Origin of the sequence: Orientia tsutsugamushi str. Boryong (assembly GCF_000063545.1) — a bacterium.
GTDB lineage: Bacteria > Pseudomonadota > Alphaproteobacteria > Rickettsiales > Rickettsiaceae > Orientia > Orientia tsutsugamushi_C.
Map to the genome: position 1 here is coordinate 1 of NC_009488.1, position 230,686 is coordinate 230,686.

174 protein-coding genes, 6 tRNA genes and 75 pseudogenes (1 of these 255 cut by a window edge) are annotated in these 230,686 nt (G+C 30.8%); 133 read left to right on the forward strand and 122 right to left on the reverse strand.

The genetic code is table 11. From position 1 onward, the window contains the following. Positions 1 to 21 precede the first annotated feature (21 nt). The 7 genes from dnaA to OTBS_RS00035 all read left to right on the forward strand — a co-directional run bounded on the left by dnaA (position 22) and on the right by OTBS_RS00035 (position 8,389). Positions 22 to 1,431: a chromosomal replication initiator protein DnaA gene (gene dnaA / locus OTBS_RS00005; RefSeq protein WP_011944228.1), complete on the forward strand. Its 1,410-nt coding sequence runs from the start codon at positions 22 to 24 to the stop codon at positions 1,429 to 1,431. A gap of 18 nt (positions 1,432 to 1,449) precedes the next feature. Then, complete coding sequence (gene dnaN / locus OTBS_RS00010; protein ID WP_011944229.1) at positions 1,450 to 2,748, forward strand: DNA polymerase III subunit beta; 1,299 nt, start codon at positions 1,450 to 1,452, stop codon at positions 2,746 to 2,748. Positions 2,749 to 2,997: 249 nt separating this feature from the next. Continuing rightward, entirely contained in the window at positions 2,998 to 3,678 is a 681-nt protein-coding gene (locus OTBS_RS00015) for a virB8 family protein (RefSeq protein ID WP_011944230.1), read from the forward strand. Continuing rightward, the gene (locus OTBS_RS00020; RefSeq protein WP_041621391.1) at positions 3,665 to 4,099 is read left to right on the forward strand and encodes a TrbG/VirB9 family P-type conjugative transfer protein; all 435 of its coding nucleotides are present in this window, start codon (positions 3,665 to 3,667) and stop codon (positions 4,097 to 4,099) included. Before OTBS_RS00015 ends, OTBS_RS00020 begins: the two co-directional genes overlap by 14 nt. Continuing rightward, a complete protein-coding gene (locus tag OTBS_RS00025) occupies positions 4,099 to 5,628 on the forward strand; it encodes a TrbI/VirB10 family protein (RefSeq protein ID WP_011944232.1) in 1,530 nt (509 codons plus the stop codon). Before OTBS_RS00020 ends, OTBS_RS00025 begins: the two co-directional genes overlap by 1 nt. Then, positions 5,628 to 6,617 (forward strand): P-type DNA transfer ATPase VirB11, encoded by a 990-nt coding sequence (gene virB11, locus OTBS_RS00030; RefSeq protein WP_011944233.1) that lies wholly within the window; start codon positions 5,628 to 5,630, stop codon positions 6,615 to 6,617. Before OTBS_RS00025 ends, virB11 begins: the two co-directional genes overlap by 1 nt. Then, the gene (locus OTBS_RS00035; RefSeq protein WP_011944234.1) at positions 6,617 to 8,389 is read left to right on the forward strand and encodes a type IV secretory system conjugative DNA transfer family protein; all 1,773 of its coding nucleotides are present in this window, start codon (positions 6,617 to 6,619) and stop codon (positions 8,387 to 8,389) included. The genes virB11 and OTBS_RS00035 overlap by 1 nt, the downstream gene beginning before the upstream one ends. A gap of 658 nt (positions 8,390 to 9,047) precedes the next feature. Here OTBS_RS00035 and OTBS_RS15595 read toward each other — a convergent pair. Next, a complete protein-coding gene (locus OTBS_RS15595; protein ID WP_332370171.1) occupies positions 9,048 to 9,233 on the reverse strand; it encodes a DNA polymerase III subunit chi in 186 nt (61 codons plus the stop codon). A gap of 163 nt (positions 9,234 to 9,396) precedes the next feature. On the opposite strand from OTBS_RS15595, the pseudogene OTBS_RS10770 reads away from it, so the two are divergent. The 7 genes and pseudogenes from OTBS_RS10770 to OTBS_RS10045 form a co-directional block, all read left to right on the forward strand. Beyond that, positions 9,397 to 9,851 (forward strand): annotated as a pseudogene (locus OTBS_RS10770) (transposase); the annotation flags it as partial. Positions 9,852 to 10,368: 517 nt separating this feature from the next. Next, positions 10,369 to 12,168, forward strand: a complete 1,800-nt coding sequence (locus OTBS_RS00050) for a hypothetical protein (RefSeq protein ID WP_011944235.1) — start codon at positions 10,369 to 10,371, stop codon at positions 12,166 to 12,168. Positions 12,169 to 12,584: 416 nt separating this feature from the next. Continuing rightward, a pseudogene (locus OTBS_RS10775) lies at positions 12,585 to 12,809 on the forward strand (DnaB-like helicase C-terminal domain-containing protein); the annotation flags it as partial. Between the two features lie 1,040 nt (positions 12,810 to 13,849). Then, positions 13,850 to 14,008 carry a hypothetical protein gene (locus tag OTBS_RS13555; RefSeq protein WP_157866273.1) on the forward strand — a complete coding sequence of 53 codons (159 nt, stop codon included), beginning with the start codon at positions 13,850 to 13,852 and terminating at the stop codon, positions 14,006 to 14,008. A gap of 364 nt (positions 14,009 to 14,372) precedes the next feature. Then, entirely contained in the window at positions 14,373 to 15,593 is a 1,221-nt protein-coding gene (locus OTBS_RS00055; RefSeq protein ID WP_080571770.1) for a reverse transcriptase domain-containing protein, read from the forward strand. A 653-nt stretch (positions 15,594 to 16,246) separates the two neighbouring features. Beyond that, complete coding sequence (locus OTBS_RS10790; RefSeq protein ID WP_232489022.1) at positions 16,247 to 16,501, forward strand: deoxyribodipyrimidine photo-lyase; 255 nt, start codon at positions 16,247 to 16,249, stop codon at positions 16,499 to 16,501. Between the two features lie 178 nt (positions 16,502 to 16,679). Then, complete coding sequence (locus OTBS_RS10045) at positions 16,680 to 17,318, forward strand: FAD-binding domain-containing protein (protein WP_050897476.1); 639 nt, start codon at positions 16,680 to 16,682, stop codon at positions 17,316 to 17,318. On the opposite strand, the gene OTBS_RS10795 is transcribed toward OTBS_RS10045, so the two are convergent. After that, a protein-coding gene (locus OTBS_RS10795) for an IS5-like element ISOt6 family transposase (RefSeq protein WP_157866275.1) occupies positions 17,310 to 18,133 on the reverse strand; the annotation gives its coding sequence in 2 pieces (ribosomal slippage) (positions 17,310 to 17,746 and positions 17,746 to 18,133; 825 coding nt in all). The genes OTBS_RS10045 and OTBS_RS10795 overlap by 9 nt on opposite strands. A 65-nt stretch (positions 18,134 to 18,198) precedes the next feature. Between OTBS_RS10795 and OTBS_RS13560 the strand changes: the two are divergent. Next, positions 18,199 to 18,657, forward strand: a pseudogene (locus OTBS_RS13560) (FAD-binding domain-containing protein). A 25-nt stretch (positions 18,658 to 18,682) separates the two neighbouring features. Here OTBS_RS13560 and trxB read toward each other — a convergent pair. From trxB to OTBS_RS00105, 5 genes are all read right to left on the reverse strand, one after another. Then, positions 18,683 to 19,633 (reverse strand): thioredoxin-disulfide reductase, encoded by a 951-nt coding sequence (gene trxB / locus OTBS_RS00085; RefSeq protein ID WP_011944237.1) that lies wholly within the window; start codon positions 19,631 to 19,633, stop codon positions 18,683 to 18,685. A 135-nt stretch (positions 19,634 to 19,768) separates the two neighbouring features. Continuing rightward, on the reverse strand, positions 19,769 to 20,692 hold the full coding sequence (locus OTBS_RS00090; protein WP_011944238.1) for an AEC family transporter: 924 nt from the start codon (positions 20,690 to 20,692) through the stop codon (positions 19,769 to 19,771). A 175-nt stretch (positions 20,693 to 20,867) separates the two neighbouring features. Further along, positions 20,868 to 22,229: a Tol-Pal system beta propeller repeat protein TolB gene (gene tolB / locus OTBS_RS00095; protein WP_011944239.1), complete on the reverse strand. Its 1,362-nt coding sequence runs from the start codon at positions 22,227 to 22,229 to the stop codon at positions 20,868 to 20,870. 330 nt (positions 22,230 to 22,559) lie between these two features. Further along, positions 22,560 to 23,987 carry a dihydrolipoyl dehydrogenase gene (lpdA, locus tag OTBS_RS00100; RefSeq protein ID WP_011944240.1) on the reverse strand — a complete coding sequence of 476 codons (1,428 nt, stop codon included), beginning with the start codon at positions 23,985 to 23,987 and terminating at the stop codon, positions 22,560 to 22,562. Between the two features lie 91 nt (positions 23,988 to 24,078). After that, positions 24,079 to 24,882: a methyltransferase domain-containing protein gene (locus tag OTBS_RS00105; protein ID WP_011944241.1), complete on the reverse strand. Its 804-nt coding sequence runs from the start codon at positions 24,880 to 24,882 to the stop codon at positions 24,079 to 24,081. A 174-nt stretch (positions 24,883 to 25,056) separates the two neighbouring features. Here OTBS_RS00105 and tsa22 point away from each other — a divergent pair, with 174 nt between their 5' ends. Continuing rightward, positions 25,057 to 25,662, forward strand: coding sequence for a major outer membrane protein TSA22 (gene tsa22 / locus OTBS_RS00110; protein WP_011944242.1), 606 nt, complete (start codon positions 25,057 to 25,059; stop codon positions 25,660 to 25,662). Between the two features lie 193 nt (positions 25,663 to 25,855). On the opposite strand, the pseudogene OTBS_RS00115 reads toward tsa22, so the two are convergent. Further along, positions 25,856 to 26,808, reverse strand: a pseudogene (locus OTBS_RS00115) (MobA/MobL family protein); the annotation flags it as partial. 293 nt (positions 26,809 to 27,101) lie between these two features. On the opposite strand from OTBS_RS00115, the pseudogene OTBS_RS00120 reads away from it, so the two are divergent. The 6 genes and pseudogenes from OTBS_RS00120 to OTBS_RS00140 all read left to right on the forward strand — a co-directional run bounded on the left by OTBS_RS00120 (position 27,102) and on the right by OTBS_RS00140 (position 33,008). Beyond that, positions 27,102 to 27,558, forward strand: a pseudogene (locus OTBS_RS00120) (conjugal transfer protein TraD). 323 nt (positions 27,559 to 27,881) lie between these two features. Then, positions 27,882 to 28,091, forward strand: coding sequence for a tetratricopeptide repeat protein (locus OTBS_RS00125; protein ID WP_050897477.1), 210 nt, complete (start codon positions 27,882 to 27,884; stop codon positions 28,089 to 28,091). Next, complete coding sequence (locus OTBS_RS10050) at positions 28,060 to 28,476, forward strand: tetratricopeptide repeat protein (protein ID WP_050897478.1); 417 nt, start codon at positions 28,060 to 28,062, stop codon at positions 28,474 to 28,476. Before OTBS_RS00125 ends, OTBS_RS10050 begins: the two co-directional genes overlap by 32 nt. Before the next feature lie 302 nt (positions 28,477 to 28,778). Next, positions 28,779 to 29,750, forward strand: coding sequence for an IS110 family transposase (locus tag OTBS_RS00130; protein ID WP_080571772.1), 972 nt, complete (start codon positions 28,779 to 28,781; stop codon positions 29,748 to 29,750). A 428-nt stretch (positions 29,751 to 30,178) separates the two neighbouring features. Beyond that, complete coding sequence (locus tag OTBS_RS00135) at positions 30,179 to 31,996, forward strand: ribonucleoside-diphosphate reductase subunit alpha (protein ID WP_011944244.1); 1,818 nt, start codon at positions 30,179 to 30,181, stop codon at positions 31,994 to 31,996. A 22-nt stretch (positions 31,997 to 32,018) separates the two neighbouring features. Further along, positions 32,019 to 33,008: a ribonucleotide-diphosphate reductase subunit beta gene (locus OTBS_RS00140; RefSeq protein WP_011944245.1), complete on the forward strand. Its 990-nt coding sequence runs from the start codon at positions 32,019 to 32,021 to the stop codon at positions 33,006 to 33,008. A 1,186-nt stretch (positions 33,009 to 34,194) separates the two neighbouring features. Here the strand turns inward: OTBS_RS00140 and OTBS_RS00150 are convergent. Both OTBS_RS00150 and OTBS_RS00155 read right to left on the reverse strand, forming a co-directional pair. After that, positions 34,195 to 35,036 (reverse strand): annotated as a pseudogene (locus OTBS_RS00150) (DnaB-like helicase N-terminal domain-containing protein); the annotation flags it as partial. A 294-nt stretch (positions 35,037 to 35,330) separates the two neighbouring features. Then, the gene (locus OTBS_RS00155) at positions 35,331 to 35,531 is read right to left on the reverse strand and encodes a hypothetical protein (protein ID WP_041621045.1); all 201 of its coding nucleotides are present in this window, start codon (positions 35,529 to 35,531) and stop codon (positions 35,331 to 35,333) included. 1,160 nt (positions 35,532 to 36,691) lie between these two features. On the opposite strand from OTBS_RS00155, the gene OTBS_RS15600 reads away from it, so the two are divergent. From OTBS_RS15600 to OTBS_RS00195, 9 genes and pseudogenes are all read left to right on the forward strand, one after another. Then, positions 36,692 to 36,844: a hypothetical protein gene (locus tag OTBS_RS15600; RefSeq protein ID WP_232488819.1), complete on the forward strand. Its 153-nt coding sequence runs from the start codon at positions 36,692 to 36,694 to the stop codon at positions 36,842 to 36,844. 122 nt (positions 36,845 to 36,966) lie between these two features. Next, positions 36,967 to 37,977: a tyrosine-type recombinase/integrase gene (locus OTBS_RS15610; RefSeq protein ID WP_050897479.1), complete on the forward strand. Its 1,011-nt coding sequence runs from the start codon at positions 36,967 to 36,969 to the stop codon at positions 37,975 to 37,977. A gap of 91 nt (positions 37,978 to 38,068) precedes the next feature. Continuing rightward, positions 38,069 to 38,404 carry a hypothetical protein gene (locus OTBS_RS00165; protein ID WP_011944246.1) on the forward strand — a complete coding sequence of 112 codons (336 nt, stop codon included), beginning with the start codon at positions 38,069 to 38,071 and terminating at the stop codon, positions 38,402 to 38,404. 26 nt (positions 38,405 to 38,430) lie between these two features. Then, complete coding sequence (locus OTBS_RS00170) at positions 38,431 to 38,955, forward strand: type IV conjugative transfer system protein TraE (RefSeq protein ID WP_232489023.1); 525 nt, start codon at positions 38,431 to 38,433, stop codon at positions 38,953 to 38,955. Further along, positions 38,952 to 39,353, forward strand: a complete 402-nt coding sequence (locus OTBS_RS00175) for a hypothetical protein (RefSeq protein WP_011944247.1) — start codon at positions 38,952 to 38,954, stop codon at positions 39,351 to 39,353. Before OTBS_RS00170 ends, OTBS_RS00175 begins: the two co-directional genes overlap by 4 nt. A gap of 111 nt (positions 39,354 to 39,464) precedes the next feature. Beyond that, entirely contained in the window at positions 39,465 to 39,929 is a 465-nt protein-coding gene (locus OTBS_RS00180) for a TrbI/VirB10 family protein (protein ID WP_011944248.1), read from the forward strand. Continuing rightward, positions 39,929 to 40,219, forward strand: a complete 291-nt coding sequence (locus tag OTBS_RS00185) for a hypothetical protein (protein WP_011944249.1) — start codon at positions 39,929 to 39,931, stop codon at positions 40,217 to 40,219. The genes OTBS_RS00180 and OTBS_RS00185 overlap by 1 nt, the downstream gene beginning before the upstream one ends. A 52-nt stretch (positions 40,220 to 40,271) precedes the next feature. Continuing rightward, positions 40,272 to 41,095: pseudogene (locus tag OTBS_RS00190) on the forward strand (TraU family protein); the annotation flags it as partial. 90 nt (positions 41,096 to 41,185) lie between these two features. Then, positions 41,186 to 41,414, forward strand: a pseudogene (locus OTBS_RS00195) (conjugal transfer protein TraD); the annotation flags it as partial. Positions 41,415 to 41,505: 91 nt separating this feature from the next. On the opposite strand, the gene OTBS_RS00200 reads toward OTBS_RS00195, so the two are convergent. From OTBS_RS00200 to OTBS_RS10825, 6 genes and pseudogenes are all read right to left on the reverse strand, one after another. Then, positions 41,506 to 42,480, reverse strand: a complete 975-nt coding sequence (locus OTBS_RS00200) for an Rpn family recombination-promoting nuclease/putative transposase (RefSeq protein ID WP_011944250.1) — start codon at positions 42,478 to 42,480, stop codon at positions 41,506 to 41,508. Positions 42,481 to 42,601: 121 nt separating this feature from the next. After that, positions 42,602 to 43,189, reverse strand: coding sequence for an HD domain-containing protein (locus tag OTBS_RS00205; RefSeq protein ID WP_041621046.1), 588 nt, complete (start codon positions 43,187 to 43,189; stop codon positions 42,602 to 42,604). A 41-nt stretch (positions 43,190 to 43,230) separates the two neighbouring features. Continuing rightward, positions 43,231 to 43,737, reverse strand: a complete 507-nt coding sequence (locus tag OTBS_RS00210) for an ATP-binding protein (protein WP_041621047.1) — start codon at positions 43,735 to 43,737, stop codon at positions 43,231 to 43,233. Between the two features lie 5 nt (positions 43,738 to 43,742). Beyond that, positions 43,743 to 43,964, reverse strand: coding sequence for an ATP-binding protein (locus OTBS_RS17755; RefSeq protein WP_332370172.1), 222 nt, complete (start codon positions 43,962 to 43,964; stop codon positions 43,743 to 43,745). A gap of 156 nt (positions 43,965 to 44,120) precedes the next feature. Next, positions 44,121 to 44,345, reverse strand: coding sequence for a hypothetical protein (locus OTBS_RS15315; RefSeq protein WP_041621048.1), 225 nt, complete (start codon positions 44,343 to 44,345; stop codon positions 44,121 to 44,123). A 767-nt stretch (positions 44,346 to 45,112) separates the two neighbouring features. Next, a pseudogene (locus OTBS_RS10825) lies at positions 45,113 to 45,911 on the reverse strand (IS5 family transposase). A gap of 78 nt (positions 45,912 to 45,989) precedes the next feature. Between OTBS_RS10825 and OTBS_RS15615 the strand changes: the two are divergent. Both OTBS_RS15615 and OTBS_RS13575 read left to right on the forward strand, forming a co-directional pair. Then, on the forward strand, positions 45,990 to 46,319 hold the full coding sequence (locus tag OTBS_RS15615) for a hypothetical protein (RefSeq protein ID WP_332370159.1): 330 nt from the start codon (positions 45,990 to 45,992) through the stop codon (positions 46,317 to 46,319). A 27-nt stretch (positions 46,320 to 46,346) separates the two neighbouring features. Beyond that, positions 46,347 to 46,442: pseudogene (locus OTBS_RS13575) on the forward strand (IS5/IS1182 family transposase); the annotation flags it as partial. A gap of 320 nt (positions 46,443 to 46,762) precedes the next feature. On the opposite strand, the gene OTBS_RS00245 reads toward OTBS_RS13575, so the two are convergent. After that, positions 46,763 to 48,487, reverse strand: a complete 1,725-nt coding sequence (locus OTBS_RS00245) for a hypothetical protein (protein WP_011944252.1) — start codon at positions 48,485 to 48,487, stop codon at positions 46,763 to 46,765. A gap of 694 nt (positions 48,488 to 49,181) precedes the next feature. Between OTBS_RS00245 and OTBS_RS00250 the strand changes: the two genes are divergently transcribed. The 6 genes and pseudogenes from OTBS_RS00250 to OTBS_RS17375 all read left to right on the forward strand — a co-directional run bounded on the left by OTBS_RS00250 (position 49,182) and on the right by OTBS_RS17375 (position 55,113). Continuing rightward, positions 49,182 to 50,264, forward strand: a complete 1,083-nt coding sequence (locus tag OTBS_RS00250; protein ID WP_232488821.1) for an N-acetylmuramoyl-L-alanine amidase — start codon at positions 49,182 to 49,184, stop codon at positions 50,262 to 50,264. 371 nt (positions 50,265 to 50,635) lie between these two features. Next, a pseudogene (locus OTBS_RS10835) lies at positions 50,636 to 50,833 on the forward strand (transposase); the annotation flags it as partial. A 1,064-nt stretch (positions 50,834 to 51,897) separates the two neighbouring features. Further along, the gene (locus tag OTBS_RS00255) at positions 51,898 to 52,512 is read left to right on the forward strand and encodes a hypothetical protein (protein WP_011944254.1); all 615 of its coding nucleotides are present in this window, start codon (positions 51,898 to 51,900) and stop codon (positions 52,510 to 52,512) included. 62 nt (positions 52,513 to 52,574) lie between these two features. Then, positions 52,575 to 53,398 (forward strand): IS5-like element ISOt6 family transposase gene (locus OTBS_RS10840; protein WP_157866277.1). Its coding sequence is split into 2 segments (ribosomal slippage): positions 52,575 to 52,962 and positions 52,962 to 53,398, totalling 825 coding nucleotides; the frame shifts between segments, so codons are not numbered across the junction. 1,111 nt (positions 53,399 to 54,509) lie between these two features. Next, positions 54,510 to 54,737 (forward strand): integrase arm-type DNA-binding domain-containing protein, encoded by a 228-nt coding sequence (locus tag OTBS_RS15620; RefSeq protein ID WP_332370173.1) that lies wholly within the window; start codon positions 54,510 to 54,512, stop codon positions 54,735 to 54,737. A 247-nt stretch (positions 54,738 to 54,984) separates the two neighbouring features. Then, entirely contained in the window at positions 54,985 to 55,113 is a 129-nt protein-coding gene (locus OTBS_RS17375; protein ID WP_269763896.1) for a hypothetical protein, read from the forward strand. Here OTBS_RS17375 and OTBS_RS13585 read toward each other — a convergent pair. After that, positions 55,105 to 55,200 (reverse strand): annotated as a pseudogene (locus OTBS_RS13585) (IS5/IS1182 family transposase); the annotation flags it as partial. The gene OTBS_RS17375 and the pseudogene OTBS_RS13585 overlap by 9 nt on opposite strands. A gap of 585 nt (positions 55,201 to 55,785) precedes the next feature. On the opposite strand from OTBS_RS13585, the gene OTBS_RS00275 reads away from it, so the two are divergent. After that, positions 55,786 to 56,679, forward strand: coding sequence for a lipase family alpha/beta hydrolase (locus tag OTBS_RS00275; protein ID WP_011944255.1), 894 nt, complete (start codon positions 55,786 to 55,788; stop codon positions 56,677 to 56,679). A 1,884-nt stretch (positions 56,680 to 58,563) separates the two neighbouring features. Here the strand turns inward: OTBS_RS00275 and OTBS_RS00280 are convergent. The 3 genes from OTBS_RS00280 to OTBS_RS10870 all read right to left on the reverse strand — a co-directional run bounded on the left by OTBS_RS00280 (position 58,564) and on the right by OTBS_RS10870 (position 60,769). Further along, positions 58,564 to 59,292 (reverse strand): reverse transcriptase domain-containing protein, encoded by a 729-nt coding sequence (locus OTBS_RS00280; RefSeq protein ID WP_232488822.1) that lies wholly within the window; start codon positions 59,290 to 59,292, stop codon positions 58,564 to 58,566. A gap of 42 nt (positions 59,293 to 59,334) precedes the next feature. After that, positions 59,335 to 59,463, reverse strand: a complete 129-nt coding sequence (locus OTBS_RS17380) for a hypothetical protein (RefSeq protein WP_269763897.1) — start codon at positions 59,461 to 59,463, stop codon at positions 59,335 to 59,337. 482 nt (positions 59,464 to 59,945) lie between these two features. Continuing rightward, positions 59,946 to 60,769 (reverse strand): IS5 family transposase gene (locus tag OTBS_RS10870; RefSeq protein ID WP_157866279.1). Its coding sequence is split into 2 segments (ribosomal slippage): positions 59,946 to 60,382 and positions 60,382 to 60,769, totalling 825 coding nucleotides; the frame shifts between segments, so codons are not numbered across the junction. A 169-nt stretch (positions 60,770 to 60,938) separates the two neighbouring features. Between OTBS_RS10870 and OTBS_RS00295 the strand changes: the two genes are divergently transcribed. From OTBS_RS00295 to OTBS_RS00380, 16 genes and pseudogenes are all read left to right on the forward strand, one after another. After that, positions 60,939 to 61,682 carry a tyrosine-type recombinase/integrase gene (locus tag OTBS_RS00295; RefSeq protein ID WP_011944997.1) on the forward strand — a complete coding sequence of 248 codons (744 nt, stop codon included), beginning with the start codon at positions 60,939 to 60,941 and terminating at the stop codon, positions 61,680 to 61,682. 125 nt (positions 61,683 to 61,807) lie between these two features. Then, positions 61,808 to 62,143 (forward strand): hypothetical protein, encoded by a 336-nt coding sequence (locus OTBS_RS00300; RefSeq protein WP_011944246.1) that lies wholly within the window; start codon positions 61,808 to 61,810, stop codon positions 62,141 to 62,143. Between the two features lie 26 nt (positions 62,144 to 62,169). Then, entirely contained in the window at positions 62,170 to 62,694 is a 525-nt protein-coding gene (locus tag OTBS_RS00305; protein ID WP_232489023.1) for a type IV conjugative transfer system protein TraE, read from the forward strand. Continuing rightward, positions 62,691 to 63,092 (forward strand): hypothetical protein, encoded by a 402-nt coding sequence (locus tag OTBS_RS00310; protein ID WP_011944247.1) that lies wholly within the window; start codon positions 62,691 to 62,693, stop codon positions 63,090 to 63,092. Before OTBS_RS00305 ends, OTBS_RS00310 begins: the two co-directional genes overlap by 4 nt. Before the next feature lie 111 nt (positions 63,093 to 63,203). Further along, entirely contained in the window at positions 63,204 to 63,668 is a 465-nt protein-coding gene (locus OTBS_RS00315; RefSeq protein ID WP_011944248.1) for a TrbI/VirB10 family protein, read from the forward strand. Then, on the forward strand, positions 63,668 to 63,958 hold the full coding sequence (locus tag OTBS_RS00320) for a hypothetical protein (RefSeq protein ID WP_011944249.1): 291 nt from the start codon (positions 63,668 to 63,670) through the stop codon (positions 63,956 to 63,958). Before OTBS_RS00315 ends, OTBS_RS00320 begins: the two co-directional genes overlap by 1 nt. A 52-nt stretch (positions 63,959 to 64,010) precedes the next feature. Beyond that, positions 64,011 to 64,834, forward strand: a pseudogene (locus tag OTBS_RS00325) (TraU family protein); the annotation flags it as partial. 18 nt (positions 64,835 to 64,852) lie between these two features. Next, positions 64,853 to 65,236, forward strand: coding sequence for a type-F conjugative transfer system pilin assembly protein TrbC (gene trbC, locus OTBS_RS00330; RefSeq protein WP_011944256.1), 384 nt, complete (start codon positions 64,853 to 64,855; stop codon positions 65,234 to 65,236). Beyond that, positions 65,233 to 66,942: pseudogene (gene traN, locus OTBS_RS10875) on the forward strand (conjugal transfer protein TraN). The gene trbC (OTBS_RS00330) and the pseudogene traN (OTBS_RS10875) overlap by 4 nt, the downstream one beginning before the upstream one ends. 145 nt (positions 66,943 to 67,087) lie before the next feature. Further along, positions 67,088 to 68,359 (forward strand): ankyrin repeat domain-containing protein, encoded by a 1,272-nt coding sequence (locus tag OTBS_RS00350; RefSeq protein WP_011944257.1) that lies wholly within the window; start codon positions 67,088 to 67,090, stop codon positions 68,357 to 68,359. A gap of 232 nt (positions 68,360 to 68,591) precedes the next feature. Further along, positions 68,592 to 68,687 (forward strand): annotated as a pseudogene (locus tag OTBS_RS13590) (IS5/IS1182 family transposase); the annotation flags it as partial. Between the two features lie 47 nt (positions 68,688 to 68,734). After that, a pseudogene (locus OTBS_RS00355) lies at positions 68,735 to 69,432 on the forward strand (conjugal transfer protein TraF). Then, a pseudogene (locus OTBS_RS00360) lies at positions 69,429 to 70,729 on the forward strand (conjugal transfer protein TraH). The pseudogenes OTBS_RS00355 and OTBS_RS00360 overlap by 4 nt, the downstream one beginning before the upstream one ends. Next, a pseudogene (locus OTBS_RS15625) lies at positions 70,729 to 71,246 on the forward strand (conjugal transfer protein TraG N-terminal domain-containing protein); the annotation flags it as partial. The pseudogenes OTBS_RS00360 and OTBS_RS15625, both read left to right, overlap by 1 nt. A gap of 64 nt (positions 71,247 to 71,310) precedes the next feature. Further along, positions 71,311 to 72,134, forward strand: a protein-coding gene (locus OTBS_RS10880; protein ID WP_157866281.1) for an IS5-like element ISOt6 family transposase whose coding sequence is annotated in 2 segments (ribosomal slippage) — positions 71,311 to 71,698 and positions 71,698 to 72,134 — 825 coding nt in all. Because the reading frame shifts where the segments join, the coding sequence is not laid out codon by codon here. After that, positions 72,121 to 72,910: pseudogene (locus OTBS_RS00380) on the forward strand (type IV secretion system DNA-binding domain-containing protein). Before OTBS_RS10880 ends, OTBS_RS00380 begins: the two are co-directional and overlap by 14 nt. A 1-nt stretch (position 72,911) precedes the next feature. Here the strand turns inward: OTBS_RS00380 and OTBS_RS00385 are convergent. Both OTBS_RS00385 and OTBS_RS18105 read right to left on the reverse strand, forming a co-directional pair. Beyond that, entirely contained in the window at positions 72,912 to 73,979 is a 1,068-nt protein-coding gene (locus OTBS_RS00385; protein ID WP_011944258.1) for an Rpn family recombination-promoting nuclease/putative transposase, read from the reverse strand. Then, positions 73,964 to 74,074 (reverse strand): annotated as a pseudogene (locus OTBS_RS18105) (conjugal transfer protein TraI); the annotation flags it as partial. The gene OTBS_RS00385 and the pseudogene OTBS_RS18105, both read right to left, overlap by 16 nt. Positions 74,075 to 74,285: 211 nt before the next feature. On the opposite strand from OTBS_RS18105, the gene OTBS_RS00395 reads away from it, so the two are divergent. From OTBS_RS00395 to OTBS_RS00410, 5 genes and pseudogenes are all read left to right on the forward strand, one after another. After that, positions 74,286 to 75,254, forward strand: coding sequence for an IS110 family transposase (locus OTBS_RS00395; protein ID WP_080571778.1), 969 nt, complete (start codon positions 74,286 to 74,288; stop codon positions 75,252 to 75,254). Between the two features lie 79 nt (positions 75,255 to 75,333). Next, positions 75,334 to 75,711 carry a reverse transcriptase/maturase family protein gene (locus OTBS_RS10060; protein WP_157866283.1) on the forward strand — a complete coding sequence of 126 codons (378 nt, stop codon included), beginning with the start codon at positions 75,334 to 75,336 and terminating at the stop codon, positions 75,709 to 75,711. Between the two features lie 20 nt (positions 75,712 to 75,731). Further along, positions 75,732 to 75,941 (forward strand): group II intron maturase-specific domain-containing protein, encoded by a 210-nt coding sequence (locus tag OTBS_RS10065; RefSeq protein WP_050897484.1) that lies wholly within the window; start codon positions 75,732 to 75,734, stop codon positions 75,939 to 75,941. 170 nt (positions 75,942 to 76,111) lie between these two features. Next, entirely contained in the window at positions 76,112 to 78,367 is a 2,256-nt protein-coding gene (locus OTBS_RS00405) for an ankyrin repeat domain-containing protein (RefSeq protein WP_011944260.1), read from the forward strand. Between the two features lie 98 nt (positions 78,368 to 78,465). Then, positions 78,466 to 78,678: pseudogene (locus tag OTBS_RS00410) on the forward strand (IS110 family transposase); the annotation flags it as partial. A 15-nt stretch (positions 78,679 to 78,693) separates the two neighbouring features. On the opposite strand, the gene OTBS_RS00415 reads toward OTBS_RS00410, so the two are convergent. From OTBS_RS00415 to OTBS_RS15635, 4 genes are all read right to left on the reverse strand, one after another. Then, positions 78,694 to 80,445, reverse strand: a complete 1,752-nt coding sequence (locus OTBS_RS00415; RefSeq protein ID WP_041621062.1) for a toprim domain-containing protein — start codon at positions 80,443 to 80,445, stop codon at positions 78,694 to 78,696. 181 nt (positions 80,446 to 80,626) lie between these two features. Next, positions 80,627 to 81,823, reverse strand: a complete 1,197-nt coding sequence (locus OTBS_RS17385) for an ATP-dependent RecD-like DNA helicase (RefSeq protein ID WP_041621063.1) — start codon at positions 81,821 to 81,823, stop codon at positions 80,627 to 80,629. Next, on the reverse strand, positions 81,808 to 82,914 hold the full coding sequence (locus OTBS_RS17390) for a MobA/MobL family protein (protein WP_269763898.1): 1,107 nt from the start codon (positions 82,912 to 82,914) through the stop codon (positions 81,808 to 81,810). The genes OTBS_RS17385 and OTBS_RS17390 overlap by 16 nt, the downstream gene beginning before the upstream one ends. Next, positions 82,892 to 83,125, reverse strand: coding sequence for a hypothetical protein (locus tag OTBS_RS15635; RefSeq protein ID WP_162097307.1), 234 nt, complete (start codon positions 83,123 to 83,125; stop codon positions 82,892 to 82,894). Before OTBS_RS15635 ends, OTBS_RS17390 begins: the two co-directional genes overlap by 23 nt. Before the next feature lie 274 nt (positions 83,126 to 83,399). Between OTBS_RS15635 and OTBS_RS00430 the strand changes: the two are divergent. Together OTBS_RS00430 and OTBS_RS00435 are read left to right on the forward strand one after the other, a co-directional pair. Further along, positions 83,400 to 83,854 (forward strand): annotated as a pseudogene (locus OTBS_RS00430) (conjugal transfer protein TraD). Positions 83,855 to 83,941: 87 nt separating this feature from the next. Further along, positions 83,942 to 84,520 (forward strand): hypothetical protein, encoded by a 579-nt coding sequence (locus OTBS_RS00435; protein WP_011944262.1) that lies wholly within the window; start codon positions 83,942 to 83,944, stop codon positions 84,518 to 84,520. Between the two features lie 77 nt (positions 84,521 to 84,597). On the opposite strand, the gene OTBS_RS00440 is transcribed toward OTBS_RS00435, so the two are convergent. The 4 genes from OTBS_RS00440 to OTBS_RS00455 all read right to left on the reverse strand — a co-directional run bounded on the left by OTBS_RS00440 (position 84,598) and on the right by OTBS_RS00455 (position 87,972). Further along, positions 84,598 to 85,173, reverse strand: a complete 576-nt coding sequence (locus OTBS_RS00440) for an HD domain-containing protein (RefSeq protein ID WP_011944263.1) — start codon at positions 85,171 to 85,173, stop codon at positions 84,598 to 84,600. Positions 85,174 to 85,306: 133 nt separating this feature from the next. Continuing rightward, entirely contained in the window at positions 85,307 to 86,908 is a 1,602-nt protein-coding gene (locus OTBS_RS15640; RefSeq protein ID WP_011944264.1) for an ATP-binding protein, read from the reverse strand. A gap of 354 nt (positions 86,909 to 87,262) precedes the next feature. Next, a complete protein-coding gene (locus tag OTBS_RS15645; protein WP_231965344.1) occupies positions 87,263 to 87,403 on the reverse strand; it encodes a hypothetical protein in 141 nt (46 codons plus the stop codon). Positions 87,404 to 87,420: 17 nt separating this feature from the next. Continuing rightward, positions 87,421 to 87,972, reverse strand: coding sequence for a hypothetical protein (locus tag OTBS_RS00455; RefSeq protein WP_011944265.1), 552 nt, complete (start codon positions 87,970 to 87,972; stop codon positions 87,421 to 87,423). 476 nt (positions 87,973 to 88,448) lie between these two features. On the opposite strand from OTBS_RS00455, the pseudogene OTBS_RS00460 reads away from it, so the two are divergent. Then, a pseudogene (locus OTBS_RS00460) lies at positions 88,449 to 89,261 on the forward strand (DNA adenine methylase). Between the two features lie 3 nt (positions 89,262 to 89,264). On the opposite strand, the gene OTBS_RS00465 reads toward OTBS_RS00460, so the two are convergent. From OTBS_RS00465 to OTBS_RS00480, 4 genes and pseudogenes are all read right to left on the reverse strand, one after another. Next, positions 89,265 to 89,768, reverse strand: coding sequence for a hypothetical protein (locus OTBS_RS00465; RefSeq protein ID WP_011944266.1), 504 nt, complete (start codon positions 89,766 to 89,768; stop codon positions 89,265 to 89,267). Between the two features lie 81 nt (positions 89,769 to 89,849). Further along, positions 89,850 to 90,065 (reverse strand): annotated as a pseudogene (locus OTBS_RS10070) (bifunctional (p)ppGpp synthetase/guanosine-3',5'-bis(diphosphate) 3'-pyrophosphohydrolase); the annotation flags it as partial. Between the two features lie 227 nt (positions 90,066 to 90,292). Continuing rightward, positions 90,293 to 91,675 (reverse strand): annotated as a pseudogene (locus OTBS_RS00475) (replicative DNA helicase). A 75-nt stretch (positions 91,676 to 91,750) separates the two neighbouring features. Next, positions 91,751 to 93,301, reverse strand: coding sequence for a DnaA N-terminal domain-containing protein (locus OTBS_RS00480; RefSeq protein WP_011944267.1), 1,551 nt, complete (start codon positions 93,299 to 93,301; stop codon positions 91,751 to 91,753). A 414-nt stretch (positions 93,302 to 93,715) separates the two neighbouring features. On the opposite strand from OTBS_RS00480, the gene OTBS_RS00485 reads away from it, so the two are divergent. Both OTBS_RS00485 and OTBS_RS10895 read left to right on the forward strand, forming a co-directional pair. Then, a complete protein-coding gene (locus OTBS_RS00485) occupies positions 93,716 to 94,810 on the forward strand; it encodes a hypothetical protein (RefSeq protein ID WP_232488824.1) in 1,095 nt (364 codons plus the stop codon). 228 nt (positions 94,811 to 95,038) lie between these two features. Then, positions 95,039 to 95,590 (forward strand): ankyrin repeat domain-containing protein, encoded by a 552-nt coding sequence (locus tag OTBS_RS10895; protein ID WP_011944268.1) that lies wholly within the window; start codon positions 95,039 to 95,041, stop codon positions 95,588 to 95,590. 296 nt (positions 95,591 to 95,886) lie between these two features. On the opposite strand, the gene OTBS_RS00495 is transcribed toward OTBS_RS10895, so the two are convergent. Beyond that, entirely contained in the window at positions 95,887 to 97,053 is a 1,167-nt protein-coding gene (locus tag OTBS_RS00495) for a reverse transcriptase domain-containing protein (protein WP_080571781.1), read from the reverse strand. 411 nt (positions 97,054 to 97,464) lie between these two features. Here OTBS_RS00495 and OTBS_RS00500 point away from each other — a divergent pair. Both OTBS_RS00500 and OTBS_RS10905 read left to right on the forward strand, forming a co-directional pair. Next, a pseudogene (locus tag OTBS_RS00500) lies at positions 97,465 to 97,983 on the forward strand (transposase); the annotation flags it as partial. A gap of 63 nt (positions 97,984 to 98,046) precedes the next feature. Next, positions 98,047 to 98,870 (forward strand): IS5 family transposase gene (locus OTBS_RS10905; protein WP_157866285.1). Its coding sequence is split into 2 segments (ribosomal slippage): positions 98,047 to 98,434 and positions 98,434 to 98,870, totalling 825 coding nucleotides; the frame shifts between segments, so codons are not numbered across the junction. 634 nt (positions 98,871 to 99,504) lie between these two features. Here OTBS_RS10905 and OTBS_RS00520 read toward each other — a convergent pair. Beyond that, positions 99,505 to 103,890, reverse strand: coding sequence for an autotransporter outer membrane beta-barrel domain-containing protein (locus OTBS_RS00520; RefSeq protein WP_011944269.1), 4,386 nt, complete (start codon positions 103,888 to 103,890; stop codon positions 99,505 to 99,507). A 1,081-nt stretch (positions 103,891 to 104,971) separates the two neighbouring features. Here OTBS_RS00520 and OTBS_RS10910 point away from each other — a divergent pair. Next, positions 104,972 to 105,735 (forward strand): annotated as a pseudogene (locus tag OTBS_RS10910) (IS5 family transposase). A gap of 118 nt (positions 105,736 to 105,853) precedes the next feature. On the opposite strand, the gene OTBS_RS18110 reads toward OTBS_RS10910, so the two are convergent. The 4 genes and pseudogenes from OTBS_RS18110 to OTBS_RS00530 all read right to left on the reverse strand — a co-directional run bounded on the left by OTBS_RS18110 (position 105,854) and on the right by OTBS_RS00530 (position 106,935). Next, positions 105,854 to 105,991, reverse strand: coding sequence for a group II intron maturase-specific domain-containing protein (locus OTBS_RS18110; RefSeq protein ID WP_157866287.1), 138 nt, complete (start codon positions 105,989 to 105,991; stop codon positions 105,854 to 105,856). A gap of 35 nt (positions 105,992 to 106,026) precedes the next feature. Then, positions 106,027 to 106,122, reverse strand: a pseudogene (locus tag OTBS_RS13600) (IS5/IS1182 family transposase); the annotation flags it as partial. 470 nt (positions 106,123 to 106,592) lie between these two features. Further along, a pseudogene (locus OTBS_RS13605) lies at positions 106,593 to 106,691 on the reverse strand (IS110 family transposase); the annotation flags it as partial. Beyond that, positions 106,687 to 106,935, reverse strand: coding sequence for a tetratricopeptide repeat protein (locus OTBS_RS00530; RefSeq protein WP_410517948.1), 249 nt, complete (start codon positions 106,933 to 106,935; stop codon positions 106,687 to 106,689). The gene OTBS_RS00530 and the pseudogene OTBS_RS13605, both read right to left, overlap by 5 nt. A gap of 248 nt (positions 106,936 to 107,183) precedes the next feature. Between OTBS_RS00530 and OTBS_RS13610 the strand changes: the two are divergent. The 8 genes and pseudogenes from OTBS_RS13610 to OTBS_RS00560 form a co-directional block, all read left to right on the forward strand. Next, positions 107,184 to 107,279 (forward strand): annotated as a pseudogene (locus tag OTBS_RS13610) (IS5/IS1182 family transposase); the annotation flags it as partial. 86 nt (positions 107,280 to 107,365) lie between these two features. Then, a pseudogene (gene traN / locus OTBS_RS00535) lies at positions 107,366 to 107,875 on the forward strand (conjugal transfer protein TraN); the annotation flags it as partial. Between the two features lie 5 nt (positions 107,876 to 107,880). Further along, positions 107,881 to 108,585: pseudogene (locus OTBS_RS00540) on the forward strand (conjugal transfer protein TraF). Next, positions 108,582 to 109,882 (forward strand): annotated as a pseudogene (locus tag OTBS_RS00545) (conjugal transfer protein TraH). The pseudogenes OTBS_RS00540 and OTBS_RS00545 overlap by 4 nt, the downstream one beginning before the upstream one ends. A 127-nt stretch (positions 109,883 to 110,009) precedes the next feature. Further along, positions 110,010 to 110,186, forward strand: a complete 177-nt coding sequence (locus tag OTBS_RS15650) for a hypothetical protein (RefSeq protein ID WP_162097308.1) — start codon at positions 110,010 to 110,012, stop codon at positions 110,184 to 110,186. A gap of 8 nt (positions 110,187 to 110,194) precedes the next feature. Further along, positions 110,195 to 111,625 carry a conjugal transfer protein TraG N-terminal domain-containing protein gene (locus OTBS_RS15655; protein ID WP_232488825.1) on the forward strand — a complete coding sequence of 477 codons (1,431 nt, stop codon included), beginning with the start codon at positions 110,195 to 110,197 and terminating at the stop codon, positions 111,623 to 111,625. 176 nt (positions 111,626 to 111,801) lie between these two features. Beyond that, positions 111,802 to 112,524, forward strand: a complete 723-nt coding sequence (locus tag OTBS_RS15660; RefSeq protein WP_162097311.1) for a tetratricopeptide repeat protein — start codon at positions 111,802 to 111,804, stop codon at positions 112,522 to 112,524. Continuing rightward, positions 112,524 to 114,278, forward strand: a complete 1,755-nt coding sequence (locus tag OTBS_RS00560; protein ID WP_041621067.1) for a type IV secretion system DNA-binding domain-containing protein — start codon at positions 112,524 to 112,526, stop codon at positions 114,276 to 114,278. The genes OTBS_RS15660 and OTBS_RS00560 overlap by 1 nt, the downstream gene beginning before the upstream one ends. Before the next feature lies 1 nt (position 114,279). On the opposite strand, the pseudogene OTBS_RS13615 reads toward OTBS_RS00560, so the two are convergent. Both OTBS_RS13615 and OTBS_RS00570 read right to left on the reverse strand, forming a co-directional pair. Further along, positions 114,280 to 114,507 (reverse strand): annotated as a pseudogene (locus tag OTBS_RS13615) (transposase); the annotation flags it as partial. A gap of 9 nt (positions 114,508 to 114,516) precedes the next feature. Beyond that, positions 114,517 to 115,368 carry a 2,3,4,5-tetrahydropyridine-2,6-dicarboxylate N-succinyltransferase gene (locus OTBS_RS00570; RefSeq protein ID WP_011944274.1) on the reverse strand — a complete coding sequence of 284 codons (852 nt, stop codon included), beginning with the start codon at positions 115,366 to 115,368 and terminating at the stop codon, positions 114,517 to 114,519. A gap of 98 nt (positions 115,369 to 115,466) precedes the next feature. Between OTBS_RS00570 and OTBS_RS00575 the strand changes: the two genes are divergently transcribed. Further along, positions 115,467 to 116,111: a zinc-ribbon domain-containing protein gene (locus OTBS_RS00575; protein WP_011944275.1), complete on the forward strand. Its 645-nt coding sequence runs from the start codon at positions 115,467 to 115,469 to the stop codon at positions 116,109 to 116,111. Positions 116,112 to 116,906: 795 nt separating this feature from the next. Beyond that, a tRNA-Thr gene (locus OTBS_RS00580) sits at positions 116,907 to 116,981 on the forward strand. A 1,030-nt stretch (positions 116,982 to 118,011) separates the two neighbouring features. On the opposite strand, the pseudogene OTBS_RS00590 reads toward OTBS_RS00580, so the two are convergent. Next, a pseudogene (locus OTBS_RS00590) lies at positions 118,012 to 118,714 on the reverse strand (IS110 family transposase); the annotation flags it as partial. Positions 118,715 to 118,719: 5 nt separating this feature from the next. Between OTBS_RS00590 and OTBS_RS18115 the strand changes: the two are divergent. Next, positions 118,720 to 118,899: pseudogene (locus OTBS_RS18115) on the forward strand (hypothetical protein); the annotation flags it as partial. Between the two features lie 271 nt (positions 118,900 to 119,170). On the opposite strand, the pseudogene OTBS_RS10925 reads toward OTBS_RS18115, so the two are convergent. The 3 genes and pseudogenes from OTBS_RS10925 to OTBS_RS00610 all read right to left on the reverse strand — a co-directional run. Next, positions 119,171 to 119,999, reverse strand: a pseudogene (locus tag OTBS_RS10925) (transposase). A 181-nt stretch (positions 120,000 to 120,180) separates the two neighbouring features. Beyond that, complete coding sequence (locus OTBS_RS00605; RefSeq protein ID WP_011944280.1) at positions 120,181 to 121,431, reverse strand: hypothetical protein; 1,251 nt, start codon at positions 121,429 to 121,431, stop codon at positions 120,181 to 120,183. A gap of 448 nt (positions 121,432 to 121,879) precedes the next feature. After that, positions 121,880 to 122,134 (reverse strand): annotated as a pseudogene (locus tag OTBS_RS00610) (transposase); the annotation flags it as partial. Between OTBS_RS00610 and OTBS_RS15665 the strand changes: the two are divergent. Then, a pseudogene (locus OTBS_RS15665) lies at positions 122,114 to 122,332 on the forward strand (hypothetical protein); the annotation flags it as partial. The pseudogenes OTBS_RS00610 and OTBS_RS15665 overlap by 21 nt on opposite strands. On the opposite strand, the pseudogene OTBS_RS10935 reads toward OTBS_RS15665, so the two are convergent. Continuing rightward, positions 122,333 to 122,872 (reverse strand): annotated as a pseudogene (locus OTBS_RS10935) (DNA adenine methylase); the annotation flags it as partial. It abuts the pseudogene before it with no gap. On the opposite strand from OTBS_RS10935, the gene OTBS_RS00615 reads away from it, so the two are divergent. Next, positions 122,872 to 123,216: an ATP-binding protein gene (locus OTBS_RS00615; RefSeq protein ID WP_232488826.1), complete on the forward strand. Its 345-nt coding sequence runs from the start codon at positions 122,872 to 122,874 to the stop codon at positions 123,214 to 123,216. The pseudogene OTBS_RS10935 and the gene OTBS_RS00615 sit on opposite strands and share 1 nt — an antisense overlap. Positions 123,217 to 123,238: 22 nt before the next feature. Next, positions 123,239 to 124,120 (forward strand): sensor histidine kinase, encoded by an 882-nt coding sequence (locus tag OTBS_RS15670; protein WP_011944282.1) that lies wholly within the window; start codon positions 123,239 to 123,241, stop codon positions 124,118 to 124,120. 100 nt (positions 124,121 to 124,220) lie between these two features. Here OTBS_RS15670 and OTBS_RS10945 read toward each other — a convergent pair. The 4 genes and pseudogenes from OTBS_RS10945 to OTBS_RS00640 form a co-directional block, all read right to left on the reverse strand. Next, positions 124,221 to 125,045: pseudogene (locus tag OTBS_RS10945) on the reverse strand (IS5 family transposase). Between the two features lie 227 nt (positions 125,046 to 125,272). Then, a pseudogene (locus OTBS_RS17395) lies at positions 125,273 to 125,956 on the reverse strand (tetratricopeptide repeat protein); the annotation flags it as partial. Positions 125,957 to 125,974: 18 nt separating this feature from the next. Next, entirely contained in the window at positions 125,975 to 126,169 is a 195-nt protein-coding gene (locus tag OTBS_RS13625; protein WP_050897486.1) for a tetratricopeptide repeat protein, read from the reverse strand. Positions 126,170 to 126,493: 324 nt separating this feature from the next. Beyond that, positions 126,494 to 126,949: pseudogene (locus OTBS_RS00640) on the reverse strand (conjugal transfer protein TraD). Between the two features lie 275 nt (positions 126,950 to 127,224). Between OTBS_RS00640 and OTBS_RS14990 the strand changes: the two are divergent. The 4 genes and pseudogenes from OTBS_RS14990 to OTBS_RS00655 all read left to right on the forward strand — a co-directional run. After that, positions 127,225 to 127,707: a MobA/MobL family protein gene (locus tag OTBS_RS14990; protein WP_080571828.1), complete on the forward strand. Its 483-nt coding sequence runs from the start codon at positions 127,225 to 127,227 to the stop codon at positions 127,705 to 127,707. 17 nt (positions 127,708 to 127,724) lie between these two features. Continuing rightward, positions 127,725 to 128,537, forward strand: a complete 813-nt coding sequence (locus tag OTBS_RS17400) for an AAA family ATPase (RefSeq protein WP_269763899.1) — start codon at positions 127,725 to 127,727, stop codon at positions 128,535 to 128,537. Between the two features lie 20 nt (positions 128,538 to 128,557). Further along, positions 128,558 to 129,220 carry an AAA family ATPase gene (locus tag OTBS_RS18120; RefSeq protein WP_410517956.1) on the forward strand — a complete coding sequence of 221 codons (663 nt, stop codon included), beginning with the start codon at positions 128,558 to 128,560 and terminating at the stop codon, positions 129,218 to 129,220. Beyond that, positions 129,211 to 129,639 (forward strand): annotated as a pseudogene (locus tag OTBS_RS00655) (transposase); the annotation flags it as partial. The gene OTBS_RS18120 and the pseudogene OTBS_RS00655, both read left to right, overlap by 10 nt. Before the next feature lies 1 nt (position 129,640). On the opposite strand, the pseudogene OTBS_RS13630 reads toward OTBS_RS00655, so the two are convergent. Then, a pseudogene (locus tag OTBS_RS13630) lies at positions 129,641 to 130,044 on the reverse strand (type IV secretion system DNA-binding domain-containing protein); the annotation flags it as partial. A gap of 434 nt (positions 130,045 to 130,478) precedes the next feature. Between OTBS_RS13630 and OTBS_RS00660 the strand changes: the two are divergent. Together OTBS_RS00660 and OTBS_RS00665 are read left to right on the forward strand one after the other, a co-directional pair. After that, positions 130,479 to 131,486 carry a hypothetical protein gene (locus OTBS_RS00660; protein WP_011944283.1) on the forward strand — a complete coding sequence of 336 codons (1,008 nt, stop codon included), beginning with the start codon at positions 130,479 to 130,481 and terminating at the stop codon, positions 131,484 to 131,486. A 610-nt stretch (positions 131,487 to 132,096) separates the two neighbouring features. After that, positions 132,097 to 132,699 (forward strand): hypothetical protein, encoded by a 603-nt coding sequence (locus OTBS_RS00665; RefSeq protein WP_011944284.1) that lies wholly within the window; start codon positions 132,097 to 132,099, stop codon positions 132,697 to 132,699. A 28-nt stretch (positions 132,700 to 132,727) separates the two neighbouring features. Here the strand turns inward: OTBS_RS00665 and OTBS_RS00670 are convergent, their stop codons facing one another. After that, complete coding sequence (locus OTBS_RS00670) at positions 132,728 to 134,281, reverse strand: SurA N-terminal domain-containing protein (RefSeq protein WP_041621404.1); 1,554 nt, start codon at positions 134,279 to 134,281, stop codon at positions 132,728 to 132,730. A gap of 79 nt (positions 134,282 to 134,360) precedes the next feature. On the opposite strand from OTBS_RS00670, the gene tpiA reads away from it, so the two are divergent. From tpiA to OTBS_RS00685, 3 genes are all read left to right on the forward strand, one after another. Continuing rightward, the gene (tpiA, locus tag OTBS_RS00675; protein ID WP_011944287.1) at positions 134,361 to 135,110 is read left to right on the forward strand and encodes a triose-phosphate isomerase; all 750 of its coding nucleotides are present in this window, start codon (positions 134,361 to 134,363) and stop codon (positions 135,108 to 135,110) included. A gap of 5 nt (positions 135,111 to 135,115) precedes the next feature. Beyond that, a complete protein-coding gene (gene secG, locus OTBS_RS00680; RefSeq protein WP_011944288.1) occupies positions 135,116 to 135,409 on the forward strand; it encodes a preprotein translocase subunit SecG in 294 nt (97 codons plus the stop codon). Positions 135,410 to 135,693: 284 nt separating this feature from the next. Then, positions 135,694 to 135,770, forward strand: a tRNA-Arg gene (locus OTBS_RS00685). A 136-nt stretch (positions 135,771 to 135,906) separates the two neighbouring features. Here OTBS_RS00685 and OTBS_RS00690 read toward each other — a convergent pair. Then, a complete protein-coding gene (locus OTBS_RS00690) occupies positions 135,907 to 137,487 on the reverse strand; it encodes a lysine--tRNA ligase (RefSeq protein WP_011944289.1) in 1,581 nt (526 codons plus the stop codon). Positions 137,488 to 137,638: 151 nt separating this feature from the next. On the opposite strand from OTBS_RS00690, the gene OTBS_RS00695 reads away from it, so the two are divergent. From OTBS_RS00695 to OTBS_RS00725, 7 genes are all read left to right on the forward strand, one after another. Further along, positions 137,639 to 138,187 (forward strand): disulfide bond formation protein B, encoded by a 549-nt coding sequence (locus OTBS_RS00695; RefSeq protein WP_011944290.1) that lies wholly within the window; start codon positions 137,639 to 137,641, stop codon positions 138,185 to 138,187. After that, positions 138,150 to 138,695 (forward strand): demethoxyubiquinone hydroxylase family protein, encoded by a 546-nt coding sequence (locus tag OTBS_RS00700; RefSeq protein ID WP_011944291.1) that lies wholly within the window; start codon positions 138,150 to 138,152, stop codon positions 138,693 to 138,695. The genes OTBS_RS00695 and OTBS_RS00700 overlap by 38 nt, the downstream gene beginning before the upstream one ends. Before the next feature lie 72 nt (positions 138,696 to 138,767). Further along, positions 138,768 to 139,463, forward strand: a complete 696-nt coding sequence (locus tag OTBS_RS00705) for a phosphatidylserine decarboxylase (RefSeq protein WP_410517957.1) — start codon at positions 138,768 to 138,770, stop codon at positions 139,461 to 139,463. A 51-nt stretch (positions 139,464 to 139,514) separates the two neighbouring features. Beyond that, on the forward strand, positions 139,515 to 140,288 hold the full coding sequence (locus OTBS_RS00710) for a CDP-alcohol phosphatidyltransferase family protein (protein ID WP_041621405.1): 774 nt from the start codon (positions 139,515 to 139,517) through the stop codon (positions 140,286 to 140,288). Between the two features lie 46 nt (positions 140,289 to 140,334). After that, a complete protein-coding gene (locus tag OTBS_RS00715) occupies positions 140,335 to 140,820 on the forward strand; it encodes a Na+/H+ antiporter subunit E (protein ID WP_011944294.1) in 486 nt (161 codons plus the stop codon). Further along, complete coding sequence (locus tag OTBS_RS18125) at positions 140,817 to 141,065, forward strand: monovalent cation/H+ antiporter complex subunit F (RefSeq protein WP_041621073.1); 249 nt, start codon at positions 140,817 to 140,819, stop codon at positions 141,063 to 141,065. The genes OTBS_RS00715 and OTBS_RS18125 overlap by 4 nt, the downstream gene beginning before the upstream one ends. A gap of 179 nt (positions 141,066 to 141,244) precedes the next feature. Next, positions 141,245 to 143,929 (forward strand): PD-(D/E)XK nuclease family protein, encoded by a 2,685-nt coding sequence (locus OTBS_RS00725; RefSeq protein WP_232488828.1) that lies wholly within the window; start codon positions 141,245 to 141,247, stop codon positions 143,927 to 143,929. A 176-nt stretch (positions 143,930 to 144,105) separates the two neighbouring features. On the opposite strand, the gene OTBS_RS00730 is transcribed toward OTBS_RS00725, so the two are convergent. From OTBS_RS00730 to OTBS_RS00765, 8 genes are all read right to left on the reverse strand, one after another. Next, entirely contained in the window at positions 144,106 to 145,773 is a 1,668-nt protein-coding gene (locus tag OTBS_RS00730; RefSeq protein WP_232488829.1) for a proton-conducting transporter membrane subunit, read from the reverse strand. A 77-nt stretch (positions 145,774 to 145,850) separates the two neighbouring features. Next, entirely contained in the window at positions 145,851 to 146,729 is an 879-nt protein-coding gene (sucD, locus tag OTBS_RS00735; RefSeq protein ID WP_011944297.1) for a succinate--CoA ligase subunit alpha, read from the reverse strand. 14 nt (positions 146,730 to 146,743) lie between these two features. After that, positions 146,744 to 147,904: an ADP-forming succinate--CoA ligase subunit beta gene (sucC, locus tag OTBS_RS00740; protein ID WP_011944298.1), complete on the reverse strand. Its 1,161-nt coding sequence runs from the start codon at positions 147,902 to 147,904 to the stop codon at positions 146,744 to 146,746. Between the two features lie 56 nt (positions 147,905 to 147,960). Then, on the reverse strand, positions 147,961 to 149,169 hold the full coding sequence (locus OTBS_RS00745) for an FAD-dependent monooxygenase (RefSeq protein WP_041621074.1): 1,209 nt from the start codon (positions 149,167 to 149,169) through the stop codon (positions 147,961 to 147,963). A gap of 210 nt (positions 149,170 to 149,379) precedes the next feature. Beyond that, positions 149,380 to 149,454, reverse strand: a tRNA-Gln gene (locus OTBS_RS00750). Between the two features lie 79 nt (positions 149,455 to 149,533). Next, positions 149,534 to 150,118 carry a cell cycle transcriptional regulator TrcR gene (locus OTBS_RS00755; protein ID WP_011944300.1) on the reverse strand — a complete coding sequence of 195 codons (585 nt, stop codon included), beginning with the start codon at positions 150,116 to 150,118 and terminating at the stop codon, positions 149,534 to 149,536. Between the two features lie 141 nt (positions 150,119 to 150,259). Beyond that, positions 150,260 to 153,463: an isoleucine--tRNA ligase gene (gene ileS, locus OTBS_RS00760; protein ID WP_011944301.1), complete on the reverse strand. Its 3,204-nt coding sequence runs from the start codon at positions 153,461 to 153,463 to the stop codon at positions 150,260 to 150,262. 36 nt (positions 153,464 to 153,499) lie between these two features. After that, the gene (locus tag OTBS_RS00765; protein WP_011944302.1) at positions 153,500 to 154,117 is read right to left on the reverse strand and encodes a COQ9 family protein; all 618 of its coding nucleotides are present in this window, start codon (positions 154,115 to 154,117) and stop codon (positions 153,500 to 153,502) included. A gap of 158 nt (positions 154,118 to 154,275) precedes the next feature. Between OTBS_RS00765 and rpsU the strand changes: the two genes are divergently transcribed. Next, positions 154,276 to 154,482, forward strand: coding sequence for a 30S ribosomal protein S21 (gene rpsU, locus OTBS_RS00770; RefSeq protein ID WP_011944303.1), 207 nt, complete (start codon positions 154,276 to 154,278; stop codon positions 154,480 to 154,482). Between the two features lie 28 nt (positions 154,483 to 154,510). Here the strand turns inward: rpsU and OTBS_RS00775 are convergent, their stop codons facing one another. Further along, positions 154,511 to 155,017, reverse strand: a complete 507-nt coding sequence (locus tag OTBS_RS00775; RefSeq protein ID WP_041621076.1) for a DNA polymerase III subunit chi — start codon at positions 155,015 to 155,017, stop codon at positions 154,511 to 154,513. Between the two features lie 94 nt (positions 155,018 to 155,111). On the opposite strand from OTBS_RS00775, the gene OTBS_RS00780 reads away from it, so the two are divergent. Further along, complete coding sequence (locus OTBS_RS00780; protein ID WP_041621406.1) at positions 155,112 to 156,374, forward strand: MFS transporter; 1,263 nt, start codon at positions 155,112 to 155,114, stop codon at positions 156,372 to 156,374. Positions 156,375 to 156,393: 19 nt separating this feature from the next. Here OTBS_RS00780 and OTBS_RS18130 read toward each other — a convergent pair. Continuing rightward, positions 156,394 to 156,486, reverse strand: a pseudogene (locus tag OTBS_RS18130) (DNA helicase); the annotation flags it as partial. Between the two features lie 154 nt (positions 156,487 to 156,640). Between OTBS_RS18130 and OTBS_RS00785 the strand changes: the two are divergent. The 3 genes from OTBS_RS00785 to OTBS_RS00795 all read left to right on the forward strand — a co-directional run bounded on the left by OTBS_RS00785 (position 156,641) and on the right by OTBS_RS00795 (position 159,256). Next, positions 156,641 to 157,192 (forward strand): DUF5394 family protein, encoded by a 552-nt coding sequence (locus OTBS_RS00785; RefSeq protein ID WP_232488830.1) that lies wholly within the window; start codon positions 156,641 to 156,643, stop codon positions 157,190 to 157,192. Between the two features lie 42 nt (positions 157,193 to 157,234). Further along, positions 157,235 to 157,942, forward strand: a complete 708-nt coding sequence (locus OTBS_RS00790) for a DUF5394 family protein (RefSeq protein ID WP_011944306.1) — start codon at positions 157,235 to 157,237, stop codon at positions 157,940 to 157,942. Positions 157,943 to 158,020: 78 nt separating this feature from the next. After that, the gene (locus OTBS_RS00795) at positions 158,021 to 159,256 is read left to right on the forward strand and encodes a hypothetical protein (RefSeq protein WP_011944307.1); all 1,236 of its coding nucleotides are present in this window, start codon (positions 158,021 to 158,023) and stop codon (positions 159,254 to 159,256) included. 100 nt (positions 159,257 to 159,356) lie between these two features. Here OTBS_RS00795 and OTBS_RS00800 read toward each other — a convergent pair whose 3' ends face one another. From OTBS_RS00800 to OTBS_RS00820, 5 genes and pseudogenes are all read right to left on the reverse strand, one after another. Continuing rightward, on the reverse strand, positions 159,357 to 161,579 hold the full coding sequence (locus OTBS_RS00800; RefSeq protein ID WP_011944308.1) for a polyribonucleotide nucleotidyltransferase: 2,223 nt from the start codon (positions 161,577 to 161,579) through the stop codon (positions 159,357 to 159,359). A 318-nt stretch (positions 161,580 to 161,897) separates the two neighbouring features. After that, positions 161,898 to 162,167, reverse strand: a complete 270-nt coding sequence (rpsO, locus tag OTBS_RS00805; RefSeq protein ID WP_011944309.1) for a 30S ribosomal protein S15 — start codon at positions 162,165 to 162,167, stop codon at positions 161,898 to 161,900. Between the two features lie 23 nt (positions 162,168 to 162,190). Beyond that, positions 162,191 to 163,099, reverse strand: coding sequence for a tRNA pseudouridine(55) synthase TruB (gene truB, locus OTBS_RS00810; RefSeq protein WP_041621077.1), 909 nt, complete (start codon positions 163,097 to 163,099; stop codon positions 162,191 to 162,193). An 834-nt stretch (positions 163,100 to 163,933) separates the two neighbouring features. Continuing rightward, positions 163,934 to 164,029, reverse strand: a pseudogene (locus OTBS_RS13640) (IS5/IS1182 family transposase); the annotation flags it as partial. A 394-nt stretch (positions 164,030 to 164,423) separates the two neighbouring features. Next, positions 164,424 to 164,864 (reverse strand): helix-turn-helix domain-containing protein, encoded by a 441-nt coding sequence (locus OTBS_RS00820; RefSeq protein WP_011944311.1) that lies wholly within the window; start codon positions 164,862 to 164,864, stop codon positions 164,424 to 164,426. 217 nt (positions 164,865 to 165,081) lie between these two features. Here OTBS_RS00820 and OTBS_RS13645 point away from each other — a divergent pair. Beyond that, positions 165,082 to 165,177: pseudogene (locus tag OTBS_RS13645) on the forward strand (IS5/IS1182 family transposase); the annotation flags it as partial. Positions 165,178 to 165,476: 299 nt separating this feature from the next. Here the strand turns inward: OTBS_RS13645 and OTBS_RS00825 are convergent. Continuing rightward, entirely contained in the window at positions 165,477 to 165,764 is a 288-nt protein-coding gene (locus tag OTBS_RS00825) for a hypothetical protein (protein ID WP_011944312.1), read from the reverse strand. Positions 165,765 to 166,233: 469 nt separating this feature from the next. Here OTBS_RS00825 and OTBS_RS13650 point away from each other — a divergent pair. From OTBS_RS13650 to OTBS_RS15690, 5 genes and pseudogenes are all read left to right on the forward strand, one after another. Then, positions 166,234 to 166,329 (forward strand): annotated as a pseudogene (locus tag OTBS_RS13650) (IS5/IS1182 family transposase); the annotation flags it as partial. Between the two features lie 54 nt (positions 166,330 to 166,383). Further along, positions 166,384 to 166,680: an ankyrin repeat domain-containing protein gene (locus OTBS_RS10975; RefSeq protein WP_269763927.1), complete on the forward strand. Its 297-nt coding sequence runs from the start codon at positions 166,384 to 166,386 to the stop codon at positions 166,678 to 166,680. Continuing rightward, positions 166,667 to 167,182: an ankyrin repeat domain-containing protein gene (locus OTBS_RS10100; RefSeq protein WP_050897489.1), complete on the forward strand. Its 516-nt coding sequence runs from the start codon at positions 166,667 to 166,669 to the stop codon at positions 167,180 to 167,182. Before OTBS_RS10975 ends, OTBS_RS10100 begins: the two co-directional genes overlap by 14 nt. Further along, a pseudogene (locus tag OTBS_RS13655) lies at positions 167,166 to 167,261 on the forward strand (IS5/IS1182 family transposase); the annotation flags it as partial. The gene OTBS_RS10100 and the pseudogene OTBS_RS13655, both read left to right, overlap by 17 nt. Next, positions 167,248 to 167,403, forward strand: a complete 156-nt coding sequence (locus OTBS_RS15690) for a hypothetical protein (protein ID WP_232488831.1) — start codon at positions 167,248 to 167,250, stop codon at positions 167,401 to 167,403. The pseudogene OTBS_RS13655 and the gene OTBS_RS15690, both read left to right, overlap by 14 nt. 42 nt (positions 167,404 to 167,445) lie before the next feature. Here the strand turns inward: OTBS_RS15690 and OTBS_RS18135 are convergent. The 3 genes and pseudogenes from OTBS_RS18135 to OTBS_RS00845 form a co-directional block, all read right to left on the reverse strand. After that, positions 167,446 to 167,727: pseudogene (locus OTBS_RS18135) on the reverse strand (conjugal transfer protein TraC); the annotation flags it as partial. Further along, a pseudogene (locus OTBS_RS00840) lies at positions 167,724 to 169,100 on the reverse strand (replicative DNA helicase). The pseudogenes OTBS_RS18135 and OTBS_RS00840, both read right to left, overlap by 4 nt. A 359-nt stretch (positions 169,101 to 169,459) precedes the next feature. Further along, a complete protein-coding gene (locus tag OTBS_RS00845; protein ID WP_041621079.1) occupies positions 169,460 to 169,927 on the reverse strand; it encodes a hypothetical protein in 468 nt (155 codons plus the stop codon). A gap of 177 nt (positions 169,928 to 170,104) precedes the next feature. On the opposite strand from OTBS_RS00845, the pseudogene OTBS_RS10105 reads away from it, so the two are divergent. Both OTBS_RS10105 and OTBS_RS13665 read left to right on the forward strand, forming a co-directional pair. Further along, positions 170,105 to 170,547 (forward strand): annotated as a pseudogene (locus OTBS_RS10105) (transposase); the annotation flags it as partial. A 496-nt stretch (positions 170,548 to 171,043) separates the two neighbouring features. After that, a pseudogene (locus tag OTBS_RS13665) lies at positions 171,044 to 171,136 on the forward strand (IS5/IS1182 family transposase); the annotation flags it as partial. A 656-nt stretch (positions 171,137 to 171,792) separates the two neighbouring features. Here the strand turns inward: OTBS_RS13665 and tyrS are convergent. Then, a complete protein-coding gene (gene tyrS / locus OTBS_RS00855) occupies positions 171,793 to 173,034 on the reverse strand; it encodes a tyrosine--tRNA ligase (RefSeq protein ID WP_011944314.1) in 1,242 nt (413 codons plus the stop codon). Positions 173,035 to 173,696: 662 nt separating this feature from the next. Next, positions 173,697 to 173,792, reverse strand: a pseudogene (locus OTBS_RS15695) (IS5/IS1182 family transposase); the annotation flags it as partial. 174 nt (positions 173,793 to 173,966) lie between these two features. Between OTBS_RS15695 and OTBS_RS15700 the strand changes: the two are divergent. The 6 genes and pseudogenes from OTBS_RS15700 to OTBS_RS10990 form a co-directional block, all read left to right on the forward strand. Continuing rightward, positions 173,967 to 174,092, forward strand: coding sequence for a syntaphilin domain-containing protein (locus OTBS_RS15700; protein WP_231108566.1), 126 nt, complete (start codon positions 173,967 to 173,969; stop codon positions 174,090 to 174,092). A 267-nt stretch (positions 174,093 to 174,359) separates the two neighbouring features. Beyond that, positions 174,360 to 174,497, forward strand: a pseudogene (locus OTBS_RS10985) (conjugal transfer protein); the annotation flags it as partial. A gap of 4 nt (positions 174,498 to 174,501) precedes the next feature. Beyond that, positions 174,502 to 174,895: pseudogene (locus tag OTBS_RS00860) on the forward strand (hypothetical protein). Further along, positions 174,834 to 175,049 (forward strand): hypothetical protein, encoded by a 216-nt coding sequence (locus tag OTBS_RS00865; RefSeq protein WP_041621080.1) that lies wholly within the window; start codon positions 174,834 to 174,836, stop codon positions 175,047 to 175,049. The pseudogene OTBS_RS00860 and the gene OTBS_RS00865 overlap by 62 nt, the downstream one beginning before the upstream one ends. Positions 175,050 to 175,110: 61 nt before the next feature. Then, positions 175,111 to 175,566, forward strand: a pseudogene (locus OTBS_RS15705) (conjugal transfer protein TraC); the annotation flags it as partial. A gap of 94 nt (positions 175,567 to 175,660) precedes the next feature. Next, positions 175,661 to 176,083: pseudogene (locus tag OTBS_RS10990) on the forward strand (hypothetical protein); the annotation flags it as partial. Between the two features lie 223 nt (positions 176,084 to 176,306). Here the strand turns inward: OTBS_RS10990 and OTBS_RS00870 are convergent. Further along, the gene (locus tag OTBS_RS00870) at positions 176,307 to 177,224 is read right to left on the reverse strand and encodes a S49 family peptidase (RefSeq protein ID WP_011944317.1); all 918 of its coding nucleotides are present in this window, start codon (positions 177,222 to 177,224) and stop codon (positions 176,307 to 176,309) included. Positions 177,225 to 177,514: 290 nt separating this feature from the next. On the opposite strand from OTBS_RS00870, the gene miaB reads away from it, so the two are divergent. The 3 genes from miaB to OTBS_RS00885 all read left to right on the forward strand — a co-directional run bounded on the left by miaB (position 177,515) and on the right by OTBS_RS00885 (position 180,346). Beyond that, complete coding sequence (gene miaB / locus OTBS_RS00875) at positions 177,515 to 178,864, forward strand: tRNA (N6-isopentenyl adenosine(37)-C2)-methylthiotransferase MiaB (protein ID WP_011944318.1); 1,350 nt, start codon at positions 177,515 to 177,517, stop codon at positions 178,862 to 178,864. A gap of 163 nt (positions 178,865 to 179,027) precedes the next feature. Further along, on the forward strand, positions 179,028 to 179,864 hold the full coding sequence (gene hemF, locus OTBS_RS00880) for an oxygen-dependent coproporphyrinogen oxidase (protein WP_041621081.1): 837 nt from the start codon (positions 179,028 to 179,030) through the stop codon (positions 179,862 to 179,864). 140 nt (positions 179,865 to 180,004) lie between these two features. Continuing rightward, positions 180,005 to 180,346 (forward strand): DUF2610 domain-containing protein, encoded by a 342-nt coding sequence (locus OTBS_RS00885; RefSeq protein WP_011944320.1) that lies wholly within the window; start codon positions 180,005 to 180,007, stop codon positions 180,344 to 180,346. A 795-nt stretch (positions 180,347 to 181,141) separates the two neighbouring features. On the opposite strand, the pseudogene OTBS_RS13675 reads toward OTBS_RS00885, so the two are convergent. Next, a pseudogene (locus OTBS_RS13675) lies at positions 181,142 to 181,409 on the reverse strand (transposase); the annotation flags it as partial. Between the two features lie 3 nt (positions 181,410 to 181,412). On the opposite strand from OTBS_RS13675, the pseudogene OTBS_RS13680 reads away from it, so the two are divergent. Both OTBS_RS13680 and OTBS_RS15710 read left to right on the forward strand, forming a co-directional pair. Then, positions 181,413 to 181,594: pseudogene (locus OTBS_RS13680) on the forward strand (IS5/IS1182 family transposase); the annotation flags it as partial. Between the two features lies 1 nt (position 181,595). Continuing rightward, a pseudogene (locus OTBS_RS15710) lies at positions 181,596 to 181,814 on the forward strand (conjugal transfer protein); the annotation flags it as partial. Between the two features lie 76 nt (positions 181,815 to 181,890). On the opposite strand, the gene OTBS_RS00895 reads toward OTBS_RS15710, so the two are convergent. The 11 genes and pseudogenes from OTBS_RS00895 to rpmB form a co-directional block, all read right to left on the reverse strand. Then, on the reverse strand, positions 181,891 to 182,073 hold the full coding sequence (locus tag OTBS_RS00895) for a hypothetical protein (protein ID WP_011944322.1): 183 nt from the start codon (positions 182,071 to 182,073) through the stop codon (positions 181,891 to 181,893). A 57-nt stretch (positions 182,074 to 182,130) separates the two neighbouring features. Next, positions 182,131 to 182,437, reverse strand: a pseudogene (locus tag OTBS_RS00900) (hypothetical protein). 297 nt (positions 182,438 to 182,734) lie between these two features. Then, positions 182,735 to 183,097 (reverse strand): hypothetical protein, encoded by a 363-nt coding sequence (locus tag OTBS_RS00905; RefSeq protein WP_041621409.1) that lies wholly within the window; start codon positions 183,095 to 183,097, stop codon positions 182,735 to 182,737. Then, a pseudogene (locus OTBS_RS17765) lies at positions 183,094 to 183,390 on the reverse strand (conjugal transfer protein); the annotation flags it as partial. The pseudogene OTBS_RS17765 and the gene OTBS_RS00905, both read right to left, overlap by 4 nt. A 16-nt stretch (positions 183,391 to 183,406) precedes the next feature. Beyond that, complete coding sequence (locus OTBS_RS17770) at positions 183,407 to 183,496, reverse strand: hypothetical protein (protein ID WP_332370160.1); 90 nt, start codon at positions 183,494 to 183,496, stop codon at positions 183,407 to 183,409. After that, complete coding sequence (locus tag OTBS_RS15720; RefSeq protein ID WP_041621082.1) at positions 183,493 to 183,678, reverse strand: hypothetical protein; 186 nt, start codon at positions 183,676 to 183,678, stop codon at positions 183,493 to 183,495. The genes OTBS_RS17770 and OTBS_RS15720 overlap by 4 nt, the downstream gene beginning before the upstream one ends. A 929-nt stretch (positions 183,679 to 184,607) precedes the next feature. After that, positions 184,608 to 184,775: a Trm112 family protein gene (locus tag OTBS_RS00915; RefSeq protein ID WP_011944323.1), complete on the reverse strand. Its 168-nt coding sequence runs from the start codon at positions 184,773 to 184,775 to the stop codon at positions 184,608 to 184,610. Positions 184,776 to 184,911: 136 nt separating this feature from the next. Beyond that, complete coding sequence (locus OTBS_RS00920) at positions 184,912 to 185,133, reverse strand: hypothetical protein (RefSeq protein WP_011944324.1); 222 nt, start codon at positions 185,131 to 185,133, stop codon at positions 184,912 to 184,914. Positions 185,134 to 185,252: 119 nt separating this feature from the next. After that, positions 185,253 to 185,327, reverse strand: a tRNA-Met gene (locus tag OTBS_RS00925). A gap of 83 nt (positions 185,328 to 185,410) precedes the next feature. Beyond that, on the reverse strand, positions 185,411 to 185,635 hold the full coding sequence (gene rpmE / locus OTBS_RS00930; protein WP_011944325.1) for a 50S ribosomal protein L31: 225 nt from the start codon (positions 185,633 to 185,635) through the stop codon (positions 185,411 to 185,413). A 9-nt stretch (positions 185,636 to 185,644) separates the two neighbouring features. Further along, complete coding sequence (rpmB, locus tag OTBS_RS00935; protein WP_011944326.1) at positions 185,645 to 185,935, reverse strand: 50S ribosomal protein L28; 291 nt, start codon at positions 185,933 to 185,935, stop codon at positions 185,645 to 185,647. A gap of 242 nt (positions 185,936 to 186,177) precedes the next feature. Between rpmB and OTBS_RS00940 the strand changes: the two genes are divergently transcribed. From OTBS_RS00940 to OTBS_RS00950, 3 genes are all read left to right on the forward strand, one after another. Continuing rightward, a complete protein-coding gene (locus tag OTBS_RS00940; RefSeq protein ID WP_011944327.1) occupies positions 186,178 to 187,050 on the forward strand; it encodes a DMT family transporter in 873 nt (290 codons plus the stop codon). Positions 187,051 to 187,067: 17 nt separating this feature from the next. Next, positions 187,068 to 188,324, forward strand: a complete 1,257-nt coding sequence (locus tag OTBS_RS00945; RefSeq protein WP_041621083.1) for an MFS transporter — start codon at positions 187,068 to 187,070, stop codon at positions 188,322 to 188,324. Between the two features lie 716 nt (positions 188,325 to 189,040). Further along, positions 189,041 to 189,793 (forward strand): hypothetical protein, encoded by a 753-nt coding sequence (locus OTBS_RS00950; RefSeq protein WP_041621084.1) that lies wholly within the window; start codon positions 189,041 to 189,043, stop codon positions 189,791 to 189,793. A 364-nt stretch (positions 189,794 to 190,157) separates the two neighbouring features. Here OTBS_RS00950 and OTBS_RS00955 read toward each other — a convergent pair whose 3' ends face one another. The 17 genes from OTBS_RS00955 to OTBS_RS01035 form a co-directional block, all read right to left on the reverse strand. Beyond that, the gene (locus OTBS_RS00955; RefSeq protein WP_232488833.1) at positions 190,158 to 191,360 is read right to left on the reverse strand and encodes a serine hydrolase domain-containing protein; all 1,203 of its coding nucleotides are present in this window, start codon (positions 191,358 to 191,360) and stop codon (positions 190,158 to 190,160) included. A 34-nt stretch (positions 191,361 to 191,394) separates the two neighbouring features. Continuing rightward, on the reverse strand, positions 191,395 to 193,188 hold the full coding sequence (aspS, locus tag OTBS_RS00960) for an aspartate--tRNA ligase (protein ID WP_011944330.1): 1,794 nt from the start codon (positions 193,186 to 193,188) through the stop codon (positions 191,395 to 191,397). 277 nt (positions 193,189 to 193,465) lie between these two features. Next, complete coding sequence (gene rpoC, locus OTBS_RS00965) at positions 193,466 to 197,656, reverse strand: DNA-directed RNA polymerase subunit beta' (RefSeq protein WP_011944331.1); 4,191 nt, start codon at positions 197,654 to 197,656, stop codon at positions 193,466 to 193,468. Between the two features lie 115 nt (positions 197,657 to 197,771). Next, a complete protein-coding gene (rpoB, locus tag OTBS_RS00970; RefSeq protein ID WP_011944332.1) occupies positions 197,772 to 201,905 on the reverse strand; it encodes a DNA-directed RNA polymerase subunit beta in 4,134 nt (1,377 codons plus the stop codon). Positions 201,906 to 202,220: 315 nt separating this feature from the next. Further along, on the reverse strand, positions 202,221 to 202,610 hold the full coding sequence (gene rplL, locus OTBS_RS00975; protein ID WP_011944333.1) for a 50S ribosomal protein L7/L12: 390 nt from the start codon (positions 202,608 to 202,610) through the stop codon (positions 202,221 to 202,223). Between the two features lie 21 nt (positions 202,611 to 202,631). Further along, the gene (rplJ, locus tag OTBS_RS00980; protein WP_011944334.1) at positions 202,632 to 203,141 is read right to left on the reverse strand and encodes a 50S ribosomal protein L10; all 510 of its coding nucleotides are present in this window, start codon (positions 203,139 to 203,141) and stop codon (positions 202,632 to 202,634) included. 3 nt (positions 203,142 to 203,144) lie between these two features. Beyond that, positions 203,145 to 203,891 carry a 50S ribosomal protein L1 gene (gene rplA, locus OTBS_RS00985; RefSeq protein ID WP_011944335.1) on the reverse strand — a complete coding sequence of 249 codons (747 nt, stop codon included), beginning with the start codon at positions 203,889 to 203,891 and terminating at the stop codon, positions 203,145 to 203,147. A gap of 3 nt (positions 203,892 to 203,894) precedes the next feature. After that, positions 203,895 to 204,341, reverse strand: a complete 447-nt coding sequence (gene rplK / locus OTBS_RS00990) for a 50S ribosomal protein L11 (protein ID WP_011944336.1) — start codon at positions 204,339 to 204,341, stop codon at positions 203,895 to 203,897. A 39-nt stretch (positions 204,342 to 204,380) separates the two neighbouring features. After that, the gene (nusG, locus tag OTBS_RS00995; RefSeq protein WP_011944337.1) at positions 204,381 to 204,935 is read right to left on the reverse strand and encodes a transcription termination/antitermination protein NusG; all 555 of its coding nucleotides are present in this window, start codon (positions 204,933 to 204,935) and stop codon (positions 204,381 to 204,383) included. Between the two features lie 24 nt (positions 204,936 to 204,959). Continuing rightward, positions 204,960 to 205,142, reverse strand: coding sequence for a preprotein translocase subunit SecE (secE, locus tag OTBS_RS01000; RefSeq protein WP_232488834.1), 183 nt, complete (start codon positions 205,140 to 205,142; stop codon positions 204,960 to 204,962). Between the two features lie 90 nt (positions 205,143 to 205,232). Beyond that, positions 205,233 to 205,307, reverse strand: a tRNA-Trp gene (locus OTBS_RS01005). 111 nt (positions 205,308 to 205,418) lie between these two features. Next, positions 205,419 to 206,603, reverse strand: coding sequence for an elongation factor Tu (tuf, locus tag OTBS_RS01010; RefSeq protein WP_011944339.1), 1,185 nt, complete (start codon positions 206,601 to 206,603; stop codon positions 205,419 to 205,421). 171 nt (positions 206,604 to 206,774) lie between these two features. Next, positions 206,775 to 207,383 carry a lysophospholipid acyltransferase family protein gene (locus OTBS_RS01015; protein WP_232488835.1) on the reverse strand — a complete coding sequence of 203 codons (609 nt, stop codon included), beginning with the start codon at positions 207,381 to 207,383 and terminating at the stop codon, positions 206,775 to 206,777. 272 nt (positions 207,384 to 207,655) lie between these two features. Next, positions 207,656 to 208,267, reverse strand: a complete 612-nt coding sequence (recR, locus tag OTBS_RS01020) for a recombination mediator RecR (RefSeq protein WP_011944341.1) — start codon at positions 208,265 to 208,267, stop codon at positions 207,656 to 207,658. 88 nt (positions 208,268 to 208,355) lie between these two features. Next, positions 208,356 to 208,892, reverse strand: coding sequence for a septation protein A (locus tag OTBS_RS01025; RefSeq protein WP_011944342.1), 537 nt, complete (start codon positions 208,890 to 208,892; stop codon positions 208,356 to 208,358). Beyond that, on the reverse strand, positions 208,886 to 209,734 hold the full coding sequence (locus OTBS_RS01030) for an FTR1 family protein (protein WP_011944343.1): 849 nt from the start codon (positions 209,732 to 209,734) through the stop codon (positions 208,886 to 208,888). The genes OTBS_RS01025 and OTBS_RS01030 overlap by 7 nt, the downstream gene beginning before the upstream one ends. Before the next feature lie 28 nt (positions 209,735 to 209,762). Beyond that, positions 209,763 to 210,104, reverse strand: coding sequence for a cupredoxin domain-containing protein (locus tag OTBS_RS01035; protein ID WP_232488836.1), 342 nt, complete (start codon positions 210,102 to 210,104; stop codon positions 209,763 to 209,765). 390 nt (positions 210,105 to 210,494) lie between these two features. Here OTBS_RS01035 and OTBS_RS01040 point away from each other — a divergent pair. Then, positions 210,495 to 210,570, forward strand: a tRNA-Lys gene (locus OTBS_RS01040). A 23-nt stretch (positions 210,571 to 210,593) separates the two neighbouring features. Here OTBS_RS01040 and OTBS_RS01045 read toward each other — a convergent pair. The 3 genes from OTBS_RS01045 to OTBS_RS01055 all read right to left on the reverse strand — a co-directional run bounded on the left by OTBS_RS01045 (position 210,594) and on the right by OTBS_RS01055 (position 213,363). Continuing rightward, positions 210,594 to 211,826 carry an EAL domain-containing protein gene (locus OTBS_RS01045; RefSeq protein WP_011944345.1) on the reverse strand — a complete coding sequence of 411 codons (1,233 nt, stop codon included), beginning with the start codon at positions 211,824 to 211,826 and terminating at the stop codon, positions 210,594 to 210,596. 186 nt (positions 211,827 to 212,012) lie between these two features. After that, complete coding sequence (locus OTBS_RS01050) at positions 212,013 to 212,744, reverse strand: amino acid ABC transporter ATP-binding protein (RefSeq protein WP_011944346.1); 732 nt, start codon at positions 212,742 to 212,744, stop codon at positions 212,013 to 212,015. After that, positions 212,737 to 213,363: an amino acid ABC transporter permease gene (locus tag OTBS_RS01055; RefSeq protein ID WP_011944347.1), complete on the reverse strand. Its 627-nt coding sequence runs from the start codon at positions 213,361 to 213,363 to the stop codon at positions 212,737 to 212,739. Before OTBS_RS01055 ends, OTBS_RS01050 begins: the two co-directional genes overlap by 8 nt. 639 nt (positions 213,364 to 214,002) lie before the next feature. Here OTBS_RS01055 and OTBS_RS11025 point away from each other — a divergent pair. From OTBS_RS11025 to OTBS_RS11030, 3 pseudogenes are all read left to right on the forward strand, one after another. Further along, a pseudogene (locus OTBS_RS11025) lies at positions 214,003 to 214,158 on the forward strand (transposase family protein); the annotation flags it as partial. 369 nt (positions 214,159 to 214,527) lie between these two features. Beyond that, positions 214,528 to 214,623: pseudogene (locus tag OTBS_RS13690) on the forward strand (IS5/IS1182 family transposase); the annotation flags it as partial. Positions 214,624 to 214,641: 18 nt separating this feature from the next. After that, a pseudogene (locus OTBS_RS11030) lies at positions 214,642 to 215,322 on the forward strand (IS982 family transposase); the annotation flags it as partial. A gap of 143 nt (positions 215,323 to 215,465) precedes the next feature. Here OTBS_RS11030 and OTBS_RS01065 read toward each other — a convergent pair. The 9 genes and pseudogenes from OTBS_RS01065 to OTBS_RS01100 form a co-directional block, all read right to left on the reverse strand. Further along, the gene (locus OTBS_RS01065) at positions 215,466 to 217,892 is read right to left on the reverse strand and encodes a hypothetical protein (protein WP_011944348.1); all 2,427 of its coding nucleotides are present in this window, start codon (positions 217,890 to 217,892) and stop codon (positions 215,466 to 215,468) included. 486 nt (positions 217,893 to 218,378) lie between these two features. Next, a complete protein-coding gene (locus OTBS_RS15725; protein WP_332370161.1) occupies positions 218,379 to 218,741 on the reverse strand; it encodes a tetratricopeptide repeat protein in 363 nt (120 codons plus the stop codon). Positions 218,742 to 218,917: 176 nt separating this feature from the next. Continuing rightward, on the reverse strand, positions 218,918 to 220,348 hold the full coding sequence (locus tag OTBS_RS01075; RefSeq protein WP_232488825.1) for a conjugal transfer protein TraG N-terminal domain-containing protein: 1,431 nt from the start codon (positions 220,346 to 220,348) through the stop codon (positions 218,918 to 218,920). A gap of 8 nt (positions 220,349 to 220,356) precedes the next feature. Continuing rightward, the gene (locus OTBS_RS15730) at positions 220,357 to 220,533 is read right to left on the reverse strand and encodes a hypothetical protein (protein ID WP_162097308.1); all 177 of its coding nucleotides are present in this window, start codon (positions 220,531 to 220,533) and stop codon (positions 220,357 to 220,359) included. A gap of 127 nt (positions 220,534 to 220,660) precedes the next feature. Further along, positions 220,661 to 221,961, reverse strand: a pseudogene (locus tag OTBS_RS01080) (conjugal transfer protein TraH). Further along, positions 221,958 to 222,662: pseudogene (locus OTBS_RS01085) on the reverse strand (conjugal transfer protein TraF). The pseudogenes OTBS_RS01080 and OTBS_RS01085 overlap by 4 nt, the downstream one beginning before the upstream one ends. Before the next feature lie 5 nt (positions 222,663 to 222,667). Further along, positions 222,668 to 224,293 carry a conjugal transfer protein TraN gene (gene traN / locus OTBS_RS01090; RefSeq protein WP_232488837.1) on the reverse strand — a complete coding sequence of 542 codons (1,626 nt, stop codon included), beginning with the start codon at positions 224,291 to 224,293 and terminating at the stop codon, positions 222,668 to 222,670. Between the two features lie 58 nt (positions 224,294 to 224,351). Continuing rightward, positions 224,352 to 224,672, reverse strand: a complete 321-nt coding sequence (trbC, locus tag OTBS_RS01095) for a type-F conjugative transfer system pilin assembly protein TrbC (protein ID WP_011944350.1) — start codon at positions 224,670 to 224,672, stop codon at positions 224,352 to 224,354. 80 nt (positions 224,673 to 224,752) lie between these two features. Continuing rightward, positions 224,753 to 225,576: pseudogene (locus OTBS_RS01100) on the reverse strand (TraU family protein); the annotation flags it as partial. Positions 225,577 to 225,772: 196 nt separating this feature from the next. Between OTBS_RS01100 and OTBS_RS01105 the strand changes: the two are divergent. Next, a complete protein-coding gene (locus OTBS_RS01105; RefSeq protein ID WP_080571789.1) occupies positions 225,773 to 226,870 on the forward strand; it encodes an ankyrin repeat domain-containing protein in 1,098 nt (365 codons plus the stop codon). Here the strand turns inward: OTBS_RS01105 and OTBS_RS18140 are convergent. Next, a pseudogene (locus OTBS_RS18140) lies at positions 226,784 to 226,993 on the reverse strand (conjugal transfer protein); the annotation flags it as partial. The gene OTBS_RS01105 and the pseudogene OTBS_RS18140 overlap by 87 nt on opposite strands. Positions 226,994 to 227,287: 294 nt before the next feature. Between OTBS_RS18140 and OTBS_RS13695 the strand changes: the two are divergent. Beyond that, positions 227,288 to 227,383, forward strand: a pseudogene (locus OTBS_RS13695) (IS5/IS1182 family transposase); the annotation flags it as partial. A gap of 26 nt (positions 227,384 to 227,409) precedes the next feature. On the opposite strand, the pseudogene OTBS_RS11045 reads toward OTBS_RS13695, so the two are convergent. After that, positions 227,410 to 229,334, reverse strand: a pseudogene (locus OTBS_RS11045) (AAA family ATPase); the annotation flags it as partial. Positions 229,335 to 229,627: 293 nt separating this feature from the next. Between OTBS_RS11045 and OTBS_RS01115 the strand changes: the two are divergent. Beyond that, a pseudogene (locus OTBS_RS01115) lies at positions 229,628 to 229,893 on the forward strand (conjugal transfer protein TraD); the annotation flags it as partial. Here the strand turns inward: OTBS_RS01115 and OTBS_RS17775 are convergent. Both OTBS_RS17775 and OTBS_RS01120 read right to left on the reverse strand, forming a co-directional pair. Next, positions 229,880 to 230,002 (reverse strand): annotated as a pseudogene (locus OTBS_RS17775) (bifunctional (p)ppGpp synthetase/guanosine-3',5'-bis(diphosphate) 3'-pyrophosphohydrolase); the annotation flags it as partial. The pseudogenes OTBS_RS01115 and OTBS_RS17775 sit on opposite strands and share 14 nt — an antisense overlap. A gap of 269 nt (positions 230,003 to 230,271) precedes the next feature. Beyond that, a protein-coding gene (locus OTBS_RS01120; RefSeq protein WP_011944352.1) for a hypothetical protein crosses the window boundary here: on the reverse strand, positions 230,272 to 230,686 show its 3' portion. The gene runs 1,628 nt beyond the window's last position; only the last 415 of its 2,043 coding nucleotides appear in the window; its start codon lies off the right edge, out of view; its stop codon occupies positions 230,272 to 230,274.

A 230,686-nucleotide genomic window follows, 5' to 3' on the forward strand; every position in this document is an offset into this window, starting at 1 on the left:
TAACTGATCTTAATAAATGTAATGAATACACTTCTGCAACAGCCAAATACTACTAAAGATGAGTTATACTTTCATGAGTTATGGAGTAGCGTCAAGCGAGATTTAAGGCATCATTATGGTGAAGCTGTATTTAAAAGTTGGTTTAGTAAAATGAATATGGTTGATTTTACGGATAGCTATATAAAGCTGTCTGCTCCCACTAATTTTACACGCGATTGGATAAAGGCTAACTATTTTGATTCTATTAGACAGCTATTAGCATATTATGATAGTTCTATTACAAGAGTTGATATTGTTACTTCTGCTATTGACCATCAAAATTCTGATTTGGCATTTTCTACTCAACAAAATACAGATAATAATAATCAGCAATATAGTACTAAAAGCAGCAATAATGTTATTTTTTCCTCAACGCTAGATCCAAGATTTACTTTTGATAATTTTGTAGTTGGTAGGCCAAATGAGTTAGCATATGCAGCAGCAACTACAGTAGCTGAATCGCCAACTGCTGTTGCAAAATCTAACCCTCTTTTTTTATATGGCGGAGTTGGTCTTGGAAAAACGCATCTAATGCATGCAATAGCATGGCATATTCAGAACAGTAGTTCTAAACGTAAAGTAATTTATATGTCAGCTGAAAAATTTATGTATCAGTTTGTTCAGTCTTTAAGAAATAAAGATGTTATGTCATTTAAAGAACAATTCAGGTCAGTAGATGTGCTTATGATTGATGATATTCAATTTATTTGTGGTAAAGATAGTACTCAAGAGGAGTTTTTTCACACATTTAACGCACTAATCGATAATAAGCGACAAATGGTGATTTCATGTGATCGATCTCCATCTGACCTGGACAATATTGAAGAAAGAATTAAATCTAGATTAGGATGGGGATTAGTGGCAGACGTCCATAGTACAACTTATGAGCTAAGATTAGGCATACTGCAGTCCAAAGTAGAACAGCTGGCTACAGCAGTTCCGCTAAAAGTATTAGAGTTTTTAGCTGCTAAAATTACTTCAAATGTACGCGAACTAGAAGGAGCTTTAAACAAAGTGATAGCCCATTCCACTCTAGTTGGATATGAAATTACTATTGAAAATACTCAAGAAATTTTAAGAGATTTGCTACGATCTAACCAGAAAACAATTACCATTGATAGCATTCAAAAAAAAGTAGCTGAGCGTTATAATATTAAGATATCTGATATGTCATCTAGTAGAAGATCAAGATCAGTAACTAGGCCACGTCAGCTTGCAATGTATCTTGCAAAACGGCTGACATCTAAGAGTTTAGTAGATATTGGAAAAGCATTTGGCAAAAAAGATCATACCACAGTCATGCATGCTATTAAAACAGTAGAAGATCTAAGTAAACAGGAGCAAGAATTTGAAGATGAAGTACGTCTATTAATGAGAATACTGCAAAATTAATATGAGTAATGAATAATTATGAATACTAAGTATCCAAAGGTTGATCATAATGATCTAGTAATATCTGACTTTAACATCAAGCTTGATACTAAAAATTTTTCCCGCGTTCTCAATTTTTGCATGCCTATACTGGAAAAAAAAAATGTAGATCAAATTTTAAGTAATGTTAAGCTTACTCATATCAATGATACTGTAGAAAAGCGTTTGGAAATAAGCGCTACTGATGGAGATATTTTTATTTACCAAAAGCTACCAATTAAAATTAGTAAAAATGATATTAGCATAACTCTTCCATTACAGGCATTAAATGAAATAGTGAAAAAAATTCCACATGATGAATTTACTATCTATTGTAACCAAGATAATAAAATGGTGCAAATTAAAGGAGGTGAATATCTTGAGTTTAATCTAGCAACATTGCCTATCAATCTTTTTCCAGTAATTGAAGAACTTACTGATGTAGATTTTATTATTCACGTCACTGCTATGCAGTTAGCGCAGATGATTGAATATACTAAATTTGCTATATCTACAGAAGAAACACGATATAATCTCAATGGTATTTATCTACATTCAAAAGACTATAAATCATTAATAGCAGTAGCAACTGACGGGCACCGGCTTGCAAGCGCTAAATGCAACATTGATACTTTTAAAACCAATATATCTAATAATGATGGCTTTGGTGTTATTTTGCCACGTAAAACTATAACAGAATTATATAAAATTTTTAAAGAACCATCAATAAATCAATATAACGTCATTATAAAAGTAAAAAGTAATAAAATACAATTTGATTGTCAAAATATTACTATTATTTCAAAATTAATAGATGGTAACTTTCCAGAATATGAGCTATTTATTCCTGCTAATAACACAAAAAAAATAATTCTTAACTCTAATGATCTTTCTGAATCAATTGATAGAGTTTCTACTATCGCAGTTGAAAAATCTAAAATAGTTATTTTAGATTTAGATCATCATGCTATTACAATTAGGGCTCACGGTAATGCTCAATGCAAGGCTAAAGAATTATTACTTCGACACCAGCATAATAACAAGAATGATCAACATCAATCTTCTAAACAGGAAGTAGAAAAATATGAATATATAGGTGATGATCAACTTACAATAGCATTTAATGCAAAATATTTACTAGATGTTTTAAGTGTATGTAATAATATTAAAATTCCGATTGAATTTAAAGACTCTATATCTCCAGCTTTGATTCAATTCGAAGAAAAAAACACTAGTGCCACTTTTATAATAATGCCAGTTAGTGTCCCTACTCAAGAGTTTGTTAGTACTCCTACTTAAGAGTAAGATATTTATAATATAGTGTTTTTGCTATGCTATATATTTGCGTTGTTTATTTGTTGGTTATTTATGGTTTATTTTTTAATAATGCTAATATTAGCATTAACTTGTTTTATGATTGCTATTACAATTCTGCTACATTTTTTATAGATAACAATTTATTAGTAATTAAAAAGTAATGTTACACTTAACATAATTATAAAAAAGCTTACTATAAAAATAAATAGTAATATACTTATTAATATTGAAATGTTTTTTTGGAAAAATAAAAAGAAAGTTGAACAGCAAAAGCAAAATAAGCCTGCTATAAAAAGTTGGTTTAATGATCATTATGAAACTGTTTTGGTACAGCGTAACATTGCTGTATTGTTATCATTTATATGTATAATATTAATTTTTATAGCAGTAGTTGCTGTGATGAAAATATCTTTAGCAAGAAATTTTGAACCATTTGTAATACAGATTGAAGAAAAAACTGGGGCAACCAGGGTTGTTAATCCAGTTGGAATTGAAGTATTAAATACTGAAAAAGCGTTAGCGCAATATTTTATTAAGTTATATATTTCTGCTAGGGAAACATATAATCCAGTAGATTTTGAGATTAAAGCTAGACAAACTATTAAATTATTGTCTAATAACAATGTTTATTGGTCATATTTGAATTTTATTAATCGAAAGGAAAATGATCCAAGGTTAATATATGGGCAACGTGAAACTACAACATTAAAGGTTAGATCATGGTCAGAGTTGCCTGACAGAAGGTTTATTGTTCGAATTGCAATACATGAATCTATAAGCGGAAAGGTATTTAATAAGATTGTTGTAGTACAGTATCAATATGTTCCTATGGAACTTTCTCCTGAAGAATTTGATATTAATCCAGTAGGTTTTCAAATTATAGGATATAGAATAGATGATGATTATAGTTAGAATATTTCTTATTTTAAATTTGTTATTTTCCTCAGTAGTATATAGTAGTTATTTTGAGGAAGAATTTCCTACTACAGCTGATGATAGAATTAAAACTTACATATATAATCCTAGCGAAGTTTATCTATTAGTATTGCATGCTGGATTTCAATCAAGTATTGAGTTTGCTAAAAATGAGGAGATTAGAAGTATTTTCTTTGGCGATAATTATGCTTGGGAAGTTACATATCCACTACCAAATAGAATATTTATTAAATCCCTTGAAAAGAATGTGCGAACCAATATGACTATTATTACAAATAAGAGAACATATGAGTTTGATATTGTATCTAAGGAGCTAGAAGTAGGGCGTGAACATGACTTAGTTTATTTAATTAGATTTTATTATCCACAAAAGAAAGCGTGCAATAAAGAAAAGTAATGCAAAATATTAATAACGATTCTAATCAAGATCCACAGGGCCAATATGATCATTCTGAGGATTCTAAAGTAGTTGGACCAGAAGTACATAATGAATTTTCAAAAGTTGCATCTAGTGCTAAAAGGAGTGTTTTATTAACGATAGTAATAGTAGTTATATCCATTGTAATACTATATTTCGTAATCTCTAGTATCTTTATTGACGAAAGTCATAAAGAGGAAAGTATAGCTGTTCCAGTACCAGTTGATGTTATCAAGCCAAATATTGAATTATCAGGAGATATTGTTATACCAGAATTACCTACGATACCTACTCTGATAACTCCAGAATTGCCAGAAATAAAAGTACCAGATCAAGCAAAATTAAATAACTTGAATAACGATAACTCTAGTAAAGATGAAGTGGTTCAGTCCAATAAACTGCCAAAAGAATCGAAGTTAATTAAGCCACCAGTTTTACCATTAACAGAACAAGGTGAGTATAATAACGCTAAACAAGATGCTAAAATACCTTCATTAGACTTATCTGCTCAAACTAAAGATAGAGCTGCTCGTTTACAGGAAAAAAGAACATCTACTAATATTGTGCTAATTAATAAATCTCCTCCTTCTCCAACAAGAGAAGAAATGGAGCAGATAAGAAATTTTACTGATGCAGGAGAACTAAGATATTTATTGGGAAGGGGAACAGTAATTGATGCAGTAATTATAAGTGCAGTAAACTCTGATTTTATTGGAGAGATAGTAGCTATGGTAAGTAAAGATGTTTACTCTCAAGAAGGAAAAACTGTCTTAATTCCAAGAGGCTCAAAAATTTTTGGTTATCCTAGTGTATTAGATAATGCCGCTTATGGCAGAATGATGATTACTTGGTCAGAAGTACAGATTGCAGGTAGTCAATATAAACTAAATTTATCTGCTCCAACTATTGATAGATTAGGCAAAATAGGAGTTACAGGGAAAGTTAATAATAAAAACTTAGCAAGAATTATGCATGCTGTTTTAGTATCAGCTGTTAATATAGGTGCAGCATTTACACTCGATAAAGTAGTAGCGTTACAGCAACAGATGGCTAATACAACTAGTGGCCTCACTGGTACGTTAATTAAAAATGCGATGAATATTAACAATGATTCTGTAAAGAGTGATAGTCAAAAGATAACAGAGATTTGCGGTATGAGTCGTAGTCTTATAACTGATAAATCATCATCTGTATATACTACTATCAATAAAAAATGCATGGAAATTGAGACATCAATAATAGCAAATGTAGACGATAAACAAAAGCTATCATCTTTAATAAATACAATTATTAATATCTCAAATTCTACTGCTAATAATAGCAATAGTAATACTCAGAAAGCAACTGATACTGCTTTAAACGATGTAGTTAATGCAATAAAAAAAATAATTCCAAGTCAAGAATTTAATAGAACTATTACTCTTAATCAAGGACAGAATATTAAAATATATGTTAACAAAGATTATTTGTTTCCAACAAAAGCAGTTAGTGGAGTAAAAGTACTCTAATGAAGAATAATATTGCACTTGAAACCTATTTAACTCCTTTTAAATTAATTTTTGATGAAGCAGGAGTAAATGAGGTGATGATTAACCGCCCTGGTGAGGTTTGGGTTGAAAAAAAGGGAAGCTATCGTCAAGAATTAATGAAAGATCTAGATTTTAGTCATTTAGCTGCTTTAGCTAGGTTAATAGCTCAGTCAACTGAACAAGTTATTTCTGAAGAAAAACCATTACTTTCAGCTACTCTACCTAATGGCTATAGAGTGCAGGTAGTTTTTCCGCCAGCTTGTGAAGTCGGATCAATAGGTATAGCTATTAGAAAAGTATCTTCTTTAAATATGACTTTAGAAGATTATAATAAAACAGGAGCATTTGATTACACGGCGATTGATGAAGTAATTGATGAAAATGATAAAATACTTAGTGAATACCTTATTAATAAACAATTCAAAAATTTTTTGCAGCATGCAATAAAGTCCAAAAAAAATATTATTATTAGTGGTGGTACCTCTAGTGGTAAAACAACTTTTACTAATTCAGCTTTATTAGAAGTTCCGCACACAGAAAGACTAATTACTGTTGAAGATGCTAGAGAAATTAGCATACCTAATCATCCAAATCGCTTACATTTATTAGCTTCAAAAGGAAATCAAGGACGAGCAAAAGTTACTACTCAAGATTTAATTGAAGCTTGTTTAAGGCTAAGGCCTGATAGAATAATAATTGGTGAGTTGCGAGGAGCGGAAGCATTTAGTTTTTTACGTGCTATTAATACAGGGCATCCAGGATCAATATCAACTTTACATGCAGATACTACTGCAATGGCTTTGGAGCAGTTAAAATTAATGGTAATGCAAGCTGGGCTAGGAATGCCGCCAGATGAAATCAAAAACTATATTAATGCAGTAATTGATATAGTAGTGCAATTGAAGCGTGGTGATCGTGGAATTAGATATATTTCTGAAATATATTTTAAAAAAATGAGAAAAAAATAATGAATGAGAATGCATTTTTAACTAAGATTAGAAATCTAGTTATAAAGATAATGGTTCATTGTATTGGAGTAATATTAGTAGTTTTCATTATTAAATTTTTTATACTCTTATTTACTGTTAAACATCAAAATTTAATAGATGTATTACTAACTTTTAATGTATCCATTGTATATCAATATCTAATCTGGATTATAAATTCTTGGAGTTTAATTGATTTTAGTAGTTATGATTACTTAAAACTTAAATTAGTATTTTCATTTATAGTTCCACCTGTTATAACTATAGTGTTATATATCAAAAATTTCGAGAAAATTAAGAGTTGGCAACCATATAAATTGAAAGAAAAAGTATACGGTGATGCACGTTGGGGAGATCAAGATGATATAAAAAGAGCTGGTCTTAGATCAAAGCATGGTACATTGTTAGGTGTGGATAAGGGAGGATACTATGTTGCAGATGGATTTCAACATGCTTTATTATTTGCTCCTACTGGTTCAGGTAAAGGGGTAGGTTTTGTAATTCCAAATTTATTGTTTTGGGAACATTCGGTAATAGTTCACGATATTAAGCTTGAAAATTATGAATTAACTAGTGGCTGGCGAGCTCAGCAAGGACAAAATGTTTATGTATGGGAGCCAGCTAATCCAGATGGTATTACTCATTGTTATAATCCAATAGATTGGGTTAGTAGTAAACCTGGGCAGATGGTTGATGATGTGCAGAAAATTGCTAACCTAATTATGCCAGAAAAAGACTTTTGGAATAATGAGGCTAGAAGTCTGTTTTTAGGAGTTGTATTATATTTAATTGCTGACAATACAAAAGCTAAAACATTTGGTGAAGTGGTCCGTACTATGCGCAGTAATGATGTAGTATATAATTTAGCAGTAGTATTGGATACTATGGGAGCAGTTATTCATCCAGTTGCTTATATGAATATTGCTGCTTTTCTTCAAAAAGCTGATAAAGAACGCTCTGGAGTAATATCAACTATGAATTCTGGGCTTGAATTATGGGCAAATCCATTAATTGATGCTGCAACTGCTTCATCAGATTTCAATATCTTAGAAATAAAAAGAAAAAAAACAACAATATATGTTGGCTTAACACCTGATAATATCAATAGATTGCAAAAATTAATGCAAGTATTTTATCAACAGTCTACTGAATTTTTAAGCAGAAAAATTCCTGATGTTAAGGAAGAACCTTATGGGGTAATGTTTCTATTGGATGAGTTTCCAACTTTAGGTAAAATGGAACAATTTAAAACCGGAATTGCTTATTTTCGAGGTTATAGAGTAAGGTTATTTTTGATTATTCAAGATACGCAACAGTTAAAAGGAACATATGAAGAAGCAGGAATGAATTCATTTTTATCTAATTCTACTTATAGAATTACCTTTGCTGCTAACAATTATGAGACTGCTAACTTGATATCACAGCTATGTGGTAATAAAACAGTAAAACAAGCATCTCATAGTCAACCTCGCTTTTTTGATCTTAATCCAGCTACTAGAACTATGAATATTTCTGAAGTACAAAGAGCATTATTATTACCACAAGAAGTTATTTTACTGCCACGAGATGAGCAAATTATTTTAATTGAATCGTTTCCACCAATACGATCTAAAAAGGTTAAATATTATGAGGACAAGTTTTTTACTACTAGATTACTACCACCTTCATTTGTTCCAACTCAAACACCTTATGTTCCTCCAGATTATAATGCTACAGCTGATGATAGTAATAACGTAGATAATAATCAAAAATAAGTAAAGTAATAAGAGAGTTTATCTAAGAACTATTTTATTTACTATAGTCATCTACAATGAGGTTTTGAGCATAGAAAAAAGTGATAATAGATTCTAAAATTTACTAAATTGAGTAATTTGATTTCTAATCTACATCTTCATATTAGCCCAAAAATTTTCTATCTGATTTAAGGATAAGGTAGAAGAAAAATAACTTTACAGCCAACAGATTCTATTAACTATTATACAAAAAGCATTAAAGAAATTAAATATTACATATAAAAAAACTATAAAACATTTGAAAGCAAAAAAAGTAGGATAATGGAAAGTATGAAAAGCCTAATGTAAAAGGCTTACAAGAGATAATATATAATTATAATTATGCAATATATTTAAATATGATTTCAATTAATAACTGTTTATTTATTGCTCATATTTCTATAAGTATGAGTTCATAATACTATACTTAATAACTTGAACATTGACCATTGTAACAATGTATATTAGACTTCTTTTGAAACTAGAGAATGGTGTTATAAATATGTGATTTGAAGTAATAATGAAATTCGATCAGATTAAAGAGTTAAAAGATGAAAAATTTCGTAGATTAACAGGAGTAAGGAAGGAAACATTTTCAAAGATGGTGGATATTTTGAGGAAAGCTGATGGTCTTAAGAAATCAAAAAGTTGGCGTAAAAATAAGCTTAATTTGAAGGAACAGTTGCTGATAGGCCTTTATCTTAGCTTGATTGGGATTTTCATAATTAGTCGTGATATATATTGGTTGACTACTAGGTTCAGGATCGGTACTACAACCATGAGGAATAAACGATGTAGAACTAAAAGACCATAAAGTATTATTTATAGCTTCTTCAGTTTTTTTTCATCTACTAATGTAATTGTGTTCAAAGAAGTCGAATAACATTTTTCCAATAACTTACAAAGAGTTTGATTAAATAGTTCAGTTAATGTACAGTAAAAATTTATGCTCTTAATCATTTAATTATTTTTTTAGGTTAGTAAAAAAATCAATAGAATACCTTAGAGAATACCGTACTTACTTCCATAAATGGGTAGAAAAAGACACCCTAGTTAATAAACATCCAAACTTTGCTCTTCTAGGTCGCGTAAAGCTCTAATGAAGAGCGATATGAATTTATGAAGTAGTCTTGATTGATGCTACTGAGACTCCTATAGAAAGACCTAAAAAAAACAAAAATTCTATTATTCAGGAAAGAAGAAATGGCATACACTAAAAACTCAAATAGTGGTAGACAAGAAAACGCATCAAGTAATATGTACAGATTTTTCTAACGGTAAAAAACATGACTTTAGATTATTTAAGAAATCCAAAATTCTTATTCATCCTAAGGTTAAAGCGATTACTGATACAGGATATCAAGGTATACAAAAAATTCACAATAATTCTGAATTACCAAAGAAAAAAAGCAAGAAAAATCCTTTAACTAAAAAGGATAAGAAGTAAAATAATGATATTTAGAAAAAAAATTTAGAAAACAGAATCTAAAAGCTATATCCAGATTTATCTGTTAGATAAGCTAGAAAAAAAGCAAGAAAATTTAAAGACACTAATGACGAAAAGAATATATCCAATGGAAGTAAGACGTCAACAATATAGCTAAGCTAATATAAAACAGTTATTTTATATTGAAAAAATAGTTTCAATATAAATCAAAAAGAATCAAAGATCACTGTGCTTAGATATGCTGTTCAAAAAGTATATAACATATAACTGTTTTATACTAGTTTAGCTATATTAGAGTATTTACTGCTTTATTCTCCTGATTTAAATCCTATTACACTTGAAATTTTCTTTAAAATATATACTATTAGTTGAATTACTTGAATTGTGTGGTACGATAAGATACAAGTTATAATGATAGCTTATTCGAAGGTTTATATATTCTCTTTTTTTCAGTAACTAAATTTAGAAAATTTAAATATATATGCAAAGATATATTGATTAATGAGGGCTTTAAATGCTTAAAGATAGAATTACAAAAAGTATATTAGCAACGAAGTTATTTAAAACATTAATAGCTTCTAATCAATCTAAATTTACAGAAGAAGATATTTTATTGTTAAGTGAAAATCTTATAAAAACCTTAAGCAGCATTTCTGAAAAAAATAGTATGGCAAGTATAGAAGAATACCAAAAATGTCTTTCTGATTTAGATGATCGAGACTTAAGCAAAGTATTGAAAGTATTACAGGATATTTTTGCAGGGGAGGAGCATAAAGAATTCAGAAAAATTATTGAGTTACCACTTTTAGATAGACTAACTACACAATTTAAAATAGAACGTATACAAGAATTAAATAATCAACAAACAGGAAATTTTAATAAAAACTTAAGCAATAACAATATTGAGGAGCTGCTGCGTGATAAAAACATTGCTAAACAAGGAGATTTTTCTCCTAAAAGCCCTAAACAAGCTGGGGTTTCTGCAGGATATATTGCTACTGAAAAGTCTAGTGGTAATACTTTTCTTCTAAAGCAGTTTTATAAAAGCAATGCTAGTGCCAAAAAAATCTCAAGAAGTATTTTATGTTGTATAAATTCACAGAAATTAAACCAAGCTCAAAGTGATATGATAGATGCTATGCAAGAATTACTAGCATCACAGATGTATCAATTATTATTATATGATCGAGCTCCTAAAGAAGCGTTAACAATACCAGATAAATTGAATTCAGATTCTCTTTATATACGATCTAAGTTTCTTAAGAACGCAGTAACACTTTCTGAGTTATCTGGTTTAAAAGATGTTACTTGGGTTGATCCAAGCGCTAGATGTCTAAAACAATTAGAAGGATTTGAAAAAGTAATTGCTGCTTGCCATGTATTAGGAGATATAGATTATCATGCTGCTAATTTAATAGTACTTGATGGTAAAACTGTGGCTAAAATAGATCATGGCAGATCATTTATGGAATTTTATAAAGATTTTGCAAATATGGTTAACTCAACATATAAAAGATTTAAAAGCAGAGGTAAAAATTATGCTTTAGCAATTCAATATGGTAATTTGTGCTTTGATATTGGCAAATATAATACTGCATTAAGACAAATGATAGATCAATTGAATGAAGAGCAGATAGAGATTATAATAGGGCAAAAAGCTGCTGAGCTAAGAAAGTTAGGATTTAATCCAAATGACTTAATTGTACAAGCGGGCTTTGGAAGTGATATAGTTAATAGTACTGTCATAAGTGACTACAAAGATCTTGAAAATTTTTATAAAGAAAATCTGAAAAAAAGCCTTCAAAATATGAAAGAAATAGCTAAAGCAACAAATATAGTAGCCAAGTTTAGCAGTGTATCTCAAAAGTTTAAAGAAGGAGGATGGTTAGAAGCTTTTGCTACTTCTAGAATACAAGATCCAGTGTTATATGCACATAATACTAATATTGCAATTGATCAAAAAAGTGCCTTAGAATGGGCTATTACTAATAATTATGAGATTAAACATTATGACAGTAATATATACTCTAATTGGCAACAAGAATGGCTAAAAAGTAATTATGATAAATTGCAAAAAATAAACCAGTGTATTTTGACGCAAGAAAAAAAAATAGTTGAATTTAATGCTGCAGATCGTATTATAGAAAGCGAAAATCATCAAAAAAGTTTAAATAATAAAATTGATTTTTTATCAAGTAGTAAGGAAGTATTACTAAAGTCTAAAGTCAAGCATCAGTTTGATATTAACCAAAAAAAAGAACCTGCAGTATTTAAGCTCAAACCTAAAACTTCACAAGGAAGGAGCATGGTTTGACTATATAGTCTAACTCATCAAATGTATCAATTTATAGATTATCTTGTCTATTAACGTCAGTTTAGGATAAGAAAAAGTATGAAAGGCATAATACAAAAAGTCTACAAGGGATAATGTACAATTATGATTATGTGAGATATTAAATATAGTTTCAATTAATAACCGTTTATTTATTGCTCATATTTCTACAAGTATTAGTTCATAATACTATACTTAATAACCTGAACATTGACTATATTGTAACACTTGTATATTATCTCTTTCTAACTGTTTCTTATTCTAAAATTGTGTTTGCAGATATGTGAGCAATAAATAAACTGTTATTAATTGAAACTATATTTAAAGATATTACATAATATCTCTTGTAGACCTTTTGTATTATGCCTTTCATACTTTTTCTTATCCTAAACTGACGTATTCAGAATAAAAACTCTATTAATGGCATTAGTAGTGGACTATTTGCCCTTGATTCAAAGCTTGGAGGATTTAAAAATTCTGACCTAATAATATTAGCTGGCAGGCCTTCAATGGGTAAAACTTCTTTAGGAGTTAACTTAGCTGTAAATGCTTGTAAATATTTTCTTACTCAAAAAAATACTAAAGATAATGTAGTACCATCAGTTGGATTCTTTTCTTTAGAAACGCCAATTTAGGATAAGAGAAAGCAGGGAATGCATAATACAAAAGGTATACAAGAGATAATGTGCAATTATAATTATGTGATATATTAAATATAGTTTTAATTAATAGCCATTTATTTATTGCTCGCATGTTTGCAAATGCAAATTTAGAATAAGAAACAGTTAGAAAGAGATAATATACAAGTGTTACAATAGTCAATGCTCAGGTTATTAAGTATAGTATTATGAAAGAATATTTGTAGAAATATGAGCAATGAATAAACGGTTATTAATTGAAACTACAGATAATATATAATTATACATTATCTCTTGTATGCCTCTTATTCTCTACCTTTCATATTTTTTCCTTCTATAAAAATCCCTAGTCCAATATAAGGAGATAGGTTAGAGTATATTTAGAATAAGGATTACAAGAATGGATTGACAGGAATATATGATAGATGTAATAGAAAAAAGAGAACTGTAAAAAAGATATTGTAGAGATAAATACCTCAAGAAACAATGAGAACTGAATATGATCACATAGTAGAGCTTTTCTAGATAATAGGTGATTTTTGCAAATATTTTAAAGAATTATGAGCCTATCGTAAATTATTACAATAATGATAATATTTTAATAAAGATTTTTATTTTATATTACCTGAGCCAACATTATAGAAAAGATTTTACAAAGCTAATAACGCTAGATTAGGATAAGAGAAAGTATGAAGAGCATAATGTAAAAGGTATGCAAGAGATAATGTGCAATTATGATTATGTGAGATATTAAATATAGTTTCAATTAATAACTGTTTATTTATTGCTCATATTTCTACGAGTATTAGTTCATAATACTATACTTAATAACCTGAACATTGACCATTGTAACACTTGTACATTATCTCTTGTAGAACCTTTTATATTATGCTTTTCATGCTTTTCCTTATCCTAATCTGGCATTAATAAGCTATAACGGATTTATAATGCCAGAATAGGATGATGAAAGAGAAGAAAAAGAATATGGAATAAGATTGGAGATGTATAAGTCTCTACAATGAGGTTTGAGCATAGAAAGAAGCGATAAAATAGTTAATATAGTCTGTGCGTCAAGAAAAGGTGAATTAATCTTACTGGTGAAAGTCCAGTTATGGAAGGAGAAGCTAGATCCACCATATAGCGAGTCTTGTGCTGCTGAAGGTAACGACAGTAGTAAAGCGTAGACAGTGAAACATTCGAGCCGAAACCAAATGGTGAACGTGATAGCCCTGAAAGTGAGATGTAGTGGAAGCCGATATGTTCTAGCACATAGTAGGCAAAAGAAGATTGGAGGTCAAACTAGTAAAAATCCAAAAATTTTCAACCACCGGGGTCGCAGGCGTCAGCGAGTTTGTAAAGATTAATGACACAACTTGAGAAGTCCTTATAACTCTTACGTAATTAAGTAAGTATTCAAAGTACAAGTGATGAAACATAAGGCTTTGGAGATGGTGTAAGGATGGCTGAGTTAGCCATAGTAGTGATGAAACCTAGTAATGTGGGTGGAGCAAAGGGTTAGCAGAAAAGTAAGAATGCAAGAGGGAAACAATGGCTGTACACAGCATAGACAGAAATACATGGTTAACGAAACTTGAGCGTATAAAGTTGCTATCATCGAAAAATCAAGACATAAAGTTTAATAATCTAAATCAAGACATAAAGTTTAATAATCTAAATCAAGACATAAAGTTTAATAATCTAAATCAAGACATAAAGTTTAATAATCTTGGACATATCATTGATTTAAAGATATTAGAAGAACAATATAAGGAACTCGATAGCAAGAAAGCGATAGGAATAGATGGTATAACCAAAGAGGATTATGGTAAGAAGTTGAAAGCAAATCTGCTCTCGCTTCTTACTAGAATTTGCAATGGGAAATATCAGGCTAAACCTGCACGAATAACAGAAATTCCAAAAGAAGATGGAGGCAAAAGACCTTTGATAATATCATGTTTTGAAGATAAGATAATCGAGTCTACAGTAAGCAAGATATTAAACTCTGTGTTTGAGCAAATATTCTTAAAGTATTCATATGGATTTCGACCTAAATTAAATGCACACGACGCTTTAAGGGAGTTAAATAGACTTACGTATAACTTCAATAAAGGGGCTATAGTAGAGATTGATATAACAAAGTGTTTCAATACAATCAAGCATTGTGAGTTGATGGAATTTCTAAGAAAGAGAATATCTGACAAGAAATTTCTAAGACTAGTTATGAAACTGATTGAAACACCAATCATAGAAAATGGTACTATAGTTACTAACAAAGAAGGTTGTCGTCAAGGATCAATAGTTTCACCAATCCTGGCAAATGTCTTTCTGCATTATGTTATAGATAGCTGGTTTGCAAAAATCAGCAAAGAAAACTTAATGGGACAAACAGGAATGGTGAGGTACTGCGACGATATGGTATTTGTCTTTGAAAGGGAAGCAGATGCGAAAAGGTTTTATGATGTTTTGCCTAAAAGGTTAAATAAGTATGGGCTAAATATCAATGAAGCTAAATCACAAATGATAAAATCTGGTAGAGACCATGCTGCAAATTTAGCCCAACAATGCAGGAAGATCGCAAGTTATAATTTTCTTGGATTTACTTGCTATTGGAGAAAATCAAGATTTGGCATAACATGGAGACTAAAATATACCTCAAGGAGAGATCGTTTTACTGAGAAACTGAAAGGACTGAGAAAATATTTGCGTAGTCAGCTAAACAAGCAAGATAAAACACAAACATTATCACAAGTCATTAGAGTTATTAGGTGAATGGATCAACTATCATGGTATATCTGATAATAAAAGACGAGTAAGTTCATTTATCAACCAAAGTAAACGGGCAATATATAACTGGTTTAATAGAATGGGAGGAAAACGTAAGATGAATTGGAAAAGACTAACCGAGATACTTAAAAGAGTAAATTTTCCTAAAATTGGAAAGATTGTCTCAATGTTCTAGACAACAAATAAGGCATAATGCTTATCTTATTTTTGAGAGCCGGATGCGGTAATTCTGCAACTCCGGTTCTGAGGAGGGGCCTAATTGAGCAATTGGTTAGGTCTACTCACATGGTTAAAGTTATTTTTCTGATCCTTATTCTCTAGATTAAAATTCGATAGAAAAGTTTTGGGCTAATATGAAAAAATTGATTAAAAATAAAATAACAGAAACTAGCAAATTATTCGAAACTATTTTCATGTTCTTCTTTCACCTAACTCGGTGTGTTTAACTATATCTATTATGCTAAATTTATATTAAAATAGATTAAATTATATTTGATATATTAAATCTTCAGTAATATATTAGCAATATATATTTTGTTACTTACAATGGGTTTGTAAGCAGAGAGATGGTAATAAGCAATAAATAATGCAATAATGCTATATCATTAAAAGGTGATGAATATGAAAAAGATATATCTATAGTATGGCTACGTCGTAACTTAAGGCTAGAAGATAATAAGTCTTTTGCAGAAGCATTAAAATCTTCAAAGAAAATCATACCTATTTTTATTTTTGATACTACTATTCTCCAAAGTTTTTCTAACCCTTTAGATCGTCGACTATCTTTTTTAGCAAATACTATTTACAACCTAAATAGCGAATTACAAGAATTAGAAGGTAACCTGTTGGTATTATATATGGTAATTCAGTGGAAATCATTCCTAAGCTTATAGAGAAATTGAATATTCAAACAATTTATGCTGATGATGAGTATGATCCAGAGAATATTATCCGTGATCAAAAAATAATAAGTCATTTAGAGTTTAACGGAAAATCTAAATTGGAACTATAGTTTGTGATCATTTATTGCTAAGGCCTGGTTCTATTGTAACACACAAAAAGCAGTATTATATGAAATATAGTCCATATAATACTGCTTTTAAACAATATTTAAGGAAAAATTATTCATGTATAGAAGGATCTAATTATAGATTAGATCCTAGATTAGTATCATTGGAGAGCATAGATTTATCTAGTTTAGATTTAAAAATTATTAACCTTAACCATGGTGCAAGTGAAATATTAAATCAAATTGGTTATACTTACCAAAATAACATTTGGCAGCCAATAAAGGCAAAAAATATCTTGAATAATTTTATTCAGAACAACATAACTAGTTATAGAACTAATAGTACTAACCAAAACCTTTTATATCTTAACAGCAGTAGTACTACTATTTCACCTTATTTAAGATTTGGATTAGTCTCAATAAGAGAATGTTTTTCTAAGGCTATAGCAGCTGATAGCAAGGCTTTAATCACAGATGAAGCTATAGGTAAAACTGAGAAAGAAAAAGGCTGGATCGATGGATTAATTCACAGAGAATTCTATGCAAGTTTTCTTTTTAGATTTCCAAATACTGTAAGTGAGGAATTTCAAGATAAATACCGTAATAATATACCTTGGGAGAAGGATTTAGAAATTTATTGTAAATTTACTGAAGGCAAAACTGGTTATCCAATAGACCTCTTTCGAAACTGGTTAAGGTAGTTCAAAATTATAAATGCCAGAGATCAAATTAAATCTAAGACCGAATCTTTTACGTCTATTTCGATATTTGTCAGCAATAATTTTGAACCGTTTTAGCATACCAATAACGTTTTCATTGACAACTCTTTCTCCTGCTAACCTACGATTATTCTTTTTATCATTTTTAGTTAAAGGATTTTTCTTGCTTTTTTTCTTTGGTAATGCAGAATTATTGTGAATTTTTTGTATACCTTGATATCCTATATCAGTAATCGCTTTAATCTTAGGATGGATAAGAATTTTGGATTCCTTAAATAATCTAAAGTCATGTTTTTTACCGTTAGAAAAATCTGTACATATTACTTGGTGTGTTTTCTTGTCTACCACTATTTGAGTCTTTAGTGTATGCCTTTTCTTCTTTCCTGAATAATAGAATTTTTGTTTTTTTTGGGTCTTTCTATTGGACTCTCAGTAGCATCAATCAAGACTACTTCATAATTCATATCGCTATTCATTAGAGCTTTACGACCTGGAAGAGCAAAGTTTGGGTGTTTAACTAAGGTGTCTTCTACCCATTTTACAGCTTTATATGCTGAACTTTCACTAATCCCATAGTTCTGACCTATATGAAAATAAGTACGGTATTCTCTAAGGTATTCTAAGGCCATCAATAACTGTTCCTCCAAATTGAGCTTATTTTTACGCCCTCCTTTTGATTTCTTAACACCATCAGCTTTCCTCAAAATATCCACCATCTTTGAGAATGTTCCCTTCCTTACTACTGTTAATCGACGAAATTTTTCATCCTTTAACTCTTTAATCTGATCTAATTTCATTATTACTTCAAATCAGATCTTTATAACACCATTTTACATCATTGTATAGTTTCGAAAGAAGTCTAATGATAGATGCATCAATTAAGCAATTATTAAGAGATGGTTGGATGCATAATCTTACACGTACTATTGTTGCAAATTTCTTCACTAAGTATTTACTTCTTGATTGGCGTTTGGGAGAGCATTTTTTTTCACAATATTTAATGGATTATGAACTTGCTTCAAATGTGGGTAGTTGGCAATAGGCTGCATCATGTGGTACCGATATGGAACATTTTGTCCGTATGTTTTGTCCTTTTGCTCAAGGAAGAAAATTTGATCACGAAGCAAAGTATATAAAAAAATACTTGCCTAACCTTGAACATGTTTCTGCTAAGGTTATTCATGACGTGCATTTTTCAAAAAAATATCCTAATTACCTAACTCCAATAATAGATTATCAATTATCAAAAGATAAATCTAGTAACTTTTTTAAACAGATAAAAAAGTTAAAGAACCAGCATCAAACTTTACTTAGCAAGTAAATCACAATTATATAAAGTTATTATTCTATTTTTTTAGAAAATCTTGAACATCTAAAGCTGCCATACAGCCGCTAGATGCTGCAGTTACTGCTTGTCTATATTTATTATCTTGAACATCACCAGCAGCAAATATTCCTTCTATACTAGTTTGAGTAGAGTTAGGTTTTGTAATAATGTACCCATAAGAATCCATATCAAGTTGATTGGTAAATAGTGACGTATTAGGTGCATGTCCGATAGCTATAAATACACCATCAACTTCTAAAGTACTAATAGTATTATTCTTAGAGTTTTTAATTCTTACTCCAGTTACAGTTTTAGCACCATTATCATTGCCTAATATTTCTTCAATTGTGCTATTCCAAATGATAGTAATTTTGCCTTCTTGTTTTTTCTTAAATAGTCTTTTTTGTAATATTGCTTCAGCTTTTAGACCATTTTTTTCATCACCTCTATATATTAGAGTAACTTGACTAGTAAGATTAGTCAAATGTAATGCTTCTTCAACTGCAGTATTGCCACCTCCTACAACAACTACTCTTTTGTTACGAAAAAAAAAGCCATCACAGGTTGCGCAGCTAGATACGCCATATCCTCTAAATGTAGTTTCTGATGGTATATTTAGCCATTTTGCTTGAGCGCCAGTGCATATCACTACACTGTTAGCATAATATAATGCTTTGTTGCCTGTAGCCTCAAATGGATAAGTTTTAAAGTTAACTGCTTTAATATGATCATCTATAACTTCTGCTTCAAATTTTTTAACTTGATTATGCATTTGATCCATTATCCATGGTCCAGAAACAGTATTTTTAAATCCAGGGTAGTTCTCTACCTCAAGAGTTGTCATTAACTGTCCTCCAGGTTGATTGCCATGTAGTAATACTGGATTAGAATGAGATCTAGCTAAATAGAGGGCTGCAGTGCTTCCTGCTACTCCTGAACCCATAATTAAAACATTAACTTTGCGTGACATTACCATGTTATTAATTCTTTTATAAATTTTATATGCACTATTTTTTATTAGCAAATATTAAAATACCATAATTCTTATGATATTAAGCTATACTATTCAAAAAATAAAAAGGAAAAGTTATATGTAAAATTTATATCATAGTTGTAGAGTTAGAGCAATCATTAATGGTATATAAAATAATGCAAAAATACATGATAATAACACTGTTGCTGCTGATCTTTCAGGATGAAATTTGATAATTGATGAAATTACTATAATATTAGCAGCCATTGGAGCTAAAGATAGAAGTTTTAATGCATTATAGTGTGAAGTAGTGTATATAGCGAATGTAATTTTGTCTAAGATAATGAAGATGTTAATAGCTAGAGGGTAAAAAATAAACTTTGATATAAAAGCTGCTAATGTAAATCTTGAGTCTACTGTAAATTTTACTAAGTTTGATACACTTAACCCTATTATTATCATACCTAATACTGAGTAGACTTTTATCATATCTGCAATAAAGCTATCTAAAAACTTAGGCAAGGTTAAACCAGCTAAACTGAATATACATCCAAGAATAAATGCATTCAGATTTGGAAATTTTAATACTTGAATTATGCTTTCTCGAGTATTTTTTAAGCTTTTTACACAAATATAGAAACCTATTGATGACTCGTAGATGCTTACCCCAATAGTAGCCATCATATATAAACTTAATGTGTATTCATCAAATAGATTAGCAGCTATTGGTAACATAAAGTAACCAGTATTAGCTGTTCCTGCAGCCATTGCTAAAATATTCTGAGTAGCATCCTGCCAGTACCTTTTAAAAACTAAGCGTGAGAGATAACATAATGCACTTGCAATAACAAAAGTTACTATAGCAATACTTATCTCATGTAAATCTAACTTTGTATGTGCTGGTATTGAAAAAAATACAATAGGCGCAATGAAGTAGAATAATAATCCAGCTATGCTATCACGATCTACTTTTGACCATTTGCCAGCTAGAAATCCAATAATTACATTAAGTAGAATAGCAATAATTTTAAAGAATACAAAATTAAAAATAGCCATTTAACTACTAGGTTTAAATTAAGTTCTAAATATATAAAATTTTAGTTTATATATTTAATCATTTACATGGACTATACTGCAATAAAACTAAATAATTATGTGATATCAATCAGTAAAATAATTTACATATACTTGCTTCTGTGCACTACTAATTTTAGTTTTTCCATACGATATATTACTCATATTCATTTGACCAGTTAGGATCTGAAGCATTTTCAGGAGTCTGAATTTCACGCTCATTGTATCCTGTATAGTCTACAGAATATAATTTTACTTTAGTAGAAGTTGATTTAGTAGCTTTGTAAGCCCGTGAAAAAATGATAGTTTTACCATCTGGAGCCCATGATGGCCCTTCTACTAAGTATTTTGTAGCAATTATTCTTTTATTACTACCATCTAATTTTATTACCCCTATGCTAAATTCTCCTGCTTCAATTTTAGTAAATGCTATGTAATTATTTGTTGGTGACCAGGCTGGCGTTGTATATGCTCCAGGTTGAGAAGTTAAGCGTTTGATATTACCACCTTGATCATTCATAATATATATTTGTGTTGATCCACTACGATCTGATACGAAAGCAATTTTGCTGCCATCAGGAGAATAGCTAGGTGAAGTATTTATTGATTGCCCCTTAGTTAATTGCTTTATTTTTCCAGTAAGTAAATTAATTTCATATATATGGGTAACATTTTTGGTTGATGAATTAGATACTAAGATTTTATTACCATCAGGAGAAAATCTAGGCGAAAACGTGATACCATTAAAACTAGCTAATATTTTATTATTTCCAGAATTAAGATCATGTATACGTACTGTTGGTATTTTATTGTGATAAGATACATAAAGTATTTGATTATTCTTAGGTGAAAAAACAGGAGTAATAACGTGATTTTTACCATTAGTTATATAGTTATGATTAGCTCCATCTTGATCCATTATAGCTATTCTCCTAATTTTTCTGTTAGAAGAATTGCTTTCAGAGACATATACTATTTTTGTATTAAAATTTCCCTTGCTTCCAGTAACATGTTTATATATTTGATCCGCTATTTTATGAGCTGTACTTCTCCATAGTTGCGAAGGGAATGTGAAAGATTTTCTAGTAATTTCTTTAGCTGAGAAAACATCCCATATAACAAAAGTAACTTTGAAATCTGTAGAATCTATTTTTGTTATTTCTCCATTAATTAGAATGTTAGCATTAATTTGACTCCAAGCAGTAAATAATGGTATATGAGCAACGCCTTGTTCAGTTTCTATAAATAAATCACTGGATATAGGAGCAAAAATTTTAGATATATTAAGATCATTACTAATAATCGATACAATATTTTGAGATAAGTCATGCTCTTCATTTGACTTGGCAGAAAAAAAATTAATTGCTATTGGAATTTGTGTACAGTTACCTTTAGTAATTTTAATTGAAGATAATGTAGTAGTATTAGCCAAAATAGATAAAGTGTTAAATAAGATAATAATAATTGTTAATATAATTTTTAGGACTTTAGTCATAGAGACGGATAAATTATTGATCATTCTACTATACTAAATTTATACAATTTTACAATAAGCTTAATAATTTTACATAGCCATAATATACTCAAAAGTAACCTTGTAAATACAAGATTTTAGCCTAAGAATACTACGGTATGTTTTTTGAATTATTCAAGAAAAGCTAGTTACTTATCTCTTTGAATGGTATTATGCTGATGATTTTTTGTATACTAGCTTCCTTTTAGGTGCTTGCTATAACTTTTGTCTTATTATCACTTCACATGTTTGCAACATACAAGGTTTAATGATGTACTTTATGTCTTTAACTTCTTAAATCATAACTCTAATTATTTTTAATATTTTGCAGAAAGTCTAATAATTAACGCTTCTCTTAGCTACTGCTAACGCAGCTTCTTTGAATACTTCGCTAAGAGTAGGATGAGCATGGCAAGTACGAGCTATATCTTCTGCAGCAGCATGAAATTCCATCGCTACAGCAGCTTCAGCAATTAAAGTACCAGCTTCAGGGCCAATAATATGAACTCCTAGTATTAAATCAGTCTTAGCATGAGCTAAAATTTTAACCATTCCAGTAACATCATTATATATAACCTTAGCTCTACTATTAGCTAAAAATGGAAATTTTCCAACAACATATTGAATACCAAGCTCTTTAAGCTGCTCCTCAGTATATCCTACAGATGCAACTTCTGGGAAAGTATAAATAACACTTGGCATAACATTATAATTAACATGCCCAGCCTGACCAGTCATATTTTCTACTGCTGCTATAGCTTCTTCTTCAGCTTTATGCGCTAACATTGGCCCTTTAATGACATCACCAATTGCATAAATATTCTTTATATTAGTTGTAAATTTCTCATCTACTTCAATAGTACTATGCTGTTTGTCAAGCTTTATACCAATATTTTCTAAACCTAAATTTCTAACGTAAGGCTTTCTACCGACTGAGATTAATACTACATCAACATTAATTTTTTCTTCTTGCATATTATCACCATTAACTGATTGTAGTATAACATCAACTGTTTGATTTCTCACTACAGCTGATATAATTTTAGTGTTAAATTTAAATTTCATGCCCTGTTTTAATAGTGCTTGTTGTGTTAGTTTTCCAAGTTCATTGTCCATTGCTGAAGCTATTCTATCACTACGCTCAACTACTGTTACATCTGCTCCTAGCCTGCGCCATACTGAACCTAGCTCTAAGCCAATATATCCTCCACCAATTACTAACATTTTTTTAGGAACAGATTTAATACTAAGAGCTCCAGTAGAAGAAACTATATATTCTTCATCAATTTCAATACCTGGCAAAGTAGTAATTTCTGATCCGGTTGCAATCAATATGTTTTTAGCATGAATATTAGTAATGCTAGTATTAGATCCAGAGCTAGTTTGAACAGAAATTTCATGACTGTTAATAATTTTTCCAGTACCAATAAAATGACTAACTTTATTCTTTTTAAACAATCCACTAATACCATTTCCTAACTCTTGTACTCTTTTGTTTTTACTATTCAACATAGTAGCTAGATTTAATTTTGTTGCCCCTACATTGATGCCTAAATCATCAAAACCTGCTTTAATATCTTCATATTTTTTAGACGCATGAAGCAGAAATTTAGAAGGAATACATCCTACATTCAAACAAGTTCCTCCTAAAGTATTCCTATTATCAACACATGCAACCTTCATGCCTAATTGAGCTCCTCTAATTGCTCCTGTGTATCCTCCTGGTCCTCCGCCAATCACTACTAAATCAAAACTTTCTGGCATTTTGTCCTCTTTTATTTAATAAAAACAAATCAATATCAACAGTACCTTAAATTACCGATAGTAATATAAAAAGTCTAGTATAAATATAGCATTAAAGATCCTTAATGCTTAATGATTCGGGATTCTTGAATGCAATAAACGCAATAATATCAAATTTTTCACTAATTGGAGACTGATCCTCCATTAAAAAATGCAATAATTTTTTATGCACCCCTAACTGACGCTGATTAAATTTTGCTGCTTCCCCCATATTACCTAATTCCTTCATTAAATCTAAACAGCTTTTATACTCCACTTCTATTGTTTCAATATCAACAATTACAGTAAAACCAGCTAACTGAAATAACTTTACTACATCCTCAATTCGTATAAATGGAGAAATATGCGGAGTATGCGGTAGCTGTAAAATAGATTCTGCTTCTATCAACTTTTTTCTTAAAACACTAAGAGTATTTTCACCAAATAAGCATCCAATAAAAGCGCCGTTACCAGTTAAAACTTGTAGCACTTGCTTTAAAAATATCGGAAAATCATTTAACCAGTGCATATTTAATAATGAGGCAACCAAATCAAAACTCTCATTCAAAAACGGAATATTAGCATCATCAGCAACTACTTTCATTATATCATTATCATGAATTTGGTTTATAAGATTTTCTGCTATTTCTAAAGCGATAATATTACTTTTATTATATAGCTTCTTAAGCTTACTAGTTAAAATTCCATTTCTTGCTCCTAAATCCAAAATATTACTAAACTGTTGATTTATTCGACTAAGTCGGCACACTATATCGTCTACACAGAAGTTGAGTAAAAAATTACAGCTATGTATTTCATTAGCAACTTTTATATTACGTTGCATCCTATATGCTTCACGATTAAAAATATAATTCATAGTCTGTTTTAATATTTAGCTAACTAAAGAAATATCTTGCAAGATAATACAGTATATGTATAATCATGATATATGATAGAGAATCAATACAACTGAAACAATATTAGTTATTGATAACTGCATAATATTTAAGTATATTTTTAAGTATTACTAATATTATAAGGAATTATCTTTATGAGTAAAGAAGCAACAGAACTCAAAGAAAATATGGATCAAGCAATGGAGTCTGCATCGCAAAATTCAAGTATTTCAGCTGAACAAAGATCACAACTTGAAAAAGAAAAAAAGGAACTGCAAGGCCAAATTGGCGATATCACTGGAAAAGATGAACAAACCCAACAAACTACAATGAATAAATTAAAAGAATGGATGTTAAAGATAAAGAATTTTATTACAAGTGATGAATTTTCAAAGCTAGTAGATAGCGCAGTAAAATTTGTACAAACTGCAGTCAAGGTTTCCACAGAAATGATGCAGGCCTTTACAGGCATGAAAGATAAAGGAATAATGGGTGTAGCTGCAGGCATACAAACTGTTACTAGTGGATTTCAAAATATAACACAAGGGGTGAGCAATATGATTGAAGCTGGAGAAGCAGCAGTAAAACACTTTTCTTCTCCTGGAGATAAAATAAAAGAAGCTTTAGGAGCAGAAGGATTAGCTAAACTTCAAGCTGCTAGCGCTGGATTACAAAATAATGCTAGTATAGCATCATCTTCAGCTAGTGTATCAACTCCAACAGCAGCACGCCCACAACAGAAAGACTCTATAGCAAGATAACAAGTATTCTAACGCTAGAATAGAATACTTTTAAGCGTGTTAGCGAAGAAAAAAGAAAAAAACATAGATATAAGAAAAAATTAAGTTTAAAGTTAGAATAACTTGCAACTCAATTAATCTAGTAAATATGTTTAATCTTTACGAAGATTAAATAAATTAAGTATAAAGGATACTTTTGCTTACCCAAAGCTATAGTAGAATAATACATATGCCTTAGCGCTTGTTTCTGTTTTCTTCGCTAACATTTGTTAGACCTTCTATATCGCTTTTAAGATTGTAAATATCGTTGTAATAAACCTGATCAAACCTGATCATTGATTTTATTAGCTATTCTGATTATTCTTGTCTCCTCATTTCGAACCTCAATTGTCGTAAAATATTTGCTACTTTCACCATCATCATGGTATAACTAGCATCCTTAATAATTTTTAAATTAGCCTCTTTACGTAACTCACTTTCATTTGCTACTTCATTAATTAAACTCCTAATTCTAGTAGGCCCAATATGCTTTTGCGGCACTGTACTGATATCGTCAACTCTATTTGATAAGCCTAATTTAGCGAAAAATGCATTAATTATTTCTTTTACTATTTCATGAATCATTTCAACTTCTCGAATAACAACCTTTTTGCCATTACTTAATGTTATGCATTTTGGGTTTAAATTTACTGCTTTATCACCTAAACCAGTTCCATCTTCTCTAAATCTTCTTGTAGTAACCAATATGTGCGCATGCCAGTTTTTATCTCCTCTATGAGGCTTATGAATGTCTATCTGTACTCCAAGACCATTTTGCACCCATTCCATTGCATCAACTATTTCATGTGTAATCTTTATTCTATCTTCTAAATTTAGCTCCTTATCGTCTGGCAACGCTATTACGATATCATTCAACAACTGGCTGTTTCTTCTTTTTTCAGTCTGTTCCACCTCATTCATTAATGTTTGAATATTCTTGAATTTTTGATTTACATAAGCTGGTATCAGTACTGTATGATATACGTTATCTTTCTTACGAGAGAAGTTATACCTTATATTTGTCTGCTCATTTTTAACAATAGTTCTTGCATTATACGCTGTCTTACAACAACTATCTCCTCCTTTACTTCTACTTAAAAATTCAATCCTTGCAAACTGTATAGCCATCTCAACACCAATTCTCACCTGAGTTTTAAGTTAGCATGGTTTTTTTGATTTTGCTAGCACAAACTTCTTTTTTTTAACACTCAATCGGCTAATGAGTGCTCATTTTTTAGCAGTAAACTTTCAAGTTTACATATTGCGTATAAGCTTATTCTTTAATGAAGCTTCTAACCTGAATTCACGTTTTTTTGACTATAATTATTTGATGTTGGTTTGGCAGGTGCGGTTTTTTTCTTTACTGGAATTTTATTTTGATATATTCTTGCCTGATTTTTTTATCTTTCTGAATTACTGACATGGCAAATCTTATGCAGCAAAAAATTACTCTTCAGCAAAAAAAGGCTAAGCTAATCATGGATGAGGTTAACCTCAAAATTAAAGAACGTAAAATGCGCACTCGACGTTTTATCGAAATGGGTGGATTAGTTGCTAAGGCTAAGCTTGATCACTTATCAGCAAACACTTTATTTGGTGCGATTGGTTTCACTAAAAGAAACTTTAACACAACATCCAAATGTTCAGAATCATTGGACTACAATCGGTAAAGATATTTTTGATAAAGAACAGCAAAATAAAGCTGCTGTGATTTTAAAATTTTCCTCTGAACCAGACGAAAACACTAAGCACCACATTCGCCTTCATGGCTTAAAATGGAACAGTTTTCGTCAAGAATGGTGCGGCAATGTTAAGGACATTGAGGCCTTAAAGAATGGCCTTCTCAATGTTCAGTATAAACTTGAGCTTGTGTCTTAGATAATAGTTCAAACTATATGCGCAGCTAGCAATATCACTACTGATAGAAAATATAGAGTAAGAATTTTAGAATAACATAACTGATGGTAATAATAAAAAAAAAATAAAGAATTTTGATGAAATCTCTGATAGTATTAAAAATAAGGCTGTAAAAAAGAAAATTTGTAACAGCGCATTTGATTTAGCAATTATCACAGCTAATCAAAAATTTAAAGGGGAATTTTTTAAATCATATGAAATATATGACAGTATTATTAATACAGTTACATCTATTGCATCAAAATAATCTGCTCATATAACACTATTTAATTCAGGATAAAGATATGCTAGCAAACAAATATTTTAGTAAAGGGAATTCATTTTTTCAGTTAAGAAAATATCAAAAAGCAATAAAGAATTTTGATATAGCTATTAAGTATCAACCAGATGATGCAGAAGCTTATTTTAATAAAGGAATTGCTTTAAAGGAATTAGGACAGCATCAAGAAGCAATAAGGAATTTTGGTACTGCTTATTCGATACAGACCAGATGATGCAGAAGCTTATGTTAATAAAGGAAATGCTTTAAAAAAGCTGGAAAAGCTACTAGAAGCTATAGAAAATTATGATCAAGCTATTAAGAAGTATCGACAAGATTCTTCAAATGCTTCCAATAATAAAGGAACTGCTTTATATATACTAGAACAATATCAAGATGCAATAGAGAATTTTGATTTAGCTATTAAGTATAAACCAGATTTTTCAGACGCTTACAATAATAAAGGAATTGCTTTGAATGAATTGGGGCGACATCAAGAAGCAATGGAAAGTTATAACCTGGCTATCAAATATGATTCTGATAATGTGTATGCATACAAGTTAGCAAATGAACTTGCAAAAAAAATTAAAAAAAGCAATCTCCGCATCATAACTGATTAATTTTTAGAATCAAGGCACATAGAATCAGATGTTCATAAGCTAAGAATGTTTTATTACTCTAGATTAATTATAGACTATATCAAAAAGTATTCCTTGTATGATAAAAATAAGTGAAATTGCAATAAAATAAAAGATTATAGCAATAGCACAAAAGAAAGCTAGTATACAGTAGTGTTCCTAAGGCTAATAGCCTGAATTTTTAGATAAGTAACTAGCTTTTTTAACTAAAAACCGGACGGTATTCTTAGGCAAAAAAGCCTGTATTTACAAGTTTGGTTTTGAGATATTTAACATAAAATTTGGTGATTATGAATAGTATAGTTGTAGGAATTGACATTTCTAAAGAGACATTTGATGCAGCTGTGTTAATTAATAATAAAGTTCAAACAAGAAAATTTAATAATAGTTCTGAAGGGTTTAACAAATTAGTAACATGGTTAAAAAGCAGAGGAAGTGGACATGTTTGTATGGAAGCAACAGGTATCTACTGGAAAAACTTGGCTAAATATCTGTACGATTATGGTTATAAAGTGAGCGTAGTAAATCCTGCACGTATTAAAGGTTTTGCAATGAGTAAACTTAGTCGTACAAAAACAGATAAAGCAGACAGTGTATTAATAATAGCAGATTTTTGCAAAGCAATGAAACCGGAAGTATGGTATCCACAGCCCATTTATATTCAAGAACTACAGCAGCTAGTTAATCACTTGAATGTTTTAATTAAGCATAAAACACAAGAAACAAATAGATTAGAAGGAGCTTCTAAAGCAATTGCTAATAATATTCAAATGCATATTAAATTTCTTGAAACGCAAATTAAAGAAATTGAACAACTAATCAATGACCATATTAAAAATAACAAAGATCTTCATAATAAAGCTATGTTACTTGAATCAATACCAGGTATAGGAGCAAAAACACAAGCTATAGTTCTGGCTTTTTTAGCAGATATTGAGAAATTTAGTTCTGCTAAACAAGTTGTAGCTTTTGTAGGTCTTAATCCTAAGCATCGTCAATCTGGTAGTTCTGTGCGTGGCGCTAGTAGAATCTCTAGAACTGGTAATTCAGATCTACGTAAGTCTTTTTATATGCCTGCTATGTCTGCCTTAAGACATAATTGTATTATCAAGCATTTTTCTCAACGTTTATCTAACACTGGTAAACCCAAAATGCTTATCCTTACTGCTGCTATGCGTAAGTTACTACATATTATTTATGGCGTTTTGAAGCATAATTCTCCTTTTAATCTTAATGTTTCAATCCAGCAAAAATAATAATTTTATAAAAACTTACATCTTTTTTATAAAATTATTATTTCTTTTCTTGATTTTTAACACTATATCTAGTGTCTCTTATACAACAAAAAATATCGTTTATAAGAAGCGCTTTATAGTTTTAATTTACTAGGTTAGTAGCTAGTAATGCAATCTTTGATTTAAAAATTGCATTAAATCTTAAGCTTTTTAGATTGAATAGATTCAATAATAACTTATTATGTTAATAAAATGGTTTAATGATGTTAAGCAAAAATAAAATAGAGCTATCCAGCAGTAAAAACAAACCTGGCAACCAGTACTTTCATCCAAAGAACAAGGTAAAAAGCTATGGTTGCTAAACAATTAAAAGTTACATTTGATAGAAGCAATAATATATATAATATGTATATTTTTATAAATTTACAAAATTTTAAAGTTATTTTGATATGACAAGCTCACCAAAATTTAATATAAAAATCAATAATGAACGGAATAAGTTACTATCTACTTCTAGTCAGGCTACTCTAGCAGACAGATATCTACTTAAAGGTGAAACATTCCAAGATTTATGCGTAAGGATAGCAAGTTATTACGCTGATAATAAATCCCACGCTCAAAGATTGTACGACTATATGAGCCAACATTGGTTTTTACCAGCCACTCCTATATTAAGCAATGGAGGTACTAATAGAGGATTGGCAATATCTTGTTTTGTAAATGAAGTAGAAGATAGCCTTCATGGAATAGTTAATACATGGATTGAAAATGTTTGGTTAGCATCACGTGGTGGTGGTATTGGAAGCTACTGGGGTAATGTTCGATCTATTAATGAAAAAATTGGCGAAAACGGATATAGTTCTGGAATTATCCCATTTATCAAAGTTCAAGATACTATGACTCTTGCTATTTCACAAGGATCTTTAAGACGCGGCAGTGCTGCAGTTTATCTGCCAGTTTCTCATCCAGAAATAGAAGAGTTTATTGATATCAGAAGACACACAGGTGGAGATTCTAATCGTAAGTCATTAAATATTCACCACGGGATAGTAATCTCTGATCAATTTATGCATGCTGTTGAAAAAAATGAGTCATGGAATTTAATTAGCCCTTATGATAATAGAATCATTAATACAGTTAAAGCTAGAGATTTATGGGTTAAACTTTTAACAACTAGAATTGAAACTGGAGAGCCTTATATTCTATTCATTGATACAGTCAATAAATCTTTACCTGAGCATCATCAAAAATTAGGATTAAAGGTAAAAACCTCTAATTTATGTAGTGAGATAACTCTACCAACTGGCCGTGATTATACAAATAACATTAGGACAGCAGTATGCTGCCTATCATCATTAAACCTAGAATATTTTGAACTATGGCAAAGTAATGAACATTTTATACCAGACATTATAAAATTTTTAGACAATGTACTTGAGGATTTTATTAATAAGGCTCCAAATACAATGTCTAATGCTAAATATTCTGCTATGCATGAACGTAGTATAGGGCTTGGAGTAATGGGATTTCATTCACTGTTACAAGCTAATAATATACCCATCGCTTCTGTAATGGCTAAAGTCTGGAATAAAAAAATATTTGAGCATATAAAATTACAGACAGATAACATGTCTGTAGTGCTAGCTAAGGAGCGTGGAGCATGTATTGATGCTCAAAAATGCAATATACAGGAAAGATTTAGCTATAAAACAGCAATAGCCCCTACAGCTTCAATCTCAATAATAGCTAATAATGCTTCACCAGGCATTGAACCATACGCTGCTAACAGTTTTACTCAGAAAACTTTAACTGGATCATTTTCAATCAAAAATAAGAATTTGGAAAAATTACTTGAGTCTAAAGGACTAAATAATGACCAAGTTTGGTCTTCAATCGCAACTCATGAAGGCTCAGTGCAACATTTAACTTTTTTATCTGATCATGAAAAAGAAGTATATAAAACTGCTTATGAAATTGATCAGCGTTGGTTGATCGAATTAGCAGCTGATCGCACACAATATATTTCACAATCTCAATCACTTAATATATTTCTACCAGGTAATTGTAGTAAACAATTATTACATGATATACATTTTGATGCCTGGAAAAAAAACATAAAAAGTTTATATTATTGTAGATCTACTTCTATTCAGCGTGCAGAAAAGGTTTCACATGTGGTTACTACAATTGATGAATTAGCAAAATTAACAGATAAAGAACAGCTAGCAACAAGTAATAACGACGATGAATGCTTGGCATGCCAGTAATTATAATTTAGGAAAGAGAACAATGTCACTACTTAATGCACGACCAATTTACAAGCCATTTTCATACCCTTGGGCATATAAAGCATGGCACACTCAGCAAAAAATTCACTGGCTACCAGAAGAAGTTCCATTAGCTGATGATATCAAGGATTGGAAATATAACTTAACTCCAGGAGAAAAGCATCTACTAACACAAATCTTTCGATTTTTTACTCAAGCAGACATAGAGGTGAACAATTGTTATATGAAGCACTATGCTAGAGTATTTCAACCAACTGAAGTACAAATGATGCTATCTGCTTTTTCAAATATGGAAACTATTCATATAGCTGCATATTCACATCTGTTAGATACTATTGGCATGCCTGAAACAGAATATCAGGCATTTATGAAATATAAAGCAATGAAGGATAAATATGATTACATGCAACGGTTTAATGTTGATAATAAAGAAGAAATTGCTACGACTTTAGCGGTTTTTGGAGCTTTCACAGAAGGTGTTCAACTATTTGCTTCATTTGCTATTTTACTAAATTTTCCAAGATATAACAAAATGAAAGGAATGGGCCAAATTATTACATGGTCAGTTAGAGATGAAACATTACACACTAATTCTATTATTACGTTATTTAAAACCTTTATTCAAGAATATCCTGAAGTTTGGACAGAACAGTTAAAAAGTAGAATTTATGAGGCATGCTGTACTATTATTCATTTCGAAGATGCGTTTATTGATTTAGCTTTTGAAGTTGGTGGAGTTGAGGGGTTAGAGGCTAGAGATGTCAAAAAATATATTCGTTATATAGCTGACAGACGGTTATTACAACTTGGGTTAAAAGAAAATTATCTAATTGAACAAAACCCTTTAACATGGCTTGATCAAATCCTAAATGGAGTAGAACATACCAATTTCTTTGAAAATAGAGTTACTGAATATACTAGAAGTGCTACTACTGGATCATGGGATGAAGTATTTGCTAAGATAGATAATAATAATCTGCCTACAGGATAAGTACTGTTATAGCTAACATTCAATATTATTAGCACATTATTTGTTTTTATATAGCTGTACACTATATTCAGTCTTTGGGAACGTAATATGTAATAACATGATCTATAGGCAAAGTTGGTCTTCTAAGGCAGATAGTATCAGTATGAAGATTTATATAGGTTTGGCATAAAAATTTTTTTCAACCTATTTTCAACCTTTTGAACAAAAATTTGATGGTAATTTGTAAAAAAATTATTGTCTAAAACACCTACTATAGCTGTATTTTTGGAGATGAAAAATGCGACCTGTAGTATTCGATTTTTTTAACTAATAGTTGTAATATTTTTAAAAAAAATAGTAACAATAATGACACAATATTTTATAACTTTATTGGAAATATCATTCCGCCAGAATGGAGAAAGCTAAGTGGAGATAATGGAAAAGCATTAAGCAAAACATCTAAACAGCTTTTATCATTTATAGTATTTAGACTACATATCTATTACAACAAAGATATAGATGAATTACAGGAAAGTTATCATAAGCTGAATGTTGGTCAAAGAAGAGTTAGGCAATGCTTAGTAGAATTAAGAGATGCAGGTTTTATTGAAATTGAAAATAGGACAATCATTAAAGACAATGTTAAGTTACGTAATGTCCCTTGCATAAAAATTCTGAAAAATTTTCAGCACTATAGTGAAAAAGGAAAAGAAGAAAATATAGCATTACCAGAAAAAAAATTTCATCCCAACCTGAAAGAAATTTCAGGTCAACCTGAAACTTTTTTTCAGGGACATATATAGATATATAAAAAAATCTAAAATATCTAGATCTACTGAAGGTGAGTTAGTAGAGAATAAAAAAAATGAAAATGAAGAACAAAATTTTCAAAATGTTGATGATTTTGAAAATGATATACAAACTTCAACCAAAAATTGCAATCAAGACATTGAATCACTAATAACAAAGATTCTCAAGTCTTCGAATGGTAAAAAAGAATGGTTCAAAAGGTACAGGCTAGAAAAGTTTTACCCACTAACACCAGAAGATGCAGTTGCACTGCAACACAAGTCTGATAGAGCTTTTAACATATACTTTATCAACAAATTACTTAAAGCTAGCAGATCAATATTCGAATTATCATTTTGGCTGTAAGGCATCAGTTCTAAACTATATAGCAAAAGTGTTAGCAAATGAATTAAGCATTTTCACCTATTTTACCGTTAAATAATGCAGAGCTATTAATTTCAGATTCTATAGAAAGAATTCGAGTAGAGATTTGCTGAGATGACATTTCTAAAGAAAAGAAGCCAACTGATGGTACATTATCTTTAGTATTTTTTTGAGTAAGAAAATATTTACAAGCATTTATTGCTAAGTTAACTCCTAAAGCAGTTTTACCCATTGATGGCCTGCCAGCTAATATTATTAGGTCAGAATTTTTAAATCCTCAAAGCTTTGAATCGAGATCCAGTAGTCCACTACTAATACCGTTAATAGAGTTTTTATTTTTAATAGCAGATGAAATTGATGTCCATGATTCTTCAATTGAAGTTTGTAATTTTATAAATCCTTGACTTAAAGTTCCTCTTGAAGCTAGATCATATAATTGAGATTCAGCAGTTTCGATCTGACTTATAGCTGAATCTGCTAAAGTAGAAGAATATGCATTTGTTACTATTTTTTCTCTAATTTCAATTAAATAACGCCGCAGTGCGAGATCATATACTATTTTGCCGTACTCATTAACATTAACTATACTTAATGCTAAGTTGTAAGTTTAACTAGATAATCCACTCCACCTATTTCCTCAAATGCGAGTTCATTGCCTAGCATATTTTTGAGCGAAATTACAGTAGCACTAATTCCTTTACTAATAATGAGATTAATTGACTTATATATTTTACCATGTAATGGTTCATAAAAATGTTCAGGCAGTAAAAATTCGTTAATGTTATATAGCGCACGATTGTTAATCAGAATTGCTCCAAGTATCATTTGCTCTGCCTGAATATTACTTGGAGCAATCTTTGCAAGATCTTTTTCCATATCACTCTTTAAATTTTATTACAATTACTAAACTTAACTAACTCAAAAGAAAATCCCTGAGCTTTAAAAGCATATTCAAGACCTTGCATACAGTTGTTTCTAATGCAACTATCAGCAAATCCTGTTTTAGCTTTGACTTGAGAATATTTGTTATTATTGATTCAATGCCTTGATTACAATTTTTAGTTAAAATCTGTGCATCATTTTCAAAATCATCAACATTTTGAAAATTTTGTTCTTCATTTTCATTTTTTTTTATTCTCTACTAACTCACCTTCAGTAGATCTAGATATTTTAGATTTTTTTTATATATCTATATATGTCCCTGAAAAAAGTTTCAGGTTGACCTGAAATTTCTTTCATTGTTGGAGCGAAATTTTTTTCTGATAAGGCTATATTTTCTTCTTTTCCTTTTTCACTATAGTGCTGAAAATTTTTTAGAAGTTTTATGTAAGGTACATTACGTAACTTAACATTGTCTTTAATTATTGTCATATTTTCAACTTCAATAAAACCTGCATCCTGCCTTAGAAGACCGATTTTTGCCTATAGATCATGTTATTACATATTATTTATTGTGTCTTGAAGAATAATTCTCCTTTTAATCTTAATGTTTCAATCCATCAGAAATAATAATTTTATAAAAACTTACATCTTTTTTATAAAATTATTATTTCTTTTCTTGATTCTTATCACGGTATTTAATATTAAGAGATATAGTTGGTGCGTCAAGAAAAGGTGAATTAATCTTACTGGTGAAAGTCCAGTTATGGAAGGAGAAGCTAGATCCACCATATAGCGAGTCTTGTGCTGCTGAAGGTAACGACAGTAGTAAAGCGTAGACAGTGAAACATTCGAGCCGAAACCAAATGGTGAACGTGATAGCCCTGAAAGTGAGATGTAGTGGAAGCCGATATGTTCTAGCACATAGTAGGCAAAAGAAGATTGGAGGTCAAACTAGTAAAAATCCAAAAATTTTCAACCACCGGGGTCGCAGGCGTCAGCGAGTTTGTAAAGATTAATGACACAACTTGAGAAGTCCTTATAACTCTTACGTAATTAAGTAAGTATTCAAAGTACAAGTGGTGAAACATAAGGCTTTGGAGATGGTGTAAGGATGGCTGAGTTAGCCATAGTAGTGATGAAATCTAGTAATGTGGGTGGAGCGAAGGGTTAACAGAAAAGTAAGAACGTAAGAGGGAAACAATCATGTACCTTTCATGTTTAAGATGATTTAACTAACTAGAAGAAATAAGTTAGATTAAGAGCTATTATGAGCTTTATAAGCTTTATAAAATCTGCTATGTAGTTTATTCTCGTTTGAGTTGATACATGAATTTAACTGTAGCTGTATTAATATTATTTGTCAATATGACAATAATATCTTGATGTTAATTGCGGAAATATAACGTAAATTTATGTCTAATATTTGGCTAGTTGAAGTGCTAATTTTTAATCCAGCAACTTGAATTTATAGTTGATAAGCTTAGAGTAACCTTCAATTGATAACGTCGCTTAAAAATATTTTTTATTTTTACAAAAGTATTTGCTATTCAATAAAAACCATACTACAGACTATAAGTTTAAGCTAATTTTAAAAATTAATAAGTTATTATTTAATTACTTCAATTTTAAATTAATGAAGGGTGATAAATATGCCAGTAAAAGTATTTAAATTTACACAAGCAGCATTAAATAAAATAAAAGTACCAACCAAAGAAGAAAAAATAATCAAGTTTAGAGATATAACACAAAGGAACTTACTGTTTATAATATCATATACTGGATTTAGAAGACTATATTTATGAATAAACATTAATGGCATGTATTATAAAAAATAAAAATAGGAGATTTTCCAGATCTAACGGTAGCAGAAGCTAGAAAAAAGATACAGCAGTTAAAAAGTGATATTGCTAAAGGAATAAATCCAATGGATGAAAGACGGAAGATAAATAAAGAAAGAAGAGAAAAAAGAGAGAAGAGGCTTAAATTAAAGAATGAACTAACATTCGGACAGGTGCATGTAAAATATACTGAATATAGTAGTCTTTATCATAAAAGTTGGAAAATAATGGCTCAAAGAGTAAAGAGATATCTAGAATCTTTATACAATACAAAGATATCTGAGATTACCAAAGAAGATATTCAGAAGCTTTTTGACGAAAAAACAGCAAAGAAACACTATGTAACAGCAAACAGTATTCTAAAACTGTTAAGCCCTATATTTAATAAGGCTATAGAGTGGGGATTATTAGAAAAGAATCCTGTATGTGGAATAAAAAGGCACAAGCAAGAATCAAGATCTAGATATGTAACAAATGAAGAAATGAGAAGACTTATGGCCGTGCTAAAAGAAAAGGGAAATAGTCAATTAACAGAATCGCAAAAGCGAGCAGAACGATCAGGAAAAATTTTTACATTTATAAGTTTATTCACTGCAGCACGTAAAAGTAATGTATCAGGAATGAGATGGGACGAGATAAGCCTTAGCGAAAAAATATGGTGTATACCAAAAACTAAGAGTAAAAATGGTAAAACTCTATATATAGGGTTAGCTGATAAATTAATAGAAGTATTGCAAACCAGAAAACTATGCTCAAAAAGTGAATGGGTATTGCCAAGTTCAGCAGACAATAGTAAACACATATCAAGTTCAACAATGCATCGAGCATGGGCTAAGATTCGAAAAAAAGCCGGAATACAGAATGTAACAATACATGATCTTAGAAGAACGTTTGCAACTTGGATGAAAAATAATGGTGAAACACTAGATACAATATCTCAAATATTAGGACATAGTAATACTAATATAACTAAAATTTATACTATACATAGTTTAGATAAGGCAACAATTGCTACAAATAAAGTTGTCGAAAATATGCTGAGTATATTCGGTACCAATGTTTGTTTGAACGAGATACTATCTGGAATAGTGCCATAATTAAGTTGCGGAGAAGAAAAATTGACAACAACTTAGCTAAGTAGTTACTCTACATTAGATTTTGTAAATTTTTGAAAATCGCAGTAGCAGAATGAGAAATCTCATGCTACAATTGAGGCTGAAGGTAATTATACAAAATCAAAAATTATGTTGGGCATTATCGAGGCCGTTGAAGTATATGGGTTTGAGCATTGACGAATGGGGAGTAGTGCTAGCTGGAGTAGCTCCAGGAATTGTACTACTAAACAGCAGGCATGCTAAATTAGGCCTAGCCTTTATGGTTGGAGGAATTGCTCTATGTTATTGCTTTAAGAAAATTAAGAAGGTATCTGAGAATTTTTTGCTAAAAAGTTTTTTAGTAGCTAAAGGTTTATTGCCAGCTCCATTAGGATATCCAAGGCTTTTGGGCAAAAAAGTTGGCAAGTAATGAATCATCTCTTTAAGTAAAATGCTATACAAGAGCTGGTTAAATATAATAAATGCTTACTTTCAGTAACTATATTGCTAGCTGCAGCTAATATAATTGCGATAATGGCTGCAATTACCAAAGAAGAAAAGTGGTTATTAATTCCAGCAATGGAGCCTGATCGTAAAATGATGGTTTCATCAAAAAATTACCATGAAACCTATTTAAAGGAATGGGCAATTTATGTAACGAAACTCTTATTTACTACTTCTCCAAATGAGGTAGAAAGACAAATAGCAGACATGAAAGTTGCATCTAGTAATACTGAATCTTTAAATAAATTTTTTCATGATCACTTGCAATTTGTTAAAGGCTCAAATGTGTCTTCAGTCTTTTTTCCGAAGAAGGTTGAAGTGATAAAGGATGGAGTATTAATTAGTGGAACGCTTCGTTATTGGTTTAGCGATAGTAAACATATAGCTGTCGATAAGACTTACCTTTTGACTTACAAGCGAAGTCCTAATTACCTTTTGTTGTTAACTGGCGTTAAAGAGAATGGAATAAAAAAATGAGTATTAGAATTTTGAGGTTTATGATAGGGTTTATTGCTTTAGTCAAGTTTAGTGATGTATATGCGGTAGAATATGAGTTAGAAGTTGATAATTTGCTGAAGCTTGAGATTTCTGATAGTGGGCCAACAAGAATTAATCTTAAAGATGAAAAAATCAATGATATTTTTATGTATCCTCAAAATGCAGCCGAAGTTGTAGTTCATGAGTCTGGATGTTTGTTTATTGCTCCACGAGAAGAAGAAAAGAAGCTTTATTTAACAGTAATAGGAGAACACAAAACAATTCAAGATTTAATGTTAACTTTTACTCCAAAAACTCCAAGCCATGTAACGCTTATTAATGCTGCTACAGAAGAAGCTGAAAAGGATAATTCAAAAGGAAAAATAAAATTAGCTTAAAATGCTAGTTTTTACTTTAAAGCTTGTTAAGCTCAGCATCAAGCATATTAAAACTGCTTCAAAGTAAAATTTCATTATGGAGATATTATTGAAAACAAGGCGGAAGGCTGGTTGATAGGTGAAGATGGACGTTCTGGAATTAAAGGAATCGTGGTAGATAAATCGTCTAACATAGCAAGCATGGCTGCATTAAATGGAGTATTTAGCAATATTGCTAAGTTTCTACAAGCTAAGGCTATTAAACCTGATATGCTACCAACTTTAAACCTAGTAGCTGGAGGTCATCAACAACAAGAGTTTCAGATTGGAGATGCGCTTCAGTCTGGAGCTTACTCTGGAGCTAGTAATGCTTTTGATAAGCTAGCTGATTTTGCTATAAAACAAGCTGATTCTATGAGCCCAGTCGTTCTTATTGCGTCAGGTAGAGTCATCGATGTTGTATTTAAAAAAGGTTTTGACTTACGTGAGCACAAGAAGAAGCCACATAATTTAACTTATTCACAATCAACTAACAATGAAAAAGTTAATTTGCATAATAAATTCGACCAATCACAAAAGTTAGAGGAGCATTTATAATGAAGTTTTTATTATTGCTATTGGGCTGTATGAGCCTAACAAGCTTCTTTTTCGAAAGTAATTTTGATTGTAAAATTCCTAAAGGGCAAAAATGTAAGTCTTTATATGAAATAAAGAAAATGGCTGCTCAAGGAGTTTTTGACCCTGATAATGTTGAGAAAGTTGAAACATCAAAAATTAAATCAAAAAGGCGTTGTGTTCTATACTGTAAGCGATCTAAAGCAGTTCAAGGTGTAGCTGTTGTTAACACTTCACCTAAAAAACCAAAAATGAGTGATATTGCAACTTAAAAATGATTTATGTGATAATATAGGTTAAATTACTATATCTCTGTACTTTACAAACACTTCAATGCCTGATACTAATGCTTCTGGTAGACTTATATGTCTTTGTCCTAAGCCAGGGATTCCAATACCTGTACCTGGTATATTCCGGTAGGATTTTGGGAGCCAGTACGCCTTGTAGATGTTACAAAGTCGCCAATGTGTATGGTAAGTCTTGGAGGTTTGTCATTTGGAAGTGCTACTCAAAAAGGCATGAAAGATGAGGCTGAAGGAAGTGCTTTTTATCACATTCATTGGTATGTCTATCCTGTGATTTATTGGCTGGAAATTTTGCTTGATTTTATTTGTCTGGAAATGGCTGCAGTCGATATAGCATATTTAACAGAGTTTGATCCATTATGGAGTGATGACGCTAAATCTGCGATTTTAAATCCAGAAACGCTGTTGTTTCAAAATGTAGCTGCTTATCAAGCATGTATAGCTGATTGCATGAGTTGCAGCGCTGGTTTATTAGCAAGTGATTATGCTTTTTGGTGTGCTGAATGTCAAGGAATGCTTTACCCTTTTACTGGAACAGCTGCGGCGCATAATGGTGGAGTTGGAACATCTGTATTAATGGTAAGTAAGTTTATGGCTAGAATGCATAGGCAACTGATGTTATGGGGATATTATGGTTATAAAGGCTTATGTGGCAAGTATCCCATGCCTATTATGAAGAAAAGTCAGTATCGACTACAAATGACTTATCCGATTCCAGAAACCAGATCCTGCAAGAGCATAGGCCAAACAGAAGCTACATGGCAGGCTGGAAGAGAATTTCCAGTTAATGGTGAAGATTTTGGTTACTTGATTTGGCGAAAAAGAGATTACTGTTTGCTTTGATAAGGGTTAGAGAGGAATATGGTTATAAGAGTAATGATGTTGATAGTTTTATTATTTGTTAATAATGCTAATGCTTTTTTTTTGAACCAGCTATCTTTACATCCAAATGTTCAGAATCATTGGACTATAATCGGTAAAGATATTTTTGATAAAGAACAGCAAAATAAAGCTGCTGTGATTTTAAAATTTTCCTCTGAACCAGATGAAAACACTAAGCGCTACATTCGCCTTCATGGCTTAAAATGGAATAGCTTTCATCAAGAATGGTGCGGCCATGTTAAGGACATTGAGGCCAAAGAATAGGTTTCTCAATGTTTAGTATAGTATAGAACTTGTAGTGTGATATAAAGCATCTAATAGAAGTAGCATACAACACATCAAAAGTAAGATTTCGTGTTGTATATTCATTATTATTTTACACTATTTTTTAAATTTAATACTTCTTGTATTGATAAATCCGTATATTCAGCAATTGTCTCAACTGATAATTCAGATTTCAATAATTTTATTGCAAAATCTTTTTTTGCTTCAGCTTTACCTTCAGCTTTACCTTCAGCTTTACCTTCAGCTTTACCTTCAGCTTTACCTTTAGCCTCACCGAGCTTTATGCCTTTAGCCTCACCGAGCTTTATACCTTCAGCTTTAGCGCGTTCAAGTTTATAATCTTCTACTGCTTTATTATCCCATATACGCTTTAACTCTTGTTCATAGGTTATTAGTTCGTCTTCGCTCCAATTAAACTGATCTAATGCCTCATACGCTCTTTTGATTATTAAATCTTCACCTATTATTTTATGATATCCATCTAATGTTGTTTCTTTTGCATGTTTAAAAAAATAGCACCACTTCTCTGTTATATCACTTAACTCTTCCACTCTATTTTTTTTAAATTTTGGTAATTCTATAAAGGTAAATGAAAAGTCCTTTAGATCATGCTCATATGTCTTTTTATCCAATATTACATGCCTTGATATATAGTCTTCTTTGTTTGGAAACAATTTATAATCTGCTATAGCTATAAATATAACTTCCTTTAGGTCTGAGTATTTTCCTTCCTTTCCTCTATTTGGTTGCCTACCATATGCTTTTGCTGCATAATACTGCGCTCTTTTTTCAAATCCTTGTGTAGGATCTACTTGCATTTCTATTATATATTGCGCTCCGTTTTTATCTTTACACAAAACATCTACTATTGATTCTTTTTTGGACGCTATATCAGCGTCTAATATCGTACCTAAAAACTCTACTTCTGTTATTTCTCTATTCCCTTCAAACAATAATATATCGTTCAGAAAATGTATTAGTATGTCCTTGTTTTTTTCTGATCCAAATATCTTTTTAAATGCTACATCATTCTTTGGATCTAAAAATCTTGATAAATGCATATATTTTTCATATTTTCTATTCTTTTTAAATTATACAACAAAATAACTTACATGAACATTCTCTTATTGAATTTTAATTTCTGCAATTCACTACATTAACCCCCTATTAAACTTTAGTTTATTAGGTAGCATAAAGCTCACAGTATTTATTTAGCTCTATAGCAATCTCTGGTAATTTAAGGTATTCAGCAAGAGGTATAAATTCTTGCTGCGTTTCTAGTATGATTTCTTGTCTTCTTTTGGCTGGCTTTATGAATATAGTTTTAATATTATCCAATCTGTCCAATAGTTTGATTAGTAATAGCTCTACTTTATCTTGATTCACTAATGTTTTAATCATTTTCATGGAACTGGTTTTCTTACCACATATGTTTCTTATAAGAGCTAGAACTTGCTCGGCAATGTTATTATTAAATTCCATTGCTATCTTTTCTTTGGTTAGTTTTGTATCCTCAATTACATCGTGTAATATTGCAGTAATAATTATATCAGTTTTAAAGGTGTGGTCTGATACCATGTGGGCTACTTCTAATGGATGTGTGTAGTATAGTTCTCCTGTATCTCGCTTTTGATTGCTATGATATTTTTTTGCATAAAATATAGCTTTTTTTACTTTATCAAGATCAATGTGTTTATTAAAACTATGATTAATCAAGTCCAGCTTATCAAGTAGTTTATTGATATGTTCACAATTTAAAAATGCCAACATTATTTCCTCCATCTCCATTAATAATTCTAATTTTCAGTTTCTCAATGAACTTCTATAGGTATACTATACGTGAAGGCTGTATACTTGCCTTGCTTACTTTCTAGTTTAATTTTTCCAGTAATTTCATGTATAAACTGTTTAACGAGTAGTAATTCAGATCCTAGTACTGCATAGCTTTTGATATGTAAGTTTCTGAGCTCATTATTTATCTTTTTCACTTTCTCAGCTGAAATTCCAATTCCATTATTACGAACAATTAATTGTAATATTCTATAATTTGTCTTTTGATTTGTAGAAGGTAGCAAATCAACTTCAACACTAATTTCGCTGCATTTACTATTAGTAGCATTGCAAATTAATAGTGTTAGTACTGCCTGTATTTGAATACTATTTACAATGATTAAATCTTTTATATCATTTTTAAAATTGCAGCTAAGATTTATTCCTTTATTTTCTGTGAATGGCTTCAGTGCTCTAATATTACATTTACTTTTGCCTGAATACCAAAATCTCCAGATTTTATAGTATGACTCATAAAATGCTTCCATATCTTTTAATTAAGTTGTACTGGTATATCGCAAGTAATAGCTGTGAACTTATTTGCCTCGCTCTTTATTTCTAATTTGCCACTTAGTTTGTTAACAATGTAATTTGCAAATTCTAGACTCGAGTTTAATATTTCTGGATACTCTAATGCTGGATGCAAATCAGTAAATTTTGCATTTATTTCTTGTAGTTTTTCTTGTGAAATACCTTTTCCGTTATCACGTACTATGAATCTTAATTCAACTTGCTAACGGTACAAGCATTTACTTTATGCCTAATATATTGAATCAAATCTATACAACTTATTCTTGCTAATTTGCCTGCTTCAAGCCGATTATACAGATTTGTTTGTTTCGTTTTTTCTTCAATATTGTTATTTTCAACATTATTCTCCTATGGTTAAGTTTATTAACTTTATCTCAAAATCAAATGAAAGTACTACTCCATCTGTTAGTTCTGCAATTTTAGTTGCTAAGCTAGAAATATTTGCTTTAAAAGTATCTTCTGTTGTTTGATATAGCATAGATTCAAGAGCCTTATTAGCTTTGTCTTCTAGCATATTTTCATTCAAGAGTTCTTCAAAATGTGTTATGCTGTTACATTTATTCATAAAATATTCTATGAAGCTATTGCTTCTTCAGATTCTTCGCCAGTTGCAATAGATAAAATAATTTTATTACTAATAAAGTTTGATAGGGCTTCAATTTCCTGTTTATCAAATTCTTGAGCATTATCTTTTTTCCTTAGATAATCGATTCTATTTAATACTACATGTAAATCTTCGTGTAAAATATGAAAATCTTCGTAATATTTAGTATGTTTTATTGCAGAAAGAATACTACTAACTTTAGTAAGCTGTAATATTTTTTCTTAATAGATTACAATATGACAGCATATTCTATGTTCTCATAATTAATAAAAATACATCATGTAGGTCTATTGTAATATTATAGTCTACCCCATCATCTTCATCAAAATAAGCATACAAATACCAATCAGAAAGCTCTGACTTCAATAATTACTTAACTTATTAGGTAGGTTTTTAAAGTACTTTTTATAACCATTTGGATTGATTTGCTTGCACAATAATGGAATAAGGCTATCATGTACAGATGTAAAATTTTCAACGTATGATTTATATTTTTGTAAATCAATTCCAAATTTTATTAATACCTTTGCAACTAATACATGAATATCATGGTAAACCATATATCCATAATGTCAAATAGATTGACCGCTTTGCAACCTATCAAATTCAGTACAAATCATATCAAATTGCATATATTCCTTATTTTTTTGAAAGAGCATCTCTGCTAAATTATTAGCACACTTTGAGTTTTCATCTATTAGATTCAAATAGACCTCTTTCGAAACTGGTTAAGGTAGTTCAAAATTATAAATGCCAGAGATCAAATTAAATCTAAAACCGAATCTTTTACGTCTATTTCGATATTTGTCAGCAATAATTTTGAACCGTTTGCATACCAATAACGTTTTCATTAACAACTCATTATCCTGCTAACCAAGATTATTCTTTTTATCATTTTTAGTTAAAGAATTTTTTTTCTTTGGTAATGCAGAATTATTGTGAATTTTTTGTATACCTTGATATCCTGTATCAGTAATCGCTTTAACCTTAGGATGGATAAGAATTTTGGATTTCTTAAATAATCTAAAGTCATGTTTTTTACCGTTAGAAAAATCTGTACATATTACTTGGTGCGTTTTCTTGTCTACCACTATTTGAGTTTTTAGTGTATGCCTTTTCTTCTTTCCTGAATAATAGAATTTTTGTTTTTTTAGGTCTTTCTATAGGAGTCTCAGTAGCATCAATCAAGACTACTTCATAATTCATATCACTCTTCATTAGAGCTTTACGACCTGGAAGAGCAGCAAAGTTTGGGTGTTTAACTAGTGTATCTTCTACCCATTTAACAGCTTTATATGCTGAACTTTCACTAATTCCATAGTTCTGACCTATATGAAAATAAGTACGGTATTCTCTAAGGTATTCTAAGTCCATCAGCAACTGTTCATCGAAATTGAGCTTATTTTTACCCCTACCTTTTGATTTCTTAAGACCATCAGCTTGTCTCAAAATATCCACCATCTTTGAGAATGTTCCCTTCCTTACTCCTGTTAATCGATGAAATTTTTCATCCTCTAGAAGTCTAATGAGTGCTTGCTCAAAAGAAAAAAATTAGCAGAGTTATATTATCCACTAACACAAGAAGATGCAATTATACTGCATTCAATGGCTAGCAAAAGCTTCAACATATACTTCATAAATCAATTACTGCTGAAATTATCAAATAAATATCCAAACCGTCATTTTGCAAATAAGATAGCAGTGCTAAACCATATGGCAAAAGCCTTAGCAAATGAATTACTAACTACTTGTAGTTTTGGACCAGCAGTTCGAACTAGTTTTTTTGTTAAATTACTTAAGAATATTACACTAACAGAATGTGATAAATCAAAGATATTACAAATGTACAAAATGTATATGGATACGAGATTCAAGAATTACAAGTTACACCATTTGAGCAACCTAAAACTGTTTCACAGAGAAACAAATCAATAGACCCTCTTTCGAAACTGGTTAACGTAGTTCAAAATTATTGCTGATAAATATCGAAATAGACGTGAAAGATTCGGTCTTAGATTTAATTTGATCTCTGGTATTTATAATTTTGAACTACGTTAACCAGTTTCGAAAGAGGTCTAATGTATTAATACAGCTAATGTAGCAATTCTAGGCTATAATTGTCTATTAAATAGTATCTGTTGTAGTGCATTTTTTCATGTTGAGTTATTTTACTTTTTATTTAAATTTTTCTTTATAACTCAACATTTTTTCTTTATATACTTTTTATTCACTACACTTCATATTTTTTCTTATGCTAATCTGGGGTTTATAGTATTAGTCTTATTCTAAAAGCATCATAAATCTGGTAGAGTTATGTTTGAGGCATCAGCAAAATCTCTTTCAAAATTTGTTACTATAGCTTTACATTAATTATGAGTTTAACTTAGTAAATCTTCAATATTATTTCCTGGTAGTTTTTCTACTAGCTGATTTATGTCATCATGATGTTGTAAGATATAATTTACATCATGATCTTCTAATATATTCAGGTCATCATTAGTTTCTTGAATATCTGTTAATATTACATTCTGATGATATAATGGACTATGCATTAATATGGGAGCAGTGGTATTGCAACTATAATTATGATCTAATAATGTTACGGTTGTTTCTACTTGCATAACTTTTTTGTTAGTAGTTTGGTTTAGCAGCTCTTCAGAATTCTTTTTTTGAGATTTATCTATTGGTTGAGCTTGATTGTACAAAGTATTTGTTAATACCTGTAATGTTTCATTCATTCCATTATCATGGTTATTATTAACATGTATCTCTTTACTATTATGATATAAGTTTATCTTTTTGTTTACAAATTCTGCAAAAGCATCTGGTGTAGTAACTCCAGCACTTAACAATTCATAATTGAATATATAAGAACCGTATATTTTCCATGTTGTTAATTTTTCTAATACAGATACCTCTAATACTTTAAAGTTTTTTTCCAAAGCATCTGGTGCATTAGTACCTGCACAAGATAATGTATAGAAGATATTAGATAATTTTATTCCTAAGTCTTTTAACTTTTTTAATGTAGCTAAATTTGACTCTGCACCCAATACTTTTAATGTTTTTTGCAAAGTATGTGGAGCATTACTTCCGCATCTGTATAACATACTTGAAATATTAGAAAATATTATATCTAAGTCTTTTAATTTTTTTAATGTTATTAAATTTGACTCTAGCCCTAATACTTTTAATATCTTTTGCAAAGCATATGGTCCTTGATATCCTGAACTAGACAATATACCTGATACATTAGAAAACATTATATCTAAGTCTTTTAATTTTTTTAATGTTGTAAAATTTGACTCTAATCCTAATACTTTTAATGTTTCTTGCAAAGTATGTGGAGTCTTTCTTCCAGTTCTAGATAGTATATTAGAAATATTAGAAAATATTATTCCCAAGCCTTTTAAGCTATTTAATATAGCTAAATTTGATTCCAACTCTAATACTTTTAATGTTTCTTGTAAAGCATATGGCGTAGCACTTTTTGCTCCAGATAGCATACTTGATATATTAGGAAATTTTATATCTAAGTCTTTTAATTTTTTTAATGTAGCTAGATTTGAGTCTGCCCCTAACACTTTTAATGTTTCTTGTAAAGCATGGGGTGTATTATGACTTGTCTGAGTTAACATGCTTGAGATACTAGAGAATGTAATTCCTAAGCTGTTCAAGCTGTTTAATATAGCTAGATTTGACTCTAATTCTAATACTTTTAATGTTTCTTGTAGGACATATAATTCATCTCTTTTTGTTTTAGATAACATACTGGAGATATTAGAAAATTCGATTCCTAAGTCTTTATTTAATCTTTTTAGTGTCTTAAAATTTAAAAGTAATACTTGCAATACTTCCTGTAAAATATCTAAAGTGAAGTAACGTAATATGTTAGAAATACTATAAGATTTTATTCTAACTTGTTGTATTAAGCTACCTAAGGTATCTAAATTTATCTGACGAAATAGATTGTCAAAATCGCTTTCTGGATAACAATTTTTTTTTAAAATTTCACTAAAAAAAGGCCTAAGTGCTGGATTTTTTTCTAAGTTTTTTTTTATTTCATGACGGTTACCAATGTATTGGTCAAAGCTACATCTCATACATAGCTCCTTTGTTAATTTAAGTATAATAAATTTCTAGTTGATATTTATTTGTATAATACATACGAAAAATAGTCAATTCTAGTAAATTAGTAGAATGAGATAACACGAGTTTGATATTATAGTAATTTGTAGGTTGAGATATATGTGATTTTCTACTAGAAATAGGCCTAATAAAAGCATATATAGTTTAGAAGAAGTAACTATAGGTAGGAAATCATATAGCTTAAATTGTTAAGGTAGTTACACTTTGTGAAATAAAAAGACAGCATTAAAAAAGTCGTTAAATAAGTTAGCTACTTTACGTAACCTTAATAATTTAAGCTATAGATATCTAATTCAACCTAAATTACTATAACTGTGATATGTTTGAAAGAAGAAATAGCAAGTGAACGAGTAGTAGATGCAAACATTAACGTCTATACGACAATAGCTAGAACCTTGCATATAAGGCAATATGTACTCAAGATATAATCTCTTGTTAATACCATGCATATGCCTTCATATTATGTTTTTAACTTCTTACATCGTAACTTTAATTATTTTTATAACGGTATAACATTATTGCAATAATATAAACTTTCAACTTTAACCAAGTGCTATACTGATTGCAAGCTTATAGTTAACAATGCTATACTCAGTTTATTATACCTGTTCAACAATTATTAAATAAAACATGCTTTATTTGCCACTATTGCAACTATTACAACATGTTATTGTTGATAATGCGTTAGTAGTTAATAAGTCCAATATTCCTCAGAAAAGTCAATTACCGACTACAATATCAAGCCAGCATCATAAAAAAATACAGCATACTCCTATAGAACAAGTAAATGTTTTTAAACATGCGTTTCCTTCAGATAAAAATACTGGCATTTATGTTTCTCAATTTTCTGATTATGGAATTACAGGGTATGCAATAGATGAATTTCCTGAAAATGAAGATAACCGCAACCATTATACTCAGCGAAATCAAGATACTTCTATAAAGTACCTAATTATGCATTACACAGTATGCAATTTTTCAAGTACAGCGCAAGAGTTTACTGTTAACAAACCTTTATTAGGTCAAGTTAGCTCTCATATAGTAATTACTGAAGCAGAGGAAGGAAAAACACCAGCAGGAATTTTAATATCTTTTGTTCCAGAAAACAAAATTGCTTATCATGCAGGAGTTAGTGCCTGGCAAAACGATACAAACTTGAATAGCATGTCAATAGGAATTGAGCATGTTAACAGAGGATTTAATACAGTAAATGCAAAAAAGGAGTGGGTTTGCTATGATAAACATCAAATAGCAACTTCAGGTATAGTTAGTTCTGGAATAATAAGGCGATATAACATAAAGCCTATTCATGTTTTAGGTCACTCAGATATCGCATATAATCGAAAGAGTGATCCTGGCCCTTTATTCCCATGGGGACAATTATATCATGAGTATAATGTTGGAGCATGGTTAACTGATGCAGAACTAAACTCTCAATATATTAAAGAAAAATATAATCCTAAGATCTCTGATCCAGATAAAATAGATGATATTACTTTTTTAAAATTGCTACAAGAATATGGATATCACATTCCAGACAACGTTGATTTAAATAAAACAGATAATCCAAAGCAAACTGTTGCACTTTGTGCTCCACTAATATTAGCTTTTAAGGCCCATTTTTCAGCTAATCAACATCCTGAACTTTGCGATAATGCTCAAATTACATCTACTGATAAATATTGGATTTGGGCGTTGACTGCAAAATATCAAAGTCAGATAAATCAATAATATTATGCTTAATAAAATTCTTAAATAAACACGAGTTTGAATGTAAGAAATAATATAAGACATAAGTAGAATAAGTATTACAACACCAGAACATGCTAAGTGAGATGAAGAAAAAGAAGATGAGATAAGATTGGAATTAAGTTTGGAGATAGAATAACTTTCAAGAGAAGCAATTGTATGAACCAAAAAATCAATAGAGTGGTATCTAGTATGCTCTAAATGTAGATGTTTTTTAATACGCTAAATACAGCTTCAATAAAACTAAAGACAAGAAGGATTTTAAAAATTATTATCTATATTACTTGAGTTATAAGTATAAAGGATACTTTTGTTTACCAAGTTATAGTAGAATAATACAACTGTGACCTACAATGTTGCTACACTAGCTGTATTAATGCCTTCTCTGAAAGGAGAAGAAACAGGTATATTACATTGATTCTACAAAGTTAGCAATTTGCCCTAACAAACGCATTTCCAGCAATAGAGTTTTTAACAGATTTTCTAAAATTGGCAAGAGCAGTTATGGCATGTCCTTAGACTGTAAGCTACATCTTATAATTGAAAAGAGAAGTTAATATGAATGTTTTGAAATTACTTTTACAACCGTATCATTCTGTTGTAATGCTAGCATCTATTGTATTATTTTTTTACCATCGATATATTTAGCAGATAGGTATATAATCATTTACAATGAGGTTTGAGATAGAAAGAAGCGATAAAAATTAATAGAATCTGTTGGTTATAAAGTTATTTTTTGGCTACCTTATTCTCCAGATTTAAATCTGATAGAAAAGTTTTTGGCTAATATGAAGATATTGAGTTTAATGCTTTTCCATTTTATCTAAAATTTTCAACAGGTGTTACAGGCATTGGAGATTATGTATCGGGATAGGATTAGGTTACATCAGTGCGCCACATAGAATGGAACTAATGCTAGGATTACTACGTGATTATGTTGCTTGGGCAAACTCTATACAAGGACATTACTATTATAATATATTTGATGGAAAGCATAGATTTTTATTACTAGAGGTTTAATATCATCTCTAATATGCTCTAGAGATACTTGGGTTGCGTTAGGAGTTGGCTTAACTACAAACTTAGTTAAAGACAGAATGTATTTAGATATTGAGTGCAGCGCCATATTGCTCTTAGCAGGGCACTTCTTGTTTCTATCATGCAAGCATACGGTTTCATTACTAACTATACAATAAGTTAATACATTTAAATTTAATTATAGTTAACCTGAGCTCGATATATGGAATATTGCAAAATCTATGTTGCAATACTTTCTATTCATATAGTTTAGCATACTTTTTATATCGAACTCTGATTATTATAGCCAACTTGAATTTATTAAGTTAGCTGTTTGTTCACTTTTCCTTTTGCTTTATCATATTTTACAACTTTCTTAATTAGACCTCTTTCGAAACTGGTTGACGTAGTTCAAAATTATTGCTGATAAATATCAAAATAGACGTAAAAGATTAGGTCTTAGATTTAATTTGATCTCTAGCATTTATAGTTTTGAACTACGTCAACCAGTTTCGAAAGAGGTCTATTGATTTTAGCATTTTTTACAGTTATACGTTTAATATAAAACTTTAAACATAGATTAAGTGTTATTAAATATATGATATCAGATAAAATACGAAGAGAAGCTTTTGGATATGTGCAAGCAGGTAATAAGGCAGCTCTTCTAGAATTAACAGCATTGCATTCTGAATTAGTTGATACCAGATCTTCTCAAGCAAACAATGATACACTGCTCATAAGAGCATTTAAGTATCTAAGAGAGGACATCGTAGAAGACTTATTGATTCTTGGAGCTGATATCAGTCCTAAAGATAAGCATGGTATGCCTGCTACAATGTGGATTTATGCTACTGAACGTATTGATTTAACTACTGAGGAGTACGATAATACTGCATTACGTATATCAAAAAAATATCTTTCTCTGAATGAAAATGCTAAACTTTATTCAGATGAATATACTAATTTGCTACTTAACAGTACTAAAGCTAAATTTCCAGTACATTGTAATAATGACGGCTATGATTACACTACTATACTAACAAAAATTATACAGAGAAATTTAGTACAGTCCGCAGAATGGTTTATTAAAAACTTTCAACTTAATCAAAATGAGATAGTAGAAAGCCTTATAGCAGGCACTATCAGAATGTCTAGCGATAACTTAACTAGTACTGAAGTAATAAATGTAAAATTTTTACTAGAAAAACATTAGACTTCTTTCGAAACTATACAATGATGTAAAATGGTGTTATAAAAATCTGATTTGAAGTAATAATGAAATTAGATCAGATTAAAGAGTTAAAGGATGAAAAATTTCGTCGATTAACAGTAGTAAGGAAGGGAACATTCTCAAAGATGGTGGATATTTTGAGGAAAGCTGATGGTGTTAAGAAATCAAAAGGAGGGCGTAAAAATAAGCTCAATTTGGAGGAACAGTTATTGATGGCCTTAGAATACCTTAGAGAATACCGTACTTATTTTCATATAGGTCAGAACTATGGGATTAGTGAAAGTTCAGCATATAAAGCTGTAAAATGGGTAGAAGACACCTTAGTTAAACACCCAAACTTTGCTCTTCCAGGTCGTAAAGCTCTAATGAATAGCGATATGAATTATGAAGTAGTCTTGATTGATGCTACTGAGAGTCCAATAGAAAGACCCAAAAAAAACAAAAATTCTATTATTCAGGAAAGAAGAAAAGGCATACACTAAAGACTCAAATAGTGGTAGACAATAAAACACACCAAGTAATATGTACAGATTTTTCTAACGGTAAAAAACATGACTTTAGATTATTTAAGGAATCCAAAATTCTTATCCATCCTAAGATTAAAGCGATTACTGATACAGGATATCAAGGTATACAAAAAATTCACAATAATTCTGCATTACCAAAGAAAAAAAGCAAGAAAAATCCTTTAACTAAAAATGATAAAAAGAATAATCGTAGGTTAGCAGGAAAAAGAGTTGTCAATGAAAACGTTATTGCTATGCTAAAACGGTTCAAAATTATTGCTGACAAATATCGAAATAGACGTAAAAGATTTGGTCTTAGATTTAATTTGATCTCTGGCATTTATAATTTTGAACTACCTTAACCAGTTTCGAAAGAGGTCTAATGGGTATTGCACCACTTAAAATCTTGCTAAGTTACAAACTTGCTAATTCTTTACTAGTTTTACCTACATTATTTTTAATCATTTTTTTTAAAGCCATTAGGTCAGTTATTCTATGACTATGTATTTTTTGATATCCAGATTTTGCTTTTATATCTCCTTAGCATTATCTCCAATCAGCTTTTTCAATTTTAGGGTATAAAATTTTCAATACAACAATAAAAGATTATTGTATTATTTCTACTGCTATTGTTAGCACTTATACAAGTGTTCAAAAAAAACATTGCATGTACAGACATATTTTTACTTCAAAATATTATTTTATAACATAACTATTATAAAATAATTATGTTATATACTTTTTGAAAATGGTGTTTACATCACAGTGATATTTGATTCTTCTTGATTTTGCTTGAAACTTTTTTCAATAAATATAACTGTTTTATAGCGGTTTAGCTATAGCAGAAATTTTAGTACTAAAATTGCAATTCAAACTCAGAACATATACAGCACAAATTTTTTTACACAACAAATCAAGCTACTTCTAATCCTTGTAGGAACATGATTCGATATAATAAATATGTCAAAACTATAGGAAGAATAAGAATTACAGAATGTTTCTTTGTATAACGAAAAAATGTTACCATTTCTCAGTTCCCTAAGGACAGTCTGTATATGATAATAATATCTTGATATCAATTGCAGAAATATAGCGTAAATTTATGTCTAATATTTAGCGAGTTGGAGTGCTAATTTTTAATCAAACAACTTGAATTTATAGTTGATAATGCTGCTTAAAAATATTTCTTATTGTTACAAAAGTATTTGCTATTAAATAAAAATCATATTATAGACTATAAGTCTAAGCCAATTTAAAAATTAATAAATTATTATTAATTACTTCAATTTAAAATTTATTATAGGGTAATAAATATGTCAGTAATAGTATTTAAATTTACGCAAGCAGCATTAAATAAAATAAAAGTACCAACCAAAGAAGAAAACAATATTCAAGTTTAGAGATACAAAAGAAAGGAACTTACTTTTTATAATATCATATACTGGATTTAGAAGACTATATTTAGGAATAAATATTAATGGCATGTATTATAGAATAAAAATAGGAAATTTGCCAGATCTAACAGTAGCAGAAGCTAGAAAAAAGATACAGAAGTTAAAAAGGGATATTGCTAGAGGAATAAATCCAATGGAAGAAAGAAGGAAGATAAATAAAGAAAGAAGAGACAAAAGAGAGAAGAAGCTTGAATTACAGAATGAACTAACATTCAAACAACTGCATAAAAAATATATTAATGAATAAGTAGTATTCAACATCAAAAAAGTTAGAAGGGAAGCGCTGTAAAAAAGTAAAGAAGTATACAGAGTCTTTATATTCACAGTGGCTCATAGTAATAATAATATTTAGGAATGAGATGGAAAGAGATAAGCTTTAGTAAAAAAATATGGGGTATACTTAAAAAAATAGCAAACAGCTATATGTATGGTTAGCTGATAAATTAATAGAGATACTAAAAAACAGAAAACTATGCTCAAATAGTGAATGGATATTGCCAAGTCCAAAAAACAATAGTAAACACATATCATATTCAACAATACACCAAGCATGGGATAAAATCAGGAAAAAAGCTGGAATACCAAATGTAACAATAGACCTCTTTCGAAACTGGTTAACGTAGTTCAAAATTATAAATACCAGAGATCAAATTAAATCTAAGACCGAATCTTTCACGTCTATTTCGATATTTATCAGCAATAATTTTGAACTACGTTAACCAGTTTCGAAAGAGGTCTAATACATGATCTTAGAAGAACGTTTACCATTTGAATGGTAAATAATGGGTAGAAAAACTAAATATAGTGGTTCCAATGTCTGTCTAAACGAGATACTATCTAAAATCTTACAATCATTTATATCAAAAAGATAGTTATATTTTAAATAGGATGCTATCATCAGCAAATAGATGAAAATTAAGTATGAAGAGTGAGTATTATAATATAGATATCGAATAAATATGAAAAAATGATAACAAGAATCAAATATTGCTAGTGCCTATTATATAGCCAAAAGAATTATACAATTATAAATTTAGTAGAACATATAGATAAGCTAAGTGATAATAGAAGAAGTTGGATACCAGTATAGTGGTAATGTTAAGTGAGTAAAAAGGTATAGGAATAATCATATGTGTATATGTTACCTTATAATAGTAGAATAAATTTTGGTTATATAGACTATAGATACCATATTGATTTTGTTTGATTAATAATTAAAAATAGCTCTGCCAACTGAAAATTTTCATTAATTTGCAAATTTCTAAAAAATAACCTAAAAGTTATAGAAAATAATAATGATTATTCGAATTATCTTACTTTTAGTAAGCATTTTAATAATTAAAGTACAAGCTTTTCCAGTTTATAATACAAGTAATATTAGCGCTTTTAAAGAGCTGATAACTTCTGGAGAAAATACTATTCAACTCTTGCTGACAACAATTACTGCAACATCTAATACAAAATTTCACAAGCTTAAAGAAATATATAGTAAACAGAATTTGAATAGATCATTTGTTAATAAGTTGAATAAAAACTATCCTGAAGATCAAGGAACACAGTTACTAGTGTTACTACATGGCCTAAGTAAAACTAGTAAATCTTTAAGAGGAATGGAGAAATTTGCTTACAAACAAGGATTCAAAGTATTAAACATTGATTATCCATCTACTAAGTTTCCAATAGAGCATCTAGTAGATATAATCCATGATAAAATTACTCTCAGCCTTCAACAGCAAAAATATACAAGCATTTCATTTGTTGGAGTTTCTATGGGAGGTCTAGTCATAAGAGCTTATTTACACAAGTATAAAATACCTAATTTAGGAAAAGTAGTATTAATAGGCACACCTAATAAAGGAAGTGAAGTAGCAGATTATCTAAAAAATAATAAACTTTATAAAAAATTTACCGGTCCTGCTGGTCAACAATTAATCACTAATCAAAAAGAATTTAATAATATTTTTGGCGATATATATTACGAGTGCGGAGTAATATCAGGTAATCTACCACTGGATCTTTGTTGTATATTTATGAAAGGAAAACCAAGCGATGGTAAAGTAACTATAGAAAGCACTAAAATTGAAGGCATGCAAGACCATATAGTACTAAAAATTCCTCATTGGTATTTAGAAAAGAGTAAAAAAGTGTGGCTTTATACTTTATATTTTCTTAAATATTCAAAATTTTGAAAATCAATTAGGATTTTTGCGCAAACTTAACTTTATATTGAATATCAAGTAGGCTTTGCTTTAAGGAGTTGCTATCATTACCTAACATAGCTGCGCGATTTATCACAAAAGCGATCCCGTGACAACCACAATTATATCCAAGAATTTAAAATACAATGCATTAAACTAGTCATGACTAAATATAGGCAAACTACTATAAAACACCAATTTAGGATAAGGAAAAGTATAAAAGGTATAATCTTAAAAAAAATCCTGCAAAGAAAAATATTTTGTTATAACTTTTAATACATTATATTAAATACAATCTTAATTCAGAACTATGTATCTAACATATTTTTCTTATAAAATCTATATTGTCACATTCCATCTCCAACACATTACTTTTTCTAGCTTAAGTATATAATGCTAGTAATGCAAAATCTCTTATCAATGTAGTTGCTTCTTCACATAATACTTGTAAAAATTTAGTCATTTCATCGTAACTTAGACGTTTTTCTCTTGCGTGCATTTTATGTTTATCTATTCGCTATTAATGTCTTTAATTCTCTTGCTTTTTTTCTAGCTTCTCTAATAGATAAATCTGGATATACACTTATTTTTAATTTTAGCCCATCTTTTTTAAATTTTTATTCTAAAGACCATGTTTTTCTTCTCTTCCTCTACAGACTAAAAGTAAGAATTTTAGTTTAAGTCCTATTGTATTTGGATCGTGTATGATGAATAATTTTTTCCCTTAGAAATTTTAATTTTATTTAATAACCGCTTTGTTAACTTTAATAATATTGAAGGCATAATCATCACATAATATTAATGTTTATTATTAAAGTATTATATTTAATTAAACAACTAGTCTATTTATTTGATAGCAAATTTCTTGTACTAATTTGTTCATTATACATATACCTGATTACCTTAAGTTGCATGCTTTGCCAGATCATCAGTTTAACCTCTAGATTGAAAATTATCTCACAATTTCCTATGTTTGTTTTCTACCTATTTTCTACCTATTTTCTACCTATTTTCTACCTTTGGCTTTATTTTTTTTGTTATATTGACAAATATTGCAAATATATTTATAGTTAAAGTTGAAGATTAATTATAAATATTAATAAAAGTTAACGTAAGTTAATAATAGGTTCTATAAAGTATAGAAGTTAACAAAAATTAATATTTTTTCTTCTTTATATTTGATATGTCTTTGCTCCTTTATCAGTAGACAATGTTTTCGCAATGAACATTACGTAACTTAAAATTGTCTTTAATTATTGTCCTATTTTCAACTTCAATAAAATCTGCGTCTCTTAGTTCTACTAAGCATTGCACAACTCTGAGTTGGCAAATATCTAGCTTATCCTCAAAAAGCTGATAACTTTCCTGTAATTCATCTATATCTTTGTTGTAATAGATATGTAGTCTAAATACTATGAATGATAAAAGCTGTTTAAATGTTTTGCTTAATGCTTTTCCATTATCTCCAGTTAGCTTTCTCCATTCTGTGGGAATGACATTTCCAATAAAGTTATAAAATATTGTGTCATTATTGTGTAAGCAGGCCTAACCAATTGCTCAATTAGGCCCCTCCTCAGAACCGGACTTGCAGAATTACCGCATCCGGCTCTCAAAAATAAGATAAGCATTATGCCTTATTTGTTGTCTAGAACATTGAGACAATCTTTCCAATTTTAGGAAAATTTACTCTTTTAAGTATCTCGGTTAGTCTTTTCCAATTCATCTTACGTTTTCCTCCCATTCTATTGAACCAGTTATATATTGCACGTGTACTTTGGTTGATAAATGAACTTACTCGTCTTTTATTATCAGATATACCATGATAGTTGATCCATTCACCTAATAACTCTAATGACTTGTGATAATGTTTGTGTTTTATCTTGCTTGTTTAGCTGACTGACTACGCAAATATTTTCTCAGTCCTTTCAGTTTCTCAGTAAAACGATCTCTCCTTGAGGTATATTTTAGTCTCCATGTTGTGCCAAATCTTGATTTGCCCCAATAGCAAGTAAATCCAAGAAAATTATAACTTGCGATCTTCTTGTCTTGTTTTGCTAAATTTGCAGCATGGTCTCTACCAGATTTAATCATTTGTGATTTAGCTTCATTGATATTTAGCCCATACTTATTTAACCTTTTAGGCAAAACATCATAAAACCTTTTCGCATCTGTTTCCTTTTCAAAGACAAATACCATATCGTCGCAGTACCTCACCATTCCTGTTTGTCCCATTAAGTTTTCTTTGCTGATTTTTGCAAACCAGCTATCTATAACATAATGCAGAAAGACATTTGCCAGAATTGGTGAAACTATTGATCCTTGACGACAACCTTCTTTGTTAGTAACTATAGTACCATTTTCTATGATTGGTGTTTCAATCAGTTTCATAACTAGTCTTAGAAATTTCTTGTCAGATATTCTCTTTCTTAGAAATTCCATCAACTCACAATGCTTGATTGTATTGAAACACTTTGTTATATCAATCTCTACTATAGCCCCTTTATTGAAGTTATACGTAAGTCTATTTAACTTCCTTAAAGCATCGTGTGCATTTAATTTAGGTCGAAATCCATAGGAATACTTTAAGAATATTGGCTCAAACACAGAGTTTAGTATCTTGCTTACTGTAGACTCGATTATCTTATCTTAAAAACATGATATTATCAAAGGTCTTTTGACTCCATCTTCTTTTGGAATTTCCGTTATTCGTGCAGGTTTAGCCTGATATTTCCCATTGCAAATTCTAGTAAGAAGCGAGAGCAGATTTGCTTTCAACTTCTTACCATAATCCTCTTTGGTTATACCATCTATTCCTATCGCTTTCTTGCTATCGAGTTCCTTATATTGTTCTTCTAATATCTTTAAATCAATAAGATGTTCTATAGGTAAAAGTGCAAAGGTAGATCAAATATAAGGAAGAAGAAAAGTTAATTTTTATTAACTTCTACACTTTATAGAACCTACTATTAACTTGTGTTAACTTTTATTAATATTTATAATTAATCTTCAACTTTAACTATAAATGTATTTGCAATATTTGTCAATATAACAAAAAAATTAAAGCAAAAGGTTGAAAATAGGTTGAAAAAAAATTTAGGGAATTTGGGGCCAGTTTTCAATCTAGAGGTTAATCTAATGATCGAAAAATATATACAATCTAGGATTGATAAGTGATTTTCAAGTTATATGTATTATGAACAAATTAGTATAAAAAATTTGATATCAAAAAAAGTATAATAGACCTCTTTCGAAACTGGTTAAGGTAGATCAAAATTATAAATGCCAGAGATCAAATTAAATCTAAGACCGAATCTTTTACGTCTATTTCGATATTTGTCAGCAATAATTTTGAACCGTTTTAGCATAGCAATAACGTTTTCATTGACAACTCTTTTTCCTGCTAACCTACGATTATTCTTTTTATCATTTTTAGTTAAAGGATTTTTCTTGCTTTTTTTCTTTGGTAATGCAGAATTATTGTGAATTTTTTGTATACCTTGATATCCTATATCAGTAATCGCTTTAATCTTAGGATGGATAAGAATTTTGGATTCCTTAAATAATCTAAAGTCATGTTTTTTACCGTTAGAAAAATCTGTACATATTACTTGGTGTGTTTTCTTGTCTACCACTATTTGAGTCTTTAGTGTATGCCTTTTCTTCTTTCCTGAATAATAGAATTTTTGTTTTTTTTGGGTCTTTCTATTGGACTCTCAGTAGCATCAATCAAGACTACTTCATAATTCATATCGCTATTCATTAGAGCTTTACGACCTGGAAGAGCAAAGTTTGGGTGTTTAACTAAGGTGTCTTCTACCCATTTTACAGCTTTATATGCTGAACTTTCACTAATCCCATAGTTCTGACCTATATGAAAATAAGTACGGTATTCTCTAAGGTATTCTAAGGCCATCAATAACTGTTCCTCCAAATTGAGCTTATTTTTACGCCCTCCTTTTGATTTCTTAACACCATCAGCTTTCCTCAAAATATCCACCATCTTTGAGAATGTTCCCTTCCTTACTACTGTTAATCGACGAAATTTTTCATCCTTTAACTCTTTAATCTGATCTAATTTCATTATTACTTCAAATCAGATTTTTATAACACCATTTTACATCATTGTATAGTTTCGAAAGAAGTCTATTGAAGAGTATGCCAAAATATATACTATAAACTGGAAAGAGAATGCTGACAGAGTACATACTTATGCACAAGCATTATATGAAAAAAAGATAAGCAAGATTCGAATGAGTGATATTGAACCAATATTCAATGATATCAGCAAAGAGGGAAAATATGCCACAGCAAATGCATTGCTAGCAACCTTACGCACTATATTTAATAAGGCAATAAAATGGGGATTAATAGAAAACAATCCTACTCTAGGGATAGAGCAGCATAAACTGCAAGCAAGAGAGAGACGTCTAAGTTACGATGAAATGGGTAGATTTTTACAAGTATTATGCGGAGAAGCAAGTCCATTGATAAGAGATTTTGCATTACTAGCGTTATATACTGGAGCTAGAAAAAGTAATGTGTTAGAGATGGAATGGGACAATATAGATTTTGAAAGAAAAATATGGCATATACCAAAAACTAAGAACGGAAAGGCGCAAAATATACCATTAACAGATGAGGCAATGGAAATATTGCAAGCAAGGAAATTAATATCTACAAGTAAATGGGTACTACCAAGTTCTACTAGCGAAAGCGGACACTTATCGCATCCAAATACCGCATGGAAGATAATTTGTGAAAAGGCAAGCATAAAAAATTTCAGAATACACGATCTAAGAAGGACGTTTGCAAGTTGTATGGGGGATGCAGGCGAAAGTCAGAGGACAATTAGTATAGCATTGAATCATATTAATCCAAACTCAACAATACCTTATACTATAGCTTGTATGGAGTTAGTACGAGAGTATATGTCTAAGGCTATACAAATAATTAGTGAATGTGCTAGAAGTTATAATATTTATAATACTATCTGACTGATATAAACGTTGTGGTAAGAATAGTGCGATTTCATGTCGCACATGCATATATGAACACTAATTATTGCAGGTAAAATCTGTGTTTGAAGATATTTAGCTAATTTAAACATTATAGTAGCAGAATGAGAAATCTCATGCTACAATTGAGGCTGAAGGTGATTATACAAAATCAAAAATTATGTTGGGCATTATCGAGGCCGTTGAAGTATATGGGTTTGAGCATTGACGAATGGGGAGTAGTGCTAGCTGGAGTAGCTCCAGGAATTGTACTACTAAACAGCAGGCATGCTAAATTAGGCCTAGCCTTTATGGTTGGAGGAATTGCTCTATGTTATTGCTTTAAGAAAATTAAGAAGGTATCTGAGAATTTTTTGCTAAAAAGTTTTTTAGTAGCTAAAGGTTTATTGCCAGCTCCATTAGGATATCCAAGGCTTTTGGGCAAAAAAGTTGGCAAGTAATGAATCATCTCTTTAAGTAAAATGCTATACAAGAGCTGGTTAAATATAATAAATGCTTACTTTCAGTAACTATATTGCTAGCTGCAGCTAATATAATTGCGATAATGGCTGCAATTACCAAAGAAGAAAAGTGGTTATTAATTCCAGCAATGGAGCCTGATCGTAAAATGATGGTTTCATCAAAAAATTACCATGAAACCTATTTAAAGGAATGGGCAATTTATGTAACGAAACTCTTATTTACTACTTCTCCAAATGAGGTAGAAAGACAAATAGCAGACATGAAAGTTGCATCTAGTAATACTGAATCTTTAAATAAATTTTTTCATGATCACTTGCAATTTGTTAAAGGCTCAAATGTGTCTTCAGTCTTTTTTCCGAAGAAGGTTGAAGTGATAAAGGATGGAGTATTAATTAGTGGAACGCTTCGTTATTGGTTTAGCGATAGTAAACATATAGCTGTCGATAAGACTTACCTTTTGACTTACAAGCGAAGTCCTAATTACCTTTTGTTGTTAACTGGCGTTAAAGAGAATGGAATAAAAAAATGAGTATTAGAATTTTGAGGTTTATGATAGGGTTTATTGCTTTAGTCAAGTTTAGTGATGTATATGCGGTAGAATATGAGTTAGAAGTTGATAATTTGCTGAAGCTTGAGATTTCTGATAGTGGGCCAACAAGAATTAATCTTAAAGATGAAAAAATCAATGATATTTTTATGTATCCTCAAAATGCAGCCGAAGTTGTAGTTCATGAGTCTGGATGTTTGTTTATTGCTCCACGAGAAGAAGAAAAGAAGCTTTATTTAACAGTAATAGGAGAACACAAAACAATTCAAGATTTAATGTTAACTTTTACTCCAAAAACTCCAAGCCATGTAACGCTTATTAATGCTGCTACAGAAGAAGCTGAAAAGGATAATTCAAAAGGAAAAATAAAATTAGCTTAAAATGCTAGTTTTTACTTTAAAGCTTGTTAAGCTCAGCATCAAGCATATTAAAACTGCTTCAAAGTAAAATTTCATTATGGAGATATTATTGAAAACAAGGCGGAAGGCTGGTTGATAGGTGAAGATGGACGTTCTGGAATTAAAGGAATCGTGGTAGATAAATCGTCTAACATAGCAAGCATGGCTGCATTAAATGGAGTATTTAGCAATATTGCTAAGTTTCTACAAGCTAAGGCTATTAAACCTGATATGCTACCAACTTTAAACCTAGTAGCTGGAGGTCATCAACAACAAGAGTTTCAGATTGGAGATGCGCTTCAGTCTGGAGCTTACTCTGGAGCTAGTAATGCTTTTGATAAGCTAGCTGATTTTGCTATAAAACAAGCTGATTCTATGAGCCCAGTCGTTCTTATTGCGTCAGGTAGAGTCATCGATGTTGTATTTAAAAAAGGTTTTGACTTACGTGAGCACAAGAAGAAGCCACATAATTTAACTTATTCACAATCAACTAACAATGAAAAAGTTAATTTGCATAATAAATTCGACCAATCACAAAAGTTAGAGGAGCATTTATAATGAAGTTTTTATTATTGCTATTGGGCTGTATGAGCCTAACAAGCTTCTTTTTCGAAAGTAATTTTGATTGTAAAATTCCTAAAGGGCAAAAATGTAAGTCTTTATATGAAATAAAGAAAATGGCTGCTCAAGGAGTTTTTGACCCTGATAATGTTGAGAAAGTTGAAACATCAAAAATTAAATCAAAAAGGCGTTGTGTTCTATACTGTAAGCGATCTAAAGCAGTTCAAGGTGTAGCTGTTGTTAACACTTCACCTAAAAAACCAAAAATGAGTGATATTGCAACTTAAAAATGATTTATGTGATAATATAGGTTAAATTACTATATCTCTGTACTTTACAAACACTTCAATGCCTGATACTAATGCTTCTGGTAGACTTATATGTCTTTGTCCTAAGCCAGGGATTCCAATACCTGTACCTGGTATATTCCGGTAGGATTTTGGGAGCCAGTACGCCTTGTAGATGTTACAAAGTCGCCAATGTGTATGGTAAGTCTTGGAGGTTTGTCATTTGGAAGTGCTACTCAAAAAGGCATGAAAGATGAGGCTGAAGGAAGTGCTTTTTATCACATTCATTGGTATGTCTATCCTGTGATTTATTGGCTGGAAATTTTGCTTGATTTTATTTGTCTGGAAATGGCTGCAGTCGATATAGCATATTTAACAGAGTTTGATCCATTATGGAGTGATGACGCTAAATCTGCGATTTTAAATCCAGAAACGCTGTTGTTTCAAAATGTAGCTGCTTATCAAGCATGTATAGCTGATTGCATGAGTTGCAGCGCTGGTTTATTAACAAGTGATTATGCTTTTTGGTGTGCTGAATGTCAAGGAATGCTTTACCCTTTTACTGGAACAGCTGCGGCGCATAATGGTGGAGTTGGAACATCTGTATTAATGGTAAGTAAGTTTATGGCTAGAATGCATAAGCAACTGATGTTATGGGGATATTATGGTTATAAAGGCTTATGTGGCAAGTATCCCATGCCTATTATGAAGAAAAGTCAGTATCGACTACAAATGACTTATCCGATTCCAGAAACCAGATCCTGCAAGAGCATAGGTCAAACAGAAGCTACATGGCAAGCTGGCAAAGAATTTCCAGTTAATGGTGAAGATTTTGGTTACTTGATTTGGCGAAAAAGAGATTACTGTTTGCTTTGATAAGGGTTAGAGAGGAATATGGTTATAAGAGTAATGATGTTGATAGTTTTATTATTTGTTAATAATGCTAATGCTTTTTTTTTGAACCAGCAAAAAACTTTTATTTTTGTCTCATTTTCAATGAGTGATGAGGCTTTAAAGAGCTATTTTAATGACTCTCAAAAGTTTGGAGCTCAATTGGTTATGCGTGGGTTAATTAATAACTCATTTACACAAACAAAGAATAAAACTATGGAGCTTGGTATTAGCTTCGATATAGATCCTAGCTTGTTTGAACAATATAAAATTGATGTTGTTCCTGTGATAGTAATAGATGATGAAAAAAGAGGATTAACCAAGAAATTAACTGGCCATATTCCTTTAGCAATAGCATTAGAAATTATGAATGAGAATACTCAATGAGATTATTATCTATATTAACTTTGATAGTGCTCAATATTAGCTGTTGTTTAGCTTCAATGCAAAGCAGTTATAATGAAGCTAGCAACTATAATGTAAATCTTGGAAATTCTTCAAATACACAAGAATTATTTCATCAAGGTAGTAATGTCAATTATCCTAACAATGATGAGGATTTAACCTACCATGGCCGTAATCAGCTTGGTACAGAAAGTGGGGCAATGTTATTTCAAGCTGAAAACAGTAAAAACAATGCCTTAACTCAACATAATATCAACGATCAAAATTATATGATAGCTAATTCAATGAGAATTGAATCTGATCCTTTAAGTGCCCTTGATAGCAGTAACTTCGTAACTCAGACAAGTAAAACTAATACTGAAATTATTCAAAGTTGTAATGAAGGTAGTAATTTTAACATTGAACTTATTCGAGAATTAAATGTTGAGTGCAGATTAGAGAATGTATGGCTTTCTTGGCAAAACCGGCAAATGGAATTTGCAACAGAAGAAATAGTAGAGAATCATAGTAATTGGCTTAATGGTCGTGCAGATTTCCATGACGTAGATAAAAATAATGAAAAAATATACAAGTTAGCAGGTGATAGCCAAATGGCTGCAAGACGAATGAGGAGTGCTGTTGCTGATAGGCTTGGCGTATCTATAGAGCATATTGGAACAAAGTTTATATTATATCAAAAGAGGTAAAATATGTATACTTCGCTATGACTACAGAGATAAGACTCAAGAACTAAGGGAAGTAGCAGAATATTGGCAAGTTGTAAAGCCTGAACTTGAACAATTAATAGAAAGTAATGAATGCTATGAGGTGAATAGACTCAACTATGAGAGTGGTGATAGAGTATTTTTTGACAAGTTTAGAGTCAATCGTTCATATTGGAAACAAAAGATTGTTTTTTCTTGTACTAGCGATCCAAAAGATGGTTGCAAACACCTTAAAATTCAAAATTGTGAATTAAAAACAGCACTTGCCAAAAATCAGTAGCAAATATTTGTTTACTATGGCAGCACGATTATAGCTGTTCAACTGAGAAGCAAACAATGCTACACTCATCATTGCGTAATAACTCAATTTTTTGTTTAGGAGGTAATTGCAACACTCCAACTATTATACCAAATAGAGATATAGCTAAAGTAGCTCATCTAGCAATGCTAAATCAGATGAGCAAGGACATTAAAACAAATCCCGTTTCTGTATTTTCAGGTAAACATCGAAAATGCAAAAAAGATGTATTTAGTTTTTTGAATTGCTGCTCTTCAATGACTGGCTGGGGGCGTGATATAGGCTTATCGCAATGCAAATCTAAGGAACAAGAATTAGCTCTATATAGAAAAAAAGGTTACTGCTATTACATTGGAACCTATTGTTCTTCAAGAATTCCGATATTGGGTATTTGCCTAGCTAGAAAGTCTACTTATTGCTGCTTTCAGTCAAAACTTGCAAGAATTTTTCAGGAAGAAGCAAGAAAGCAGCTAAAAATAGACTTCGGTACACCTGAATGTCCAAAGTGTAGAGGCCTTACTGTTGAAGAGTTACAAAAAGTTGATTTCACTAAAATCAATATGGATGAACTATTTGGAGATATACTCACTAAGGCTCAAAACAGCATGAACAAAGACATTATTGCAGGAATCAAAGATAAAGTTCATCGTATGCAACAAAACCAGCATTATTCAGGTACTTATTGAACTTGAAGAGTTGTAGTAATTGTGATTACTATATAATTAGTAATCATTATATTATATATTGCTTTGTACTCATATTTTAATATATAATAAATATATACATTTTATGTGTATGTTTTATTATATATTAAAATAGGGTGAAAAACTAATGAATAACGGTAATTTATTACATGAATTATATCATGCTGTTAGATATGATAATATAGGTAATGTGGAGAGTATTCTAGCACAAGATATGTCTTTGATCGATTCAATACATGATGCAGTATATGATGAGGGTGGCTTGGTTCTTGTTGTAAATGCTTCTGCGTTACATACGGCAGTCTTGTATAAACGCATAGATATAGCAACAATTCTATTGAATAGTGGAGCTAATCCAAATGTCAAAGATAAGGTGGGGTTTACTCCTTTGCATTATGCTCTCAGTAAATATAATGCAAATATGGTCATGCTTTTGTTAAATAATGGTGCTGATCCCAATGTACCATCATATGAAAACTGTATAACACCTTTACATTGTGTTGTTACATATGACTACTATAATACAGATAGAATAGAGCTTGTAGTAAGTAGAGGAGGAGGTAATATTCATGCACAGAAAAATAATGGTAGGACTGTCTTACATGATGCTGCTGAATATGGTCAAAGAGATATAGTAGAGTATTTATTAGCTAAAAATGCTGATGCTCTTTTAGGAGATAATAGTGGTAAAATTCCTGCACATTTTGCTGCCCAATATGGTTATAAGGATACAGTGAAGCTTTTTTTAGATAAAGATTATAATATAATAAATTTACAAGATAATGATGGTCAAACTGTTTTACATTTAGCTGTTTTAAGGTACTATGCATTCTTAAATAGAAAACCTAATGAAGAATATATAAGGTATGAAGAAAGGGGCTTCAGTAAGGATGAAAGGTTAGATGCTTTAGGTTATTCAGAGGAGTGGATAAACACGATGTATGACCATGGTGATATTGATTTTAGTTCAAAAAATAAAGATGGTTATACCGTTTTAGATTTAGCTTTAGCTATTGAATTAGATTTAGCTACTGAACATGACCAACATAAAATCTCAAAGCTATTGCAAGAAAAAAGGCTCTCATGGAGGGAAGAAGTAGTATATAATACAAATAAATTGCTACTAAAAACAGCTGAGGAGAAGAAAAAGATATCAGAAATATCAGAGGTATTAGAAAAAATAATATCAGAGGTATTAGAAAAAACTGATAAAGAGAAGAAGGTAGAGATATTAGAGATATTAGAAAAAAACGATAACAGTATTGATGTTTTGTTTGAATATTGGCATAACTTACCTACCGAAATGACTAATAAGATATTACACTACTGTGATGATGATACTTTAGTAGAATTCCAACATCTTAACAAAGAAGTTATGGGAGGCTGTACTAATTCATGAAATGATTTAAGATTTAACGACATCTATTTTTAGTTGTTTTGTTTTGATTTATTATGTTCTTAGATTTGTAGTAACTAGTATTATCGCAAGTAAGATAATAACTAATTATGGTTTATAGTTGAAGCATTTCAATCTTTGATTGTATCATGCTTCTCTTCTTTTACTAAACTTCATTTTAGATAGATATAAAAATAATGCAATAATAGACCTCTTTCGAAACTGGTTAACGTAGTTCAAAATTATTGCTGATAAATATCGAAATAGACATAAAAGATTTGGTCTTAGGTTTAATTTGATCTCTGGCATTTATAATTTTGAACTACGTTAACCAGTTTCGAAAGAGGTCTAATGAATCCATTAGCAATAATGCTAATTATGGGGCTACTTAATTACTTGTCGATAGAATTAGCTGATACTAACTCTTTGGCTACAGGGTTTTTATGGTACAATGATAAACATGGTCATGAGCTTGATGACTCTGCTGCTAATTCTAAGTTGATGAGTGTGGCTCATGACCAGAGAATCGAGGAATTAAAGGAGCAATTTAATCGAGCTCAGCGCGTATAGCGCTTGATAATCCAACGCTCGAAAATGTGATTACAGCTCAAAGATTGCAGAAGCAAATCATGGAGAAGGCTCATAAGTTTGCTACTATGTGGCAACTAGCTACTCTACTTGATTATCGGTTGATTAATGCTAATGAGCCAGCTAACAGCTTACATAGAAAGCTGTATCAAGAAAAATCAGAGCAGAAAAATGATTTCAAGCTCAAAAATATTGCTAAAAACTTGGGATTGATTCTGCAAGTTAAACAAGATTGCTTGCTCTGTAAAGCCTTTCTTCCTATTGTTCAGAGATTTGCTAATAAATATGAATTTCAGTTGCTAGCTGTCAGTAAGAATAATGAGTTACTGAATAAATTAAACCCTGAACACATTGTACCGGTATTATATTTAATTGCTGCTAATGGTAAGAAAATATATGCAGTAGCTAGAGGCATAATCTCTGAAGATAAAATTATCGACAATATTCTAGCAATCGATAGATATTATCATAAATTGGAGACTACATGAGCACCAAAATCAGAGTTTATGCCATTACAATGCTATTATTGCTACAAGCTCCAGTATCACTAGCTTGGAATATCGAAAACGTATTTCAAGGAATGAGTATTAATGTCACAAGATCTGGATCATATCAAGATCAAGCGGCTGGATATTATGCGGCTGGCGGATTATCTGCCAGAACAAGCCAAACATCATTTCAGCCATTTGCTATAACTCCACCATCTTTAAACATGAGCTGTAGCGGTATTGATGCCTATCTTGGTAGCTTCTCTGTTATTTCTGGAGAAGAATTAGTTCAATTGATGAAAAACATTGGTTCTCAAGCTAAAGTCTATGCTTTTTCATTAGGATTAAAAACCTTTGCTCCTCAAATTGAGAATGCTCTCAAAGACTTACGTAATCTAGCAATGGAGATGAATCAATTTGCTAAGGGAGATTGCAAATTAACAAAAGCATTATTTGCTACAGCTTTACCAAGAAACTCAGCTATGAGAGAAGCTGTTTGCCGTGATATACAGTCACAAAGCGGGTTTGATTATTTTGCTGCTGGTAAAAAATGTCGTAATTATTTAGATCAAAAACAAGCTCTGCGACAAGCACAAAATAAGGATTCAGAGTTATGCTGGATGATTATAACATCTTCACTAAAGCAGCAGCAAAGGTTGGAATACCATCAAATATGCGTGATTCAATCATGTCTATGACTGGCACTATCGTGGTTACAAACAATAATGTGTACTTTTTTGACTCCTTAGCTCAGGATGAAAAAAGTTGGATTAGTCATTTAAAAGGTGGAGAATCAGCTTCAATTTACAGCTGTGATAGTGTTAGTTGCCTGCATCCAAGCCTACAACGAAATATCACAATATCACCAGAGCAGTCTTATGCAGGTAAAGCTAAGCAAAAATTGACTGATCTAAAAAATAAGTTTGATAAGAATTCTGAATATAGCAACTCTGAAATAGCCTTTTTATCTTCGATTGGAGATATATTTCCAATTTATGATTATATCACATTAGAAGCTATTTCTGGAGTCACAATTTTAGAGATCTCATCAGAATTAATAGCTAGCTATACATTAGTTCAGCATTTGAAGGAAGTAATCACCGAAATACGTAGAGCCGTTACTTCACTAGGTGCTAAGCAAGTTTCGAATGAACATTTAGAAAGATATTTGAAGGAATTGAATCGAGTACAACTTTTTGCAAATGAAAAATGGACTAGCCTACAAACCGATGCAAGTCGAATAGATAAAAGGGCTAGATTAATAGAGCAGCATTTAATAGCGAAGGAGAAAAGTTAATGGATTACGTAATATACACATTTGGTGGTGGAGATCTGTTATGGCATGTGTTTAATGGCATAGGCAGAGGTCTTTGCTTCAAATAGCGAATACTTCACTCCAGTGGGTCACTTAGCCTTGACTATTGGTGGCATATGGGCTGCTACTAGGGCTATTTTTAGAGGAAATATCGGCATCTTTGCTATGGGAATGGTTTTTTCCATCGATATTTATTTTTACGCTGTTATTTGCCCCCAAATCTACTGTTTGGCTGAAGGATGAAGTATCAATGAGTGCGCCAGTAAAGGTTGATAATATTCCCATAAGTATTGCAATGTTTGCTTCTCTTTCATCGCAAACGAGTTACTTTGTATCTAAAATTGATGACTTTTTTGCTAAAAATGCTGAATTAGTCTTGTCTGAAGCGTTGAAGCTATATCAGGATGACAAAGATATCATAAAACTAATTCATACAATCATTTACTCTGATAATAGACAATTTGTAAAAGCTTTTAGAAACACCGCTGTATCAGGCATTAGACTTCTTTCGAAACTATACAATGATGTAAAATGGTGTTATAAAAATCTGATTTGAAGTAATAATGAAATTAGATCAGATTAAAGAGTTAAAGGATGAAAAATTTCGTCGATTAACAGTAGTAAGGAAGGGAACATTCTCAAAGATGGTGGATATTTTGAGGAAAGCTGATGGTGTTAAGAAATCAAAAGGAGGGCGTAAAAATAAGCTCAATTTGGAGGAACAGTTATTGATGGCCTTAGAATACCTTAGAGAATACCGTACTTATTTTCATATAGGTCAGAACTATGGGATTAGTGAAAGTTCAGCATATAAGGCTGTAAAATGGGTAGAAGACACCTTAGTTAAACACCCAAACTTTGCTCTTCCAGGTCGTAAAGCTCTAATGAATAGCGATATGAATTATGAAGTAGTCTTGATTGATGCTACTGAGAGTCCAATAGAAAGACCCAAAAAAAACAAAAATTCTATTATTCAGGAAAGAAGAAAAGGCATACACTAAAGACTCAAATAGTGGTAGACAAGAAAACACACCAAGTAATATGTACAGATTTTTCTAACGGTAAAAAACATGACTTTAGATTATTTAAGGAATCCAAAATTCTTATCCATCCTAAGATTAAAGCGATTACTGATACAGGATATCAAGGTATACAAAAAATTCACAATAATTCTGCATTACCAAAGAAAAAAAGCAAGAAAAATCCTTTAACTAAAAATGATAAAAAGAATAATCGTAGGTTAGCAGGAGAAAGAGTTGTCAATGAAAACGTTATTGGTATGCTAAAACGGTTCAAAATTATTGCTGACAAATATCGAAATAGACGTAAAAGATTTGGTCTTAGATTTAATTTGATCTCTGGCATTTATAATTTTGAACTACCTTAACCAGTTTCGAAAGAGGTCTATTATAAGCGAAAGCGCGCCTGAAACTTCTGCGGGAATTCAATCTACTCTTGGAAAGAATATTACTTCGCTACAATATTTAAAGCCTGGAGGTAATTTTAGCATCAAGGAATGGTTTAGTAATTCTGCTGAAACTGGGATGGCTATTTATCACAGCTACTCCAAGTCAAAGAGCTACTTTACAGCCACTTATTTCAGCATGGATAAGTATAGCTATCAAAGCTTTGATGTGTAGAAATCCTAATCATGATAACAAAAACATATGGTTTATACTTGATGAACTGCCAGCTCTACAAAAAGTTTCATCTTTACCAGTTGCTTTAGCTGAAAGTAGAAAGTATGGAGGCTGCTTTGTTGCTGGGTTGCAGAACATTCATCAATTAGAAGCAATATATGGTTCTGCTGAATGTGCTTCTATGCTTGATTTGTTTAATAGTAAATTTATTTTTCGAGTTAGCGATCAGGTTACAGCTTATAAATCAGCATTAACACTAGGTGAGCAAGAGATAATTGAAACTCAAGAAAACTTGTCATATGGATCAAATACTATGCGAGATGGAGTAAATATGAATAATGTTGAGCGTAAAAAGCTTTTAGTTATGCCATCTGAAATTATGAATCTACCAGACCTTACATGTTATGTAAAGCTTGTTGGTAACTTTCCCATCACAAAACTAACTATGAAGCTACAAAACTTAAATATAGCATATGTTTGGGGATATACATTGCTCAAAAAACTTAAGTTAGTGAATTATTAATTCAAGAATTATCCATGCTAACTTTTAAATTAACCACTTCTTCGTTTGATAACCCAGTATTTTCAGCAATAAATTCAACTGAAAAGCCAGCTTTTAATAAGTTCCTTGCAAGCCCTTGTGCAGCTTCAGCTCTGCCTTTAGTCTCACCAATCTCTATACCTTCAGCTCTGCCTTCAGCTCTGCCTTCAGCTCTGCCTTCAGCTCTGCCTTCAGCTCTGCCTTCAGCTCTGCCTTCAGCTCTGCCTTCAGCTCTGCCTTCAGCTCTGCCTTTAGCTTTGCCTTCATCAATATATTGTGCAGCAATTGTTCCCATAATCCTATCTCTATCCTCAATTGATAAATTTTCGTCCAGTAATTGTTTTAACCTAGGTTGTTCATTTTGACTAACCTTACTTATAGTATAATACAATAACGATCTTATGTAAAGAAAGCCCTCTTCTTTATCTTTTTGTACTATTTCTTGTAGTGTATTAAAGAATTTCGCCCATAGCTCTATTATATCAGGTTGATTATGAATATACTTCATAAAATGAACTAGTGCAGCAGTTGCTTTTCTTTTTATTTCACTATCTGGCATTGCTTGCCAATCGATTAATAAGTATTCAGAGCCCATCAACTCTTTAGCTAATTTAGGATCATCAAACAGTTCCCATAAGCTTCTCGGAGCATTAAATCGGTCAGCTCCATGATATACTACAATTGGTACAACAATTGGTAATTTTCCACGTTCTTTTTTACGCTTTTTAAGTCCTTTTTTATGCCTTTTTAATATTGATAATGTGTATTGCCATAATTTGAACGCAATCCAATAATCAGATCTTAATTCTGCCTCGATAAGCACATATATAAATGCATCATTATTATTTTTTGTTTTAACTGAAAATAGTACGTCACACATACTACGGCGTAGATTTGCTTCGACAAATGATTCTTGCTCAACTTTTATAGTATTTAAATCTAGTACGTTTTTAACTTCATTTGGTAAAAAGTCATTTATAAAATCCAGAGCTGCTTTTGGTTCATTCATTAAATCTTTAAATAGCCCATCATGTTTTAAATTTTCAGACATAATCTTGGTTGTATATTAGTTTGTATTGATTCATTTTTTTCAGTAAGTTTTCTTATTTCAGGGCTGATAATATTTCTAACAGCATATAATCCTTGTATGATGAAAATAAGTGAAATTGCAATAAAATAAAAGATTATAGCAATAGCACAAAAGAAAGCTAGTATACAGTATGTGTCCTTAGGCTGGTAGTCTGTACTCAAGATAAGTAACTAGCTTTTTTGAATAACTAAAAAAACCGAACGGTATTCTTAGGCTAAAAAGCCTGTATTTACAAGGTTGGTTTTGAGATATTTAACATAAAATTTGGTGATTATGAATAGTATAATTATAGGAATTGACGTTTCTAAACAGACGTTTGATGCAGCTGTGTTAATTAATAATAAAGTTCAAACAAGAAAATTTAATAATAATTCTGAAGGATTTAACAAATTAGTAACATGGTTAAAAAGCAGAGGAACTGGACATGTTTGTATGGAAGCAACAGGTATCTACTGGAAAAGCTTAGCGAAATATCTGTACGATTATGGCTATAAAGTGAGCGTAGTAAATCCTGCACGTATTAAAGGTTTTGCAATAAGTAAACTTAGTCGTACAAAAACAGATAAAGCAGACAGTGTATTAATCGCAGATTTTTGCAAAGCAATGAAACCGGAAGCATGGTATCCACAGCCGCCTTATATTCAAGAACTACAGCAGCTAGTTAATCGCTTGAATGTTTTAATTAATCATAAAACACAAGAAACAAATAGATTAGAAGGAGCTTCTAAAGCAATTGCTAATAATATTCAAATGCACATTGAATTTCTTGAAACGCAAGTTAAAGAAATTGAACAACTAATCAATGCCCATATTAAAAATAACAAAGATTTTCACGATAAAGCTATGTTGCTTGAGTCAATACCAGGTATAGGAGCAAAAACACAAGCTATAGTTCTTGCTTTTTTTGCAGATATTGAGAAATTTAGTTCTGCTAAACAAGTTGTAGCTTTTGTAGGTCTTAATCCTAAGCATCGTCAATCTGGTAGTTCTGTGCGTGGTGTCAGTAGAATCTCTAGAACTGGTAATTCAGATCTACGTAAGGCTTTTTATATGCCTGCTATGTCTGCTTTAAGACATAATTGTATTATCAAGCAATTTTCTCAACGTTTATCTGATAGTGGTAAACCCAAAATGCTTATCCTTATTGCTGCTATGCGTAAGTTATTACATATTATTTATGGTGTTTTAAAGCATAATTCTCCTTTTAATCCTAATGTTTCAATCTATCAGAAATAATAATTTTATAAAAAAGATGTAATTTTTTATAAAATTATTATTTCTTTTCTTGATTCTTATCACGGTATCTGAATGGATATTGGAAGCAGACATAAAAGGTTGCTTTAATAACATAAACCATGAATGGTTGCTGAACAATATTCCTATGAATAAAACTATTCTGCAGAAATTCCTTAAAACCAAATACTTGGAAACTGGTAAGACTTATTCAATCAAATCAGGTACTCCACAAGGTAGAATAATTTCACCCTTACTTGCGAATATGGCATTAGATTTACTAGGAAGATTATTGTTGGAAAAGTTTCAGATGAAGATAGCCTCAAGAAAACCAACTCTCAAAGTCAATTATATAAGGTATGCTGATGATTTTGTTATTACTGGACGATCAAAAGAACAATTAGAAAGTCTTGTATTACCGATAGTTAAACAGTTCCTTCTAGAACTGGTAAGCTTTTAATTAAGCCATCTAAAGCGAGTTTGCAAACTGTCATAAGAAAAATTGTAAAAGATAACAAAATGTCTACTCAAGCAGCACTTATTATGATGCATAATCCAATTATTAAAGGTTGGGACAACATATCACAGACATATAATAGATTAGAAGGAGCGTTTAAAGCAATTGCTAATAAAGAGATTAGGATAAGTAAAAGTATGAAAGGCATAATGCAAAAGGCCTGCAAATGCTAGGATATTTTAAGAATGTAATCGCTCTTTGAATAAAAACTATTATAAAGTTTTGTTATAGAAGAGCTCCTATTCAAGTTTTTAATGATAGTAAGAAATTAGTTGTTGTAATGAATAATAAAACCTTGTACGTTAGAATACTAAATTCACAATTATAGTGAGGTGGATACATTATGCGCAACAGTGATGACAGTGATATTGAGTCAAGTATAAATTCAGGAAGTAGTAGCGATTCAGGTAATAGTAGTGATAGTAGTGATAGTGATGATAGTATATTTGATTTAATACGCTATTGTCGTGATATTCATGATATTGAAAACTTGGTATCTAGGATTCATATTGATCCAGAGAGCCCAACAAGGATAACCGAGAGTGGTCGCACTACAATACATGCCGCAATAGCGTGTATAGATTCGCAATACTTGCCAGTAGTATTGTATCTCCTAATTAGAGCTGGTGTGCCTGTTAATGTTATGAGTAGGTATTCTTCTAATACGGCTGCACATATGTTGTCAGATAGTGGAGATGTGCACCTTACCTCTGCGAGAACATTACTCACGAGTGGGACAGATGTTGATATTAATATTCGGAACAACAATGGAGATACACCGCTGCATAATGCGTTACGGAATGGCGCTCCTAAAATTGCGCTTTTGTGGATAAACAGCGGTGCTAATGTAAATATTCTAAACAACAGTTCTTTGCTACCAACGCACTATGTGCAATCTCCAGATGTTATGAGGGTTTTAATCGATCATGGCGCAAACATAAAAGGACAGCTGATAAAAGGGAAGCTGGATACACCTCTGTGTCGTGCAATAATTTGTGACTATGTTGACGTAGTTGTCGAATTACTGAGAAATGTAAATCTGCTTGATTACACAGACGACGAAGCAGATTATCATGTAAAGTTAGCACAGTCGTACGAAGGTCGTGATACTGAAATACCGAAATTATTACGTGTTGCAGGACTGGATCGATCACCGGCGCCCTTATTCCAATTGTCAAATAAATGGCCTTTGCACGATGCAATACAAACTGGATCTATTGATAGCTTTATTGAATTGTTAGCTGCAAGAGACACATATAATATAAATCCTAATCAATTAAATGGTCATAAATGCTCTCCTATGCGTCTAGTATTGGAAACGAAAGATATAAAAGACATAAAAGACATAAATCAAGAATACACAGATCAAGCCTTCATGCTGAGAGCATTAATTGTAGCTAGAGCTAATGTCAATGAGACATCATATGAAGATGGAAGCCTACTACGTACTGCTATATGTAAACGTAATCCCAAAATAGCCAGTATATTAATTGCGGCTGGAGCATCAGTTACCAATGAAGATTCGTGTGAAGAAGATAATGACTTAGAATTAATGATGGCATCAGGCGACTATGATATGTCTGTATTCGACCGCAATATTAGTATTAGTAATCCACAAGCAAGGCTTATGGAGGCTGTAGAATCTGGGAACATACTCAATATTGAATATCTCATAACATGCCATCATGCTGATGTTAATGTATACGATGAATCAGATATACCAGTGATTTTTGCTGCTGCAAAATCTGGTGTATTTGAAGTAGTAAAACACTTGGTGTTATCACGTCATGCAAACCTAGATGTAAGAACTAATGATGGGCAAACAGCATTGCATTACGCAGTTTTGCCTCCTATGTTCGAAAAGTATGGCGTGCAAGGTAAATTAAAAACAATCACTTTCTTAAGTCATTATATTGATGTAAACTCTGTAGATGGTGGTGGATATACTCCATTACATAAAGCTATACAATGGTGTTTCAATGAAGCAGTAGATCTATTGATAGAAGAGCTAGGCGCAGATGTGAATCAGGCAGTTATTGGAAGAACAGAAATTACAGAGCAGATGATAACAGATGCGGTGTTAACCAATGACAGAACGTCAATAGCTGAACTGACAGCAACAAGTGATCGTGAACATACACAATATACACCTTTGCATATTGCTGCTGCATTTAAAAATTGCAATGTCATGCATGTGTTAGTTGAGAATGGGGCAATTCGTTCTGCAGTTAATCGTATTGGGGAAACAGCCATGCATATATCAGCTGGTGTTTCAGATATTGATTCAATGATTACATTAATTAAATTAGAAGCAAGTTACATCATACAAAATAAACTTAATGGCAGTACTCCAATACATATTATTGCAATGCTAGGATCGCTTAACCGCCTCTTGCAAAAGCTTGACAGTAATAATGATATCCTACAAAATGTTCCAACTAACAATGCTGGTAAAATTCCGGAGGAATATATGGCCATGTGGCCAGAGCAACTGCCGCCTGATGATGAGAGCACAGAAGCAAGTCTTAGCAGCGATGACGACGACGTTGGTTGCGACTTCGGTGGCGCAATGGAGCATGAACAGCATTATAATAGCTGAACCAGTATAAAACCAGTTATGTTATATACTTTTCGAATAGAGTATCTATGTCACAGTGATATTTCATTTTTCTTGATTTAGCTTAAAAGCATTTTTTCAATTCAGATCTACGTAAGGCTTTTTATATGCCTGCTATGTCTGCCTTAAGACATAATTGTATTATTAAGCAATTTTCTCAACGTTTATCTGATACTGGTAAACCCAAAATGCTTATCCTTATTGCTTCTATGCGTAAGTTACTACATATTATTTATGGCGTTTTGAAGAATAATTCTCCTTTTAATCCTAATGTTTCAATCCATCAGAAATAATAATTTTATAAAAACTTACATCTTTTTTATAAAATTATTATTTCTTTTCTTGATTTTTAACACGGTATCTTGAGTTTTTAATACATTATTGAAGTCATTTTTGACTGTGCAGACTATTGCTCCCTTATCTTCCAAAACTTTTTCTGCTTTTTCAGTATTTACGTCATTTTTAACTGCTAGAATGATCTTTTCTTTTGATTCTGGATTATAGTTTTGCAAATTTTCGGCTTCAATTGCACATAAGATTTTTCCTTCCACTCCAGCATGTTTAATGCTTAGAGCGGTTTTAGTATTATCTGTAAGAATTGTTATAGGAGAGTAGTCTGAATTTTGTTGAGCAATTTCAGCAAATGATCCACTAATTGTACCAATAGATTTTTCAGGAATATCAGCTTTATTACAGGTTTTTGAATTCAGGGCTAATATCTCAGCTCCAGTAATTTCACCTTTTTCATTTTTAACAAAAATAGTGAGTGCAGGCCAGGATTTTTGAGTCTCTTCATCAAAAACCATATTTGCTCTTAAATTAGGATTGTCAAAGATTTTTGAACTATAAATTTCTGTATGATTTTCTAAAAATTTGTTGACTGTTGTTACTTCCGCATTAGCTTTTTCCTTTTTGTTATAGTCGTATAGGGGCAAAGATTTTGCATATAATTCTTTAACGTCACTTTGATTAGGTATTTCAGATGATTTATTTTGTATTTCGTTCAATTTAATAAGTTTGGCAATTTCAGGTATTATAATCTGTCTAATAGCTTCAGCCCCATGAATTTGTAATAGGTCGTTGAAATCACCTTCTTGTGTTGGCATCACTTTTAACACCTTTGCTCCACTATTTTCGAGTGTTTTTTTCGCTTTATCAACAGTATTCATTGTTATAGAATTTTGTCCATCATTATCTGCCGCTATGATTATGTTTTCTCCTTCAAATGGTTGATAGTTCTTGAAATTATGTATGCCAATAGCAGCGATAATTTTTCCATTAATTCCTGCTTGTTTTAGACTTAAAGCTGTTTCAACGCCTTCTGTTATAATTGTTATAGGCGAATCATGTGGTGCCAATGGAGTAATTCTAACAAACGATTCGCTAATTTTGCCAAAAGCCCTCCTAGGGACTGAAATATCTGCCTTATCGCACGTTTGCGAATTCAAATATACAACTTGTACACCAGTAATTTTACCTTTCGCATTTCTTGAAAATGCTGAAAATGCTGGATAATTTTCATTCGTTTCTCTATCAAGAATTACACTTGCTCTCAAGTCAGAATTCATTGTAAAACAATCAATTCCTCTATGTTGTTCAAGATATCTTTTTACGATTTGAACTTCAGTATTATTAGTAAAATATAATGGAGAAGACTGATTATAAAAGTATTGAACTTTTCGAATTTTAGCTAGCTCATTTTGAGCAGCGTTTTGAGTGGTTTCTTTACGTTGGTAATTCTGCTTATAACTTGTTATTCCTACCATGCTTGTTAGATATTCCTTGGCTTTAACAAAATCACCGCCACGTTCTTTTCTGGCTAAGTCAAATAAATCTCCACCTTCGCCAGAACTAAAGTCATACCATTTTCCAGCATGCTTGCCACTAGTATTGACGACAATTTTCCCTGTATCTCCCCAACGTATTTCTCCACGTCTAGAGAAATGTTTATTAGGCTCTCCAAGCAAATCACAGGCTATGGTTTCTGCATGAGAAGCTATTTTATTTCTCAATTCTTCCATTAAATTATGATTGTTTGAATTATTGATTTTATCAGTCATACAGAACCTCACCTTCGCTAAATTTATTTGTATTTTTACCGTTTAAATGGTATAATATTTTTGCTGAGTGATTGTTGAGATAGTATTTCTGTTAACGAATCTTTCTAAGTTTCATAACTTTCACATTCTACTTAGTAAATTCATATCTTTATTATCCTTGAGCTGCTCTATGCAGCTCATTTTACCTTCGAATACTAACTCTTGGATTTTGTTGTTCAGGCTTTGTGTTGAGTTTTTCTGTAGTTGAAATATCGTTTGCGGTCTTTGTAGCCTTTAATTCATTATTTGGACTTATTTCTGATTTTCTTATATCATTAACTATATTAGGTTGTTCGATCTTAATGTCAGCTAATTGCTCTGGTTTTTTATCGTACTGATAATATTTAGCGTTTTTATGAAATCTGTCTCCTACATCAGTTACTATAGACTTAAACCAACCACAAATTTTACTTAAAATAGTTGGATTTTCTTTATTTAAATCTTCATTAGTTTTTAAGTTTATGCTTGCTGATTTATCATTTGGTCTGCTAAGCTGATTTATTAAGCTGTTAATGCTTCTAGTTGCTTCCTTATTGCAATATAGCTGTAATTTCTCTATATGCCTTGTCATAGCTACGTATGAGCTGCTTATATTACTTACTCCATTATGTAAAACGTATACATCTTTTATAGAAGCTCCCTGGGCCTTATAAACAGTACTTGCATAACCATGTTTAAATTGTATTTTGCTTGGGTCAAAACTCACATCTTGTCCTGCATCTGTCTTAGCTACAAATTCATTTTTATTAACCGAAGTTAAAGTTGCAAATTCACTATTTTGTATTTGTAAATCCTTATCGCTTTTTTGAAATACAATTCGATCTCCAGCCATGTAGGACTCTTTCCTTCCAGCTATTGAACGCCTATATTCTGTGCCTTGTAGCGTGCCATTAGCTTTTAACAAAGATCTAATACTTGAATTAAGAATGTCTACCTCTTTATTACGTACTGTAATTACCAATTTTTCATGTAGCTTAAACTTGCTTAGACTCCAGTTGTATCTTAACTTACTCATTGAGTCCTGCAACGTATTATCAAACTTAATACATTTATTTTGTCTCAGTAATGTTATACCGCTTAAAATATTACTCTCAGCAAACTTTGTTGCTGCTTCTCTGCTCCAGTTTTCACTTTGTCTTCGAATATTCACTAAAACATGTGAACTGAAAATATTACTCAGCATCTCAAACATTCCGCCTCTTTCTATTGAAGCTAACTGCTTTTCATCTCCAGCAAGTATCAGTTGACAATTATTGTTTCTAACTACTCTAAACAGCTCTGCATATTCTCTAGTAGCAACCATTCCAGCTTCATCTACTACTATTAACCTATTTTGCATAAAAATTTTTTTTTTCGATTATACAAAAATCCTTTTACTGTATAGACTTCCTTATAACCTTTGCTCCTCAGCTCTGATACCGCTTTATGAGTAGGAGCAAGTCCAATAACATTTTGTCCACGATTTGTTGCAATTTTATATGCTTTTGCTAAAACAGTGGATTTACCTGTTCCAGCTCTTCCTCTTAGTACTCTAACTCCACTAGTGCTAAGCAAAATATGCCTTAGAGCTTGTTTCTGTTCTTCACTAACATTTGCTAGACCTTCTATATCACTTTTAAGATTGTAAATATCGTTGTAATAAACTTGATTATTGATTTTATTAGCTATTCTTATTATTCTTACTTCCTCGTCTCTAACATCAGTTGTAGTAAAATATTTGCTACTTTCACCATCATCATGATATAACTCTAGTATTCTATTTGAACTGAACACTTGCTGAACTAACATTCCCCTTTCTGTTAGGTCTGGTATATCTTTTACTGCTTTTTCAATATCCTGCTTAGTAAAAATAGATTTGTAATGTGTTATAGCATCCGTTATTACATCAACATCCTTAATAATTTTTAAATTAGCCTCTTTACGTAACTCATTTTCATTTGCAACTTCATTAATTAAACCCCTAATTCTAGTAGGGCCAATATGCTCTTGCGGTACTGCACTTATCTTATCAACTCTATTTGTTAAGCCTAATTTAGCAAAATATGCATTAATTATTTCCTTCACTTTTTCATGAATCATCTCGGAATCTCGAATAACAAACTTTTTGCCATTAACTGTTCTGCATTTGGGGTTTAAATTTACTGCTTTATCTCCTAAACCAGTTCCATCTTCTCTAAATCTTCTTGTAGTAACCAATATATGCGCATGCCAGTTTTTATCTCCTCTATGAGGCTTATGAATGTCTATCTGTACTCCAAGACCATTTTGCACCCATTCCCCCATTGCATCAACTATTTGATGAGTTATTTCTATTCTATGCTCTAAATTCAATTCCTTATCGTCTGGCAGTGCTATTACGATATCCTTCAATAGCTGACTGTTTCTTCGTTTTTCTGTTTGTTCAACCTCATTCATTAATTGTTTGGACATTCTTGAATTTTTGATTTACATAAGCTGGTATCAGCACTGTATGATATACGTTATCTTTTTTACAAGAGAAGTTATAACTTACATTTGTCTTCTCGTTTTTAACAATAGTTCTTGCATTATACGCTGCCTTACGACAACTATCTCCTCCTTTGATTCTACTTAAAAATTCAATCCTTGCAAACTGTATTGCCATTTCAACTCCAATCCTCACCTGAGTTTCAGGTTAGCATGAGTTTTTTGATTTTGCCAGTACAAACTGCTTTTTTTAACACTCAATCGGCTAATTGGCACCCATTTTTTAGCAGTAAACTTTCAAGTTTACATATTGCGTATAAGCTTATTCTTTAATGAAGCTTCTAACCTGAATTCACGTTTTTTTGACTATAATTATTTGATGTTGGTTTGGCAGGTGCGGTTTTTTTCTTTACTGGAATTTTATTTTGATATATTCTTGCCTGATTTTTTTATCTTTCTGAATTACTAACATGGCAAATCTTATGCAGCAAAAAATTACTCTCCAACAAAAAAAGCTAAGCTAATCATGGATGAGGTTAACCTCAAAATCAAAGAACGTAAAATGCGTACTCGACGTCTTATCGAAATGGGTGGACTAGTCGCTAAGGCTAAGCTTGATCACTTACAGACAAACACTTTATTTGGTGCAATTGTTTCACTAAAAGAAACTTTAACACAACATCCAAATGTTCAGAATCATTGGACTACAATCGGTAAAAATATTTTTGATAAGGAACAGCAAAATAAAGCTGCTGTGATTTTAAAATTTTCCTCTGAACCAGATGAAAACACTAAGCGCTACATTCGCCTTCATGGCTTAAAATGGAATAGCTTTCGTCAAGAATGGTGCAGCAATGTTAAGGACATTGAGGCCTTAAAGAATGGCCTTCTTAATGTTCAGTATAAACTTGAGCTTGTGTATTAGTTTTTTAATACTTATACAACAAACACAGCTTGATAATTCAGCTAATGTAATTTATAAACCAGGAGTGTAATGCAATTTTAAATATATATGGTGGTTATGCGAATCAGTGATACTAGTGATTCTATTCAAATCTTACCTAACAGCAATAATTTAGCTGAGCTAACAAAATTAGTTTACAATTGTATATTTAACCATGGAGGTTATAATATTTTGTTCTTGCTTGGATGGAATAACAGCACATATCGATGCATTCAAGATAAAATTGTGCAGCTTCGTAATACTGAAACAGAAACAATTAGGGTTATACGTAGTACTCAAGATGATCTTCCTATATCCTTAGAATACTTTTGTGAAGACCAAAGCAAACAAAATGTATTATATACACAAGTAAGTTTTACTTTTAATACACTAAGATTAATAGTAGAGAAGTATTATTATGTATCTCTACGGTTCAAACCTTACAAATCTAGCCTAGCTATTGTATACAATAGTCACAGTGAAAATTTACAGAAACAATTAGATGATTTTTTTACTCAACAATGCATGAATCACAATGAAAGTAGCAAATGCATCCATCACAGTGAAAGTAGCATTAGTGTTTTAGATATTGATCAATTTAGAGATTTTGTAGGTGATATATTATTAATTGATGATCCAGAACGATAGTATATGTATTTCAAGCAGCAATGCTCCATTTTGCAAATATATAATGCTATGTATGCTAGTTAGAAAAAGTTTGCATTCTAACTAGCATAAAGCTCACAGTATTTATTTAGCTCTATTGCAATCTCTGGTAGTTTAAGGTATTGAGCAAGAGGTATAAATTCTTGCTGAGTTTCAATGACGATTTTTTGTCTTTTTTCATAAGGTTTTATTGATACAGTCTGAATATTATGGAATCGATCGAAAAGCTTAATTAATAATAGTTCTATTTTATTTTGCCTATAAAATGTTTGAATCATTTCTCCAGAACTGATTTTTTGATTATCCTTAATTCTGGTGAGGTCTGAAACCTGTTCTGCAATATTATTACCAAATTCTTGACTTATTATTTCTTTGGTTAGTGTTGTGTCTTCGAGTGTATCATGTAGTATTGCTGTAATAATCGTATCAGTTTCAAAGCTGTAGTCTGCAACCATATAAGCTACTTCTAATTGATGTGTGTAGTATAGTTCTCCAGTATCTCGCTTTTGCTGACCATGATATTTTTGGGCATAAAATATAGCTTTTTCAACTTTATCAAGATCAATTTTAGTGTTAAATCTTACGTTGATTCTAAACAGCTTATTTAGTAAGCTCTCGCTATAAAAGTCTATCATTTTCCATCTCCAAATAATCTTTAATAAATTATACCATAATTTAAACTTTTTATATACTCCAATCTCAGATAAAAACTGCAAAAGAAGCAAATAAATTGTGAATTTTTAAGTCATTAAAATGTGTTATTTTTGATTAAAAAAGTTGTACTGGAATATTGCAAGTAATGGTTGTAAACTTGTCTTTTTCACTCTCTATTTCCATTTCTCCATTAAGTTGATTAATAAGGTAATTTACAAACCATAATCCTGATTCAAGCATTAGCGGACAGTCTCTTACCAAGTCAAAATCAGCTAATTTAGCTTTTATATTCCCTAATTTTTCTTTTGAAATACCGCTTCCTTTATCGTGTATTCTAAATTGTAGTATGTTATCGCTTTTTATATAATTTTTTACAGTAAACAAATGAACTGTAATTATAACCTTGTAGCTGTGATTAAATCTAATGACTCCTCCTATTAATTGACTTAATATAGCTTGTAAGTGATCACTATTTCCAATCACAATATCCTTCATTTTGTACTGAAAATTGTAATTGATTTTTATATCTTTCTCTTTTGCAATGTCTTCTAGTCTCCTGACAGCATCCTTTACTAACTTTTGTATGCTAAATTTTTTTAAACATAAATTTTCATTCTCAATTTCGCTTCTAAGCGTGTAAACTACATCATTACAGTACTCTTGGAGATTTACTGCTCGATTTAATATTGTTTTCAGCTTATCTTTATTTTTTGAATCACTTAACATGATCTCGCTTGCTAGCCTTACAATTTCACTAGTTGCAATATTAAATCTATATTTGATATTCTGTATCAGATTCACACAATATTCTTTCAATGATTCAGCTACCTCGACCTGATACTTAGCTTTTCTTAACTTTGTTATTATCTCTATATATTCATCGATATTCTCCCTTTCTCCATTTACCAACGTAATTAGCATTGAAGGGATTTGTACTATCCATTGGTTACTTATTTTTTTTTCATAACATTCGCCAAAAGAAGAGTTAAAACTAGTTATTGGAACTTCAAATGCAAAAGTTATGTAATTATTTTCCTCTTTTGCTCTTAGCCTTCCTTTTAGCTGATGTATAAGATGTTTAATAAATGCTAATCCTTCTCCTAGTTCTTGATATGTTACCAAATTCAAATTCTCTAGTTCGGAATTTATTCTTTCTAATTTTTCTTTAGAAGGGCTTAGTACTATATTTTGTACTGTAAATTGTAATATTTCTGAATACTGATTGATGTTAATAGTAATCTTGCTATGCTTACTACTATTTATAATAGCACTACCAATTAACTGGCTTATTACTGCTTTTATTCGAAAACTATCTCCAATCAGAACTGTCTTTATATCATTTTGAACATTTAGATTTATATTCTCATTTTCAAAATTTTTCCTCATTCTGATAACAGTATTATTTATTAGTGATTCTATGTTAAATGTTTCAATCCTTATATTTGTTGATGCTATGTATTGTCTAAATAAAAAAATTATTCCATTCAGAGAAGCTATTATATTTATCTTTTTTTTATCATAGTTATTTACGATTCGCCTAAAATATTGTATCCAATCTATGAGTTTTATGCTTACTTGCCCAGATTTTTCCAGCTGACAGTATAGTTTTTGCAATTCTGCATCTACCTGTTTTATTGTTGTGCTATTAATTCCTTCTGTAGATAATTTTTCGGTTAATTTATTGATTTTATTTTGACCTTCGTCTTCAATAGGCATAGAATTCTCCTGCTATTTAAGTTGTTAAATTGCTTCCTAGAGATTAAAAAGAAAATTTTGCGGTTTAAGTTTTAATCTCTATCAGAATATTATCTAAATCTTAAATCTCAGATAATATCAGGTATACAGTATCATTTCGATTTTTATCAGTACATGACTTTTTGTTATATTTATGAAATTTTTTTTCATTTTTTTTTAAAATAGATGCGAAATTATCGCATTGTTATTTACATCTAAAAAAACAAAATATCTTTCAAAATGAGATATACAATTGATCCTGAGTTATAAAAAAAGACTTTGAATAATTTAGTATATTAACTGAAAAAGTTCTGAACTTATCTTATTGCTCTTAATTTAAACATCAGGTTCGAGCACGTCTTTAAAACGACCCATAATATCCAAAATATAAAAATCAAGCGCTGTATTAACTAAGTCAAAATCTTTTTTCTCTATCGAATTAAGATCTTCTTTTATTTCAAGTTGTCCTTGAGCCAATAGTAGTTGTTTGATAATTACTTTTCTTTGTTAATGCAATGATAATACTTTAGTGTGCGGTATAGTAGTTTTTGTTCAAGATCAATTATATTCTTAAAATGTTCTGGTGTAATAAATTCCTGAAAGGGTTTGATCCCTTTATTTATTAGCATATCGCTAGAACATTTTTTGATTGGTATTTCAAGTGCTATGGAATGCATTCGTATAATTTTATACATACAAAAATCAAGAAAGTTTTGACCTTTTTGATTCCAAATAAAATCATTTTTATTTATTAATTTTTGAATATATTTTTGTTTTTTGCTTGTTAAGTTGTAATTCGGATTCGTTAAATAACCAGTTAAACACTTTTTTTGCTGATCTATTTTTAAATTAGATTTTATCTTTATAAGATGAGTTATTAGAAGTTGTATTAAATTTTTTTGTTCTGTATGACTGTGCAAGTCATTAAAAAAAGTAAACCATTTTTCCTGTGAAACTGAAAAAATTTGTGTTACTTTATTTTGTTTGTATAGGTTAAACATTCGATAGAACAAGTGTTTTGCTGTGCTTAAGACTTGTATATGCATACTTTACCCTTTAAAATCCCGCATAATATTTAACAATTATATATTTATTATTAATCTTGAGTTATAAATTGAGATAGCCTAAAATAATTAGGCCATTAATAACCATAGCATTACTTTTGCTATTTGAAGTAGTAATTAAAGTGTAGCTAGAGATTCATTTGTACCTTTAATAGCAGATTCTGAAGTTTTAATGAAATAACCTCTAGCTAAATATTATCTAAATCTTGAATCTCAGATAATATCAGGTATACAGTATCATTTTGATTTTTATCAGTACATGACTTTTTGTCATAATTATGAAAAATTTTTTCATCTTTTTTAAAGTAGATGCGAAATTATCACATTGTATCTCTAGCTTCAAAAACATCATTCAAAAAAGATTTATAAAAAAAGCTCTGCAGCAGTTATTATTACTAGCTTTAAGGCTTATTTTCTACTATAATTCATAGTAGAGATTTAATTAATCAAAAATTCTTGTGTCAATAGCAATTTCTAATGAACCAAAGCCTTTTCTTCACTGGGTTGGAGGCAAAAGGAGAATTGTTGCTAAACTAATAAAGCATCTTCCTTCAGGGCCATACTATAATTACTATGAACCATTCCTTGGAGGTGGGGCTTTATTTTTTCAAGTTAGGCATCTGTTTAAACAATGTTTTTTGTCTGATATTAATCTCAACTTAATTACTAGTTATAACGCTGTAAAAAAGAATCCAAATGAGGTTAATAGATTACTAAATCTATATCACAAAAACCATTCTGAAAATTATTACTATAAAATAAGGGACAATTATTATAGTAATGATCCTAACGATATTACTGCAAAATTTATATATCTTAATAAATATTCCTTTAGGGGAATTTATAGGCTAAACAGAGACGGCACATCCGCTCAAACATTTTCTGATAAGTAATATCTTAAGCTTCATATTTGCTCTAGAATAAACAAATGTAGTAAACTTTTAACCGATGTATCAATTTGCGCAATGGATTTTTCATTTATAGGGCCTCAACAAAATGACTTTGTTTATTTCGATCCTCCTTACCACCAATCAGGAGAAAGGTTCTACACTAGAGTCCCATTTGATGAAAAAGAGCAAATCAGACTACGAGATTTTGTTTATGAACTCAACAATAAAGGTGTTAAAATTATGCTTTCAAATAATAACACTACCTTTATTAAAGCTTTATACAAAGACCTCTTCATCACTCATATTGGAGTTACATACTCAATTAATGAACAACGCAATCTCGTTAATGGGCTAATAATTACCAACTATAAAACTTATTAGTTATTAAATGTGAACCCGCCATCCAAAACGTATATGAATAGGAAGTGGTCTATAGTTAGCCATTGTGCTACATTCAATGTCTAAATATGTATCTCTTGATAAGTTTATTGTTGTACCAACTCCTACATCTATACCAGTACCACTATCACCATTGAAAACTGATACTAGGCCACCTGTAACAAAAATTGATGCTTTGTTACCTTCAATTATATTGTAATAATAATTTCCTTGAACAAAGTTATCTCTACAGTTGTGATGCCCAATAAATCCTAATCTTATATCCATTCTGTGCCGATCTAATCTATAACCAATTCCAGCTTCTAATGTATCGTAGTTAGTAGCAATACCAGTTGAAAATTTTATATAGAATTGTGAAGTATCAATACTAACTTTAGAAGTATTGAAGTTTACATTATTATTCGCTGTACATATTGATGGTGAAGATAATACAACGAATGCTAATATAACAGCATAACACGGTTGTAAAAGTGATTTTAAAATACTCATATCAGTATCTATCTAATTTAATATTTTTATAAAGTTAATGTTAATTATACTTTTTGTCAATTCTATTTCCTAGAATTAATCTATTGTATCTGTTTCAAAGCTGTGGTCTGATACCATGTGAGCTACTTTCAATGGATGTGTATAGTATAGTTCTCCAGTATCTCTCTTTTGCTGGCCATGATATTTTTTAGCGTAAAGTATTGCTCTTTCAACTTTATCAAGATCAATTTTGGTGTTAAATCTTACGTTGGTTCTGAGCAGCTTATTTATTAAGCTCTCACTATAAAAATCTATCATTTTCCATCTCTAAATGGTTATTAATAAATTATACCATAATTCAAACTTTTTGTATACTCCAATCCCAGATAAAAACTGGAAAAGAAGCAAATTAAATTATAAAATTTTTGATTCAGTTATCACGAACTAACCTTAAGTTGTATATCTCTGGTGTTAATGAGTAAAATTTTGCTGTAATTTTTTTTTTTGGACCAGCATTTTTTCATTTATGCATAATCTAGTGTTTATTAACCTTGCTGAGAGTTTTTAACAATATTGCCAAATTTAGAATACTGATTAGTATAGTGTAACTTCACTGTACCAACTGGCCCATTACGGTGTTTAGCAACAATTATTTCAGCAGTATTATGACATCTATCTTGTTTAGCAATCCATTCCGTATATTCTGGCGTTCCAGGAGCTGGCTCTGATCTAGATAAGTAATATTCGTCACGATATATAAGCATTACAATATCGGCATCCTGTTCAATGGAGCCTGATTCTCTTAGATCTGATAGCAACGGCTTTTTATCAGGCCTTTGTTCAACAGCTCTAGATAATTGTGATAATGCAATTATTGGAATATTAAGTTCTTTTGCAAGTGCTTTTAGGCTTTGAGTAATTTCAGAAATTTCATTTACTCTATTATATTGACTTCTATTTGAATCAATCTTAATTAACTGCAAATAATCAATAAATAATATTGCTAAATTATGAGTGCGTTTAAGTCTACGAGCTCGTGATCTAATTGCTGATATTGAGATTGCAGGAGCATCATCTATAAAAAAATTCCACTTTTGTATTTCATTTTGTACAGTCTTTAACTTATCAACATCTTGTTCACCTATTTTACCGTTAAATAATGCAGAGCTATTAATTTCAGATTCTATAGAAAGAATTCGAGTAGAGATTTGCTGAGATGACATTTCTAAAGAAAAGAAGCCAACTGATGGTACATTATCTTTAGTATTTTTTTGAGTAAGAAAATATTTACAAGCATTTATTGCTAAGTTAACTCCTAAAGCAGTTTTACCCATTGAGGGCCTGCCAGCTAATATTATTAGGTCAGAATTTTTAAATCCTCCAAGCTTTGAATCAAGGTCAGGTAGTCCACTACTAATACCGTTAATAGAGTTTTTATTTTTAATAGCAGATGAAATTGATGTCCATGATTCTTCAATTGAAGTTTATAATTTTATAAATCCTTGACTTAAAGTTCCTCTTGAAGCTAGATCATATAATTGAGATTCAGCAGTTTCGATCTTACTGATAGCTGTATCTGCTAAAGTAGAAGAATATGCATTCGTTGCTATTTTTTCTGCAATTTCAATTAAATAACGCCGCAGTGCGAGATCATATACTATTTTGCCGTATTCATTAACATTAACTATACTTAATGCTAAAGTTGTAAGTTTAGCTAGATAATCTACTCCACCTATTTCCTCAAATGCGAGTTCATTGCCTAGCATATTTTTGAGCGAAATTACAGTAGCACTAATTCCTTTACTAATAATGAGATTAATTGACTTATATATTTTACCATGTAATGGTTCATAAAAATGTTCCGGCAGTAAAAATTCGTTAATGTTATATAGCGCACGATTGTTAATCAGAATTGCCCCAAGTATCATTTGCTCTGCTTAAATATTATTTGGAGCAATCTTTGCAAGATCTTTTTCCATATCACTCTTTAAATTTTATTAAAATTATTCGAACTTAACTAACTCAAAAGAAAACCCTTGAGCTTTAAAAGCGTACTCAAAATCTTTCAGATAATTCCCTCTGATGTAACTATCTTCAAATTCTGTTTTTGCTTTAATGAATATTTTTTTATTAACATTATCTTCATTTGCAACTTTCAATGGACTAAACCATGATTTATCGATAGCTTGACCATAACTTTTAATCAAAGATTCTCGTACTTTGTACCAAATTGAGTTGGAGTCTAGTTGTTTACTGAGATTCAAGAGATACTCTTCTTCATTGATTTGTTTCTGTGAAACAGTTTTGAGTTGCTCAAATGGTGTAACTTGCAATTCTTGAATTTCGTATCCATATACATCTTGTACAGCTTGTAATATCTTTGATTCATCACATTCTGTTAGTGTGATATTTTTAAGCAACTTAACAAAAAACCTAGTTCGAACTGCTGGCCCAAAACTACAAGAAGTCAAAATTTTATAAGCCATATCTGGTTCAAAAGAACCAGCAATTTTATGCTTCAACTGGCTTTCCTTACTAAGATTTGTGCTTGTTTCAATTTGAGAAAGATATTTTTCCTTATTAAATTTTTCTACGTTATCAAACTTAAAGTTGCCACTATTTGCCTGATCAGTATTTCGTAATTCATTCGCTAACGCTTTTGCCATATAGTTTAGAACTGATGCCTTACAGCCAAAATGATAATTCGAATATTGATCTGCTAGCTTTAATAGTAATTTGTTGATAAAGTATATGTTAAAAGCTCTATCAGACTTGTGTTGCAGTGTAACTGCATCTTCTGGGGTTAGTGGGTAAAATTCTTCTAGCTTGTACCTTTTGAACCATTCTTTTTTACCATTCGAAGACTTGAGAATCTTTGTTATTAGTGATTCAATGTCTTTATTACAATTTTTAGTTGAAGTCCGTATATCATTTTCAAAATCATCAACATTTTGAAAATTTTGTTCTTCATTTTCGTTTTTATTATTCTCTACTAACTCACCTTCAGTAGATCTAGATATTTTAGATTTTTTTATATATCTATATATGTCCCTGAAAAAAGTTTCAGGTTCACCTGAAATTTCTTTCAGGTTGGAGCGAAATTTTTTTTCTGGTAAGGCTATATTTTCTTCTTTTCCTTTTTTACTATAGTGCTGAAAATTTTTCAGAATTTTTATGCAAGGGACATTACGTAACTTAACATTGTCTTTAATTATTGTCCTATTTTCAACTTCAATAAAACCTGCATCTCTTAATTCTACTAAGCATTGCCTAACTCTTCTTTGACAAACATTAAGCTTATCCTCATAAAGCTGATAACTTTCCTGTAATTCCTCTATATCTTTGTTGTAATAGATATGTAGTCTAAATACTATGAATGATAAAAGCTGTTTAGATGTTTTACTTAATGCTTTTCCATTATCTCCACTTAGCTTTCTCCATTCTGGTGGAATGATATTTCCAATAAAGTTATAAAATATTGTAGCATTATTGCTACTATTATTTTTAATAATATTACAACTATTAGTTAAAAGATCGAATACTACAGGTCGCATTTTTCATCTCCAAAAATACAGCTATAGTAGGTGTTTTAGAAAATAATTTTTTTACAAATTACACTCAAATTTTTATGCAAAAGGTAGAAAATAGGTAGAAAAAATTTTTATGCCAAACCTATATAAATCTTCATACTGATACTATCTGCCTTAGAAAGCCAATTTTGCTTATAGGTAATGTTCCTTGTAAACTTCTAAAAAATTTTCAGCGTTTTACTGAAAAAGAAAAAAAGAAGAAAAAATTGTCCTTCTACAACAAGGAAATTTTCACATCAATTTGCAAGAATTTGCAGGTGAACCTGCAAAAAATTGCAGCTACATATATAGATATAATAAAATAATAATAGATCTAGATCTACTGAAGTTAAGTTAGTAGAGAATGATCAAAATAAAAATGAAGATCAGCAGCAAAATTTGAAGTTTAAATATACTGAATCTGATGATTTTATAGAAATTGAGTTAGTAGGAAATGAAAAAGAAGATCAACAGCAACAACAGAATTTGAATTTCTATGAGCTTAGTGATGTTAGTAATGACAAGCCATCAAACAATGATTATGAGCAAAACAGTAAGTTAGCAACTCCAGCTATTATCGATAATTCAGAGGTTGAAAAGAATGAATGCTGCCCCAAAAGAAAAAGACTAGCAGATTATTATCCACTAACACCAGAAGATGCAGTTATACTACAACGTATGTCTAGTAGAAGCTTCAACATATACTTCATAAATCAATTACTGTTGAAGTTATCAAATAAATATTCATTCCGTTATTTTGAAAATAAGATAGCAGTGCTAAACTATATGGCAAAAGCGTTAGCAAATGAATTGCTAACTACTGATCAGGCTAATAGTGGAAATTTTAGATTTAATGACGTAGGAAGATTTAAAGAACAGTATCTAGCAAACATTGAATCTGGTACAGATCGTAGTATGAAGGCTCAGTTGAAGCGTAAAATAGCTGGAGTCTTTGAAGCAGATACTGCTTATCAAATTTTAACATCTTGTGATTTTGGGGCAGCAGTTAAAAACAAATATTACATCAAGTTGATTAAGAATATTTTACTATCAGATCATATTAAATTCAAGATATTACAGGAGGTACGAGCTGTGCATAGCAATGATATTGAGCAGTTACAAGTTATACCATTTGATGAATCAAAACAAGTTATCAATAACACAACGGAGTATCAAAAAACAACAATTTTACAGCAACAAATGAGTGATGAAGATTACCTTTCAGAACTTAGTAAAGAGCTAAGTTCTAACTCTATATTGTTCAAAGTACGAAAATACATACTTCAACATTACGAATATGAGCAAGTTATTGATAAACTATGGTTTAGTAAGTTAGAAGTTGTAAATGAAGATAATGTTAATAAAAAGATATTCATTAAGGCTCTAACAAGCTTTGCAAATAGCTATATCAAATCAAATTTTAAACCCATTCTAGAGCGTGCTTTTGCAGCTCAAGGGTTTTCGTTTGAATTAGTTGAGTTTGTAGAAAGTTAGATTAATGATTAATAGCTGTGAAATACAAAATTCTACTCAGAAAAATTATGGTGCTTTATTTATTTTTTTGTTATATTGTAAGTTATATGATAATCCTTTAACAGATTGCGAAGGTTCAAAAAGGTGAAAATTCATGAATAATTATTTATCGTTCTATGCTTTGCTGCTAAGTAAAGCTGTACTGAAGATTATATTACAATAGTGATAGTATAATTTTGGGAGTAAAATATGTCTGAATCTAAGGCTAAATATGCTTTACATCGCGCTATTAAAGATGGTGATATTGAAAAAGTGAAGCATCTTATTAATAATGATAGTACACTTGTCAATTCAAAATATAAAGACAGTATTACAGCTTTATCTGTTGCTTTAAAATATAAGAATCTACCTATTGCTAAGATTTTGCTGAACAATGGAGCTGACATCAATGCAAAAAATAATAGTGGACACACGGCTTTACATACAGCGTTGCATATGTCTATTATTCCGAATGGTAGTAATTATAATGGTAAAAATATTGCAGATTCTGTCGGGATTTTAACACAGCATGAGACTAATAACCACAGTGTAAATGACGATATAAATGCAATTATCAAGTTTTTAGTAAAGAATGGCGCTAATACAAATGTAAAAGACAATGTTGATCAAACTCCATTACATTGTACAGCAAATTCTTTTATTAACAACCTAGATATTGTACAGCTTCTACTTGATCACGATGCTGATCCCAATATGCAGAATGTGCATGGCCTAACTCCTTTACATCTTGTTGTTGTGTGAGTAGACCTAACCAATTGCTTAATTAGGCCCCTCCTCAGAACCGGACTTGCAGAATTACCGCATCCGGCTCTCAAAAATAAGATAAGCATTATGCCTTATTTGTTGTCTAGAACATTGAGACAATCTTTCCAATTTTAGGAAAATTTACTCTTTTAAGTATCTCGGTTAGTCTTTTCCAATTCATCTTACGTTTTCCTCCCATTCTATTAAACCAGTTATATATTGCCCGTTTACTTTGGTTGATAAATGAACTTACTCGTCTTTTATTATCAGATATACCATGATAGTTGATCCATTCACCTAATAACTCTAATGACTTGTGATAATGCCTGCGTTTTGTCTTGCGTATTTAGCTGACCACGCAAATATTTTCTCAGTCCTTTCAGTTTCTCAGTAAAACGATCTCTTCTTGAGGTATATTTTAGTCTCCATGTTGTGCCAAATCTTGATTTACCACAATAGCAAGTAAATCCAAGAAAATTATAACTTGTGATCTTCTTGCCTTGTTTGGCTAAATTTGCAGCATGGTCTCTACCAGATTTTATCATTTGTGATTTAGCTTCATTGATATTTAGCCCATACTTATTTAACCTTTTAGGCAAAACATCATAAAACCTTTTCGCATCTGTTTCCTTTTCAAAGACAAATACCATATCGTCGCAGTACCTCACCATTCCTGTTTGTCCCATTAAGTTTTCTTTGCTGATTTTTGCAAACCAGCTATCTATAACATAATGCAGAAAGACATTTGCCAGAATTGGTGAAACTATTGATCCTTGACGACAACCTTCTTTGTTAGTAACTATAGTACCATTTTCTATGATTGGTGTTTCAATCAGTTTCATAACTAGTCTTAGAAATTTCTTGTCAGATATTCTCTTTCTTAGAAATTCCATCAACTCACAATGCTTGATTGTATTGAAACACTTTGTTATATCAATCTCTACTATAGCCCCTTTATTGAAGTTATACGTAAGTCTATTTAACTCCCTTAAAGCGTCGTGTGCATTTAATTTAGGTCGAAATCCATATGAATACTTTAAGAATATTTGCTCAAACACAGAGTTTAGTATCTTGCTTACTGTAGACTCGATTATCTTATCTTCAAAACATGATATTACCAAAGGTCTTTTGCCTCCATCTTCTTTTGGAATTTCTGTTATTCGTGCAGGTTTAGCCTGATATTTCCCATTGCAAATTCTAGTAAGAAGCGAGAGCAGATTTGCTTTCAACTTCTTACCATAATCCTCTTTGGTTATACCATCTATTCCTATCGCTTTCTTGCTATCGAGTTCCTTATATTGTTCTTCTAATATCTTTAAATCAATGATATGTCCAAGATTATTAAACTTTATGTCTTGATTTAGATTATTAAACTTTATGTCTTGATTTTTCGATGATAGCAACTTTATACGCTCAAGTTTCGTTAACCATGTATTTCTGTCTATGCTGTGTACAGCCATTGTTTCCCTCTTGCATTCTTACTTTTCTGCTAACCCTTTGCTCCACCCACATTACTAGGTTTCATCACTACTATGGCTAACTCAGCCATCCTTACACCATCTCCAAAGCCTTATGTTTCACCACTTGTACTTTGAATACTTACTTAATTACGTAAGAGTTATAAGGACTTCTCAAGTTGTGTCATTAATCTTTACAAACTCGCTGACGCCTGCGACCCCGGTGGTTGAAAATTTTTGGATTTTTACTAGTTTGACCTCCAATCTTCTTTTGCCTACTATGTGCTAGAACATATCGGCTTCCACTACATCTCACTTTCAGGGCTATCACGTTCACCATTTGGTTTCGGCTCGAATGTTTCACTGTCTACGCTTTACTACTGTCGTTACCTTCAGCAGCACAAGACTCGCTATATGGTGGATCTAGCTTCTCCTTCCATAACTGGACTTTCACCAGTAAGATTAATTCACCTTTTCTTGACGCACCTACCGCTAGCTGTATTAATGCATTATCTGAAAGGAGAAGAGACTGGTATATATTACATCGATTCTACAAAGTTAGCAATTTGTCATAATAAACGTACTTCCAGAAATAGAGTTTTTAACAGATTTTCTAAAATTGCTAAGAGTAGTTATGGCTGCTTCTTAGGCTTTAAGCTACTTATTGTAATCAATAATAAAGGTGAAATAATGTCAGTTAAATTTACTAAAGGCAATAAAAGCGATCTATCTATAGCTTCAGTTATTTCTGAAGGCTTATCTGGTAAATTGTTTGATGATAAAGCCTACATATCTAAAGAGTTATTTCATCAACTGCTGACCAATGGTCTACGTTTATTTACTAATCTTCGTAAAGATATGAAAACATATTTAATAGAAGATAAGCTGTTATTAAATAAACGTTCCTTAATTGAGTCTGTCTTTAATGTACTAGACTTCTTTCGAAACTATACAATGATGTAAAATGGTGTTATAAAGATCTGATTTGAAGTAATAATGAAATTAGATCAGATTAAAGAGTTAAAGGATGAAAAATTTCGTCGATTAACAGTAGTAAGGAAGGGAACATTCTCAAAGATGGTGGATATTTTGAGGAAAGCTGATGGTGTTAAGAAATCAAAAGGAGGGCGTAAAAATAAGCTCAATTTGGAGGAACAGTTATTGATGGCCTTAGAATACCTTAGAGAATACCGTACTTATTTTCATATAGGTCAGAACTATGGGATTAGTGAAAGTTCAGCATATAAAGCTGTAAAATGGGTAGAAGACACCTTAGTTAAACACCCAAACTTTGCTCTTCCAGGTCGTAAAGCTCTAATGAATAGCGATATGAATTATGAAGTAGTCTTGATTGATGCTACTGAGAGTCCAATAGAAAGACCCAAAAAAAACAAAAATTCTATTATTCAGGAAAGAAGAAAAGGCATACACTAAAGACTCAAATAGTGGTAGACAATAAAACACACCAAGTAATATGTACAGATTTTTTTAACGGTAAAAAACATGACTTTAGATTATTTAAGGAATCCAAAATTCTTATCCATCCTAAGATTAAAGCGATTACTGATACAGGATATCAAGGTATACAAAAAATTCACAATAATTCTGCATTACCAAAGAAAAAAAGCAAGAAAAATCCTTTAACTAAAAATGATAAAAAGAATAATCGTAGGTTAGCAGGAAAAAGAGTTGTCAATGAAAACGTTATTGCTATGCTAAAACGGTTCAAAATTATTGCTGACAAATATCGAAATAGACGTAAAAGATTTGGTCTTAGATTTAATTTGATCTCTGGCATTTATAATTTTGAACTACCTTAACCAGTTTCGAAAGAGGTCTATTAAATATACCTCTATCTTAATTCAATTATATTGGTAATGAAATTCTATACGATGTGATGTGATAGTTCTTATTTAAGATATAGCTAGCCAAGTGTAAAACAGTTATATTATATACTTTTCGAAAAGAGTGGTTACGTCACAGTGATATTTCAATTTTCTTGATTTAGCTTGAAACCATTTTCTTCAATAGGATTTAAACATGAGAATAAAAATGTGAATACTCTAATATATGTCCATATTCTTTATTTTTTCATTATTACCATATTACCATCAGTTATGTTATTTGCTTGTATGGTCTTTAGGAGGAAAGGTGCTATTGCGCTTACATGACAGCTAAAAGCATAGTAAAATGTACATGATGTTTTTTTAAGAGCTACTATATCTAGCTTATTAATTAATGCAATTTGCTTAAGATATAACAGTTTGTATGATATTGATGACAATAATATATTAGCATACTCTTTATATCAAACTCAGGTTTTTATAATAACAAAAAAATGAGATATTCTTGTCTTGAAAGATACATCTCATTTTTATTGCAAAATCAATACCTTATTTTATTTTGCGCAAGATCAGATAATTATTTGGCTTTATCTATACTGGAATGCAAGGGCTAAAAGCTAGCCTTTGCATATATTATTCCAGTATGGCTAATATATTTTTCAGCCAAATAAACGTCGCAAGCAATACCTATATCCATTATATTACGCTTAATAGCTAATTTAACACCTAATTGATAGAATGTTTTATGTAAACACTGTTCACGAGAAGTTATAACATCTGGATTAAATGTAGAGTTAATGTTTGGTAGCTGTGCACCATCTTGACAATCATATAAGTTATGATGAACATATCCATAGACTGTAGAAAGTACATTGAGATTATTATTTGCATTATTTACAACTAACTGCTCTAAAGAGATACCAATTATTCCTTCTAATGCTTTATGACTTCTGTCACCTATAGTTTTATTAGATGAATTATCTACTGATTTATTGCCAGAAGTATTAAAGTACGAATGTCTAATACCAACAGTTGGTACTAAACTTAGCTTCTTATTATTTTTTAATGGATAAAAATAATGCCCTGCGGTGAGGCTACCATGATAACTATGCCCTTGCCATAATGTTAGAGAACTATTTTTACTATCATCACTGAACTTAGCAACATTTATCATTCCTCGAATAAATGTAGTACTTTGAAACGAATATTGACCATATAAAGATAATAAGTAAACGTTACTGTTTATTTTTTCTATTCTGCTATCTGTATGTTTAGTATCAAACTTTGCATATGAAATAGCTGCACCGATAATAGCATTATTTTTCAAATGCTTATCTGCTCCAATAGAAATACCGCTAATATCTGTTTTATATCCTTGAATATGCTTATGGTCTTGTTGATTAACATTTGAGAAAAAGCCATCAGCCCAAATATTCCATGATTGTTTATTGATATTAGATCCAGATGATACTATATCTGACACAGATTTGTTGTTTGATGCTCTAGATTCAACTATAGAAGATATAGCTGCAACTGTAATATTTACTCCACCTTTCAAAGGTGCATCAGAAGCAGTTCTTTGCAATATTGGTTGTAGAGCAACCGCTTGCTCACTACTTTGCTCTTGGTCATCACTATAAGGTGATGAAAGATGTTGTTGTGGTTGCACACCGCTGCTAATATGTTGTTGCTGTTGTTGCTGTTGTTGCTGTTGTTGCTGTTGTTGCTGTTGTTGCTGTTGTTGCTGTCGTTGCATACCAGCACCAGCCGCAAGTGGTTGTGCAACAACAGGTTGCGCCTGCTCAGCAGGATCAGGCTGTGGTTGTTCAGCAGCACGTCGTGACAGTATAGGATCGTCAAGTCGCCGAGCAAGTTCTTCAATAGCAGCTTCAGTAGTATCTTCAGGATTTTCAGGATCTTCAGTATGATCTTTATCCTGCGACTGTTTGCTATGAGCACTATCCTTACTATGTAAATGAGAAGCAGCAGACGCTTGTATATCTTCGTCTTTGCCACCTTCTTCACCATCGCTTACTTCTGGGCTAACTCTAGCAGATGGTGCTATACTACTACTACCACTACTACTTGAAGCGCCATCATCTCCTTTATCTTTTTTCTTCTTATCTACCAATCCAGCAAATGCTAATTGTCCGTCAGAACCAGGTACTGGCTGCCACTTGCATTTGCCATCGCATACATATATTAAGCCACTTACATCTAAATTTCCAGTGTCAGCAATATCTACAGGTTGTATTATAGTTTGAGGCCCATGTTTACTTAAATCCCTTGAATCTCCTTGATGAACGACATTTAGTACGATTTTGTTACTTGGATCGTAATGTTTACTCAATTTTAACTTACCTTGAGTTTTAACAGTCCCATCTGAGTTAGTAGTATATCCTATACTAAATACAGTAACAGGCTTCTTATCAAATTTTTTAGGATTAGTACTAGATCCTTTGTTTGACTTATGTCCCAATATGATAATATTATCACCAAATAGAGCTAGTGTATTGATGCCAAGGTTAATACTTGCATTACCTACATTGATGTTACCAGATCCATCGCTAGTTTGAGCTGTAACAGTATAATCTCCAAGTAACGCCATCTCACCTCTAGCAGATGACTTGTCGCTAATCGAAAATTGCTTCGTATGTACTGATCCATCTACTTCTATTAAAGATTGTCTTTTAGACTTTGGTAGCAATGTAACATTTAACATTGGCTTGTCCTTAGTTCCAATATTACCACTATAGCTTCCTTGACTCATTGTAAGTTTTGCACCAGGGCCTGTAGGAATTATATTTGCATTCCAATCAGCGTTACTATTCAATTCAATATAACTGTTTTGGTCTGCAGTTATTTCTTTTATATTACAAGTATAAGGTATACTATTACTACCAGGCATAGAAACAAAAGATGCATTTTCACAAAGACAAAGTGCTTGAAGTGAATTAGGATTACTAATTTTAGTATTTCCAATATCACCACCATTGTGAGTTAGTGTACCATTATTACGTACTATAATTTTCCCACCACTATGACCTTTTGTTCCTATGTTACCTTCGATAACTGTATTGCCAAGGACATTAATCGTATCTTCTGGATGACTAAAAATAATATCACTACAAAAAATACTAGATTTATTCATACTTTTATCATAACTTATGAACCAGTTAGTATAAGGACGTATTCCGTTTGGATTATTTGAATGTTCTGCAAATTCGATTCTATGTATCTTACTTCGACCAGTTCCAATATCTCCATAAAATATACTTTTATAATGATCTGGATCATACTTAGTACTAGGGTTACCATGTATAATTAATTTTCCATAGTTAGATACAGATGGCTCTACTGATCTGCTATACATTTCACCATTCAATACTATACATCCATGCGTATCGCTATCACCACGAGAAACTTTATTTGAAGAATTTAGCTTTAGTTTTTGTGTATATAAATTTCCAGTAACATTTAGCACTGTTTCACCATCAACCAATATTTTTCCTGTGACAAAATCAGGTGTTCCAATAAAGCCATGAACATGATACGTTGTTAGGCTAGTACTACTAGCAGAATTTAAAAAATGTACTTCTGATGCTGATTGTTTTTTAGGCGTTATGCTAGCATACATATCCACTGTTTTTAAACCACTAGATTGCAGCTCGGCTTGTAATTTTAATACACCATCTACTTTCACAGGAATAGGGTTATTCGGTGTACCAAATTTATTAAAAGAAATTTTAGTACTACTACCACTAGCAACAACCGTAGCACCTTTAACTTCTATATTAGCTGTAAGATCTGATTGCAGATTTAAAACTCCTGACTTCTGAGGTACAAGTTTGGATCGTTCAACAGTAAGCGTTTTCAGCATCACTGGAGGGACAGTAAGTAATTGAAATGGTTTAGTAACATTAATATTTCCACAAATATTTAAATCACTAGATAATATTGTAGGTGATTGCACAACAAAAGATCCAATACCAGTAAAACTTGCTCTATCTGTGGATTCAGTTTTTCCGCCATGAGCTGTAGAGCTAAAAAAGGAAAGATCAAATGGAGACTGTCCTGCACTATGAATGATTGATGAGCTTCTTCTGCTTGAAGTAGAGCTACTGCTTACATCTGTATCAGAAAGATTAGGCATTGACATACTTGATGTAATAGGTGAAGTAGTTTTAAGTTCACTATTTGAATACAGTGTATTATTTACTATTAACTCAGAATCTGTGAGGTTTAAATTTGCCAATTTAATCCTATAGCAATCCTCACCTTTTATAGTTACTTTAGCATTTTCTTCAACACTAATCTCAATACTGTTACCTTTACCATCCATTTTTTCAAATCCTACTTCAGGCTGCTTAACTACAACTTTCTGTACTCCAGATCCTTTGTTTTGCTTAACCTCTACCTGCTTATTAGTACTATCACTTAGTACAATAGGAGCTTTAGGCTCTCCAGGAGTAGTACTGCTTAATGACATGGTACTACCAAGTTGTTTTCTTAGTCTTTTAAGAGTTGATGTGCTAGATTCTTTTCCTCCAGTTGCACCTTCACTAGGTTCTTCTGACTTAGTGTGACCACTTAATGATAAAGTGCTACCAAAACCTTTTAGTTTTTTAAAAGGTGATTTTTTAGATTTTTTGCCATCAGTTACTTCGCTGCCAGTTGCACTCCCTCCAGTCGTTTCAGTGACACCAGTTGCATCGCTGGCACCAGTTGCAGGAGTAGTGCCACTAGCTCCTTCAATTGGATTACTTGGATTACTTGGATTACTTGGATTACTTGTTGCGCCGCTACCTGTGTCTCCCTGATTATCATTACTACTTTCAGTTGTGTTATTGCTCTGCGATGCCCCACTACCAGTAAAACCTCCGCTGCTACTTGATGAAGCTGATGGATCATTATCAGCTGTTTGTATAATTGTAATATTACTAATAGTAAATAAAGTTGTAAAAAAAATTAGTGATATCTTTCTTGAGTTTTTCATCGCTAGACCTCTATCATTTCTTAATAAAAATTTATGATATAGTAAACTAAGTAGAATTAATGTGTATTAAAGAAGCATATAAAGTGAGTATAAATTCTCAAATTTATGTAAATTACTGTTTGATTTACAGGTTTATGCTAGATTAAAACTCTACATCTAATTCAGCTTAGTTTCTATAATAGCTAATACATACTTTAAATTTAATTAAGTACAGCAGCTAACTTTAAGTTTAAATTCTTATATAGCAATTTACAAGAATATTCAGAGTCCAATAATTCAAGATTATATTAATACTTTTTACATTTATTTAAAGTTGATTTAATTAAAAGCTAGTGAAGTATAAGTAGCAAAATTTTCTCTATCTAAATTCAAATTATTGTAGCTGCCTAATTGAACTTTGAAAGTTAAAACAATAGAGTGTAAAATTTATTAAAGGTTATAGTAAGTAATATTTAGTATAATAGGTGATATAATGTTGTAAAATTGATACTTTTAAAAAAAATAAGAAAAATGGTAACAAAAATGAATAAATACTAAGGATTAATATATCTATTAACGCTACAATATGATAAGTCGAAAGAAAAAGATAAGAGATAGGAAGTAATCATTGTCTTAGTTATTAACAATAGTAATATTAAATCTTCAGCACAAAAACATAAGGCTGGTTAAAGAAGGATTATATTCCTAAAAACATTAGGTTTAACATGATGTAGTACTTATAGATAAGCTTGGTGCTACGGTATCAATCATTCTACAAATAGCAACTGTAGGTAAATTTTACTATTGTCATAATAAAAAGCAATTGATCTATAGATACAGCAGTCGTGTAACAAAGAAATGTGCCATTTTTTCGTCCACTAAGCTAGGGTCAAGTGAAGGTGCAGTAGTTTAGTTATTCTCGTTTATATCACACGTCACATCAAACGTAACGTATGGATTTCCAGTATTATTTTTTCTGATAACTTCATATCATTGCTTATGTCTTATCGGAAGTTGTAGTTTTCAAAGATCTATAATAGACTTCTTTCGAAACTAGAGAATGATGTAGAATGGTGTTACAAATAACTGATTTGAGGTAATAATGAAATTTGATCAAATTAAAGAGTTAAAGGATGAAAAATTTTGTCGATGATTAACAGGAGTAAGGAAGTGAACATTTGCAAAGATGGTGGATATTTTGAGGAAAGCTGATGGTCTTAGAATACCTTAGAGAATACTGTACTTATTTCCATATAGGTCAGAACTATGGGATTAGTGAAAGTTCAGCATATAAAGCTGTTAAATGGGTAGAAAACACCTTAGTTAAACACCAAAACTTTGCTCTTTCAAGTCGTAAAACTCTAATGAAGAGTGATATGAATTATGAAGTAGTCTTGATTGATGCTACTGAGAGTCCTATAGAAAGACTCAAAAAAACAAAAATTCTATTATTCAAAAAAGAAGAAAAGGCATACACTAAAAACTCAAATAGTGGTAGACAAGAAAACGCACTAAGTAATATGCACAGATTTTTCTAACGGTAAAAAACATGACTTTAGATTATTTAATGAATCCAAAATTCTTATCCATCCTAAGGTTAAAGCGATTACTGATACAGGATATCAAAGTATACAAAAAATTCACAATAATTCTGCATTACCAAAGAAAAAAAGCAAGAGACATCCTTTAACTAAAAATGATAAAAAGAATAATCGTAGATTAGCAGGAGAAAGAGTTGTCAATGAAAACGTTATTGGTATGCTAAAACGGTTCAAAATTATTGCTGACAAATATCGAAATAGACGTAAAAGATTCGGTCTTAGATTTAATTTGATCTCTGGCATTTATAATTTTGAACTACCTTAACCAGTTTCGAAAGAGGTCTAATATCGAATTTGGTAATCATTATATAATCCAATTTTCTCATATAATTTTCTTCTACACCACATTTTCCAGCCAAAACTTTTCAATTCATGTGATTGCATTAGATACATCTTACTTTCTTCTCTACTAAGTTCCTTATATATCCAAAATAACAGCTAGAGTTACCAGCCCTAAAGTAATTTATCAAGCCTTGTAATATCGGGTTGATAAGATGTATTACTCTATCAACTTGTTGCAATATAAACTTATTGAATAGACCTCTTTCTAAACTGGTTAAAGTAGTTCAAAATTATAAATGCTAGAGATCAAATTAAATCTAAGACCTAATCTTTTACGTCTATTTCGATATTTGTCATCAATAATTTTGAACTACTTTAACCAGTTTAGAAAGAGGTCTAATATTTCTTTAGTCTTTTTAGCAGAGAAGTTCGTGCTCTTATTCTAGGTGTTTTCTGAATTTTAATTTTACATTGCTTAGTTTTCACTAGACTAAAATCGAACCTCAGAAAGCTAAATGTTTCACCATTCTTTAAATCAACTATTTTTGTCTTTCATTTGTATTTATTTTCAACAGTTCTTAGCTTAGCATTATATTGATTGCTTTTTCTAGCTACTGCTATTTTCTATAGCCATATTTTAGTTTACTCACGATCTTTGCTCTTTCTAGCATTTGATCTACTTCATTAAGATAAATATTGCTTAAAAGATGTGATAGTGGTCCACCTTAGGATATTCCTCTTTTTCTACTTGCTTTGACTATCAGTTTTAATAGCTTTATAACATCTTTATCACTTACATGCTCTACTACATTGTTAAATATAATGCGGCTGTGGATACTATGCTTCAGGTTTTATTGATTTACAAAAATCTGCTATTAATGCACTGTCTACTTTATTTGTTTTTGTACGACTAAGTTTACTCATCGCAAAACCTTTAATACATACAAGGATTATACTTAATAGCTAAATCAAAATTTTCTATTACTTCTTGAAATTGTCCTAATTCATATAAACAAACTTCTTTATTATAATAAGCTTTTACATGATTAGGTTTATACTTAATAGCTAAATCAAAATTTTTCATTGCTTCTTGATATTTGTTTAACTCAAAAAATGAAATTCCAACATTAAAAAGTTTTTCTGCTAACATGGCTTTATCCTGCATTAATTTCTGATGTAACATGTTGATTACAGCTGTTATATATTTTACAAATTTCATATGATTATTAATTACCCTTTAAATTTTTGATTAGCTACTGCACACCAAATAATTACTAAATTATAGGTGTTACAATTAATCCTTCTTTTATATTTTTTTTCAGTCTTATCAATAAGACTATCAGAAATTCTATTAATATTCTTTATTTTTTTTATTATTACAACAGGTTATAACAAATTATATTAGACCTCTTTCGAAACTGGTTAACGTAGTTCAAAATTATTGCTGATAAATATCGAAATAGACGTGAAAGATTCGGTCTTAGATTTAATTTGATCTCTGGTATTTATAATTTTGAACTACGTTAACCAGTTTCGAAAGAAGTCTATTGCATTAAATATGCGTGATTTTCTATAAGTAAAGGCATTGATATAAAGTCAATAGGAACTAGCTTCAGATGAGCAAGGACATTAAAACAAATCCCGTTTCTGTATTTTCAGGTAAACATCGAAAATGCAAAAAAGATGTATTTAGTTTTTTGAATTGCTGCTCTTCAATGACTGGCTGGGGGCGTGATATAGGCTTATCGCAATGCAAATCTAAGGAACAAGAATTAGCTCTATATAGAAAAAAAGGTTACTGCTATTACATTGGAACCTATTGTTCTTCAAGAATTCCGATATTGGGTATTTGCCTAGCTAGAAAGTCTACTTATTGCTGCTTTCAGTCAAAACTTGCAAGAATTTTTCAGGAAGAAGCAAGAAAGCAGCTAAAAATAGACTTCGGTACACCTGAATGTCCAAAGTGTAGAGGCCTTACTGTTGAAGAGTTACAAAAAGTTGATTTCACTAAAATCAATATGGATGAACTATTTGGAGATATACTCACTAAGGCTCAAAACAGCATGAACAAAGACATTATTGCAGGAATCAAAGATAAAGTTCATCGTATGCAACAAACTTAGTCTAAATGAGCAGATTATTAATGTTTATGATATTAATTAGTCATTTATCCACTGTTGATGCTTCACCAACAAGATTTTTATGGTACAATGATAAACATGGTCATGAGCTTGATGACTCTGCTGCTAATTCTAAGTTGATGAGTAGGCCTCATGACCAGAGAATCGAGGAATTAAAGGAGCGATTTAATCGAGCTTAGCGTATAGCGCTGGATAATCCAACGCTCGAAAATGTGATTACAGCTCAAAGATTGCAGAAGCAAATCATGGAGAAGGCTCATAAGTTTGCTACTATGTGGCAACTAGCTACTCTACTTGATTACCAACTGATTAATGCTAATGAGCCTGCTAATAGCTTACATAGAAAGCTATATCAAGAAAAATCAGAGCAAAAAAATGATTTCAAACTCAAAAACATTGCTAAAAACTGGGGATTGATTTTGCAAGTTAAACAAGATTGCTTGCTCTGTAAGGCCTTTATGCCTATTGTTCAGTGCTTTGCTAATAAATATGCATTTCAGTTGCTAGCTGTCAGTAAGAATAATGAGTTGCTTAATAAACTAAATCCTAAGCATATTGTACCTGTATTATATTCAGTAGCTAGCGATGGTAAAAAAATATATGCAGTAGCTAGAGGCATAATCTCTGAAGATAAAATTATCGACAATATTCTAGCAATCGATAGATATTATCATAAGTTGGAGACTACATGAGCACCAAAATCAGAGTTTATGCCATTACAATGCTATTATTGCTACAAGCTCCAGTATCACTAGCTTGGAATATCGAAAACGTATTTCAAGGAATGAGTATTAATGTCACAAGATCTGGATCATATCAAGATCAAGCGGCTGGATATTATGCGGCTGGCGGATTATCTGCCAGAACAAGCCAAACATCATTTCAGCCATTTGCTATAACTCCACCATCTTTAAACATGAGCTGTAGCGGTATTGATGCCTATCTTGGTAGCTTCTCTGTTATTTCTGGAGAAGAATTAGTTCAATTGATGAAAAACATTGGTTCTCAAGCTAAAGTCTATGCTTTTTCATTAGGATTAAAAACCTTTGCTCCTCAAATTGAGAATGCTCTCAAAGACTTACGTAATCTAGCAATGGAGATGAATCAATTTGCTAAGGGAGATTGCAAATTAACAAAAGCATTATTTGCTACAGCTTTACCAAGAAACTCAGCTATGAGAGAAGCTGTTTGCCGTGATATACAGTCACAAAGCGGGTTTGATTATTTTGCTGCTGGTAAAAAATGTCGTAATTATTTAGATCAAAAACAAGCTCTGCGACAAGCACAAAATAAGGATTCAGAGTTATGCTGGATGATTATAACATCTTCACTAAAGCAGCAGCAAAGGTTGGAATACCATCAAATATGCGTGATTCAATCATGTCTATGACTGGCACTATCGTGGTTACAAACAATAATGTGTACTTTTTTGACTCCTTAGCTCAGGATGAAAAAAGTTGGATTAGTCATTTAAAAGGTGGAGAATCAGCTTCAATTTACAGCTGTGATAGTGTTAGTTGCCTGCATCCAAGCCTACAACGAAATATCACAATATCACCAGAGCAGTCTTATGCAGGTAAAGCTAAGCAAAAATTGACTGATCTAAAAAATAAGTTTGATAAGAATTCTGAATATAGCAACTCTGAAATAGCCTTTTTATCTTCGATTGGAGATATATTTCCAATTTATGATTATATCACATTAGAAGCTATTTCTGGAGTCACAATTTTAGAGATCTCATCAGAATTAATAGCTAGCTATACATTAGTTCAGCATTTGAAGGAAGTAATCACCGAAATACGTAGAGCCGTTACTTCACTAGGTGCTAAGCAAGTTTCGAATGAACATTTAGAAAGATATTTGAAGGAATTGAATCGAGTACAACTTTTTGCAAATGAAAAATGGACTAGCCTACAAACCGATGCAAGTCGAATAGATAAAAGGGCTAGATTAATAGAGCAGCATTTAATAGCGAAGGAGAAAAGTTAATGGATTACGTAATATACACATTTGGTGGTGGAGATCTGTTATGGCATGTGTTTAATGGCATAGGCAGAGGTCTTTGCTTCAAATAGCGAATACTTCACTCCAGTGGGTCACTTAGCCTTGACTATTGGTGGCATATGGGCTGCTACTAGGGCTATTTTTAGAGGAAATATCGGCATCTTTGCTATGGGAATGGTTTTTTCCATCGATATTTATTTTTACGCTGTTATTTGCCCCCAAATCTACTGTTTGGCTGAAGGATGAAGTATCAATGAGTGCGCCAGTAAAGGTTGATAATATCCCATAAGTATTGCAATGTTTGCTTCTCTTTCATCGCAAACGAGTTACTTTGTATCTAAAATGTTGGAACAGCATCTTTTGCCAGCTTATGAAGGACTATCGAGCAGAAAAACTGGTATTATGTTTGGAGCTAAGGCTGTAGCTAAGATTCGAGATGTGCAAATACAGGATCCAATAACTTTAACTAATACGAAGGAATTCCTTAGACAATGCTTTATGAAGCCTTACATCATAGGCAATATTCTAGGTAAAAAAGCTGCTGCTCAACAAACTAACGACATTATAGGATTTATCGAGCAAAATATACCTAATAATTTTGGTATTTATTATCGCGAGCCTAGTAATTTAGCCATTAGTTTCAAGACCTGTAGACAAGCTACTCCATTGATTAAAGCGGCAATTCATAAAGAATTAAATGAAGGACTCCTAACAAAGTTTGCAGCTGCGATTGGAGTTCAATCTGATAAGTCAAATATGTTAAGTCAAAGACTAAAAGTCATGACTGGAGACACACTAAAATATTTACAGAGAGAGCAACAAGATATTCATGAATGGATGAAGCAAGCGATGTTACTTAATGCTAATCGTGAGTCATATGATGACTGGCGTGAGAAGTTTTCGTTATCAAGAATTTATTCTAATTTAGTTAGTATGCATGCAATTAGAGGGCTATTTCAACAGTCATTTTCGTACTTAGTAGCTGGCGAAATGGCTGCTCACATGATGCCTATTTTACAATCTGTTTTTTTTGCATTAGTAGTCTCAATGATCTTTATTGTATTTCCAATGGGCCTATTACCTGGCGGCTACAATATACTCAAAACCTGGATTCTATTAATAATATGGGTCAGCAGCTGGCCAGTATTTTTTACAATAATCCATTGCCTAGGAATGATCAGCTTATCCAGTAAATCTGGAGCTTTTGGTAATGATTATGGCTTGAATATGCTATCGCAAGGAAGCTTCGCAGAGATGATTTTATATAGCTATGCGACGTTTCAAATGCTTGCATCATCGATACCAATGCTTTCTTGGGCAGTGATAAAAGCTTGTGCTCATGCTACAGCTAACTTGGCCAGCCAGTTCTCTCCTATACCAGTTGCTAGCAGCTTAGGCAGTAACATAGTCGACAATAACTTGAGTATGGATAATTACAGCATAGGCAATAGAACTATCTCTCAACAAAACCTAGCTCCTTCATTACATATGGCTAATATTATCAATGATGGTGGTAGAACAGTCACTACAACGGCTGATGGTCGACAAATTATAAATGAAAACGTAGATTCATTGGGAAATAACTTCCGAGCTTCTGCTATGCTACAAGCTGGATATCAAAACCAGTTTACGCACTCTCAGAGCATTCTTGATTCACTGACAAAAAGAGAGGCCAATCTTATTTCAACAGGAAACTCCATTACCATGGAAATAGAGCCGACAGGATAACTCACGATGAAGCTCAGTCTATAAGCATCACTGATAGTGAATCTCAAGCTCTACAGGAGGTTGGTTCTAGTAGCATTGCTACTACTGATCATACAGGTAGTAGCCACAGTAAAAGTAGTGGAACTAGTGCTAGTGCTGGTGGTAGAGCATTTTTTGCACAAGTTAAAGTTGAAGGAGTGGAAAGACATAACAATAAAGGAGCTTCTTTAGCTAGATTAGGACAGTATGAAGATGCAATGGAAAATTTTGATATTGCTATTAAGTACAGATCAGATAATCCAGAAGCTTATTATAACAAAGGCATAGCGTTAATGAATTTAGGATACATTCAAAATGCAATCGAAAACTATGATATAGCTATTAAATATAGACCAGATTATGCAGAAGCTTATATTAATAAAGGTTTAACTTTAGCATTTTTAGGGCAATTGCAGAATGCAATAGAACATTTTGATTTAGCTATTAAATACGATCCTAGTTGTGTGAAATCATACTGTAATAAAGGGTATATATTAAGCTTATTGAATAGATATTCTGAAGCAATAGAAAGCTGTAACATAGCTATTAAATATGATCCAAATTGTGCGGATATTTATTATAATAAAGGAATGATTCTTGAGAAATTAGGTAAACACCAAAAAGCGATAGAAAATTTTGACATTGCTATCGCTATTAAGTACAAACCTAATTTTGCTGAAAACTATCTTGAAAAAGGAATTTCATTAGTAAGTTTAGGACAGTACTCAAAAGCTAAGGAGAATTTTAACTTAGCTATTAAATATAATCCTAATATCATTGCAGAATACGAAGCAATGTTTAAAAAGTTAACAGAATTAGAGAATTTTACTGGAGTAAAAGAGTATGAGCAAAAACTACAGATTTTGAAAAAATACTCTTGATGAATTTTCAGAATCAAGGCAATTTCACAAGGGGATCGCAGTTATTTGCTCATAAGTTAAGAATGTTTGGGCAAGGTAGTGCCAATGTTTTTACAATTGGGTTAGGATTATCGATATTCTGGATTATATGTCGATTATATCAAAAAGTTTTTCTGAGCAGTTTGTATTATTTTGCGATTGAGCGATATGTACAGCTTAAGCTAACAATTGGTGAACATTTTTATGATATCGATCAAATAGGAATCGTATTTTATAGTTTAAGGTTTAAAAAATGGATACACCTCAATGCTCAGGACTTTCTACATGAATTTTATACAGGTCAACATGGATTTAAAATACAGCAATTATGGGAATTCCTAATCAATTCAGCATTATTAGAAGGATTAATTGTTTTTGCTATTGGTGTGATAATCTCAATTGTTTTCTTTACGGCTCAAGGTAAAAAAACGATTATTAAGGCTAAAATTAGAGGTGCTGATTTTGTACGGAGTAGAAATCTAGCTAAAATGCTAAAAAGCGCTAAAAAGGCCTCGAAAATCTGTTTTGGAGGCTTGCCATTAGTAAAGAATAGTGAAAGGCTGCACATTCTTATTACCGGAACAACAGGTACTGGTAAAACTAATATGCTTAACGAACTGCTACCACAAATTCGATCACAACAGGATCGAGCAATAATTATAGACCTTACTGGAGCTTTTACTGATAGATTTTTTGATTCTAAATGTGATAAGCTGCTTAATCCTTTGGAAAAAAATAGCGAGCAATGGTTGCCTTGGAACGATTGTTTTGAAGCAGCTGATTTTCATGATATAGCTAGTAGTTTTAGTAATTATACCCATAGAATCGATGACTTTTTTGCTAAAAATGCTGAATTAGTCTTGTCTGAAGCATTGAAGCTATATCAGGATGACAAAGATATCATAAAATTAATTCATACAATCATTTACTCTGATAATAGACAATTTGTAAAAGCTTTTAGAAACACCGCTGTATCAGGCATTATAAGCGAAAGCGCGCCTGAAACTTCTGCGGGAATTCAATCTACTCTTGGAAAGAATATTACTTCGCTACAATATTTAAAGCCTGGAGGTAATTTTAGCATCAAGGAATGGTTTAGTAATTCTGCTGAAACTGGATGGCTATTTATCACAGCTACTCCAAGTCAAAGAGCTACTTTACAGCCACTTATTTCAGCATGGATAAGTATAGCTATCAAAGCTTTGATGTGTAGAAATCCTAATCATGATAACAAAAACATATGGTTTATACTTGATGAACTGCCAGCTCTACAAAAAGTTTCATCTTTACCAGTTGCTTTAGCTGAAAGTAGAAAGTATGGAGGCTGCTTTGTTGCTGGGTTGCAGAACATTCATCAATTAGAAGCAATATATGGTTCTGCTGAATGTGCTTCTATGCTTGATTTGTTTAATAGTAAATTTATTTTTCGAGTTAGCGATCAGGTTACAGCTTATAAATCAGCATTAACACTAGGTGAGGAAGAAATTATTGAAACTCAAGAGAACTTGTCATATGGATCAAATACTATGCGAGATGGAGTAAATATGAATAATGTTGAGCGTAAAAAGCTTTTAGTTATGCCATCTGAAATTATGAATCTACCAGACCTTACATGTTATGTAAAGCTTGTTGGTAACTTTCCCATCACAAAACTAACTATGAAGCTACAAAACTTAAATATAGCATATGTTTGGGGATATACATTGCTCAAAAAACTTAAGTTAGTGAATTATTAATTCAAGAATTATCCATGCTAACTTTTAAATTAACCACTTCTTCGTTTGATAACCCAGTATTTTCAGCAATAAATTCAACTGAAAAGCCAGCTTTTAATAAGTTCCTTGCAAGCCCTTGTTTAGCCTTTACTTCACCAAGCTTTATGCCTTCAGCTCTGCCTTCATCAATATATTCCATAATCCTTTTTCTATCCTCAATTGATAAATTTTCGTCTATTACTTCTACTAATATGGAAAACTAGCATCTTAATAAATCATTGATTGAAGTTTTAGCTCTAGTATTATTATCAACTTTCTTAATAATTACAACGCACTGCAACTGTACGTTATTTAAATGGGCCTGTGGTAAGCTTCCAGGGACTACAACTGAATTAGCTGGAATACGGCCATAAGTTACTTCTCCAGTTTTCAGATCAACTATCTTTGTTGAAGCACTAATCTGTACTCCAGTACCTATAACAGCTCCACTTTCAACTATTACTCCTTCAGCAATTTGACTCCTTGCTCCAATAAAGCAATTATCTTCAACAATCACTGAAGCATTTTGTATTGGTTCAAGTACTCCACCTAAGCCTACTCCACCAGAAATATGACACTTATTACCAACATATGCACATGATCCAACAGTAGCCCAACTATCAATCATTGTACCGCTACCAACATACGCTCCTATATTAATAAATGATGGCATTATGACTGTGCTATGGCCAATATATGCTCCTTTTCTAATGATTGCGCCAGGTACTACTCGTATACCAAGTTCTTTAAAGTTATCTTCTTCAGATCCAGAAGAATAAAACTTCAATGGAATTTTATCATAATAACAAGCAACTTGTGTTGATGTAAGAACGCTATCATGTAATTTAAAATACAGTAATATAGCTTTTTTAACCCACTCATTAGTGTGCCATTCTCCATTCTTTTTCTCACAAGCTCTCACTATACCTTTGTCTAGATCATCTAAAATACTTTGCAGCCATCTGCATGCTACTTTATAATCTTCAGCACCTTTAATCAACTGATTGCGCTTTGTCCAAAAATCTTCGACTTTATTAATATATTTATATAATTTACCAGTATTTTTTTCCATTATATTACTCTGTTTTCAAAAAACCTTTGAACAACCTTAATCTTACATATAGAATATAGATAGATAACTTGATAGCGCAATAAAAATTTGAAACATAAATGCAGATTTCATGTCCTCAATGTAATACTGTTTTTGCATTGCCTAATAATAAAAATTTAAGTTTTAAAAATATAAGAAAAATCAAATGCTCTAAGTGTCAACATATTTGGATTGGAAAATTACAGGATTTAATATCTGTGCCAATAACTCCAGCAAGTTTTTGTGCAACAGATTATAGTTATCAATTAGGTAACAACATATCCTCTTTATTAAATAGAGAACAATACACAGTATCAATATCTAGATATTCAGTAATATTGCCGTTCATATTAGCAATTTTAATTTCACTATTATTATTTTTAACAGTAAAATATAATTCAGCAGCACAAGATATAATTTTAGGAGAAAAGAAGCACATTTCATTACATAGAGTTACATCAACATATATTCCTGAAACTAATCATAGAGTAATACAGTACATACTGTTTAACAACTCATCAACAGCTGTTCACCTTCCAGTTATAAAAATATGCACATATGACCAAAATAAAAAACTGATAAATTATCATCTATTTAGTAATGAGGAAATAATATTGCAAGCTAGGACTTATGCACTTGCTAAAACAAAGTTTCAGAATGATAATATTCAACTCAGCAGTTTCAGTATCAGTTTGGGAAATAATTCGTTATTTATGATTAACTAACTGATGTTATAGGATAAAATATTGAAATAGTGTCATTGCAACAAAACAAGAGTACAAACTAACTCTGAAAAAATTCTTAAATTGTTGTGAAGTATTCAAGAGTTAGAAGACATATATTTAAGAAAAGAATGCATCCGTTTATTGCTATAAAAAACCAAGTTTGATATAAAGAGTGTGTATCATCTACTATAGGTAAAATTAAGTATTACAATGATAAAGACGACATAGGCAAATTTTTTAAACAAAAAAATATAAACCTCTATAAGCATCAAAAAACTACAACGCTTATTCTGCCTAGGTTTAACATATTTCTTATGTTCAACTCTAATTTATAACTCAGCTCTTTATCTTTGTATACTACTTAACTTATCTTTTTCCATTATCCTAACCTGACATTTTATGCATTCGAAAAACTAAGGTCAAATATTTTTTGGATTTTTTCTTCTATAAAGATTTTGCTTTAAAGCTTTAGAAAGACCTTGAGTATCACGAGCCTTATAACACTTCTTTGATATTGTTTGCATGTTAGGTTTATACATTAATTTTTAACTACAAAGTTGATTATAAGGTATATTACATTAAAAAAAAAGATGTTACTAATTGATAATGTTATTATGAAGTAATATTTATCTTGACCTAACTTAAATAGTATGTCAATAACATACATAATAAGCTATAGATAATATATTTTTGTATGTCATCATAAATTAAGCTTAGCTTTTATTAGAACAATTATTTCATAGTTTTACTTTCATGAACTTAGAACACTAAAAACTATGTTTTGATATACTGTTAGCCGCTATAGCTCAGTGGTAGAGCGCATCATTGGTAATGATGAGGTCGGGAGTCCGATTCTCCTTAGTGGCACCACTATTTTATCAGCTTTATCACCATATTGCATTAAAAAACAGAAACATAGCTCTAAGAAAAATTTCTATTGATAAACTAAAAGAATATGTGTCACAATATAGTGACGCAATCAATATGAAAGGGCTGGACGGGTAGGAATAATTCAGTAAAGAGATTAAGTATTACACATAAAAAAAGCTATAAACATCCGAATGCAAAAAAGAAGAGAGATTAGAATTTTAGATAAAAAGGTACAAAGACAAAGGAAAAGTTATTGTTTTTACGAATGAAAGAGGTTTAGTTCACATAGAACTCACGGATATGCCACACAAAAGGCATAAGATGTTATAGATTTTATAATTGGCATCCATCAAAGAGAATTAATGTTATATAGCTAAACTAGTATAAAACAGTTATGTTATATTGAAAAAATGGTTTCAAGTTAAATCAAGGAGAATAAAATATCACTGTAATATAAATTGATTTTAAGGGTGAAGTATTATGTATGAAGATATACCTGAAGTAGATATAAATAAATTATATGATGAGTTTATCAATCATAGTTTAGATTTATGAAATAAATTTAGCCCACCATTTTGAATCCGTTAATAGATCATGCAATAATGATAATATAAACATACAAGTGATATGACAGTTATATTAGCATTACTTGGATATATCTTGTTAAGTGTTATAGAGCTTTATTTGATAATGATTGTATAAAAACTTAAGGATATTACTTTATCATCTTGAGCAAATGTTGAAAAAGCGAATTTTATGTAAATCTTTTTGACAATGCATTATAATATTATGAAATATTATTGCGATAATAATGAAGGTATTCACTATGGAATTTTATATAATGCAAGCGCAAAGGTAGAGAATACACATTATCCTACCGCTAAATTGAACTGTACAAATGACTATGATGAACTTATGAAAATAAATTGTTTCAGAGAGAATGGTGTAGCGAGTTTTACAAGATACCGTGTTAAGAATCAAGAAAAGAAATAATAATTTTATAAAAAAGATGTAAGTTTTTATAAAATTATTATTTTTGCTGGATTGAAATATTGGGATTAAAAGGAGAATTATGCTTTAAAACACCGTAAATATATGTAATAACTTACGCATAGCGGCAATAAGGATAAGCATTTTGGGTTTGCCAGTATCAGACACAAACGTTGAGAAAATTGCTTGATAATACAATTATGTCTTAAGGCAGACATAGCAGGCATATAAAAAGACCTACGTAGATCTGAATTACCAGTTCTAGAGATTCTACTAGCACCACGCACGGAACTGCCAGATTGACGATGCTTCTTAGGATTAAGACCTACAAAAGCTACAACTTGTTTAGCAGAACTAAATTTCTCAATATTTGCTAAAAAAGCAAGAACTACAGCCTGTATTTTTGCTCCTATACCTGGTATTGACTCAAGTAACATAGCCTTATTATGAAGATCTTTGTTATTTTTAATATGGTCATTGATTAGTTGTTCAATTTCTTTAATTTGCGTTTCAAGAAATTCAATATGCATTTGAATATTATTAGCAATTGCTTTAGACATTCCTTCTAATCTATTTGTTTCTTGTGTTTTATGCTTAATTAAAACATTCAAGCGATTAACTAGCTGCTGTAGTTCTTGAATATAATGTGGCCGGGGATGCCATGCTTCCGGTTTCATTGCTTTGCAAAAATTTGCTATTAATACACTGTCTGCTTTATCTGTTTTTGTATGACTAAGTTTACTCGTAGTTCAAAATTATTGCCGATAAATATCGAAATAGACGTAAAAGATTCGGTCTTAGTTTTAATTTGATCTCTATCAAATATCTCTTTAGAAACATCAATTCCTACAATTATACTATTCATAATCACCAAATTTATGTTAAATATCTCAAAACCAACCTTGTAAATACAGGCTTTTTTGCCTAAGAATACCGTCCGGTTTTTAGTTAAAAAAGCTAGTTACTTATCTAAAAATTCAGGCTATTAGCCTTAGGAAAACTACTGTATACTAGCTTTCTTTTGTACTATTGCTATAATCTTTTATTTTATTGCAATTTCACTTATTTTCATCATACAAGGAATACTTTTTGATATAGTTTATAATCTAGAATAATAAAACATTCTTAGCCTATGAACATCTGATTCTCTGCACCTTGATTCTAAAAATTAATCAGTTATGATGCGGAGATTGCTTTTTTTAATTTTTTTTTGCAAGTTCATTTGCTAACTGGTATGCGTACACATTATCAGAATCATATTTGATAGCAAGGTTACAACTTTCCATTGCTTCTTGATATCGCCTCAATTTATTCAAAGCATTTCCTTTATTAACATAAGCTTCTATACAATCTGGATTACACTTAATAGCTACATCTTTAGTTAAAAGATTTTTTTTGCTTTTTTTCTTTTATAATTCAGAATTATTGTGAATTTTTTGTATACCTTGATATCCTGTATCAGTAATCGCTTTAACCTTAGGATGGATAAGAATTTTGGATTCCTTAAATAATCTAAAGTCATGCTTTTTACCGTTAGAAAAATTTGTACATATTACTTGATGTGTTTTCTTGTCTACCACTATTTGAGTTTTTAGTGTATGCCTTTTCTTCTTTCCTGAATAATAGAATTTTTGTTTTTTTTAGGTCTTTCTATAGGACTCTCAGTAGCATCAATCAAGACTACTTTATAATTCATATCACTCTTCATTAGAGCTTTACGACCTGGAAGAGCAAAGTTTGGGTGTTTAACTAGGGTATCTTCTACCAATTTAACAGATTTATATCCTGAACTTTCACTAATCCAATAGTTCTGACCTATTAAGTAGTACGGTATTCTCTAAGGTATTCTAACGCCATCAGCAACTGCTCCTCCAAATTGAGCTTATTTTTACTCACACCTTTTGATTTCTTAAGACCATCAACTTTCCTCAAAATATCCACCATCTTTGAAAATGTTACCTTCCTTACTCCTGTTAATCGACGAAATTTTTCATCCTTTAACTCTTTAATCTTATCGAATTTCGTTATTACCTCAAATCAGATATTTATAACACTATTCTACATCATTCTCTAGTTTCGAAAGAAGTCTATTTTAAATTAATGCACGATATATCTCTAACTATGAAGGCATATAGAACTTATTATGATCCCCATAGCAGAGACATTCTAGTTAACAAAAAATAGTTATGAAAATATTAACACACTTGAGTTACTTGCTAAGCAAACAAGCAATAGTAAGAGCGCTGTTTACACTAGCATACAGCCCATATACTCTATATATTAGCGAACACCAACTTTTTTGTACGTCACTTAATGCTGATCCTGATAAATTAGCAACTATGCAATTTGATACTGGATCTGATATATTTCTCACTACTCCAAAAGGAACTTTCATATAATCAGCTACGACCGCTACAAATGCATCATCCATTTCTTGAGCAGCATATTTACTATGATTACCACTAGTATTTGCAACTTCAAAAGTATTCGTAGACAATATTGGTTTCTTATCACACAGATTGTTTAGCCTTGGATGAAGTGCTAATTCAGGATCAATAGAGTCATTTAATAAATCGCTTAACTTTATTTGCGAAATATCATAGTGTCTAGTCACTTCATTGCGAATTAGTTTTTCGTATATTTTTTCAAGTTCATTATTATTGAGTGGAACTTTAGTAAAGAATTTTGATAATTGTGATGTTATTTGTGGTTTCCATTTTGAGGTATAGCAGCTATTATTAATTTTAATACCTTTATATACAGCATTTTCAAAATTTATTCCATGACATTTATTAAGCTGGCATAGCGCTTGATTTGTAATATTGACAGTGCCGATCACATCTTCAATTACAGTTCCACCAGCTGTACCGCTTGTTATTATAAGACTAGGAGAAGTTTCATGAATAATTTTTTCAATTAATACAGTAGTTGGCACTTGATTTATTTCACAATTAAACTTTTTTGCTACAATATCGTCATTAATATTTGTAATTAGCCCATCTGTTGATGGATGCATATCTGACTTGTATAATAAAAGTGTTTTTCCATTTGATAATTGAAATATTGCATATCTTCCCCAAGCTTCTAGTTTTTTAGAAGGAAGAACAGCCCCCTTTAACTCAACTGCATGCATAAAATCTTGATATCCAGATTTATATAAGCGCCAGTTAGTATTGTTAAAAGCATTACTATCAGCTTCTCTATATTTTATACTGCCGTTATTGAAAAAAACATGATTCAAGGCTGCAAATTCAGCGTTTGTCCATACGATAGCAACATAATCTGCTTTGGGTAGCTTAGCAACTGATGAACTCTCTTCAGAAGCAACAAACTTGGGATTCCCAATGCCAATATTACTAAAATCAATAGCTGGTAGGTTTGGAAGATTTGTATGGCTGTCAAAATTATCAACTGAATCTGATTGAGAGAAAGAAAGTATATGTCTAGTTTTTATGTACATAAAATAATCTCGTATTTTTTCTTTAAGAAGCTTAAATACAATTTTAAATTGCGTTAGTCAACAGTAAATTTAGATACTATAGCTAAACCAGTATAAAACAGTTTATTATATACTTTTCAAAAAGAGTAACTACGTCACAGCGATATTTCATTCTTCTTGATTTAGCTTGAAAGCTTTTTTCAATGTGATTTAAATCAGGAGAATAAGGAAATAAATACTCTAATATATGCCAGATTAGGATAAGAAAAAGCATGAAAAGCATAATATAAAAGGTCTACAAGAGATAATGTACAAGTGTTACAATGGTCAATGTTCAGGTTATTAAGTATAGTATTATGAACTAATACTCGTAGAAATATGAGCAATAAATAAACAGTTATTAATTGAAACTATATTTAATATCTCACATAATCATAATTGCACATTATCTCTTGCATACCTTTTACATTATGCTCTTCATACTTTCTCTTATCCTAATCTGGCGTTTATCATCTATGTCCAATAAATATGTTTTCATATCTTTACGAAGATTAGTAAATAAACGTAGATTATTGGAGAAGAGTTGATGAAATAACTCTTTAGATATGTAAGCTTTATCAGCAAACAATTTACTAGATAAGCCTTTAGAAATAATTGAAGCTACAGATAGGTAGCTTTTATTGCCTTTGGTAATTTTAACTGACATTATTTCGCCTTTATTATTGAAGGTAACAAAGCATCAATTTTTGTTACAGGTGGCCTAGTATCAGTTTTCAATGGTGATAGCGGTACTGGTATAGACTTAGGAGTTGGTACAACAATAAACTTATTAAGAGATATATATTTAGATATTGAATGTAGCACAATGAAGTATAGACCACTTCCTATTCATACACGTTTTGGGTTGCGATTTCATTTCTAATTACTCACAGGTTTTATAGTTAGTAATTATTAGCTCATTAACAGGATTGCGTTGTTCATTGATTGAGTATACGACTGTAACGGTATTGATATTAAAATCTTTGTATAAGTCTCTAATAAAGGCAGTATTATTATTTGAGATCATAATCTTAACACCTTTATTTGTTAATTCTTGGACAAAATCCCGTAATCTAATTTGATCTTTTTCATCAAATGGAAGTCTAGTGTAGAACCGTTCTCCAGATTTATGATAAGGAGGATCAAAATAAACAAAGTCACCTTTTTTAGGTTCTATAAATGAAAAATATGTAGCATAAATTGATACACCATGTAGAAGGCTGCTGCATTGGTTTATTCTAGATGCAATGTGGAGTTTAATGTAGCATTCACCAGAAAATGTTTGAGCAGATTGTCCATTTTTGTAGACTCTATAAATTCCCCTAAAAGAATATTTATTAAGATATATAAATTTTGCAGTAATTTCATTCGGATTATTACTATTGCATTGTTTATATGGATTATGACTATGAAAAAATTCGTATGATCGGATATGGAGATGAAATACAGCAAATACTAACTCAGCTGCTTGATAATGCAAATCGATTTGGAGAAAAAGTTAAAGTAATACTCATTAAAGTTAAACTACTAAATCCCGAAATACGAGACAAAACACTAGAACTTACAATTCGAAATAATGGAAACAACATAAAAAAATTACAAAAAATAAATACTGCTTTTAAAACTCCAAATGAAGATAACATCTTAGGTTTAGGGCTGACATTTGTTAAGCTGCTACTTCAAGCAATAAAGGGAGAAATTACATACGTAAAAAATGAGCATACAGAGGTTATATGCCGTGTACCGATATATGCTCACTATCTTTAATTTTCTAAAATAAGGGTGATTTATGATATTAGAAAAAGAATTCGATTCAGAAATAGAAATGAAGATTACTAAATCTGCTCTAAATGCAGTTGCAGAATATAAAGGAATAAAACTTAGTTGCGATTATTTAAGTACAATAAAAGAAGTAATTGGTGACAATATGTTACTAAGACATCTAGCAGCTGGTGATAAAGAGCTTTTAAAACTTACACATCAACTTAAAACACCAAACCTAAATATAATAGATGTGTTCAAACAGCTCAAAAGCGAGCCAGAAGAAGTTAGAAATTTTCAGTCCGAAATAACAGAAAATAAAAAATCAATATTAAGCAAACACTTAAACTGTTATAGCGAAGTATTAATGTATATTAAGACTGCATATAAACTGTTGACAGGAAGAACTGAATCATTTGTACAAGCAAAGAAAGAAGTACTTTATTTAGACGGAATATTAAACAATGCTATTAAAAATTATAATGAATCGAAATCAAAGTTTTTATATAAGATCAAGTGCGATAAGAATAGTATTTTCATAGGCTATAGTTATCAAATACAGCAAATACTACATCAGTTAATAGATAATGCTAATCGCTTTAATAAAAACAGCAAAAATAAAGAAGTAGTAATTACAGTAGAATTATTACCTCCTACAATTTCAGAAAATACAGAAAGAATACTACAATTTACTGTTCATGATAATGGACAAGGCATATCAAAAGAAACTCTACAACAAATCAATAATGATTTTAGAGATATAAGTCAGAATAGTGAAGCATTAAGATTAAGCTTAACGTTTGTTAAGCTGATGCTTCAAGAAATACGAGGGGAAATTACTATGAAAAGTGAAGAAAAAAAGTATACGGAAGCCATATTTCATATACCAGTCAGCTTAGCTAATTGTTAGCTAAGCTTGCTATTTTAAATTTCTAAAAAACAAAGTTAATAAACTTAACCGTAGGAGAATAATGTGGAAAATAACAATATTAGACCTCTTTCGAAACTGGTTAAGGTAGTTCAAAATTATAAATGCCAGAGATCAAATTAAATCTAAGACCGAATCTTTTACGTCTATTTCGATATTTGTCAGCAATAATTTTGAACCGTTTTAGCATACCAATAACGTTTTCATTGACAACTCTTTTTCCTGCTAACCTACGATTATTCTTTTTATCATTTTTAGTTAAAGGATTTTTCTTGCTTTTTTTCTTTGGTAATGCAGAATTATTGCGAATTTTTTGTATACCTTGATATCCTGTATCAGTAATCGCTTTAATCTTAGGATGGATAAGAATTTTGGATTCCTTAAATAATCTAAAGTCATGTTTTTTACCGTTAGAAAAATCTGTACATATTACTTGGTGCGTTTTCTTGTCTACCACTATTTGAGTTTTTAGTGTATGCTTTTTCTTCTTTCCTGAATAATAGAATTTTTATTTTTTTTTAGGTCCTTCTATAGGACTCTCAGTAGCACCAATCAAGACTACTTCATAATTCATATCGCTATTCATTAGAGCTTTACGACCTGGAAGAGCAAAGTTTGGGTGTTTAACTAAGGTGTCTTCTACCCATTTTACAGCTTTATATGCTGAACTTTCACTAATCCCATAGTTCTGACCTATATGAAAATAAGTACGGTATTCTCTAAGGTATTCTAAGGCCATCAATAACTGTTCCTCCAAATTGAGCTTATTTTTACGCCCTCCTTTTGATTTCTTAACACCATCAGCTTTCCTCAAAATATCCACCATCTTTGAGAATGTTCCCTTCCTTACTACTGTTAATCGACGAAATTTTTCATCCTTTAACTCTTTAATCTGATCTAATTTCATTATTACTTCAAATCAGATCTTTATAACACCATTTTACATCATTGTATAGTTTCGAAAGAAGTCTAATGAAGTTTGCGTATAAAATATCCTGTTAGTAAATCTTATGATGCTATTGTCGCTTTTTTTATGCTCAAACCTCATTGTAAATAACTATAGTTTATAATTCTAGAATAATAAAACATTCTTAGCTTATGAACATCTGATTCTCTGTGCCTTGATTCTAAAAATTAATCAGTTATGATGCGGAGATTGCTTTTTTTAATTTTTTTTGTAAGTTCATTTGCTAACTGGTATGCGTATACATTATCAGAATCATATTTGATAGCCAGGCTACAACTTTCAATTGCTTCTTGATGTCGCCCCAATTCATTCAAAGCAATTCCTTTATTATAGTAAGCCTCTGGAAAATCTGGTTGATACTTAATAGCCAAATCAAAATTCTCTATTACCTCTTGATATTGTTCTAGTATACATAAAGCAGATCCTTTATTATTGTAAGAGCCTGCGTAATTTGTGCTGTATCGAATAGCTTGATCATAATTGTTAATTGCTTCTAGTAGCTTTCCAAGATTTTTCAAAGCATTTCCTTTAGCATGATAAGCTTCTATCAAATCTGGTTTATACTTAATAGCTATATCATAATTTTCAATTGCCTCTTGATTGCGCCCTAATTCCTTTAAAGACGCTCCTTTATTAACATAAGCTTCTACAAAATCTGGTTTATACTTAATAGCTACATCATAATTTTTTATTGCTTCTTGATATTGCCCTAGTTCGTATAAAGAAGTTCCTTTACCAATATAATAGTCTGCATCATTTGGATTGTATTGAATAGCTGTATCATAATTCTTTATTGCCTCTTGATATTGTCCTAGTTCGTATAAAGAAATTCCTTTAGCATAATAAGTTTCTGAAAAATCAGGTTTATATCAAATAGTAGTATCAAAAGTTTCTATTGCTTTTTGATGTTGCCATAATGCCTTTAAAGCCATTCCTTTATTAATATAAGCTTCTATACAATCTGGATTACACTTAATAGCTATATCAAAATTCTTTATTGCTTTTTGATATTTTCTTAACTGAAAAAATGAATTCCCTTTATTAAAATATTTGTCTGCTAGCATATCTTTACCCTAAATTGAATACTGTTATATGAGCAGATTATTTTGATGCAATAGATGTAACTGTATTAATAATACTGTCATATATTTCATATGATTTATAAAAATTCCCCTTTAAATTTTTGATTAGCTATGATAATTGCTAAATCAAATGTGCTGTTATCAAATTTTCTTTTTTACAGCCTTATTTTTAACACTATCAGAAATTTCATCAAAATTCTTTATTTTTTTTTATTATTACCATCAGTTATGTTACTCTGGAATTCTTACTCTATATTTTCTATCAGTAGTGATATTGCTAGCTGCGCATATAGTTTGAACTATTATCTAAGACACAAGCTCAAGTTTATACTGAACATTGAGAAGGCCATTCTTTAAGGCCTCAATGTCCTTAACATTGCCGCACCATTCTTGACGAAAACTGTTCCATTTTAAGCCATGAAGGCGAATGTGGTGCTTAGTGTTTTCGTCTGGTTCAGAGGAAAATTTTAAAATCACAGCAGCTTTATTTTGCTGTTCTTTATCAAAAATATCTTTACCGATTGTAGTCCAATGATTCTGAACATTTGGATGTTGTGTTAAAGTTTCTTTTAGTGAAACCAATCGCACCAAATAAAGTGTTTGCTGATAAGTGATCAAGCTTAGCCTTAGCGACTAGTCCACCCATTTCGATAAGACGTCGAGTACGCATTTTACGTTCTTTGATTTTGAGGTTAACCTCATCCATGATTAGCTTAGCTTTTTTTGTTGGAGAGTAATTTTTTGCTGCATAAGATTTGCCATGTTAGTAATTCAGAAAGATAAAAAAATCAGGCAAGAATATATCAAAATAAAATTCCAGTAAAGAAAAAAACCGCACCTGCCAAACCAACATCAAATAATTATAGTCAAAAAAACGTGAATTCAGGTTAGAAGCTTCATTAAAGAATAAGCTTATACGCAATATGTAAACTTGAAAGTTTACTGCTAAAAAATGAGCACTCATTAGCCGATTGAGTGTTAAAAAAAAGAAGTTTGTGCTAGCAAAATCAAAAAAACCATGCTAACTTAAAACTCAGGTGAGAATTGGTGTTGAGATGGCTATACAGTTTGCAATGATTGAATTTTTAAGTAGAAGTAAAGGAGGAGATAGTTGTTGTAAGGCAGCGTATAATGCAAGAACTATTGTTAAAAATGAGCAGACAAATATAAGGTATAACTTCTCTTATAAGAAAGATAACGTATATCATACAGTACTGATACCAGATTATGTAAATCAAAAATTCAAGAATGTCCAAAGATTAATGAATGAGGTGGAACAAACAGAAAAACGAAGAAACAGTAAGTTGTTGAAGGATATCGTAATAGCACTGCCAGACGATAAGGAATTGAATTTAGAAGATAGAATAAAGATTACACATGAAATAGTTGATGCAATGGAATGGGTGCAAAATGGTCTTGGAGTACAGATAGACATTCATAAGCTTCATAGAGGAGATAAAAACTGGCATGCGCATATATTGGTTACTACAAGAAGATTAAAGAGAATGGCGAAGAATTAGGTGGTAAAGCTGTTGACTTGGAGCCTAAATTCAGAACATCAAAAGGTAAGGCATTTATTATTCTAGAAGCTGAGATGATTCATGAAAAAGTGAAGGAAATAATTAATGCATATTTTGCTAAATTAGGCTTAACAAATAGAGTTGATAAGATAAGTGCAGTACCGCAAGAGCATATTGGCCCTACTAGAATTAGGGGTTTAATTAATGAAGTTGCAAATGAAAATGAGTTACGTAAAGAGGCTAATTTAAAAATTATTAAGGATGTTGATGTAATAACGGATGCTATAACACATTACAAATCTATTTTTACTAAGCAGGATATTGAAAAAGCAGTAAAAGATATACCAGACCTAACAGAAAGGGGAATGTTAGTTCAGCAAGTGTTCAGTTCAAATAGAATACTAGAGTTATATCATGATGATGGTGAAAGTAGCAAATATTTTACTACAACTGATGTTAGAGACGAGGAAGTAAGAATAATAAGAATAGCTAATAAAATCAATAATCAAGTTTATTACAACGATATTTACAATCTTAAAAGTGATATAGAAGGTCTAGCAAATGTTAGTGAAGAACAGAAACAAGCTCTAAGGCATATTTTGCTTAGCACTAGTGGAGTTAGAGTACTAAGAGGAAGAGCTGGAACAGGTAAATCCACTGTTTTAGCAAAAGCATATAAAATTGCAACAAATCGTGGACAAAATGTTATTGGACTTGCTCCTACTCATAAAGCGGTATCAGAGCTGAGGAGCAAAGGTTATAAGGAAGTCTATACAGTAAAAGGATTTTTGTATAATCGAAAAAAAAAATTTTTATGCAAAATAGGTTAATAGTAGTAGATGAAGCTGGAATGGTTGCTACTAGAGAATATGCAGAGCTGTTTAGAGTAGTTAGAAACAATAATTGTCAACTGATACTTGCTGGAGATGAAAAGCAGTTAGCTTCAATAGAAAGAGGCGGAATGTTTGAGATGCTGAGTAATATTTTCAGTTCACATGTTTTAGTGAATATTCGAAGACAAAGTGAAAACTGGAGCAGAGAAGCAGCAACAAAGTTTGCTGAGAGTAATATTTTAAGCGGTATAACATTACTGAGACAAAATAAATGTATTAAGTTTGATAATACGTTGCAGGACTCAATGAGTAAGTTAAGATACAACTGGAGTCTAAGCAAGTTTAAGCTACATGAAAAATTGGTAATTACAGTACGTAATAAAGAGGTAGACATTCTTAATTCAAGTATTAGATCTTTGTTAAAAGCTAATGGCACGCTACAAGGCACAGAATATAGGCGTTCAATAGCTGGAAGGAAAGAGTCCTACATGGCTGGAGATCGAATTGTATTTCAAAAAAGCGATAAGGATTTACAAATACAAAATAGTGAATTTGCAACTTTAACTTCGGTTAATAAAAATGAATTTGTAGCTAAGACAGATGCAGGACAAGATGTGAGTTTTGACCCAAGCAAAATACAATTTAAACAAAGAAAAGCAACTGCAGCACTAGTTCATTAGCACTAGTTCATTTTATGAAGTATATTCATAATCAACCTGATATAATAGAGCTATGGGCGAAATTCTTTAATACACTACAAGAAATAGTACAAAAAGATAAAGAAGAGGGCTTTCTTTACATAAGATCGTTATTGTATTATACTATAAGTAAGGTTAGTCAAAATGAACAACCTAGGTTAAAACAATTACTGGACGAAAATTTATCAATTGAGGATAGAGATAGGATTATGGAAACAATTGCTGCACAATATATTGATGAAGGCAAAGCTGAAGGCAGAGTTGAAGGCAGAGCTAAAGCTGCACAAGGGCTTGCAAGGAACTTATTAAACGCTGGCTTTTCAGTTGAATTTATTTCTGAAAATACTGGGTTATCAAACGAAGAAGTGGTTAATTTAAAAGTTAGCATGGATAATTCTTGAATTAATAATTCACTAACTTAAGTTTTTTGAGCAATGTATATCCCCAAACATATGCTATATTTAAGTTTTGTAGCTTCATAGTTAGTTTTGTGATAGGAAAGTTACCAGCAAGCTTTACATAACATGTAAGGTCTGGGCAGCCTCCATACTTTCTACTCAAAGCCTTGACAGCTATGCTTATCCAAGCTGAAATAAGTGGGCATAAAGTAGCTCTTTGACTTGTGGGTTAGCTGTGATAAATAGCCAGCCAGTTTCATTCGAATTACTAAACCATTTCTTGATGCTAAAACTACCTCCAGGCTTTAAATATTGTAGCGAAGTAATATTCTTTCCAAGCGTAGACTGAATTCCTGCAGAAGTTTCGAGTGCGATTTCACTTATAATACCTGATACAGCAGTGTTTCTTGTTTATTTAATTTTTTTTTATAACTCAACATTCTCTCTTTGTATACCTCTTATTCTCTACATTTCATATTTCCACTTATCCTAATCTGGCGTTCATAATAAGAGATAATAACAGAAATCTACTAACTTTTCTTGCTGAATGATGTTTAAACTCATATCTGTTTTTATTACAAGACGTCTTTCGCTATTTAGAGCATACCAGACACTGTCATCTTATTAATTTCTTGGTACTCATATAATTTCTTCTCTTTTTAAAATGACGGTGATTGCTTGAAAAAATGTTTAATTAAACTTAATAAATATTGCAATAATACATAAGTTTTTTAATTTATTTTGCATATTCATTAACATTAATTTGCTGATTATAATAATACATTTTATTATTTTAGCAGAAGGTTGAAGGTATATTAAATAAACTAAGGGAAAATTATTATATGAAAAATTTTACAGATCCTATACAACAACTTTCTCATACACAGGAAGATTGTGTACTTGTTAGACCTAAGGAACAATTACCAACCAATATAGCCTACAATAGCGATAGTAATAGCCTTGGGTTGCCAAAATATAGTATTTGCAACAAATATTTTATTAAAGATCAAGGCTATCTATACCAGCTTAGTCAATGCATTTGGAAAGCACCTTCTGATGAATCAAATAGTACTGTATATTCTATGGATTGTAGCCAAGCGTTTGGATTTCCTGTCAATAATGATACTAAGATAGATATAGATGATGAAAAGTATGCTCTTAGATTAATAAGTGCTGAAGCAAGTGAATGGGTCAAAAACAATGCTTGTGAAACAATAAAAAACTGCACTTCAAATGCCTTAGAAGCTATTTCTAACGAAATTAGATCGTATAATAAAGAAGCAGCTAATGAAAAATATGAGCCCAGTATATCGAATGTGCAGTGTATAATCATATTCATAGGCACTGTATGTGCAGGATTAACAGTATGGAGTGGGGCTAGGTATTGCATCACAAAATACCAAGAGTATAGGCGTAATAAGCAACAAATAGATCTTATCTCACATATCAGCAAAGATTATGATGATAATGCTGAAAGAGAGCCTTGTATTTCTGCATCAAAACGTAACATTTCTAATACCAGTAAAACTGATAGTTTTACTGAAGCTAAAGCTTTCAATTTAAATGTAGAACCTGGATCAGCTGATTTTAGTACCGCTATAAAACTCGAATTGCCAGAACTAAGATTGTCAGAAGATAATGATTGTTATAACGAGATTGGTACTTGTACTTCATCATATGATAATGTTATAAAGAAAGCAGAACATATCTATTGTACGACTTATGCTGATATACATCGTTCTGAAAGCGTAAACAGTTGTGAGCTATCAACTAATGTTGTTACAGAAAGAGTTATAGAAGAAAATCCATATGAAACACTAGGTAATATGTCACATGCAAAATTTGATTGATTTCTAACTGGCTTGAAAAAAAGTTAGCGCGATAGTTAAGCTTTATTAAAAGATGTAAAATTTGCGGGAAGGTTATTGTATTTACGCAGATGAGAGCGGTTTTGTTCATAGATACCTAGAACTCACGGATATGTAGCAAAAAGCATGAGATGTTATGGCGTTTTAGCATTTATCAAAAAGAACTAATGTTATAGTGGTATTAGTAGATAAATAGCTGCTAACTGTATCAATTTTAACTTCAATGTTAATACTGCCATTTTTAACTGTTGGGGATAGAACAGGATTTAATACTGAAATTACCTAATAATTTAATTCTATAGTTGTGATGGACAATGCAAGTTTTCATAAACATCCTCATTTAAAAACTATGATAGAAAAGGATGGACATAATATAGCTAAGCTACTATAAAACAGTTATAATAGTTTAGCTATTACTATGGACTAGATATGTTTTTTGAAAAGTCATATTTATATAATATAACTGTTTTATACTAGTTTAACTATAGCAATAATATTTGATTGATTTTATTAGGTAGTTGCGCTACTATTCAATTATTAGTTGAACTTCGATAAACTAATTGCTTTAATCACTTAATAAAAAAAGGTATGTATGTTTAAACGATTAAGAAAAGCATTGCAGCTTAATCCAAAAGCGTTTCGACCAGCTAGTAGCGCAGCTATGGCTGAAGCTAATGAAAGTAAGGAGACAAGAGAGAATCAGAAAGTTCAGCAGCAAAATGAGAATAGCTCTGGAGGTGCAACTGGTAAAGAACGCAGTTCTGAAAAACATGTTTCATTTAGTGAAAATGTTAAAGTGAAGGTAATGACGCCTAGTCCTATTAGTTCTATTAGTCCTTCATGTAATCCAGAAAGTGGATTTATTTTTCCAAAAACACCTGATGAACAATCACAACCAATCTCTTCATCTAACATATTAACTAAATATTGTGCTGCTGCTGAGAATGCGAATACTTCATCAGAAACTCAGCTTAATCCTCAATCTGGTATATTTAGTGGCAAAACTTTGGAGCAACGAATGAAATTAATATATGTATCTGGCCTTGCGTCTCAAGGTATTTTCTCTAAATCTGATAGTACAGACGATCCAGTAGAAAATTCAGATCAAGGATGTTGTGATGGAGAGGATGATGGACTTTCAGGCGATATGGTGGTTGGTGGTGCATGCGGAGGTTATGATAGTGATACTAATTAAATTATAATATAGCCTATAAAAGGAGAAATTATTTAACTTCTCCTTTATATAAATTATATAGGTAGGTAACCAACTCATGATATATCAAATTTTTAAAGCTACCTTTAATATCTTCTGTTAATGACAAAAATTTTGTTGTTAAGTCACGATCTGTTGTAATTGCCGATATGAGTGCTACATAAGCATGTTGGTTTGATGTAGAGATGTAAACATTTGAAACTTGACGTTTTTTTAAAGTTAGCAATTGCTCAACAAATTCTTTAGGAAGTTCTATAGTATTGTTATTTAATCTTGTTACTATTACATTTGGTTTTACAGTTAGTTTATATTTCTTAGCATCAGCAATAAAATTATCAGCGTTAGTCGTTTGCTGAAACTTATTTAAAAGTTCAATGTTGCGTTCTCTGATAGTATTTTTTTTCCATTCTTCTTGGACTTGATTAAGTACATTATCAAATTTTTCAACGGCACTAGGAATGATTTTTTGAATACTGACTATAATCAGCATCTTTGATGAAACATCAAGCGGATATGATGTTTCATGCTCTTCTAATGCAAAAATAGCATCAGTAACATTACTCAAAATTTTATTATTGGCTAATTTTTGCTTAGTTACATTATTTAATGTTAGTAGCTTTACATTTAGCATTTTAGCTATTTCTGATGAATTACTGCCTGATGCTACTTCATCTTCCAATAGTGTTATAGTATCATTAAATAACTTATCAACCTGATGATTAACATATTTTTCCCTAACCTCAGCAATATTTTTGGTAAAGCTATTTTTTTCTGAAAATTGATCACTATGAGTGCGATAGAATTCTTCTAGTGATTTGTTGTCAACAATAACTTTATTTTTAAAATAATTATTATCAAGTACTATATAGCTAATATGACGCTGCTCTGGTTTTTCAAACTTAGATTGGTTATTATTGTAAAATTCTTGTAATTGTTCGCTTGATGGTGAATCAAGAGTTGATTGTAACTGTTCATTTTGCAAATCAATACTTACTAGCTGAATATTTCGTGTTTCAGCAGATAAATTAATAATATTTTTGGTCAGTATACTTGGAACATAATTATTATTAATAAACTGATGTAATAATATTTCTGATAATTGCTGTTTTGTGGCTTGATCAAAATATTGTGGTTCACTGATATGTAAATTTTTGAGTATGTTCCTAAAAATATTGATGTCAAAATTCTGGTTATTATTAAAAGCTTTTGAATTTTGAATAAATTTAAAAACTGCTGCTGTACTTAAAGTTAAATTATATTCATGCGCTAATTGTTCTAATACGTGAGTACTTATTAAATTGCTTAATACTAGTTCTCTTATGTTATTTTGTGTAAGAATATTTTGATCAGAATTTTGTGGTATTTGATGCATTGCTAGTTTTAGTGCTTGCATAAACTCACTTTTAGTAATATTTTTAGCCTTAGTAAAAGTTACAATGTCAGAGCTGTTGTCATTTGAATGAAACATTGTACCTATGCTCCAGAAAACAGAGGCTAATATTAAAATTAATATTAAGATTTTAAACGCAATGCTATGTGAAGCTGTTCTTAATTTATTTAACACTGTAACTTGTATAATATATGTATATACCAATACAATATTTAAGTATTATAAATCTGCAAGTAATTTTTTATCTTAAAGCATGGAATCAATTGTAGTTTCTAATTGGAAAATGCACTTTAGTTTTTCTGAAGCTTGCAATTACCTAAATTTAATAACTAGCTTACATGGCAATTTAAATATTGCTAAAGTGATATTTGCTGTACCAAATTTATATTTATCTGGGCTTAAATTAAAATTTAATGACACATATCATTTCTCAGCTCAAGATGTAAGCATGATTACAGAAAGTAGTGGCCCATATACTGGTGAGATAAGTGCTAGTATGTTGAAAAACTTAAATGTGAACTATGCTATAGTAGGACACTCAGAACGAAGGTTATTATTTTATGAGGATGCTAATACAATAGCATCAAAAGTAAGAAATTGTATCAATAATGCAATAGTTCCAATTGTCTGTATAGGAGAACCAATTGAAGCACGAAAAAATAAAACATATCTTCAATATATAGCTCAACAGTTAAGTAGTATATCTTTTAGTTTTACTAAGAATATTATTATTGCTTATGAGCCAGTATGGTCAATTGGCAGCTGTATGGTTCCTACCATTGATGATATTTATGAGGTAGTAACTATGATTAGAGAAATACAAAATAGGTATATACCTCATAATATTGAAAATAGTGTTAAAATAGTATATGGTGGTTCTGTTTCAGCTAATAATATTAACCAAATTCTAACAGCTGGCATTGATGGAGTATTAATTGGTAAAGCATCTTTAAAATTAGAAAGTTTAACTACAATAATAAAAACAGTTCAAGGTTTAGATTAAATAAAATGATGAATATACTACTTTTTATACATATTGTAATATCAGTATTATTAGTTACAGCAATATTACTTCACAAAACTGGAGCGGATAGTTTAAGTGGGCTATCTGGTAGGAATGAAGGAATGGGAATTGTAACATCAAAAGCTGCTACCAGTTTTTTAACGCGAATAATTGTTATATTAGCAACGTGTTTTTTTATTAATGCCATTATACTTGCTAATTTGTCATCTAAAAAAAATACAAGCATTACTGATAAATTGCAATTACAAGAGAAAAATACTGTACCACTTGCTAAATAATTATGCTTAAGCGAAATATATTAGACCTTCTGCAAAACTAAGAATGAAGATGTAAAAGCTTTGCAAGAAGAACTGCCATAATTTTTTGCTTAATAGAGAACTTTAGCAAGTATCTTGAACAAAAATATGTAAATTCTTATATCAAACTTTGCTATTAAAACCATACATTATGGTACATTCTTGACAGTAACATATTTTACTAATATACTCTACCACTACTGAGTGGTAAGTTTTTGAAGATTCTAAGTAACATTAAATAAGAAAGTAATTTAATGTTGTGTTATGCACCTATAGCTTAACTGAATAGAGCACATGACTACGGATCATGAGGTTAGGGGTTTGAGTCCTCTTAGGTGCGCCATTTTTCTATACGATGTACTTTATGGCGCTTTGGACAAAAATATTATATTCAATTGTGCTAATCATAAAAATTTTGCATAATTCTTGATTGTAAGTACTGTACTTCATTTCTTAAGTTTTATTGTAAGCTATACTATTTAGTTATTTATTAATTTTTCTTTAATAAGAGCTTTAGTATTATCAATACCAAATAGTTTTATGAAAGAACCTAGTCTTGGCCCATCTAATTGCCCAAGTAAAATTTGATACAGTTCTTGAAAATAACACCTTAGATTACTATCATATCCATTGTTTATACCAATTTTATAGATTGCAGATTGAATCGTTTCTGCATCTGCTTCATATAAATCAGTTAATGTAAGGTCAATTTGCTCTAAGATTGTACGTTGCTGCATTGATGGTATTAGATATTTTTTTTGTACCTTCACATAATCATTATAATACCTAATAGCAAACTCTATTAACTGATCAAGATATGGACAGCTGATTGCACATGCATCTGGTGCATATTTGTTAATAAATCCCCATAATACATATTTATTTTCTGGATTGCATACTGAAGCTAGATTAAGTAATAGACTAAAATTTAAATTATAAGTATCAATATTTGGAACATTCCCTAAGTGAATATGATATACTGGATTAGCTAACTTAGCTACTTGATCATCTGTTTGATGGTATTTTTTTATAAATGCTAAGTAATCATCAACATTTTTTGGAATAACATTAAAATGCAACCTTTTTGCTTTAGTAGGGGATTGGTAAATAAATAACAACATGCTTTCCATAGGAGCATAAGTTAACCATTGTTCAACAGTAATACTATTTCCTTTAGACTTAGAGATTTTAGCTCCTGCATCATCAAGAAAAAATTCATAAAAAAATTGTATAGGAGGAATTCCATCAAGCACTTGACATATTTTTGAATATATATGTTGATTTATCATATGATCTTTGCCATATATTTCATAATCTACTTCTAATGCTGCCCACCTCATTGCAAAATCTGGTTTCCATTGTAGCTTACACCTGCCTTTAGTAACTTCTGTTTCAAAAATTTTGCCTGTATTATGATCTTGAAAAGTTATTGTACCTGCATCTTTATTAACTTTAATTGCTGAAATTTGTAATATTTTACCTGTTTCTGGACAAACTGGTAAAAATGGACAATAAGTTGCTTGTCGCTCCTCACGTAATGTTGGCAACATAATTTCCATGATTTTTTCATAGTTTGCTAAAACTTTTAATAACATGTTATCAAACATTCCAGAATTATAGCATTTTGTAGCACTATAAAATTCATATGTAAAATTAAACGTATTTAAAAATTGTATTAGCTTGCCGTTCATGTAGTCACCATAACTTTTTGCTTCATTAAACGGATCTGGAATTGATGTTAAAGGCTTATCAAGATGCTTCTTAAGCATATCTTGATTAGGAAGATTAGTTGGTACTTTCCTTAAACCATCCATATCATCGGAAAAGCATATCAGCTTAGTGGGTATATTGGATAGTTGCTTAAATGCTTCAATTACCATTACTGTTCTTGCAACTTCGCTAAAAGTGCCAATATGCGGTAATCCAGAAGGACCATAACCTGTCTCAAATAAAACATAGCCCTTAGATGGAACCTTGTAGTTTAGTTTATTCAGGATTTTTTGTGCTTCAATAAATGGCCATGCTTTTGATTGCATTACATGATTCAAAAATTCTAACATTTAGTCTTAAACTTTCAATAATTAATTATTAGAGCTAAAAAAGCATTATAAAGCATTATATAGTAGTTTTTACTTAAAAAATACTGTAAACCTTATTATAATAACTGTAAATTTGAAAAAAATTACTTACATAAACTATGATTGAATTAAAATGATTGATACAATATTAAAAGGATTAATACTGAATAGTTATCGAAGGTTCTTTATTGTATTAGCTATTGTTCCAATTGTGAGTTTATCTTTTGCTTACTATGTAGAATATATACTTGGAGTAGTTCCTTGTACTTTATGCACTTACCAAAGGTGGCCATATTATATATTGTTTTTTTTAAGTATATTAGGTATATCCTTCTCAAGGTTTAGTAATATTCTACATAAGGTTATAATATTGAATTTTGCAATATCTGCTCTTATATCAGGTTATCACTATGGAATAGAAAAAGAGATCTTTAGCGAACCTAAAACTTGTAAAGTTAATACAATAATGTCAAAAAATTTGTCAGTTAAAGAAAGAATTAAATTACTTGAAACTATCCCTGTAGTTAAAAGTTGCAAAGTTGTTCCATTTAAAATAATGGACATGTCCATGGCAGTAATGAACTTTCTATGGAGTATACTATTACTGTTATTTTGTTGCGTAGTTAATTTATATTATTGTAAATATGCCAAGGCCAATATTTGTTCAAGATCGTCATGCTAAAATAGCTGAAATGATTCGAGTAAACTATGCTGGTGAGTATGGAGCATGCAGAATTTATAAAGGACAAATAAATTTTATAAATAATAAAATATGCAAAGCACAAATTATGTCTATGCTAAATCATGAGGAGGAGCATTGTGCTTTTTTTGCTCAGCAAATACAAAATCGAAAAATTCGTCCAACATTCTTTATGCCAGTATGGCATACATTGGGGTATATATCAGGTGCTATTACAGCTATTACTGGCACTAAATGGGCAATGCTTTATACTGAAGCAGTTGAGAATGCTATTGATCAACATTACCAAGATCAGATTAGGCAACTAGAATTAATATTTGCAGAGCGTGAAAAAAAATTAACAATCGCGATTAAAAGATTTCATCAAGAAGAAATCGAACATAAGATAATTGCAAAAACTTACTATAATGAGTTGAGTAAAATTGGTATAGTTTTTAAGAATTTAGTAGAATCTATTTGTAACGTTGCTATATGCTTAAGCAAAAAATAACTCTAGTTTAGATAAGTAAAATAAAAAATTTAACTTAGTTAGTTGAAAGTGCATTTATAAAAGGAGTATGTAATTATGCCTATACAAGATTTTTCAAAAATAATACATAAGGAAGGATATATATTTATAGTAATATCAGCAGCTGTAACTTTCTTACTAGGCTCGTTTAGTACAGCACTTGGCTGGATGGGAGCTCTTGTAACAATTTTTTGTGTTTATTTCTTTCGTAATCCTAATCGTGTAGTTCCTAAAGAGTCAGGATTGGTAATTAGTCCTGCAGATGGTAGAATACAATCTATTCTTCATGCTATGCCACCACCAGAATTAGGTTTGCTAGAAGAGGAAATGTTAAAAATTAGTATATTTTTAGGCGTACTTGATGTTCATGTGAATAGAATACCAGCTGATGGAAAAATTGTATCATTAAATTATAACCCTGGTAAATTTATAAATGCTTCTCTTGATAAAGCAAGTATTCATAATGAACGTCAATCTGTAGTAATGGAAACTACTGATAAGCAAACAATAGTTTTTGTGCAAATAGCTGGATTAATTGCTAGAAGAATAGTTTGTGACTTAGAAGAAGGAAATGAGGTTAGTGCTGGTGATCGTTTTGGTATAATCAGATTTGGGAGTAGGGTAGATATTTATTTACCTAAAAAAACTGTGCCATTAGTAGCTGTAGGCCAAAGCTGTATAGGAGGAGAAACAATACTTGCTGATTTTAAATCAAAAAGAATTGCACCTGCAAAGTATGACACTAAATAATATATTATGCAGATAAAAAATTTAAATATCGAATAATGTGTTAGAAATGTGATGGGAAGATATCAGCTTTTTAAAAAGCCTAAATTAAGCTATCCAATGCCTTTTATTAAGTTGTTTCCTAGTATAATTACATTATTAGGGTTATCTATAGGCGTAAGTTCTATACGATATGCGCTTGATAATAAATGGGAGATAGCTGTAGTTTGTATATTAGTTGCTGTAGTAGTTGATGGCATTGATGGTAGAATAGCTAGACTACTTAATGCTACTTCTACTTTTGGAGCAGAGTTAGACTCACTTTGTGATTTTGTTAATTTTGGATTATCAGCAGCATTAGTCACATATTTATGGCTAGCTCCTACTCAACAGCAAAAATTAGTGTCTTGGATATCTGTATTAGTATTTGTCATTTGTATAGCTATTAGATTAGCAAGATTTAATATTGGTATACTAAATAATGAAACTAGTAATAAGAAAAAATATTTTTTTGTTGGAGTACCTGCTCCTATAGGTGCATTGTTGTGTTTAATGCCTGTTATGCTAGATTTTGATATTCTTCCAATCTGGAGCTTGCAAATTAGAAATTATAAACTTTGTATTAATATTTACTTACTAATTGTTGGTTTTTTAATGGCAAGCAGGATTCCTACATTTTCAATAAAGAATATTGTTATTAGACCTCAATATATTTGGATTTGTTTATTATTATTTGCTACAATAGGAGTTACTCTATTAATTTATCCATGGTATATTATTCCTGCATTTGCTTTAAGTTATATTATTAGTATTCCAGTAAGTATAGTTACAGCTAGAAGAATTAATTAATATTGAATATAATGTATTATATTCAATATCTTTTTAGATAAAATATATGTTGTACGCTAAATTACAGCATTTAGTTGCTTTACTTACTGCTTGGATTGGGCTGATGGGGCTAGGGGATATATATCATCATTCATACTTAAGTTTGATATCTATTTTCATAACTTATTTTGTATCTTTGTATTTCAAATTATTTTCTATTACGCCAGTTCCTATTATAAAATCTATGGTGTATTGTATATGGTTATTATTTGAAGTAGTAAAATCTGCTATAGTTGTTACTAGGATTATTTGGCAAGATAATTTTCAGCTTAACTCTTGTATGTTATGGATAGAATTTAGCGAACTTTCTGAGGTAGAAAAAGTAATATATGCAAATAGCATTACTCTTACTCCTGGTACAGCAGTAGTAGACACAACACAGGATAAAATATTAGTTCATGTTTTAAATGCAGAAAATGCTGTATTAGATAACACTGAGCTATATGCTGACTTTCTTAAGCTAAAAAATAGAATATTAAAGATTAGGCAATGATACTTATAGTAGGACTATTTATTTTAACAGGATGTATATTTGTTTTAATAGTCAATTTTTTATTAGCTAAGTCTAATCTAGAAAGAATATTATATATTAACAGCTTAACTAATTTAGTATCTCTATTTATTGTATTTATTGGTATGAGTCATTACACTAGGTATTTTATTGATATATCAATAATCTACCTACTATTAAGCTTTATTGCAACGAATGCATATATGAAGTTTTATTTAAAAAATTAATTATTGAAAATAATATGTTACTTAATATTTAGCACATGAGTATATACTATGTTAAGCCAAATGATGATTTTCTATTTTTACTAGCTAATTTTTTATTAAAAAATTATACATCATCACTTGATAAGGTTAAGGTTATATTACCTTATAGTCAACAATGTCAGGAACTCAAAAAAATAATAATGCTTACAGCTCAAAAAGAAGCTATGTTATTACCAGATGTGTTAACATTAAAACAATTTATTACTTCTTTTATTGCTGCTAGTAACTACTCGTTATCTATTTGTTGCCAGTTAAGTTCTTATGAACAAGAAGCAGTACTTTCTAAAATTATTCAACAACATAATCAACAACAGATTCGTTTAGGTGATGCTCTTAAGTTAAGTGGAAAATTATTACATCTTTTTCAACAACTAGAAAGTCAACAAATCAATCTAACTCAATTAAAAGATTTTGTTGATCAAATGGATAGTTCAGAATACTGGCAAAATACATATAAATTCTTAAGCTTGGCATATATTGAGTGGAGTAAATTATATAGTAACAGCAGTTATGATAGTAAAAGCGATATTTTTTCACAACTACAAGATTTATTAAAATCTAACCTAAGTTCGAATATAGTTATCTTAGCAGGGTTATTACCAACTAGTAAGCTAGAGCTGATAATTTTTAAGGAAGTACTTTCTTTGGAGTTTGGAAATGTAATTTTTCCACCAATTTATTTAGAAGAATTGTGTTATAGTGTAAAAAATTCAAGTAATACTTTATATGATTTTCAGTATTTTGTTAAATCATGCAATATTTCACTAGATGATGTAACATATCTAGCTAAAGAAATAGCATTACCAACAAAAAATAAACCTATACAATTATCAGAGTTTTTAGATTTGCCAAAGTTAAACTTAGTAGCATCAGATACTAAGTTTAACAGTGATATTCCTATTGATATTGAATATGTTAAGGTTAACAGCCAATATGATGAAGCTAAGTTAGTTGCAGCTATGATTCATAACTATTTAATCAAAGCTAATGCTAAACATAATAAAATTTTAGTTGTTACTACTACTTCAAGCTTTACTACTTTGTTGACAATGCACTTAAGCAAGTATCAGATAAACTATGCTAATCTTACAAATGTTGATATTAAGCAATTATTAGAAATAAATTTTATACTAGTATTAGCAGATTTAGTATCTAGCAATTTTAGCATTAGTAAATTTATTAATTTAATTAAAACTCCATTACTTACTAGTAGTAGCAGTAATAAATTTGAAAATCTGATTTTAAAAAATAAGTTTCAACAATCAGAACTTAAACAAATTTTACTTGATTTAACTATTAGTAAAGATGATAGCGAATTGCAAAAATGGGCTACTTTTATTCTTAGCGCTTTAGATAATTTATGGATATATTATAATTGTAATACTATTTTGTGTGATCAGCTGATTATAGATTTATTGCAAGCAGCTGAAAAATTGACAGAAGGAAAAATTTGGCAATTTCAATTCAGTAAAAGAATATCTGATGTTCTAAAAGAAGTTATTCATATTGCTAAGCAGTTTGGGAATATTGATATTAGAGATTTTAGCAATGTTCTTACAGAATTGGTTACTATGATTAAATTTAACTATGAACATGATTATAATGCTAATGTTGTTATTACAGGCGCAGATAGCGCTATATTATTAAGTGCAGATTATATTATTATACCAGAATTTAATAATGATCATTGGCCTGGTAACTCAATTCAAAATCCATGGCTTAACCAAGCTATATACAGTAAGTTAGGATTAATTGAACGTAATGCTCATTATGATAGAAAACAATATATATTATATACTATATTACAGAAAGCTCATGTTAGTTTGACCAATTCTCAATTTACTGCATCAGGTAAGACTAACGATTCTCAATTTATCTTAAAATTACAACTTCTTGCTTTTAAAAATCCTTTAATTCGCATTAGAGTAAATGACTTAAAGCTTCAACATAATCAAAATTATACTTCTGTGGATAATAAATCTACAACATTCCAAATATCGTCTGGCATGTTACTGTCTAGTGCTGATATAGTCAAAACGATATCTGCAACAGATATTGAAATGCTAATTAGAAATCCTTATGGATTTTACGCTAAAAATATATTAAGACTAAAACCAGTAATACTAAATGATGATCAATTAACACAAGCGAAATTTGGCGACTTTATTCATACTGTAATTCATAGGTATACTATTTGCTACAAGGATATGGAGGAAAGTAAATTAATAAACTATTTTATTGATATAGGTAAACAATTAATAGATTGTTACAACTGTAGTTCATTTGCTAAAATGGTATGGCTAACTAAGCTGCATCAATTAGCTGAGGAATTTGTGAGATTTGATATGGAGAGGAGAAATGAAGGATTTAAGATTTTTTCGGAACAGTTAGGACAAATTTCACTAAATATTAATAATCATGCGCTAAATATTATGGCTATAGCAGATAGAATAGAATATTCACAAAATGGTGAATGCTACATTATCGATTTTAAAACTGGTACAGTTCCTAATAAAAAAGAAGTACAGCATGGAATAGCAACTCAATTAATTATTGAAAGTATTATACTATATAAAGGTGGGTTTAAAGACTTACCTACAATTATGCCTAATAAAATAATTTATATTAAAATTACTTCTACTAAGCCATTACTTGAGTTTACAGAAATAACAGTAGATCAAGAAATGTTAGATAAACATGAGTTAGGCTTAGTAGAGTTACTGCAATATTACATTAAAGACGGAGGAGTATTTTTTCCTTCTCCTGTTGATAAGTTAGCTCCAAAATATAATAACTATAAGCATTTAGCACGTTATTTAATTTAAATGTAATTACAAATATTAAACTAATAGTAATACAAGAAGTTAATAATAGCATAAATCAAAAAGATAGCTGTTGTGTATTTTTCAAATTTTCTAGAGCAGGATTCATATTCTTATCTGGAAAAAACCATTATTTGTTTTACTGCCGATACTAACTTACATCTTGTAAAAAGTTATTGTTATATAATATCAATAATGATGATGGTTAATAAGATTAAGATGGTTGCTACTATAGTTAAGCTGTTACTTAGCTCTAAGTTATTACTTAATCTTAGAATTTTAGGAAATTGTAATTTTGATTGCCAAGAAAAGAATTTATTGCTGTATAAATCAATAAAATTACAAACTTTGTGATATATGATATTTTCTGGCAATAGTATTTTTCCTGAAATTTTTGTAGGACAGCTAACATAGTTAGCAATAAGTCCAGCAGTAATTATTGTTAGTTGTTGCAATAGGTATGTAAAATCTGCGATATAGAAATATAGTATTAAATTAATAGTAATGAAGCATATAATTGCAATGTATTCTGCTATATTAATATATTTTGTACCATCTATTCCATATACTTGAGAAAATTTTATTATTCTTACATTTTTGCAGATCGACGTCAAAGGAATACATAATAGCTGTGTTGCCATAATAATATTGAGGAAATAAATAATATTATTATTTTTTAATGCTAATACATTAGTATAGTAAAAGGTTGTAAAAGGGGTAGCAAAAAATAATGCTAAACTATAACCAATAGCAATTAGTAAAACTGGATCTATAGTAACCATCTTATTACTAAAATCAGTAAAGGAAGTTAAGGTATATTTATCTTTTAACCAACCACATATTAACATAATAACGCATTGGCACGGAATATAGCTTATGCATAAAAACATTAGGACTGCTTCTTGATTATAATTACTTAATGCATTGTAATCAGTGTTATGTTCATATATTCCAAGCATTACAAGTATAATGCCAGTTTTTGCAATAGAAGAGTATGAGAAAGATCTTTTAATTTCATTTTCTAGAATAGAATAAATAATACCGAATGCAGTTATAAATATACCAATTATTATTAATATTTTTAATCCTAGGAATAGTTTGAATATCCATATTAAATTTATTGTAGTAGTTAGCATTGATAAATAAACACTTCCTGTTGTTTTACTTATAGAATAGCTATCTACTAACCAATATGAAAATATCGGGCAAGCAATATTTATCAGTAACCCTAGTAATATAATTATTGCAGCTAAAGTTAGGTAGCTATTATATTCAAAATCTTGTATCAACTTAGCCAAATTAATAATTGGTAACCCATATGAACTAATTATAATGCTGCTACCTGCTAATATTAGCATAATACTCAATGAGTGTACTATTAAGTACTGGTAAGCTGTTTCAATTTGAGATTCATTGGTTTTATTATATATCATTAAAACTGCTGCTAAAGATGCAAATTCTAAGCTATAAACCATAGTTGAAAAATCTACTGACAGCATTGAAATAATACTAATTCCAGTATATAACATAGCTATAATTACGCTAAAGTTGCTACAATGTTGGTTTTTCCAAGCTGATAAATTAATACAGCTAGAACATAACAAAATACATAAACATGCTATTTTATTATAGTAGTTATATTGAAAGGAAAACTGCCATATTTCATAAAAATTATAGTACACACTTTCTGGTTGCGCACTACATATGATAGCTGCTATAACTGGTAAAAAGACAGCTAACATATTGAAGATTTTAAAGTATCTAAAGATATATAATATTGCAGACGATAATATTAAAAAAATACCTGGATGTAACAATATTTCTTGAAAGCTAGCTTTTTCCATCATTCCGCTCATTATAGGAGTAGTTTTGTCTCAAAAAACTACTAAAAAATATTTTAGTTATTAAATTTAAAATTCAATATTTAGAGATTATGTAATAAATTATACATTGTTTGCCCGATTTTTGCAGGAGATTCTGCAATACAAACTCCAGCGCTTTTTAATGCTTCTAATTTACTGCTGGCAGCTCCTTTTTCTCCATCTATTATTGCTCCAGCATGTCCCATTCTTTTGCCAGGAGGAGCAGTTACTCCAGCTATAAATCCCACTATTGGCTTCTTAATTCTAGATGATTTTAAGAAATCTGCTGCTTCTTCTTCTGCGCTGCCACCTATCTCTCCAATAATAATTATTGCTTTGGTATCATCATCTGCTAGAAATAATTCTAAACAATCAACAAAACTAGTACCATTAATTGTATCTCCACCAATACCAATACATGTTGATTGACCTAATCCAACTTCTGTAGTTTGAGCTACTGCTTCGTAAGTTAAAGTTCCAGAACGAGAGATAATTCCTATTGAACCTGCTTTATGAATATGTCCTGGCATAATTCCAATTTTACATTGCTCTGGAGTAATAATCCCTGGACAGTTTGGTCCGATTAACCTAGTTTTACTCCCTTTCAATACTTGCTTGATTTTTAGCATATCAAGCACTGGAATACCTTCTGTAATACAAACTAATAATTCTATACCAGCATCAATAGCTTCAAATATAGAGTCAGCAGCAAAAGCTGGAGGAACATATATTACACTAGCTGTAGCTCCAGTTTTTTGAACAGCCTCATCAACAGAATTATATACTGGTAAATTCAAGATAGTTTGTCCACCTTTACCTGGGGTAACTCCTCCAACCATTTTAGTTCCATATTTTAATGCTTGCTCAGTATGAAAAGTTCCTTGAGCGCCTGTTATACCTTGACATATAACTTTAGTATTTCTATCAACCAATACTGACATACATTTTTCCTTATTTAACTAACTGCTTCAACTATTTTTCTAGCAGCATCATCTAAATCATTAGCTGCTACTATTTGTAATTTTGAATTACTTAATATTTCTTTACCAAGTTCAAAGTTAGTACCAGCTAATCTAACAACCAAAGGTATAGATAAATTTATTTCCTTAGCTGCTGCTAATACTCCTTCAGCAATAATATCACATCGCATAATTCCTCCAAAAATGTTAATTAATATTCCTTTAACATTTTGATCAGATGATATAATTTTTAAGGCCTCTGCTACTCTTTTCTTATCAGCACTTCCTCCAACATCCAGGAAATTAGCTGGTTCTGCCCCATAAAGCTTAATAATATCCATAGTGGCCATTGCTAGACCAGCCCCATTAACCATACATCCAATATTGCCATTCATTCTAACATAACTTAAATCAGCTTTAGTAGCTCTTAACTCTAGATGATCTTCTTCATCTTCATCACGCATTCCTTGAATTAATGGCTGCCTAAACAAAGCACTATCATCAAAGTTTATTTTAGCATCAAGTGCTATTAGTTTATCGTCCAAAGTAATAATTAGAGGATTAATTTCAACTTGAGTAGCATCAGTATTAATTAGCATGCTATAAACTGCACTCATTATTTTAGCCATTTGTTTTGCTAAATCTCCAGTAAGGCCAAGCTGAAAAATAATTTTACGACTATGAAATGGTTGTATACCAGTTAAAATATTTATCTTAACTTTGATGATTTTATCTGGATTAGTATGAGCTACTTCTTCAATATTAATTCCTCCTGCAGAAGATGCCATAAAAGTAATACAATGATTTGACCGATCTATCACTGCTCCTAAGTATAGCTCTAGCTTGATCTTAGCAGCAGATTCAATATATATTCTTTGCACTTTTTGTCCTTTAGGACCAGTTTGTGGAGTTACTAAATTCATTCCCCACATATTCTTTGCTAAGTTTTTTGCTTCATTTTTATCATTTGATATTTTAATGCCGCCACCTATTTTTCTACCGCCTGCATGTATTTGAGCTTTTATAACAAATGTATCAGTAGCTAGTGAGTCAATTGCGTAATCAATATCTTCATACTTCAGTATTGCAATTCCAGGCTGAATTGGAACATTGTATTTACTAAGGATTTCCTTTGCCTGATATTCATGTATATTCATTACTTAATCCTATAAATCATTTTAGTGTTAAATATAATTTATTACTTGAATGTAACTTAAAAAATATAATTTGCAATATTTATTATTTTAGAACCAACGGAATAGCTACCCATACCATATTTCATAATCATTCTTTTTAATATAACAGATTTATCTAGTAACCCTAAGCTGATTTTACGAACTGTAGCAAGCAAAGGTAAATTATTAGAAAATAGTCTATTGAGATTATCAGTAAGTAAATACATTGTGTAATTATCCAAGAATCTATCTCTTTGATAAAGTTTAAATTCACTACTTGTCATCTCTAGTCCTAATGATTTCCTTGAGTATAATATATCAGTTAAGCTATTAATATCTTTTATGCTTTGATTTAACCCTTGTCCAGCTAAAGGATGAATCATATGAGCAGTATCTCCGACTAATACAACGTTATTATGATAATATTGTTTTGCGATTTTAGCTTTTAATGGATATAACACTGGAGTCGTAATAATTTCAATTTTTCCAAGAGAGCAACCAAATTTATCTTGAACATAATTAGTTAGAGATTTTTTATCCATTTGAGCGTATAATGTTGCTAGATTGCTCTTTTCTACCCATACTATTGAAGATACCTGCTGATCAGCTAAAGGTAAAGCAGCAAACGGACCATTAGGCAAAAAATGCTCAACAGCAGTCCCGAAGTGTTGTTTTTGGTGTCTTACGTTAAAAACTATTGCAGATTGATGATACTCTTTATCAATCAAATATTCAAAATATTGTTTTCTAGCAATTGAATTGCAGCCATCGCAAACAATTAAGAGATCGCAATGGATTTTACTGCTGGTATTGATATCAATTGCAGTACTATGCTGATGTGAATCAATCGATACGTAAGAAGTATTATCAATTACATTAATCAAAGGATTATTTTGAACGAGTTCTATTAATTTGACATATAAGTTACTGTTTTCAATCATATACCCAATACTATCAAACTCTGATTTACTGGCATTTAGATGTACCATCATTGTTGATTTGTTATCAACGACATAGACTTCATTAATATTAGAGATATATGGTTCAATATCTTTCCAAATATTAAAATTCTTAAAAATTGATTTTGAGCGTTGAGTTAAAGCTGTTGTTCTAGTATCTAAATAGTTTGTATTTGAAAGATTTTTTTTTTCAATGATTGTGGATTTAATATTGTAACTTGCTAGACCTAGTGCAGTTATCATGCCATTGAAACCACAGCCTAATATAATTATTTCCTCTTTCTTCATTTAAGTTGCCTATTTGCCAAATATGAACACAGTAATTAATTAAGATATACTTTGTAAACTAAATTTTAAAGCTGTAATTATACGATCCAGAGAAATAGTTAGAATAAGCAGTATTTATTAATTTAAGAGTTAGTTTATCAATTTTAAGCTAATTTAAGCTAAAATTATAATCATTAGCAAAATATAAAGAAATAATTACATAAACTAAGATGGCTGGGACGGGTGGGATCGAACCACCGCATGACGATACCAAAAACCGTTGCCTTACCGCTTGGCTACGTCCCAATTTATTGCAAAGTAAAATACCACAAATTAATATTAAATGCTATAATTTTTGTCAATTGAATAACAAACTTATTATTAATTATGCTTCTTCAGTAACTACTGCAGCATCTAACTTTGACTTATTATCTGATGAAAGGTCTTTTACAACGCTATCCAGTTCCATTTGATTACATAGGCCTAATAATACAGGATCACGTGCATGGATATCTTTCATATTCCAATGTGTTTTTTCTCGAATTGCTTTAATAGTGGTTTTAGTAGTACCAACTAGCTTAATAATTTGATAATCTTGAATATCAGGATAAGTTCTTAATAACCAGTATATTGCATCAGGTTTATCATGTCTTCTTGCAATTGGCGTATATCTAGTTACTTTTTTTACTTTTTTGTTACCTAATAAGCAATCAGTATCATCCTTATGAAGCTGCAATATAGCTCTTGAATTGTTGCTACATCTATCAATTTCTTCCTGAGTTAGTTGATTAGTTAAAATTGGATTTATTGGTTTTATTCCTTGTGCTACTTCACCATTTGCAATGTTTTTAATTTCCAACTCATGCATACCACAGAATTCTGCAATTTGCTTAAATGTTAGAGCTGTGTTATCGATTAACCAAATTGCAGTAGCAATTGGCATTATCGGGTTTTTTTTGTTTTGATCCATAATTTATATAACTTATAAACCGTTTATATTCTTGAGCTATTATAAACATATTTACTAACGCTCAAACTTTTTCTAACTTATAAAAAAATTATTGTAAGAAAAATACATTTTTTCCTAATAGATGTCAATAAAACCATTAATTCAATGTCTTACAGCTTTAGCTATTTTAATAGTTACAGTATCATTACCTATTTTATCAGAATAAACATAATCATATACATCAATAGTGCATATACTAGATAATGTTTGCTGAGTTATAATTGATTTGCATTTATCTATAGCATTATTAATTTCAATTCCAGTACTACTAATTTCTAAATAAATATTATCTGAAATATGAAACTGTGCATCTTTTCTGGCTTTTTGAATTAACCTAATTAAATCACGAGCAATGCCTTCAAGATATAACTCATTAGTTATACTAAGATCTAGCATAATTATTCCATCATTACCTATCGCTTTAGCTCCATCGCTTGTTTTAGGTTCAGCTATTAGTGAATACTCTTCTGGTAACAGATCTATGTCTCCTAATCTAACTGTTCCATCATCTAGCTTTTGCCAATTGTTAGCTTTATTAGCTTGTATTACTGATTTAATCTGCTCAGGTATTCTTTTTCCTAAAAGAGGAAAATTTAGTACTAGCTTAAAATTAATGTAATCATTTGTATTTTCGTAATATAAAATGTTTTTAACATTAACTTCCTCTTTGATTAAATAATCAAATTTCTGAAACTGACTAGCCTTGGAATGAATAATAGATAAAGACTGTAAAGGTTGACGTGTTCTAATATTTTCTGTATTTCTAATATAAAGAGCAGCACTGCAGATTGTAATAATTTGATCCATTACAGTTACTAAATGATCATCAATTTCAATATCATTAACATTTGGAAATTCTACCAAATGCACACTTATGTTTCCATCTCTTTTATTGCCATATAGACCTAGATATATTTCTTCACAAAGCATCGGTAGAAAAGGTGAGGCGGCTCTGACTATATAGTTTAAGCAGGTATACAAAACATTATACGCTAATTTTTTATCATAATCTTTCTCATTTTTCCAAAACCTTTGTCTGCTACGACGAATATACCAATTATTCATTACCTCAATAAAACTACTAAATACAGAACAAGCAGTAGCACTGTTAAACGTTGCCAATGCTTGATCTATTTTTTGTACAGCAATCTTTAGTTTTGATAAAATAAACTTATCTAGTACATTTTCTGAATAAGTAATACATTCTCCTTGTATATTATCTGCATTAGCGTATATAGAGAAGAAATGATAAGCATTCCATAATGGCTTCAAGTGTAATCGTAAACTATCAAATACCATTTGTTCATCCTTATCAATTAGTAACTCTTGACCTCGAGTTACTCCAGATGATAGCATTGCAAATCTTAATGCATCAGCTCCATATTTATTAAATAATTCTAAAGGATCAACATAATTGTTAAGACGTTTAGATAATTTTTGTCTATTTTCATCCAAAATAACACCATGGCATATGCAATTTAAAAATGGAACACGATCAAACAATGCTGTTGATAGGACAAAAAGAGTATAAAACCATCCACGAGTTTGAGCTGCATATTCTACAATAAAATCAGAAGGAAAGTGTGTTTCAAACCATTCTTTGTTTTCAAATGGATAATGTACTTGAGCATACGGCATTGAACCACTTTCAAACCAACAGTCAAAAACGTCATCAACTCGTTTCATAATTGATTGTCCTGTTGGGTCATCTGGATTTACTCTCGTAAGCTGATCTATGAATGGACGATGTAGGTTATCAATTTTCACTCCAAAATCTTTTTCTAATTCAGCAATTGATCCATAAACATCAATTCTAGGATAATTATTATCACTAGAAATCCATATTGGAATAGGTGTTCCCCAAAATCTATTACGACTTATTGACCAATCACGGGCATTCTCTATCCATTTACCAAATAGCCCATCTTTAACGTTCTCAGGAATCCAATTGATTTGTTGATTTAATTGCACCATTCTTTCTTTAAATGCTCTAACTTTTACATACCAAGATGATACAGCTTTATATATTAATGCTGTATCAGTACGCCAGCAATGAGGGTAGTTATGTATATGTTGTTCAGTTTTAATCCAATTACTTTGTGCTTTAAGGTAATTAATAATCTTATCATTAGCATCAAATACTTGCATACCAAAAAAATCAGTTACTTCTTTGGTAAATTTACCTGCATTATCTACTGGGCAGACTAACCCTATGTTATGTTGCTGACATAACAACTGGTCATCTTCTCCAAAACCAGGAGCCATATGTACTATTCCAGTACCTGTTTCTTCTGTAATAAAATCTCCGCATAAAATTTTAAATGCATTTTGCTTGTTAGAAAAATAGTTAAATAATGGTTGGTAATGAATACCTTCAAGTTCTTCACCTTTAAATGATACATATATATCTTGCTTTTCTGAAGTTAAATTAAGAGATTTGACATAATTCTTTAAAGCGAATTTTCCTAATATATAGCAGATATCTTTATTCTGTGATGGTATTGCTATATAATCAATGTCTTTTCTTACTGCAATTGCAAGATTTGATGGCAAAGTCCAGGGAGTTGTAGTCCAAGCTAACACTCTATATTCTTGAAATCCTGGAGGAGCAGATTTTGGTTTTTCATGCAAAATAAAACCAACTGTTACTGCTTTATCCTCTCGTTCACGATATGAATTATCCAGCTTAGTCTCAAAGTTTGATAAAGCTGTTTCACAAGCCCAGGAGTAGGGGACGACACGCATAGATTGGTAAATTAGGCCCTTATTATATAGTTGTTTAAAAGCCCATAATACTGATTCCATAAAACTCAAATCCATTGTTTTATAGGAATTATCAAAATCTACCCATCTTGCTTGACGCTGTACATATTCCTTCCAATGATTTGCATACTTCATTACTGAAGAGCGGCAATATTCATTGAATTTATCAATACCTAAATTAGTAATTGCTATACGACCAGAAATGCCAAGTTCCTTTTCTGCAGCCATTTCTGCTGGCAATCCATGGCAATCCCAACCAAATTTTCTCTCAACTCTTTTCCCTTTTATTGTTTGATATCTAGCATATGTATCTTTGATAAACCCAGTTAGCAAGTGCCCATAATGAGGCAACCCATTAGCAAACGGTGGTCCGTCATAAAAAATAAATTCATTGCTTTTTTTTCCAGATTTAGCAGCATGCCAATTAACAGATTTAATAAAAATATTATATTTTTTCCAATAATGTAAAATGTCTTTTTCTATAGATGGTAAAGAGAGAGATGTATCTACTTCTGGATAATATCTGCTGTGCCGTGTAGCCATTTCTGAATCCTGTAATATAAAATATATTTCTTAATCTTAAAGAAAAAATCTTACTATTGGTATATCGTCTAATTTTATAGACTTGATTTTCTGCTTTAATTTAGCTGCATTGAGAATTTTTTCAATAACTTTAGTAATAAAATAATCTGTTTTATGATAGTCGTTTGAACTATCTGTAATGTAATATGCAATACTTGGTAAGTACGCTGTCATTAATAAAGCACGTTTGGTGTAATAGTTAAAATCCATTGATTTATCATTAGCATAGTGCCATATTTTATTGCAAGTAGCCCAACTATTTGCTATAGCAGTAGAATAATTATTTGGCATAGCATAAAAAAAACATAGTTTTGATGCAACTTCTTGTGGCACCAATTTAATACGATATTGTAAAGCTGTAATAATTTTTTGATGAGTTCGAACTGGGTCTTTAATTGACTTTAGTTGAGTCATCATTAGCTTATCAAAAAAAATTTCCAAGTTAGACGATACCTCTTTTAGTCCATTTGGGAATAATATTTCCCAATAATGGTTAGCTAAACCAGCCTTTTCAGATGCTAAAGATAATGCTTCTATATTTAAGCCTAGTGCTGGAATTAGATCAACTAATTGTTCTAAAATTAGCCTTTTTTTCTTATCCATATCAATGATCAATGTTTACAATTATTGACTTTAACAGATTTTGATTATATACTTTGACCACAAATAATACAATTAAATATTAAGTAAAATTACTAATTAGAGCTTATATTTACTAATAATCAAGAATAAGCATATTTTATATATTTTAAGGATTAAGGAGTAATGAAATTGTGATTCATGTGCCAGTTAATGCGAATAATAGTGATTTGGCTATTAGAAGTCTAAAAAAGAAAATGCAGAGGGAGCTTGTTTTTCGTTCAATGAAAATGTCTCGCTTTTATGAGCCTCCTTCAGTAAAGAGAGTAAGAAAAAAGCAAGAATCAGAGCGTAGGCACAGAAAGGAGAGGGCGATGAGGCGCCGAATGATGGAAGAATAGTAAATCATATTTAATTCAAGAATTTATCTTAAATTAATTCATCAGTTAATAGTTGCCATTGACCTTGCTTATTCTTATGTTGTTTTTGCTTAAAGTAACTTGGCAAATATCCATCTTGTTTAAGCCTATGGTAATAATTATTCATGTAATCTATCAATTTATTGTCATTTTCCTTAAATATTATTAGTATTCTTTCAAATTGTTGAAAATAACTTATGTTGTTATCATAGTTAGCATTACAGCAGTTGGAGCTTAATATTACTAGTACTAATATCTTAGCTTGATTGGGATTTTCATAATTAGTCGTGATATATATTGGTTGACTACTAGGTTCAGGATCGGTACTACAACCATGAGGAATAAACGATGTAGAACTAAAAGACCATAAAGTATTATTTATAGCTTCTTCAGTTTTTTTTTCATCTACTAATGTAATTGTGTTCAAAGAAGTCGAATAACATTTTTCCAATAACTTACAAAGAGTTTGATTAAATAGTTCAGTTAATGTACAGTAAAAATTTATGCTCTTAATCATTTAATTATTTTTTTAGGTTAGTAAAAAATCAATTAATAAGTATAGATGATATGCAAAAATATAAAATACTTTATGTAAATACTTAATAATATTGATGTTTCAATCTAATAAAACCTTTTTATTAGTCTTGCTTGGTAATGCCCTAGATCATTATAACACAGCTTTATACATATTTCTAGCTCCATACTTAGCGAGTAATTTTCTTGACTTTGAGAGCGAAGTTATTTCTCTGATTGTAGTGCATAGTTTGTTCTCATCCTGTACCATTATTGCTAAGCCAGTAGGTGCATGGTTTTTTGGATGGTTAGTTAATATTATTGATCCTAGGAAAGTGTTGTTAATTACTCTAAGCGGAGTAGCTTTTTCAACTTTTTCTGTTTCTATTATTCCAAGTTATGAATCTATTGGTATAGCAGCTACAATTTTGTTAATTCTAGCTAAAGTTACACAAGGGTTTTTTGCAGCTGGAGAAGTAGGTATATCGTCTATACTTATATTTAATACAGTTAAAAGTAAAGAGTTTATTAAAGCTAATAGCTATTACCAGTGCTCAACGATGATAGGTATTATATTGGCTTCTGCTATTGCTACTATAATAAGTAGCAGCACAGAATCATTTGCGAACTGGCGATATGCTTTTGCTTTAGGAATGCTAACTGGAATTATTGGATTATGTCTTAGGTTAGTAATATTTTCAAATAGCAATAGTGTCAATTATACTGCATATCACAAAAATGTTATGACGCATTCTTCAAAATCTAATCAGACCATATCATCTAAATTTTTCTTATTATTAAAAGTTTCGTGCTTGCATGGATTAAGTTATATTACTTATGCTGTTCCATTTGTTATATTAGATAATATTATACCTTTAATTAGTAATATTTCTCGTACAGAAATACTTGCATATAGTAATGTACTTATGTATTTTGATGCTGCTATGATAGTAGCTATAGGGCATATAATACGGAGTAATAATTATAAAATATGGATGTTATTAGCAGTAATACTATTTGCTGTAACGATAATACCATGCTTTACTTATCTTCCAAAGTTAACATTACAAGTCATTATTTTAATCAAATGCTGGATAATATTTTGTGGAGTAGTTTTTACATCATTATTAAATGTGTGGTTGGTTCAAAAAGTTGATGGTAACAAATATTTATTTATAGGAATTGGGTATGTTATTGGCTGTGAATTCTGGGGCCGCAGTAGCATCGCAATATGCTTAGCGTTATGGCAATATTTTAATGATCTTATAGCTCCAGCAATTTACATAACAGCAGTATGCATTTGTGCAGTTTCATTTCTTTTAATAGATATCTATCGTCAGAAAACATCTTGTAAACCTTGAAAATGAAAATTAAACCTGACTGACTTCTTCTGTTATCAATTTTTATTAGCTGTAAATAATCAATAAATAATATTGCTAAATTATGAGTACGTTTAAGTCTACGAGCTCGAGAGTATTTTTTTGAGTGCTATTTTCCATAATATTAATTATATAACTTTTGATGATTGCTGTTTTTTTACTACAACTTTTTCTACCTACTTTAATTTAAACCAAATTTATGCTATGATTGACGATAATAATCTAGTCAAGATACTTCCTCTGATAACTTGGTCAATGAGTTTTACCAAAAATTAAAAAATAATGCAGAATTTGAAGCTGAATTAGAAGCATTAATTAGTAACTTTGAAATTAATCAAGATGTATCAAAGCTGCAAACAAACATTATACTATTAATTAAAAAATTACTGCTTAGTAATTCTTCAGGCTCTACATCTATAAAATTAACTCAAGAGCTTGAACAGCAAATTACTAAGCAAATTGCTAAAATAAGTAAAGAGTTAATATATAAGCACACAAGAACCTTAGCAGAAGAAAATCAAGATTTAGAGCAAAATAAAGATAACTTAGAATATATTTCTGAACCGTCTAGAGCAGAACTAAAGAAAAATCTAAAAAGATTTGCAATATATGAAGTCTATAAACTGCTTAATCCAAGACGTATTGCAGGAGAAACACGTTTGAGTAATTTTATTCATAATTTAATAATTGGAGGTGCAAAATATGCACTCAAGTATGGTGGAGGCAATAAAAATGATGTTAGTTATTATAATAATAAATTACAAGCAATGAAATTTCATAAAAAATCTGCTGAAATATGATATATTATAAGCTCTTATAAATCCTTATTCTGAATTTATGCTATGATTGACGATAATAATGACGATAATAATGATGATAAATTAAAAAATAACCCTGATGAAGAAGATACTAATAATTTGACTAAAGAATCTATCTTTACTTCTAGTCAAGATACTTCCTCTGATAACTTGGTCAATGAGTTTTACCAAAAATTAAAAAATAATGCAGAATTTGAAGCTGAATTAGAAGCATTAATTAGTAACTTTGAAATTAATCAAGATGTATCAAAGCTGCAAACAAACATTATACTATTAATTAAAAAATTACTGCTTAGTAATTCTTCAGGCTCTACATCTATAAAATTAACTCAAGAGCTTGAACAGCAAATTACTAAGCAAATTGCTAAAATAAGTAAAGAGTTAATATATAAGCACACAAGAACCTTAGCAGAAGAAAATCAAGATTTAGAGCAAAATAAAGATAACTTAGAATATATTTCTGAACCGTCTAGAGCAGAACTAAAGAAAAATCTAAAAAGATTTGCAATATATGAAGTCTATAAACTGCTTAATCCAAGACGTATTGCAGGAGAAACACGTTTGAGTAATTTTATTCATAATTTAATAATTGGAGGTGCAAAATATGCACTCAAGTATGGTGGAGGCAATAAAAATGATGTTAGTTATTATAATAATAAATTACAAGCAATGAAATTTCATAAAAAATCTGCTGAAAGAGGAGATAAAGATAAAGGAGGAAGAAATAGATAATAAAATAAAATATTGATTTTCTACTTAGAATTGTGTTATTGTAGTAATAAAAACTTATAAAGGAAATGCTGATTTACCATGAATCCAGAGGATATTGCATTAGTTCAAGAGGTAGTTGAATTAATACAGAATAGGCAACATTTACAAGCAAGAATATTAGTTAAAACTCGTGGCGGATTTTCAGACGAGCTTGCTGCTGCTAGCGAATTATGCTCAAGAGTTTCAGAAGAGTTAGTATCGGAGTTTATATCTTTTTGTGAAAATATGGAAAACTGTAAAAACTCTGATAGGTATGCAGCATTATTTTTAAATAGCGACTTTCCTATTAATGAGGCGCAATATTGTAGTCGCATAGCAATGGATTTTTCTGCACAAGGTAGACTTAATAAACAAACAGCCAACTCAGTTTTTGGAGGCATGGTTGTTCATCCTGTAATTAGCGAAATATTAATGCATCCACAACAGAATGCAGCTAATCTACTAGATATTTTGCTTGATTATGTTATTAAAACTAATCTAAGATATCAACATAAAAATGACGAAACTAGATTTGAAGCTGCAAAAATGGAGCTCTGTGATCACTATCTAGGTCTTATTGGAATAAATGCAGATAATACAAATGATAAGGAATCTAGTAAAAGAATTAGCTGTGTTCTGAAAAACAGCGGTGATTCTAGAAAACTTTTAAACTTCGATCCTAGTACAGCGCACACACTGATGTTTCGTTTGCTAGATCGAGATTGCCAAGAAAGCGCAGAATTATTATTCAATAGCGGGTTAAATCTAAAGTATTCACAAGAACATGAGTGGTTAACTTTTCTAGATGCAGCTATTACACGTAATAACACCTACTTTGCTAAGCGGTTATTACAGCATGGCGTTGACATTGTAGGTCAACATTATCAAGAAAATCTATCTCATGAAATGCGATCCTTGTGCAATACGCATCAATTTTTTAAAAATACTGGTTATTTCAAAGAGCATAAATCTATACCAGATCAAATGTTAAGTGACTCGCTAAAAATAAGTGATTTTATTGTACAAGATAAAAGTCTTCGCAATGCTTGCTGGCCTGCATTAAAAAGCAGTGTTGATAGTAGTATACTTATTTCTCAAATGGCTTATGAATTTAGATGCGATCCATCTTTACTTTCATATTTTGTTGAGTTAACGCAATCAGAGTTGTCAAAGTTACAGCTACAATCAGCTGCAAGAAGTATAGATGCAGATAATAAAGAATGTAGTAGTACTACACATAGAGATAAGTATACTGCTAGAAAAAGCAGCCCATCTACTACAGATCGAGGCTTATAAAATAGGAGTATAAAGTATGTCACAACATTTCTTGATATTTCTTGAAAAAAACTGACTAAACTTCTAATATTACTCCCCTTCCCTAATGTGTTGTTTGTTATTAATCAAAATATTTTCTATTAGAAATTACTGCTGCTTCCTTGGGAGCGATTTTAATCTTTTTCTTTACACCGCCTGTTGTTGTAGTAATATCATTATACTGCTCATTTTTGTTCTTGCAATGTTCTTTATCTGTTCTCAAAGTTAATTTAACACGATTCTTATGATCAATTCCAATAATTTTGACTTTTACCTTATCACCTAATTTTACATGTGCATTAATATCTTTTATATGCGTATCATTAATTTCACTAATATGCACGAATCCATCTCGACCAGTCACATATTTTATAAATGCTCCAGATTCAATAACCTTAACTACTTCCCCATCAAAGATATCCCCTATTTGTGGAACGAACACAATATTTTCAATACTTTGTACTGCTTTTTTTACATTTTCACCTACATTTCCCCAAACCTTAACTTCTCCGTTTTCACTAATATCAATTTCAACATCAAAAGTTTTGCAAAGCTCTTTAATAACTTTACCGCCTAATCCAATAACATCACGAATTTTTTCTTTTTGAATTTCTAATGTTTGAACCATTGGTGCATATGTACTTAGTTCTGATTTAGGGCAACTAATAGTATTATTCATAACATTTAATATATGATTTATACCAATTTTAGCTTGTCGAAAGGTGCTCTCGATCATAGATAAATTAATTCCTTGAACTTTAATATCTAATTGCAAAGCTGTAATACCGTTTTTAGTACTTGCTACTTTAAAATCCATATCTCCTAAATGATCTTCACAACCAGATATATCAGATAAAATCTCAAACTTATTGCCCTCACCTAAAACTAGCCCCATAGCAATACCTGCAACATGTGTTTTTATTGGAACTCCAGCTTCCATTAAGCTAAGCGAAGCGCTGCATACTGTTGCCATTGAAGAAGATCCATCAGATTGAGTAATTTCTGATACGATTCTAATAGTATATGGAAATACATCTTTGCTAGGAATAACAAGTTGAATAGCTTTTTTAGCTAACCAGCCATGGCCTATTTCTCTTCTACTAGCAGCTCTTAGTGGCGAAATTTCGCCAACTGAATAAGGTAAAAAGATATAATCTAGTAAAAAATTCTGCCTTTCGCACTTATTTAACTGCTCAACTATTTGTTCATCAGTACTACTACCTAATGTAATTGTTGCTAAGCTTTGAGTATCACCCCGAGTAAATAGCGCAGATCCATGCACTGTATTAAATAAACCAGCTTCACAAATAATAGGCCTAATTTCATCTACAGCTCTATTGCCAATTCTGGTTTTGTTTTGTAATACTAAATCTCTAAATATTTTGGATTTCGCATCATCCAAAGCTTTTTCTATATTTAAAATATCATCACCATCATTAGCTTCACTATTAGCTTTACTGGAAAAATAATCAATAACTTTTTGCTGTATTAATTGCAGCTGTTGATTACGTTCATTCTTAGTTTGTAGTAAAAGTGCTGATTTAATATCAGAGCTAAAATGCTTAAGTATTTCATCATTATACCTTAGATGCGGTCTAGCTGTAACTTCAAAAATATCCTTTCTAATGCTTGATTTTATTTCCTCAATAGCGTTAATTACAGGTTTTAGTGATTTATATCCAAACTCTATAGCAGCTAACATTTTTTCTTCATCAATTTCACAAGCCTGAGCCTCTATCATGGTAACTGAATCAAAAGTAGCCGCAACTACTAAATCAAGCTCATTGACTCCTGTATTATCATGAATTACAGGATTTAATATAAATTCATCATTAACTATTCCAACTCTAGCAGCCCCAATAGGTTTTACGATTGGAATTCCAGAAATTGCCAATGCAGCAGAACTGCCAATAATTGCTAAAATATCAGGACTATATCTTGGATCATATGACATCACTGTACAAATAATCTGAGTATCATTACGAAAGTTAGAATCAAAAAGTGGACGAATAGAACGGTCTATTAATCTTGATACTAATACTTCATATTCAGAAAATTTGCCTTCTTTTTTTATAAAGCCTCCTGGAATTTTACCAGCAGCATATGCCATTTCTCTGTAATAAACACCTAACGGGAAAAAATCCATATCCTTCTTTGTGTTTTTATCAAAAACTACTGTACATAACACTGACGTGTTGCCCATTGATGCCAAAACTGCTCCGTCAGCATTGCGCGCTATCTTGCCAGTACTTAGAGATAGCACATTACCATGCCAATCAACTTTTTTTAGTATTTCATTAAACATAATTTGTTATCCTTAAAACCCCCTAAAAACTTTTATAAATATTCTAAAATACTTCTCTATTCTAACTTTATATAGAACTTTAATTAATTATATTTTTTTAGTCTCCTATCTAAAACATTGCCTGTTAACCGTTTTATCATTTTGATAGGTTAATCATTACCAAAAAAGAAAGTTGCTTATTTACAAATAATATGCAACTTAGTTATTGATTGCTTTATTACTCAAAATTATAGGCTTAGAAAATACAAAAACCTTATATAAACTCTTACTTTCACTTGCTGCTATAAGTTATATAATAATCAAATAAATTCAACCTTCTTACTTACGAAGCCCTAACCTATTAATAAGTTGAGTATATCTATTCAAATCTTTTTTCTTCAAATAACTTAGTAATTTTCTACGGCTACTAACCAACATTAATAAGCCACGCTTAGAATGAAAATCTTTAAAATTAATTTTACAGTGCTGTGTTAAGTTAATAATCCGTTCAGTTAAAATTGCACACTGAACTTCAACTGAACCAGTATTGTTTTCTAAATCTGCATATTCGCTAATTAGTGCTTTTTTGCGTTCAACTGTAATTGACATATTAATAAAATCCTTACATCTTCTTATAAAGTTATAAAATTAAATACTTTTGATGATCTAAAATAACCATCCTCAACCTTCCCTATTGCAATTAGCTGATTATTATATTGTAACCATACCAACGGACAATTACGTACTTTAGGTAGCTGTAATAGTTGCCCGAAATAAATTTGCCTTGCTACTACATCATCTATACTTAGTGATGGAATGTTACTTAATACACATTTAGCATCCATAATACCATCCTTAAGGTAGGCTTTAGCTTTAGCTTCGCTAAAACTATTCAATGCATTTAGATAAAGACTACTATGCCCATAATTAAAACATCCTACTCGAGTACGAGCTAATTTTACCACAAAACTTAAGCTTTGCAAGCATAAAGCTATATCTTGACTTAAAGTTCTGATATAAGTACCTTTTGAACATTCAGTTGAATATGTTGCTGTAAGGTTTATCGAATCATAAGACTCCAATTTTAGGCTAAAAATTTTCACTTTCCTAGGAGAAAGAATTACTTTATGCCCACTTCTAGCAAGATTATATGCTCTAACACCATTGATTTTTAATGCAGAATAGCTTGGTGGAACCTGAACAATTTCACCAATAAACTTCTTTGTTACTGATAAACATTCATCATAAGTAGGTATATTGCTAGTTACTTGCACTACCTTACCTGATACATCTCCACTATCAGTTTTAGCGCCAAACTTCATGGTAAAATGATATTCTTTTGTTGCTTCCATTAAATATTGAACTAACTTAGTAGCTTCTCCAATTGCTATTGGCAGCACTCCTTCTGCTTCAACATCAAGTGTACCAGCATGTCCGACTTTAGCAAAATTAAGCCAGTGTTTAATTTTTGCTACAGCTTGTGCTGAACTTATACCAGCTGGCTTATATAAGTTAATCCATCCATTAATTTTGCTTTTCATTTAAAGTTATTTAATGATTTATAAATTATATAATTATCTATGAATATTAGCAACTAAAATAGCATTTCTATTGAAGAAAAATAAAATCAATTTGAAAGTAAGACTTTAACAAGTTTCTTGCAACATCTTTTTGTGTATCTTATAGTTTTATATTTTTTCAACGCATCCTTAATACATTGCTTCTATTGGCTCAAGTATATAAGCTTATATACAAAAACATTTAGCATCTTGGATTCTCATCTGTATCTATGCTAAAAAACCTTAACACTTCTTCCTTAGTTAATACCTATCCCTTGATTGCTTTTTATTCATTTTTATCAAATTAGCATGATTTTCATCTATTAATATTCTAATGCTATTGCATTGTTAAATATTGCCTTTACCATTCTCAAGCATTTATTTGCATTATTAAATATTTTTTTGATTTAGCTTGAAACAATTTTTTTAATAGAATTTAAATCAGGAAAATAAGGAGGTAAATACTCTAAATATATGTCTATCTTTTTCTATTATAGTTTTTTTTATTAAATGCGGGCTTTTATGAAAACTTGCATTATTTATCACAACTACAGAATTATTAGGCAATTTCGGAATTAAGTCCTGTTCTATCCAACAGTTTAAAATAGCAATATTAATAACATTGCAGTCAAAAATTGATACAGTTAGCAGTGATTTATCTACTAATGCCACTATTATAACATTGGTTCTTTTTGATGGATGCTAATCATAAACTCAGTAACTATGCATAACTCTATAGGTAGGAGGTGTTATGTGAAAAAGTTTATCAACATATACAAACAGTAATATTAGATAATAGACCTCTTTCGAAACTGGTTAAGGTAGATCAAAATTATAAATGCCAGAGATCAAATTAAATCTAAGACCGAATCTTTTACGTCTATTTCGACATTTGTCAGCAATAATTTTGAACTACCTTAACCAGTTTCGAAAGAGGTCTAATATAAGTTTTTATAAAACAGTTGTAGTTAAAAAATCTTTAATAGAATCCGTATAGAGTGTAAATTATTATATCTTCCAACTTATTCTCCAGAATTATATCTTTTCCTTTCAGGTAATGTATTAATACAGAGAAAGATAACAACATTCTAAATACAGTGTTAAAAAAGATATAAGTTTTTATAAAATTATTATTTCGGATATGCACTTGAATCATTGGCATTAAAATATGAAATTATGTTAAGTGCTTCTTGGATAAATTATAGGATGTTTCATACAATATCTTATGCTTTAATAATTCCATTGATATTCTTTTAAATCTCATGTATAGATTTATAATAGAAGTACGTCATAAAACCTAATCAAATTATTCCATAGCTTTAATACTCTTTACTAAGTCAATAATTTTTTTTCTAACATGTGAATTCTTAACTTCATTAAAGGCTTTAATAAGATTTAATACTTCTTTTTCCGTCACAGTATCATCTGATAGAAAATTCTCTTGATCTTCAGCAAATATAGATATTGTATTAACATTATTCTTGCAATCAGTATAACTACTTGCATTTTCAAAGAAATAGCCTATTGGAACCTTTAATAAATTTGCCAAACTGTATAACTTACCGCTAGATATACGATTTGTTGATTTTTCGTATTTCTGAATCTGTTGTATACTTACATCTACTGCTTCAGCTAGCTTTTTTTGGCTAAGCCCAAGTATTACACGACGCATTTTAAGACGCTTACTGACGTATAAATCAATTGAATCAACTTTAGTATTAGAGTTAGGGTTAGGACTAGTAGCCATAATTACTTCACTTTATAGTTCACCTTCGCCATTAATTTATAGATTAGATTCAATAAAAATCAAGCAATAATTTTATTTATAAAGTTATTTATTTTTACTTAAAAATTATCTCTTATGCACAGTGTAATAAGCCTTGTATTTTAAAATTAGATACAAATCAAGTATTAGATACTGTGTCGATAGTTAAATAGACCTCTTTCGAAACTGGTTAAGGTAGTTCAAAATTATTGCTGATAAACATCAAAATAGACTTAAAAGATTCGGTCTTAGATTTAATTTGATCTCTGGCATCTATAATTTTGAACTACCTTAACCAGTTTCGAAAGAGGTCTAATATCTAAAGGCAATGGAGAATTATCTAAGAAATCATCTTTAAGAGTTTGCTCAATAGATTGAAGTAATGCTTCCTTAATAACTAAAAGTATTTCTTTATTTAAATAAAAGTCAGAATCTTTCAGGGTACTAGCAAATAGTTTCTGTACTATATATTTTTCTGCTATAGAGTCTCAATTTGTTTTAGTATTAGATTGGTTATTTCAATCTATAGGTGTTGTATCTAACAGCGACTCGTTTATAAATACATCCATAAGCAAGCATTTTTTAGTAATAGAATTATATCCCATAGTATAGAAAACTGTATTCTTCAATAGAATATGATACTCTAAGCCAATATGATAAGTCTTTATCTACCATTGCTTGAGATTTTTTAGAATTTGGTTTTATCACTCCTGCATTGATCAAATATCTAGCTTTAGATTCTGCTAAAAATTCTCGTTCTTCATTGCATAATGCTAATGCGATATTAGTATTTAGATTGTCAACTCTAATTAATTTTAAGTTATCAATTAAAGTCATATGTTCAATTCCCAAAATATTATTTACCTTATGTTGAAATGCCATACGAAAATTTTCTTTGACTTCATCTGTAGTCAGTGCTTCTAAAAGCTTTTACAAATTGTCTATTATCAGAGTAAATGATTGTATGAATTAATTTTATGATATCTTTATTATCCTGATACAGCTTCAACGCTTCAGACAAGACTAATTCAGCATTATAAATGCCAGAGATCAAATTAAATCTAAGACCTAATCTTTTACGTCTATTTTGATATTTATCAGCTTTCGAAAGAGGTCTATTATTCTACTGGAAGTATTAGTATCATGCATTGAACTGTTTGCAAAGTACAGAGATATAGTAATTTAACCTATATTATCACATAAATCAATTTTAAGTTGCAATTATCGTCCATTTAATGAATAATAATATTCTAAGATGTAATATATATTTTAAAGTAACAGTTTATAAATAATGAGTCTATTTTTGCTCATTTATTATATAATAGACTTCTTTCGAAACTGGTTAACGTAGTTCAAAATTATTGCTGATAAATATCGAAATAGACGTGAAAGATTCAGTCTTAGATTTAATTTGATCTCTGGTATTTATAATTTTGAACTACGTTAACCAGTTTCGAAAGAAGTCTAATATTTAATTTAGGAGAAGTTAACAATTCCTCATATTGCTTTACATAGAGCTGTTAAAGATGGCAACATAGAAGAGGTAAAACGTCTTCTTTCAGCAGACAATAATATCGACGTTAATATAAAAGATACTTACTTTAATACTTCTTTGTATTATGCTGTTGCAAAAGGATACATAGAGATTATAAAGCTTCTGTTATCTCATGGTGCTGATGTAAATTATAAAAATTATCACCATCTTGCTGCTTTACACTATGCCTTAGTACGTGATATTAAAATAATAGATACTCTATTAGCTTATGGAGCTGATATAAATCTAAGTGGTAGTCTATAACACTACTGCTTTACATATTGCTACTGAAAAAGGCCATGAACAGAATGTAGATTATTTATTAGCTTGTGGAGCTGATATAAATTCACTCAATGCCTTTGATGAAACTCCTCTTATTGCCGCAGTATCAGCTCAGCATCAAAATGAAGTAATAATAAAATCCTTGATTGCTTATACTGTTAAGATAGAATCTTATAATATAAATATTACTTCAGAAGGTTTTATAAAAAATAAAGCATGTATAGATGAATCTCAAATACTTACTGCTATAAAACAGAAATGCTTACAAAAAATACAGGAAATGAAAAGCATCAATATTAGAAAGAATTTATCTTTTTTTGATATATTTATGCTGCAAAAAAAAGATATAAATACGCTAGCAAGATGCGCTAATAATCCTTATGTTGTAAAGTATCAGAATAAATTTTCCATATACTCTTCCTTTATTGAAAAATCTATTAGACTTCTTTCGAAACTGGTTAAGGTAGTTCAAAATTATTGCTGACAAATATCGAAATAGACCTAAAAGATTCGGTCTTAGATTTAATTTGATCTCTTGCATTTATAATTTTGAACTACCTTAACCAGTTTCGAAAGAAGTCTATTAAAGAAGGGAAAGAAAGAGCTAAGCTGCTACAAGGCGCAGTTGAATCAATGGATGAGATATTTGAATCCAATCAGGATTCTCATCAAGAAATTCAGATATCTTGGTTTCACTTACCATAAGAAGTAAAACTGATAATATTAGAGAATTTAAGTGATAATAATTTAACAAAACTTCAACATAATGACACAGCAGAAGCTTAGGCTGAAGCCTAAGTTGAAGGAGCACATGATATATATGACAGAGAATAGCATAAGTGTCAAAGCTCTCTGCAACATTGGTTGCTGTAGATCGCTTGTTCCATACTGAGGTACAGCCATGGTAGCTAAAATAGATGGAAAGTTAGATAAAAAGTCTGATCTAGCCTCTATAGACTTTGCACTGTCATCCTCTTGTACTTCTGAAAATGGATTAATTGATACAGGATTTTTCATGTCAAATTCTATACTGTACCAACTGGCCCATTACGGTGTTTAGCAACAATTATTTCAGCAGTGTTATAACATTTATTTTGTTTTGTGAACCATTCTTCGTATTCCATAGAATCTGGATGCAGTTCTGATCTAGATAAATAATACTCTTCTCTATATATAAGCATTACAATATCTGCATCTTGTTCAATTGAACCTGATTCTCTTAGATCTGAGAGAATAGGCTTTTTATCCGACCTTTGTTCTACAGCTCTAGATAATTGAGATAATGCAATTACTGGAATATTAAGTTCTTTAGCAAGAGCTTTTAAGCTCTGAGTAATTTCATAAATCTCGTGTACTCTATTATACTGACTTCCTCTGGAATCAATTTTTATTAGCTGTAAATAATCAATAAATAATATTGCTAAATTATGAGTACGTTTAAGTCTACGAGCTCGAGATCTAATTGCAGATATCGAGATTGCAGGAGCATCATCTATAAAAAAATTCCACTTTTGTATTTCATTTTGTACAGTCTTTAACTTATCAACATCTTGTTCACCTATTTTACCGTTAAATAATGCAGAGCTATTAATTTCAGATTCTATAGAAAGAATTCGAGTAGAGATTTGCTGAGATGACATTTCTAAAGAAAAGAAGCCAACTGATGGTACATTATCTTTAGTATTTTTTTGAGTAAGAAAATATTTACAAGCATTTATTGCTAAGTTAACTCCTAAAGCAGTTTTACCCATTGAGGGCCTGCCAGCTAATATTATTAGGTCAGAATTTTTAAATCCTCCAAGCTTTGAATCAAGGTCAGGTAGTCCACTACTAATACCGTTAATAGAGTTTTTATTTTTAATAGCAGATGAAATTGATGTCCATGATTCTTCAATTGAAGTTTATAATTTTATAAATCCTTGACTTAAAGTTCCTCTTGAAGCTAGATCATATAATTGAGATTCAGCAGTTTCGATCTTACTGATAGCTGTATCTGCTAAAGTAGAAGAATATGCATTCGTTGCTATTTTTTCTGCAATTTCAATTAAATAACGCCGCAGTGCGAGATCATATACTATTTTGCCGTATTCATTAACATTAACTATACTTAATGCTAAAGTTGTAAGTTTAGCTAGATAATCTACTCCACCTATTTCCTCAAAAGCGAGTTCATTGCCTAGCATATTTTTGAGCGAAATTACAGTAGCACTAATTCCTTTACTAATAATGAGATTAATTGACTTATATATTTTACCATGTAATGGTTCATAAAAATGTTCAGGCAGTAAAAATTCGTTAATGTTATATAGCGCACGATTGTTAATCAGAATTGCTCCAAGTATCATTTGCTCTGCCTGAATATTACTTGGAGCAATCTTTGCAATAGTTAAATCTTTTTCCATATCACCCTTTAAATTTTATTAAAATTACTAAACTTAACTAACTCGAAAGAAAACCCTTGAGCTTTAAAAGCATATTCAAGACCTTGCATACAGTTGTTTCTAATGCAACTATCAGCAAATCCTGTTTTAGCTTTGACTTGAGAATATTTGTTATTATTGATTCAATGCCTTGATTACAATTTTTAGTTAAAATCTGTGCATCATTTTCAAAATCATCAACATTTTGAAAATTTTGTTCTTCATTTTCATTTTTTTTTATTCTCTACTAACTCACCTTCAGTAGATCTAGATATTTTAGATTTTTTTTATATATCTATATATGTCCCTGAAAAAAGTTTCAGGTTGACCTGAAATTTCTTTCATGTTGGAGCGAAATTTTTTTCTGATAAGGCTATATTTTCTTCTTTTCCTTTTTCACTATAGTGCTGAAAATTTTTTAGAAGTTTTATGTAAGGTACATTACGTAACTTAACATTGTCTTTAATTATTGTCATATTTTCAACTTCAATAAAACCTGCATATCTTAATTCTACTAAGCATTGCCTAACTCTTCTTTGACCAACATTCAGCTTATCTTCATAAAGTTGATAACTTTCCTGTAATTCATCTATATCTTTGTTGTAATAGATATGTAGTCTAAATACTATAAATGATAAAAGCTGTTTAGATGTTTTACTTAATGCTTTTCCATTATCTCCACTTAGCTTTCTCCATTCTGGTGGAATGATATTTCCAATAAAGTTATAAAATATTGTGTCATTATTGTTACTATTATTTTTAATAATATTACAACTATTAGTTAAAAAATCGAATACTACAGGGCGCATTTTTCATCTCCAAAAATACAGCTATAGTAGGTGTTTTAAAAAATAGTTTTTTTACAAATTGCCCTCAAATTTTTATGCAAAAGGTTGAAAATAGGTTGAAAAAAATTTTTATACCAAACCTATATAAATCTTCATACTTATACTATCTGCCTTAGAAGACCAATTTTGCCTATAGATCATGTTATAATCAATAATAAAGGCGAAATATCTATTACAACAAAGATATAGATGAATTACATAATGTCAGTTAAAATTACTAAAAGCAATAAAAGCGACCTATTATCTGTATCTTCAGTTTTTTCTGCTTATCTGGTAAATTGTTTGGTGATAAAGCTTACATATCTAAAGAGTTATTTCATCAACTGCTGACCAATGGTCTACGTTTATTTACTAATCTTCGTAAAGATATGAAAACATATTTATTGGACATACAAGATAAGCAGTTATTAAATAAACGTTCTTTAATTGAGTCTGTCTTTAATGTACTAAAAAAACATATGCATTTAGAGCATACTAGACACCCTTCTCCTTTTGTTCATATAATTGCTTCTCTTGCTAGTTATTCTATCTCTAAACTTAATCCCCATCTTATCTCTTCTTCTCCTGACTTCTTATCCTAAATTGACGTTATAAAAGGTAAGTTCCTTTCTTTTGTATCTCTAAACTTGAATATTTTTTCTTCTTTGGTTGGTGCTTTTATTTTATTTAATGCTGCTTGCATAAATTTTAAATACTATTACTGCCATATTTATCACACTTTATAAATTTTAAATTGAAGTAATTAAATAATAACTTATTAATTTTTAAAATTGGCTTAAACCTATAGCTTATGGTATGATTTTTATTTAATAGCAAATACTTTTATAACAATAAGAAATATTTTTAAGCAATATTATCAACTGATAGTTACTCTAGGTTTATCAACTATAAATTCAAGTTGTTTGATTAAAAATTAGCACTCTAACTAGCCAAATATTAGATATAAATTTGTGCTATATTTTCACAATTAACATCAAGATATTATTGTCATATTGACAAATAATATTAATACAGCTATAATTAAATTTATATATCATCCCAAACGAGAATAGACCTCTTTACTGGTTAACGTAGCTCAAAATTATTGCTGATAAATATCAAAATAGACGTAAAAGATTCGGTTTTAGATTTAATTTGATCTCTGGCATTTATAATTTTGAACTACTTTAACCAGTTTCGAATTCGAAAGAGGTCTAATAAATTAAATAGCAGCTTTTATAAAGCGTATAAAGCTCATAATAACTCTTACTCTAACTATTTCTTATAGTTAGGTTAGTTATATCCACTTAAACATGAAGTGGATATAATATAACTGTTTTATAGTGGCTTAGATATATGCAGCATACGCATCTTATATTCAAAAATTATCCTGTAGAAGCATTTTACTCATGTCCTATATTTTGAAATATTTTGTGCTTATAAATTCTTGAATTATCACATAATTATCACATACAGAAAGCCATTGTGGAGTCAATATAATATTTCTACTATCTCTATTCTATCTTCTTATATTGAATTCATGTTAATATAAGACTTTTTTTGTAATATGAATAAGAAGTACAAAATATATGTTCCACTATACATAAGCATAAAAAAGCATGTACTGCTAACTCATCCTATATTGTCTATCACTTATATCAACCATTTATTATTATAACTTAGATCTTTTTTAATTGATACTCTAGTGAAGTATATTTTTTGCTTATGTTTTTTAACTTAACAAAATATCTGTTTCTTTTGCAAGTTTGAATTATTTTATACAAACTTTTGTTTTATCTTACTTCTGTCTGACTATCAATGATTTTAACTATGTTTAAAACAAGATGCTATTTAGCTATTTTGACTAAAATATGGCATTTTTTGCCTAATGAAACTGTAATCACTTGACCTATAAAATCCTGCAATTGCACAACTAAGTTTATGTTATTAACTTTTATATTGTTGATTCTTATTCCATTACCTTGAATTAATCTTTTTCCCTCAGATTTAGTTTTAGCTAACCCAATTGTTACTAATAATTCAGTGATTGGTATACCAACCTTTAAATTATTGCAGTCTTTTATAGTAAATGTTGGCAAATTTTCGTCAGCTTTTTTATGCTCAAACATTTGAATTGCAGTATTAAGTGCTTTATTTGCTTCATCCCTTCCATGGCATAATAAAGTGATTTTATAAGCGATTTGCTTTTTGGCCTCGTTGACATTATTGAAGAGTAATTCTGTAAGCTTAGATAGCTCTATTTCAGAAAATTCGCCATACAACTTAGCAAAGCGTATTACATCATTGTCTTCTATATTTCCCCAATATTGAAAATAATTGTATGGAGAACACATATCTTCATTTAACCAAACAGCCCCATTAACTGTTTTTCCCATTTTTTCTCCAGATGAGTTTGTCATTAATGGAGTTGTTAAGCCAAATACTTCATTATTACTTAATTTTTTAACTAAATCTACGCCCATAGTGATATTGCCCCATTGGTCACTACCTCCAATTTGAAGATTGCAGTTGTAATATTTATTTAGATAGTAAAAATCATATGCTTGTAACAGCATATAGTTAAATTCTAAAAAGCTTAAAGGAGTGTGCCGCTCTAGCCTTGATTTAACAGAATTCATGGTTAACATCTTGTTTACTGAAAATGCTCTACCATAGTCCCGAAGAAAATTAATATAGTTGATAGAATCTAGCCATTCCTGATTGTTTAATAGTAATACGTCATTTTTCGTTTCATCAAATTTAATAAATTTTTGTAGTGATCTTTTAATTCCAGATATATTTTGCTGTATCTCATCATTAGTTATAATTCTACGCAGTTTATCTTTTTCAGATGGATCACCAATTTTAGTAGTAGCTCCTCCAATAACAACTATAGACTTATGGCCGCATTGCTGTAATAGCCTTAATATCATTATCTGCATAAGATTTCCAACGTGCAAAGACTGAGCTGTGCAGTCAAAACCAATATAAGCTACTATCTGGCTACTATTACTAATTTGTGTTAGCCTTGTAAGGTCAGTAGATTGATAAAAATAACCTCGATTAATGAATTCGTTTATAAAATGCATGATTTTATTTTTGTTATGTAAACCTTACTACTAGATAGAATAATAAAGATAGATAGTGAATCAGTCAATAAAATTACCCAACACACCAAATTATGATAAATTGAAAAATGATGATAGGAGAAAATAAGCTGGTAGGTAAGCGCAGTAACACTTTCCATCCATAAGAACAGTACTATGATAGGACCTTTCATATTTAAGATGGGATTTAACTAACTAGAAGAAATAAGTTAGATTAAGAGTTATTGTGAGCTTTATAAGCTTTATAAAAGCTGCTATTTAGTTTTTTCTAGTTTGAGTTGATATATAAACTTAACTGTAGCTATATTAATATTATTTGTCAATATGACAATAATATCTTGATGTCAATTGCAGAAATATAGCGTGAATTTATGTCTAATATTTGGCTAGTTTGAGTACTAATTTTTAATCAAACAACTTGAATTTATAGTTGATAATATTACTTAAAAATATTTCTTATTGTTACAAAAGTATTTGCTAGTAAATACAAATCATACTACATACTATAAGTTTAAGCTAATTTTAAAAATTAATAAGTTATTATTTAATTACTTCAATTTAAAATTTATACATTGTAATAAATATGTCAGTAATAGTATTTAAATCTACACAAGCAGCATTAAATAGACCTCTTTCGAAACTGGTTAAGGTAGTTCAAAATTATAAATGCCAGAGATCAAATTAACTCTAAGACCGAATCTTTTACGTCTATTTCGATATTTATCAGCAATAATTTTGAACTACCTTAACCAGTTTCGAAAGAGGTCTAATAAAATAAAAGTACCAGCAAAAGAAGAAAATACATTCAAGTTTAGAGATACAAAAGACAGGAACTGACTGTTTATAATATCATATACTGAATTTAGAAGACTATATTTAGGAATAAACATTAATGGCATATAAAAATAGGAGATTTGCCAGACTTAACGGTAGTAGAAGCCAGAAAAAAGATACAGCAGTTAAAAATGGATATTGCCAGAGGAATAAATTTAATTGAGAAAAGACGGAAGATAAATAAAGAAAGAAGAGACTTAAATTAGAAAATGAACTAACATTTAAACAGATGTATGAAAAATATATTGAAGTATGCAGCATCTTTATGCAATAAAAAGATATCAGAGATTAGCAGAGAAGATATTCAGAAAATTTTTGATGAAATAAAGAAAAGAAGAACTATGTAACAGCAAACAGTATTCTAAAACACTTAAGTCCTATATTTAATAAGGCTATAGACTGGAGATTATTAGATAAAAATCCTGTATATAATAAAAAAGCACAAGCAAGAATCAAGATCTAGATATATAACAGTTGAAGTGATAAAGGATGAAGTATTAATTAGTGGAGCGCTTTGTTATTGGTTTAGCGATAGTAAACATGTAGCTGTCAATAAGTCTTACCTTTTGACTTACAAGCGAATCCCTAATTACCTTTTGTTAATGAAATAAAAAAATGAGTATTAGAGTTTTGAGGTTTATGATAGGGGTTATTGCTTTAATCAAGTTTAGTGATATATATGCGGTAGAATATGGGTTAGAAGCTGATAATTTGCTAAAGCTTGAGATTTCTGATAGTGGCCAACAAGAATTAATCTTAAAGATGAAAAAATTAATGATATTTTTATGTACCCTCAAAATGCAGCTGAAATTTATTGCACTACGAAAAGAAGAAAACAATGTTTATTTAACAGTAATAGGAAAACACAAAACCACTCAAGATTTAATGTTAATTTTTTCCAAAAACTCTAAGCTATGTAATGCTTGTTAATGCTACTTCAGGAAAAAATGAAGTTTTTATTATTGTTATTATGCTGTATGAGCCTAACCAGCTTCTTTTTCGAAAGTGATTTTGACTGTAAAATTTCTAAAGAGCAAAAATGCAAATCTCTATATGAAATAAAGAATATGGCTGCTCAAGGAGTTTTTGATACTAATAATCTTGAGAAAGTTGAAACATCAAAAATCAAAACAAAAAGACGCTGTATTCTATGCTACAGGTGAGCTAAAGCAATTCAAAGCGTAGCTGTTGTTAACACTTCAGCCAAAAAAATCAAAAAAATGTCTTATTATCATCCTAGAAGCAAGAAAGAGGCTGGCAGAGTGCAAATTATCTGCCATGTATTTTTTTAGACAATGAAATACGTCGTGATAAATATATAAAATCAAATTTCCTGATTCATTTTGGTCTGCAAATTTTACCAAATCAAGCGATGGAAAGGACTGTAGCTATAACCAAAAGAGAAGCACTAGAAAGAAATATTAATGTAGGAATGGGAAAAATTTTGATATACAGCAAGCAGAAGAAGATCTAGCAGGTGTAGTAGCTGCCTTACAGAACAGTGATAGAGTTGTTAATGTTCACTTCAATGTTATTATGTTTAATAAAACAAAAAAAGCTAAACAATCTGCATCTGCGTTTTGCTCGGTGTTAAGACGCAGTCGATGGTATTTTGTACCATGCAAATATGATCATGTAGCTGTATTATTAGCTGCACTAACAATGCAATTAGTTGAACAAAGCCAAAGCAAGCAATAGACTTCTTTGAAAGTAAACAATGATGTAGAATGGTGTTATAAATATCTGATTTGAAGTAATAATGAAATTTGATTAGATTAAAGAGTTAGAGGATGAAAAATTTCGTCGATTAACAGGAGTAAGGAAGGTAACATTCTCAAAGATGGTAGATATTTTGAGGCAAGCTTATGGTCTTAAAAAACCAAAAGTCGGGTGTAAAAATAAGCTCAATTTGGATGAACAGTTGCTGATGGATTTAGAATACCTTAGAGAATACCGTACTTATTTCTATATACGCTAATTTAGGATTGTATATTACATATTTCTAATTGTTTCTTATCCTATAACTAAAAATGATAAAAAGAATAATCGTAGGTTAGCAGGAGAAAGAGTTGTGTATGAAAACGTTATTGGTATGCTAAAACGGTTCAAAATTATTGCTGATAAATATCGAAATAGACGTAAAAGATTAGGTATTAGATTTAATTTGATCTCTGGCATTTATAATTTTGAACTACTTGGTGGGTTGTTATATTTTTATTTAAACTCTTCTTTACAACCCAGCATTATCTCTTTGTATACCTCACTTCTTCCATCTTATCCTAATCTGGCGTTGGCATAGTTATTATCATAACCTACATATAGATGGTTCTTGAGATCATTCTTAAATTTAGCACAATGTGGTTCTAACAGAAGAATAAAAAGAACTTTTTTTATTCTTCTCAATTATTTCTAACTACTTATTAATGTAAGTTATACTTATTAGTAGATGCATTATGTTCAATAGCTTTTAATGTTTTTTGAACAAGACTATCAGCTCCAATATCTATTATCAAACCTAACTTTCGTTTGATCCAACTTTGCTTAGTAGATACATACTCTATTTTAATAGAATCACCATATTTGGTATTTAGAAAGCTATACATATCGTTTATGCCATCTATTAATCCATATTCTAAAGCTTGCTCTCCAGACCAAAACTCACCATTATAAATAACTTTATCTTCTTGAGTAATTTTATCTCCTCGCCTTGATTTAATATAACTGATAAAATGATTATGTATCTTTTTCTGCAAGTTTTGAATGATTTTTATATCACTATCTTTTTCTGGCATGAATGGATCTAATATAGATTTATTATTTCCAGAAGTATAAACTCTTCGCTTAATGCCAAGCTTGCCTATTGCTTCATGCAGACCAAATCCCATATAAATAACACCTATGCTGCCAATGATCGAACTTTTAGAAGCGTAAATCTTTTTGCCAGCACAAGCTAACCAATATCCTCCTGATGCTGCGACATCCTCAACAAAGCTATATACAGGCACATTTTTTTGATTTGATAGCTGAAGAATTCTGCTTGCTATTAATTCTGATTGTACAGGAGAACCACCAGGAGAATTTACTACCAAGCATACAGCGGTTAATTTCTTAAATGAAAAAGCTTTTTCTATTACAGAATTTAATGTATGTAAAGTAAGCCCAGACTTAAAACTACCAACCTTACCAATAATACCAGTTAAGTGAATAACTGATACCACACTCTTGTTATTCAACAAACTGCAATGTAAGCAAGATAATAATTTGTCAATTTTACTAGCTGGTTGTCGCAATATTGCCTTATCTAAAGAATTAGTATGATTTTTACTAATAATTTCCATGCTGAGTATCCTCTAATTTATATGGTTGCTATATAAACACATAGAATTTATAATTTCAAATTTTTTATTGATTATAAACCCTGTGCTATATTAAAAAAGTAGTTATAATATAACAGCTCTTTTTAAGATAAAATAAAATAATAATATTATCTTCAAAATAATTTCAAGGAAAATATCTTGTGTTTTAATATAAGGCAAGTATATTTTAAATTTGGTATAGTATTTTACATCAACATAGTTTTTTAATTAAATAATACAGATAAACTAGAGAATTTAGTAGTTAAGTGATTATGAATAAAATGTTGTATATAAAAACATATGGCTGTCAGATGAATGTTTATGACTCGAATCGTATGGTAGATCTACTAGAAACTCAAGGCTATAATATTGTTGCAAATATGGCAGATGCTAGTGTAATAATATTAAATACTTGCCATATAAGGGAAAAAGCATCAGAAAAAATGTACTCTGAATTAGGCAGAATTAAAAAATTGCAGCAGAGTCGGCTTAAAGCTGGTAAAAGTAAAGCTAAAATAATAGTAGCAGGATGCGTTGGGCAGGCTGAAGGAGAAGAAATTTTTATTCGAGAGCCAGCAGTTAACATCATCGTTGGCCCTCAGTCATATTATAATTTACCAACTATGCTTGAAAAATTAGATAGTGGTACAGAAAATCATTTAATCGATTTAGATTTTGTTGAAGCGGCTAAATTTAATAAACTTCCTGAAGTTTTAAAATCACCTACTGTGAGTGGCTTAGTATCTGTTCAAGAAGGATGTGATAAATTTTGTACATTTTGTGTTGTACCTTATACTAGAGGAGCTGAGTTTTCAAGACCTCTTGAACAAGTTTATCGTGAAGTTCTTAACATCGCTCAACAAGGTGCTAAAGAAGTTGTATTAGTAGGACAAAATGTAAGTGCGTATCATGGGAAAGATGAGAATGGTAAAGAGTGTAGTTTAGCTGACCTAATTAAATATGTTGCTAAGATAGATAAAATTAAAAGAATTAGATATATTACTTCTCATCCAAATGATATGACTGATCAGTTATTATCTTTACATGCAACAGAAGAGAAGTTAATGCCTTTTTTACATTTGCCTGTTCAATCTGGTTCTAATAAAATATTAAAGTTAATGAATAGAAGACATACTAGAGAACGATATTTGGAAATCATTCAACAATTAAGAGAGTTAAGGCCTGATATAGTAATTTCTAGTGATATTATTGTAGGCTTTCCAGGAGAAGATGATGAGGATTTTGAGGCAACTTTGAGTTTAGCTAAAGAGGCTAAGTTTGGACAATGCTATTCCTTTAAATATAGTCAAAGACCAGGTACTCCTGCAGCCGTTAAACAGCAAATTTCCGAAGAAGTAAAACAGCATAGGTTAAGTATATTGCAGGCTCAGCTAATGCTGCAGCAGCTAGAATGCAATCAAAAATTAATTGGTAAGGTAGTGCCGGTATTATTTGATCGTGATGGTAAGTATGACGGTCAAATAATCGGTAAGACACCTTATATGCAATCTGTTTGTATTATGAATGAGAAAGATAATAATCTATATGGTAAAATAGTTAATGTAAAGATCTTGAGTGCTTCAGCTTCAAGTCTATTTGGAGAGGTTTGTCCAAATAGTTAAAAAGTAACATATTATGCATAAAATTAACTTTTTAGTAGCATAATTCAACACACTAACATAAGGCGTGGTCATTGGAAGCACTAATTTTCAACCTCTTTCATTTTAACTATTCAAAAGCTATGGTATATAAAAACTCAAATACAGTAAGCTAAGTTTGAGATTTATGATTGAATATCAGGAAAAATGTTATCAATGGTTTAAAGAACTACGAGATGAGCTTATCAAAACCTTTGAACTAATAGAACAGCATTACGCAAGTAACAAAAAAGTTAAAGTAGCTAAATTTATTCAGAGTCAGTGGAGCAGAGCTGGTGGTGGTGGTGGAGAAATGTCGATAATGCGAGGTAATGTATTTGCTAAGGTTGGAGTTAATATTTCAAAAGTTTATGGAGATGTACCAATAGCATTATGTGATATCATACCTTGCGCTAATTATGGTTCTAATTTTTTTGCTACAGGTATTTCAGTAGTAGCGCATATGAAATCTCCTCTAGTTCCAGCTGTGCATTTCAATACCAGATATTTACAAACTAACAACTATTGGTTTGGAGGTGGAAGTGATTTAACACCATTATATCCGGATAAGCTTGAGACTAAAAAATTTCATCAGGCTTTTCAACTAGTATGTGATAAATATAACCCATCATATTATGAAAAATTTAAAGCGGCGTGCGATAATTATTTTTATTTGCCTCATAGAAAAGAGTTTAGAGGAGTTGGAGGAATATTTTATGATTATCTAAATAGCAAAAACTTTGATACGGATTTTAATTTTACTAAGAATATTGGAGAAGCTTTTTTAGCTATTTATCCTGATATTGTAAAAAGCAAAATGTTTTTGCCATGGAGCAATAGCCAATATGAAGCTCTACTAGTTAAACGCGGAAGATATGTGGAATTTAATTTATTATATGATAGAGGTACTAAATTTGGATTAATGACTGATGGTAACATTGATGCTATATTAATGTCACTTCCACCTGAAGTAAAGTGGCCATAAATTATTATAACAAATTAAAAACAAAGAATATAAAGTATAGTATTTACTAATATTATGAAAATGAAATAATATAATGTAGTATAAAAATTAAGCTATCACTGAAATATTAATAAGACAATAACCTATATACTGAATTTAAAATGAAAAAGCTTGTAATTAATTGTAATTTTGGTGGTCAAATAGCTCCTTTTACAGTAATGATAGGACAGCCAAAACCAGATCAGCATCCTTTGCATTTTCAAGCAAATTGGTTATCTACTGAAAGAGGAGGTGTAATTCCAGCTGAAGTAATGGATTCAATAACACAATTGGTAGAATTATCAAAAAAATATCAAGTGCCCATAGAGGAATTGGTGGTGTATGCTTTGGGATCTGCACAGGGCAATAATAACACAGCTACTGATAACAATGATCAAGATAATAATAATCAAGCCAAGCAAGAAAGCCAAGCTACAGTTAGCAGCGACAATCCAAATGACTAGACAAATTATTTTGCAAAAATAAGCAAAGTGTTTAATATAGTGCGATGTGAAGTTATGTATATGATTTTGTTTAATGGTAAGAACTGATTAACCGTGTTGTTCTACGAACAGAAGCTTACTGATATATGCCAATGGGTGACCCTATGTATGAGGCCGCCGTCAGGGCAATACATTCCACGTTTAAGAGAATTTAACTAACCAGAAGAAATAAGTTAGTACAAAAGTTACTGTAAGCTTTATACGCTTTATAAAAGCTGCTATTTAGTTTATTCTTAGTTTGAGTTGATAAAATTTAACTGTAGCTGTATTAATATTATTTGTCAATATGACAATAATATCTTGATGTCAATTGCAGAAATATATCATGAATTTATGTCTAATATTTAGCTAGTTGGAGTGCTAATTTTTAATAAAGCAACTTAAATTTATAGTTGATAACATTACTTAAAAATATTTTTTATTGTTACAAACGCCAGATTAGGATAAGTGGAAATATGAAATGTAGAGAATAAAAGGTATACAAAGAGAGAATGTTGAGTTATAAAAAAATTTAAATAAACAATGAATAACCCAACATGAAAAAATGTATTATAACAGTATACTATTTAATAGACAATTTTTGCAAGATATATCAAGAGTGAGAAAGAAAGAGATTAATACCAAGTGGTAATCAAAGAAACAGAGATGGGAAGTTGTCCTTAGCTGAGTTATTAACAATAGCGACATATTTTTATGTATCTTCATGCAAGGATTGTAAAAATTATTATCTATATTACTTGAGTTATAAACGTCAATTTAGGATAAGGAGTCAAGAGAAGAAGAGATAAGATGGGGATTAAGTTTAGAGATAGAATAACTAGCAAGAGAAACAATTATATGAACAAAGAAATTAAGAGGAGAAAGGTGTCTAGTATGCTCTAAATGGATATGTTTTTTTAGTACGTACATTAAAAACAGACTCAATTAAAGAACGTTTATTTAATAACCGCTTATCTTGTATATCCAATAAATATGTTTTCATATCTTTATGAAGATTAGTAAATAAACGTAGACCATTGGTCAGCCATTAAAAACTCAAATAGTTGTAGACAAGCAAACACACTAAGTAATATATACAGATTTTTCTATAAGAAATCCAAAATTCTTATCCATCCTAAGGTTAAAGCAATTACTGATACAAGATATCAAGGTATACAAAAAATGCACAATAATTCTGAATTACCAAAGAAAAAAAGCAAGAAAAATCCTTATAAAGGATATGGTTGCTCAAGGCGTTTTTGATATTAATAATCTTGAGAAAGTTGAAACATCAAAAATTAAATCAAAAAGACGTTGTATTCTATGCTACAGGCAAGCTAAAGCAGTTCAAGGCCTAGATGTTGTTAACACTTCACCGAAAAAACCAAAAAAATATCTTATTAATTTATTTAAATCAAAACAGAGTCAAGGTGAACGCAAGCATACATAAGGATTTTGATCGAGAAAGATTTTCTAAACATTTTGTCTATATTTGAGAATGATGATTGTGTAAATGTAAATAATGATCAAATATTTATCAGTACAACCATTATTGTTATGCTTATAAAAGTTAAGGCAATTACTGGCTTTCGGCGAATAATACTCGCTAATTCTGATAATTTGTTATTAGACCTAATAGCAGATTCAGCTTTTGCTTTGTCATTTAGCTCTAAGTATTCTTCTTTTGTATTATTATTGTCCTGTTCCACTATTCCTCCGCTTTTTGAATGTTAATGTTTCTACCTTATCAATAAATTGATTGAGTACTAATTTATCTTCATACCACCAGCAATTCACTAGGTAAAAGCCTAAAATAACACCAATTTGCTACCATTACTCCGGCAAGCTTTATATTACCTCTTGCTACAGCCCAAATCGATGATAAAATAGTTGCACTTGATATACCTATTGGGTTTTTAGTTTTCCACTAAAAAGTCAGTCTATTTTATTAAACTGCCCTTCAAGAGTATCAGCTAATGCTGGCTCAAAAGAAAAAACACAAGCAGTAATTATAATAATTAACAGCCCTACAACTACATTATTCCACTGTATTCCAAATGTAGGTTTTAGCATATTTAGTCGAGATTTTTGATATTTGATATATGAACATTGTTATTGCTTATTAGTAAATTTTGCATTATTCTCATAGTGCTAGTGAATTCCACGTTGAATAAAATTTTACTTTGAAGTGAGTTTCAGCGTTCCTTCCAGAACTTTAAGTCTTTGAAGTAAAAACTAGCATTTTAAGCCAGTTTTATTTTTCCTTAGTATTTCTACTTTGTTTTTTAGAAGGTTTTGCTGTTAATTCTTTTGTATTAACATCATTACTGAACAAGTTGGTATTGTTTTGTTTTGAATTATCATTTTCCTCTATTTTTGTAGCAGCATTAACAAAAGCATTACAGGGCTGGGAGTTTTTGGAGTAAAAGTTAACATTAAATCTTGAATTGTTTTGTATTCTCCTATTACAGTTAAATAAACTTTGTTTCCTTCTTCTCGTGGAGCAATAAACAAATATCCAGACTCATGAACTACAACTTCAGCTGCATTTTGAGGGTACATAAAAATATCATTGATTTTTTCATTTTTAAGATTAATTCTTGTTGGCCCACTATCAGAAATCTCAAGCTTTAGTAAATTGTCAGCTTCTAACTCATATTCTACTGCATATATATTACTAACGCCTACTAGTCCAATCAAACCTATCATAAACCTCAAAACTCTCATACTCATTTTTTTATCTCATTCTCTTTAACACCAGTCAACAATAAAAGGTAATTAGAGTTCGCTTGTAAGTCAGAAAGTAAGTCTTATCGACAGCTATATGTTTACTATCGCTAAACCAATAACGAAGCGTTCCACTAATTAATACTCCATTCATTTATCACTTCAACATTCTTTGAAAAAAAGACTGAAGATACATTTGAGCCTTTAACAAATTGCAAATGATTCTGAAAAAATTTATTTGAAGATTCAGTATTACTGAATACAACCTTCATGTCTGCTATTTGTCTTTCTACCTCATTCTTTCATCCATTGGGTTTATTCTCCTTTAGCAATATCCCTTTTTAACTGCTGTATCTTTTTTCTAGCTTCTGCTACCGTTAGATCGGGCGAATCTCCTATTTTCATTTTATATAATACACGCCATTAATGTTTATTCCTAAATATAGTCTTCTAAATCCAGTATATGATATTATAAACAGTAAGTTCCTTTGTGTTATATCTCTAAACTTGATTATTTTTTCTTCTTTGGTTGGTACTTTTATTTTATTTAATGCTGCTTGTGTAAATTTAAATACTTTTACTGGCATATTTATCACCCTTCATTAATTTAAAATTGAAGTAATTAAATAATAACTTATTAATTTTTAAAATTAGCTTAAACTTATAGTCTGTAGTATGGTTTTTATTGAATAGCAAATACTTTTGTAAAAATAAAAAATATTTTTAAGCGACGTTATCAATTGAAGGTTACTCTAAGCTTATCAACTATAAATTCAAGTTGCTGGATTAAAAATTAGCACTTCAACTAGCCAAATATTAGACATAAATTTACGTTATATTTCCGCAATTAACATCAAGATATTATTGTCATATTGACAAATAATATTAATACAGCTACAGTTAAATTCATGTATCAATTGGCTAACTCAGCCATCCTTACACCATCTCCAAAGCCTTATATTTCATCACTTGTACTTTGAATACTTACTTAATTACGTAAGACTTATAAGGACTTCTCAAGTTGTGTCATTAATCTTTACAAACTCGCTGACACCTGCGACCCCGGTGGTTGAAAATTTTTTGTATTTTCACTAGTTTGACCTCCAATCTTCTTTTGCCTACTATGTTCTAGAACATATAGGCTTCCACTACATCATACTTTCTGGGATATCACGTTCACCATTTGGTTTCAGTTCGAATGTTTCACTGTCTACGCTTTACTACTGTCGTTACCTTCAACTGCACAAGATTCGCTATATGGTTGAGCTAGCTTCTCCTTCCATAACTGGTCTTTAACCAGTAAGATTAATTCACCTTATCTTGACGCACCTACTATTCCTTACTTTGTATAAAAGTCCATCTAGCTTTTATGATTGTACAAGAACATTGACTATATAAATCAAACTTTTTAGCTTTTTGATGATGCACAAGTTAAATTGCGTAACTGTTTATGCGCTAAGTAAGTCAAAAAAAAAATTTTAAATACACTACCTATAACTCTACTAATTTTACAAGTTTAAATTCTTATAGCTTGATCTGGCAATAATACAGGTATTCCATTTTTAATTGGATAAGCTAATCTAGCTTCCTTGCTTATTAAAGTGCTACTTTTTTCGTCATAAACTAACTTACTTTTAGTAACCGGACATACTAAAATGTTGAGAAGGCTAGTAGAAATCTTCATAATTACTTATAGAACTTATGCAAGGTACTATTTAACAAAAAAAATTAGTAAAAATTACTTAATATCAAACTAATAATATAATGCAGTTAATTATGCATTTTAGAGCTAAGTAATTTAATTAATTAACTTAGCTCTACTAATTATCAATGGATAATACAGCTTGTTGCCAAGTAATTGGTTGGCCATCTAAATCTAGAACTACTTCGCCCGTGCTTTCATATTCAGCTGCTAAGAAAGAGCGAGATGAAGTTATTAATTTTACAGGCTTAATTTTTTGCTTATTATAAAAATAACCCTTGGCCACTTCACGAACAGTAGGGTTATTCTTAGATGCAGTTTTTGCTTTACCCTTAGACATTTTTAACTCCTAATTATTAGATTGATGCTTTGGTGATGGATATAATGTTAAAAATTTAATCTTTGTAAAATACTTCAAGTATAAGCGCTACTAAAACTTTGCATACTCAAAGAAAAAAATGGTTGCGGAGATAGGACTTGAACCTATGACCTTCAGGTTATGAGCCTGACGAGCTACCACTGCTCTACTCCGCGTTAAACTTATAACTTAATATTCTTCTTAAATTTATAACGCTGACACTGTATTACAGTATATAACAACATTATACTAAAAACAACTATTTTTTAGTAGTGAATAACCCTGGAAACCTGTTATTAAATTCATTAATATTCTTATTTGATGTATCAAATACGTTTCTTCCTTTTCCAGTCCATGCAGGATGTGTTCTATAATCCACGTCCATTAAAACCTCATCACCAGGATATGTAGACATAACTTCAAAAGTATCACCACTAATTTTAACAAATAGCCGCTTATAAGGAGGATGAATATTCTTTTTCATAATCAAAATTTAACTACTTTTACTTCCATTGTTTTTAATGATCTTCTTTACTTCTATAGCAAACTTAGATAAAATTTTATCACTAGCAGATAAAAGATAACAATCTAATCCCCCAACTTTATCTAGTGTTCTGATTGCTCTTGCCACAACTTTAAATTTAAAAGCCTTTTTAAGGCTATCACTAAACAAAGACACATTTTGTAAATTAGGCAAAAATTTACGCTTAGTTTTTCTTTGAGAATGAGATACATTATGTCCTGATTGAACACTTACACCTGTTAATTCACAAACTCTTGACATATTAATCTTAAAACTATTTAACTATTACAATGTTAAGTACCTTATACTAACACTTACTAGCATTGTGTCAAGCTATAATTTTATTTATTTATAAAATTGTCTAGTTGTATGGAAAATTACTATATAATCTGTATAATTAATAATTTTTAGTACATTAATACAAAATGCTCATTTGTAAAAGCTAATTTTGATATATTAAAACTTAACAGGTAAAACATACATGCATTTGCAACTTAAGAATTATGAATTCTGACTTACATAACTATTTGAAAGGAGTTTTTTGGTTTGTTCTGGCATTATTAAGTAGTGTGCTAAATGATATAATATCCAAAAAAATAGGCTTAAGTCTTAGCGCTGCTCAAATATCATTTCTGAGGTCTTTTGGAAGCACTTTAGCACTAATACCATTCATATTGTTTACTGGTATAAAAACTCTTAAGAGCAAAACATTAAAAATACATTTTCTAAGAGGAATATTATTATTTTGCTCTCTATCAACATGGGTATATGGGTTAACAATCACTTCTGTAGCATCAGTAACAATTATATCTTTTTCTATTCCATTAATTACATTAATTTTAGCTAATCTAGTACTCAACGAATATGTTAAATGGTATAGATGGGTTGCTACTATATTAGGATTTATAGGAGTAATAATTTCAATACCAACAACTAAAACAATATTTGATATTAGAATTTTAGTGCTGTTCTTATCAGCGTTTATTTTTGCTATACTTGATATTATTAATAAAAAATTTGTTAATAGCGAATCAATGCTATCAATGTTATTTTATTCTGCTTTTTTCACGACTATTGTGGCATTACCATTTGCATATTACTCATGGAAACCTCTAAACTATACCTATTGGCCTTTAATTTTTATTTTAGGTTGTAGCGCTAATTTAATTCTCTATTTTCTTCTTAAAGCTTTTAGTTTAGTAGATAGTAGCGCTGTTGCTCCTTACCGCTACATAGAACTAATACTTTCTGCTATAGCTGGATTTTTATATTTTAACGAAGCAGTAAGCTATTATATTTGGTTTGGAGGAGCAATTTTAATTTTTTCAACTACTTTCATATTTTATACTGAAAAATCTAATATCAACAAACATTAAAAATTATTAATTTTTAAATGCTAAACAAAAATTACAAAATTATTCTAAGTAGCTGTATTGCTAATATCTTTGAGTGGTATGATTATACGTTATTCATTCATTTCTCCATTACTATTGCAAACAACTTTTTTCCAAAAGCTAATCAATCAGCTATTTTATTAGAAGCATTCTTAGTTTTTGCAGTAGGATATTTAGTTAGGCCAATTGGAGGTATATTTTTTGGTATTATAGGAGATAAACTTGGTAGAAAAGAAGCAGTAGCAATGTCAGTAATATGCATTTCTTTACCAACTACACTTATCGGCATTTTGCCTACTTATCAATCAATAGGAATCAGTGCTACTATTATTATCACCATAACTAGGTTGCTACAAGGATTATCTGTCGGAGGCAATTTAACAGGTTCGGTATCATTCTTAATTGAACATAGCAATAAAAAAAACCATGGACTACTTGCTAGTCTGTTGATGTCGAGCTTGTGTATAGGTATATTGCTAGGGTTACTAACATCATACTTAATAAAATCTATTCTAACTCCAGAACAGTTTAATAATTGGGGCTGGCGCATTCCATTTTTACTTGGCTCTCCAATAATTTTACTAGGCATTTATATTAAATATGCTATTCAGGACACTCCAATTTTTAAGCAGATGAAAACTGCTAATAAAATTGAAAATTTTCCACTCAGAAAAACTTTGAGATTACACTGGAAAGACATATTAATTTCTATTATGATTAACTCTACTGGATCAGTTATATTTTACTTTGAAGCAGCGTATTTAATAAATTACTTAGAGTTTAATAAAGGATTTGATAAAATAGCAATTGATTTTCTAAACAGGTGTTGCTGTATAATAATGGCTATAGTTACACTGCTTAGTGGATGGCTATATGATCGAATAGGAGCTAAAAAATTATACACAACAATCATTACGTTAATTATATTATCTATTGGATTCATAACTCAATTACTAGAGCAAGAAAACTTTAATCTAGTTATTTGTGCTCAAGTTGCAATAGCGATTTTAGCGGCATTATATATAGGGTCTGAACCAGCTATGCAAAGTGCATTGTATTCTAATAACATTAGAAATACAGCATTATCTTTATCATACAATATTTCAGTAAGTATTTTTGGTGGAACTGCTCCAATTATTTTTGAATATTTAGTGCAAACTACAGGATCTCTTAATTCTGTAGCATATTATATTACAGCTTGCTCACTTATAAGCTTGATAGGAATATGTTTATATAAACCAAGTTCAGATATATAAGAAATATATGATAGAATATATTAAAAATTGATCTTGCTATAACCAAACTACTATAAAATAGTCATAATAGTTTGACTATCACTATGACTTAGATATACTTTTCAAAAAGTATATAACATAACTGTTTTATACTAGGTTAGCTATAGCATTTGTTTTTTCTGTTACCTATACCTTCATCAGCTTACCTTACGGCTCACATTCCAAATTGGAAGAGATACAGGCTTATTGTGTTCTATCTATATATAACATAAATGTGTTGTGTTCTACCTATCTACAGGTGATCTTAAAGTCTACGTATTGCCAAGTGCCAAAGCAAATAACCAGATCACTTCTCTTTTAAGCAAAGCCTTACAGTATCTTTGGATTTTTATTAATAACGACATTTATCAGTAGTTCGCTTATGTTAACCTTACAATTCTAGCCTAGTCTCTAACCACATAATACTAGTAATCTAATCTTCCTCTCACGATTTCGATCCACTTTCGAGCAGAGTACATTGTCCTAATAGCTTTTTATATTTTTTTATATCGAATCACTTCTTTGCATATATCAACACAGGCTACCTTGGCAGAACAACATGTTTAATCTATTTTCATAGTCAAACAATCATATACATAACTTCACATCTCACATTCTCAAAATATTTTAATTTGCTATTTTCAATATAACAATTATAATTAATGTAGTTTTTATCAATTTATAGTAGTATTACTAATATGCCACGTACAGTTTCAGATTCATCAGAAGATAAAGAAGAACAATTAGTTACTAAAATAGTAGAATTAGAACAAGCATTAAAAGGTTTAGAGCAACCACTCGACAAGTATATCAAGAAGCATGGACTTACTGAGCAATCAAAGAAGCTTTTAGATGGGCTAACGAGCTCACAGGAAGAACTAGAAAAGCTGAAATTAAATAACGAGACTACTAATACTGAACCTATTTGGACATCATTAATAAAAGCACTTACTAAGTTTATATCAACAATCAAGGAATGGATAACAGGAGAACCAGATCAAAGTGTATCCAACTCTATAGATAAAATTAGTAGTTTTATTGAAGAAGCTGAAAAGGTTGTACGAGAAGACCCTAGTATGCTACAAAACGTATGTAATAAATTTAAAAAGCTTTATAGTAGTACAATAAGTAGCACTACTCCTGAAAAAGGTATTGGGGCAACAAATCCATCACCAGAAGAAGCAGCACATACTTCACTCAAAGGTGGAGCTGTAGGATTTGCAGCACTTGCTGAACAACTAGCTCAAAAGTATGGGCATGGCAGCACAAGAGATGAGGAGGATAGCAGCAAGAGCAAGCATAATAAAAAATCTTTACTAGGATCTTCTGAAGCTTTAGCAAGCTCTTCAGCATCTTTTTTAGAAACTACAAAACAGCTAAGCAGCAATCTTAATCCTTCCGCTACTCCAAAAACAACTCCAAAAGGTAAAAAAGGTGGATATAGTAAGTAACTATGAATGTATTGCGTTTGCGTTTTATTTAAAAAATTGAAAATTGAGAAAGAGAGAAAAAAACACAAAACCAACTTTGTCCTGTAGAGTTTTACTAGAGCAACCAGTAACAGTATAAAAATTCACACAATATAAGGAAAAAAAGATAAGAAAATGCATAGCAATACTAAAGCACATTGCTATGCTGCGCTATTTATAGTCATTTACAATGAGGTTTGAGCATAGAAAAAAGCGATAATAGCTTTCACCATAAGATTTACCAACACACAAACTTCATTGTAAATGACTATAAAAGTAGCAACCAGCCAATAGAATATTCTTAGATAAAACTATTTAGTTGCATTGCTTTTCTTTGTTTTTTCTTTTAACAACAATAGAGTCTAGTTATCACATAATTCAATAATGATTGAACATTAAACTGCTCTGCAGCAGGATCATTAATTAATAATTTAGGTATAAAGACATTACTTAGCATTGCAATACTAACTGACTTAGATGGGACATACCACAATTCACTTCTTGCACAATAATTACCATTATGACCATAAACCTTCTTTCCATTAGCCAATAATCCAATTTTTAATCCATACCCGTAATATGACTCTGTAAATAACTTATTTTCATCTGTATCATTAATCACAGCATGCGATGTTGTCATTTTTATATATGAATCTTTACTAATAATTTGCATATTATGTAAAGCTAAATTCCATTTATGGAGATCATACACATTAGATATAACTCCTCCAGCCGAAAAAGCAGCAAGCATCCTACTCTGCAATTTTACTAATGATACATCTTTCTGATTCATATTACGCTGAAACACGCATGTATCTGGAATTCTTTTACTACCTAGCATCTGTATCTTAAATCCTTCTTGAAAAGTTAAGAGGTATGTACTATTCATTTTTAGCGGTTTAAATAAATTTTCAGCAAAAAAATCTTTTAGTTCTTGCTTACTCACATTTTCAATGATCAGCCCTAAAATAAAATACCCTATATTAGAATAATGGTACTGCCTAACAGATTGTAACTGCTGATCAACAATGGAATTTAATATAATTTGTTTAATTTCCATATCACTCATTTCTGGTCTAAACAATTTTTTAGAAACATCTGAACTGTTTATACCTTTAGGATCCACTATACCGCTAGTATGACTCAGCAGCTGATGAATACTTACTGTATTACTCCAAGCAGGAATTTTGCCATTAAGCCAATAATTCTCAGGTATGTACTTAGCAATACAATCATCTAACTTTAATTTCCCCTGCTCATACAGAATCATAATAGCAACTGCAGTCATTGATTTAGTAATAGAAGCAATTGGCATCAAAACATCATACTTTATTTTATGTTGTTTTGTACTGCAATCAAAATGCCCTACTGCTCCTCGAGCAATAATTTTATTTTTATCAGTAGCAATATAATAACTAGCGTTAATATTCATATTCTTTAGATAGTTACTAATATCCTTACTCATAGTTTTATTGCTTTTAGCAAAAGAAGCGCTTGGTATTAGTAGTAAAATCAATACTAATAAAATATAAAATTTTGTTATTTTCATTATCTTCATATCTATATTCTTTTATTAAAATAATTTATTTAATTCTTTCTTTAGATATTAACTTTAGCTGTAACTCATGTAATTGTTTGTCAGTTACAGCTGCAGGACACCCCATTAATAAATCTTCAGCCTGTTGATTCATTGGAAATGCAATTACTTCACGAATATTAACAGAATTAGTTAATAGCATTAGTATTCGATCAATTCCAGGAGCAATACCACCATGAGGTGGAGCTCCATAGCAAAAAGCCCTAATCATTGCTCCAAATTGCTTATCAACCTCATCCTTTGAATAACCAACTATAGCAAATGCCTTATACATTAAATCTGGCTTATGATTTCTAATAGCTCCACTAGATAACTCAACCCCATTACATACTATATCATATTGAAACGCTTTAATACTAAGTAAATCCTCAACAGTTTTAGCTTTATTGAAAGCTTCTATTCCTCCTTGTGGCATCGAAAAAGGATTATGACTAAATGTTATTTTATTTATTTCAGAATCTAACTGGTAAAAAGGAAAATCAATAACCCAACAAAATTTATAACAATCTGTTTTTATTATGTTTAACTCTTCTCCTACTTTAGCTCTAATTTTAGCTGCAACTTTAGTAGCATCATTTTCTTTATCACAAATAAAAAATATTGCATCTCCATCCTGGCATTTAACCAGTTTTTTAATTCGAGCTAATAATGCTTCATCAAAAAATTTAGCTATAGATCCCTTAACACCATCATTAGTAAACTGAATGTAAGCTAGCCCACTAGCCCCAAGATGTTTAGCGTATTCAATCATTTTATCAAAAAAGCTGCGAGGCTTATTAGCTGACATTGGTGCTGGAATTGCTCTTACAACAGCACCACAATTAATACTATCTTTTAAGGTAGTAAACTCAGAGCATTGAAAAATATCAGTTACATCACTAATCTGAATAGGATTACGTAAATCTGGCTTATCTGAACCATACCTTAGCATTGACTCATCATAAGTAATACGTGGAAATGGTATATTAGTAATAGAGTAATTGGAAAATTTTTTAAATGTATTGTAAAGAACTGGTTCAACAAGCCCAAAAACATCTTCTTGAGTAACAAAAGCCATTTCAATATCTAATTGATAAAACTCTCCTGGAGATCGATCAGCTCTTGCATCCTCATCCCTAAAACACGGAGCAATTTGAAAATATTTATCAAATCCTGACATCATTATTAACTGCTTAAACTGTTGAGGAGCTTGTGGTAAAGCATAAAATTTACCAGGATGCAATCTACTTGGTACCAAAAAATCTCGAGCTCCTTCAGGAGAGCTTGCTGTAAGTATAGGTGTTTGAAATTCAATAAAACCATTACTAAGCATCTGATTTCTTAGCTCTTGAATCACTTTTGACCTTAAGACAATATTCTGATGTAATCTTGCTCCACGCAGGTCAAGAAAGCGGTACTTTAACCTAGTTTCTTCTGGAGCTTCATATTCACCATTAATTTGTAAAGGTAACTCTTCAGCAAATGACTCAACAACATAACTGCTTACTACTACTTCAACATCGCCAGTACTAATATTCTTGTTAATAGTTTCATTACTTCTAGCAACAACAGCTCCTTCCACAGTAATCACAGTTTCAAATTTTATTTTACTAATTTCTGCTTGGACAGCAGAACAATCATCATTGAATACAAGTTGAATAATACCATAATGATCTCTTAAATCGATAAACAATAACCCACCATGATCACGCCTTCTATACAACCATCCTGATAACTTAACTTGCAGGCCAACGTGGGCTAAACTAAGCTCCCCGCATGTATGTGTTCTGTATTTATGCATATTAAATTATTAGTTATATTTTAATACTTAAAATGATTTTAGATGCTAAATAACATAAAAATACATTTCATCAATTTTGTATATAAGAACTAAAAGATATGATTATAATACTTATAGATTATAATTACAAATGTCAACATCTCTAAATTATAAATAATAACTTCAAATTATATATTTAATTTAACAATAGATCGAATAAGCAACCTCAGCTACATTTAGCTTAAATAACAATTCCTTTAACAATAGAAAAAATTTTAGTTTTAGACTTAAGTTAAATTTATGCTTCAGTATTATTTTCCTGTAATTCTGCATCCTTAGCCGCAATAATTTCTTTATCACGTTGCCGTGCTATCTTTTTAATTTCATTAATATAAAACCCTGTACCAGCTGGTATTGTTTGTCCTACAATGACATTTTCCTTTAATCCTTCAAGCTTATCTACTTTACCAGCAATAGCAGCTTCAGTAAGAACTCGTGTAGTTTCCTGAAATGAAGCAGCAGATATAAACGATTGAGTTTGTAATGATGCTTTAGTAATACCCTGTAATATTGGACGATATTGAGCTTCCCTTAATCCTTTTACTTTTAATTTTTTATTAGTATTAATTACTTCGCGTTTATTTACTTTTTCTTCAATAACAAAATTACTATCTCCTGAGTCAGTAATTTCAACTTTTTGCAGCATTCTGGTAATAATAACTTCAATATGCTTATTATCAATTTTAACTCCTTGAAGTCTATAAACTGCTTGAATTTCATTGATTATATATAATCCTAATGCTTCAACACCCATAACTTTTAAAATATCTTGTAATACTGGGCTTCCTTCAATCAACATATCGCCTTTTTTAACAACATCCCCTTCATTGACTGTTACATGACGACCTTTAGGTAAAATGTATTCAATAGGCTCCTGACACTCATCATTAGGCTGTAGTATTAAGCGACGCTTAGACTTATAATCCTTTCCAAATTTTACACAACCATCTATCTCAGCTATAACTGCATGGTTTTTAGGTTTACGAGCTTCAAATAATTCTATTACTCTTGGTAAACCACCAGTAATATCTTTAGTACCAGCAAACTCTCGAGGAATACGAGCTAAAATATCCCCAGCACTCACATTTGCTCCTTCTTCAACACTCAATATTGAATTCACTGGTAAGAAGTACTCAGCTTCTAATCCATTTGATAAAGTAAGAGGCTGCTTATTCTGATCTAATAAGCAAATTCTAGGTCTTAAAACAACCTCACCTCTACCCTGTTTAGGCTCAATAATTACTCTATTAACAATACCAGTAGACTCATCTATTATATCCTTAACTGAAACTCCATCAATCATATCTTTAAACATAACATAACCAGATTTTTCAGTAACAATAGGCATTGCATATGGGTCCCATGCAACTAAAGATGTACCTTTAGTAACTTCTTGTCCATCAGTCACGAGTAGTATAGAACCATATTGAGCTTTATATCTTGTTATTTCTTGACCTACATTATCAGCCAATATTACCTCACATGATCTACTCATAATAACAGACTTGTTATTAGAGTTTACTACAAAATTTGGATTTATAATCTTAACTCTACCATCAACTATTGCCTCAAAAGATGAAGCTTCAACTCCTCTAGTAGCTGCACCACCAATATGGAACGTTCTCATAGTTAACTGAGTTCCAGGCTCACCAATAGATTGAGCCGCAACAATACCTACTGCTGTTCCTATAGCAACTAACTTACCAGTAGATAAATCACGACCATAACATTTAGCGCATACTCCTTCTTGCAGTTCGCAAGTAAGAACAGAACGTACCTTAATAGAGTTAATTCCTGCTGTATTAATTAACTCAACCTTATACTCATCTATCATCTCTCCTTGTTGCAATATTAACACCTTTGTAATCGGACAATAAACATTACTAACTGCCACTCTACCTAAAACTTGCTCTGCTAAAGTAACTACAATTACTCCTCCTTCAACAACAGCAGTAATGATAAGTCCATTTGTAGTACCGCAGTCCTCTCTTTTAACAAAATAACCATGAGCAGATTCGCTTAACTTACGAGATAAATGGCCTGAAACTTTTGTCTTTACAGCAGTATCAGCTAAACCTTTACGTGTTCCTGGAATTCCAATAAAACATTCAAAAACTGTCAATCCTTCACAAAAATTAGACAAGATAGGTCTATCAATAATTTCTCCTGACGCCTTAGCTATTAATCCTTTACTCCCTATTAACTGTTTAATTTGAGTAACAGAAGATCTAGCTTCAGAGTCTGCCATCATAAAAATTGAATTTAATCTTTCCTGATTAGTTAATCCAACAGAAGTTTGGTCTCCAGCAGCAATACCTTTCATCATATCATTCGCTACTCTGTCAGTATATCTTGACCATGCATCAATCACTTTATTATATTTTTCACCAGAAGTAATTAACCCTTCAGAGTATTGCCGCTCAAATTCCTGAACCTCAAGTAAAGTATCATTGACATGTTTAGATTTAGTTTCAGGAACTATCATGTCATCCATACCAAATGAAATACCTGAAATACAAGCATACTTAAATCCTAATTTCATAAGCTTGTCAGCAAAAACAACAGTAGCCTTTTGACCATAGTAACGATATACCATATCAACAATCGCTGAGATGCCTTTTTTAGTCATTACTTTATTAACTACATCAAAACTTATATTATCACCATCAGGTAATAACTCACCTAACATTAATCTTCCTGGAGTAGTATTAACTAAAGCCATAACCTTATCTCCATCAGCATTAATAATATGTTTTCTAAATTTTATCTTACTATGTAAACTCACAACTTTATTAAACAGAGCATGATGTATTTCTGCCATGCTACCAAATAATCTGCCTTCTCCAATTTCACCATCAATAGATAAAGTTAAATAATAAAGGCCTAGCACTATATCTTTATCAGGAACAATAATCGGCCTTCCATTAGCTGGACTAAGAATATTATTGGTTGACATCATCAATACTCTAGCTTCTAACTGTGCTTCAGTAGAAAGAGGAACATGCACTGCCATCTGGTCACCATCAAAATCAGCGTTAAAGGCTGTACAAACTAAAGGATGTAACTGTATTGCTTTATCTTCAATTAATACAGGTTCAAATGCTTGTATACTCAAGCAATGCAACGTAGGCGCACGATTTAACAGTACCGGGTGGTGTTTAATTACCTTTGCTAACGCATTCCAGACATCTGGAGTTCCTAACTCAACTATTCGCTTAGCTGCCTTAATAGTAGTAGCAATGCCACAACGCTCAAGCTCAGCATAAACAAATGGCTTAAAGAGCTCCAGAGCCATTTGTTTAGGCAAGCCACATTGATGTAATTTTAACTCTGGTCCAACTACTATCACAGAACGGCCAGAGTAATCTACTCTTTTACCAAGTAAATTTTGCCTAAAACGCCCTTGTTTACCTTTAAGCATATCACTTAAAGACTTAAAAGGACGCTTATTACTATTTTTAACAGCTTTACCACGTTTACCATTATCAAATAAAGTATCTGCTGATAACTGAACCATCCTTTGCTCATTACGCAAAACAATACCAGGGACTCCATCTTCTTCTTTTTTCAAATATTTTAATCGATTATTACGGTTAATCAATCTTCTATAAAGCTCATTTAAATCTGAAGATGCAAATCGCCCAGCATCTAGCATCACAAGCGGCCTAAGTTCAGGTGGAATAATAGGCAATACAGTAACTATCATCCACTCTGGTTTATTACCAGAACCTATAAAATCTTCAATAAGCTTTAATCGTCTAAGAATCTTTTTTCTTTTAAAGTCAGAATTAATAACATTATTAACTTCTTCTTGCAATGCATTCCGTAAACTTTTCAAATCCAATTCAGCTAACAAAGTACGTATAGCTTCAGCTCCTATACCAACTATAAAATTATCTTCACCATATTCATTCTGTGCTTGCTGAAGCATTTCCTCAGTTAATAAATCACCTTTATGTAAAGGAGATAACCCAGGATCCATAACTATATAAGCTTCAAAATATATTACCCTCTCTAAATCCTTAAGATTCATATCTAATAAAATACTTATACGCGAAGGTAATGACCTCACAAACCAAATATGAGCAATTGGGCTAGCTAATTCGATATGCCCCATTCTCTCTCGTCTGACTTTTGAAGTCGTAACCTCTACCCCGCATTTCTCACAAACAATACCTCGATATTTCATCCGTTTGTACTTGCCACATAAACATTCATAATCTTTAACTGGCCCAAAAATTTTTGCACAAAACAAACCATCTTTTTCAGGTTTAAATGTACGATAATTAATTGTTTCTGGTTTTGTTACTTCTCCATAAGACCATGAACGTATCTGCTCAGGACTTGCAATATTAATCCTAACCTGATTAAATGCTTGTGAACTATCAGCTTTGTTAGTCTTTTTAAAAAAATCAGTAATATCGACCATAACAATACTTTCCCCAAAAAATAACCTTAAACTTTTTTTAATTCACTGAACTAATGAATTTTTATAGAGCTTTAAGTAAATAACTCCATAACAAATATTACTCTAAAAAATAAAATTAATAATTTTCATCCTCATTCTCATCTTCTTCATCATTCTCCTCTAACTGAATATTGAGACATAGAGACCTTAATTCTTTAATCATAACATTTAACGATTCAGGAACACCAGACACAAAATTATTATTACCACGTATTATTGCTTGATACATTTTAATTCTACCTTCTACAGAATCAGATTTAGTTGTCAAAAGCTCCTGAAGTGTATAAGCCGCACCATATGCTTCTAGTGCCCAACACTCCATTTCTCCAAATCTTTGCCCTCCAAAGTGAGATTTACCTCCTAAAGGTTGCTGTGTTACGAGACTATATGGTCCAATAGAACGAGCATGTATTTTTTCATCAACCAAATGATGCAACTTCAATAAATATTGATAACCTACAGTACATCTTCTATCAAAATATTCTCCAGTCCTACCATCAATAAGCCTCACTTGTCCAGACTTATCTACATCAGCTAACTCAAGCATTTGCTTTATATCTGCAATTTTTGCTCCATCAAATACTGGAGTCGAAAAATATATTCCTTGACGCAACTCTTGACATATCTCAATTAATTGTTGATCATTTACTTGATCAATAGTATCAGCAATACTATTATTTGCATATATCTTTTTTACAAATTTTCTAATTTCATCAGTACATTGATTATTACCAGAATAATAATCATCAACCATCTTTCCAATCTTCCGTCCTAAATTCACTCCAGCCCAACCTAAATGAGTCTCTAAGATTTGTCCAACATTCATTCTAGCAGGTAACCCCAACGGATTTAATACTATATCAACAACAGTACCATCTTCAAGAAATGGCATATCTTCCTCAGGCACTACTTTAGAAACTACACCTTTATTACCATGCCGCCCGGCCATCTTATCTCCAGGCTGTAACCTATGCTTAATAGCAATGAAAACTTTAACAACCCTTAAAGCTCCTTGAGGTAAATCATCACCACATTGAATTTTCTCTATTTTACTATTAAGCTGACTCGTTAATTGAGCACGAGTAGTTTCATAATGACACTTGATTTCTGAAATCTCATCCATGATACTGCTATTATCTGCTTTCAATTTCAATAATTGCTCGTTAGTTAACTTATTCAGCATAGCTTCATCAAGCTTATCTCCAATTATAATGCTATCTAAACTACAAGCAGCCACTTGCCCTACTAATAGCTCCTTTACCCTAACAATAGTAAAATGTTGAATAACTGCTAACTCATCCTCATAATCTTTGACTAATTTTCTAATCTTTTGCTTCTCAATTGCTAAAGTTCTCTCATCTTTGTCTATACCACGACGTGAAAAAACTCGTACATCAATTACAGTTCCAGTAATTCCAGGAGGAACATACAGTGATGAATCCTTTACTTCAGAAGCTTTTTCACCAAATATAGCTCTTAATAACTTCTCCTCTGGAGTCACTGGTGACTCACTTTTTGGTGTTACCTTGCCAACTAAAATATCACCAGTTCGTACTTTAGCTCCAATATTTACAATACCAACCTCATCTAAATGACGCAAACTTTCGTCATTAACATTAGGAATATCTCTAGTAATTTCTTCAGGACCTAAACGCGTATCTCTAGCAACAAGCTCTAACTCTTCAATATGAATTGATGTGTATATATCCTCTTTAACAATTCTTTCAGAAACTAATATAGAATCCTCAAAAGTATACCCATTCCAGGCAATAAATGCTACTAAAACATTACGCCCTAAAGCTATCTCTCCTTTATTAGTAGCTACACCATCAGCAATAACATCACCTTTTTTTACTATGTCTCCAACATTTACTAATACCTTTTGATTAATACAAGTATTATAGTTTGATCTCTGAAATTTTTTAAGATTATATATATCAACACCAGGAGCTCCAGCATCCTTTTTAACTGAAGTTTTAACAACTATTCTAGTCGAATCTACTTGTTCCACAATTCCATCATGTAAAGCAGCAACAACTGTCCCAGAATCATGAGCAACAACAGATTCAATTCCAGTCCCAACTAAAGGAGCTTGACTCTTTAACAATGGCACAGCCTGCCTTTGCATATTAGCTCCCATCAACGCACGATTAGCATCATCATTTTCTAGAAATGGGATCATAGAAGCAGCAACTGATACAACTTGCATAGGAGTTAAATCAATAAAATCTACTTCTTGAGCAAGTACCATAACAAAATTACCATCATAGCGACAACTAACTAATCCATCAATAAGACAGTCATTAGTACATAAAGAAGTATCAGCTTGAGCTATTTTATATCTTCCTTCCTCAAGCGCAGAAAGATATACTACTTCATCTGTAACACGCCTATTGATAACCCTGCGATAAGGACTTTCTATAAATCCATACCTATTAATTTTAGCAAAAATAGCTAAAGAATTAATTAATCCAATATTTTGACCTTCTGGAGTTTCAATCGGACAAATACGACCATAATGAGTTGGATGTACATCCCTAACTTCTAAAGCAGCTCTATCACGATTCAATCCACCTGGGCCAAGCGCAGATAATCTTCTTATATGAGTTATCTGCGATAAAGCATTTGTCTGATCCATAAACTGAGATAATTGAGAAGTCCCAAAAAATTCTTTTATTACAGATGTCAATAATTTAGCATTAACTAAATCGTTAGGCACAACAGCATCAATCTCAACACTGCCTATTCTCTCTACAATAAATTTTGCAATTCTAACCAACCCAGTTCTAAATTGGTTTTCAACTAACTCACCTACTGACCTAACTCTACGATTACCTAAATGATCAATATCATCTACTAAAGCTTTACCATCTTTGATATCAACCAAGAGCTTAATTATCTTTTTTATATCCTCTACAGTTATACAGGTATTTTTTAAGTCTATATCCAGATTTAACCTAGAGTTAATCTTAATTCTTCCAACTTCAGAAAGATCATATCTATTATTATCAAACAGTAAACTATCAAGTAATCCACGACTAGCTGCAGTTGTAGCCATTTCACCAGGCTTCAATACTCGAAATATCTCCACCAATGATGATTTTTGATCCTTATTTTTATCTAGAAACAAAGTATTACGCACATATGGACCACATTGCCCACCTACTGCTAAAACCTTAACAGTCGTAATTTGCAAATCATTTACTATTGTTAAGATATCATTAGTAATTTCTTCTCCTACACCTAATAATACTTCACCAGTTTGATTATTAACTAAATCTTCAGCTAACAATTTCCCAACCAAACTATCATTCTTAACTAAGATTTGCTTGACTCCTTTATCAGCAAGCATTTTTGCTATCCTAAACGTAATCTTTTGACCTGCATTTAATAATACCTTACCAGTCTGCGCATCAATTAAATCATAAGCTAAATGCTTAGTACTAACTAATTCAGGTAAAAAGTCAACAATCCACCCATTCTCACTTTTTTTATATTTTTTATAAGTTGCAGATTCATAATAAAAATTTAGTATGTCATGTGATGACATACCTAAAGCCATAAGCAAAGTGGTAACATAAAGCTTTCGTTTACGATCAATTCTAAAATATAATAAATCTTTAGCATCAAATTCAAAATCTAACCATGAACCACGATAAGGAATAACTCTTGCTGAATATATTAATTTACCAGTAGAATGTGTTTTTCCATCATCGTGATCAAAGAAAACTCCTGGAGATCTATGCATCTGTGATACTACTACTCTCTCAGTACCATTAATAACAAAAGTACCATTAGCAGTCATTAATGGAATATCTCCAAAATAAACTGCTTGCTCTTTTATACCCTTGATTTCTTTAGGATCGCTTTTATCACTATCATCTAATACAATAAGACTTAAAGTAATTTTTAAAGCAGCAGTATAACTCAGCCCCCTTTGAATACATTCCTCAACATCATATTTAGGCTCATCAAAATCATACCTTACAAACTCTAATATTGCACTTCCATCTAAATCATGAATAGGAAAAATAGAATTTAATACCCCTTGCAATCCCTTGTTTTCACGGCAATCTACAGGCACTCCTAGCTGCAAAAATTCTTTATTATAAGAATTTTTTTGCACTTCAATAAGATTAGGTATCGAAGACACCAAATTTATTTTACCAAAATTTTTTCTAATACGTTTCTTAGATAATAAGTATTGCATATATAATATTATTTTCCTAAATAGCTATAAAGTATAAGCCTAGATTTCATTTATACAACTAAAGATTTAAAACTAATTCTACATCCTGCACTTTCTGTTATATATCAATCTCATACCAAAATTTTATACTGCATGTAACAAGCCCAAAAACAACAACACAACTTAAAGCAAAACATCGATTATAAAGATAGAGTTATACTATCAGCTTCTAAAATAAAATTAAAAACTAGGTAACATAGCGATATAAATAAACCTAAATATATAAACAATTATTATTTTAACTTATATTTCACATACATATTTAACTAAAATAACCTATTTTAACTCCACTTTAGCTCCAACATTTTCTAACTGCGACTTAATATCTTCAGCTTCTGCTTTACTAATAGATGCTTTTATAACTTTCGGAGCACTTTCCACCATTTCCTTAGCTTCTTTTAATGCAAGCCCAGTAATATTCTTTACTATCTTAATAACATCAACCTTTTTTTCCGGAACTGTTGCAAGTATAACATCAAACTCATTTTTTTCTTCTTCAGATTCCTGAACAGGAGCCATAGCAGTAGCTACTGGAATATTACTTGGAATAGAAGACACTCCCCACTCTTCTTCAAGAACTTTGGTTAATTCTAATAATTCAATCACAGAAAAAGTTGATAACACATCAACAGCTTTCTTTACATTTTCAGACATAGTTTTTGACATAATTTTTTACCTTGATAAACATTAAGACTTATTATTTACATAATTTTTCAATATAGTTACTAATTTTACCAATGGAGCATGCGAAACTGTTGCAAATCTTCTTATTGGTATTTGTAACAAACTTAAAAAATTACCTTTATGTGATTCAGATGTAGCTAAACTAGCTAATTGCTCTATATCATTCATTGTAGCAACTTTCTGATCAACAAAGCCACCCACTACCTTTAAACTAGGATACTGATCAGCAAATCTTAAAATAACTTTAGGAACAGTAATATAATCCTCAGAGTAAGCTATAGCTATCGGCCCAGAAAAAATATCAGCTTGCTTTATCTTCAAATTAGCTACTGCAATTTTTGCAAGAGTATTTTTAACAATTTTTAACCTAGCACCAGATACACGCAAATCTTTACGTATTTGTGTTAACTGAGCTACAGTTAATCCATGATAATGGATAGCAACAATTGTATTAGCATTTTTATATATTCCCTCTAAAAACTTAACAAACTCCTTTTTTTTAGAATACAACATTAACTATCTCCTTTCATTACCGCTTTCAGTAAAATTAGAAATTTCAAGTCTTACAGAAGGCCCCATAGTTGTAGATAAGTATATCCCATTCAAATAAGTTCCTTTTGCTTCAGAAGGTTTACTTTTTATTATCGCTGAAACCAATGCGTTAATATTAGCTTCTATTTCATCAATAGAAAATGAAATTTTTCCAATTCCAGCATGAATATTCCCAGCTTTATCAACCTTGAATTCCACTTGCCCGCTTTTAACTTTTTTAACAACAGCAGCAACATCATTGGTAACAGTACCTAATTTAGGATTAGGCATTAGCCCTTTTGGCCCTAAAATTCTAGCAACTTGACTAACAGCGACCATCATAGCTGGAGTTGTAATATAAACATCGTAATCAATATTTCCTGATTTAATTGCCTCAATAATATCAAGAGACCCAACTATATCAGCTCCAGTTGTTTTAAACTCATCTAATTTCTCTTCTTGACAAATTACCGCAACTTTTACTGTTTTCCCAGTGCCAGATGGCATAGCAGCTACACCACGCACTACTTGACTAGAATGACTAGGATTAACCCCAAGTTTAATTGCAATGTCAACAGTTTCATTAAATTTTGCAAACGATATTTCTTTAATAATTGAACATGCTTCACGCACATCATAGCACTTTTGCTTATCAATCTTTGACTTAGCAAGTCTAATATTCTTGCTATAAACATAGCCACCTTTAGCTATTTTATTATTTATATTTAACATTTCTTAGCTCTCAACTATTTCCAAACCCATTGATTCAGCAGACCCTTTGATAATCTTAGTTGCAGCTGCTAAATCATTAGCATTGAGGTCATTCATTTTTATTTTTGCAATTTCTTCACATTGAGATACGGTAATCTTAGCAACATAAGGATCTTTCTTAGGAGCAGCAGAACCTTTATCAATATTAGCATATTGCTTTAAATAATAAGATACTGGAGGAATCTTAATAACAAAAGTAAAACTTTTATTTTCATAAGCAGTAATTTCTACAGGAACTGGAATACCAGACTCCATTGATTGAGTACTAGCATTAAAAGCTTTACAAAACTCCATAATATTCAACCCTCTTTGCCCTAAAGCTGGACCTATAGGTGGAGAAGGATTGGCTTTACCTGCTGGTATAATAAGCTTTATTAAACCTATAGCCTTACTAGTTACCTTCTTTTTCATCTTTATTTAGCCTAAATTAACAAAATATATTTTTAAAATTTAATCATTTTTCAACTTTTCCACTTGAGAAAAATCAACAGTTAACTCAGTAGAACGCTGAAATATACTTATTGAAAGTTTTAAAATCTTTTTTGCATAATCAACTTCTTCAATTCTGCCAACAAAAGTTTCAAAAGGACCATCATTAACTCTTACTTCCTCTCCAATTTGATATTTCTCTAAAAAGGAAGGATCTTGAGCTTTATTTTCTAATTGAACCATCATCTCTTGTACTTCTTTTTCAGTAACTTGGACTATCTTACTTTCATTCCCTGGAAAACGATTCAGCTTTACTACTTTTTGCATAAAATCTTTTACCTGATCAATCATATCCATTTTAATTAAGATATAACCTGGCATTGTCTTCTTATTAACATTAATAGCTTTTCCTCTTTTCATTTTCACTACTTGTATACCAGGTATAATTATCTCTTCAAAACAATGAGCAATACCTTTCTTAGCAGCTTTTTCTAAAATAGTTTGCTTAATGCTACTCTCTGAACCAGATGTACGAATTATATACCATTGATATGCCACAATTTTTACCTTATCCAATAATACTTTTATAGTAGCTATAATTTACTTCCCTATATTTAGCAATAGTTGTACAATATTATAGATACCATAATCAAGCATTACACACAGTATACTAAATAAACCTACAGCTACTAAGACAACTAATACTGACATCCAAACTTCTCTAATATCAACCCATACTACTCTCATAGCTTCACTTTTTACCTGTTTACAAAACTCAATCATTCTTTTTACTTTCAACATCTCTTTCAAAAAAATACCTTAACTTGAATATTACACTATATTACACTCATTGAACTCTATTTTATATAGAAGTGGCAGGAGAGACAGGACTTGAACCCGCAACACCCGGTTTTGGAGACCGGTGCTCTACCATTGAGCTACACTCCTAATTAAATAAAATTATATAATAACACCAAGAAATAGAGCCAAATCCTATAACCTTTTTGGTGAGAAAATATAGTTAACATTATGCAACAATAAAATCAATCTCTGCCTTACTTATTTTATAATTTTAGAAACTTTGCCAGCACCAATAGTTTTACCTCCTTCACGAATAGCAAAAGACAATCCTTGATCCATAGCAATAGGCGCTACTAAATTAACACTTAATGTAGCATGATCCCCAGGCATCACCATCTCTTTTCCAGATAATAACGCTATCTCACCAGTAACATCTGTTGTTCTACAATAAAACTGAGGCCTATAATTTTGAAAAAACGGAGTATGCCTACCACCTTCTTCTTTTGTTAAAACATAAACCTCAGCTTCAAAACTGCAATGTGGAGTAATAGTACCAGGCTTAGCTAAAACCTGCCCTCTTTCTACATCCTCACGCTTTATTCCACGTAATAATATACCTACATTATCTCCAGCCTGACCTTGATCTAACTCTTTCTTAAACATCTCAACACCAGTACATATTGTCTTCTGAGTACTACGCAATCCGACTATTTCTACTTCATCACCAACTTTAATAACCCCTCTCTCAATTCTTCCTGTAACTACTGTACCACGACCTAATATCGAGAACACATCCTCTATCGGCATTAAAAACGGCTGGTCTAAAACTCTAGTAGGCTGCGGTATGTAATCATCTATGGCGTCCATTAATTCTAATATACCCTTCTTAGCATCAGAATCACCATTTATCGCTTTTAAAGCTGAACATCTAATTATAGGAACAGTATCACCTGGAAAATCGTATTTCGTTAACAATTCCCTTACTTCCATTTCAATTAATTCTAACAATTCCGGATCAGCTTGATCTATCTTATTTATACAAACTATAATACTTGGCACCCCAACTTGCTTTGCCAATAACACATGCTCCCTTGTTTGAGGCATAACACCATCAACACCAGATACAACTAATATCAAGCCATCAGTTTGAGATGCTCCAGTGATCATATTTTTAATATAATCAACATGCCCAGGACAATCTACAAGCGCATAATGTCTCTTCTTACTTATAAACTCTACATGAGCAGTCTGTATTGTAATACCTCTAGCTCTTTCTTCTGGCGCAGAATCAATTTCATCATAATTCTTCACCTTTACAGCACCATCACTTAACTCTGACGATACTATAGTTATTGCTGTTGCTAGTGATGTTTTTCCATGATCAACATGCCCTATTGTCCCTATATTACAATGCGGCTTATCTCTATTAAATGCTACTGCCATAATCTTTTATAATTTATAATTACTCCATTGTAAATAATTTTTCTATTAAACTTATATTATCTTAGAAAAACTTAAACTTAACTACTAAATACAAATACTAAATATTTGCTATAATTGCAAGAATTAATTTTATATTACATTAATTAACATATAATTCTTCAACTAATTCTTTTATTGACTATTAGTTATCACATTCTTTAACAAAAGTTTTTTTCTCTCAACAATTAAAGATTCAACTAAATTATTCAACTCTCGAATAGCAAGCATCTTATAATCTTTATATTCAATAACAGGCCCTAGTATAATCTTTATTATTCCTGGCTTAATTAACAAACTCCTAGCAGGCCAGAACACTCCAGCATTATGGGTCATCAATACAATAGGCACTTTAGATAAACTAGCTAATTTCACACCACTAGGCTTAAATTTTTTATCTACATCTATCGGCACTCGTGCTGACTCAGGGAACATTATCATCCATAAGCCATCTTTAATCTTTTGCTGCCCAATAGTTAAAATTTTTCTTACAGACCAAAAATCATTTCTATTAACATGAACTGGATCCATTAATCTTAATCCCCAACCAAATACTGGAATATTGAATAACTCACGCTTCACTACCCAACTTTGCATAGGAAACAACAGTAATACTACCGCATTCTCCCAAAAAGATTGATGATTAGATAATACTACTGCTGGCCCTAATGGCAACTTAGCATCATACCTAACTTGAAAATTTAGCCTACAAATTATTTTTAAAAGATTAATAAAAACCTTCACATATAACTTAGCTATAAAATACTTCACCTTATAGTTATTTCTTGAACATAATAGCACAACAAACATAACAGGCAAAAATACAACACTAACAATGGATATCATTATAAAAAACAAGCTAGTACGTAAATAAACCATAAAACTGCATTTTAGCTTCATAAAGTAATTACCATAATACTTAAACCTATTCTATATATTTTGTGATTTTCTTAATCTAGAAATCAACAATCTTTCCCAAACATGCCTAAAAATATCAACTAAAAAATCATTTAAAATCATAATAAATCATGAGATTGCCTAGCCTTAAATGCTGCCAACAAAGTACCTTCATCTAAATAATCTAACTCACCACCTAACGGAATTCCGGAAGCCAATTTTGAGATTTTTAAATTTTCATCTTTCAAATAATCAATAACAAAAAAAGCAGTCATTTGCCCATCTATTGTTGAGTTAGTAGCTAAAATTATTTCTTGTACTTTATACTCACGAATACGATTCAATAACTTAGGTAACTTTAGGCTATTAATAGCATCGTTACCGCTAACAGCAGATAATGTTTTCCCTAAAACATGATACCAACCTTTAAAAACCTTACTACGTTCTAAAGCCCAAAGATCTGCTACAGACTCAACTATAGCTATGATTGATGAATCACGCTCAGAATGTCTGCAAATATTACAAATAGAAACTACATCTAAATTTCCACAATAATCACATTCCATAATATTATTTAACACAGAAGTTAATTGATTATTAAGATTTTTAATCCTAACTTCCTTATCTTGCATTAAATAAAGCACTATCCTCCTAGCAGAGCGGTTACCTAATCCAGGCAACTGAGCAAAAGAAAATATTAATTCCTCTATTATATTAGAATCTTTATGCATTACAATAATCTTTTACGCTTTTAGCTTTTATACTCTTCCTTCACCTTACTATATTCTTGCTTCTTAAGAAACACCTTATGAAGTTATCTTAATCAATTTTCTTTTGATGCTTTAGCAAAAACGGCAATTGCGTCAAGAAAAACAACACTGTCAAAGGAAAAACTCCAAATACCTTAAAGGCAACCCAAAAGGCCTCAGAATAACAACGCCATGTAACTTCATTTATTACAGCCATAAAAATAAGATAGAAAGCAGATCGCAGTGAAAAAGTTAACCAATGCCGATCATCCATTTGAAATAATTGTGAGAATACTGGCTTTAGTAAAGGCAACTTTTTTAAGTAGCCAATATATAATATTAATGCCAATATTATATATAATATTGTTGGCTTCATTTTAATATATTTAAAATCATTTAACCATATCGAAATTATACCTGAAACAAGCAACACACCTCCTGAAATTAATAGCGGCAATGAAACTTGTTTATAAATAATATAGCTAATAAGCAGCGATATACATGTTGACACCATAATACATAAAGTTGCCATACTCATATCACTACCAATGTTATAAGTTACAAAAAAAACTATAACAGGACCAGATTCTAATAAAATCTTTAACATTTTTTATTTTTCCACTTTTTTTGAAATTGATTTAGATTATCCATTGAACAGCAATAATGCAGCATATATAACCCTAACAAAGTTGAAATATAAAATATAACTTGTAATGTATTTGGAGTAGCAGTATATCCAATTAATACTTTTAAAAACTTACCGAAAAAACTGTCATCTAATACTAACCATGAAGAATCCCATAAAACTTCTGAACAGCTTGTAATTATGCCAGATGATGTCATAATAGCAGCCGCGTCCGAGGACATAGCAGCTGCTATAAAAATTAATACTCCAAGAGATACTTTAAACAAATATTTTGGCGCAATAATTATCAAACCATTATATAAACCATATCCTATTAATACTGCGCTTATACCACCCATCATACCACCTATTAAATAATTAGTAATACATACCATCTTATCAGTTGCAATAATACCACCAAGAAAAAGCACTATTTCAACCCCTTCACGCACAACAGTAGCAGCAACCATTAATGATATCGCCAATTTTGATTTAATTCCAACTTGAATACCATTTTGCAAATCACTAAATCGCTGTTTTAGTTCATTATTATAGTTCATCACCCTAACAATTGTATATGCAACCATAGCTATAGCTATGAAAATTATGGCAAGAGAAAAAAATTCCGCTCCTAACCCATCAAACATAAGCGATATTTTAGCAAAAATCAAAGCAACTAATATAGATATAATACTACCAATGACAATTCCTAAAATAATATAATTCCGAGAATTTATTATACTTCTAGTAGCAACGCTAATAATACCAATAAAAATTGCAATCTCTAGCATTTCTCGAAAAACTATTACTGATACTTTAGCCATAACTTATGCGTTGTTTGATTTACTTGTTTCACTCTACAATAATTACTCCTTGAGCAGTTTCTTCATTAAATTCTCCGAAAAACTTATAACTACCTTGCTTAAGAGGCGGCAATATTATTTTTACTGTACTATGAGCAGGAATAATTTTTTCTCTCTTTAAATCTCCGCTTTCGAACTCTTCAACAGAGTCATCAAGATTTTCTATGATTAATTTTATGCTCTTATTAGCATGTACATGTATTTCGCTAGGCTCAAATTTATGATCTTTTATTACCAATTTACACAGCTCAAAATCACTATCTGAACGCCAAGATGCTAAAGTTAGCAATACAAGCAATAAATATATACCTATCGATAACTTAACAAACAAATCTTTTATACCAGCATTATTCATTTTTAAACAATTTTAAATTATAGAAACATAATATTACAGCTAAAAAATCAAAATCTAATATTTATTATAATCACTTTTCAATATTTAGAAATTATTATAATGCTATCTACTGTTTACTTTGTATAATTTTCTTAGTGGACAAGTTAAGTAAAACTTAAGACCTATAATAGATGCAATAATATCAATTCTATCTTTGACATACAACAATTTTTATTAATAAATCTTGACACTATACAAAATTTATTTCATTTTCCATTAAAGCTCATAAAGTTTACTGTATACTGTTTTTAGTATTACAATAAAGTTTATTAAATAGTTTTAAATAATTCGATATCAAAACATAAGTGAATTCCATTTAAGCTATGCGAGCCTGTAGCTCAGCTGGTAGAGCACTTGACTTTTAATCAAGGTGTCCCGGGTTCGAATCCCGGCAGGCTCACCATTTTAATATATACATAGAAGTTATTATCCACTATTCCAAGGCTTATAATGCATCGCGGGAGCAAAGAAGTTACCTTGCATATAATTCACATTAATATCCATTAAAATTTTTGCAATCTGTCCATTTTCAACAAATTCAGCTACGGTTTCTATTCCACGTCCTGCTGCTGTTTCTACTAAGGTTTTAACTATAGATTTATTATAATAATTATCATTAATATCTCGTATAAAGCAACCACCAATCTTAATTATATCTACTTGCAACATCTGCAAGTGCTTAAATGAAGAAAACCCTGCTCCAAAATCATCAATTGCAACTTGACAACCTTTATTATGCATTACTTCAATAAATTCTATAGTTTTAATTACATCATTATTAAAAGCAGTTTCAGTAATTTCTATAGTTAATCTATCTGCTACTGGGTACAATGATAGCAATTCATCAGCCATTGCTATCAAAGTAGAATCTAATACTCCTATATTGGAGATGTTAACAGCAAGTGTTAAATCTGGAACAGAACTTAACTCTTTAATAGCAAGCTGCAAAACCATCTTATCAATAACATTAATAAAACCAGTCTTTTCTGCCAACAAGATAAACGGCTCAGCAGAAGTTAACTTATTGGCAGCATCTAGAATTCTCAATAAACACTCATAATATAATATTTTTCCAGTTCTAGACTCCACTATCGGCTGATAAGCAAATAACAATTTTTCACTCATTTGAGCCTCTTTAAATAGAGCCAATGCCTCAAATTCTTTCTTCAGCCCTGTTGTAAATTCTAAAAAATTAAATTCTGAATAGTAACCTAAAAAACTACTATCCTCCAAGTAACTCTTTAAATATTTTATCAATAATAACAACTTAGTACCATATTCTGGAAATTTTATACTTGATATTTTACATTTTAAAAACAATTTATCCTTGTCAAAAGTAACCATTTGTGATTTATAATAAATATCATATGCTATAGTTGAAACTTTACTCTTATCAATTTTAGGAAAAACAATGATGAAATAATAGTCCCACTGAAACACATAGTGTTTACTTACATACACTTTACATATAGTTGATAAAATTAGTTTAAACTTCTGAAATATTTGCTTTAACCTTTTATTTGCTGCTATCAATAGCAAATTATTATAGTTTTGTATCTTAATTAATAGCACAACTCCACCACCATGGTTTATAAAATCATCAAATACATTAGTAACCTTTAACCATGGTCGAGTAGAACAAAAATTATGCCTCATCATCTTTCAACTCAATTAACAAAATTTATAATAAAAAAAATCTAAATAACAGTATACTATGTTTAAAAACTATCACTGATAAATAATCAACTACTTTGTAGTATTAGTACTAACTATCTGCTTAGCAATTCTAAACACTTTACCAAAACCTCATACACCTTGCTTAGGCTCAAACATAATTAAAACTCATCAACAAAAATTTCGCAAATTTTCAAGAAATAACCTTGCACGATGCGACTTTGGATTCTTAAAAAAATCTTGTGCAAGCTGACATGCCAAAACCTGCCCCTTATCCATAAAAATTATTCTATCAGCAATAACTTTAGCAAATGCAATATTATGAGTTACAACTACAATAGTCATACTATGTTTTAACTTAGCAATAGTATTAACTACCTCCATAACCGACTCTGGATCAAGAGCTGAAGTCGGCTCATCAAATAACATAACCTCTGGATTCATCATTAGCGCTCTACAAATCGCCACTCTTTGTTTTTGCCCTCCTGAAAGTTTAGAAGGCATATCATTTTTTTTGCTTTCTAGACCAAATGACAGTAACAATTCATCAGCTTTCATTATTGCATTTTGTGCAGACATTTTAAAAACTATTTGTGCAGCATAAATTAAGTTTTTAAGAACCGTAAAATGAGGAAACAAGTTACAATGCTGAAACACAATACCAACTCTAGACAATAATTCATTTTTATTTGATTGGTTAATTTGTTGCCCATTAATAAAAATCTCACCACTACTAATACTTTCCAATTGACAAATACACCTTAATATCGTCGACTTACCGCTTCCAGATGGACCTAAAATAATAGCAGCCTCATTTTTAAAAAGTTCAAAATTAACCTTATAAAGAGCTGAAAACTTATCAAACTTTTTTGAAACATCTTTTAATTTTATTACACTAGTCATATTTCAACTTTAACTTTTTTTCTAACAACTGAGCCAAAAAACTTAAAATTAATACTAAAATATAATAACATAATGCAACACTAATCATAGGAGTAAAGAAATCATATGTAGCTTGAGATAAAATTTTAGCTCTACCCATTAAATCCATACCCCCTAATACTGAAATAATAGATGATTCTTTAAGAAGATTAATAACTTCATTAACTAATGAAGGAATAATTTTTCTAAGAGCTTGCGGTAAAACAATATCTTTCATAATATAAAAATAAGGTATATTAAGAGCTAATGCAGCTTCAATTTGCCATTTATCCACTGAATTAATTCCAGACTTAATAATTTCTGCAACATAAGCACCAGAATTTAATGAAAACACTAATACGCCTGCATAAAATACATTGCTTAACTTAAAGGAAAAATATATTACATATAACTGTATTATTAATGGAGTACCACGAAAAACTGATATATAAATATTAGCTCCAAATTTTAATAGCTTATATTTAGACATTCTGCTAACTGTTAATAAAACAGCAATAACAAACCCAAAACAAACAGCACTAAAAGCATATTGCAAAGTAACAGGAATTCCTAACGCAATATTACTAAGCACATGACACAAAGTTTTAATAATAAAAACCTCCCTTGTTAGTACCCATAATCATATTCATAAATAAAACAATTGGTTAAAATTATATTTCACTACCTAGCTCATGCGAGCAAGTAATAATCTAGAATAGAATAACTTCAATAATATAGCAAAACAATTTTTGATATATTATAACGATATGCAAAAATGTTTATAGATACTTAATTTGTTTCATATTATATTTTTTTATCATATTCTTTAATTACAGCAATTATAGCTACATAAAATAATGAGAACTGAATATGATTCTTCATTAGAAATTTTCTAGTTAATAGATGATTTTTGCAAGTATTCTGAAGAAGTAATAAAAATATATGATACCAAACCCTCATAGAAAAAGCAATTCATCATATAAAATCGTAGCTATAAGGGCAGGCGCAAAAACGCTTTTCCTTCCAAAGAACCGCACGAGCGAATTTACTCAGCATACTGCTCAGACAATTTACTATATAAATACGTCTACGAAGATTATTAACCTTTTGTAATTTCTTTCTAATTTATTGAATGCTAATAGATTTTTTTGAAATTATCCTTAGTACCAATTATTACATTTGCATTTAGCATTCAACTTTTTTAAAGTAATAGTGAAATTCAATCAGATTAAAGAGCTAAAGGAAAGGAACATTCTCAAAGATGGTGGATATTTTGAGGAAAGCTGATAGTCTTAAGAAATCAAAAGATGGGCGTAAAAATAAGCTCAATTTGGAGGAACAGTTGCTGATGGTGTTAGAATACCTTAGAGAATACCGTACTTATTTCCATATAGGCTAGAACTATGGGATTAGTGAAAGTTCAGCATATAAACGCCAGATTAGGATAAGTGGAAATATGAAATGTAGAGAATAAGAGGTATACAAAGAGAGAATGTTGAGTTATAAAAAAAATTTAAATAAACAAGGAATAACCCAACATGAAAAAATGTATTATAACGGTATACTATTTAATAGACAATTTTTGCAAGATATATCAAGAGTGGGAGAGAAAGAGATTAATACCAAGTAGTAATCAAAGGAACAGAGATGGGAAGTTGTCCTTAGCTGAGTTATTAACAATAGCAATATATTTTTATTTATCTCCATGCAAGAATTTTAAAAATTATTATCTATATTAGACCTCTTTCGAAACTGGTTAAAGTAGTTCAAAATTATTGCTGACAAATATCGAAATAGACGTAAAAGATTCGGTATTAGATTTAATTTGATCTCTGGCATTTATAATTTTGAACTACTTTAACCAGTTTCGAAAGAGGTCTATTATTTGAGTTATAAGTATAAAAGATACTTTTGCTTACCAAGCTATAGTAGAATAATACAACTATTACCTAGAATGTTGCTACCATTAGCCATATTAATGCATTATCTGAAAGGAGATGAGACTGGTATATATTACATCGATTCTACAAAGTTAGCAATTTGTCATAATAAACGTATTTCTAGCAATAGAGTTTTTAACAGAATTTCTAAAATTGGTAAGAGTAGTTATGGCTGGTTCTTAGGCTTTAAGCTACATATTATAATCAATAATAAAGGTGAAATAATGTCAGTTAAAATTACTAAAGGCAATAAAAGCGATCTATCTATAGCTTCAGTTATTTCTGAAGGCTTATCTGGTAAATTGTTTGGTGATAAAGCCTATATATCTAAAGAGTTATTTCATCAACTGTTGTCCAATGGTCTACGTTTATTTACTAATCTTCGTAAAGATATGAAAACATATTTATTGGACATAGATGATAAGCGTTTATTAAATAAACGTTCCTTAATTGAGTCTGTTTTTAATGTACTAAAAAAACATATGCATTTAGAGCATACTCGACATCGCTCTCCTATTAATTTCTTTGTTCATATCATTGCTTCTCTTGCTTCTTATTCTATCTCCAAACTTAATCACTATCTTATCTCCTCTTCTTTTTCTTCTCTCAACTTATCCTAAATTGGCGTTAAGAAGCAGCCATAACTATTCTTACCAATTTTAGAAAAACTGTTAAAACGCCAGATTAGGATAAGGGAAAATATGAAAGATACTGAAAAAAGTATATAAAGAAAAGGTATACAAGAAGATGTTTTGATAAATTGCTATTCAAGAGTATCAAGTATTTCTCCAATGCAGCATTTGTTGAAGTCTTTAAGCATAAGGCTATTATTATTATCGACTCCATCATTACAGTCGTTACATACCATATGAGAAAGACAGATGTTAGAATTAGCAGTATTATTATTTTGAATCATTTTAGATACTTCTTTATGATTGAGTTCTTTATTAAAAATGATAAAACTGTTATTTTTAATATTTTCATGTATTATGTCTGCAACTAATCTATAATCCTTTCCAATAACTTTTAATTCAAATATTTTGCTTGTTTTAAGGTACTTTATTCCTGACTTTCCTGTTTTTGATAAAGCGAATCCTTTATCTAAAGCATTTAGAAAATCATTGTATTTTGTATCTAATTTAAGATCATTATCAATAGCGCAATAGTAGGTTTTGTTGCGCCATACAACTTGTTTGATATCATCATCAAAAGCACAATAGGTTTGGTTTTTGATATGGCAATGAATATGCTGATGTTTACTATGTTGTGTAAACAGTGTGTTGTTTTCTTTGTTGATTGAGGCGGATGCTTTATCAATCTCAAACAGATCATGTTCATTATCTAGATTTGTATGTGCAAATAAATTATCTGAGTGATTTTCTGTGTATATGTTATGTATGTTTTCATTATCTAGAAGATCTTGAGAAGATATAGTACAGTCCTTAGTAGCTTTCTGCTTAAGCTGCATTTCTTCTTGACTTAAGTTATTTTCATAAGTTACTTTGTCTTCTGTAGACATAATAATGCTTTCTTTAACTCTATCATCAATTAGACTTAGAATATTATCCACATATTTTAATAAGTAGAATTTTTTTCCATATGAGGTATACAATTTTTTGCATTTTATGGTGTTCAATATATCGTTATATTGCTCACAGTTATTGAGGCTACTATAATATTCATAATAATGGTTCAGAATTCTATAAAGTATTGAATATATTGTAGGCTTTGACATAGGATGAGTTTTTTTGTCATGAATCCTACATGTTATAGTTTTAATAGTAGTTACAGTATTTGGTGTTGTATAATCAAAACTACTATCAAATTTTAAGTTGTATTCTAACTGCAAAAGATCCTGTACCAGTGATTTTTCTGGTAAATCTTTTATATATTTACAAGCATCTTCCTTATTATTTTGAGATAATAGATTTGCAATTTTTTCACATAAAACACTAGTTGTAAGTGTTCTATATATTGTAGTAGAAAGTTTTTTGATGGTATCTGGAAATTTATCTAAATATTCATGCCAATTCTGTGGTTGAGTGAGTACTTTGCATTTCAATATATCTAACAACTTATTGCGATTAGTTTCTTCTTCTGTTTTACTCATTTTAACAGTAGCTTCCACTGCTTTATGCAAGCTATCTATACTATGTTTGTTTAGATAAAGCGATGCCAGAAAATACCAATATTTATTTTGCTCTAAAATAGGAGATACAACTTCAATAATACGTTCAGCAGTACTAGTAGTAAGTATAAAAGCATGTGAAATTTTTATAAGGCAAATAATCGCATATCTTGTATATGTATTCCATTCATCATTATTATTTTTGGGTGTTATATATGCTATACATTCGTCAATAAAGTTATTAATTTCATGTTTATTACAAGAATGCATCACTTTAAAAAAATCAGACATCAGAGCGTCATAATTGTTGTATGAAAATAACCCATCATACAGTACTTTTTTCTTAGTAACAAACTTTACTAATGTTGCATGTTGCTTAGATGTTATTTTATACTGTGTATTTAATGGTCCTGACTTTTTCTTGACATGAATAGTACAACCTAGTGCTTTTGCAACTGCAGCATAGTTAAGTCTTTGAGAATCTGCTCTAGCTTTTGTCATAGCTGTTTTAGTTATTTTATCTTGCGGTAACATAGCTATAGAACTGCTAAAGTTATATTGGACAGCCATATCTAACGCCATATCCATATCTATTTTTTCACTATGGTTTTTTATGACAAGAGATAGCAGTTCTTTATTCTTATTCTCAAAAGCAGATGCTAATATATACTCTAAATACCTATGCTTTTCTTTATCAAATATGTTTTCTAGAGTAAATGGAGCTAGTTTTTCTAGCAAGGTTACAATAAATTGATTTTCAGCTAAATTTAAATTTACATTTGCATGTATAAGCATAGATTTAATTATAGATTCAAACACAACATAATTCTGTTTTATGTTATGAATTTGTGATTCTATGATCTGTAACAATTCGCTATTTTTAGTTTTTACTACATGTGCAAGAACTGATATTATTATCGTGCTATCTTGATACATAAACTGCATGTAATTCTCATATAAAGACGTTGTTTTCATTAGTTGTTGTTGAGTAGTTTCTATATCTATATCTTGCTTTTTAACTGGAATAACTTTGTTATATTTTTTAGTACTTCTTTTTTTCACTGATTTAATACTTTTTAGTAAGTGTGTAATATTTAATAATACTTACTCCAAATTAACATTCAAGAAAAACATACAAAAAAACTCTAAGTTTGAAATAAGAAATATGCTAAAATATAGGCAAAGTAATGATTGTATACCTTAACACAACATAATAAATTTTGGGTTAACAGTACTTCTCTATTGATAGGCTGATATGCTATAGTATCAATTTATTATGCTTATTTTTCTTGACTATATTTTCTCTTCTGTTCTGATATAACTATCTTTTTGATTTATACTATACATAAGCCTGAACAGGCTGTAATTCTTTCTCTTACTGCATTTCAATATATTTCTTATTTCAAACTCAGATTGATAAAGTGAAAAAATCTAATTTAGAGTCTTAGTTAAGTAATTAAAAAATCTATATTTTGTTAAATAAAGGAAATATAAATTGCATAAGAAATATAAATAATCTTGCTTGTATTCTCTAGAGAACTCTAGTAGTTAGATAGATCCCTTGCAATTAATTATTTTACAAACAGAATAACTAAATGATTTCACACAACTAGGATCGTATTTAATAGCTAAATCAAAATGTTCTATTGCATTCTGCAATTGCCCTAAAAATGCTAAAGTTAAACCTTTATTAATATAAGCTTCTGCATAATCTGGTCTATATTTAATAGCTATATCATAGTTTTCGATTGCATTTTGAATGTATCCTAAATTCATTAACGCTATGCCTTTGTTATAATAAGCTTCTGGATTATCTGATCTGTACTTAATAGCAATATCAAAATTTTCCATTGCATCTTCATACTGTCCTAATCTAGCTAAAGAAGCTCCTTTATTGTTATGTCTTTCCACTCCTTCAACTTTAACTTGTGCAAAAAATGCTCTACCACCAGCACTAGCACTAGTTCCACTACTTTTACTGTGGCTACTACCTGTATGATCAGTAGTAGCAATGCTACTAGAACCAACCTCCTGTAGAGCTTGAGATTCACTATCAGTGATGCTTATAGACTGAGCTTCATCGTGAGTTATCCTGTCGGCTCTATTTCCATGGTAATGGAGTTTCCTGTTGAAATAAGATTGGCCTCTCTTTTTGTCAGTGAATCAAGAATGCTCTGAGAGTGCGTAAACTGGTTTTGATATCCAGCTTGTAGCATAGCAGAAGCTCGGAAGTTATTTCCCAATGAATCTACGTTTTCATTTATAATTTGTCGACCATCAGCCGTTGTAGTGACTGTTCTACCACCATCATTGATAATATTAGCCATATGTAATGAAGGAGCTAGGTTTTGTTGAGAGATAGTTCTATTGCCTATGCTGTAATTATCCATACTCAAGTTATTGTCGACTATGTTACTGCCTAAGCTGCTAGCAACTGGTATAGGAGAGAACTGGCTGGCCAAGTTAGCTGTAGCATGAGCACAAGCTTTTATCACTGCCCAAGAAAGCATTGGTATCGATGATGCAAGCATTTGAAACGTCGCATAGCTATATAAAATCATCTCTGCGAAGCTTCCTTGCGATAGCATATTCAAGCCATAATCATTACCAAAAGCTCCAGATTTACTGGATAAGCTGATCATTCCTAGGCAATGGATTATTGTAAAAAATACTGGCCAGCTGCTGACCCATATTATTAATAGAATCCAGGTTTTGAGTATATTGTAGCCGCCAGGTAATAGGCCCATTGGAAATACAATAAAGATCATTGAGACTACTAATGCAAAAAAAACAGATTGTAAAATAGGCATCATGTGAGCAGCCATTTCGCCAGCTACTAAGTACGAAAATGACTGTTGAAATAGCCCTCTAATTGCATGCATACTAACTAAATTAGAATAAATTCTTGATAACGAAAACTTCTCACGCCAGTCATCATATGACTCACGATTAGCATTAAGTAACATCGCTTGCTTCATCCATTCATGAATATCTTGTTGCTCTCTCTGTAAATATTTTAGTGTGTCTCCAGTCATGACTTTTAGTCTTTGACTTAACATATTTGACTTATCAGATTGAACTCCAATCGCAGCTGCAAACTTTGTTAGGAGTCCTTCATTTAATTCTTTATGAATTGCCGCTTTAATCAATGGAGTAGCTTGTCTACAGGTCTTGAAACTAATGGCTAAATTACTAGGCTCGCGATAATAAATACCAAAATTATTAGGTATATTTTGCTCGATAAATCCTATAATGTCGTTAGTTTGTTGAGCAGCAGCTTTTTTACCTAGAATATTGCCTATGATGTAAGGCTTCATAAAGCATTGTCTAAGGAATTCCTTCGTATTAGTTAAAGTTATTGGATCCTGTATTTGCACATCTCGAATCTTAGCTACAGCCTTAGCTCCAAACATAATACCAGTTTTTCTGCTCGATAGTCCTTCATAAGCTGGCAAAAGATGCTGTTCCAACATTTTAGATACAAAGTAACTCGTTTGCGATGAAAGAGAAGCAAACATTGCAATACTTATGGGATATTATCAACCTTTACTGGCGCACTCATTGATACTTCATCCTTCAGCCAAACAGTAGATTTGGGGGCAAATAACAGCGTAAAAATAAATATCGATGGAAAAAACCATTCCCATAGCAAAGATGCCGATATTTCCTCTAAAAATAGCCCTAGTAGCAGCCCATATGCCACCAATAGTCAAGGCTAAGTGACCCACTGGAGTGAAGTATTCGCTATTTGAAGCAAAGACCTCTGCCTATGCCATTAAACACATGCCATAACAGATCTCCACCACCAAATGTGTATATTACGTAATCCATTAACTTTTCTCCTTCGCTATTAAATGCTGCTCTATTAATCTAGCCCTTTTATCTATTCGACTTGCATCGGTTTGTAGGCTAGTCCATTTTTCATTTGCAAAAAGTTGTACTCGATTCAATTCCTTCAAATATCTTTCTAAATGTTCATTCGAAACTTGCTTAGCACCTAGTGAAGTAACGGCTCTACGTATTTCGGTGATTACTTCCTTCAAATGCTGAACTAATGTATAGCTAGCTATTAATTCTGATGAGATCTCTAAAATTGTGACTCCAGAAATAGCTTCTAATGTGATATAATCATAAATTGGAAATATATCTCCAATCGAAGATAAAAAGGCTATCTCAGAGTTGCTATATTCAGAATTCTTATCAAACTTATTTTTTAGATCAGTCAATTTTTGCTTAGCTTTACCTGCATAAGACTGCTCTGGTGATATTGTGATATTTCGTTGTAGGCTTGGATGCAGGCAACTAACACTATCACAGCTGTAAATTGAAGCTGATTCTCCACCTTTTAAATGACTAATCCAACTTTTTTCATCCTGAGCTAAGGAGTCAAAAAAGTACACATTATTGTTTGTAACCACGATAGTGCCAGTCATAGACATGATTGAATCACGCATATTTGATGGTATTCCAACCTTTGCTGCTGCTTTAGTGAAGATGTTATAATCATCCAGCATAACTCTGAATCCTTATTTTGTGCTTGTCGCAGAGCTTGTTTTTGGGCTAAATCATTACGACATTTTTTACCAGCAGCAAAATAATCAAACCCGCTTTGTGACTGTATATCACGGCAAACAGCTTCTCTCATAGCCCAGTTCTTTGGTAAAGCTGTAGCAAATAATGCTTTTGTTAATTCACAATCTCCTTTGGCAAATTGATTCATCTCCATTGCTAGATTACGTAAGTCCTTGAGAGCGTTCTCAATCTGTGGAGCAAATGTTTTTAATCCTAATGAAAAAGCATAGACTTTAGCTTGAGAACCAATGTTTTTCATCAATTGAACTAATTCTTCTCCAGAAATAACAGAGAAGCTACCAAGATAGGCATCAATACTGCTACAGCTCATGTTTAAAGATGGTGGAGTTATAGCAAATGGCTGAAATGATGTTTGGCTTGTTCTGGCAGATAATCCGCCAGCCGCATAATATCCAGCCGCTTGATCTTGATATGATCCAGATCTTGTGACATTAATACTCATTCCTTGAAATACGTTTTCGATATTCCAAGCTAGTGATACTGGAGCTTGTAGCAATAATAGCATTGTAATGGCATAAACTCTGATTTTGGTGCTCATGTAGTCTCCAACTTATGATAATATCTATCGATTGCTAGAATATTGTCGATAATTTTATCTTCAGAGATTATGCCTCTAGCTACTGCATATATTTTTTTACCATCGCTAGCTACTGAATATAATACAGGTACAATATGCTTAGGATTTAGTTTATTAAGCAACTCATTATTCTTACTGACAGCTAGCAACTGAAATGCATATTTATTAGCAAAGCACTGAACAATAGGCATAAAGGCCTTACAGAGCAAGCAATCTTGTTTAACTTGCAAAATCAATCCCCAGTTTTTAGCAATGTTTTTGAGTTTGAAATCATTTTTTTGCTCTGATTTTTCTTGATATAGCTTTCTATGTAAGCTATTAGCAGGCTCATTAGCATTAATCAGTTGGTAATCAAGTAGAGTAGCTAGTTGCCACATAGTAGCAAACTTATGAGCCTTCTCCATGATTTGCTTCTGCAATCTTTGAGCTGTAATCACATTTTCGAGCGTTGGATTATCCAGCGCTATACGCTAAGCTCGATTAAATCGCTCCTTTAATTCCTCGATTCTCTGGTCATGAGGCCTACTCATCAACTTAGAATTAGCAGCAGAGTCATCAAGCTCATGACCATGTTTATCATTGTACCATAAAAATCTTGTTGGTGAAGCATCAACAGTGGATAAATGACTAATTAATATCATAAACATTAATAATCTGCTCATTTAGACTAAGTTTGTTGCATACGATGAACTTTATCTTTGATTCCTGCAATAATGTCTTTGTTCATGCTGTTTTGAGCCTTAGTGAGTATATCTCCAAATAGTTCATCCATATTGATTTTAGTGAAATCAACTTTTTGTAACTCTTCAACAGTAAGGCCTCTACACTTTGGACATTCAGGTGTACCAAAGTTCATTTTTAGCTGTTTTCTTGCTTCTTCCTGAAAAATTCTTGCAAGTTTCGACTGAAAGCAGCAATAAGTAGACTTTCTAGCTAAGCAAATACCTAATATCGGAATTCTTGAAGAACAGTAGGTTCCAATATAGTAGCAGTAACCTTTTTTCCTATATAAAGCTAATTCTTGTTCCTTAGACTTACATTGCGATAAGCCTATATCACGCCCCCAGCCAGTCATTGAAGAGCAGCAATTCAAAAAACTAAATACATCTTTTTTGCATTTTCGATGTTTACCTGAAAATACAGAAACGGGATTTGTTTTAATGTCCTTGCTCATCTGATTTAGCATCGCTAGATGAGCTACTTTAGCTATATCTCTATTTGGTATAATAGTTGGAGTGTTGCAATTACCTCCTAAACAAAAGATTGAGTTATTATGCAACGATGAGTGTAGCATTGTTTGCTTCTCAGTTGAACAGCTATAATCGTGCTGCCATAGTAAACAAATATTTGCTACTGATTTTTGGCAAGTGCTGTTTTTTAATTCACAATTCTGAATTTTAAGGTGTTTGCAGCCATCTTTTGGATCGCTAGTACAAGAAAAAAGAATCTTTTGTTTCCAATATGGACGATTGACTTTAAACTTGTCAAAAAATACTCTATCACCACCATCATAGTTGATTCTATTGACCTCATAGCATTCATTACTCTCAGTTAATTGCTCAAGTTCAGGGTTTAAAACTTGCCAATATTCTGCTACTTTCCTTAGTTCTTGAGTCTTATCTCTGTAGTCATAGTGAAGTATACATATTTTTTCATTTACTTCTAATAAAAAATTTCTACCAATATGGTGTATAGATACACCAAGCCTATTAGCAATAGCCCATTTCATTTGTTTTACAATTGCTTCGGGATCATCTACTAGGCAGTATATTTGTGCACCTAATTCATCATCATAGACATCGCTACGACTCTTAAGCCAATTACTATGATTCTCCTTTATTTCTTCTGTTGCAAATTCCATTTGCCGGTTTTGCCAAGAAAGCCATACATTCTCTAATCTGCACTCAACATTTAATTCTCGAATAAGTTCAATGTTAAAATTACTACCTTCATTACAACTTTGAATAATTTCAGTATTAGTTTTACTTGTTTGAGTTACGAAGTTACTGCTATCAAGGGCACTTAAAGGATCAGATTCAATTCTCATTGAATTAGCTATCATATAATTTTGATCGTTGATATTATGTTGAGTTAAGGCATTGTTTTTACTGTTTTCAGCTTGAAATAACATTGCCCCACTTTCTGTACCAAGCTGATTACGGCCATGGTAGGTTAAATCCTCATCATTGTTAGGATAATTGACATTACTACCTTGATGAAATAATTCTTGTGTATTTGAAGAATTTCCAAGATTTACATTATAGTTGCTAGCTTCATTATAACTGCTTTGCATTGAAGCTAAACAACAGCTAATATTGAGCACTATCAAAAAGTTAATATAGATAATAATCTCATTGAGTATTCTCATTCATAATTTCTAATGCTATTGCTAAAGGAATATGGCCAGTTAATTTCTTGGTTAATCCTCTTTTTTCATCATCTATTACTATCACAGGAACAACATCAATTTTATATTGTTCAAACAAGCTAGGATCTATATCGAAGCTAATACCAAGCTCCATAGTTTTATTCTTTGTTTGTGTAAATGAGTTATTAATTAACCCACGCATAATCAATTGAGCTCCAGCCTTTTGAGATTCAGCAAAATAGCTTTTTAAAGCCTCATCACTCATTGAAAATGAGACAAAAATAAAAGTTTTTTGCTGGCCCAAAAAAAAGCATTAGCATTATTAACAAATAATAAAACCATCAACATCATTACTCGTATAACCATATTCCTCTCTAACCCTTATCAAAGCAAACAACAATCTCTTTTTCGCCAAATCAAGTAACCAAAATCTTCACCATTAACTGGAAATTCTCTTCCAGCCTGCCATGTAGCTTCTGTTTGGCCTATGCTCTTGCAGGATCTGGTTTCTGGAATCGGATAAGTCATTTGTAGTCGATACTGACTTTTCTTCATAATAGGCATGGGATACTTGCCACATAAGCCTTTATAACCATAATATCCCCATAACATCAGTTGCCTATGCATTCTAGCCATAAACTTACTTACCATTAATACAGATGTTCCAACTCCACCATTATGCGCCGCAGCTGTTCCAGTAAAAGGGTAAAGCATTCCTTGACATTCAGCACACCAAAAAGCATAATCACTTGCTAATAAACCAGCGCCACAACTCATGCAATCAGCTATACATGCTTGATAAGCAGCTACATTTTGAAACAACAGCGTTTCTGGATTTAAAATCGCAGATTTAGCGTCATCACTCCATAATGGATCAAACTCTGTTAAATATGCTATATCGACTGCAGCCATTTCCAGACAAATAAAATCAAGCAAAATTTCCAGCCAATAAATCACAGGATAGACATACCAATGAATGTGATAAAAAGCACTTCCTTCAGCCTCATCTTTCATGCCTTTTTGAGTAGCACTTCCAAATGACAAACCTCCAAGACTTACCATACACATTGGCGACTTTGTAACATCTACAAGGCGTACTGGCTCCCAAAATCCTACCGGAATATACCAGGTACAGGTATTGGAATCCCTGGCTTAGGACAAAGACATATAAGTCTACCAGAAGCATTAGTATCAGGCATTGAAGTGTTTGTAAAGTACAGAGATATAGTAATTTAACCTATATTATCACATAAATCATTTTTAAGTTGCAATATCGTCCATTTAATGAATAATAATATTCTAAGATGTAATATATATTTTAAAGTAACAATCTATGAATAATGTGTCTATTTTTACTCATTTATTATATAATATTTAATTTAGGAGAAGTTAACAATTCCTCATATTGCTTTACATAGAGCTGTTAAAGATGGCAACATAGAAGAGGTAAAACGTCTTCTTTCAGCAGACAATAATATCGACATTAATATAAAAGATACTTACTTTAATACTCCTTTGTATTATGCTGTTGCAAAAGGATACATAGAGATTATAAAGCTTCTGTTATCTCATGGCGCTAATATAAATTCAACAAATTCTTCTGGAAATACTCCTTTAATTTGTTCTGTGATAGCAGAACACATAGAAATTGTAAAGCTTCTGTTATCTCATGGTGCTGATGTAAATTATAAAAATTATCACCATCTTGCTGCTTTACACTATGCCTCAGTACGCGATATTAAAATAATAGATACTCTATTAGCTTATGGAGCTGATATAAATCTAAGTGGTAGTCTAAACACTACTGCTTTACATATTGCTACTGAAAAAGGCCATGAACAGAATGTAGATTATTTGCTAGCTTGTGGGTCTGATATAAATTCACTCAATGCCTTTGATGAAACTCCTCTTATTGCCGCAGTATCAGCTCAACGTCAAAATGAAGTAATAATAAAATCCTTGGTTGCTTATACTGTTAAGCTAGAATCTTATAATATACATATTACTTCAGAAGGTTTTATAAAAAATAAAGCATGTATAGATGAATCTCAAACACTTTCTACGATAAAAAAGCAATGCTTACAAAAAATACAGGAAATGAAAAGCATCAATATTGGAAAGAATTTATCTTTTTTTGAAGTATTTTTTCAGAAAAAAGATATAAATACGCTAGCAAGATGTGCTAATAATCCTGATATTGTAAAGTGTCAGAATAGATTTCCCATGTACTCTTCCTATATTGAAAAATCTATTGAAGAAGGGGAATCAAGAGCTAAGCTGCTACAAGGAGCAGTTGAATCAATGGATGAAATATTTGAATCCAATCAGGATGCTTCTCAAGAAAGTAAAACATCTTGGTCCCACTTGCCACCAGAAGTAAGGCTGATGATATTAGAGAACTTAAATAATGATGATTTAACAAAACTTCAACATAATGAGGAAGCAGAAGCTGAGGCTGAAGCTCAAGTTGAAGGAGCACATGCCATATATGAGGGAGAGTAGCGTAAGTGTCAAAGCCATCTGCAACATTGGTTGTTGCAAATCACTTGTTCCATACTGTGGAGCTGCCATAGTAGCTAAAATAGATGAAAAGTTAGATAAAAAGTCTGATCTAGCCTCTACAGTTGTCTTTGTCCGTGCTTTTTCTAAATCATGAGCAGTTTTCAGAGTTATGCTAGCTGATTTCTCATTTGGTCTGCTGAGCTGATTTATTAAGCTGTTAATGCTTTTAGTTGCTTCCTTATTGCAATATAACTTTAAGTTCTCTATATACCTTGTCATAGCTACGTATGAGCTGCTTATATTACTTACTCCATTATGTAAAACATATACATCTTTTATAGAAGCTTCCTGAGCCTTATAAATAGTACTTGCATAACCATGTTTAAATTAGACCTCTTTCGAAACTGGTTAACGTAGTTCAAAATTATTGCTGATAAATATCGAAATAGACGTGAAAGATTCGGTCTTAGATTTAATTTGATCTCTGGTATTTATAATTTTGAACTACGTTAACCAGTTTCGAAAGAAGTCTATTGTATTTTGCTTGGGTCAAAACTCACTTCTTTTCCTGTGTCTGTCTTAGCTACAAATTCATTTTTATTAACAGAAATTAAAGTTGCAAATTCACCGTTTTGTATTTGTAAATCCTTATCGCTTTTTTGAAATACAATTCGATCTCCAGCCATGTAGGACTCTTTCCTTCCAGCTATTGAACGCCTATATTCTGTGCCTTGTAGCGTGCCATTAGCTTTTAACAAAGATCTAATACTTGAATTAAGAATGTCTACCTCTTTATTACGTACTGTAATTACCAATTTTTCATGTAGCTTAAACTTGCTTAGACTCCAGTTGTATCTTAACTTACTCATTGAGTCCTGCAACGTATTATCAAACTTAATACATTTATTTTGTCTCAGTAATGTTATACCGCTTAAAATATTACTCTCAGCAAACTTTGTTGCTGCTTCTCTGCTCCAGTTTTCACTTTGTCTTCGAATATTCACTAAAACATGTGAACTGAAAATATTACTCAGCATCTCAAACATTCCGCCTCTTTCTATTGAAGCTAACTGCTTTTCATCTCCAGCAAGTATCAGTTGACAATTATTGTTTCTAACTACTCTAAACAGCTCTGCATATTCTCTAGTAGCAACCATTCCAGCTTCATCTACTACTATTAAACTATCTCTAGTAACGCTATTTTTATATAAAAATCCTTTTATTGTATCACATTTCTGGTAGCCATTATCCTTCAGCTCTGATACAGCCTTATGTGTAGGAGCAAGTCCAATAACATTTTGTCCACGATTTGTTGCAATTTTATATGCTTTTGCTAAAACAGTGGATTTACCTGTTCCAGCTCTTCCTCTTAGTACTCTAACTCCACTAGTGCTAAGCAAAATATGCCTTAGAGCTTGTTTCTGTTCTTCACTAACATTTGCTAGACCTTCGATATTACTTTTAAGATTGTAAATATCGTTGTAATAAACTCGATTATTGATTTTATTAGCTATTCTTATTATGCTTGCTTCCTCATCTCTAACCTCAGTTGTAGTAAAAAATTCGCTAACTTCACCATTCTCATGATACAATTCTAATACTCTATTTGAACTTAGCACTTGTTGAACTAACCGTTCTCTTGCTGCTAGGTCTGGTATATCTTTCACAGCTTTTTCAACATCCTGCTTAGTAAAAATAGATTTGTAATGTGTTATAGCATCCGTTATTACATCAACATCCTTAATAATTTTTAAATTAGCCTCTTTACGTAACTCATTTTCATTTGCAACTTCATTAATTAAACCCCTAATTCTAGTAGGGCCAATATGCTCTTGCGGTACTGCACTTATCTTATCAACTCTATTTGTTAAGCCTAATTTAGCAAAATATGCATTAATTATTTCCTTCACTTTTTCATGAATCATCTCAGCTTCTAGAATAATAAATGCCTTACCTTTTGATGTTCTGAATTTAGGCTCCAAGTCAACAGCTTTACCACCTAATTCTTCGCCATTCTCTTTAATCTTCTTGTAGTAACCAATATATGCGCATGCCAGTTTTTATCTCCTCTATGAAGCTTATGAATGTCTATCTGTACTCCAAGACCATTTTGCACCCATTCCATTGCATCAACTATTTCATGTGTAATCTTTATTCTATCTTCTAAATTCAATTCCTTATCGTCTGGCAGTGCTATTACGATATCCTTCAACAACTTACTGTTTCTTCGTTTTTCTGTTTGTTCCACCTCATTCATTAATCTTTGGACATTCTTGAATTTTTGATTTACATAATCTGGTATCAGTACTGTATGATATACGTTATCTTTCTTATAAGAGAAGTTATACCTTATATTTGTCTGCTCATTTTTAACAATAGTTCTTGCATTATACGCTGCCTTACAACAACTATCTCCTCCTTTACTTCTACTTAAAAATTCAATCATTGCAAACTGTATAGCCATCTCAACACCAATTCTCACCTGAGTTTTAAGTTAGCATGGTTTTTTTGATTTTGCTAGCACAAACTTCTTTTTTTTAACACTCAATCGGCTAATGAGTGCTCATTTTTTAGCAGTAAACTTTCAAGTTTACATATTGCGTATAAGCTTATTCTTTAATGAAGCTTCTAACCTGAATTCACGTTTTTTTGACTATAATTATTTGATGTTGGTTTGGCAGGTGCGGTTTTTTTCTTTACTGGAATTTTATTTTGATATATTCTTGCCTGATTTTTTTATCTTTCTGAATTACTAACATGGCAAATCTTATGCAGCAAAAAATTACTCTCCAACAAAAAAAGCTAAGCTAATCATGGATGAGGTTAACCTCAAAATTAAAGAACGTAAAATACGTACTCGACGTCTTATCGAAATGGGTGGATTAGTTGCTAAGGCTAAGCTTGATCATTTACCAACAAATACTTTATTTGGTGCATTTATTTCTTTAGAAAATACTCTAGTACAACATCCAAATGTTCAGGACCATTGGACTACAATCGGTAAAGATATTATTGAGCAAGAGGTATAAATTCTTGCTGAGTTTCAATGAGGATTTTTTGTCTTCTTTTAAGCAGCTTTATGAGTATAGTTTTAATATTATCAAATCTATCGAAGAGTTTAATTAGTAATAGTAGTTTTTGCTCAAGAGCAATTACATTCTTAAAATGTGCTAGCGTTTGTAGGACTTCTGTATTATGGCTTTCATACTTTTATTTATCCTGAATTTGCGTTATAAGCAATAAATAAACCGTTATTAGTTGAAACTATATTCAAGATAATATACAATTATAATTGTATATTATCTCTTGTAGAGCATTTGCCTTATACTTTCCATCTTTCTTTATTATCCTAAACTGGAGTTACTATTAATTCTTACTTAATCTGATATCTCTTTTGAGACTTATTCCAAAATGTAAGCTGAATACCCTGCTGTATCACTAATGATGTAAGTCGATTCGCCTGCTGCCTCACTAAAGATGCAAGTCGATTTGCCTGCTAGATGACTAATAGTGACAGAAGTAGGACAATCTACATTAATGCTATCTGCTGGTTCATTTAGTGCTACTTCTGTACCATGATCGCTATTTAACTCATGATTATTACACTGACGTTTACGAGTGTAAGGATGATCTTCATGCTCATCATAACATGATTTTCGCTTTTCTACTGATTGCATAACTTCTTCAGTATGAACCTGTCTTATTATTTGCAGATTTTCAATATTATTTTCTTGATAGCCTTCTATCGGTTGAGATTGATTGTTAGCAGAATTTGATATATTAGCCGCTAATTTTCGACTATCACTGTGTGTATTT

Bases quoted from the DNA above. Each gene is read 5' to 3' on its own strand.
- dnaA (WP_011944228.1), top strand. From the start codon at position 22: ATGAATACACTTCTGCAACAGCCAAATACTACTAAAGATGAGTTATAC.
- dnaN (WP_011944229.1), top strand. From the start codon at position 1,450: ATGAATACTAAGTATCCAAAGGTTGATCATAATGATCTAGTAATATCT.
- OTBS_RS00015 (WP_011944230.1), top strand. From the start codon at position 2,998: ATGTTTTTTTGGAAAAATAAAAAGAAAGTTGAACAGCAAAAGCAAAAT.
- OTBS_RS00020 (WP_041621391.1), top strand. From the start codon at position 3,665: ATGATTATAGTTAGAATATTTCTTATTTTAAATTTGTTATTTTCCTCA.
- OTBS_RS00025 (WP_011944232.1), top strand. From the start codon at position 4,099: ATGCAAAATATTAATAACGATTCTAATCAAGATCCACAGGGCCAATAT.
- virB11 (WP_011944233.1), top strand. From the start codon at position 5,628: ATGAAGAATAATATTGCACTTGAAACCTATTTAACTCCTTTTAAATTA.
- OTBS_RS00035 (WP_011944234.1), top strand. From the start codon at position 6,617: ATGAATGAGAATGCATTTTTAACTAAGATTAGAAATCTAGTTATAAAG.
- OTBS_RS00050 (WP_011944235.1), top strand. From the start codon at position 10,369: ATGCTTAAAGATAGAATTACAAAAAGTATATTAGCAACGAAGTTATTT.
- OTBS_RS00055 (WP_080571770.1), top strand. From the start codon at position 14,373: ATGGCTGTACACAGCATAGACAGAAATACATGGTTAACGAAACTTGAG.
- OTBS_RS10045 (WP_050897476.1), top strand. From the start codon at position 16,680: ATGAAATATAGTCCATATAATACTGCTTTTAAACAATATTTAAGGAAA.
- trxB (WP_011944237.1), bottom strand. From the start codon at position 19,633: ATGTCACGCAAAGTTAATGTTTTAATTATGGGTTCAGGAGTAGCAGGA.
- OTBS_RS00090 (WP_011944238.1), bottom strand. From the start codon at position 20,692: ATGGCTATTTTTAATTTTGTATTCTTTAAAATTATTGCTATTCTACTT.
- tolB (WP_011944239.1), bottom strand. From the start codon at position 22,229: ATGATCAATAATTTATCCGTCTCTATGACTAAAGTCCTAAAAATTATA.
- lpdA (WP_011944240.1), bottom strand. From the start codon at position 23,987: ATGCCAGAAAGTTTTGATTTAGTAGTGATTGGCGGAGGACCAGGAGGA.
- OTBS_RS00105 (WP_011944241.1), bottom strand. From the start codon at position 24,882: ATGAATTATATTTTTAATCGTGAAGCATATAGGATGCAACGTAATATA.
- tsa22 (WP_011944242.1), top strand. From the start codon at position 25,057: ATGAGTAAAGAAGCAACAGAACTCAAAGAAAATATGGATCAAGCAATG.
- OTBS_RS00125 (WP_050897477.1), top strand. From the start codon at position 27,882: ATGCTAGCAAACAAATATTTTAGTAAAGGGAATTCATTTTTTCAGTTA.
- OTBS_RS00135 (WP_011944244.1), top strand. From the start codon at position 30,179: ATGACAAGCTCACCAAAATTTAATATAAAAATCAATAATGAACGGAAT.
- OTBS_RS00140 (WP_011944245.1), top strand. From the start codon at position 32,019: ATGTCACTACTTAATGCACGACCAATTTACAAGCCATTTTCATACCCT.
- OTBS_RS00155 (WP_041621045.1), bottom strand. From the start codon at position 35,531: ATGACAATAATTAAAGACAATGTTAAGTTACGTAATGTACCTTACATA.
- OTBS_RS15600 (WP_232488819.1), top strand. From the start codon at position 36,692: ATGCCAGTAAAAGTATTTAAATTTACACAAGCAGCATTAAATAAAATA.
- OTBS_RS15610 (WP_050897479.1), top strand. From the start codon at position 36,967: ATGGATGAAAGACGGAAGATAAATAAAGAAAGAAGAGAAAAAAGAGAG.
- OTBS_RS00165 (WP_011944246.1), top strand. From the start codon at position 38,069: ATGAGAAATCTCATGCTACAATTGAGGCTGAAGGTAATTATACAAAAT.
- OTBS_RS00175 (WP_011944247.1), top strand. From the start codon at position 38,952: ATGAGTATTAGAATTTTGAGGTTTATGATAGGGTTTATTGCTTTAGTC.
- OTBS_RS00185 (WP_011944249.1), top strand. From the start codon at position 39,929: ATGAAGTTTTTATTATTGCTATTGGGCTGTATGAGCCTAACAAGCTTC.
- OTBS_RS00200 (WP_011944250.1), bottom strand. From the start codon at position 42,480: ATGCATTTATCAAGATTTTTAGATCCAAAGAATGATGTAGCATTTAAA.
- OTBS_RS00205 (WP_041621046.1), bottom strand. From the start codon at position 43,189: ATGTTGGCATTTTTAAATTGTGAACATATCAATAAACTACTTGATAAG.
- OTBS_RS00210 (WP_041621047.1), bottom strand. From the start codon at position 43,737: ATGGAAGCATTTTATGAGTCATACTATAAAATCTGGAGATTTTGGTAT.
- OTBS_RS15315 (WP_041621048.1), bottom strand. From the start codon at position 44,345: ATGAATAAATGTAACAGCATAACACATTTTGAAGAACTCTTGAATGAA.
- OTBS_RS15615 (WP_332370159.1), top strand. From the start codon at position 45,990: ATGGCTAGCAAAAGCTTCAACATATACTTCATAAATCAATTACTGCTG.
- OTBS_RS00245 (WP_011944252.1), bottom strand. From the start codon at position 48,487: ATGAGATGTAGCTTTGACCAATACATTGGTAACCGTCATGAAATAAAA.
- OTBS_RS00255 (WP_011944254.1), top strand. From the start codon at position 51,898: ATGATATCAGATAAAATACGAAGAGAAGCTTTTGGATATGTGCAAGCA.
- OTBS_RS00275 (WP_011944255.1), top strand. From the start codon at position 55,786: ATGATTATTCGAATTATCTTACTTTTAGTAAGCATTTTAATAATTAAA.
- OTBS_RS00295 (WP_011944997.1), top strand. From the start codon at position 60,939: ATGAGTGATATTGAACCAATATTCAATGATATCAGCAAAGAGGGAAAA.
- OTBS_RS00300 (WP_011944246.1), top strand. From the start codon at position 61,808: ATGAGAAATCTCATGCTACAATTGAGGCTGAAGGTGATTATACAAAAT.
- OTBS_RS00310 (WP_011944247.1), top strand. From the start codon at position 62,691: ATGAGTATTAGAATTTTGAGGTTTATGATAGGGTTTATTGCTTTAGTC.
- OTBS_RS00320 (WP_011944249.1), top strand. From the start codon at position 63,668: ATGAAGTTTTTATTATTGCTATTGGGCTGTATGAGCCTAACAAGCTTC.
- trbC (WP_011944256.1), top strand. From the start codon at position 64,853: ATGGTTATAAGAGTAATGATGTTGATAGTTTTATTATTTGTTAATAAT.
- OTBS_RS00350 (WP_011944257.1), top strand. From the start codon at position 67,088: ATGAATAACGGTAATTTATTACATGAATTATATCATGCTGTTAGATAT.
- OTBS_RS00385 (WP_011944258.1), bottom strand. From the start codon at position 73,979: ATGTCTGAAAATTTAAAACATGATGGGCTATTTAAAGATTTAATGAAT.
- OTBS_RS00405 (WP_011944260.1), top strand. From the start codon at position 76,112: ATGCGCAACAGTGATGACAGTGATATTGAGTCAAGTATAAATTCAGGA.
- OTBS_RS00415 (WP_041621062.1), bottom strand. From the start codon at position 80,445: ATGACTGATAAAATCAATAATTCAAACAATCATAATTTAATGGAAGAA.
- OTBS_RS17385 (WP_041621063.1), bottom strand. From the start codon at position 81,823: ATGCAAAATAGGTTAATAGTAGTAGATGAAGCTGGAATGGTTGCTACT.
- OTBS_RS17390 (WP_269763898.1), bottom strand. From the start codon at position 82,914: ATGTCCAAACAATTAATGAATGAGGTTGAACAAACAGAAAAACGAAGA.
- OTBS_RS00435 (WP_011944262.1), top strand. From the start codon at position 83,942: ATGGTGGTTATGCGAATCAGTGATACTAGTGATTCTATTCAAATCTTA.
- OTBS_RS00440 (WP_011944263.1), bottom strand. From the start codon at position 85,173: ATGATAGACTTTTATAGCGAGAGCTTACTAAATAAGCTGTTTAGAATC.
- OTBS_RS15640 (WP_011944264.1), bottom strand. From the start codon at position 86,908: ATGCCTATTGAAGACGAAGGTCAAAATAAAATCAATAAATTAACCGAA.
- OTBS_RS00455 (WP_011944265.1), bottom strand. From the start codon at position 87,972: ATGCATATACAAGTCTTAAGCACAGCAAAACACTTGTTCTATCGAATG.
- OTBS_RS00465 (WP_011944266.1), bottom strand. From the start codon at position 89,768: ATGAGTATTTTAAAATCACTTTTACAACCGTGTTATGCTGTTATATTA.
- OTBS_RS00480 (WP_011944267.1), bottom strand. From the start codon at position 93,301: ATGCGACCTGTAGTATTCGATCTTTTAACTAATAGTTGTAATATTATT.
- OTBS_RS10895 (WP_011944268.1), top strand. From the start codon at position 95,039: ATGTCTGAATCTAAGGCTAAATATGCTTTACATCGCGCTATTAAAGAT.
- OTBS_RS00495 (WP_080571781.1), bottom strand. From the start codon at position 97,053: ATGGCTGTACACAGCATAGACAGAAATACATGGTTAACGAAACTTGAG.
- OTBS_RS00520 (WP_011944269.1), bottom strand. From the start codon at position 103,890: ATGAAAAACTCAAGAAAGATATCACTAATTTTTTTTACAACTTTATTT.
- OTBS_RS00530 (WP_410517948.1), bottom strand. From the start codon at position 106,935: ATGTTACATCAGAAATTAATGCAGGATAAAGCCATGTTAGCAGAAAAA.
- OTBS_RS15655 (WP_232488825.1), top strand. From the start codon at position 110,195: ATGTTTGCTTCTCTTTCATCGCAAACGAGTTACTTTGTATCTAAAATG.
- OTBS_RS00560 (WP_041621067.1), top strand. From the start codon at position 112,524: ATGAATTTTCAGAATCAAGGCAATTTCACAAGGGGATCGCAGTTATTT.
- OTBS_RS00570 (WP_011944274.1), bottom strand. From the start codon at position 115,368: ATGGAAAAAAATACTGGTAAATTATATAAATATATTAATAAAGTCGAA.
- OTBS_RS00575 (WP_011944275.1), top strand. From the start codon at position 115,467: ATGCAGATTTCATGTCCTCAATGTAATACTGTTTTTGCATTGCCTAAT.
- OTBS_RS00605 (WP_011944280.1), bottom strand. From the start codon at position 121,431: ATGTACATAAAAACTAGACATATACTTTCTTTCTCTCAATCAGATTCA.
- OTBS_RS00615 (WP_232488826.1), top strand. From the start codon at position 122,872: ATGATCGGATATGGAGATGAAATACAGCAAATACTAACTCAGCTGCTT.
- OTBS_RS15670 (WP_011944282.1), top strand. From the start codon at position 123,239: ATGATATTAGAAAAAGAATTCGATTCAGAAATAGAAATGAAGATTACT.
- OTBS_RS13625 (WP_050897486.1), bottom strand. From the start codon at position 126,169: ATGCTAGCAGACAAATATTTTAATAAAGGGAATTCATTTTTTCAGTTA.
- OTBS_RS18120 (WP_410517956.1), top strand. From the start codon at position 128,558: ATGGTTGCTACTAGAGAATATGCAGAGCTGTTTAGAGTAGTTAGAAAC.
- OTBS_RS00660 (WP_011944283.1), top strand. From the start codon at position 130,479: ATGAAAAATTTTACAGATCCTATACAACAACTTTCTCATACACAGGAA.
- OTBS_RS00665 (WP_011944284.1), top strand. From the start codon at position 132,097: ATGTTTAAACGATTAAGAAAAGCATTGCAGCTTAATCCAAAAGCGTTT.
- tpiA (WP_011944287.1), top strand. From the start codon at position 134,361: ATGGAATCAATTGTAGTTTCTAATTGGAAAATGCACTTTAGTTTTTCT.
- secG (WP_011944288.1), top strand. From the start codon at position 135,116: ATGATGAATATACTACTTTTTATACATATTGTAATATCAGTATTATTA.
- OTBS_RS00690 (WP_011944289.1), bottom strand. From the start codon at position 137,487: ATGTTAGAATTTTTGAATCATGTAATGCAATCAAAAGCATGGCCATTT.
- OTBS_RS00695 (WP_011944290.1), top strand. From the start codon at position 137,639: ATGATTGATACAATATTAAAAGGATTAATACTGAATAGTTATCGAAGG.
- OTBS_RS00700 (WP_011944291.1), top strand. From the start codon at position 138,150: ATGCCAAGGCCAATATTTGTTCAAGATCGTCATGCTAAAATAGCTGAA.
- OTBS_RS00710 (WP_041621405.1), top strand. From the start codon at position 139,515: ATGGGAAGATATCAGCTTTTTAAAAAGCCTAAATTAAGCTATCCAATG.
- OTBS_RS00715 (WP_011944294.1), top strand. From the start codon at position 140,335: ATGTTGTACGCTAAATTACAGCATTTAGTTGCTTTACTTACTGCTTGG.
- OTBS_RS18125 (WP_041621073.1), top strand. From the start codon at position 140,817: ATGATACTTATAGTAGGACTATTTATTTTAACAGGATGTATATTTGTT.
- OTBS_RS00725 (WP_232488828.1), top strand. From the start codon at position 141,245: ATGCTTACAGCTCAAAAAGAAGCTATGTTATTACCAGATGTGTTAACA.
- OTBS_RS00730 (WP_232488829.1), bottom strand. From the start codon at position 145,773: ATGATGGAAAAAGCTAGCTTTCAAGAAATATTGTTACATCCAGGTATT.
- sucD (WP_011944297.1), bottom strand. From the start codon at position 146,729: ATGTCAGTATTGGTTGATAGAAATACTAAAGTTATATGTCAAGGTATA.
- sucC (WP_011944298.1), bottom strand. From the start codon at position 147,904: ATGAATATACATGAATATCAGGCAAAGGAAATCCTTAGTAAATACAAT.
- OTBS_RS00745 (WP_041621074.1), bottom strand. From the start codon at position 149,169: ATGAAGAAAGAGGAAATAATTATATTAGGCTGTGGTTTCAATGGCATG.
- OTBS_RS00755 (WP_011944300.1), bottom strand. From the start codon at position 150,118: ATGGATCAAAACAAAAAAAACCCGATAATGCCAATTGCTACTGCAATT.
- ileS (WP_011944301.1), bottom strand. From the start codon at position 153,463: ATGGCTACACGGCACAGCAGATATTATCCAGAAGTAGATACATCTCTC.
- OTBS_RS00775 (WP_041621076.1), bottom strand. From the start codon at position 155,017: ATGATTAAGAGCATAAATTTTTACTGTACATTAACTGAACTATTTAAT.
- OTBS_RS00780 (WP_041621406.1), top strand. From the start codon at position 155,112: ATGTTTCAATCTAATAAAACCTTTTTATTAGTCTTGCTTGGTAATGCC.
- OTBS_RS00790 (WP_011944306.1), top strand. From the start codon at position 157,235: ATGATTGACGATAATAATGACGATAATAATGATGATAAATTAAAAAAT.
- OTBS_RS00795 (WP_011944307.1), top strand. From the start codon at position 158,021: ATGAATCCAGAGGATATTGCATTAGTTCAAGAGGTAGTTGAATTAATA.
- OTBS_RS00800 (WP_011944308.1), bottom strand. From the start codon at position 161,579: ATGTTTAATGAAATACTAAAAAAAGTTGATTGGCATGGTAATGTGCTA.
- rpsO (WP_011944309.1), bottom strand. From the start codon at position 162,167: ATGTCAATTACAGTTGAACGCAAAAAAGCACTAATTAGCGAATATGCA.
- truB (WP_041621077.1), bottom strand. From the start codon at position 163,099: ATGAAAAGCAAAATTAATGGATGGATTAACTTATATAAGCCAGCTGGT.
- OTBS_RS00820 (WP_011944311.1), bottom strand. From the start codon at position 164,864: ATGGCTACTAGTCCTAACCCTAACTCTAATACTAAAGTTGATTCAATT.
- OTBS_RS00825 (WP_011944312.1), bottom strand. From the start codon at position 165,764: ATGGCATTTCAACATAAGGTAAATAATATTTTGGGAATTGAACATATG.
- OTBS_RS00845 (WP_041621079.1), bottom strand. From the start codon at position 169,927: ATGCGCCCTGTAGTATTCGATTTTTTAACTAATAGTTGTAATATTATT.
- tyrS (WP_011944314.1), bottom strand. From the start codon at position 173,034: ATGCATTTTATAAACGAATTCATTAATCGAGGTTATTTTTATCAATCT.
- OTBS_RS00865 (WP_041621080.1), top strand. From the start codon at position 174,834: ATGAAGTTTTTATTATTGTTATTATGCTGTATGAGCCTAACCAGCTTC.
- OTBS_RS00870 (WP_011944317.1), bottom strand. From the start codon at position 177,224: ATGGAAATTATTAGTAAAAATCATACTAATTCTTTAGATAAGGCAATA.
- miaB (WP_011944318.1), top strand. From the start codon at position 177,515: ATGAATAAAATGTTGTATATAAAAACATATGGCTGTCAGATGAATGTT.
- hemF (WP_041621081.1), top strand. From the start codon at position 179,028: ATGATTGAATATCAGGAAAAATGTTATCAATGGTTTAAAGAACTACGA.
- OTBS_RS00885 (WP_011944320.1), top strand. From the start codon at position 180,005: ATGAAAAAGCTTGTAATTAATTGTAATTTTGGTGGTCAAATAGCTCCT.
- OTBS_RS00905 (WP_041621409.1), bottom strand. From the start codon at position 183,097: ATGAGTATGAGAGTTTTGAGGTTTATGATAGGTTTGATTGGACTAGTA.
- OTBS_RS17770 (WP_332370160.1), bottom strand. From the start codon at position 183,496: ATGAAAATAGGAGATTCGCCCGATCTAACGGTAGCAGAAGCTAGAAAA.
- OTBS_RS15720 (WP_041621082.1), bottom strand. From the start codon at position 183,678: ATGCCAGTAAAAGTATTTAAATTTACACAAGCAGCATTAAATAAAATA.
- OTBS_RS00915 (WP_011944323.1), bottom strand. From the start codon at position 184,775: ATGAAGATTTCTACTAGCCTTCTCAACATTTTAGTATGTCCGGTTACT.
- OTBS_RS00920 (WP_011944324.1), bottom strand. From the start codon at position 185,133: ATGTCTAAGGGTAAAGCAAAAACTGCATCTAAGAATAACCCTACTGTT.
- rpmE (WP_011944325.1), bottom strand. From the start codon at position 185,635: ATGAAAAAGAATATTCATCCTCCTTATAAGCGGCTATTTGTTAAAATT.
- rpmB (WP_011944326.1), bottom strand. From the start codon at position 185,935: ATGTCAAGAGTTTGTGAATTAACAGGTGTAAGTGTTCAATCAGGACAT.
- OTBS_RS00940 (WP_011944327.1), top strand. From the start codon at position 186,178: ATGAATTCTGACTTACATAACTATTTGAAAGGAGTTTTTTGGTTTGTT.
- OTBS_RS00945 (WP_041621083.1), top strand. From the start codon at position 187,068: ATGCTAAACAAAAATTACAAAATTATTCTAAGTAGCTGTATTGCTAAT.
- OTBS_RS00950 (WP_041621084.1), top strand. From the start codon at position 189,041: ATGCCACGTACAGTTTCAGATTCATCAGAAGATAAAGAAGAACAATTA.
- OTBS_RS00955 (WP_232488833.1), bottom strand. From the start codon at position 191,360: ATGAAAATAACAAAATTTTATATTTTATTAGTATTGATTTTACTACTA.
- aspS (WP_011944330.1), bottom strand. From the start codon at position 193,188: ATGCATAAATACAGAACACATACATGCGGGGAGCTTAGTTTAGCCCAC.
- rpoC (WP_011944331.1), bottom strand. From the start codon at position 197,656: ATGGTCGATATTACTGATTTTTTTAAAAAGACTAACAAAGCTGATAGT.
- rpoB (WP_011944332.1), bottom strand. From the start codon at position 201,905: ATGCAATACTTATTATCTAAGAAACGTATTAGAAAAAATTTTGGTAAA.
- rplL (WP_011944333.1), bottom strand. From the start codon at position 202,610: ATGTCAAAAACTATGTCTGAAAATGTAAAGAAAGCTGTTGATGTGTTA.
- rplJ (WP_011944334.1), bottom strand. From the start codon at position 203,141: ATGTTGTATTCTAAAAAAAAGGAGTTTGTTAAGTTTTTAGAGGGAATA.
- rplA (WP_011944335.1), bottom strand. From the start codon at position 203,891: ATGTTAAATATAAATAATAAAATAGCTAAAGGTGGCTATGTTTATAGC.
- rplK (WP_011944336.1), bottom strand. From the start codon at position 204,341: ATGAAAAAGAAGGTAACTAGTAAGGCTATAGGTTTAATAAAGCTTATT.
- secE (WP_232488834.1), bottom strand. From the start codon at position 205,142: ATGATTGAGTTTTGTAAACAGGTAAAAAGTGAAGCTATGAGAGTAGTA.
- tuf (WP_011944339.1), bottom strand. From the start codon at position 206,603: ATGGCAGTAGCATTTAATAGAGATAAGCCGCATTGTAATATAGGGACA.
- recR (WP_011944341.1), bottom strand. From the start codon at position 208,267: ATGCATAAAGATTCTAATATAATAGAGGAATTAATATTTTCTTTTGCT.
- OTBS_RS01025 (WP_011944342.1), bottom strand. From the start codon at position 208,892: ATGTTAAAGATTTTATTAGAATCTGGTCCTGTTATAGTTTTTTTTGTA.
- OTBS_RS01030 (WP_011944343.1), bottom strand. From the start codon at position 209,734: ATGGCTAAAGTATCAGTAATAGTTTTTCGAGAAATGCTAGAGATTGCA.
- OTBS_RS01045 (WP_011944345.1), bottom strand. From the start codon at position 211,826: ATGATGAGGCATAATTTTTGTTCTACTCGACCATGGTTAAAGGTTACT.
- OTBS_RS01050 (WP_011944346.1), bottom strand. From the start codon at position 212,744: ATGACTAGTGTAATAAAATTAAAAGATGTTTCAAAAAAGTTTGATAAG.
- OTBS_RS01075 (WP_232488825.1), bottom strand. From the start codon at position 220,348: ATGTTTGCTTCTCTTTCATCGCAAACGAGTTACTTTGTATCTAAAATG.
- traN (WP_232488837.1), bottom strand. From the start codon at position 224,293: ATGCAAAGCAGTTATAATGAAGCTAGCAACTATAATGTAAATCTTGGA.